This is a genomic window from Prolixibacter sp. DSM 2831, assembly GCF_056493735.1.
The window spans coordinates 4,449,043-4,679,728 of the sequence record NZ_CM151379.1; the positions used below are offsets into that span (position 1 = coordinate 4,449,043).

Below are 230,686 nucleotides of genomic sequence, written 5' to 3' on the forward strand. Positions count from 1 at the left end.
ATTTCCCGGCTCGACCGGAATGTAAAAATCGGTTTTGGCCTGCTGGCACTCTTTATTTTGCTGACTTTCATCGATAAGCTGCTGCCCAATTCGATACTGAACAACGGCATGTTCGAAGAGGTACCTCAACCACCGGTCTGGTTATTGTTCTCCGGATGGATTGTCAGCATTTTCATTGCCTTTACTTTTATCTCATTTGCCTGGAAATATTACCGGGTAAACGTCCCGCACCTGGCTGCCGACCACTTACCCACAGCACTCAACAAGTTGCTGATTGTTTTGGGGACCTTCAAAAAACAGTTCTACCTGGCACTTTTTCTGTTCATCTTCGAGGCGGGCCTCTCCTTTGCCATCGGAATGTATCACGGTTATACTTCTGTGAGTGAAACGCTGGGAGATTCGTTCATGCTGGTCGCATTGGTTATCATTATCATGCTATTCATCCTCGGCGTTTTTGTCGCTATTCTTACCTTTATATTCCACCTGGGATTCAAAAACCTTTACGGGAAATATCACCAACAACTGAAGGACACCCTTCATGAGCTTAACGAACTCGAAGATTAACCGAATTATTAGATTAGTCATCACCGGGTGGGCCTTATTGCTTGCCCTACCGTTGCATGCCCAAACTATCTCCGGACGGGTGCTCGATGAAGAAACGGGTGAACCCCTTCCTTTTGTCAATATCGTGTACAATTCCCGGCAGGAAGGAACGGTAAGCAACATCGACGGCTACTTCACTGTCCCTTCTGCGAAAGCGGCCTACCTTCGGGTGAGTTACATGGGCTACCGCACGCAGTACCTCGACAAACAACATTTGCTGCAAAAACCTCTGCTTATTCGCTTGCTGCCAACCGAAATCCAACTACAAGCTGTAAATGTCTTTCCCGGAAAGAATCCGGCAGAGACCATTATGGAGAAAGTTCTTCGTAACCGGAAGAAGAACGATCCGGATGAGCTAAATGGTTATCGCTACACCGCTTACAATCGCTTCTGGATTACAACCGAACGAACGAAGAAAACATTGTTTCCAACTGATACAACAGCCATTCGGTTACTTCAACGCTCGAAGAAACAACACCTTTTTTTGATAGAAACTATTAGCCGGAAAAATACAGAGAAACCCAACCGCGAGCACGAAGAGATTTTGCAATCCCGTGTATCCGGAATTCAGAATCCGTCATTCATGCTGCTGGCTACACAGTTGCAGTCTTTTTCCGTTTACCGGAATCAATTCCAACTGCTCAACCAGGAGTTCCTATCACCGCTTAGCCGGAATGCCATCCGGAATTACCTGTTCCTGCTGCGCGATACAATTTATTCACCGGAAGGTGACTCGCTTTTCGTAATTTCCTTTCAGCCGAGAAAAAATAGAAATTTCAACGGGATGACCGGAACACTGCACATCAACAGTAATGGTTACGCCGTGGAGACGTTTCTTTCACGACCTGCGCATATAGAGAAAGGCACGCCGGAAATCAACATCCGCCAAAAATATAACCGCCTGCCTGATGGACACTGGTTCCCACTGGAACTGGACACTGAACTGAAATTCCATCTGAACGAATTGCCCGGCGCCAAATCGTCGGACAGTACATTAAACAAATTACAGCTGGTCGGGAAAAGCCGAACCTACCTGATGCAGCGGGAGGCAAACCCCATTTTTACAGCGAAGGACTTCCCGAAGAATGCTGTTACCTTTTCAGGAGACAAACAACCGCTTCCGGCCAATTTGCAGCAATTCCGGGAAAGTCATACCAGTCCGCTCGACGCCGAGACGTACCGGGTAATCGACAGCCTGGGACGGGCGAGCCATTTGGAGCAAAAATTGCAAACCTTCAAATCCGTCATCAATGGAAAAGTACCGCTGGGACCGATCGACTGGGACTGGAAACGACTGGTGAGTTACAACCGTTACGAAGGCCTCAAGCTCGGCCTTGGGCTCGAAACCAATTCCGGACTTTCCCGCTATTTCAGCATTGGAGGATACGGAACGTACGGTTTTCAGGATAAAAAAATACGCCATGGAGAGTGGCTGAACCTGTTTCCATCCGGCTACCGTGATTTGCGATTGCAGTTCAGATATCAAGATGAAAACATGGAAATCGGCGGCAATGATTTTCTGGAAACACGGGATCTGTTTCAGCCGGAATTTTTTCGCGACCTGCTCATACGACACATGTATGCCACCCGAGTTTATTCGGCAAAGTTTTTGTTCCGTCCGTTACAAACGTTAAAAATTCAGTTGACTGGCGACGCTTCCGATAACCGCTTCAGCGTGATTGGATCTGATTCCGTTCAGAAATATAAACTCAGCCGCGTTGGTATTCAGTTAAGGTTTGCTCCGGGCGAAAAAACCTACAAAGCACCCGACGGCATCTATACTTTCAAGCCGGCAGCAAGCGAGTGGTTCCTGAATGCCTACCGGGGCGTTCCCTGGCTCGACGGGCAACACTCATATACTAAACTGGAGCTGAAAGGTCGGATGAAGTTCATGCTGACACCTTCCGGTGCAACACATCTGACAATTAAAGCGGGAGACGTAACCGGCGATGTTCCGTACCCGGAACTGTTCAACGGCAACGGAAGTTACACATCAAACTTTGCGTTACTGGCCCCCTACTCTTTTGCGACCATGCGCATGAATGAGTTTACTTCGAACCAATATGCTGCTGTGTTCATCCGGCAAAGTCTGGGAAAACTGTTCATGCATAGCAACACGGGGTTTCACCCGGAAATCCTGCTGGTTCAAAATGCCGGAGTTGGAAAACTGGACGACAAGTACCGAAATGCTTACCAACCGTCCCCGGTCGATTTTCGCAAAGGATACCTGGAGTCCGGACTCGAACTGGACAACCTGTTACCAACGGGCTTGCTGAGCTATGGTCTGGGGGTTTATTACCGTTACGGTCCTTATGCATTGCCCAATTCTTCTGATAACTGGGCATTCAAAATCGGGCTGTTCCTGAATTTCCAGAAACAGTAATCAGATATATTGTTAAGACTAAATGAATATTCTTCCGGCTACCGATAACCGATGCCGGGATAAAGCGATATTATTATCTTTGTACCAAAATTTTAAGAAGAGTAAACGTATGGGACATAAATCCGGATTTGTCAACATTATCGGAAATCCGAATGTAGGAAAATCAACCCTGATGAACGCGATGGTAGGTGAAAAGCTATCCATTATCACGTCGAAAATGCAGACGACGCGTCACCGCATCAAGGGAATTGTGAACGGCGAGGATTTCCAGATCATCTACTCCGACACGCCCGGTATCCTGAAACCGAATTACAAGTTGCAGGAATCAATGATGAAATTCGTTTCGACGGCTCTTGTCGATGCGGATATCATCCTCTATGTCACCGACGTTGTGGAAGATTTCGAGAAGAATAAAGAATACATCGAAAAAATCAGTGAGACGGATGTTCCGGTGCTGGTGCTGGTGAATAAAATCGACTTGTCGAACCAGGAACAAGTGGTGGAAAAGATGGAGCGCTGGCGCGAATTGTTGCCAAAGGCCGAAGTGATTCCCATGTCTGCTACTGAGAACTTCAATACAGATGTCATTTTCGATCTCATCCTGAAGTTGTTGCCCGAAGGTCCTCCTTTCTTCCCGAAGGATGAACTGACCGACCGGAATGAACGTTTTTTCGCCCAGGAAATCATCCGCGAAAAGATTTTGCTGAATTACCAGAAAGAGGTTCCCTACTCGGTAGAGATTGAAGTGGAATCTTTCAAGGATGAAGAAGATATTCTTCGCATTGATGCAGTGATTTATGTAGCCCGCGACAGCCAGAAAGGAATCATCATCGGGCACCAGGGGAAAGCCCTGAAAAAAGTGGGAACCGAGGCCCGCAAGGACATGGAAGAATTCTTCGGGAAAAAAGTATTTTTGCAGCTTTATGTGAAAGTCGCCAAAGAGTGGCGCGACAAAGAGAACATGCTGAGAAACTTCGGATACGAGTTTCAGTAAACAGGAAGACCATTAAATGAGCAATATAGTAGCTATAGTTGGACGGCCCAACGTGGGAAAATCAACCCTTTTTAACCGATTAACCGAATCACGGAAGGCCATTGTGGATGATGAGTCAGGCGTAACCCGCGACCGTATCTACGGCAAGGTGCTGTGGAACGGAGTCGAGTTTTCAATCATCGACACCGGAGGTTATGTTTCCGGCTCCGATGATATATTCGAAGATAGCATCCGTCAACAGGTGCACGTGGCCATCGAAGAGGCCGATGTGATCCTGTTTGTGGTAGATGTGGAAGCCGGCATTACCGACTTGGACGATTCGGTTGCCCAAATGCTCCGCAGAGTGAGTAAGAAGGTGCTGTTGGTTGTGAACAAAGTGGACAACAACCAGCGGGCGATGGAAGCCGCCGAGTTTTATGCGCTAGGACTGGAAGAGCTTCACACGGTCTCGTCAGTGAATGGTTCCGGAACCGGCGATCTGCTCGACTCGGTCGTTAATATCCTGCCGAAAGATGCAGAAGATGAGGAAGAAGAAACCATTCCGAAAATTGCCATCGTCGGACGACCCAACGTAGGAAAATCGTCGACCATTAATACCCTTGTCGGGGAAGAGCGACACATCGTTACCGACATTGCCGGAACCACCCGTGATTCCGTTTCGCAGCGTTACAACAAGTTCGGATACGACTTTATCCTCATCGATACGGCCGGATTGCGGAAGAAGAAAAATGTGCGGGAAGATCTCGAATTCTATTCTGTACTTCGTTCCGTCCGGACTATTGAAGATGCCGATGTGTGTATCCTCCTGCTCGACGCTACGCGTGGCGTGGAAGGTCAGGATGTCAACATCTTCAACCTGATTGCCCGGAATAAAAAGGGAGTGGTTGTCGTTGTGAACAAATGGGACCTGATTGAAAAGGACAACCACACGATGGAGCAATTCCGTCGGAAAGTGCTGGAACGCTTTGAGCCGTATACCGACATCCCGATCGTATTCACATCAGCAGTCACCAAGCAGCGTATCTTCAAAGCACTGGAAGAGGCACTGCATGTGTACGACAACCGGACGCAACGCATCCCGACGTCCCAGCTGAACGATGTTATGCTGAAAGCTATCGAGGCCTATCCGCCGCCAGCTTACAAAGGGAAATACATTCGCATCAAATATGTCACCCAGCTCCCGACGTATTCACCGGCATTTGCCTTCTACTGCAACCTGCCGCAATATGTTCGCGACCCGTATAAACGATACCTGGAAAATAAAATCAGGGAAAACTTCGATTTCACAGGAGTCCCGATTCAGATATTTATGCGAAAGAAATAGCAGGCAACCATGATCAAAAACTATCCTGGCGAAAAGTGGAAAGAGATAAACATGGAGGAGGGCGCCCTCCGCATGCGTTATGCCATCTCCAGTTACGGCAGGATAGCCAGTTTTACTGAATCGCTGAAAAACGATGGCGAGCTGCGAAAAGGCGGATTGATTGGCGGTTATCCGTCGCTTCCACTTCGCCCTTTCGGGAAACCCAAAACATTTTACATCCACAAACTTGTGGGCGAATATTTCCTGCACGAAACTCGCGACGGAAAAACCCACATCATCCACCTCGATTACAACAAGCAGAATAACCACATCGACAATCTACGGTGGGCGACTAAATCCGAAATGATCGCTCACCAACAGGACAACCCGGCTGTGCTGGAAGGACGGGAAAAGAAGAAAGCCCGTAAAACCCAAAAAGGACACAAACTGACTTCCACGCAGGTGTTACTCATCAAAAAGAAGATTTTCGACCCGAACCGGAAAACCCGCATGAAGATGATTGCCAAACAGTTTGGCATCAGCGAGATGCAACTCTACCGAATCAAGTCAGGCGAGAACTGGGCACACGTAAAGGAAGATGAGAGCCGGAGTAATGAAAACAAAAAAGGAACGGAGGCGCAATGAGAGAATTCGTCGCCGCCATATTTTTCCTGCTTTTGATACCTGTAGCTACGCAGGCACAGGATCAAAAATCGATGCACAAATCCGGGAAAGATACCCCAATTGCGCTTACCGGGAAGAAACACCGGAAATTCAAATCGGTTGATCAACTACCGCTCACCTACCGCAAAGCCGCCCGGATTGCACTCAGCTATTACCCCGAACTGAAAAACACCCGCATCATTTTCCGGGAAAAGAACATCAAAACAACAATGGCTACCCGACCACGCATGGACTTTCTGTTCCACCGTAAAGGAAAACGGGTATACTGTATTTTTCTCGATACCAGGGTGAAAAATAAAGATGGCCTCTTACCTTCTGAGGTACCGTTTCATGCCCTGGTTGGTCTGTTTGGTCATGAGCTGGCACACATCATCGATTACAAACATAAGAGTGCCATCGGTATTGTAACCACCGGAATTCGTTACATGGGGCATCACTACCGTGAAGAACTGGAGAATGCAACCGACCGGGAAACCATTTCACGTGGCCTAGGCTGGCAATTGTATGACTGGTCGGAGTTTGTATTGGAAGCACCGGATGTGTCGGAAAAATACAGGGAATACAAAGAGAAGTATTACTATGATCCGGCTCAACTAAAGAAGATCATCCGGCATCAGTAATTCCACCCTAAACCACGCTATCTTCAATGTTGAATGTTTCACAAACATCCTGAGCCTACCTCTTTTTCTCCTGCCTTTCGTTAACATTTCAGCAATTCTACTGTTAGTTTTCATAGAAGACATCAAATATTAAATGATTAAATCATATGGATATTACTGATTTACAAGGAACCGTTACGTTGAGTAACAAAGTGGAAATGCCCTATTTCGGATTGGGTGTTTTCCAGTCGGAAGAAGGTGAAGAAGTAATGAACGCGGTGAAGTGGGCTATCGAAGCTGGTTATCGCCATGTGGATACGGCAGCGTTGTACCGCAACGAAAAAGGCGTGGGACAGGCTATCCACGAAAGCGGTATCGATAGGAAGGAAATGTTTGTTACTTCTAAGGTCTGGAACTCCGACCAGGGATACGACCAAACATTGAAAGCTTTTGACACCAGCATGAACAAGTTGGGCTTCGATTACCTTGACCTGTACCTGGTTCACTGGCCGGTGAGCGGAAAGTACAAGGACACCTGGAAAGCGCTCGAAAAACTATACAAGGACGGGAAAGTGCGCGCGATTGGTGTTTCCAACTTCATGCAACATCACCTCGAAGAACTGATGCAGGATGCGGAAATCATGCCGATGGTCAACCAGGTGGAATTTCACCCAAGGTTAGTGCAACAGGAACTGGTTGATTTCTGCCTGAAAAATAATATCCGCCACGAGGCATGGAGTCCGCTGATGCAGGGGAAAGTGCTGGACCTGCCCGAAATTAAAGCCATCGCAGAGAAATACGGAAAAAGTACAGCCCAGGTGGTTTTACGCTGGGACCTGCAGAAAGGAGTAATCACCATTCCGAAATCGGTCCACAAGGAACGCATTGTTAGCAATGCCGATATTTTCGATTTCTCACTCACTGATGAAGAGATGAAAACACTCGATAGCCTGGACAAAGGTGAACGCAATGGCCCCGACCCAAACAATTTTGATTTTTAAAGCACAGAATTTCAAAGGTCACTCGGGATCGTGGCCTTTTTCTTTCTTTTCATTGCGCCTGATAAAACATAACAGCGTCCTCAATCTCTCTTAATTGTTATGATTTGCCGTCTTCCCAAATATGATTGGCAATTCGCTCATATTTAATGAAAAATCGTTGTACATTTGCCCGACTTTTCCCGATAGGTTGGAAAAGAGTTAATGATTTGTGGCAGACTTGGTTTAACGGTTCGATTAAAGCGGGAAGGCCCAATTAAAATTTTTACATGATACAATTTGAAGAAATGGGCCTGGACCCCCGGATTATCAAAGGGATCCAAGAACTGGGATTTGAAGAACCCTCTCCGATTCAGGAGAAAATTATTCCACACTATTTACAGTCACCCGGCGATATGGTTGGTCTTGCACAGACCGGAACCGGTAAAACCGCTGCTTTTGGACTACCGGTATTGCAGAGCATCGACACCGATGTGAAAGTGCCCCAGGTACTGATTTTAAGTCCAACCCGTGAGTTGTGCGTACAGATAGCCCGCGAAATGGAGCTTTACGCGAAATACCTTCCGAAGGTGGATATTGTTTCGGTATATGGTGGTGCTGCCATCGAGCCACAAATTCGCGCATTGAAGAAGGGACCGCAGATTATTACGGCTACTCCCGGACGTATGCACGACATGGTTCGCAGGCGAAAAGTCGATCTGTCAAGCATTGATATTTTGGTGCTCGACGAAGCCGACGAAATGCTGAACATGGGCTTCCAGGAAGATTTGGATGCTATTCTGGCGGGAACTCCGTCAACCAAGCACACGTTGCTCTTCTCGGCCACGATGCCGAAAGAGGTGGCAACCATCGCGAAGAAATACATGACTTCGCCGGTGGAAATCACGGTAGGAAAGAAAAATGCAGGCGCCGATAATGTAAATCACATCTATCATATGGTGCATGCCCGCGACCGTTATGCGGCGCTCAAACGCGTAATGGATTTTCATCCTGATATTTACGGCATCGTATTTTGTCGTACCCGGATGGAGACCAAAGATGTGGCAGCCAAGCTAATTCAGGATAATTACAGCGCCGAAGCCCTGCATGGAGATTTGTCGCAAGCACAGCGCGATTTCGTGATGGAGAAATTCCGCACACGCGGCGTGCAAATGCTGGTTGCTACTGATGTTGCTGCCCGCGGCCTGGATGTGAATCATCTGACCCACGTTATCAACTACAACTTGCCCGACGATACCGAGAATTATACGCACCGAAGCGGTCGTACCGGTCGTGCCGGACGCTCCGGAACTTCCATCTCCATCATTCACATGAAGGAGCAGGGAAAAATCCGGATGATTGAGAAAACCATCGGGAAGAAATTCGAGAAAAAACCGGTTCCCGGCGGAGAAGCTATCTGTGAGCGACAGCTGTTGCATTACATCGACCGCGTGGCCGAGACAGAAGTGGACGATTCCCAGATTGAAGGGTACATGTCGGCCATTCACGAGAAACTGGAAGGACTCACCCGCGAAGAGCTTATCAAGCATTTCGTGTCGATGGAGTTCAACCAGCTGTTAAAATACTACCGTGAAACCGATGATTTGAATGCGGTAGAAGCTCCGGCAGGAAGAGAAGGTCGGGACGGCAGACAACGCAACAAGCGGGATAACCACAACGAAAAGAATATCCCGATGACCCGTTTCCATATCAATATCGGAAGCAAAAAAGGATTGAGTCCGAAAGATTTGATCGCCATTGCTGTAAGGGCCACCGGGAAACGTAACCTGGAAGTAGGCCGCATCGATTTGCTCCGCAACTTCTCGTTCGTGGAAATCGACAGCACACAGGCCGGTTCATTTGTTCAACAGGCTAAAAAGCTGACCTTCGACGGTATTCCAGTCGTGGCTACCGAATCGGACGAGCGCCCCCAACAGAAGCAACGCTTCAATGGTGACCGGCGTGGCAGAAGCGGAGGCGGAGGTGATTTCCGCAAAAGAAACGACCGAAAAAGAAGACGCTAAATCGTCTTATCATCATACCAAACCCGGAAATATTTTCCGGGTTTCTTTTTGCCAAAAAGAAAAGCCCCACCAATTATGGCAGGGCCTTCTTACTGTTTGTTGATTTTATCAAGGCTTATTTCTTTTCGGGCTTCTCTCCCTTTTCCCCCTTCTCTATATCATTCAGGTGTTCCAGTCCGCCGATGTGAACGCCCTGCCCGATTTTGGCAATCTCATTCATATCAAGGTTTCCGGAGATACTGATAAGGGCATTATCGTCGCCACCAACCACCATCAGCAAATGAGATATCCGTTTCTCTTTATTTTCTTTGACGTAGAACTTAACGACCTGACCTTTCTCCTTCACATCCATCAGCAACTCATATTCTCCTTTGATTTTGTCAAAGAAATGGTCTTTGTTCAATTCATCATAGAAGTTGAGCGATTTGTTCAAGGCTTCGTCGTCCACCGAAAGGATACGAATTCCCGTAAGGCTCGACAACATGTTCTGGGCTTCCTTGTCGTCCTGCTCGAACTGAGACGCCATACCCAGTAATTTTCCTGAAATATTCACGGTAGTGAAACCATCCTTACCAGAATATTTGTCAAATAACTTATCGACTGCATCCTGTGCCATCATCTGAAATGGCAGTAACATCAACAGGATAATAAATAGTTTTTTCATGGCTTATTGTTTTATCTTCAGATTCACGATTACATTCATTTGTGCATACCCCTTACCATACAATTCCAACGCCTGGTAAAGCGGCTTCGTATCTTTTTCCAAATCAGGAATTTTATTCAATTGCTGAATCCCCTTGTTGTAGTTCACCGACACATATTTCAGTGCATCCATGCTCATTTCGTAAGCTTGCTTCGGGTTTTCCGGTGTATTCATCGCCAGCTGGTTTTGCTGCATTTGCTGATTGTTCCAGATATTCAGAGCTAAAAGCACCACAATAATGGCTGCGGCAATACCTGCCATCCAGGTAAACTGGTGTGTAAAACGCTTGCGCTGAATAATCCGTTCGCGCTTTTCAATAGCACCGGTAATCCGTTCGGCGAAAGCCAGTTCTTTCATCTCATCTACCGGCTCTTCCAGTCCTTCAAAGAACGGCCGATTCATTTCCAACGCTTCCGGCAAATCCCGGTTTTCCCGGAAAAAGTCCCGAAGCTCCTGCTCTTCCTGTAAGGAGCTCAGCCCCTCAAAGTACTTTTCCAGTAATATTTCTGCTCTTCGGGTTTCCATGGTTGATTCGTTTAATCATTTCATCACGCACTTTTTTTCGAGCCCTCGAAAGGTTTGCCCTTACGGCACTGTTTTGCATATCCAGTACCCGGGCAATTTCATTTAGTTCATAGTGTTCAATATCCCGCAGGTGAATCACGGCGCGTTGTTGTTCCGGCAACTGGTCGATAATTTCTTTCGCCAGTCGCGCCGAATCCTTATGTTCTGCCACCTCATCGGCCTGCTTCATGTCCGAAATCCACTCGTTTCGCGTCTTCATTTGCTCCAGCGAAATACTCCGGTGTTTTTGTATCTCATCGATGCACAGATTCCGCGTCATCCGCATGGCATAAGCTTCAATGTTATCAACTCCTGCCAACTCCGTCCGGCGACTCCAAAGCTTCATAAACACCTCCTGCACCACATCCCGGGCCTGTTCATCGTCGCGGAGAAACCGGACGGCGAACCGGAGCAGCTTACCGGACATCGGGACAACTTCTGTTTTAAATGTTTTGGAATCCATTGCTTAAGAGCGATTCGTTGATTCAGTAACTATCATGACTCCCCTTCCGGGAAATCGTTACATCAGTTAGTTCACTTTTTTTACCTTCGTAGTGTCAAGTCGGCTCAGTTCGTTCATCCCACCCACGTGGAGCGAGCGATCGAGATCGGCAATCTTCTTCAAATCCATTCGCCCGGTAATCGAAACTAACGTATTCTCCTGGCCTCCAACTATGATGATTAACTCACGGATGTAATCCATTTTGTCCATTCGGGCAAAAATATGGACACGTTCGCCGTGGTCATTCGACTCCAGCAACATATCGTAATTCTTTTTCAGTTGGTCGAGAGCGCCACTGGCCCGAAGTTCGGTGTAAAAATCGACGCGGTTATTCAGCTCCTTGTCTTCGATGGTTATTACCCGGACCGAATTTACCTGGCTTAGAATTTCTTTGGCATCCTGGTCGCTATCATCCACAAACCAACGGGCAAACCAAATAAGCAGATGCGGAACATTCACACTTTCCACTCCTTCGCGCCCGGCATATTTGTTGAATAAATAGTCGGTGGGATTGCTTTGCGCCATCGATGCGAATGGCAGCAAAAGGAACAATAGGATAACAAGTTTTTTCATATCTGGTGTATTTTTAGGTTCATTAACGACGATTCAGAATTCTCATTTTTCATCACCTTAATGTAGGTGTTTTATCAAGAAGACCCCATCGCTGGAAATATGTTACATGGACATTTGCATTTTTTTAAATAAAAAAAGCCCCTCCGTTTCCGGAGAGGCGATTAAGGTCTGCTCTTTCAGTTGACCGACTATTCAGCAGAGCAGATTGGCCAGGCAGGTATATCTAAACAAATCACTGATTTTTCTTTTCAGGAACAGCAAGAATGACTCTTGCCCACCACACGTGGCGCCCGGGGCGGATGATGACAGGCACTGGTGCCGGCCACATTTTTCAAATCACAACCACTGCAGCCTGCACAGCCTCCTGACGCTCCTTTCGAGCGCAAACTTTTGACAATGCTGTACACCATGTAGGCAAACGCTGAAAAAATGATAACGTAAACCAATATATTTTGTACCATCATTTGTGATTTTTGGGGGTTAAACAAATAAACTTCCAATTTGGTAGGTGGCAAAAGACACTACCCAGGCGATTGCTGTTGTATAAACCATCATGAACACGGCCCATTTCCAATTCGCTTCTTTTTTAATGGCTGCAATGACCGCCACACACGGGAAATAAATCAACACAAAGAGCATGAATCCAAAAGCGACCAACGGCGTGAACACTTTCTGCCCTTTCAATTTCCCGCTGGTGTGTGTCTGTTGTTGCAGCTTTTGCACCAACGTTCCGGAATTGCCCTCATCCTGCGCCTGGTAAAGAATTCCCATCGTACTCACGACAATCTCTTTGGCTGCTAAACCGGTCAGGATGCTCACGCCGATTTTCCAGTCAAAACCCAGTGGTTTCAACACCGGAGCCAGGGCATGTCCCATCCGGCCGATGTACGATTGCTCCTGATGCTCGGAAGCTTTGGCCATCTCCAACTGCGATACCTGATGCTGCTTCTGTGCTTCACCCAGCGAAGTGCTGTTTTCTACCCGGGCAATGCTGGCATCGTAGTTCTTCGAGTAGTCGACGTGCCGGGGGAAATAACTCAGCGCCCAAATCAGAATAGAAGCCACCAGAATGACACCACCCATTTTCTTCAGGTACTGAACACCTTTGTGCCACATGTGAATGGAAGTATTCCGCAGGGTTGGCATCCGGTAAGGCGGCAATTCCATCACAAACGGAACAGCAGCTTTGCGAAAGACCGTATTCTTTAGCACCAGCGCTACCACAATGGCCATGATGATGCCGATCATGTAAATGGAAAATAGCACCAATCCCTGGTTTTTCGGGAAGAAGGCAGAAATGATTAACACATACACCGGCAACCGCGCACTGCATGACATGAACGGCGTAATCATCATGGTCAGGATTCGATCCTTCCGGTTCTCCAGTGTTCGGGTAGCCATCACCGCAGGCACGTTACAACCGAAACCCATGATAAGCGGAATGAATGATTTCCCGTGCAACCCGATTTTGTGCATCAGGCGGTCCATGATGAATGAAACACGTGCCATGTAACCGGTGTCTTCCATAAAGGAGATAAAGAAGAACAGAATCAGGATATTGGGGAGGAAGACAATTACACCGCCAACACCGCCAATCACACCGTCGACCAGCAAATCTTTTAACGGGCCGGCAGCCATGTGACTGCCCACAAAATCACCGATATAACCTACGCCTGTGTTAATCCATTCCATGGGGTAATTGCCCAGTGTGAACGTAGCCTGAAACATCAGCCACATGACAAAGATGAAAATGGGAAAGCCCAGTATCCGATTCGTAATAAATGAATCAATCTCTTTGCTGCGCTGCCGTCTCTTCTCGCGGCTCTCGATGTAGGTCTCACTCAGTGCTCCTGCAACGAAGCCGTATTTTGCATCAGTAATCACTGTTTCCGATGATTCGCCAAATGCTTTCTCCAGCCGGGCAATCTCGCGGTCGGTCAGCTCGTTGATGCGAGTGAAATTATCGCGATCCTTCAGCATCGATCGGGTCGTCCGGTCGTTTTCCAGCAACTTCACTGCCAGGTAACGCGACGAATATTTATCAATCAGTCGTTCATCCTTGTCCAGCTCCTTCCGGAGAATATCGATGGATTTCTCAATATCGTGTCCGTAATTGATGTTCACGTAACGCACAACCGGGTCGCGGTCTTCGTACACATCAATCACCTTCCGCATCAGGTTTTTAATGCCCTGCCCCTTCACGGCAACGGTAGGAATAATGGGGATGCCGAGCATTTCACCCAACTCGCGGAATTTTAACCGGGCGCCTTTCTTCTCCAATTCATCATACATATTCAGGGCAATCACCACCTTGATATTCATATCGATGAGCTGCGTGGTAAGGAAAAGATTCCGCTCCAGGTTCGATGCATCGACCACGTTGACAACCACGTCGGGCATGCGCTCCATGATGTGCGAGCGGACATATAGTTCTTCGGGGGTATATTCGGTAATGGAATAGGTTCCCGGAAGGTCGGTAATATTAATCAGGTAACCATCCTGGCGCATGCGGGCCATCTTCGCATCGATGGTGACACCACCATAGTTTCCAACCCGTTCGTGCGAGCCGGAAGCCTGGTTGAAGAACGAGGTCTTTCCGCAGTTGGGGTTGCCCACCAGCGCCATATTGATGGTCTTACTTTTTTCGTGGGCCGTTTTCTTCAGGACGTTATCCGAAATAATACCGTTAAAGCCGTTCAGCTTTTGACTGTCAGCTTCGGCACCCGACAATACATCAATCAGGTTGGCCTCGCTGCGGCGCAACGACACATTATAGCCCATGATTTCGTACTCTACCGGGTCCTGCAACGGCGCATTTTTAATGACACGTACCTTCTTTCCTTTCACAAATCCCATCTCGGTAATTCGTTTCCGGAAAGCTCCGTGCCCCAACACTTTCGTGATAACGCCCGATTCACCGGTGCTCAAATTCGCCAACCGGTCAACCGTCAGTTCTGTCGTCTCCATATTCCGTCCCTTTCTTAAAAAGTAATTCCCAGTCTGAGTAACCCAACTTTCGCTGCCGGCAGTTCAACGTCTGTTCCCGCCGGATGTACGATGTACTGAAAATCGGGTTGCAGGTATATATTATTGGTTACATTGCATTTATAAGTCAATTCAATCGCGGTTTCGTCCAGCTTGATGACACCCATGTGCGCGTGAGCGATAGCCAGCCCCAGCACATCGTCGCCATCCTTGTTGAAAACCCCGTAGTAATTCATTCCGGTCCCGATATAGAATGACACGGGGTTGTCTTTCGTCGGAGCAATCCCCAATTGCGTGAAGAATCCCAGCGAACGGTTATGACCGTCCATCTGGTAAAGGGTTTGGTCGCCCAGGAAATAATACCCGATGCTCTTCGATTGCTGCACAGGGGTATTCCCGTTTCCGGAAGAAGGGAAATAGTGATAGAATCCCATCTTGTAGGTTCCGTCCAAATCTCCCGACAGGGTAACCGGCAACTGCACCTCCGAAATGGCCAGCAATCCTTCCTTGCTATCCAGATTCCATTTCAGGTTATGCGGATTGGCATCGAATCCGGTAGAACAACCTTCATACAAGGCGGCCATTACCGTGAACTTATCATTGGCCGACCATTTGACCGATGCTCCAAGCGATGTAAGCGGGAAAATCGGAGCAGGCAGATTGCACGAAATGGTGGGTGGAATCCCAAACGAGCTGTTCAGGTATTCGCCGGCATATTCCGTGTTGGCATACTCCACGTTCAGGTCCTGCAGTCCGGCAGTTATTTCAAATTGCCCTAACTTCTGAGAAAACCAGAGTTCCTGAAAGAAAGTATGGTTTCCGGCCTCAATATTCGAGGCGACCTGCACATCGCCAATTAAATCGGCCGAAGGAGAATCGCCGTGTGTTGAGGTCGCATGCAGATAAAACGATCCGCCATCCCACCATCCAACTTTTTCCGTATCGAAATTCACGCAAAACTGCGCCATTCCCAGATACGCATAGCCACTTTCGATTCCTCCGTTAAAATTGTAGACATTATCGGCAGTATAATTGGCTGTTAACTCAATCGCTTCATCCTTCTTTCGCTCTATCTCATTTGACATTCCGGTTAACGGCAGGCAAAAAATGCAATTCGTTAACAGGAATGTGCTCCATCGCAAACTCATCTTTATCCGGTATTTCAAATCAACACTACAAAAATACCGGACACAAGTCGCCCGTGGAATACCTACTTATTAGGATATCCCGGCAATGGGTCACTACATGTAATGAGGCTATTCGGAGAGATAGTCGAGTGAAACGAGTTTTTTCACTACGGCGTAGATGGTTAGTCCCGATACCGATTTGATACCCGTTTTCTGGGTAATGTTCTTCCGGTGGGTGATCACCGTGTTAATGCTGATACTGAGTTTTTCGGCAATTTCCTTGTTGGTTAGTCCGGTGGCCAGCAGCTTCAATACGTCGGTTTCGCGTTCGCTGAGAACCTCTTCCGTAGCGGTTTCCTTGTTTTCGGTACTGGCGTTTTGCTTGACCAGCTGAATAACCGATTCAGGGGAGTCGGATATAGAGATACTGCCATCGAAAAGCGAAAGCAACCGCTGATCGAAAAAGGCGTACACCAGCGCCACCCAACTGGTGGCCGGATACCCCGAGCGAAGCGAATGAAATCCTTTCTCGTTATTCTGCACATACAACGGGTTCACAATCGCCACATTGATTTTCTTGCTGAGAATGCACTGCTCGATAGCGTCGAAATTTTCGGCACGGTACACCCGTAACCGAAGGCCTCCTCCGGATAATATTCGGTTCAGCCCTTCGTAAATAATCGAAGAAGGTTCGACAATCAGAATATTGATGTAAGCGTGTGTATTCACGTCGTCTTGCGGCTTAAATAGTTCTCCATCTGCTGTACCAGCGGGATGAGTATCTGATCTTCAATTTTAGAATGAATCGTCAAATCGTAATCGAGCTCGAACAGCGTAAACAGCAATTTCCGCCGTACCTGCGGCTCATCATTGTTGGGGAGGTATTTCACCAACAAATTCGTCAGGTCGGTGAGCTTCTCCTCGATGTCGTCGTGATGTTCCTGGTAATCGGCAACCGAATAGGTCTCGGGCAGCTTAACATTCCCGCGCTCTTCAATTTTCTGGTACAACTTGGTGATGTACGGAAAAACCGTGTCATTCTCGTAGTTGAGATGTTCACGAACCTCGTTGAAATAGTTGTTGAAAAACTTCTCCACCATGGCCTGCTCCGGCTGACTCTTATCCTGAAACATCTCCTGAATCAGTTTCAGAATGTTGGGATAAATCTCGCCCAGGTAATAACTATGACTGTTACTCAGGTAATTGATGATGGACCTCACTTCCCGGTAGGTAAACCGCTCGGCCGGTTTGTAATCCACTCCGTTGTAGAGATGTGCAAACGTGAGGAAAACCTCGGGATGTAGCTTGTGCTCGTCGCAGATTTCCCGAATGGTCTTCTCCTGCAACGGCGCACTGATGCCAAAGTGCTCGAGCAACAACATGAGATACGGGTTGTTGAGCACAACCTCCGCCATCTTCATGTCGGGTGACAGGTACAGATTTGCCGTTTGATACATGTTTTTCCGGTTAAAGAATATGGTTTTCCCAAACAAACAGTGATTTGCGGGAATTGTTTTGGGCTACTGTGATAACCGGTCACGATGTATCGTGACCCTACATTGCTGCGTCGGCCGATTAAATCCTACGTTGTAGGGCCACGACATGTCGTGGCCACATTGTATACCCCAACAGAACCATTTGGCTAAAGATACTGCAAACTAAAAGGGTGTAAGAATCAGGAATCATTCTCATCCCGGCGGGATGGCATGTTGTTACAAATCGTCACCACAAAAAGGAGTTCGACCCCCTCCGGGGTCGTACATAAATAACGCAATGCTAAATGCTAACAATATACGACCTCGCTGAGGTCGGGTGAAATAATCAGCCCTTTCAGGGCGAAAATATCCATCTGAAATTCATGCCCCCAAGGCGTTAACGTTGGGCTGAAATAACCTGTCCCTTCGGGACGAAAATACCTGTGATACCCTTCGGGCTGAAAGCCCAATTCAATTCAGCCCGGTGGCAACGCCCCGGGGTATCAACGATTGAAGGGAAAGCGGTCGCGCGATGGTTTTGATTGAAATACGAAAGAGGTTTCGACCGCAATCGTCCTAACGACCATTGATATTTCCTACCTTTGGTGCCAACAAACCAGGAAAACAATGCACATCGTTTATTTTTCACCAACCCATACCACCCGGCAAGTGCTGGAGGGAATTGCCCATGGCCTTGATAACAATCCTGTCAAACACATCGACCTTACACTCAGCTCTCCGGCCTGGGAAGCTGCGCCCGATGAGATCACCCTTTTCGGTGTGCCGGTTTATGGTGGTCGCGTGCCGGCCGAAGCCACCCGCCGGCTGAAACAGATTAAGGGAAATCAAACACCTGCCGTAGTAGTGGTTGTGTATGGCAACCGCGCTTACGAAGATGCTCTGCTCGAACTTCGCGACATCGTGACAGAACAGGGTTTTGTCCCCATCGCTGCTGCCGCCTTCATTGGCGAGCATTCGTACACCACCAGCGATTATTCCATTGCACCCGGCCGGCCAGATACCAGCGACTTGCAGAAAGCGGGTGCCTTCGGTAAGAAAATCAACGAACTGCTGTTGGAGGCAAAAACACTTTTCCCGATAGCGGTTCCCGGAAATTTTCCCTACAAACCACTGGGACAAAAGCCACCCATCGCACCTACTACTGTTGCTGATAAATGTGACCAGTGCGGTATTTGTGTATCCGTCTGCTCCACCGGCGCCGTCACCCTCAACGACCTCCCGGAAACGGATGCCAACGCGTGTATCCTATGCTGCGCCTGCATCAAGGAGTGCCCCACCGATGCCCGCGTAAATGATTCGGAGTTTATCAAAGAGAAGAGTCAGTGGTTGGTGGATAACTATTCGGAAAGAAAGGAGCCGGAGGTATATCTTTAAAAATGTTGTCCCGAATCCTCGGGATTAAATGATGAATTAGGGCCACAAGCTAAAAAGGCAAAAGAGTTTCACTAATTCACCCCAAACCCCTGAAGGGGCTTTGAGGGCAGTGAGTGATTGTTGAGACAGTGTCTTTATTGAACGGTTAATAGGTACACCAGACCTATCTGCCCTACTGTGCCCAAAATCGAAGTGGTTAAGTCCCCTTCAGGGGATTTAGGGGTAATAGTCCGGACCGCAATTTTACCCCAGATCTCTGACAGGCCTTTCAGTACAGTGAGTAGATGTTGAAGCAGTACTTTTCATGGGTTGGTTGACACAAATACCAAAAGTTGCTAATTTGCTATTACCTTAATTGGGGTGACAAGTCTCTTTCAGGGAATTTATCCTTAAAGACCAGCCAATTAACTAAATCATTTCGTAATGGGTATCAGCAGCAAAGTCTCCTTGTTTTATAATGCTCCCCCTATCATATTTGAAAGGGCGAAACGGTTACGAGAGAATATGACCGAGGCAGAATTAAAACTATGGGAGTGTCTCAAAGAGAAAAAATTGCTCAACCTTCGATTCAGGCCGCAACATCCTATCGATATATTTATTGCCGATTTTTATTGTCATCCACTGAAACTGATTGTTGAAATCGATGGAGGAATTCATATGTCTCAAACGAGTCAATCATATGATATCGGAAGAGAAGCAGAATTGGAAAGATGGGGACTCAAAGTAGTACGCTTTACCAACCAGGAAGTGCTGAATAGTCTGGACCAGGTACTCATGAATCTTGAGAAGATTTGTATAGACAGGCAAAAAGAGCTTCACTAATTCACCCCAAACCCCTGAAGGGGCTTTGAGGGCAGTGAAAGCTTTAGCTGTGGAGCGTTGAAATTGCCAGAAAAACGAATAATGATGACGTGAAGAAACAACCTTCATCGAAGAGTTAAGTCCCCTTTAGGGCTCCGATACTTCGGAGTAGGGGTGTAAGACTGAAAGCGAATAACATTCATTTTCATAAACAACAGAGTTTATAAGAAATCGAGGTGTATCAACAAAAAAACCTGACAAGCCACGAAGACCCGTCAGGTTTTTGGAAAGTTACCTTTGGACGAGGTAAATAAACTCTTTATTTCAACGAAGCGAGGCGCTCTTCCAGGAGTTTGATTTTCTCCTCGGCATCGGCCTGCTTTTTGCGCTCGGTGGCTACCACCTGTTCGGGGGCACCACTTACAAAGCGCTCGTTGCCCAGCTTCTTCATCACCGAAGTGAGGAATCCGCGGGTATATTTCAATTCTTCTTCAATCTTGGCTATCTCCTCTTCTACATTCACCAGGTCGCCCAGCGGAATGTAGTATTCAGTCGATTTTACACGGAATGACAGCGCACCATCTACTTTTTCGTTCACCACATCCAGCTGATGGAGGTTTCCCATCTTCCGGAGTACCGCATCGAACACCGGTGAATATCCTTTTTCGCCCGGCAACACCGCTACATGCAGCGTTTCCTTGTTGGCGATATTCTTCTCCTTACGAACATTGCGGAGACCGGTAATGGCATCTTCCACGTTCACGAATTGTTCCACCAACGAAGCATCGGCTTCAGCTACGGTGGGCCATTCTGCCATCATGATGGACTCGCCTTCTTTACGCTCACCCAGCAACTGCCAAATCTCTTCCGATATGAACGGCATGAACGGGTGCAGCAGACGCAGCATCTTGTCGAACAACGCTACCAACTCATCGTAGGTCTGCTTGTCGATGGGTTGCTGGTATGCCGGCTTCACGATTTCGAGCAACCAACCCGAGAAGTCGTCGCGCATAGCGGTATAGATGGTCATCAACGCATCGCTCAGACGATACTTCGCAAAGTGGTCGTCCATGGTAGCAATCACTTCATTCAAGCGGGCGTTGAACCAGTCAAGGCCCAGACGTGCATGCTCCGGTTGCGGCAATGACGCATCTACTTCCCAACCATGTACCAGGCGGAAAGAGTTCCATATTTTCGAACTGAAGTTCCTTCCCTGCTCGGTCAGCGATTCCTCGAAAAGGATATCGTTTCCGGCCGGAGAACAGAGCAACATACCCACGCGAACACCGTCGGCGCCGTACTTGGCGATCAGGTCCAGCGGGTCGGGCGAGTTCCCCAGTGACTTCGACATCTTGCGACGCAGCTTGTCGCGTACGATACCGGTGAAATACACATTTTTGAACGGGAATGTCCCGCGATATTCATATCCGGCGATGATCATCCGCGCTACCCAAAAGAAGATAATCTCCGGGGCAGTCACCAAATCGTTCGTCGGATAATAGTAGTTAATCTCTTTGTTATCCGGGTCGCTGATACCATCAAACACGGATATCGGCCACAGCCATGACGAAGCCCAGGTGTCGAGCACATCCTCATCCTGATGCAAATCGTCCATGGTGAGGTGATCGCGCCCCGTCGTCTCTTTGGCCATTTTCAATGCCTCTTCGGCCGTTTCGGCTACCACAAAGCTTCCATCGGCCAGGTAGTAAACCGGGATGCGATGTCCCCACCACAGCTGACGTGAGATACACCAATCCTTGATGTTGCCCATCCAGTGGCGGTACAGGTTGACGAATTTGCCGGGGAAAAACTGAACGTCTCCGTTCTCTACTGCTTCCAACGCCGGTTTGGCCAGCTCTTCCATTTTCAGGAACCACTGTGCCGAGAGCTTCGGTTCAATCACCACGTCGGTACGCTCGGAATAACCTACCTTGTTGGTGTAATCTTCGACCTTTACCAGGTTGCCAGCCTCTTTCAGCAACGGAATAATCTGCTTCCGTGCTTCAAAGCGGTCAACTCCTACCAGGAAGCCGGCTTCTTTGCTCAGCGTACCATCATCATTGAAGGTATCAATCACCTCGAGGTTGTGGCGCAACCCGATTTCGTAGTCATTCACATCGTGTGCCGGGGTAATCTTCAAACAGCCGGTACCGAATTCCATATCCACATATTCGTCCTGAATAATCGGGACACTGCGGTTCACCAGCGGGACCAACACACGCTTGCCGGCCAGGTCCTGGAAGCGCTCATCGTTCGGGTTCACACAAACCGCCGTATCGCCCAGAATGGTTTCCGGACGGGTGGTTGCTACGGTAACGAACTCACCGGGGGTATCTTCAATTGCATACCGAACGTAGTAAAGTTTCGATTGCTCCTCCTTGTGAATCACCTCTTCGTCGGAAAGAGCGGTTTTGGCAGCCGGGTCCCAGTTGACCATCCGAACCCCACGGTAGATATACCCTTTGTTGTACAGGTCGACAAATACCTTGATAACCGACTCCGAACGTTTTTCATCCATGGTGAACGCTGTACGCTCCCAGTCGCAGGAAGCCCCCAGTTTTTTCAACTGCTCCAGGATGATGCCGCCATGCTTGTGCGTCCATTCCCAGGCATGTTCCAGGAAGCCTTCGCGAGTGAGGTCATCTTTTTTGATCCCTTCTTCACGCAGTTTAGCCACCACTTTCGCTTCGGTAGCAATGGAAGCATGGTCGGTTCCCGGCACCCAGCAAGCGTTGTAGCCCTGCATCCGGGCACGGCGTACCAAAATATCCTGAATGGTATTGTTCAGCATGTGGCCCATGTGCAACACGCCCGTCACGTTGGGCGGCGGGATGACGATGGTGTAAGGCTCCCGCTCATCGGGCTCCGAATGGAAAAAACCTTGTTCCATCCAGTACTGGTACCACTTGTCTTCAACTTCTACAGGATTGTACTTGCTTGGGATTTCCATGGTATATCTTTTCTTTTTTAATGTCTCGTTAATAGTCAACCAGCTTTCGCCGGAAGATGTTCGCAGGGCGAATTCCCTGAATATGATTTTAAAGGGTACAAAAATAGAAAAAACGTCGCTGGTTTCCGTTGGATTGTGAGGGAAATTCATTCAGCAATGAGTAATGAAAAATGAGTAATGAAAAATACCTTGATACCGGATTTGAGAATGGTAATAGGTTTAGAAAACGAAGACTAATTATCAAACCGTTGACACTCTTTTTAGAAAACATAATTTTTGTTCACCTTACAAAATTGACCGTTCACATACCAGATCCGTATGTTCGTCAAAAACTTTTGAAAATCAGAAAGTAATTTTCTTTCTTAATCCATTAATAGATCAGCACTTATATCCTAACCTTTTACCTAACAAACTAACCCATGAAAAATCTACTGATTTATTATCTGTTCATCCTTTCCCCCTTTGCTTTGATGTTTTGGATGATTGAAAACGAATACAGTCTCGCGTTCGTGGTAACGCTAATGCTTTACTCCACCGTGTACAGAGGTGTAACCGACTATTTCCGATTGAAAGCCCGTGGATACATCGGTCTGGAACTCCTGCGGCTTTTCGTTCCGTTCTATGGTCGGCGACGGTTTTTCAGAGACTTGTATTTTCGTTAACGCTTTATAACTAAACACGACTAAACTTTTCTCCTCTCCCATTCCTTTTATAGTTAAAACCAATCTTTTTTTAGCTATGCGTAAATGGATTGCCATTACCGGACTTTCGGCTGTCGCCGGACTGTTTTTTCTTTCCGGTTGTACCGGGAAAAAGGAACCACCTTATGCACCGGTCTCCGGATTTGAACTTCAAAAATACCTGGGCAAGTGGTACGAAATTGCCCGACTACCCAACCGTTTCGAGAAAGACCTGGTGAATGTAACCGCTACCTATTCCTTGCGGGAAGACGGCAAGGTGCGGGTGCAGAACGAAGGTGACAAACCGGACGGGAAACACAAAATGGCCATCGGGAAAGCTAAACTGGCCGGAAACCCCGGCGAAGGGTATCTGCGTGTATCATTTTTCGGTCCCTTCTACGCCGATTACGTGATTGTGGCGTTGGACAAAGAACATTACCAATATGCGCTAGTTGCCAGTTCCGATAAGTATTTGTGGGTCTTATCCCGCACACCTCAACTGGATAAGAACATATACGATAAACTATTGCAAAAAGCGCAGAAGCTAGGCTTCGATACCTCGAAGTTGTACGTGGTTCCTCAGAAAGCTACTGAACAACAGGCGGGCGAACAGTAATGCGCGAACGATTTTTTGCTTTATTTGTTTATACACCCGGAAGAATTATTCGGGAAGGTTTAAACCTTAATTAAAAAACTTTCATTATGAAAAAGAACATGGGAAACACTGACCGGATCATCCGCGTCCTTCTTGCCATTGTATTTGTTGCCCTTTATTATGCGGGTATTATTACCGGAACCATTGGCATTATTCTGCTCATCCTGGCGGCCATTTTTGTGCTCACCAGCCTGGTCAGTTTCTGCCCGCTGTATGCACCTTTCGGCATCAAAACATTCTGTGCGCCGAAAGAGGATGCCCCCAAAGAGTAACGGGAATTCTTTTTCAATACCTTGATGACGACAAAACTTACAGGTTAATATCCACACGAAACGGCCGGCCTCATCGGAATCATTTTCCGAATGAGCCGGTTGTTTTACGTCAGGATGTGTATATTCGCATTAGTAAGTTTCATTTCTGCCGAAAAAAGACCATATGCCTTTTTATTCCATCTTCCGGTTTTTCTATTTACTGGGAACCGTCAATGCACTTTTCTTTGCGTTTCTGATTTTTTCCCGGAGCAACCGGAAACGCTCCGATGCAATTTTGGGCACGTGGCTCATATTTCTCTCAGCACAGTTGATGATTCCGTTTATTTACATGACGAACATCCGCGTGTATGTGTATATGGTGGGATATGAATCGACCCTGTTGACACTTCATCCCATTTTCCTGTATAACTATGTATTGACGCTGACTAACGAAAAAAGGAAACTCAAATCCATTCTCCTGAGTTTTACCCCGGCAATACTGGTTGGCATCATGATGTATCCCTACTTCGCAATGCCAATGGAGGTGAAATATCATTTCCTCAGCAGCGGCGAAAGTATTCCGTTAAATATGTTACCATCAGCGGCGGTTTCGCTGGTTTGCTTTGTCTGGTTTATCGTCGCCACTTTCAAGGCATTGAAAAAGCACAAGCAGCAAATTCTTCAGGTTTATTCGTACCGGGATAATGTTGATCTCCTTTGGCTGCGCCGGTTAGCTGTTACTTTTTCCTTTTTCTTTTTCTTCGATATGGGACTGGCCATTCTTTTCAGCGTTATTAGTATTCCGTTGGCATGGACAGACTTTTCCTTTTACATCATGCTCACCTTCTTCATTTTCATTCTGGGTTACTTCGGTTACCGGCAAGGCGAGATTTTCCGATTCGAACCGCTGACCATCGCCCGGGAAGATCATGAAAAGCATGTACAATCAGAGGAAATCCACCACAAATCAGAAGTATCGGTTGTTGTCAACGAAGAGGATGCCGGCAGACTCAGTGCGTTAATGGATGAAGAAAAACCTTTCCTGGAAAGTTCGCTCACCATCAACGATCTTTCGCGGATGATGGATATGCCGCCTCACCAGTTGTCGCGTGTCATCAACCGCCACTTCGGAATGAATTTCTTCGAGTATGTGAACCAGTACCGCATCGAATATTTCAAACAACTGGCGGCCGATCCGAAATATCATCACTACTCACTGCTCGGACTCGGACTGGAATGCGGATTCAATTCCAAGTCATCTTTCAACCGGGTTTTCAAGGAGCATACAGGTCTTACGCCTGGAGCCGCCCGTAAACAAGCCGAAGCTCAAATCGTGTCTCAATAAATTGAGACTTCATTTCCTTTTTATCTCTTTATCAACCCCTTTCCGCAAGTCTCATTTCAGCTCATGTCCCGATTTCGGAACATGAGACGCTCCCTCTATGCCTGCATGGTAGTTTTGTCCTCAACATTACTTCTAAGAATTTAACCAATGGTACCCGACCATTGAAATCAAAAAATATGAAAATGAAAACACGTATTTATTCTGTCGGAGTTTTGCTCCTGATGACATTGTTCATCGCCCGACCGGCTCATGCTCAGAATCAGCCAACCAAGGATGATCCAGCCGCCAAAAAGATTGTCACCAAATCATTTAACCTTTTCCTTGGGAAAAGCAGCTTCGGTATCATGAAAATGACCGTTGTCCGTCCATCATGGAAACGTTCCATCGAAATGCAAAACTGGTCGCTGGGCGACGATTACTACATCACCTACATCACAGCTCCTGCGCATGACCGAGGGGAAGTATTCCTGAAATACAAAAAAGACATGTGGAATTTTATTCCGGCGATCAATCGCATTGTTAAAATACCGCCTTCCATGATGATGCAGGCGTGGATGGGATCCGATTTCACCAATAACGACCTGATGAAAATGAAATCGGTTATCACTGATTATACACACCAGTTTAACGGCAGCGAAAAAATCGATGGTTACGATTGCTACGTCATCGATTTGAAACCGCTTCCGGAAGCCCCGGTTGTTTGGGGTGCCATAAAGATCTGGATTTCTAAAAAGAACCTGAATACGCTGAAAGAAGAATTTTATAATACGAAAGGTAACCTGGTAAAAACAGAAACGGCTTCCAATCTTAAAATGATGGGTGGACGCTTGCTGCCGTCGCATCTCGAAATGGTTTCCAATATAAAACACGGGCATAAAACCGTGATCGATATTTCGCATCAGGAATTTGACTTAAAGGATATCAATCAGAACTTCTTTTCTATTCAGCACATCAAGAATATTCAGCCCCGAAATCTGTAAATCACCAATAACATGAAGACACTGATTAAAATAGCCTGGCGGAACCTTTGGAGAAACCGGCGGCGTACTTTGCTAACAGTCGCATCGGTGGTATTGGCGCTGGTATTGGCTTTGTTCATGCGTTCCATGCAATTGGGCTCTTACGATCAAATGATAAAAGCCGGAGTCAATCAAGTGGGATATTTGCAAATACACAGCAAAGGCTACTGGGAAGAACAAAGCATTGACCGGGCTTTTTTTGACAAAGACAGCATTGATGCTGCCCTGAAAAGCACTCCCGGAATATCCAAAACGCTTCCGTTTTTACAAACATTTTCATTGGCATCATACGGAAATCTAACGAAAGGGGTTTTGGTCGATGGCATTGAGCCTGACAAAGAGAACAGCCAGACGAACCTGTCAGGAAAAATTGTAAAGGGAAATTACCTGTCGAAGTCAGAACACTCGGTCATCATTGGAGATAAACTGGCTCAATACCTCAAAATGGATGTGGGCGATAGCCTGGTACTCATCGGGCAAGGATTCAGAGGAGTTACTGCTTATGGCATCTACCCGATTTCCGGAATCTTTCACCTTCCCTCGTTGCAGATGAACAGCCAATTGGTGTATGTGAACCTGAAGGATGCACAGGCTTTTGTTTATCCTTACCAGGAAGGGCTTTTAACAGGGATTTCTGTCTTTCTGAATGAGCCGGACCATCTTCCGCAGGTTAAAAAGAGCCTGTTGACCAAACTTGGAAAGCACTATGAAGCGACGAGCTGGAAAGTAATGCTATCGGATATTTTGCAAGCAATCGAGGTTGATAATGTTTCAGGAGAGCTGATGCTGTTTATCCTTTATATCGTAGTTGCTTTCAGCATATTCAGCACGATTCTGATGATGACCATGGAAAGGAGCAAACAATATTCGGTGATGATTTCCGTAGGTATGCAACGCTGGCAACTCGTACTGGTCAGTATCATCGAAACCGTTATTATATCGTTCATTGGCGTCCTAATAGGACTTCTGATTATCAGCCCTGTGCTGTATTACTACCATCAAAATCCGATTCCACTTTCCGGGAGCATGGCTGATCTTTATTTGCAGTTCAACATTAAACCGGTTCTGCCCTTCTCGGTTAAGCCGCATATTTTTGTCAGCCAAACCGCTATCATCTTTATACTGTCTTTGGTATCGGTACTTTACCCGGTCGTTTTCATTTCCCGATTTAATATACTAAACGCCTCCCGGCATTAAACTGTAAAAGAACTATGTTACGAGCAATCGCTTGGAGAAATCTTTGGAGAAACAAATTGAGAAGCAGCATTATTATGGCTGCCCTCACCATTGGCATTATTGGCGCTGTGGAAATGGACGGTTACATGACCGGTCTGACCAATCAGCGGGTCGATGCAGCCATCGCCAACGAAGTTTCCGATATCCAACTACACAATCCGGGATTTCTTCTTAACCAGGAAACCAAATATCTCATTCCCCATGCGGAAAAAAAAGCGGATGAAATCAGGAAAATCGCGAATGTCAAAGCCGTCAGTGTCCGCTTAAAAGGGGCAGCCATGGCTTCCTCGGCTAATGCCGGTGCCGGTATCAGCATCAACGGTGTTGTTCCCGATGACGAATATCGCGTCAGTGATTTGCATGATCACATTGTTGAAGGGACTTATCTCAGCAATAAACAGAAAATTCCGGCCATTATTGGTCAGAAACTGGCGAAAAAACTCAACATTGGCGTCTCCGATAAAATCATTGTCACTATGACCGATTCTACCGGAACCATTACCAATGGGGCTTTTCTGGTGGTTGGGATATACAAAACGTCCAACACCGACTTCGATAAAAGCAATGTTTTTGTTACCCGGAAAGACTTAGCCAACTTAATCGGCTATCCCACCAAGGCAGGGGACGAAATAGCCATTCTGCTGAACAGTAGCCAACATACGAAGGCAGTAACGAAAAAGCTCAACACTCTTTTTTCTGCAGAGGTCAAAAGTCAAAAATTAATCATCCAGAGTTGGGATCAGATTCAGCCACTGCTGAAATCGATGGTGGATATGATGAACTATTTCTCCTACCTGTTTCTGATCATTGTTTTGGCTGCCCTCACCTTCGCCATTATCAATACCATGTTAATGTCCATGATGGAGCGAACCCGCGAAATCGGAATGCTCATCGCACTGGGCATGAACAAACGGAAAATAGTCCGGATGGTTATGCTGGAAACGCTGTTCCTTTCAATTATTGGCGCAGTCATTGGACTTGTCATCAGTATTTTACTGGTTGACTACCTGTCAATTCATGGTTTGGATCTTTCCTCCTTTGCCAAAGGACTTAATTCGATTGGATATAGCTCAACTGTCTACTTCCAGGTAAATCGCGAATTCTACTTTACGACCGTTATAGTTGTCGTCCTGCTTGCTATTCTAGCCAGTATTCCGGCTATGATGAGAGCTCTCAAACTGCAACCGGCTACTGCCATTCGGGAAGAAGATTAAACATTCAAAATATTGATAAAATGAGTATCATAGAAACAAAAGAGGTATATAAAACCTACAATACAACTAAAGTCCCTGTAAAAGCTGTTAACGGAATTAACCTGAAAATTGAAGAGGGAGAATTTACGGCCATTGTTGGACCTTCCGGTTCCGGGAAAACCACCCTGCTTAACATGCTAAGCGGACTCGATCTCCCCACCCAGGGTGATATCTTTATTGAGAATACGAATTTGAGGGGGCTCAGCTCCTCTCAGCTGATTGATTTCAGACTGAACAACATTGGATTTGTATTTCAGGCCTACAACCTGATACCGGTGCTAACGGTAAAAGAGAACACAGAGTTCATCATGTTTCTGCAAAAAGTTCCCAAAAAAGAACGTCAGAAAAGAGTCAAAGAGTTGCTTGGAGCGGTGGGAATCGATGACAAAATGGACCAAAAACCCAGCCAGCTGTCGGGCGGTCAGCAACAAAGGGTAGCAGTTGCCCGCGCATTGGCTTCGCGCCCTAAGTATATCATTGCCGACGAACCTACGGCCAACCTGGATTCCGTCTCCACGAGCGAATTACTCGAATTGATGGCACAAATGAATAAAAAGTATAACACCACCTTCATCTTCGCCACACACGACCAACGTGTGATGGATAAAGCGCGACGAATTTTAACCATTGAAGATGGAAAAATCCTGAAAGACGAGCAATTTGACAGGTAAGGCCAACATGCGGAGGTTATCCTCAAAACAGAGCTATAATAAAAAGGAGTTTCCAATTTAACCTGTGGTTTTGTGGTGACCTCTGCTTTTCAATTCATTTTACAGAATTACTGCAGCTATGAACTTTATTAGCAAAAACCATACTTCCATGTGGAACAAAAACCTACACCTGTTTATTTCGAAATGGTTATTCAGAAGTAGCGTTGCCATACTGTTCCTCTTTGTAAGTCATCATCGTACATTTGCAAAGAATAACCATCTGCTGGTTACCGGATATACCGAATACCTTAATAACACCTGGATACCTCAGGGCGCTATTTACAGCACGTTGGGAATCGACAACTGGCAAAGTCAATCGGGGATTTATAACCGCTTTAATTTTCAGTATTCACTGCTCAACAATCTGAAGATTAACGTGAGCATGCGGAACAATTTCATATTTGGTCCAACCATAGCCACCTACAACAAATTATTCGAGCAGGCCGGCTTCAACTATAATAAGATGGCAATGGCTGACAACGGTTATCTCGATCTGACAATGAGGTATTCCGACAACCCTTCGTATCTCTTTTATACCAATTTCGACCGGGCCAACGCAAAACTGTCACTCAATAAACTGGAAATAACGTTAGGACGTCAACGAATCAACTGGAGTAAGAACATGGTTTGGAACCCCAATGATATTTTCAATGCTTATAATTATTTCGAATTCAACTACGTGGAAAAACCCGGGAGTGATGCCGCATTGGTGCAGTGGTATACCGGTAACTTTTCATCGGTTCAGTTGGCAGCGAAATTAGGCTATACAGAACTTCCTGATAGTAACGGCGTGTTAAGGAGAGAACAGAAAAAAACAATAGCTGCCATGTATCGTCTCACCAAATGGAACTATGATTTCCAGGCATTTGGAGGCGTAATGGAAGATGATGTTACTGCCGGAATGGGTTGGGCAGGCTCTATTGCCGGTGCAGGATTCACCGGGGAAGTATCGTGGTTCAGAAACCAGCAACAGTTTGCCGACACCAGCAATGTATGGGTAGCCTCGGTTGACATGAACTACACCTTCAAAAACAATTTGTTTGCTCAGTTGTCAGGCATTTACAATAGTGCAGGTGCAACCGGACCAGCTTATGCCCAAAACGGTAGTCTGTCAGGATCTTTTTCCAACCTGCTGATGAATAATGTAAATGCCAAAACTTTGACTCGTTCCCGTTTCGACCTGTTTGGCGAACTGTCCTACCCCATAACACCGCTCATCAAAATTGACCTAGCTTCCATTTACAATCCATACGACAAGTCTGTTTATGTTGGCCCAACAGCGACTTTTAGTCTTACTGAAAACCTGGCATTGTCAGCTGTTGGACAATTGTTTTGGGGTGACAGCCTTACGGAGTTCGGAGATATTGGTCAGATGTTGTTTTTCGACCTTAAATGGTCGTTTTAATTTCGCCCAAGAGAGCGTGAGAGTAAAATTGGCGTGTTCGAATATAGAGAGTAGCTGAAACATTAACGCCTGACGGTAGTAGTCAGGCGTTATTTGTCGCTGCCAGGCCAGTCTTGAAAAGCCCATGAATTTTAAAAATCCGACGAAAAATTTGGGAACGAAACCTTCAGGGTTGGCTATCGTTGGATCAGTTAAACAATTAATCTACAAACGATAAAAGGCGAATAAAATGCAAAAAATTGACATTTTGATTATTGGAGCAGGAGTAGCAGGACTCGCCTGTGCGGGATTATTGGAAAAACAGGGAGCCACTCCTCTCGTCATCGAGAAGGACACGGAAAAAAAGTTCAATAATTCGGGATACATGCTCGGACTACTGCCTCTCGGAGGACGGGTTTTATCGGAGCTGGATGCCGACAAAGCTTATTTTGACCGAAGCATCGAAATGAAAACATATGAAATACACAAAGAAGATGGCCGGCTGAATAAGGCATATCCGTTGGATTTCATAAACGAAAAGTTTGGTTCGTACCGCGGAATCGAAAGGAAAGAACTGATCCGGGTTCTCCGGGAAAAACTCCGCTCGACTGAATTACGCTTTGGAACAACGGCAGAGGCCTTTCGGGTAAAAGCGGATAAAGTGGAGGTAACCTTTTCTGACGGAACATCCCGGGAGTTTGATATTGTCATTGCTGCCGATGGCATCCATTCATCTACGAGAAAGCAATTGTGGAAACCAGATGAGTATTCCTTTTACGAAACCGGTTGGGGCGGTTGGGTTGCCTGGCTGGAAAACAAACATATGAATGCTTACAAGGAATACTGGGGCGCTTCTTCGTTTATGGGTCTATACCCGGTAAAAAATAAAATAGGTGTTTTTCTCGGCGGACCCGATGACCTGATTGATGAAAAGGGAATGAAAGGTTTTGCCGAAGAGATTAGGAAGCATGTTCACGAGGACGAAGAATTGTTACGGGGAGCATTTGATGCACTTCTCGACACCGAGAGACCATTCCTATGGAAATTTCATGACGTGCGAACGGAGAGCTGGAACAAAGGCAATATCATTTTACTGGGTGATGCTGCTGCCGGATTTCTACCCACAGCTGGTGTCGGAGCGTCCATGGCGCTTGATTCTGCTTCGGCCCTGATCGACGAACTTTCGCGAACCGACCGCGAACACCTTCAATACGGCTTGCAACTTTACGTCAAACGGCAAAAAAAACGGGTAGAAAAAGCACAGAAAGACTCGAGAGATTTGGCCAAAATCATGTTTGTTAAATCACACATGCTGGCTACCATTCGCGATTACAGCATACGATTTTATTCGCTTAAGCAGCTGGCCTCCAACATCAGCAAAACAATGGAAGGCTCGTAAATCACGATGTCTATCAAATACCCAATACTTAAAAGAAAAAGGCAGCCCGGAATTCACCCGGCTGCCTTTTCTTGTCAATTAACTTCACTATCTATAACGGAATGTTTCCGTGCTTTTTGGGCGGATTGGTTTCGCTCTTGTTTTTGGTCATCTCCAATGCCATAATCACCTTCTTGCGGGTGTCTTTCGGCATGATGATCTCATCGATGTAACCGAGCTCGGCTGCACGATACGGATTAGCGAAATTGTCACGGTAGTCATCTACGCGCTTGGCTTTCGACTCTGCATCCTTATCATTCCGGAAAATGATATTCACGGCACCTTCCGGTCCCATTACCGCAATCTCGGCAGTAGGCCATGCCAGGTTCATGTCAGCAGCCAAATGCTTGCTGGCCATCACGTCGTAAGCACCTCCATAAGCTTTCCGGGTAATTACCGTAATCTTCGGAACAGTAGCCTCAGCATAAGCATACAGCAACTTGGCTCCGTGACGAATGATACCGCCAAACTCCTGGGTAGTTCCCGGAAGGAATCCCGGTACATCCACGAAAGTAACCAATGGAATATTGAACGAGTCACAGAAGCGAACAAAACGGGCTCCTTTTACCGACGAATCGATGTCGAGCACTCCCGCCAGGTGATCGGGCTGATTAGCCACAACACCTACAGTACGTCCACCCATACGGGCAAATCCAACTGTAATGTTCTGCGCAAAATGCGGCATCACTTCAAAGAAGTGGTTATCGTCGACAACCGAACGAATGATGGTGTGCATATCGTACGGCTTGTTCGGATCCGGCGGAACAATGGTTTGCAATTGCTCATCCTCCCGCTCTACATCGTCGGTACAAGGGATGACAGGCGGATCTTCCATGTTATTCGACGGCAGATAACTCAGCAATTCCCGAATCATCATCAGAGTTTGCTCGTCATCCTGTCCGAGGAAATGAGCCACACCACTTTTCGCGTTGTGCGTCATGGCACCACCGAGCTGCTCTTTGGTTACCTCTTCGTGAGTCACTGTTTTTACCACTTCCGGGCCGGTTACGAACATGTAACTGGTATCCTTTACCATGAAGATAAAATCGGTGAGTGCCGGCGAATAAACAGCACCTCCGGCGCATGGTCCCATGATGGATGAAATCTGTGGTACAACACCCGAAGCTTTTACGTTCAGCCAGAAGATATCAGCATAACCAGCCAGGCTTCGCACACCTTCCTGAATACGGGCACCACCCGAGTCATTCAACCCGATGATAGGAGCTCCCATTTTCAGCGCCAGCTGCGTCACCTTCACAATTTTATCAGCATTGGTACGGCTCAGCGAACCACCGAAAACGGTGAAGTCCTGTGCAAATACATACACCAGGCGTCCGTCTACTTTTCCGTAACCAGACACTACACCATCACCCGGGATTTTATTCTCATCCATCCCAAAATTGGTGCAGCTGTGTGTGACTATTTTATCCAGTTCGACAAATGTTCCTTTGTCGAGAAAAACATCAATACGTTCACGGGCGGTCAGTTTACCACCATCGTGCTGTTTGGCAATTCGAGCCTCGCCACCACCGGCTTCGGCCGCTTTGTTTTTATCTTCAAAAATCCGGTACTTATCTTCAAGTTTCTGCATGAAATCTCAATTTAAAGGTCAATCTTCAAGGGATTCCAACTCAATCAATGGTTGATGTCCCTCGATGGTATCTCCTTCGTTTACCAAAATCTTTTTCACGGTCCCGTGGAAAGCACTTTTGTATTCGCTTTCCATTTTCATGGCCGATATGGTGATGACCGTTTGGCCAGCCTCCACTTCTTCCCCTTCTTTTACAGGAATACGAACCACTTTACCCGGCATAGGTGTGGTAATCACATTACCGGCTGATGCCAGATCGCCTTTCGTATTGTTTCTGTAACGGGTAAGCGCATCAATCACCTCTACCTCGTATTGATTGGTGAGGGTTTTAACGCTATAGTGGTTGGCTTTGCCTACCTCAATCATTTCCATGTTGGTCGACTTGCCGTTGTAAAGCACGGAATAAATCCCCGGCTCAACACGAACCACGTCGAATTCATATTCGCGGCCGTCGATAAGTGCCCGGTATTTTGATCCTTCCTTACCCAGCAGCTCTACGTTCGCTGTACGCGAATTGATTCTTACTTCGTTCTGCATAATTCAATGGTTGATTAAAGTCGGAGTACACTTTTACGTCGTGCAAATTCTTTCCAGGGAGATGATTCACTTTTACCGTTTTCGGTCGGTTCCGAAACCAGTTTCTTCATCTTCTCGGTGTAGTCGAGATAGGCAATAAACAGTGCCATATCCTCACACTCTTGGTTACAATCGGATGGAATTTCCATTACCTCCGGATTCTTCTCGATGAAATGAGTGTCGTAATTGCCGGACGCAAAATCTTCCGCTTCCATAATTCTTTTCAGGAATGGAATGGTGTTTTTCACACCGCTGATCTTGTATTCATACAACGCCCGTTTCATCCGTTCGATAGCTTCACCGCGGGTTTGTGCCCACACGATCAGCTTGGAGATCATCGGATCGTAATAAATCGGGATTTCATAACCTTCGTACACATAACCATCGGTACGTACGCCCAATCCAAGTGGTTCAGTGATGTGCTTAATCAGACCCGGACTCGGCATGAAGTTGTTCTTCGGATCTTCAGCGTAAATCCTGCATTCGATGGCATGTCCGGTTTGGGTAAGTTCTTCCTGTTTGAAAGGCAGCTCTTCGCCATTGGCGACCATAATCTGCGCTTTCACCAGGTCAACACCGGTTACCCTTTCGGTAATGGGATGTTCTACCTGCAAACGGGTATTCATTTCCAGGAAGTAGAAATTATGGTCGTTATCGACCAAAAACTCTACCGTACCGGCTCCTACGTAATTCACCGACTGGGCTGCAGCAACAGCCTGTTCGCCCATTTTGGCACGCAATTCAGGTGTCATCAATGGCGACGGTGTTTCTTCAATTACTTTCTGGTGACGGCGCTGTACGGAACATTCGCGCTCGAAAAGATGAACGGTATTGCCGTGTTCATCTGCCATCACCTGGAACTCGATATGGTGAGGCGACTCGATGTATTTTTCCATATACACCACGTCGTTGCCAAAGGCGCTGCCGGCTTCGGAACGGGCCCGCCGGTAGGAACTTACCAGTTCACTTTCCTCCCTTACGAGGCGCATACCTTTACCACCACCGCCAGCCGATGCTTTGATCATGATTGGATATCCAATCGAATCTGCTGTCTCTTTTAATTTGTCTTCGTCTTCAATAAGATCACGGGTTCCGGGAACAACCGAAACGCCCGCGTCCATCATGATTTTCCGTGCAGTCAGCTTATCGCCCATTGCCAAAATGGCGTCCGGAGAAGGACCAATAAAAATCAGTCCGGCTTCTGCTACCCGACGTGCAAACTCCGCATTCTCGGAAAGAAATCCGTAACCCGGATGAATTGCGTCGGCTCCTGATTTCACTGCCGCATCCATAATCTTGTCGATGTTCAAATAACTCTCAGACGATGGAGACGGTCCGATAAAACAGGCCTCGTCGGCATAACGAACATGCATGGCACTGCGGTCGGCCTCTGAAAATACTGCCACACTCTGAATTCCCATCTCGCGACAGGAACGCATCACCCGCACCGCAATTTCACCACGGTTCGCAACCAAAATTTTTCGGATCATAAGAACTTTTGATTATTAAATTCGGACTAAATTATAGTTTGCTATTGAGTTTTCAAAATATGTTAATAAATTAATATTTTCGAACATTTTGTTATAAAATCTGAATTTTGTATTGACAAACCTTCAGGGTTAACAATCAAAACCCAAAAATGCTTAAAAGAATTTTTCCGGCATAAACGAAAAAACCCCGCAGATCACTCTGCGGGGTTTAGGCCTTGTTAAATTCAGTCTATTTTAAAACAAAGGAGTTTTCCTGTACATCATCGGAGTTGGTTCCAACAAATACTTTGAATTCTCCCGGTTCTGCTTTCTTCTTCAAATCGGCACCATAAAAGGCCAAATCATCTGACGTTAACGTGAAAGTCACTTTCTGCGACTCACCCGGTTTCAGAGCAATCTTTTGGAATCCCTTCAATTCCTTTACCGGACGCGATACACTACCCACCAGGTCGCGGATATACAATTGTACAACTTCTTCACCGGCTACTTTTCCGGTATTCTGCACATTCACCGAAACATCCAGTTTTCCGTTCATGCTCACTTCGTGCGAGCTGAGCTCAACCGGCGAATACTTAAATGTAGTGTAACTCAAACCGTAACCAAACGGAAACAGCGGAGTTTTCTTTTGATCGGTATAATGTGACCAGAAGACAGTTCCTGTCGGATCCGGACGGCCTGTACTTTTGTGATTATAATAAATAGGTAATTGTCCAACGGCGCGCGGGAATGAAACCGGCAATTTTCCGGAAGGATTGTAATCACCGAACAATACATCAGCAATGGCGTTTCCGGCTTCGGACCCAAGATGCCAGGCCTCAACAATAGCCGGAACGTGTTCCGCCATCCAGTCAATGACCAGTGGGCGACCATTGGTCAGAACGACAACCACATTGGGGTTCGCAGCGTAGACCGCTTTCATCAGCTGTTCCTGCAAGCCTTTCATCCTAATTTCCGTCTGACTGCGTCCTTCACCAGTTTGAAAACAATTTTCGCCAACAGCCAAAATAACCACATCCGCTTTTTTTGCTATCTGACGAGCAGCATCAAATCCGGAACTATCGGTGGTATTGAATTTCAACTCCTTGGTAAAACTGGGCTGACCAATGGTTAACGGAGCACCTTCGGCATAAAGTATTTTATTGGGATCAGCAACCGCTCCTTTTACTCCTTCAAGCAATGATACCGCAGAACCGGTAATCGCCTGGGCTCTCCAACTTCCCAGGGGAGAATCCTTATCAGCTGCCAACGGACCAATCACCGCAATGGTTTGCCCTTCTTTTTTCAGCGGAAGCAGGTGCTCATCGTTTTTCAACAGAACAATGGAATGACGGGCAACTTTCCGGGCTGCCGCCAAATGTTCCGGAGTAAGAATTTCGGTTTTCTCCCGATTCTCATTACTATATTTATATGGATCGTCGAATAGACCCAATTCGAATTTCACGCGCAGAATACGACGAACAGCATCATCAATCAGCGATTCGTCCACTTTTCCGTCCTCTACTAACTTCTTCAGAGAAGTGATGTAGCAGTGACCTTCCATGTCCATGTCACTACCAGCTTTAATAGCCAGCTCGGCTGCTTCAGCTTTATTGGCTGCCACGCCGTGAGGAATCAGCTCGCCGATAGAGTTCCAGTCGGAAACCACAAAACCTTTGAAGCCCCATTGTCCTTTCAGGATGTCACGCTGCAAATGAGCACTGGCAGTCGCTGGTGTTCCGCCAATTTCGTTGAAAGAGTTCATCACGGTAGCGACACCCGCTTTAACAGCAGCTTCGAATGGTGGCAGCACGGTGTTTCGCAGCGTGTGCTCGCTGATGTCGACTGTATTGTAATCGCGACCCGACTCCACAAAACCATAAGCAGCGAAGTGCTTGGCGCAGGCGGCCACCGTATTGTCGCTCGACAAGTCGTCGCCCTGGAAACCATGGACGCGGGCAGCAGCAAATTTAGCTCCCAGGTATGGATCTTCGCCCGAACCTTCCATCACGCGGCCCCAGCGTGCATCGCGACTGATGTCCATCATCGGGGCAAACGTCCACTGTAAACCGGAAGCCGATGCCTCAACAGCAGCTACATGGGCAGAAAGTTTTGCCAGTTCGGGTTCCCAGCTGGCTGCTTCGCCCAACGGAATCGGGAACATGGTTTTAAATCCGTGAATCACGTCGTAACCGAAAATCAGGGGAATGTGCAACCTGGAGTTTTTCACCGCCAGCTCCTGTGTTTTTCGGGTAGCGTCGGCCCCTACAACATTCAACATCGAACCAACGGCACCAGATTTAATTTCCTGTAACTGATGCTGTGCCGATGCTCCCATCGGTGCGGGCCCGGTCATTTCCCATTGGCTGGTGTACTGATTTAACTGACCAATTTTTTCATCCAGTGTCATTTTACTGAGAAGATCATTTACTTTCTTCTCAATGGCTTCATCGTTTGCTTTTGGCTTCAATGCGTACAAATTATTGCCCAGGGTTAGAAATACAAGTAGCAGAATCGCAGACCATTTCATGTGTTTTGTTTTTAATTGTTCAATTACCACATGGAACTCGCCACGACCATCCTGCTCCGATAGGAAAAGTTGATTCTCAGGGCTCGTTTCATGTTAATTTGTTTTAGTTGTGTTATATCTGACAAGTTGAATCAACCCAATTGATCCGAAACAAAGGAACGACTTTTCTGTAAAAAACAGAAGTAATTGTACAATAAACAAGATGCCTTTTGAAGCAAAACATTTTCAAAAGCATACTAAACACTCGCATTCAACTGCTTCAAAACATATCAGAAGCTCCTAATAATTCCTATTTTCAACCATTCGAAAAGAGTAACCTTTCGGACCAACAATAACCATTTAACCATGTACAAGTATTTAGGAATTCTCTTGCTATTCCTGGGATCTCCTTTTTTCGCCAAAGCATCAGTCGATGCAATGACCGTCCGGTATCTGTCGAATTATACTATAGAAAAAGGCCGGTTAACACTGGAAAAGAAAGTTGTTATCCAGATCAACAATCAGGAAGGACTAAAGTACGGAACTATTTATATTCCGTATACCGCAAAAGATAAGATATCCAAACTCGAAGTCCAGATTGAAAAAACCAGCGGAGAGCTAATCAGAAAAATAAAGAAAAGTGAGATTCAGGATGTCAGTGCTATATCCGATTTCTCATTGTACGAAGATGATTACGTCAAGAAAATTCCGGTTCGCTATAACCGTTTTCCCTTTCGCATCAGTTATTCGTACCAGATTTCCTACCACCGTTTTTTTCAGATTACAGACTGGATACCGATTATCGATACAGATGTTCCGACCTTGAATGCAGAACTCCGCATTTCGACACCGCTTCATTATCCCATCAAAATTTACCGGCAACACATTGAAAAAGCAAAAGCGTCTGCAGATAACGAAACGATGACTTACCTCTGGAAAACCTCCGTACCGAAAATTCCGGATGAAGAAGTTTTCTCGCCATCGGTCTACAGTCTTCTGCCCCGGGTCGAGGTGGTTCCTAAAAACTTTGAATATGGTAGCGCCGGAAGTTTTAGCAGTTGGCAAGCCTACGGAAAATGGCAATCGGGATTACTGAAGGAAGCTGATGACCTTCCTGAAAAGGAGAAAACAACAATCCAAAATCTGGTCAGGCCACTTGATACCCCCATTGAAAAAGCCCAAAAAATCTATCATTATCTGCAGGACAACACGCGTTACATTAATGTCAAACTGGGAGTCGGCGGATTAAAGCCTTATCCGGCGTCCTATGTCTCCACTAATAAATATGGCGACTGCAAAGCATTGACCAATTACATGAAAGCATTGCTGGAAGCGGCTGGCATTCAGGCATACTGCTGCGACATTTACGCCGGCGGTACCCCCCGACCTGTTCTCGACAGCTTTCCTTCGCAACAATTTAATCATGTTGTCCTGATGCTTCCGCTGAACCAGGATACCACATGGATTGAGTGCACCAACAATTCTATTCCTTTTGGCTATGTAGGAACTTCCATTCAAAACCGGAAAGCCTTTTTGATTGATGAACAGAACAGCCAACTAATTCATACACCGTCACTATCGCCTGAACAGGTTCAAAACAGATGCGTGATTGATTACGATGTACATCCGAATCAAAAATGCGAAGCACACTATCATTATACCTTCCGGGGAAATGCTTTTGGTCTTTTTAATCAGTTGTACACTTCCTACCCGGCCAATGTACAGGAAGACTACATTCGCGACTTTCTTCCCGAAAAGGATTTTACACTGAAAAGCTGGAAACTCAGCAAAACTAACAGGGAAGCATCGACAATTACGCTGGACGCTACGTTGGAGCTCAATCATTTTGGGAAAATGTACGGTGAAGACCTGGCAATTTCTCCCATTCCGTTAAGCATCCCGAGGTTTGAAGCTCCTAATGAGCGAAAACTACCGGTTCAAATGAGCTATCCCATCTGTTCTCAGGATTCCATTGTATACCACTTTACCCAGCCGGTAAAACTCGACGAGATACCGGACTCCGTTTCCATTGATAATGCGTTTGGCTCTCTGGAAATGCAGGCAACTGCTACCGATAAGCAGCTGACCCTGAAAAGGCGTTTTATCATTAACAGAGGAAATATTGATTTGACTTCGTACCCTGCTTTTTACCAATTCATTCGAAACATTAAATCGAAAACTAACCTGACATTTTTAACGACAACAAAATTATAATCTCATGAAAAAACATTGGCTAATTGCTCTTCCGCTGTTATTATCGTTTTCTACTTCGTTTGGAGTAGTTCCTGACAAGCCCAGATTCGTTTACGGGCAAATCACCAAAGAAGATTTAGAATTAAAATCTTCTGACTTCCCAGGAGATCCGGGCGCTGCATATGAATTCGACATGGGTAAATCCGGATTTATCGTCAATAAACAAGAGTCGGGGTTCGATGTGACCTTTGAACGAAAAACCCGCATCAAAATATTCAACAAAGCCGGATACGACTATTCGGAAATTAAGATTCCTCTGTACACGGATGGCAACACTATTGAACAAATTTACAAACTGGAGGCCTGCACCTACAACTGGGAGAATGGCAAAATTACCAAGACACCTCTCGACCTGAAAAATGTGTACGAAGAAAAAATAAATGCAAACTGGATAGACAAGAAATTCGCCATGCCGAATGTGAAAGATGGTTCCATTATCGAATATTCTTACACCATCATTTCACCCTACAAATTCAACCTCCACGACTGGTATTTCCAGCATCGGATTCCAACAGTGTACAGTGAGTATTCGGTAGCCATGATTCCATTTTATGAATATGTCTTTACACTTCAAAGTCCCGCAAATCCGGATGTACAGGAATCATACGAAGACCGGAGTATCAGCCGTCGTTTTGGTACCGTGGAATATCACAACATGATTCACCGGTTCGTGATGAAAGACGTGCCGGCTTTCGACGACGAAGAATATATTACTTCAGATGAGGACCACCTTCGGAAAATCGATTTCCAGCTTGCGGCTATTCATTTTTCCGATGGACACTCGACGGAAATCATCAGCACGTGGCCCGATCTGATTAAAGAGCTTTTGAAAGACCACGATTTCGGGAAATACATTAAATCCAGCAAATCATATATCAAAAAGAACTTCAATGAAAATGAGATAAAAGGCAAATCGGATAACGAAAAACTGGCTTACGCTGTCGATTACGTCAAGAAGAACTTTTCGTGGGATGGAAGGTACGGTAAGTTTGCCTATAAATCGTTGAAAGAGTTCACCCGCGAACAGACCGGTAATATTGGTAACCTGAACCTCTTCCTGACTGCTCTTCTTCAACAAATGGGAATGGATGCCGAACCGGTTATACTCAGCACCCGTGCTAACGGCCAGATTCACTCACAGTATCCCATGTTGCAGGGTTTCAATTATGTAGCTGTGTTGGTTAAAGTGGGCGACAAACAGGTTTTAGCCGATGCTTCGGAACCCTACTGCCCGTTCGACTTGCTACCTGACCGGTGCCTCAGTAACAAAGGATTAGTGATTAGAGAAGATGCGCAGGACTGGGTAAATCTTCGTTCCTATATGCCGTCGTCTACCATCAATAATATTCGGATTGAATTTACTCCCGGTCTCGATTCCATTCAGGCTAAAATCAAACGTCAGGCAACTTTGTATGATGCTTTCCGGTTACGCAAGGCGTACAAAAAAGACTCCGACAACGTAACGGCACCATTCAAGGACCATGGAATGACCATTCTTGGGAATGTTATCACGGAAAACATGGACAATGCAGCTGAACATATTGCCATGCAAATGAATGTCCAATCACCAGATGAGATCATCAAAGACCGCATTTATGTTGCCCCTTTCCTCAACCTTCCCGTGTCGGAAAATCCGTTTAAACAGAATAGCCGAACGTACCCCGTTGATATTACGTACGCCAAAACCCGGACATTTGTGGCCACTATCACCATTCCTGATGGTTATACCCTACAATCATTGCCGGATGAGTACACCGTCGACAACAAAAGAATCCACATCGGGTACAAAGGATTGCATTCGGGTAATCAGGTTGTGATTACTGCCACTTATGCTTTGAAAAGACCGGTTTATGCTGCGTCCGACTATGGCAACCTACAATTCTACTTTACAGAAATTATCAAAAAATTCAATCAGAAGCTGGTATTTGTTAAGTCAGATGGTCTGACAAAAAGCTAACAACAAATGCCCGGTTAAGCCGGGCATTTGCTTTTTTTTAAGTCACTTCTGTTGAAGTACAGAAAAGTTTAAGATATTCGGATTCGTATATAAATTCCACTATTCATTCTGCCGAACTGATGTAACACTTTACTGTTCGGTTCTTTGCCTGATACAGAGTGACCCCATATTTTCCCATCAGCGTCCGCTGTAGCAGTTCCGTGCTGTCTTTCGGGATAACCCATGTATATTTCGTTCGGTTTTTTGAAAGACAGTTCACTTTCATCGGATAGAGTCCCTCTATTTTATCTGCCAAATCTCTTATCGTTGCATCCTTTAAAACAAAACTTTTGGGTACTTCTTCTCCCTCATTCAATACTGAAGTATCTTCTTCTGTCTTCACAAACTGACTTCTGTACAACACCCAGTTCCCCGCAGAAACAAAAAAGAGTTGGGCTTTGAGGTTATATTTTTTCAGGAGTTGCTGAAAGACAAAACGTCTTGCCATCTTGAAATCATCCATGCTTTCTTTATTCCTATCGGAGAAATGCAGGTCGATAACCCGGTTAGCAACCACGGTATCTTCAAACACAACTTCTTCCGGTCGAAATGGTCCCAGCTTAGCAAGAGCCAAACGTACAGTTGCATGTGTAAAGTCTATTCCATTACGCCCTATCTACTACCATTGTAAACCGGCCTCTTCGCATCTTCAATTTTTAGTTGATATTTTCCCGGAGCAGCTACATTTCCAGGATAATCAATAACGACTTCGTTCTCGAATATTTTATCCCTTGGCATTCCCGAATTAAATAGCAAGACAGGAAGAAGTAAGAAAATGGCATTGTGTAACCCATGTAACACGAATCCCCACCAGAATCCAAAGCGCACCCGCAGGTAATCCAAATTCAATCCGGCAAAAATCTGGGGTAGAACAAAGATTGGCGATAAAATAAGAATCGTTAACGTCACAGTGTAATTCTGCAAATGATAAAACCCAAACAGAATGGTAGTTAAATAAAAAACCAGCGCAGACTTTCGCCGCCAAAGCCTTCCGATAACGATATATATCCTGCGTTGGAAAACTAAATAGGTAGCCAGCAGCAACAGTCCGACTAGAACAGCAATAATATTCGACCGCACATCAAGACTGTGAATTGATACCAACAACAATACTCCATTGAGGTACAGCAATCCGATAAATGACAAAACAAAATTTCCTTTCTTAGGTCGCAAGTGTGTTCTGAATGTCAACTCCTCCAGCAACGGAACAAAAACAGTTACTACCAAACTCCACTTAAGTAAACCATACTTCTGATGAGAAATCGGAATTTTGTGCACCTCTACATCCGGAGCAACTATACCTCTCAATTGGTAAACGAGCCAGGCCAACAAGGCGCTGATAGCGATATCGATAACCAAAACAACCAAGAAATTCAGAAGTTTGGTGGTAAACCGTTCCTTTTTGTAGTTCAGATTGGGGTGTAACAGGAAATTCCAATAAGCTTTCAGGCTATTTTCTTTCGGGGGCATTTAGTTTTGTTTGTTAGGTTAGGATTTATAGTTCTTCTTGCTCTCTTCATCAGTAGTCTCACCGTTGAATCAAAGTCAATGCTTGCTTCAGTAAAAACTCCCACCCAAAAAGACTGCAGGATAATTTTGAACCAGAAGACTTTTCTCTAACATCGATAAAATTCAAATGCACAATTCAGTATTTCAAGGTTAAACTTCGATTAACGCCTCAGAAAAGAAAAACTGATCAACATCAAAAATATGATGTGATCAGTTTCAAATCCTGAAATCTTTTTTCCCTCAAAATACACTTGCTATTCGGAGCAAAAAGTGGAGTGGAGAACTCCTCAATATCTGTCTTGGACTTCGTTTGTTAATACCCGGATTTCGAAAAAGGTTACCCCTCTTTTCGAAAAAAATAAAGAATGTTTGAAGTTTACAATGTTGACAAACTCCAATTTTTCAGAGTAGCTTTTTCAATATCAATTACTTTCTTATGTTGATAACATTCGGAGAAGCGCCCACAAAAAAGAGGCCGCCAATAAATATTGACGACCTCTCGGTTTATTATCGGAAAGCGACTGCTTACAGTACGCTGTCTACATCGTAATAAGTAAGTCCGAATGCCTCGGCAACACCTTTGTAAACGACTTTGCCGTCTACTACGTTCAGACCTTTCTTCAGCGAATTGTCTTCGCGGCAAGCCTGCTTCCAGCCTTTTTCTGCCAAATCGATAGCGTGAGGCAATGTAGCGTTGGTCAGTGCCAGCGTAGAAGTACGCGGAACAGCACCCGGCATGTTGGCTACTGAATAGTGAATCACATCGTCGATTACGAAAGTCGGATCGTCATGCGTTGTTGGACGAGTTGTCTCGATACAACCACCCTGGTCGATAGCTACGTCAACCAATACCGTACCCGGCTTCATGGTTTTCAGCATGTCGCGGGTAATCAGGTTCGGAGCTTTAGCACCCGGGATCAACACGGCACCAATGATCAAATCGTGATCTTCAACCATCTTACGGATGTTGAATTCGTTCGACATCATTGTCTTTACGTTAGCCGGCATGATATCGTCAAGGTAACGCATGCGCTTCAGGCTTACGTCCATGATGGTTACATCAGCACCCAGGCCAGCGGCCATCTTGGCAGCTTCGGTACCTACAATACCACCACCAATAATCAAAACTTTGGCAGGATGTACTCCGGGAACACCACCCAACAGCATTCCGCGTCCACCGTAGGTTTTTTCGAGGTACTTAGCACCTTCCTGAACCGACATACGACCAGCTACTTCCGACATCGGAACCAGCAACGGCAGTGAACGGTCGGGCAACTCAACGGTTTCGTAAGCCAAACATACCGACTTGTTGCGGAGCATGGCGTTGGTCAACGCTTCAGAAGAAGCAAAGTGGAAGTAAGTGTAAAGCAACTGACCTTCGCGAATCAATTCGTACTCAGGTTCAATCGGCTCTTTCACCTTGATGATCATTTCGGCCTTGCCGTAAACATCCTCAATGGTCGGGAGCATTTGTGCACCGGCTGAAACATATTCCTCGTCGGTGAAACCACTTCCCATACCTGCTGTAGCCTGAATATATACTTCGTGACCACGCTTAGTCAACTCTGCTGCACCGGCAGGCGTTAACGCAACCCGGTTTTCGTTGTTTTTAATTTCCTTTGGAACTCCTATTATCATGACTAATTATTTTTTGGGTATGTTCCAAAAATAGAGGAAATAATCTCACTCTAATATGACGAACCCCCATAATTTTAGACTATTCAGCTTAAATTAACATATCACTCGTATGACCAATTTAAAAATTGAGTTTTTATGATTTTTTGATACTTTTTCCAATATTAATATTACAATAATTAAACATACCCCCCCATTTGACTGACAGTTTATAATATTAACTTTGCCTCTTTCAACATGAAAGTTTAAGATTGCAGGATGCCTAAAATTTCACAACGCGGGGATTTATTACCCGAATCATCGATACGAAAGCTGGTACCTTATGCTGAGAAGGCCAGAGAGCAGGGGAAAAAGGTGATACAATTAAATATTGGTCAGCCCGATATCAAAACCCCGCCACATGCTATTGAGCGTATCCGGAATTTTAATTTCGAACTGATTCCTTACGGACAGTCGTACGGAAACGATTCGTACCGGAAAAAACTGGCCCAGTATTACCGTAACCGGAAAATCGATGTCGAATACACTGATATTCTGATTACCACAGGTGGATCGGAAGCTATTTCATTCACCTTTATGGTTTGCTTTAACCCGGGTGACGAAATTATTATTCCCGAACCGTTTTATGCAAACTACCGCTCGTTTGCGGTCGGCACCGATGTGGTTATCAAACCTATCACATCACATATCGAAGACGGATACCAGTTGCCTTCCATTTCGGAATTTGAAAAGGTCATCACTCCCAGAACAAAAGGCATCTTCATTTGCAATCCCAACAACCCGACCGGTTATCTCTATTCCCGGGAGGAGTTGGAACAATTGCGCGAGTTGGTGCTCAAGCACGATCTTTACCTGATCTCCGACGAGGTTTACAAAGAGTTCGTTTACGACGGATTTCAACATCACTCGGTCATGGAATTGCCTGATATCGAGGATCACGTTATCATGATCGACTCCGTATCGAAACGATTCAGCGCCTGCGGTATCCGGATAGGTTCGGTTGTTTCGCGCAACAAAGAGCTCATTGCATCGATACTGAAGCTGGGAATGGCCCGGCTTTGTCCGCCTATCCTTGGGCAGGAAGTAGCCGAAGCCGCTGTCGACAGTCCTCCCGAATACATGGAAGAGGTGTATAACGAATATCTTCGCCGCCGGAATTACTTCATCAATGCCCTGAACGAGATTCCCGGTGTTTATTCACCCATGCCCCGCGGAGCTTTTTACTCCATGGTGAAACTGCCGGTCGAGGACAGCGACCATTTCTGCCGCTGGTTGCTGGAAGAATTTGAACACAACGGATCAACCGTGATGTTGGCTCCGGCTTCAGGCTTTTACAGCACCGACGACAGCGGGAAAAACGAAGTGCGCGTAGCTTATGTCCTCAACGTGGAAGACCTGAAAGAGGCCGTTGCGTGCATTCGTGAGGCGCTGAAAGTTTATCCGCAGCGTACACCGGAAGCAGAAGGCTGATGTTCTATTCGGCTGATTCGGTAACCGGATGTTGGTAAAACTGACGGTAACTCAACCAACCGCCTAGTGCGAGAAGTATAACCAATGTCACCACAGAAGCATTCGGTCCGAAAGAGCCTCCGGTCATATTTTCACTACCGCGAAGCCAAATCAGGAAGATTCCGTGAGAACGTGGACTTCCGCTGACGGAAAATCCGAAAACCGGTCCCTGAACGAAGTTCCAAAGGAAGTGGAGTCCAATTGGTGCCCAAAGATTTCTTCCGCGAATGCGAAGCAAACCCAGAACAATACCTAAAAGGCTAACATTAACCAACGCAATGACGTTAAAATTTCGGTTGGCCATGTGCATCAGCGCAAACACCACTGCCGATAAAATCACTGCCAGATAGACAGGCATCTGCTTCGTGTAATAACCGAGCAGATACCCACGATACAAGAATTCCTGATACAGCGCCACAAAAAGGTAGTACAACAACAGATATGACAGGCTCTGCACGTGGAAATTGCCTTTCCCCAACCCTACCTGGTTCATCGACATAAGGATGAAGGTGACAACAACAATTACTCCGGCGCCCAGCAAACTACCGTAGCCGAATTGCTTTAAGTTGAAACGACTTCTCAGCATCTCTACCATCGGGCGCTTATCGATAAAGCGGACTAGCAATAAAATAGTCAGAAGGGCGGCCAGAAAAGTTATCATGGCCATTATCATCTGGTTGTGGGGAACTTCGGCGTACGAACGCGGCGAAAATCCGGTACCTTCAATTTCTCCGCGCAGGAAGTAATACAATCCGGTAAGTCCCAGGAGTACTGCTACAAATACTACATGCAACAGGACAGTCCTGAGGAGAACAAGTAAGACTTTTTTCATCGGTTGGTTAGTTAGTTTGCCGATTTAACGGCCGGTTTTCCGGTTAGTGTAAAAAAAGAGAACCTGCCTTCAGGCTCTCTTTATATTTCGGTTATAGTTGTTTGTCAAAAATTTAATTTGCCATCTCACTCATGAATTTTATCCGAACCAGCCGGACTTCTTCTTCGCTATACTCCTCGCCCAGTTCAGCCATCGCTTCTTCCAATGAATCACTTTCAGCATCTTCCCTGAAGTACGCAAAAATATCATCTACCTGGTCATCATCGAGTACGTCGTGTAAATAGTAGTCGATGTTCAACTTCGTACCCGAATTCACGATGGCTTCTATCTCGCTCAGCAACGCGTCCATATCCTGATCTTTCGAGGAAGCTATTTCGTCAAATGGAATCTTCCGGTCGATACTCTGGATAATGAATACCTTATTCTTCGATTTATTGGCTACCGACCGGTACACCATATCCTGCGCCCGCTCAATGCCTTTTTCTTCCACATATTTGGCAATCAACTCCACAAATTCCTTCCCGTAGCGCTTTGCTTTTCCCTGCCCAACGCCGGCAATTCCCTGAAGTTCATCCAATTTTGTCGGATACTGAATGGACATATCGGAAAGTGACGGATCCTGGAAGAGCACAAACGGCGGCAAATTGAGTTTCTGCGCCATTTTCTTACGTAGCTCTTTCAACATTTTGAACAGTTCCGGATCGCCGGCCGATGCACCCTGTGGTGGTGCGGGTTCCTCATCCGCTGCTTCGTAATCGTGATTCTTGACCACCAAAAACGATTGCGGATTTTTCACAAAATCACGGCCCTCATCTGTCAGTTTCAGGACACCGTAATTCTCAATATCCTTCCGGAGAAAACCAGCTATAATACACTGACGGAATACGGCATTCCACAATCGCACGTCGTATTCTTTCCCCGAACCGAAAATTGACATTTCGTGGTGACGAAAAGATTTTACAGCTGCGGTATCGTTTCCAATCAGAATATTAACAATGTGTTCGCCCTTGAACTGTTCTTTCACCTCCTCAACCGCATTCAAGGCCAGAACCACCATTTCTTTTCCTTCAATCTGCTCTTTCGGATTCATGCAGTTGTCGCAGGCACCACAGTTTTCGGTTTCATAATGTTCGCCGAAATAATGCAACAGGATGGTCCGGCGGCACAAAGCACTTTCGGCGTAAGCCACAGTGTCGAGTAACAGCTGTTGACCAATTTCCTGTTCGGCGACGGGTTTACCCTGCATAAACTTCTCCAGCTTCTGGATATCCTTGTAACTGTAGAACGTAATGCAATGCCCTTCACCACCATCTCGTCCGGCACGACCGGTTTCCTGGTAGTAACCTTCCAAAGATTTAGGAATATCGAAATGAATGACAAACCGTACATCCGGCTTGTCGATTCCCATTCCAAAAGCGATGGTTGCCACAATGACATCTGCCTCTTCCATCAGGAACTTATCCTGATTTCCCGAACGGGTAGCCGAATCCATACCGGCATGGTAAGGAAGTGCCCTGATGCCATTCACCTGAAGCGTGGCGGCCAGCTCCTCTACCTTTTTCCGGCTGAGACAATATATAATACCCGATTTGCCGGGATTTCCCTTGATATACTTAATGATTTGCTCAACAGGCTTCGTTTTCGACCGGACTTCGTAAAAAAGATTCGCCCGGTTAAACGACGACTTGAAGACCTTCGCATCGAGCATCCCTAAATTCTTCTGAATATCGTGCTGCACCTTCGGGGTAGCCGTCGCAGTAAGTGCAATAATAGGTGCATGCCCAATCTCGTTAACGATGGGCCGTATCCGACGATACTCCGGACGGAAATCATGTCCCCACTCCGAAATACAGTGCGCTTCATCAATGGCGTAAAACGAAATATTGACGTTTTTCAGAAACTCAATGTTTTCCTCTTTGGTCAGCGATTCCGGGGCCACATACAGTAGCTTGGTCCACTGTGCCAACACATCGTCCTTTACCTTTTGAATAGCTGTTTTAGTCAGGGATGAGTTGAGAAAGTGGGCCGCTCCTTCTTCCGTACTGAAACTGCGGATGGCATCCACCTGGTTTTTCATTAATGCGATTAGGGGGGATATGACAATGGCTGTTCCTTCCTGCAACAAGGCTGGTAACTGGTAACACAACGACTTTCCACCGCCGGTGGGCATCAAAACAAACGTGTCGTTACCGTCCAGCACACTCTCAATAATCTCCTCCTGCTGCCCCTTAAACCGGTCGAAACCGAAATATTTCTGTAATTGGGCAGAAAGAGAAACACCTTTATTCATAATCTAATCTCCTTTAACTCTTAAGGCCGCTCCGACATAGCCTCCACTAAGATATCTAAATAATATTAGTAGTACAAATTCGCTCCAGCCAGCAGAAGTTCAGGCAAAAAACGGTTTTCGATTTCAGCGCCCAAACCTAAAAAAAAAGGCCAAAGATTGTATATTTGTCTGGAATTTTATTGGAGTAACATTCTCCAAAATAAACCCAAACATGCTAATTTGAATCTGATGGCTGAACAGGAAAAATTACCTGGCGGAAAATCAACGAACGAAAATAGGAAAAAAAAGGATGAGGAGATGTCTTTCCTTGAACATCTGGAAGTTTTAAGGTGGCATTTGGTTCGTGCGGTGGTTGCCGTGGTGATTTTTGCTATCCTGGCTTTCGCCAATTACCACTTCATTTTCGATACGTTGATATTGAAGCCCAAGACACCGGAATTCGCTACCAACCAGTTTTTCAACTGGATTTCGCAGGTGCTGAACATTCCGGCTTTGGCCATTAATGACAAGCCGCTACAGATTATCAATATTAATATGGCCGGACAGTTTGCCACACACATCAAGATTTCGTTGTTGGGTGGTGTTATCCTTGGATTTCCTTATTTGTTCTGGGAATTCTGGCGCTTTATCAAACCGGCCCTGTACGAGAAAGAACAAAAATATGCCACCGGAGCCGTGGTCTATAGTTCGCTTCTTTTTATTCTGGGTATCCTGTTTGGTTATTACCTTATTGTACCGCTTTCGGTCAACTTTCTTGGCTCATACGATATTAGTGACCAAATTACCAACCAAATTAACCTGAGCAGCTACATCAGCACGGTCAGTTCCATCGTGCTGGCCGGAGGGATTGTTTTTGAGCTCCCCGTAGCTATCTACTTCTTAAGTAAAGTAGGTCTGGTTACACCCGCTTTCATGAGGAGATACCGGAGGCATGCATACGTTGTGCTCTTGCTTCTTTCGGCCATCATCACACCGCCGGACGTATTCAGCCAGATAATGGTTTGTTTTCCACTGGTTTTCCTGTATGAAATCGGAATTGTTATTTCGAAACGTGTGGCGAAGAAACGCGAAGAAGATTTGCTCGAGGCGTAAGGTGTCCCCGTCTGTTCATTATTTTTATCTTTGCAATTCAATCCATTGAATTATGAAGCTTAGGGCTGAAAATATTATAAAAAAATACCGGAAACGCACCGTAGTAAAAGGGGTGTCGATTGATGTGAAGCAGGGAGAAATTGTTGGACTGCTGGGACCGAACGGTGCCGGAAAAACCACTTCATTTTACATGATTGTCGGACTGATTCGTGCCAATGGCGGCCGTATCTTCCTCGATGAAAAAGACATTACTTCGTATCCGGTGTACCGAAGAGCCCAGTTGGGCATTGGTTACCTGGCCCAGGAAGCTTCTGTTTTCCGTCAGCTAAGCGTGGAAGACAATATCAAGGCGGTACTGGAAATGACCAAGTTTTCGACAGAGTACCAAAAAGAAAAACTGGAATCGCTGTTGGATGAGTTTGGTTTGCAACGTATCCGGAAAAGTAAAGGTATTCAGCTCTCGGGAGGCGAACGTCGCCGGACCGAAATTGCCCGGGCTCTGGCTATCAATCCGGCCTTTATCCTGCTGGATGAACCGTTTGCAGGAGTCGACCCCATCGCGGTAGAAGATATTCAGCAAATTGTTTACCGACTGAAAGACAAAAATATCGGCATCCTCATTACCGACCACAACGTACACGAAACCCTCTCCATCACCGACCGCTCGTACCTGCTGTTCGACGGAAACATTCTAAAAAGCGGAACTGCAGAAGAACTGGCAGCCGACGAAGATGTGCGCAGGGTTTATCTCGGGAAAAACTTCGAACTGCGGAAAGGCAAACGGGAAAATACGCCAGAGTAGATGCTCATTCCCGTCATTCCAAAGTGCTTAATTAATTGCTCACAATTTAGTTGTTTTAAAAAATAACACTATATTTGCACCGCCAAAAAAAAGCGGACGTGGCGTAATTGGTAGCCGCGCCAGACTTAGGATCTGGTGCCGTAAGGCGTGTGGGTTCGAGTCCCTCCGTCCGCACCATTACCTTAACCGCCTTCGCTTCCGGGTGCCGGATTGCCGAGGCGGTTTTTTAAATGGATGTTTTTAGCAGGAAGGGACGCTCGACGAACTCTTCCCTCAGGCATTTTAAATCACTCAAGAAAAACGTTATGAACATCACCAGAGAGAACATCGATGATTTGAATGCCGTTGTCAGGCTGACCGTTGAAAAAAACGATTATGAGGCAACGGTGAACGAAACACTGAAAGATTACCGTAAGAAAGCTAATATGCCTGGCTTCCGGAAAGGGAAGGTTCCTGCTGGGCTGATTAAAAAAATGTACGGAAAGTCGCTGCTGGCCGAGGAAGTAAACAAGATTCTCAGCCGCGAGCTCATGAAATATATCAGCGAAGAAAAACTGGATATTTTGGGCGAACCGCTTCCGAACGAAGAAAAGCAGCCGGCGATTGACTGGGATAATGACGAAAATTTCGAATTTGTTTTCGATATCGCTATGTCACCGGAAATCAACGTTACCCTCGATAAGCGTCGTAAACTCCCTTACTATGTCATCAAGGTTGATGAAGATTTGATTGACAAACAGGTAGAAAGTTACACCAACCGTTTCGGAACCAACGAGCCGGCTGAGGAGGTAGGCGAAAAAGAAACCGTACGCGGTGATTTCGCTGAGCTGGACGCTGACGGAAACGTAAAAGAAGGTGGTATCGAAGCCAACGATGTTTTGGTTTCTATCGACCTCATCAAAGACGAGGATATCAAGAAAAAATTCCTGGGTGCCAAAGTAGGCGACGTGATTCGTTTCGATCCGAAAGCAGCTTTCCAGAACGACCACGAAGTAGGTCACATGCTGAACCTCGATCACGATGCTTCGCACGAACTGGATGCTGAATTCAACTATACCATCAACGTGATTAACACTTTCATTCCGGCTGAAGTGAATGAAGAACTGGTCACCAAAATCTTTGGTGAAGATTCTGAAGTGAAGACCGTTGAAGATATGCGCAACAATATCGCTAAAGACTTGAAGGAAAACCTGAAGTACTCAAGCGACTACCGCTTCCTGGTTGATGCCAAGGAAACACTGACCAAAGGTGCCAAAATCGAGTTGCCGGAAGCTTTCCTGAAGCGCTGGCTGGTAGCTACCAACGAAAATCTGACGGCCGATCAGATTGATACTGATTTCGAAAATTTCCGTACCGATCTCGAATGGCAGTTGATAAAAAACAAGCTTGGCAAAGAGAGCGAACTGAAAGTGGAAGAAGCTGAAATTCGTGACATGGCTCGTGAAATGGCACTCATGCAGTTCCGTCAGTACGGTATGATGAACGTACCGGACGAGCACCTAGACCAGTTTGCCAACTCGATTCTCCAGAACGAAGAAGAGCGTCGCAGAATGGTAGAGAAAAAGCTGGAAGACAAAATTCTGGAAGTCATCAAAGAGAAAGTAAACATCGAAGAAAAAGAGGTGACCCAGGAAGAGTTCGATAAGCTCTTTGAAAAATAAACAGGGCAACCGCCTTTAATACCATATTTTTATAACTTTGTGGAGCGGACTATCTTCCGTGCAATTCATGCACAGACGATTGTCCGGTATCACAAAGTTTTTTTATTTAAATCAACCAAGTATGAATTCAAATAGTGACGAGTTTCGTAAATATGCGACCAAACACATGGGGATCAGCAGTCTGACCCTCGATCGCTATAATTCTGTTTACGCCAATTATATTTCCCCGACCATTATTGAGGAACGTCAGATGAACGTTGCCTCGATGGACGTGTTCTCCCGTCTGATGATGGACCGCATTATCTTCCTCGGCGTTCCGATTGATGATTATGTAGCCAATATCATCCAGGCGCAGTTGCTGTTCCTCGAATCATCCGATCCGGGAAAAGACATCCAGATTTATTTCAATTCTCCTGGAGGTTCGGTTCACGCCGGTTTGGGAATTTACGATACGATGCAATACATCGGATGTGATGTAGCAACGATCTGTACCGGTATGGCAGCATCGATGGCAGCTGTGTTAATGACTGCCGGAGCTGATGGAAAACGTTCAGCACTGCCCCACTCCCGAATCATGATTCACCAACCCATGGGTGGTGCACAGGGACAGGCGTCCGATATCGAAATCACGGCTCGTGAAATCATGAAACTGAAGAAAGAGCTGTACGAGATCATTGCCAAACACAGTAATCAACCTTTTGATAAAGTTGAACAGGATTCAGATCGCGACTACTGGATGACCGCTCAGGAAGCCAAAGATTATGGCATGATTGACGACATCCTGATAAGAGGAAAAGAGAAGAAGTAACGTAAAAAGATTTCTTGAATAAGATAAAGGGGTGAAGAGCCAATGGCTTTTCAGCTCTTTTTTCGATAAAACAGCATATGGATAGATGTTCATTTTGTGGTAGAGAGAAGAAAGATGTCAATCTTTTGATTGCCGGTATGGAAGGTCACATCTGTGACAACTGTATCGAGCAGGCTCATGCCATTATTGAAGAAGAATTCAAAAAGAGCGACGGATTCGACCTGACCGGTATTGAGTTGAAAAAGCCCAAGGAGATCAAGGAATTTCTCGACCAGTACGTCATCGGGCAGGACGATGCCAAGAAAATACTTTCGGTAGCTGTTTATAACCACTATAAGCGATTGAACCAGAAGGTTGAGGATGACGGAACCGAAATTGAAAAATCGAACATCATCCTGGTGGGTCCTACCGGGACAGGTAAAACACTGCTGGCCAAAACCATTGCGCGGATGCTGCATGTTCCGTTCACGATAGTGGATGCAACGGTATTGACCGAAGCCGGTTATGTAGGCGAAGACATCGAAAGTCTTCTCACCCGTTTGCTTCAGGCTGCCGATTATAACATCGAAGCGGCTGAGCGCGGCATTGTTTTCGTTGATGAGATTGACAAGATTGCCCGCAAAGGCGACAACCCGTCGATTACACGAGACGTATCAGGTGAAGGTGTTCAGCAAGGTTTGCTGAAATTGCTCGAAGGTTCGGTAGTAAACGTTCCGCCGCAAGGTGGCCGTAAACACCCCGAGCAAAAGATGATTCCGGTGGACACCAAGAATATTCTGTTCATCTGCGGAGGAGCATTCGAAGGCATCGATCGGAAAATCGGTCAGCGACTGAATACCAAAGTGGTGGGTTATAATGCCAGCAAGGATACAGCCCAAATCGACCGCGAGAACCTGCTGCAATATGTATCGCCGCAGGATTTACGTTCGTACGGACTAATTCCGGAAATCATCGGCCGGTTGCCCGTACTTACTTACCTGAACCCACTGGATCGCGACGCATTGCGCCGTATTCTTATCGAACCCAAAAATTCTATCATTAAGCAATACGTTAAATTGTTTGAGATGGATAATATCAAACTCGAATTTGCTGACGAAACGCTCGATTTCATCGTTGACAAAGCCATTGAGTTTAAATTGGGTGCCCGCGGTTTGCGTTCCATCTGCGAAACCATCATGATTGATGCCATGTTTGACATGCCATCGACTGACGAAGGTGAAACCGAAGTGTTGATTGGCAAAGAATACGCCAGTGAAAAAATTGAGCGACTGGGTGCCAGCCGTCTCAAAGCAAGCTGACAATTTTTGAAAACATCATAAAGAAAGGGTGCCCGCTTTTCGGACACCCTTTCTTTTTACTCGGGTAGTGCATCATCCGTGATGAATTTATCCGGAATTTCCTTTTGTGCTTTCGCGCCAAGCACCCTGATTTTTTCTGCTGTCCGAACCAGGTTTCCGCGCCCGGTATGTAGTTTGTTCATCGCTTTGTCGTAATTGTCGCGGGCACTGTCAAGTCCCTTACCTATTTTTTCCAAATCAGCAATGAAGTTGACGAACTTATCGTACAAGGCTCCACTCTGCTGGGCAATTTCCAATGCATTCCGCGTTTGGTTCTCCTGCCGCCAGATGGAAGCAATGGTCCGTAGCGAAGCCAGTAAAGTCGACGGACTCACAATTACTACCTTGTTGTCCCATGCATAGCCAAACAGATCCTGATCCTGCTGAACAGCAATACTAAATGATGATTCGATCGGCAAAAAGAGCAGTACAAAATCCGGTGCATTCAGATTTTTAGCCGACGGATAATGTTTTTCGCTCAGCGTTTTCACATGAGAACGTAGCGACAGCAAATGCTCTTTCATTGCTTTTTCGCGTTCCTCATCGGTTGTTGCATTAACAAGTCGTTCGTAGGCAACGAGCGAAACCTTCGAGTCGATAATCAGATGCTTCTTATCAGGAAGATGGACAATCACGTCGGGACGGATGGTTTTTCCTTCCATGTTCGTGTCGACCACTTCACGCTCAAACTCCTGTCCTTCCGTTAATCCCGATCTTTCGAGAACACGCTCCAACACAATCTCACCCCAGTTTCCCTGTTTCTTCACATCTCCTTTCAGCGCCTGAGTCAAATTTTGCGCATCGGTTGAAATCTTCAGGTTCAAATCCTGCAGCTTTTTCAATTCGGCTTTCAGGTCGGTCTGGTCTTTCAATCCTTTCTCGTAAGTGTCTTCCACTTTCTTCTCGAAGAGTTGGATTTTCTCTTTCAGCGGATTGAGAATGTCCGAGATATTCTTCTGGTTCACCGTCGTAAATTCCTTCGAGTTCTCTTTCAGAATCTTGCCGGCAATATTTTCAAATTCGGTCGTGAATTTCTTTTGCAGCTGCTCCAGTTCCTTGGCCTGATTTTCCAACCGCTCCTGCATGTTCCGCAAATCGGTTTGCGCTTCCGCCAGGTTCCGGTTCAGTATTTCGTTTTTGTCTCTTTCTGCATTCAGTACCTTCTTCGATTCTTCCAAATCGAGCTTCAGTGAATTGGTTTGCTGTTCCGCCAGCGATTTTTCCTTATCGGCGGAAGCTAGTTGGGTCATAAACTCTTGCTCGGCTTTGGCCAGATTTTGTGCACCGGTTACTTCGGCAGCTTTCGACTTGCCACGTTGAACCAGCCAGCCAATGACCACACCGACAGCAACTCCGATAACTAAAAAAACAATTTCCATCTTGCGTTGAGATTTCAGGTTTGCTTAAAGGTATAAAAAAAGCGCACGCATCGTTTCAACCGATGGTGCGCTGTGTATTTCGTTTCACTTATTTTCAGGGCATCCGGTAAATAATGGAATTGATAATCATACCCGCTCCAACCGAGGTGAGCACAATGTTGTCACCTGAATTGAAAGCATGATCTTCCATTTTCCCTTTACTGATTAAATCATACAACGTGGGAACCGTCGCCGAAGATGAGTTACCGAATTTACGGATAGTCATCGGCATCAAATCTTTCGGATAACTGCGCTTGCCGTAGAGTTTAAACAAACGTCCGAGAATCGCATCGTCCATTTTTTCGTTGGCCTGATGAATCAATACTTTGCTCACATCTTCCAAACCAAGACCTGCATCTTCCAAACTTTGTTTTACCACACCGGGAACAACCGACAAAGCATAAACATATACTTTGTTACCCATCATCCGGATGTACAGTTCGTTGCCTTCGAAAGCCGGATTAACCGATTCAGCCATCTTCAACCACTCCCCGCCATCAATTGCATCGGCGCGGCTGGCGTGTGAAATAATACCTACCGGAACATCGCTTTCGCGCGCTTCAACAATCACCGCTCCGGCTCCATCGGAAAAAATCATCGAATCCCGATCGTGCGGGTCGCGTACACGGGAATTCACATCCGAACCGATAACGAGGCCGCGCTTGAAAGTGCCACTCTTAATATATGCATCCGCAACAATCATCGCAGTTGTCCATCCCGGGCAACCAGCTACTACATCATGACACATGCACGACGGATTCTTGATGTTCAGCATCCTTTTCACCCGCGTAGAAATGGGAGGCATGATGTCGGTGCGCGGATTATTGATATCCATGTCGCCAAAGTTGTTGGCCACAATCAGGAAATCAAATGATTCGGCATCATAACCGGATGATTCGATAGCATCTTTCGCAGCGAAAGCAGCCAGATCGCTTGTTTTATGCTCCGGATTGGCATAACGACGCTCTTCGATATTGGTGATTTCGTTGAATTTTTGAATGATCTCGGCATTAGCCCGCTCAAACTTCTCTCCGGTTGCCGGGTCATGAAATTCCCAATCGAGGAAATGGTCGTTCGGTATTACTACTGGAGGAATATACGAACCACTACCGACAATAACGGTATAAAGCTTTTTATCCATACAATTTAATTTTTCCCACTCGGGGGAGTATTATGAATTCTTTCCAGTCGAAAATCAGTACCGTCATACACACCGTAGGAATACGACTTAATCCACTCTCCCAGTAAAAACAATTTGCTCTCCTGATTCAGGTCGTATTCGAGCGCCAGGTGACGGTGTCCAAAAACAAAATAATCAAAGTGCTTTCCTTCATTGATCATTCTCCGGGCAAACGAAATTTGCTCCTCGTTTTCTTCCCCCATAAATCTTGCCCCATCGACGCCGTTCGATAAACGGCTGTGTTTCGACCAGCGATGCGCCAGTCCAAAAGCAAAATTGGGGTGAAGTCTGGAAAATAACCATTGAGCTGCGCGATTATGAAAGAGTGCTTTGATAAACAGGTAGCCTTTATCGGAAGGATTCAGTCCATCGCCGTGCGCCAAAAAGAAACGTTTGCCCTTTATTTGGGTTTCAAACGGTTCCCGGTGGACAATGACTCCGGTTTCGGACGGTAAATAATCGAATATCCATACATCGTGATTTCCTGTAAAGAAATGCACGGGAATGCCTTTATCGGTTATTTCTGCTATTTTCCCCAGTACCCTGACGAATCCACGGGGAGCGACTCTTTTGTATTCAAACCAAAAGTCGAAAATATCCCCCATCAGGAAAATCATCTCGGCGTCGTGACTTATCTCCTCAAGCCATGAGACAAACAGCTTTTCCCTTTCGGGATTGTCATTCAAAGCCGGAGCCCCAAGGTGCACATCCGATACAAAATATATTTTATTACGAGACGTCACCCTACTACCTGTATACGAATCTATTTCTCATTTCAAAATCTCTGCAAAGATAGATGTAAAAACGAAGAATTCAAGAGTAAAAATGCTTCGCAGCACTGTTTTCATCCGGTATAAAAAGAAAAAAGACCAGCCCAAAGCTCGTCTTTTTCCGGATTATTTAAGTTGAAATATCACTTCAAATATTTTTGCAACGTATTATTCAGAGCCGGTCCCATCAGGTTTTTCGCCAGAATCGAACCATCCTTGCCCAACAGGTAATTGTACGGAATAGTTTGGATATTGTAATTCCGAACCGCCTGTACACTTCCTTTCATATCGCCAACATTGGTCCAGCTAAGATGGTCCTGCTGAATTGCATCGAGCCATGCGGTACGACTTGTATCGATACTTACCTGATAAATATCAAATCCCTTCGGATGGTACTTCTTGTAGTTCGCCACCAAAACCGGGTTCATCACACGCGAATCGCGATCCTGACCAGCCCAGAACTGAACCAGCACATATTTGCCACGCATCGACGAAAGGGAAACGTCTTTGCCTTCCGGATTAGGCAGCGTAATATCCGGGCTGTTTTGGCCTGCCTGCTTAATCAGCTGCGTCATTTTCTGGTTATTCTGCTGACGCATTATATCCAGCGTGTTGGAGTGCAGTGCCTTTACCTGGCTACTGTTGGGGTACATGGCCGACAGCGCCGAAGCTGCTACTTTCATGGTATGCAGATCCTGCACAATGAAATTGCCATCGTCCCATTTCTGGTACAGCGCCATTACACTTGATAGAGAGAACGGGTGAGCCATCACAAATTTCTTGAGGTATGCTGCGTGCTTGTTTTTCAGCGTGACATACTCATCGTTCCACTGCTTGCGCTCACTTTCGTAAGCTGCATCACCTTTGTGGGTATTAAACAGGTTCTTCAACGAATCGAGTTGCTGCTTTACATCAGTGTAATGGGTATTCAATTCCTTCACCAACTTCGAGCCGAGCGAACCTTTCACGGTGTAATCTGACGGCAAATTCTTGTAACTGCCGGTAACCGTCGCCTGTTCGGTCGAATCGAGCAACAAGGTCACGAAGTTGTGGTCGTTGAATTTCAACAGGTAAAATGTCGGCTCAGTAGCGTTTCCCTTGAGCTCGAATTGTCCTTTGTTGTTAACTCGTACCGAATCGACCGGAATCTGGGAACTCACTTTCAACTCATTCAGATATATCATCTTCCCGCCGGCACCATTGATGGTTCCCGAAACAGAAAAATTGGTTTTCTCTCCGCATGAATAAAGCAGAAAAAGAATGGCTACTGCAAAAAACAATTTTTTCATGTGCTGTTTCTTTTCTTCAAAGGTTAAGGTGTCTTTTCGCCTGTGAAAACCGAAAAGGTTTGTCTCACCTGTGGTTTTAGTCTCACGCAACATCCTGAATATTCACACCCTGGTTTTGCGCTTCGGTTTGCATGGCCGTATTCCGAAAATAGAAGAGCTATGCAGGGAGCAAAAATATAAATTCCACCGATAACTTGGCATCTTCCGCAAGGTTTGTAAAACATTCCCTACCGATTAGCTGTTTCTCTGAACCGCCGGCATACTTATTTTTCTTTACTTTTGTCGCGAATAAAATTTTACCACAAGTGGAGATTCATAACGGACTTGAACATTTTAATGCCAATAAACCGGTAATTACCATAGGAACGTTCGACGGTGTCCATCTGGGCCACCGACAGGTTATTTCCCGGCTAAAAGAAATTGCCGATTCCGTTAATGGTGAATCAGTGATTTTTACTTTCTACCCGCACCCCCGTCTGATTGTCAGTCCTGAAGAGAATACGTTGCGTTTGTTAACAACCCGTGACGAAAAAATTGATCTTTTTCGGGAAATTGGCATCGACCATTTGGTGATTTTTCCGTTTACAACGGAATTTTCCAAACTCTCTTACGAAGATTTTGTGAGAACCATTTTGGTCGGAAAAATGCACATCAGTCACCTGGTGGTTGGCTACGACCATAAGCTGGGACGAAACCGGGAAGGAAATTACACAGTTCTGAAAGAACTTTCGAAGGAACTCAATTTTACCATTGAACAACTGGACGTTTTACTGATGGAAGATGTCAACATCAGCTCAACGAAAATACGTCAGTCGCTGGAAACAGGAAATGTAGCCAGGGCTAACCGATATCTGGGGTACGATTATACGCTAACAGGAAAAGTGATTGCCGGCAACCAACTGGGGCGTAAACTGGGTTTTCCCACCGCCAACATCGAAACGTTGGATGAGCATAAACTCATTCCTCATGACGGTGTTTATGCTGTCAGAGTAAAAATTGACAATTCCGATTATGAGGGAATGCTCAATATCGGTACACGCCCAACCATCAGTCATAATGCCGATCACCGGAGTATCGAAGTGCACATTTTCGACTTCAACCAGGATATTTACATGCACGAACTGACACTCTATTTTGTTGGCAAAATCCGCGATGAGCATAAATTCGAATCGATCGATGCTTTGCAGGATCAATTGAAAAAGGACAAAAAGAGCGCACTTGAAATACTTTCGGGGCAGTAGGCTTTCATCCTTAAACATGGGTGATTATCAGCCTTCAGTTTCGTTCTATTTTTGTTAATTTTGTGAGATTATTAATACAGTTAAATAAATTATGAGTGTTGTAACTGATACCAAAACAGATTATAAAGTCAGGGATATTTCGCTGGCCGATTTCGGAAGAAAAGAGATTGAGATTGCTGAGAAAGAAATGCCCGGACTGATGTCCATCCGTGAAAAATACGGAAAGGAAAAGCCGCTCGCAGGTGCCCGCATTATGGGTTCTCTTCATATGACCATCCAAACTGCCGTGTTGATTGAGACACTTGTGGAATTGGGAGCTGAAGTTCGCTGGGCTTCGTGTAATATTTTCTCTACGCAGGATCATGCTGCCGCTGCCATTGCCGCTGCTAATGTTCCGGTATTCGCCTGGAAAGGTGAAACACTGGCCGAATACTGGTGGTGTACCGAACGTGCGTTGGATTTCGGTGAAGGAAAAGGCCCGCATCTGATCGTTGATGATGGTGGCGACGCAACACTGATGGTTCATCTGGGTTACAAAGCCGAAAAAGATGCTTCCGTTCTGGATAAAGAAGCAGAAGGTGAGGATGAAGTTGAACTTCAGAAAATATTGAAACGCATTCTGTCAGAAACTCCCAATCGTTGGGAAAACGCGGTTAAGGAACTAAAAGGTGTTTCGGAAGAAACAACAACCGGAGTTCACCGCCTGTACCAAATGATGGAGCGTGGCGAATTGCTGTTCCCGGCCATTAATGTGAACGATTCGGTTACCAAATCGAAATTCGACAATACATATGGTTGCCGCGAATCGCTGGCCGACGGTATCAAACGTGCAACCGACGTGATGATTGCCGGTAAAGTGGTTGTAGTTTGTGGTTATGGCGACGTTGGTAAAGGCTGTGCCCGCTCGATGCGTGGTTATGGTGCCCGTGTGGTCGTTACCGAAATTGACCCGATTTGCGCTCTCCAGGCTGCCATGGAAGGTTTTGAAGTAAAAACCGTGGAAGATGCACTGAGCGAAGGAAATATCTACGTAACCACTACCGGAAACAAAGATATCATTACCGCTGAGCACATGGCCAACATGAAAGACCAGGCAATCGTCTGCAACATTGGTCACTTCGATAACGAAATTCAGGTAGCTCAGCTGGAAAAATGGCCCGGAATCAACAAAAAGAATATCAAACCGCAGGTTGACAAGTATGAGTATCCTGATGGACACTCCATCTTCCTGCTGGCCGAAGGTCGTTTGGTGAACCTGGGATGTGCCACCGGCCACCCATCGTTTGTGATGAGTAACTCATTCACCAACCAGACACTGGCTCAGCTCGATCTTTGGAAAAATGATTATAAAGTTGATGTTTACCGTCTGCCCAAACACCTTGACGAAGAGGTAGCCCGCTTGCACCTCGAACAGCTGGGTGTGAAGATGACAAAATTGACGAAAGAGCAGGCTGACTATATCGGGGTACCGGAAAACGGACCGTTCAAACCCGAACATTACCGCTATTAATCAGTAGCCCAAAACATAAAAAAGGGATGATTGGCGTTCAATCATCCCTTTCTCTTTTTTTATATTTTTTTAGTTGTGGACCCAAAGTCTACCACCGGCTTGGTCAACCTTATATTGATGTAGATTCCGGGTGGAAGGTCCTTCAATCGGATAGCCGCCGCCGAAAAGACTGTATTGCGAACCACAACAGGAACAGGTGGCAATGCCGCTATCATCGGGCGTTACCGTACAACTTGCCTTGGCTTCGTACGGGCAGCAAGTGTCGAAAGCATAGAACCCGTTACCATTGTTCATAACAATAATTCCGGTATATCCCTGTGGAAAGACCTGGTAATTTCCGGGTACCGACAAATCGTTATTCGTCGCCAGGTTGATATAAAAATCCACCGGCACCTCAGGAATATACGATTGCTGATCCTTTTGACAGCTGTTGGCCGACAGAAGAAACAGTACGACCAAACTAATTTGCAGCCATGGCTTCGATAATCCCTTCAACATTTTTAGTATATTTAGCAACACAGCAGCAAATTTAGGAAAATGCTAAGCAACATGGTTTTACTTACACAAATAAATACAGCCGGCGTTGGCGATTATGTCTTTATCATTCTGATAATTGTTGTTTCCATTGTGCAGGCAATCAACAAGCAGCGCAAAAAGGAACGGATGAAACAGATGCAGGACAACGGCGGGAATAACGGTTGGGAACAACCAAAGCGGCAAAGAGAACCGTACAATCCGATGGATGAAAAACGTGAAGATCCGTTCGGGACGTTATTCGATCGCATGGAAGAGGTGTTTGACCCGGTACAGTACCCTTCGCAAGAGCCCGAACCGGAAATGGAAATGACCAATAATAAAGTAGGGCAACCGGAAATCAGTAACAAAAAAGTTGAAGAGATTATAACGAAAAGTCGGCAGGCGAAAATGCCGGGTGACATTACCGCTACATCGGTCTATCATAAAGGGAAAAAGGAACCACTCAAGAAAAGTATCCGACGGGATTTTGACCCGCGAAAAGCTGTTATCTATTCCGAAATAATCAACCGCAAGTATTGAAAATGGAGTAGTTACGTTTCGAACGGAAAAAACATTTTTTACAACATCCTTCGTGGGATATTCGGGAAAAACCTTAAATTTGTGTTTTACATCGAAGGAAGAGTTCCGTTTTTTTCGGGATTCTTCTTGTTTTTTTATGTGTTAACGAAAAATCTAAGTTAAATGGCAAAGGTTACGTATATAACTGCTGAAGGTCTAAAAAAATTGAAAGCTGATCTGGAACGCCTGATGACGGTTGAACGTCCGGCAATTTCAAAGCAGATAGGTGAAGCCATTGAAAAAGGCGATATTTCGGAAAATGCGGAGTACGATGCGGCCAAAGATGCCCAGGGTATGCTCGAAGCAAAAATTGCCAAACTTCAGGAACAGGTAGCCAACGCCCGTATTATCGACCAATCGAAAATTGACTGTTCATCGGTTCAGATTCTGAACAAGGTGACTATCAAGAATAAAAAGAATAATGCCGTCATGGCTTACACTATTGTTTCGGAACACGAAGCTGACCTGAAGGCTGGTAAAATCAGTGTGAATACACCAATCGCACAGGGTTTGCTGGGCAAGAAAGTTGGCGACGAAGTAGAAATTCAGGTTCCGTCGGGCGTGATTCCTTTCGAAGTGGTCAATATTGAAATGGGTGTTTAATACCGGTAAAAACGAAAGTTTATGGCAAGCATTTTCACGAAAATAGTCGAAGGCGAAATTCCTGCATACAAAGTGGCGGAAGATGAGAATTACCTCGCTTTCCTTGATATTTTCCCACTGGCAAAAGGGCATGTACTGGTTATTCCAAAGAAGGAAGTAGATTATCTTTTCGATTTGGACGATGAGTTGTACACCGGTTTGCAGCTGTTTGCCAAACAAGTAGCTGTTGCGCTGAAAAAAGCCATTCCGTGTAAAAAAGTCGGAGTTGCCGTTCTGGGCCTTGAAGTTCCGCATGCCCATATTCACCTGGTACCTATGCAGAGTGAGAAAGACATCAACTTCTCCAATCCGAAATTGAAACTATCAGAAGAGGAATTCAAAGAAATTACGGAGAAGATTCAAAAAGAATTATAGCACTGTGAATTGGCCAAAAAAGAAGGGATTGCAATCGCAGTCCCTTTTTTATTTGATTCGGTCCGGATTTTTCCGGATAAACTCTTCCCAACTATTGTACGATTTTCCTTTGGCAGGATTTCTTCCCTGCAGATAATGACAAACCGCTGCTGCCAACCCATCTGTCGCGTCCAGCTCTTTCGGGCGAATCTCCATGTTGAACATCTGCTTCAAAAAATAGGCTACCTGCTCTTTCGAGGCCGAACCGGTACCCGTAATAGCTTGCTTGATCTTTAAGGGAGCATATTCAAATATGGGAACTCCGCGATACAGCGCAGCCGCCATGGCTACCCCTTGCGCCCGTCCCAACTTCAGCATCGACTGCACGTTCTTTCCGTAGAACGGTGCTTCCAACGCGGCTTCATCGGGCTGGAAAGCATCGACCAAATAAAGGGTCCGCTCAAAAATATGACGAAGTTTCTGGTAGTGATCGCCAAATCCGGATGTCTTCACCACCCCCAAGGTAACTATTTGGGCTTTCGTTCCGATGACTTTTACTACGCCATAGCCCATCACATTCGAGCCCGGGTCAATTCCTAATATGGTTTTTTCCTTTTCCAATACAGTTGAATTTCGTTTCGAATTTACCGGTTTATTAACGAAATGGGGTATAATTTTGAAAAAACTGAAAATCACGATTGTTCATTCACCACTCAGATTCGTACGTTCACCACTCAGATCGATACATTCATCAAAAAAACGGAAAATCGGGGTTACCCTACGACCAAAAACGGCATAAATAGTAAGACGTTTTATTTTATTGTCTTGCTGAAATGAAAGAACTAATCCCCGGGAAAAATGATTCCCGATTTCTGAGAACATGGAAACTACTGGCCATCGTTGCCATGGTTTATCTGACGACCATTTCCATTTTCTGGTACATGAAGAAATTCGATTTTGTTGTATTGGTTTTTGTTCTCTTCTCTGTTGTCCATTTTATGGTACGCACTGAAGAATCCTGACTTTTACTTCCTATCTCTAAGCGCCCGGTAATTTTTTCGTGCATCTTCGATGTAAACACTCCCGGGATGATGCAGAACGATGTCTTTGTAGATCGCTTCTGCCTTATCGGGAAGATTTAGCTCTTTTTCATACAACTCTCCCAACCTGAAACGCGCCTCATCACTGTTTTTTCCATCGGGATATTTTTTCAATAAATCGTTATACGCGCTCGCCGCTTCCTGGTACTTTTGAAGTTTGACCAATATTTTAGCCTTACGGGAAAGAACCTCCTCATTTAAATCGCTGTAAGGATATTTTTGTTGCAGAGAATCGAGTCGCAAAAGCGCTTCTTGAGGTCTGTTGCAGAAGCGATCCAAATCGGCACGGGCCAACATCTGCAAATCGCTGTTGAGTGAATCGGGCGCCTCGTGATTTTCAATCAGCAACGAGAGTGCCAGCGCGTCGTTGGCGGTCAGTTTGGCTGTGCTCCCCTTTAAAACATCCATTTGGGCCTTCACCCAATTAAAATCTCCCATGTAATACGCCAACCGGGCTCGCTTGAATTTTGCCTCATCGGCCAAATTGGTTTCCCGCATCTCTTTAGCAACCTGCGCGTACAATAAAACGGCTTCCCAATAGTCTCCGGCACAAACGTTGCAATCAGCCAATTCCACTTTCAGCTTTCCTTTTTGTGTCGGGTTCAATCCCTGTATCTTTCCTGCTCTCTCCAGCAAATCGATGGCTTTGGCCGGCTGGTGATTGTAAAATGCCAAAAACTGTGCGTAGTCTTCTATCAAAAACAATGTGTGACGGCTTTCGCCCAGTTGATGAAATGTCTTCTGAAACAACTGCTCCAGACTGTCAATAGCTGTTTTTCGAGACGTTTGATCGGCCAGAAAACGCTGATAAGCGACCTGCGTTTGCCTCAGCTGCGCTTCTTCCCGGTAGGGATTGTCACCTTTTCGGCTTTTCAGGTAATCGTATGCCCGAAGTGCTTCTGAATAGGCACCACCTTTAGCGGCCAGTTGTGCCAGGTTCAGTAAGGTGGACGCTTCATCGCCGGTTCTCCGGTCGAGCGCCAGTGCCTGACTCAACGCGGCTGAATAGTTTTTTTGCTGAATGAGAAACCAAACAAACAATTTGTTGTACACTACATTGCCCGGATCGGACTGCATGCGAGCCAGAATCGTCTTCTGCATCTGGTCTTTTAACTCTCCGTCGATATCGTAATAGAATGCCGTCATTAACCGGCCCTCCACAGTAGTCAATGCTTGCGGCTGCGATTTCAGCAGATCAAGATATGCATCCAGCATCAACGGGTAATTCCGGGTACGGAAATAAATTTGGGCCAGCTCATAATGAAATTCCTGGGATGGAAACTTTTTCTGTGCTTCCTGGTATACTTTCGCTGCCCAGTCCATTTCGCCCAGCGTATAAAAAGCATTTCCCAGCTCTATAATACGCGAACGCTCGGGCTGAAGACCATCCAACGCCTGCTGATAATATTCCTCAGCACGTTTCGTGTCGCCCTCCCGACTGTACACATACCCCTGCCATACCAGGTATTTGGACTTTTTACTTTCCCTGAGTTTTTGCCGAATGGTTTTCAAAGCCGTCTTATAATCACTCGATTCGATCAAACAACGCAGGTAATATTGGAAATAGGCGTCGGCCCCGGAATCATCATAAAGCGATTTGAAAAGTTTGGCCGCTTTGTCGTACTTCTGCTCCTGAAAATAACGGTTGGCCTGATCGCGAATCATCACTTTCTCATTCTTCTTCTGGGCAAAGCCCTGAGGCATACCCGCAAATAAGAAGATGAGCATAGAAAAGAAAAAATATATCGTAAAGGAATTTGGTCCCTTTTTCATTTTAAATCGAGGTTAGAAAATTCGTCGATCTCGCCGGCCGAGAATTTTTTATTATTCTTCCGGGCATTGGCAATGCTCACATTTAGCTCGAATCCGACCAGCAAAATGACCGCATTAAAGTATATCCAAATCATTACCACCAGCAACGTCCCAATCGAACCGTACAATTTGTTGTAACGCCCAAAATTATTGATGTAAAATGAGAATCCCAGTGAAGTAATCAACGAAAGAATGGCTGCCAGACTCACACCGGCAGAAATGAAACGAAACTTGGATTTCTTCGCTGGTGCGTAATAAAACAAAAACGCGTAAGTGAAAAAGAAGAGGGCACAAATGACTACCCATTTACCGACCAACAGCAAATAGTAGGTAAAGTCCTTTACCAGGATATGTTTGTCGACCAGAAAATTAAGCGCCAACTGCCCGAGAGTCATCAATGTGATCCCAACGGTCATCAGCAATGTAAGAATGATAACAAGGGCCAGTGAAACGACCCGCTGATTCCACCACGATCGAGTATCCATCTCATGTACAGTGGCATTGAAGGCAGAAATCAGAGAATCAACTCCGTTCGTTGCAAAGATGAGGGCGAAAAAGAAACCGAACGATAACAATCCTCCGTGAGGCTGCGTAACGATATCTTCCACCGTACTACTGATCGCCTCGAAAGCGTTCTGGGGTACAATGCTCTCGATCAAGCCCAGTAACTCCGACTGAAAGTTCTCGATCGGAACATACGGTATCAAAGTAAAGATGAAAATGATGGCCGGGAAAATGGCCAGTATAATGTTGAAAGCAATTGCTGAAGCCCTTGTCGTAATGGATCCGTTTTCAATTCCCTTCCAGAAAAACAGACCAACATCGTAAAGGGGAACATCTTCAAAAATTGGTAATGAAATTTTCTTTGCCCGCTCCCGAATGTGTTCCAGCCGCTTGCGGACATATTCCTTGAGTTCTGTCACAGGCATAAGCAGGCAATTGCGTAATTTTGGTTACTCTTTCTCGATGCGAAGCTGATGGATCAACGGCTTGTTATCCTTATTCTTCAGTAAGAAATATACCCGGAATGTTTCCTTATCAGTTTCCAGACTTCCAATGGCGTAGCGAGCATCTTCCTTGCCACCCTGGTGAATTACCCGGAATTGATTGGGTTTATTTTTTGCAAAAAAATCCTTCAGAATCTGTTCTGCCTGAGCCTGCGAACATACGTTTTCCCTGTTTAAAATGACAAGCTCAACATTATCGTTAAAATAAGCTGCCAACGTTTTTGCGTTCCCCGAGCTCAACCCGATAATAATTTGGTCCGGCATTTGTGCATATAGTGCGGTGGCCGGAAGGATAAACAGGAACAAGGCGATCAAAATTTTTCCTGCCTTTTTCTTCATATCGCTATATTTAGTTACCGAAACAGTCATGCAACAATCATGCAAAACATCAAGCAAGATACAAAAATATTGTAATTAGAAAGGGGCGAACAACGGCTCTCCTTTTAAATCATTAAATTTAACCTTTACAAAACAACTCAGCAAAATTGAAACATGAAAGTAACACTGGTAGTCATCGGTAAAACGGACAAGGATTATTTGAAGAAGGGAATCGATATTTACAGTAAACGACTGTTTCATTATCTGCCATTTGAGATAAAAACTATCCCGGATATCAAAAACAGCAAAAATCTGACCACTGAACAACAGAAAGAAAAAGAGGGTGTCCTTATTTTAAACCAGGTGACCGCCATGGACCAGCTTATCTTACTGGACGAGAAAGGAGAAGAGATGAGTTCAGTCGATTTTTCAAAATGGATGGAAAAACGAATGGTAGCCGGAACAAAACATCTGGTTTTTGCCATTGGTGGCCCCTATGGATTTTCTCCGGCAGTTAAAGCACGTGCCAACGGAAAGTTATCACTTTCGAAGATGACTTTTTCGCACCAAATGGTCCGATTGATTTTTATTGAACAACTATATCGCGCTATGAGCATCTTAAATGGCGAACCCTATCATCACGAATAATCCCTATGCGAAAACTCTGGCATCAACACCGGTTACTGCTTTTCTCTATTGTCTTTCTAGGCGTTGCCTGGTTCTGGGAGCACCTCCTTCTTAATAATGCTACGCTTCATCAGGAAATCGCCCACGTCGCCCACGTGATGGAAAAAAAGGAAGCAACCCTCAATCAAGTTTTAAATAATATTGCCAGTGACCCAACTAAAATCGCTTCGGAACGCTATTCGATTGACACAGCCAACCGCTGGGACCAACTTGCTAAACAAGGAATTACATTCAATATTTTTCAAGGTGATTCACTGATTTACTGGACCTCTTCCGAAACTGCTTTCAATGACTCACTGCCCAAGGTTTCGGCAGACAACAGCCTGATTAAGAAGCTCCCTACCGGCTGGTATATGACTAAACAGCTAAACACCGATAGCCTTACGTTGGTAGGTTACATACTAATAAAACAGGTTTATCCGTACCATAATAAATATTTGCGCGACCATTTTCCGAGTGATTTCAGACTGCCTCCCGATTTCCTGGTCCACCCTCAACCTGCCTCTAACCCGGTTTACGATGTTAAGGACAGCAACAACCGATTCCTGTTTTCGCTGGAGCCTACCGGCGAATTGGTCACGCCGGAACATGACCTGTTTTTTCCCTCTGGGTTGTATTTCATTGCGCTGCTTTTCTTCCTCATCTACACTGTACAAATTCTAAACCTGCGCCTTCCCATCCGGGGGCCTGCAAAGATACTGCTCAGTATCGTCATCGCTTTTGGGATTTACTATCTTGTTAACCAACTCGACAGGCCGGCTATTTTCGAGTACCTGCGACTCTTTTCACCGGTTTATTTTGCTGCCGGTTCGTGGTTGCCATCACTAGGTGAGTTTTTCCTGCTTTCCATCTTATTACTTTACGTCGCGCTGGTATTTTTCCGATCGTTGGACGTCAAAGATTTTCAGCATCCCAAATGGGGAAAGATTTCGCTCTTGCTTCCCTTTCTTTTTGCTGCCTTTTACTTTACCTTCAGCATCTTTCTATTCCAGATTCTCATCCTGAACTCATCCATTAACTTTGAGTTTTACCAGGAAATGAGAATCTCTCTTCCCAACGTTTTGGGATTCATTTCACTGGTGCTTCAATGCCTGGGATTCCTTCTCATTGCTCTCCGTCTTCGGTTCATTGCCAGAAACATATTCAGTTTAAAGCAATACCTGGTTGCTGCCGTTATTTCTGCCTTGTTGGCCCTTGGGGTTTTTATTCTGGGCGGACATGCAGTCAACTGGTTTCCGTTTACTTTCTACATCATTATCATCACCGCACTTTATTTTATCCGTTACGACTCCCTGCTGAAATACCGGACGACCTTTCTGGTGGTTTATTCGCTACTGGCGGCTTTGCTTTTCGACCACATGCTATTTGTACATGTCAAAACGCGCAACACCAACATTCAGAAAGTACTGGCCGTCAACCTGGCATCCGAACGCGACCCGGCGGCCGAGCTTTATCTGTCTGATTTGGAGCCGCGGCTTCATCGCGATACATTGCTACAAACGCTTTTGGTCCCGCCATATGATGTACTCGAACAATACCTCCGAAAAAACTATTTCACCGGGTTTTGGCGCGATTACGATTTGCAGGTAACGGTTTGCGGAGACCAGGACAGCGTGCTGGTGAAACCCGACAACGACCTACATCCTTGTCATGCTTTCTTCGAGAACATGGTTTCGCAAAGCGGAGTGGAAATTCCCGGCAGCGATTTCTATTTCATGGATAAACTAAACGGGCGTATCTCGTACTTCGGGCAAATGGCGTTCAAGAGTGCAGTCGACGGGCGACCTCTGACCGTTTTCGTGGAACTAAACTCCCGCTTAATCCCGGAGGGGCAAGGCTACCCGGAACTGTTACTAGACGAACGGGCAGCCCGCAAAAACCGTCGCGACGGCTTCTGCTACGCGAAATACTACAATGACCAGCTGGTCGACCGAAGCGGGAAATTTGCTTACACACTGTCTATCAAAGAGTACCTTCACGGGAAAGGAGAATTTCATTTTTATGATCTCGATGGCTATTCGCATTGTGCTTACCACATTAGTGGAAACAATTATACGGTTGTCAGCTATCCGGAGATGTCTTTTGTCAAGCGACTGGCATCGTTTCCTTATCTGTTCCTGCTGACTTACATTGCAGGACTTCTGGTGATTGGTCTGAATAATCCGAAAGGCTGGTATTTCTTCCGGCGACATTGGGACTTCCGTCGAAAGATTCAGTTTTCCCTCATTTCAATTCTATTGGGAACACTGCTGATCATCGGATTTGGTATTATTGCTTACAACTACACACAGTTCAAGGCTTCCATCCAGGAAAACCTGAACGAAAAAATAAGGACGGTATCGGCTGAACTGGAAATGAGACTGGGAAGAGAAAACCAAATTTCTCCCGACATGGAGAATTATCTCGATTATGAACTGATTCAACTATCCGATATTTCCTGGGTCGATGTCAACCTGTTCGATACCACCGGGACGCTGATTGCTACTTCGCGGGATGAGATTTATGAGCGTGGTCTCACCGCTCCGAAGATGAATCCGCGCGCTTTCTACGCCATGTCGGTGGAACACCGAACCAACTATCTCCATCGCGAGAAGCTGGGAAACATGACTTTCTACTCGTCGTATGTTCCGGTTTTCAATAACAACAACGAGTTGCTGGGCTACCTCAACATTCCGTACCTCAGTAAACAGAATGAGCTGATGCAGCAGATCTCGGGCTTCATCGTGGCTTTCCTGAACATCTACATTTTCCTTACACTTATCAGTGTGATGGTGGCTGTGTTCATCAGTAGTCGTATTACGGCCCCATTGCGAACCATCGAAGAAAATTTGCGTGGCATTCAGTTAGGAAAAGCAAATGCCAAAATCGCTTATAAGGCAAATGACGAAATCGGACGGTTGGTAAAAGAGTATAACCTGAAGGTGGACGAACTGGCGGAGAGTGCCGAGTTACTCGCCCGTTCGGAGCGGGAAAGCGCATGGCGGGAAATGGCACGGCAGATCGCCCACGAGATAAAGAACCCACTCACTCCAATGAAGTTGAGTATTCAGTATCTGCAACGGGCCCGAAAACAGGAAAAAGAAAACTTCGACGAGTACTTCCGACAGGTAACAAAAACACTCATCGAGCAGATTGAAACGCTCTCATCTATCGCATCGGCTTTTTCCAACTTTGCCCGGATGCCAAAAGCGCATTACGAAAAGCTCGACCTTTGCGACCGGCTTCAGGAAGTGACCAACTTGTTTGACAACAACCCGCATGCCTCCGTTCTTTTCGAACAACCAACCACCTGTCCGGTATTTGTTCTGGCCGACAAAGAACAACTAAGTCGCGCTTTCATCAATTTGGTGAAAAATGGGATGCAGGCCATCCCCAAAACCAGAAAAGGTTTTGTTGAAATTAGTTTGCATACCGAAGAGGATTTTGCCCAGGTTGAGATTTCCGACAACGGAGTAGGAGTTGCTGAAGAGCTTCGGAGCAAATTGTTCGAACCCAACTTCACGACCAAGACAAGCGGCATGGGACTGGGACTCGCGATTACTAAAAGCATCATCGAAAATCTTGATGGAAAAATCTGGTTTGAAACATCTCCCAAAGAGGGAACCCGTTTCTTAATTCGGTTGCCAATTTATAGTAAAGAACGACATGAAAATCACGATTCTGAACGATAATACGGCTGGTAAAGTATGTGGTGCGGAACACGGTCTTTCTTTTCTGATAGAAGCCGATCAAACCATTTTGTTCGACACAGGCCCGTCAGATATCATCGTCCGCAATGCACGGATTCTGGGGATCGACCTGAAAATAATTGATGCCATTGCGTTGAGTCATGGGCACTGGGACCACGTCAACGGCCTGATGCACCTCGGGCATAAACCGCTCATTCTGCATCCTGATGCTTTTCTTTCCCGTTACCGGAAAGCAGACCATTCCCCCTTGGGTATGCCGGCAAGTCGTGATGAACTAACAAACAGGTTCGAGATTATCGAAAGTCGTGAGCCTTACCCGATTTCAGATGAACTTTGGTTTTTAGGAGAAATTCCACGCGTCACCGATTTCGAGGCGAAGGAAACACCGTTCGAATTGGAAGATGGAAGCGATGATTTTGTTGCTGACGATTCGGGGATGGTGGCTTTGACAGACCACGGGCTCGTCGTAATTTCGGGATGTGCCCATTCCGGCATCTGCAACATGGTGCTGCATGCGCAGAAAGTTATTCCCGGTTTTCCGGTTTATGCCGTTATCGGCGGCTTTCATCTCACCAATGAAACGGAACGCGTTGAGAAAACCATCGAATTTATGAAAGCGCGCAAGGTTACCCGCGTTATTCCCTCGCATTGTACTGGCTTACCGGCTTTGACCCGTTTTTATCAGGAATTTCCTTTTATGCAGATCCGAACGGGGCAAACTCTCGAATTTTAAGCAAAAAAAAAGCCGGTAGTTCATTACCGGCCTTCAGGATATATTAAAAAGTAAATCTTAGTTCATAATTTCTGTGCCCATGTAAGGAACCAACACCTTCGGCACGCGAATACCTTCGGCTGTTTGGTTGTTTTCCAGCAACGCGGCAACGATACGCGGCAATGCCAGTGCACTACCATTCAGCGTATGCGCAACCTGCGGTTTCTTTTGCCCTTCTTCGCGGAAGCGTAATTTCAACCGGTTGGCCTGGAATGACTCAAAGTTAGATACCGACGACACTTCCAACCAACGCTCCTGCGCAGCCGACCAAACTTCGAAGTCGTAAGTAAGCGCCGAGGTGAAACTCATGTCGCCACCACAAAGACGCACAATGCGGAACGGCAGCTCGAGCTTTTCGACCAGCGATTTCACGTAGCTAACCATTCCGTCGAGCACTTCGTACGATTTATCGGGATGGGCCACTTGTACTATTTCTACTTTGTCGAACTGGTGCAAACGGTTCAGTCCGCGAACATCTTTTCCGTACGAACCTGCCTCGCGACGGAAACAAGCTGAATAGGCTGTGTATTTGATAGGCAATTCCTTCGCATCCACAATCACATCGCGGAAGATGTTGGTCACCGGAACCTCTGCTGTCGGAATCAGGTAGAGATTGTCGGCAGTAGCGTGATACATCTGTCCTTCCTTATCGGGAAGCTGGCCGGTACCAAAACCTGATGCTTCGTTCACCACGTAAGGAGGCTGCACTTCGGTAAAACCGTTTTCACGAGCCTGGTCGAGGAAAAAGTTGATAAGCGCACGCTGTAAACGGGCTCCCCATCCTTTATATACAGGGAAACCGGCACCGGTAATTTTCACACCCAACTCAAAGTTGATGAGGTCGTATTGCTCGGCCAGCTCCCAGTGCGGCTTGGCATTTTCGCCAAGCTCCGGTTTTACGCCACCTTCGTCAACAACCAAATTATCTTCAGCTGTTTTACCGGCAGGAACCAGTTCCGAGGGAATATTCGGCAACTGCACCTGCAGTTCCATCAACTCTTCATCTATCCGGTCGAACTCCTGATCCATCTCCTTGATCGACTCTTTCAGTTCTGCGGTACGGGCTTTAGCGGTATTAGCTTCATCGGTTTTTCCCGACTTGAATAACATGCCGATCTCCTTCGAGAGTTTATTCATTTCCGCTTTGCGCGAATCCACCTCATTCTGAGTTTCGTTCCGCTTCCGGTACAGTTCGAGAACCTGGTCAACAATCTCGCGCGCGTCGAACTCCTTTACGGCTAAACGTTCGACTACCCAATCAGGGTTTTCCTGGATAAATTTCAGACTTAACATGGTCGGTATGTTATTTCAATAATTAACGGTTAATCGTAAACAGTTGACAAATTTAAGCATAAAAAAATCTCCTGCCTCATTACCGGAGTAACAAAACAGGAGATAAATATCGTTAAACTGAATACGGTCGTTTATTCAGCTTCTGTATACGGTTCTACCGATACGTAGGATCTATCGTTCCTTCTTTTCTGGAATTTTACGGTTCCGTCGATCAGGGCAAACAAGGTGTGGTCTTTACCCATACCTACGTTAGCACCCGGATGATGAGCGGTACCACGCTGACGTACCAAAATGTTACCTGCTTTGGCAACCTGGCCGCCATAAATTTTCACTCCCAGTCGTTTACTTTCCGATTCGCGACCGTTCTTGGAACTACCTACTCCTTTTTTATGTGCCATGGTAAAATGTTTTTAACGTTTACGCAACTACTTCAGCAATTTGAATTTGAGTAAAAGACTGACGGTGTCCGTTTTTTACCCGGTAACCTTTCCGGCGCTTTTTCTTGAAAACAATTACTTTGTCACCTTTTACGTGTGCAAGCACCTTGGCAGTAACCTTAGCCCCTTCCACTACGGGAGTTCCAATTTTTACTTCGCCTTCGTTGTCTACCAGCAATACTTTGTCGAACTCTACATCTGCACCTTCTTCATTAGGCAGGCGATGTACAAAAACCTTCTGGTCTTTTTCAACCTTGAACTGCTGTCCGGCAATTTCTACAATAGCGTACATTTCTGTTCTTTTAACTGTTATGTCCGGAAGGCGGATACATTAATATATCACTTGAAGAGCCAACTCGGATTTATTTGGATTGCAAAATTATGCATTCTGGTTTTGATTACCAAAGTATTAACTAAAATATTTTTGATTTTACCAACGCTATAAATCAAACCGATATGCGGTTTGATCGCTTTAGCCCTTAAAATCCCTAAACTATTTTTATATTTGTTCTCATACATAGTCTTTATGATACCATTAAGACCTGATGAGAAAAATTAAACTTAATATTCTTGGATTATCCTACAGCCAAACCCAGTCGGGAGCTTACGCTCTCGTGCTGTCGGAAGATGATGGTAACAGGAGAATTCCAATCATAATCGGTGCTGTAGAAGCACAAGCTATTGCGATACAACTTGAAGGTTTAAAACCTCCCCGACCATTAACCCACGATCTGTTTTTAAACACGGCGCTGGCCTTTAATATCAATGTCGTCGAAGTTTTTATCCATAAACTGGAAGAGGGAATTTTCTATGCCGAGCTCGTTTGCGAACAAGACGGCAACCAGATAACTGTCGATTCCCGGACTTCGGATGCCGTTGCCCTGGCCCTCCGGTTTGAATGCCCTATTTATACCACCGAAGAGATTCTGGATAAAGCTGGCATCATTCTCGATTTCGAGGAAGAGGAAAACGAGGATGAAGAAAGCTCAGACAAAGAGATGGTCGGCCCGGAAGAGGACGAAGATTCAGACTACTCTGTCTATTCTACCGAAGAGCTCAACACCATGCTCGACAAAGCCGTCTCGGAAGAGGATTACGAAAAAGCCTCCGAAATCAGGGACGAAATCCAGAAAAGAACAAAAAATAAGTAAGCATTTTAATAGGCATTTATGAGCAATACTAAAATGCGCTTAATAATGATGAACTTTTTAGAGTTCTTCGTATGGGGCGCTTGGATGATGACCTTAGGCACCTATGCTTTTGGCGTGAAACATTGGGATAGTGCTGAATTTGGCATTATCTTCTCTACAATGGGAATTGCGTCGCTGTTTACACCAGCGCTATTTGGTATTATCGCCGACAAGTGGATAAAATCAAACGTTTTGTTTGGCTTGCTGCATCTACTATTTGGACTTACGCTTTCCATATTGCCGATGATAAATAATCCGTGGGTGTTCTTCGCAATCATGCTGTTAGCCATGTGCTTTTATATGCCAACCATTGCACTCAATAATTCAATTGGATTTGAGTTACTTGTCCGTGAAGGGAAAGATCCGCAAATAGCGTTTCCTCCTATCAGGGTTTGGGGAACGATTGGTTTTATTGCCGCCATGTGGATCACCAATATCGTTAAGCTGGCCATCCCTGATATTTTTGAAAGAGGATATTTTGCAGGCTACAGCTTTTTGATTGGAACTGCCGGTGCAGTTGTTTTGTCAATTTTTACATTTACTCAAATTCCTTCCATTAAGCCCGAAAATAAAATAAAAGGCTCCACAAAACTGGTCGACAAATTAGGATTGCAAGCTTTTAGCCTGTTCAAAGATTCTAAAATGGCTGTGTTTTTTATTTTTAGCATTTTGCTGGGAGCCGCACTTCAACTCACCAATGCTTATGGCGATGCATTCATTAGTAGTGTAAATCATCCGTTCACCAAAGAATATAGTACCATAATTCTATCTGTCTCCCAGGTATCAGAAACACTGTTCATTCTTACCATTCCATTCTTTTTAAGCCGGTTTGGTATTAAAAAAGTAATGTTGATGAGCATGTTCGCATGGATGTTGCGTTTTGGCTTATTCGGTATTGCGGGGCCAACCACGTGGGGCATTGTAGCAATTTTTGCTTCGTGTATTGTGTATGGTATGGCTTTCGATTTCTTCAACATTTCAGGAGCACTGTTTGTTGAAGAATCAACAGGTGAGAAAATTAGAAATTCGGCCCAGGGAGTGTTTATGATGATGACCAATGGAGTAGGTGCTGTGCTTGGGAATGTTGCTGCAGGATATGCAATAAAAATATTTTTTACCGGCAGCAATGGTTCGCTGGATTGGCCATCTATCTGGTACACATTCGCAATATATGCATTGATTGTTGCTGTTTTATTTATGGTTTTGTTTAAATATAAACACACTCCTAAAAAGAAATTGGAACTATCATGAATGAACAATGAGCTGAGCTCATTAAAATTTACACCCGTGAAACAATACCTAGATTTACTCCAGCATGTTCTCGATAATGGTGCTCCGCGCGAAGATCGCACCGGAACCGGCACATTAAGTGTTTTTGGTCACCAGATGCGTTTCGATTTGTCGGAAGGCTTTCCGGTATTAACAACCAAAAAGCTGCACCTGAAGTCCATTATCCACGAACTGCTTTGGTTCCTACAGGGCGAAACCAATGTGAAGTATTTACAGGAAAACGGGGTACGTATCTGGAATGAGTGGGCAGATGACAAGGGAGAGCTCGGTCCCATTTATGGTTATCAATGGCGTTCGTGGCCCACACCAAAAGGGGAACATGTCGACCAGATTTCCAGGGCCATCGACCAGATAAAAAACAATCCGCTTTCGCGCCGCATCATTGTAAGTGCGTGGAACGTTGGGCAGCTCAATGAAATGAACCTACCGCCATGCCATATTCTCTTTCAGTTTTATGTGAATGACGGAAAATTGTCGTGTCAACTATATCAACGAAGTGCCGATATTTTCCTGGGGGTGCCCTTTAATATTGCCTCTTACGCTTTGCTAACGATGATGATGGCACAGGTTACGGGATTAAAACCGGGTGATTTTGTGCACACGTTGGGTGATGCGCATATTTATAATAACCACATGGAGCAGGTAAAACTGCAGTTGACCCGTGAACCTTATCCACTTCCGCAGATGAAAATCAACCCGGATGTGAAAAGCATTTTCGATTTCAAATACGAAGATTTCGAGTTGGTGAATTACCAGGCTCATCCCCATATTAAAGGAAAAGTGTCGGTATGATTCATCAGAATATTTCCATCATTGTGGCCATTGCTAAAAACTATGCAGTTGGCAGCAATAACAATCTGCTCTTCTATCTGCCCGACGACCTGAAACGTTTCAAGAAAATTACGACGGGCCATCCCATTATCATGGGAAAGAATACACTGCTGTCGCTGCCCAACGGTCCGCTTCCCAACCGGAGAAACATCGTTATTTCTAAATCACTCGAGTCATTCGAAGGTGTTGAGATCGTCCGAAGCATCGAAGAGGCTGTTGAAAAGGTGAAAAACGAAGAAGAAGCATTTGTGATTGGCGGTGGAATGATTTACGAACAGTTCTATCCGTTAGCAGGAAAGTTATATCTCACGTTGGTGCATGAAAAATTCGAAGCTGACACCTTTTTTCCTGAAATAGATTATACTGAGTGGGAAGAGCTGGAACGGGAAGAGCATCACGACAAAAAAAACGATTTCGACTACACGTACGTCACATTACGGCGTTAACCCGCTCAATTCACATTTCATGTAGAATTATCTTACCTGACGAAGCACCATGCGTCGCATCAGGTAGAAGATGCCAATTGTAAGAACAACCAGTCCCAATTCCTCCAACAGTAACCGTCCGTTAAAATCGGGTAGACCATTTTTCACAACCGAAAGAAACAGAGAACCATCCAGCCAGGAAAAGAAGATGAAAAAGTTCCAGGCAATGTGAAAAATAATGCTGGAAAGAAGTGAGCGGGTGACAACATACAATAAGCCCGATACTGCCCCCAGCAACAGTGCTGTAAGTAAGTGTTCATTCCCCCATTGCGCCAGCGCGTAAAGAAACGATGAAATGATAATCGCCTTGGTTACATTCAATTTATGCAACATGTGTCCCAGCAAAATTCCCCTGAAAAAGATTTCCTCAATCAACGGTAACAAGATGACAAATAAAACGAATGTCACCGGACTGGGCTCTAAACCAAAGGCGTGAAGGTTGACCCCACGCAGAGAGATCGGCTGTAGAAAATACAAAGGGCCAATACCTAAAGCAAAAACAGCCGTGAGAATCAGAATCAGTGGAATAACAAGTGTAGGTAGCGGCCTAATTATCAAATCGGTTGTTTGAGCACCGCAAAATTTTACACCTGCGTTTAATATCAGGATGGTTACCGCCCAGATTCCTCCGTGAAAAAGAAAATTATTGCCTTCCCAATGAACAAGCTTAGATATGCTCAACGGAATCCAAATGGCTAAAACAAGAATGAAGCCGACGGAAAACAGCCATCTGAGCTGAGGCAGATATTGTCGGTAATCGGAATTAAAACCAAATGTTTTTCTCATGATCCTAAATTCTACACATCTATCAATTAAGAAGATGTAAAGATGAAATTATGATCATAAATTGAAACAATCAACTTTTTTCCGTGAACAGCTGATTCTATATGGTGAACGCCGTAAACTTTCTGACGAACGGAATTTTGAAAGCAAAAAAATCCCCGGATTTTTGGTCCGGGGAAGTATCTTGTCTAGTCGTCAAGCGATAGAAGTTTGCCTAAATTTTCGAACCGTTGTGTGTAATCCGAAATCGATCGTTTAATCACCTCAATGGCTTCATCGTGCTCATAAATATGAGTGATTTCCGAATTACGGACTTCGTCCGGGATATCCTTGTAGGTGAGAAAATAGTGTTTCAAGCGAATGATGATATTTTCCGGAACGTCTTTTAGCGATTCATAGCCACCATAAACAAAGTCATTGTCCAATACAGCTATGATTTTATCGTCGGCTTCGCTTTTATCAATCATTCGGAAACCACCGATAGGACGCGCCGTTACCAGGATATCGCCGTGATGAATGGCTTTCTCGGTCAGCACCACAATATCTATTGGATCACCGTCACCCTTGATTCCGTTTCGGCCGGTTTTGTCACTACAATAGTCACCAACCAACTTGCCACAATAAGTCTGCGGGATAAATCCATACAATGCGGGAACCACGTTGGAATACCGCTGGGGGCGGTCGATTTTCAGGTAGCCCGTATCTTTGTCTACCTCATATTTAACGGTATCTGTCGGAACCACCTCGATATAAGCGGTCACTTTTTCCGGAGCATCACTACCGATATGCACTCCATGCCAGGGATGCGATTTGTACCGCAACCCCATCAGCCGGCCTATCGGATCCGAAAATTTATCTGCCATAGTTCATTTATTTTAAGACACAAAACTAAACAAAAGATTGAAGGACTGGTTCAAACCTGCTATGTTATTCAGTTGAACAACATATTATTCACTATTCAAGCTTCTTTCCTGCCACTACCACAATGGATTTTTGCAGCTCGTTTCCCTGATTATCGATCAGTGTGATGACATGCTTTCCCACCGATGGGCTCACCGGCATTTGGTGCTTCCCGGTAGTTTCACCAAGATATTTATCATCGAGATGCCAGTAAATCACAGCATCCGGATTGGAGTGAGCTGCTTCCAAAATGACCTTCCCAGGCGAACCATCTAATTGTATAGGGACAAACACTTGGTTGTTTTCCCGCGGGTAAATCATCTCCATCACCTTCGAGGCAGGCGTTTCGGCACAATCGGGCCGGAAAGGCGGCAGTGGTTTATACAGCGGATTCCTTCGTTTATAATACCATTCCATCACAGGCGGCAGCACAAACCATGATTTGTGAATCATCTTGTCCACCGGTACACACTGACTTGTCACCTGCCACTTCCAAGTCGGATCGAGATGTACCAGTCGATGAAAGGGACAAGCTTTCGTATGCAAGCCTTTCGGCATAATCCACGTCGTATCGGCATCGGTGCAATAGGGTCCCATCCGGTATCCGCTTTCGCGACATAAAGGAACTCTCACCATTTCATCCACCGGCTGTGTGAACCACTTTCCGGCAGGAAGCAAATGAAAAATATCGAACATGATGGGCGCCGCTGCTGTCGTTCCGGTCAGGCCGGGACGACCTTCGCCATCGGCATTGCCGCACCAAACCGCTACAAGATAATTTCGGTCGAGTCCAACGGCCCAGCCATCGCGGAAGCCAAAACTGGTTCCCGTTTTCCAGGCAACCTTCCGGGAAGAAGCAAACGACTCCCATCCGGCTTCTTCCGACGGACGATGCACCTTTAGCAGGGCGTTAAAAGTTAACCAAGCGGCTCCGGCCGAAATCGGAATATCTTTCGCTTCCTGCTTCGAATAACTTTTTCCCTGGTAAGACGGTTCCCTGAAATCGTTCTTCAGGGCCTTGCCATCCATTGTTTCATAATGTATCAGGATGCGTCCAAGCGACGAATAGGCCCCAGCCAAACCCCACAAATCAACTTCGCCACCGCCCAGGATCAGCGAAAGCCCATAGTGATTAGCGGGATGATTCAGAGTGGAGAAATGCAGCCGTTTCATTAACCCGTAAAATCGATCGACACTGAAGTCGCGCAGCATACGCACAGCTGGGATATTCAGTGATTTAGACAAGGCCATGGAAGCAGGAACAGCGCCTTCAAATTTCAGATCGAAATTCTGTGGACTGAAACCGCCAATATTGGTAGGAATATCGGGAATCAACGTGTTGGGAAGAATCAAACCATCGTCCTGCATAGCCGCATAAAGAAAGGGCTTCAGGATACTTCCCGAACTTCTGGGAGCAGTTACTACATCCACATCTTCGCCATGTTCGCCGTTTCCCCTGTCCGGATTGTTTCCCACGTATGCAAGCACCTCGCCTTTTTCCACATTCAACACAAGCGCCGCCGCATTGAAAACACCATTGGCTTTCAGTGCTACCAGATGTTGCCTGACCACATCGTTCACATGCTCCTGCAGATTCCTCTCTACAGTCGTCTTGATTCTTTCTCCGGGATGCTCCTTCAACACCCGGTTCAGCAACTGCGGAGCAATTCGCGGGATAGCGTACACTTTCTGCGGAAGCTCTTCCAGCTTGGCCAGCCGGCAGGTCATTGAGTCAATTTTTCCCTGCTGTTGAAGCCGATCGAGCAACCGGTTTCGTTTGGCCAATAATAATCTGTTCTGCCTACCGGGATACATCAACGAAGGAGCGTTGGGCAAAACGGCCAGCGTCGCTGCTTCGCTCCACGACAACTGGTCGGGATTACGACCGTAATAGCGCCAGGCCGCAGCATCCAGCCCGACGACATTTCCCCCGAAAGGGGCATGAGAAACATACAAACGCAAAATCTCATCCTTGGAATAACGCACCTCGGCGCGAACGGCCAGTGCCATCTCCACCAACTTTTGCCACAGGTTGCGCGGTTTCCCATTCCGGGAAAGACGAATGAGCTGCATCGTAATGGTACTTCCGCCACTGACGATGCGTCTGTTACGGATATCCTGAATCACGGCGCGCCCCAGAGCAAACGGATTAACACCGGGATGCTGATAAAAATGCTCATCCTCGAACGTGAGAACTGCTGTCTTGTATTTATCGGGAACATTTCCGATTTCGGGAAAACGCCACTGCCCGTCATCGGCAATGTGGGCACCGAGTAATGCTCCGTTTTGACTTTCGATGACGGTAGAGCAAGGGTCCGAAAAAAGCGGATTGGGCAGGCTGAACCACCAAACCACAAAAAGTGCCAGCAGCCCAACGCCTACATATATTTTCCACTTTTTCCGAACCCTCAACTTCGTCATGCTCATTCGTCCGCTTTCCGGAATCATTATTTTACGACTTCCACCCATTCACCCGGCCGCCGCGCCGTTATACGGTTATCGTACATGGCCTGGCAGAGGACTGAGGGCAGATAGAATTTTCCTTCATATGCCGCATTCAGCATAACGCGGAACGTTTTTCGTTCATTCGGTTTCAACTCAAAATAGGTATTCACCCGGTCGTCACGGATATCCTGGTAATCGAATGCATCGTTCTTTAAAGAGCTCGGCACATCATTCAACCGCTGATTGATAATTTCCCAGCCAGACGGGAAAATGGTTGTCAGTGCCATCTCACGATAAATTCCGCGTTGTCCCGGATTCTGAACGGTAACAACAGCTACAAAATCGGTTCCCTGTTCCAGCTTCGACGGATCGATTTTGTTTCCCTGCATATCGGTGTAACGGACGTTCATGAACAGATTGCTTTGAACCGATGTGGTGTCACCCGTTACCGGAATACCTTCGGTCGTCACGCGGGCATACATCACATCAGATGTTTCATTCTTCACACTCAACTCCGCCGATTGATTATTTTTCAGGGCAATGGATTGCTGCCACAACGGTTTGTTGGTTTCCACCGCTTTCGCGGAAGATTGATTTACAGCAACACTTGCCTTCAATAGTTTGTCTGTCAGTTTTTGTTTGCCGGCAAATTCGGCGATCGCAATCAACGAATACGCAGTGGTCTGTGTGCTCATCCAATCATCGGTCGAGAGCTGATGTGCCAGTTCGGTTACCAGCGGGAACGCCTCTGCTTTCCGGTTCATCAACGAAAGTGTCTCCAGGATCATCGCCTCATCGCGCCAGTTGGAACCATATGTTCCGTACAATTCCCGGTAGGGTTTCACTTCCCGGCTGAGCCCGCTGATAATTTGCGATGACACTTCCGGCTGACCGGCCACCGCATAAGCAGCTGCCAAACGCCACTTGGCGATGGTGCTGACGTCTTTTTCTTCGCGTAAGCGGTTCATTGCACCCATGTCGGGATGTTGCGCTAATGCCAGGGTATACAACCGATACGCCTGAATGAGTGCCGACTGTCTGTACCGATTCGAACCATTTTCCCAGTTGCGGGCCATATTCTGCTGATAATTCAGCCATTTGCTCTTCATTCCGTAAGGCAGCGTATAACCGGCTTCTTCTGCCTTGAGCATGAAGTGCCCGGCATAATTGCTTCCCCATGGCGAAGCGTACGCCGAACCCGGCCAGTAACCAAACCCGCCGTTACTCAACTGGAAGGTGGTCAACTTATTCAGCGCAGCACGGATATTGTCTTCAATTTCCTGCTCTTTGTCCGACGGAATTTCAATCAAACGATCCAGCATCAGTTGCGGGAAAACGGCGGATGTTACCTGCTCGATACAGCCATGCGGATAATGAATCAGGTAATCCAACCGCCGACTCAAATCGAGCGGCGGAATACCCGAAAGCTCCAGACTTGCAGAATTGGTTCCTTCCATTCCCGGTGCTTTGACCTGTGTTTCCCAGGTTTTACCGGGCTGGATGAGCTGTTCTGAAACGTTGGTCACCCGCGGATTGGATGGCCGGACATTCAGCTTGATTTGATAACTGGCGGTATATTTTCCGCTTTGCGCGGTAATAGTCACCTCACCAACTCCGGTCTTATAAGCCACTTTCAGGTTGAAACCGGCCAATTGATCGCCCACTTCATCGAAATGAATTTTCTGCGTATTACTGCCAACCGTGGTGAAGAGATTGTTCGTCTCAACTTTCACCGTTACATCCTTCACCTCTGGTTTCATGGCGAATACGTTCACGGGAAGTTTTACTTCTTCTCCCGGACCGAGTACGCGCGGCAAGGTTCCCAGCAGCATCAGCGGCTTAATGACTTTCACCGACTTATCGGCATTTCCGTAAGCGCCGTCATTGCCGGCAACAACCATTACACGGACTGCGCCGATGTAGTTCGGCATTTTCAGCGTATGCGTCTGTGTTTGATTTTTCCCTAGCGTGAAAGGACCGATAAACTGCGCTACCGGTTCAAAACGATTGACCTTTTTCCTTTTGGAAGCCGCCAGATTCTGGTCGCCCCCTACAGCAAATGCCTTTTCCAAACGTGCACCGTAAGCGCCAATTACATCATCATAAAAATCCCAGGTTTTCACGCCAAGTGCTTCCCGGGCATAAAATACCGGCCAGGGATCGGGAGTTTGGAAGCGGGTCAGATCGAGCAGACCTTCATCCACCACAGCCAACGTATAGGTCATTTTGCGACCGTTCTTTTCCGATACTTTTACCTCATACGATTTTTCAGGAGCCAGTTCATCCGGCATCTCAATCTGCGGATTCAAGTGCGTTGTTGGATCTTCCACCATAATAGGAATGACCCCGTATAATCGTATCGGCGCATCGTTTTCGGTTTGCGCGTGAGGTTGAATCAGGGAAACGTGGATAAAGATGTTAGGCGCCATGTCAGGTGTTACATCAAACTGGAAAGTTGTATTCTTCTCCTTCGTTTTCACCCAGAACATTTTCAACACTTTCGAGCCGTTCTCCAGACTCACCAACGCCCGTCCATTCTTCCCGGAAGGAATGGTTACCGTTACTTTGTCGCCAACCTTATACTTGTCTTTGTCGGCTTTGAATGCCAGCATGGTAGCCATGCCCTGCATTCCCTCGGTGGCCCAGCCTCCCCATTTCGAGAAATAGGCGGTAATTCCCGTGCTATGCCCACTCACCGGATCTTTCACATAAATCAGGTAGCGGCCGTTATCATCCCAGTTTTTATACGGAATCTTCAACGAAACTTTAGCTTTCCCGTCCACGGTATTGACTGTCCCTTGCAAAACCGGGCGGCGGTAATTGCCCGTCACATAACGCGCCAGGTGATCTTCGCCGGAATCCCACCACCAGCGCCAATCCACTTTGTACACACTAATTTTTAATCCCTTCCGGGAAATCGGGTTTCCTTCCGGATCAACCGTAACGATATCCAGCGGATAAGTCGTTTCAGTTTTGTACCAGCCCGATTCGGAAGCCGGCAGTTTGATTCCCACAAAAGAACTGTAAGGTGCATACTTGATTTTCTGTACGTCGATGCTAAAATCACCGGTTTCTTCGAAAACACGCGTCGTGAAGAAAGCATTCAGCATTCCCGGAGCAGACGTCAGTTTGGGCAATTTAAAATCGACCCCCGTCTCGCCTTTCTCGTTCAGCCTGCCATCGAAAATATTCTGCTCTTCCGATACCAAATCCTTCGAAGGATCATCGAAATGGTAGTTGGCGTATTTCGGAAATGCCGTTCTTATGGCTGAGAAATTGACAGCGATTCGCGCCTTGAGATTTTTGGCAATGCCGCCATGCAACCAGGTCGCCTTTAATGTACCGTGCAAAGGTTCTGAAGAATAAACCAGTTGCTTCGTATGAAAGTCGAGATTAATCTTCAGCCGGTTGGGTTTCACGGTCTCAACTTTGATACGTTTCGTGAAGGTTTGTCCCCCGACTTTCAGCACCGCGCGCCAATTCCCGGTAGGAGCATCAGCGTCGGTCTTCGTTGTGAAGCAGTAAAATCCGTTTTCTCCGGCCGTTTTTACCTGACGGCTCACCGTCTGTCCTTTCGGATTGATGAACTCGAAAATGACCGGATGCTGTTCCGGCAACTGGTGGTTCTTATCTTCCAGAATAAACGTCAGATAAATGCGGTCGCCGGGCCGCCAAACGCCCCGCTCTCCATAGATGTAGCCTTTGATTCCTTTCTGTACCACACCTCCCGATATATCGAAATTGCTCAGCGACAGGGATGAGCCGTCATCCAACCGCAGATAAGCGTATTGACCGTCCTTCTCGGCTACCAGCAGGAAAGGCTTGTTTTTCAACTGAACCGTCGCAAAACCATCCGCATCGGTCGTCAGTGTTTCCATTAGTTGATCCTGGTAGTTGTATATCTTCAACTGAACACCCGACTCAGGCTCGGTGGTCTTCAGGTTGCTCACGGCAAAATTCATCGACTTGTCGTTGCCGCCTTTGGCAATGATCCCCAGATTGGTCGCGAACAGATTTTTAGCAACAAAACGATTGGAGTTGTAATAAGAGACATTTTCGGGGTTATCGCGCTGCGACCAGTCATATCCGGGCGGATAATAATAATCGCTGTACCAGCCCGGTTCGTCCCACTGCTCCATATCCTTTTCGCGTTTGCGGGATGCTTCCAGCTCATCAATGGCCGACGTTTGATTGTTGGGCAGTTGGCTCATTCCATACACCGAAAAATCTTTGTGAAACTGAATCTGAACGCGGTAAATAGCTCCCGGCTCAATCTTTATCAGCTTAGCCAAATCGATTTTGTAGGTATTCCAGTTCTTCAGCTTCGAAAACGAGGAAACATTCAGGTTAATTTGCTTTTGAAGAACAAGACGCCCCACCCGTTTGATATCCGAATTTCCGTCGTATTGATTGTCCTGGAAAAACTGGTGAATGTTGTTGGTATAAATTTTTATCACCCGTAAATCTATTGCCCTCAGGTTGACTGCCTCGAATGGCAAAATCAATCCTTCGGATGAAGGCATAATCGTTCCTTTTCCGACGAACTTCACCGCCGGTTTCAAATCCTGAAAACGCACGGTTATATCTGAACTTTGTCCAAGTTTATATCCCAACGCATTCCGGATTCCTTCCGAAATATAAATCTGATGTTCACCGGTCAATTGCTCCGGCGGGAACACTTGCAGCTCATTGTTATCGACCACAAACCGGAGATTGCTGCTCTTATCGATGGTGATCAGACCTTCCAGATTCTGATCCTTATCTAACGGATCGGAAAACCGAAGCGAGAGATATTGCTGCGGCTGTTGCACCACACGAACATCGGTCACTTTAAATTCATCGAGAGCAGGCAGCTCAACCTTTTCTGAACCTTCTTTATCCACGCTCAGCGGTTTGCCATTCCAGTTAACCTCTAATTCCTGGGTCGAATTGGTTCGCTGCAGGCTATCGGTCGTAAAACGATGATTTCGTCCATCGCCATTGTGCTCCCACGTCAACGAAACGGGTTGATTATTCAGGGTCACCGTTATCAGCTGCTCCACCTTTTTATCCGACGCCACATCAGCCGTGTGAACAGTTCCCGACAGGTATTGCCATTTCAGAGCCTGATCATCGAATGCCTTTACCGCCAAATCATTTACGGTAAACGATTGCCGGATGGTCGTCACCGGAAACTTCATCACCTTAAACTGAGCAGGAACATCGAGCACTTTACCCAACGCCACTTTCACCTCGTATTTGGTATCCGACTTCATCTGCTCCGACGGTGTAAATGATAGCGTGTGAGCATCCAGCCACTGAACGGTTCCCTTCACGGCAGGAGATAGTTTTATCAAACTGCCAACGGCCTCTGTTCCGGGCTGTTTTGGGTTTTTCGGTTCTTTATTCAGCTCAACGATAACCGGCGCTTTTACCGAGATAACTCCGCTGGTATAGCGACTAACATATTGTCCGAATCCACTATCCGGAGTCGATGATTGTTTTTTTCCTTTATCATTACATGATACAAGAATGGATAAGGCAACAAGATATGCTGCCAATCGAAAGGCAAGTCTCATTTGTCAGGTCTGTTTTGAATAAACTTTTGTTTGAAATGGAATATCGACTCAAGATAAACATCTTTAAGGAGTGTTGCGAATAAGTTCCGAACACTTTTCAGACAAATTTGTCGCTAAGTTCCCCAATTCTCCTTATCGAGGCTCCGATATTGAATAGCTTCGCCCAGGTGATCGGCCAGGATATTTTCCGAGCCTTCCAGGTCGGCAATGGTGCGGGAAACCTTTAAAATCCGGTCGTAAGCGCGAGCCGAAAGTCCCATCTTTTCCATGGCATTCTTCAGCAACTGGCTCCCTGCCTCATCCGGGTTGCAGTACTTGCGAAGCATCCGTGAACTCATCTGTGCGTTGGCATATATTTCGGTTCCCCGGAAACGTTCGGCCTGGATATTCCGTGCCTGTATCACCCGTTCCCGAATCTTTTCGCTGGGTTCGCCGGGCCGCAATTCCGCCAATTTATTGAAAGGAACCGGCACCACTTCCAGATGAATATCAATGCGATCGAGTAACGGGCCCGAAATCCGGTTCAGGTATTTTTGGACCATACCAGGTGCGCAGACACATGGCTTGGTGGGATGATTATAATAACCGCACGGACACGGATTCATGGACGCTACCAGCATAAAACTGGCCGGATATTCTACCGCGAAACGTGCCCGCGAAATACTAATAACCCTATCTTCCAGCGGTTGTCGCATCACCTCCAACACCGTACGCTTGAATTCCGGCAATTCGTCGAGAAAAAGAACGCCATTATGTGCCAGCGATATCTCACCGGGTTGTGGAAATGTCCCTCCGCCAACAAGCGCGACATCTGAAATCGTGTGATGCGGCGATCGGAAAGGCCGCATGGTCATCAGGGAAGTTTCTTGATCAATCTTTCCAACAACGGAGTGTATCTTAGTCGTTTCGAGCGCTTCCTTCAGTGTAAACGGCGGAAGTACCGTCGGAATCCGCTTTGCCAACATTGTCTTTCCGGCACCGGGCGGGCCTATCATCAGCAGATTATGGCTGCCAGCCGCCGCTATCTCCAATGCGCGTTTCACATTCTCCTGCCCTTTTACATCCGAGAAATCGAAGTCACTGTGGTTGATGTTGGCGAAAAATTCTTCGCGGGTATTCACCACGGTTTCTTCCAACGTTCCGTTCCCGTTGAAAAAGGCAATCACCTCGCTGATGTTTTCGACGCCGTAAATTTTCAGATTGTCGACAACCGCTGCTTCGCGGGCATTTTCTTTTGGCACAATGAAGCCTTTAAATCCTTCTTCCCGCGCTTTGATAGCTATGGGCAGAATTCCCTTAGCCGGCTGCAGTCCGCCATCGAGCGACAGCTCGCCAATCATCACGTACTGTTCCAATTCAGCATCGTTAATTTGATTGGAAGCGGCCAGTATTCCCATGGCAATGGGCAAATCGTATGCCGATCCTTCCTTCCGGATATCGGCAGGCGCCATGTTGATTACTATTTTTTTGCCGGGAATTTGAAATCCGTTCATGCGCAAAGCGGACTCTATCCGCTGCTGACTCTCTTTCACAGCGTTGTCGGGGAGACCGACCAGAAAAAAACGAAGGCCGATGGTGACATCTGTTTCTATGGTAATAATGGTGGCATCGATTCCATGAACAGCGCTGCCATAAGTTTTCACGAGCATGGTTAGGTTATTTTTAGGTCTTGTTCTATTTAAGTTACTACTTTTTGTTAACTATTTTGCCACTCTATACCAATTTTCTTTCTTAAACCAAACCAACTACACTTCTCATATTAAGCTATTTTATTGGTTATTGGACAAACAGTTCTGCCATCTCATGACGAAACGAAAATTACCGTTATCTTTGTATTTCGAACCAAAAATTGTGGTTATGGGAATGAAGTTCTTCCATGTGCCCCGGAGCAAAGATTTTCGCATGCCCTATCGTTTCTACGATCCCCGTAAAGAGGAAATGGCAGAAAGGGAAGCTCGTATCAAGGCAGAATTAGGCATTAAGGAAGAAGGGGGTAAAGAGAAAGTTACACCGGAGAATTACAAAACGTCGATAAAAGGTTCATTCCGGCAAGGTCTTAGCCGAGGCCGGTTTGCCGAACAACAGCGACGGAAATCCAACATCCGGGTGATCGTTATTCTAGTCCTTCTGGCCTTACTGGCCTTTTATATGTTGAAATAACAAACTGATTATTTAGTGTCAGACATTATCCAGCTCTTACCCGACTCGGTTGCTAATCAAATTGCGGCCGGAGAGGTTATCCAGCGTCCTGCATCGGTTGTTAAGGAATTGGTGGAAAATGCGATTGATGCAGGAGCCAATCAAATAAAAATAAATCTGAAAGATGCCGGCCGTACCCTTATTCAGGTAACCGACAATGGGAAAGGTATGTCTCCGAGTGATGCCCGGCTTGCTTTCGAGCGTCACGCCACGTCGAAAATAAAAGCGGCGGCCGACCTGTTTTCCATCCGGACGATGGGATTCCGTGGAGAAGCACTGGCATCGATTGCCGCCGTTGCTGATGTGGAGTTGCGTACTAAGCAGGAAGGGGATGAGCTGGGAACGCGGCTGCACATTGTTGGTTCGGAAGTCAAATCGCAGGAACCGGACAATTGTCCCCAAGGTTCCAACTTCTCTATCAAAAACCTTTTCTTCAATGTGCCGGCCCGCAGGAAATTCCTGAAGGCCAACAGCACGGAGTTAAAGCACATCATCACGGAGATACAACGGGTTGCTTTGGCCAATCCGGAACTGAGTTTTTCGCTTATTCATAACGACTCGGTTATTTACGATTTACCTTCCGAAAATCAGCGCAAGCGAATTGTCAATATTTTCGGCAAGAATATCAATCAAAGTCTGGTTCCAGTTCAGACTGATACCACCATTATTCGGGTTTCCGGTTATATTGGGCAGCCCCGGTTTGCCCGAAAAACCATGGGTGAACAGTTCTTTTTCGTGAACGGACGATTCATGCGTCATCCCTATTTTCATAAAGCGGTGATGCAGGCTTACGAGAAAATTCTTCCGCCTGAAACCATTCCGGCCTATTTTCTCTATTTCGAAGTAGAACCAGGCACCATCGATATCAATATTCACCCGACCAAAACGGAAGTGAAATTTGAAGATGAACGCTCGGCCTGGCATATCATTCACGCCTGTATCCGGGAAGCTTTAGGAAAATTCAATGTGATGCCGTCCATCGAATTCGACCAGGCAGGTGCCATCGACATTCCCGTTGCACCGCAACCCGGTGCCGTTGTGCCTGAGCCGGAGATTCAGGTAAATCCGGCATATAATCCATTCGAGGAAGAAAAGAAAACACCGGTCAACCCGTTTCAGCAAAGCCCGAACTGGACAAAAGACCCCAATCTGAAAAGCTGGGATAAGCTGTACCAGGGATTTGAACGCTCGAACGATTTCCCGGAAACGGATGAAGAAATATTTTCCGATGAAACGGACGAAGTTATTCAACAACCGTCGCAGCAAAATCTGCATGACGAGGCGGAAAACGGGATGCGTAACCTCAACTTTCTACAGGTAAAAAACAAATACATCATTTCGCCTGTTAAGTCGGGACTGATGGTTATCGACCAACGAAGAGCACATGAGCGTGTATTGTTTGAGCATTTCATGGCTATTTTGGAGAAAAACCTGGGAACCAGCCAACGTCAGCTTTTCCCGCCAAGGTTAGAACTTCACGCTGCCGATGCCGAGGTGCTCGACAGTATTCTGGATGAATTGAAAACACTGGGATTTGAAATTCGCAAAGCGGATGAGCAGGCTTTCTTCGTAGAAGGTGTTCCCAGCATGCTCAGTCACCTGGATGCGCGGGAGCTGGTTGAAAAATTGCTGGAAGATGTAAAGAACCGGCCGGTTGATGTGAAAGAAGAGATTAAAATAAATCTGGCACAATCATTGGCACGGGCTTCAGCCATCAATTATGGCTCGGTATTGAAATCCGAGGAAATCGGCGAGTTGTTTGACAGCCTGTTTGCCTGCAAAACACCTAATTATTCCCCAACGGGAAAAAAGATCATTACCATCATTTCGCTCGAAGAGTTTGAAAAATTGTTAAAATAGAATAACAGTTTGCCGCGAAGGAATGGTTATTTTTAATTTTAACATTTCAAAGCATTATTTATGACACAATTCAGACCACCTTCATATAACGCAATTCCCCCGGTAGTGAAAAACCTCATCATGCTGAACATATTGATGTTGGTTGCCACCTGGGCATTGAAAAGCTTTGGTATTGATCTGACCCAGAAGCTGGCTCTTTATTACCCGGCTTCACCGCATTTCAGGCCCTACCAGTTTGTTACAAGCATGTTTATGCATGCCGGCTTTATGCACTTGTTCTTTAATATGTTCGCATTATACATGTTCGGACGGGTGCTGGAAATGGTTTGGGGCCCCAAGCGCTTTCTTATTTTTTATTTCGTTACAGGACTGGGCGCTGCCGCATTTTATACACTGGTTAACTACATCGAGATTTCATCACTGAGAGATTCTGTCGCAGCGTTTATCAATACGCCTTCGCCCGAACTTCTCTCCACATTTGTGAAAGAACATTTGAAGCATGCGAGCCCCTGGGTATATGACCTGATCAACAATTGGATGGATAAGCCCAATAATCCGGCGTATATTCAGCAAGGAACCCAACTGGTACAGCGCGTGCTCGAAATGAAAATGAACATACCGGTATTGGGTGCCTCGGGAGCCATTTTCGGGGTTCTGCTGGCCTTCGGAATGTTGTTCCCCAACACGCAGCTAATGTTATTATTTCCGCCAATTCCGATTAAAGCCAAGTATTTTGTGATTGGTTATGGCTTAATTGAGTTATTTTTAGGTGTACGGAATCCGGGAAGCGACGTGGCACATTTTGCACATCTGGGTGGTATGATTTTTGGCTTTATTCTGATTAAGTTCTGGAACCGGAACTCCAACAGTTTTTATTGATTGAAAATGGGAATTTTAGAGGAAATAAAATTATCGTTTAAGAATGGCTCATATCTGACACGGTTGATTTACCTGAACATTGGTGTTTGGGTCATCATCCGGCTCATTTATGTGATCCTTTTTCTTTCCGGAGCACAAGATACGCCGGTGTTGAGTTGGCTTTCACTGCCTTCTTCATTCGATGTCTTTTTGACCCGTCCGTGGACGATTATTACCTACATGTTCCTCCATTTCCAGTTTTTTCATATTCTCTTTAATATTCTCTGGCTCTACTGGTTCGGACGTATTTTTCTTGAGTACCACGATCAGCGCAAACTACTTAGCCTCTATTTGATTGGTGGTGTTGCCGGTGGTTTGGTTTACATGCTTGCTTACAATTTCCTTCCCCCTTTCCAGGGAAAACCTTCTGAATTACTGGGTGCATCGGCAGCTGTTATTGCTATCGTAATAGCCATCTCGGTGTATGTACCCAATCATGTTATTCACTTGATGTTTATCGGGCCGGTAAAAATCAAATGGATTGCTGTCGTTTCCATTATCATGTACATTATCGGCTTGGGCGGTAACAACGCCGGCGGCGATTTTGCCCATCTCGGCGGAGCACTGTGGGGCTGGCTTTATATGTCGCAACTGGTGAAAGGCCGTAATGTTTCGCGCGGATTCGAGCGGGTTCTGGATAAATTCTTCACCTGGTTCAAACCACGAAAAAAGCTGCGGGTAGAACATCGCGGCGAAGCCGTCAATATCGACTACGAGTACAACAACAAAAAGAAAGAGCAACAGGAGTACATCAACCAAATCCTGGAAAAAATCGGTAAATCGGGATACGACAGTCTGACCAAAGAAGAAAAGGAAACACTGTTCCGAATGGGAAATAAAAAATAACCAAAAGCTACCTTGAAGAGCTTTATCCTCAAAATAGCATTCTTTGTCAACATCTTTTTTGCCCTGGCATTAGGCATATCTTATCTATCGGTGCATATACCACCGGACAGATTCTGGTATCCCGCCTTCCTGGGAATGGCTTATCCATACCTGCTACTTGTCAACATCATCTTCATCTTCTTCTGGCTTTGGTTTAAACCACGCCGCATCTGGCTTTCCCTTCTCGTCTTCATTCTTGGAATCAACCATTTCAACGATTATTACCAGCTTCTTCCTTCAAAGGATTTTAAAGGAAACGGTTATAAGATACTCAGCTACAATGTCCATCACTTCACGTACGATCTGAGTAAGAAGAAGAGTAACTCACCGGAACTGGTGGAATTCCTAAAAAAAGAAGCACCGGATATTATCTGTTTACAGGAAACCCGTCTGCTGAAAAGAGGGAAATTGAGTCCTTCCTCTATCCGCGATCTCATTCCGTCCATTCATTATTACCAGTTAGCGCACACCACCACGTATGCCGGCCCGCTTACATTTTCACGTTACCCGATTGTCAACCTGGGAGAAATTCGTTTCAAGAAATCGTATAACATGGTGCTTTTCTCGGATATTGTCCTACCGGGAAATGACACGGTACGAGTATATAATTGCCACTTACAGTCCAACCGTATTCTCCCAAATGAATACGGCGTTGTGGATTCGTTGACCACGGGGAACGACCCCAAACTGAGAGAAACGCGCCTGGTGTTAGCAAAACTGAAAAGAGCATTTGTTATCAGGGCTAACCAGGCACGGATTTTATCGGCTCACATTGCAAAGTCTCCTTACCCGGTTATTATTTGTGGTGATTTTAACGATACACCTGTTTCTTACGCTTACCGGAAAGTGAGAGGTAATTTGAAAGATGCCTTTGTCGAGTCGGGATTTGGAACCGGAAACTCGTATAACGGTCAACTACCTTCGTTCCGGATTGATTACATCCTGCACAGCAGTCTCTTTGAAGCGCATAACTTCAATCGAGTAAAAGTCGGGTATTCCGATCATTACCCGGTTACGACCACTTTGACCATCCGGGATAATAATTCTGAATCAGAATAGCTTTTTCCGCTTAACCAGGAACGACCACAAAACGTCGTGAAAGTCTTCGCGAATGTCAGCTTCAACCAAATCGATATTAAATTGTCCGCACCTTAGTTTTAGCTCGATGAAAACCTGTTCCTGCGCTTCCCGGTACATTTTCCGGTATTCGGCCGGATTCATATGAATACGCTCACCCGTTTCAATATCAATAAAGCGATGAGGACGATTGCTATAACCCAGCTCTTTCTCCAACTGGTGATCGGTCACATGAAAAAGAATGACCTCGTGTTTGTTATATCGCAAATGCTGCAATGCCTGAAAAAGATCATCGGGTGCAGAACCCGAAATCATATCACTAAAAATGACAACCAACGAACGTTTGGGCATGCTCTCAGCCAACCGGTGTAACACATCGGCCGCCTGTGTCCCGCGATTTATTTCCGGGGAACCGGTATGGATTAACTCCGCCAGCTTACCGTAAATCATATCGGAATGGACGGATGATAAACGGGCTTCGCTGTGAAAGTGCAAATCTTCGTCGAACATCGACAACCCCACTGCGTCGCGCTGTCTTCGCATGAGGTAAGTCAGGGCCGCCGCACTGTAAACAGAAAAAGCCAGCTTACTTTTTAGCACTTCTTTTCCTCTTCTCCGGTAGGGAAATAGCATCGACGAACTGGTATCGATCACCAACTGGCAACGCAGGTTCGTCTCTTCTTCGTATTGCTTAACGAATAAACGCTCCGTCCGCGCATATAACTTCCAATCGATGTGTTTGGTCGATTCGCCCGTATTGTATAACCTATGTTCTGCAAACTCTACCGAGAAACCATGAAACGGACTCCGGTGCAAACCGGTAATGAATCCCTCCACAACTTCGCGGGCAATCAGTTCCAGATTATCGAACTGCTGAAAGGCTTCTATGTCGAACAGATTTTTCAACGGAAGTGCAATAAAAAAAGGCATAAGAGAAAATCTTATGCCTTGTAAGTATACTCAATATTTTCTTACAAGAGAGCATCTAATTTCGAAGAAAGAATCGTTTTCGGTACTGCTCCAACCTGCTTGTCTGCAACATCACCACCTTTAAAGAAAAGGATGGTAGGAATATTGCGAATGCCAAATTTAGCCGCCGTTCCGGGATTGCTATCCACATCCATTTTGGTAACTACCACTTTCCCTTCATAATCATGGGCCAGCTCTTCCACCAGTGGACCAACCATACGGCACGGGCCACACCATTCAGCCCAGAAATCGACTAATACAGGTTTATCCGATTGCAATACAATCTCCTCGAAATTAGCATCAGTAACTTCAATTGCCATGTCAATATTTTTTATAGTTATTAGAATTTTCTTTGGAAAGCCCAAAGTTACAAATTAATTAATTGTAAACGCAATATCCGGATTATTTTGAAAATACTCCACCAACTCATCAGTCAGTTCGATGCGTTTGTTCCGGGAAAACATCTGAACACGAAGATTGTTTTTGGCGTCGAAAACGGCGAATTTCAACAATGTGCTTCCACTGTTTCCATTCAATCGATCACCCAAATCTTTTAGGAATTCATTGGTCACCGTTTCGACCGGAATTTCGAGCATGACGCTTTTTACCTGGCCACGCAACTCACTCAGCAAATCAATTTTATTTACCTTGAATTCCCAGTCGTTGCTGTCGCGCCACCTTGGCTGAACCTTCCCCTTCACCAACAGGAACAATCCCTGCCGGCAATATTTTCCGAAGTTAACGTAATCGTTGCCAAAGAAATAAATCTTGTGCGATTCGCTGTAATCCGTCAACGTCAGTGTTGAGAACGGCTTTCCGTTTTTCGAAATGCCTTCGTGCGCTTCGGTTACCATTCCGGCAAACGTTATATCGCGATTGCGGAAAGCATCGATGTTCTCCTTTAACTGGGCCAGGTTGACACCTTTCGTACAGAAACTTTCGATCTCCAGTTTATAATCGTCGAGCGGATGGGCCGACAGATAAATTCCGATTAAGTTCTTCTCCTTGTCAAGCAAAACAATGCGTGGCCATTCAGGAACATTCGGAATGTCCGGTTTTTTGACCTCAACAGCGTTTGCTCCGCCGAATAACGAAGCCATCGCGTTTTGTTTCTCACTCTGCATGCGGCTACCATACCGAACGAGTGACTCGATAAATGAAACGCCCTCGTTGTTTTCGGCAAAAAACTGGGCCCGCTTCATGTCACCGAAACTATCGAAAGCACCGGCCATCGCCAGCGATTCAATGTTCTTTTTATTAACCGTTTGCAAGTTCACACGTTCCACGAAATCGTATAGATCTTTGAATTCACCGTTTTCTTCGCGTTCGCGGATAATTTCATCGACGGCAGCATTTCCTACGCCTTTTATCGCGGCCATTCCGAAACGCAGGTCACCTTTCTTATTCACGAAGAATTTGGCCCGTGACTCGTTCACATCGGGTCCGAGAACCGGCAGCCCCATGTGGTTCGACTCGTCCATGAAAATGGAAATCTTATCAGAATTGGACAGGTTACGACTCAACACCGCAGCCATAAACTCGGCCGGATAATGCGCTTTGAGATATCCTGTTTGATAGGCAATATAAGCGTAGCAAACCGAGTGCGACTTATTGAAAGCGTAAGATGCAAAAGCTTCCCAGTCCTTCCAGATTTTATCGATCAGTTTTTCCGGCTTTTGGCCTACCTCTTTACATCCCTCAACAAACTTTTCGTTGCTCAGACAGCCATCGTGGAACTTCACTTTCAGTTTGGCCATGAGGTCAAACTTCTTCTTACCCATGGCTTTTCGCAAGGTATCGGATTCACCCCGGGTAAACTGTCCCAACGCGCGCGACTGCAACATCACCTGCTCCTGGAAGACCGTAATTCCGTACGTGTCATTCAGGAAAGGTTCCATCATCGGATGATCGTATACAATTTCTTCATAACCATGTTTCCGGTTAACGAAATTGGGAATGTACTCCATCGGTCCCGGACGGTACAAGGCATTCATCGCCACCAGGTCTTCAAACCGGTTGGGCTTCAGTTTGCGCAACCATTTTTTCATTCCCGGCGACTCGAACTGGAAGATGGCTGTTGTATCACCGCGACCAAACAATTCAAAAGTTTCCTGGTCATCCGGCGGCAGCGCGTCAATATCAATATCGATGCCTCGCGAAAGTTTGATGTTATCGAGACACTCTTTAATAATCGACAATGTTTTCAGCCCGAGGAAGTCCATCTTCAGCAAGCCGATATCTTCCACGAACCGTCCGTCATATTGGGTGGTCAGCAATTCCTCTTCCTTCGTGGGCATTACCGGAAGGTGTTCATCCAATGGATTCTTCCCGATAAGGACACCACAGGCATGTACTCCCGTTTGCCGGACCGAACCTTCCAGCGTTTCAGCCAACCGGAGTGTTTTGGCAACCAACAAGTTCTCCGATTGCTTTTCCATCTCCAGTTGCGGATTTTCCTTGTAGGCTTTCTGCAATGTCATCTTCGGCGCTTCAGGTACCATCTTTGCCAACCGATCGGCTTCGGGCAACGGTAACTTCAACACACGAGCTACGTCCCGCAAGGCCAGCTTGGCCGCCATGGTTCCAAATGTACAGATGTGTGCCACCTTATCGTGACCATACTTCGCCGTCACCCAATCCAAAACGAGCTGGCGACCGTCATCATCGAAGTCGATATCGATATCGGGCATCGATACACGGTCGGGATTAAGGAAACGTTCGAACAGCAAATCATACTTGATTGGGTCGACGTTGGTAATTCCCGTGCAGTATGCAACGGCAGAACCCGCTGCCGAACCACGTCCCGGGCCAACAATCACGCCCATTTCGCGGGCAGCGTTGATGAAGTCCTGAACAATCAGGAAGTATCCGGGGAAACCCATGGTTTTAATGGTCTCCAGCTCGAAGTCGATACGTTCCTTATTATCGCCGGAGAACGCTTCGCCATAACGCCATTCGGCTCCTTTGTAAACGAGGTGCTTGAGATAATCGGCTTCGAACTTCACTCGTATTACTTTGTCGTAGCCTCCCATCCGGTCATACGCTTCGCCAAATTCTTCTTTCAGTTCATCTTCACTGAACTTGTCCCTGAACTCTTCGAGCGTACCGAATGATTCAGGTATGGGGAATTCCGGCATAATCGGACTGGAGTCAAGCTCGAAAAATTCAACCTTATCGACAATTTCCTGCGTGTTAGCTAAGGCTTCCGGAACATCGGAAAACAATTCGTTCATCTCAGCAGTGGTCTTAAACCACTCTTGTCGGGTGTAACGCATCCGGTTCGGATCATCAATGTCTTTTCCGGTATTCAAGCAAATCAACAAGTCGTGTGCTTCGGCATCTTCTTCGTTCGTAAAGTGCACATCATTGGCAGCTATGATTTTTACATTGTGCTTTTGGGCTAATCCCACCAGCACTTCGTTCACCATTACCTGCTTGTCGTACACATCCATTTTCATCCTTGGATCGTCGGTCCGATGCCGCTGAAGCTCCAGGTAATAGTCATCGCCGAATACACTTTTGTACCACTCGATGGCTTTTTCGGCTCCGGGAATATCACCACGCATAACCAGCTGTGGTATCTCTCCACCCAAACAAGCCGAAGAAACAATAATCCCTTCGTGGTACTTTTCCAGCATCGATTTGTCGATACGTGGTTTATAGTACATTCCCCGCGTATTGGCAATCGACACCAGTTTCAGCAGATTTCGGTAGCCTTTCTCATTCTTGGCTAACAAAATCAGGTGGTTTCCCGAGCGGTCCACCTTATCCGATTTGTCATCCAGGCTTCGGGCTGCTACATAGGTCTCACAACCTAAAATCGGCTTCACCCCATTTGCTTTACACGTGGCATGAAATTCTTTCATTCCGAACATCGAACCATGGTCAGTCAGCGCGACTGCCTTCATACCATCGTTCTTTGCTTTTGTAACTAAATCGGGAACACTCGCAGCTCCATCCAATATGGAATACTGACTGTGGACGTGCAAATGGGTAAATGGGATCATACGGTAATTTTTATTATTCCTCTGCTCAATACGTTCTCCTTCCGGAAGAGGTTTCCGGCTTCTTGTTTTTTCACGACTAAAGATAGAAAATTGCTACCCGCCGATGAATTTTACTTTTCAACACCTTGTCAAAAACATGGTTTAACCGGGCCGCAAAATTATATCAACAATTCTACTTTGGAAAAAGCAACGCATAAAAAAAGGGAGAACCCACCGGCCTCCCTTCATATATCCTGTTAAACAATTATTAGTTAATCGTAATTTCCCTGTCGGTGGTCGAAATGGTTTGAATACTCGTATAGGCCGATGTTTCAAATTTCAGGGCAATGACTTCGAATTTCAGCGTTCCCGGTACATAGTTCGATACATAAGACGTCGGGATACTTAACTCAACGGTATCCTTTCCTGTTCCTCCGGCAAAAGGTGCAATATTATACACCTGCGTATCACCGCTAAAAACCTTCACCTGGTAACCATCGGCATTGGCCACTTTATCCCACTTCAGATGCACACTGCTTGCGTCTGCCTGGTATTCGGCTGCGGTAATATGCGGAGGATAGAGGAACTCACTTGTCAAATCATTGGTTTCCGTGGCCGTCATCCCATCGCTGAAATTAACCGAAAAAGTGTAAGTTCCCGGGACCGGAACTGTTGAAGTCATTTCCGAATCAGGAGTTTGCAGGTAGTAAGAATAACCACTGCCATCATAACTGTCAAGCGGAACCGTCTGCCCATCGGGTGTCTGTACCTCAACACTGGCTGCCGATGCCAGGGTTATCGCAGAATAGACAATCCCGTGGACGGTATCGTTATTGTATACTTTCGTCTGTGAGAATACATCTACTGTAGTTGTATAATCCGGCCTGGACTTCTTATTACACGATGCTAATCCCATCAGTATCAATCCAACACCTAATAACACATGCAATCTTTTCATAAATATGTATTTGATTTTACTATTGTACTATTGAATAAGATGATGTTCGGGAGAAAACGTTGCAATAAAATTACGTTTTTTATCAGAAATTCTCTCAAAACGGTCGTCGAACCTCGATTGATATTTGTTCTCTCCTAATCATTTGAAAACCACAGAACGGGTATTTCAGAATTAAAATATTGTTGTAACTTTGCCGAGCATTTAAAATTTTCAAATACTAATTGTAATTTCTTATGCCAGTAAAGATTCGTTTAGCAAGGCATGGTCGTAAGAGACATGCTTACTACCACATTGTGGTAGCAAATAGCAGGGCGCCACGGGATGGTCGATACATCGAAAGGATTGGTTCTTACAATCCGAACACAAATCCTGCTACAGTAGAGCTTGATTTTGACAAAGCTCTTGACTGGCTACAAAAAGGCGCCCAACCAACCGATACTGCTCGTGCGATTCTTTCGTACCGCGGTGTGCTGATGAAGAAACACCTGTTGGATGGTGTGAAAAAGGGTGCTTTCGACGAAGCAGAAGCTGAAAAACGTTTTGAAGCATGGATGAAGGAAAAAGAAGCCAAAATCCAGGCTAAAGTTGATCGGTTAGCTGCTGAATCTGACGAAGCATACAAAACAAGGCTGGAAGCCGAAGCTAAAGTTAGCGAAGCCCGCGCTGCAGAGATTGCCAAGCGCAACGCAGAAATGGCTGCCGAAGCTGAAGCCGCCAACGCTGAAGAAGCTGCAGAGGAAGCATCGGAAGAAGCAGAAGAAGCTGCTCCGGAAGAGCCTGCTGCTGATGACAGCGCCGAAGAGAAAACCGAAGAATAAGGTTTTCATTTCTTTGCTCCGACTTCGACGTTGGGAAAAAGAAATACAAAGCGATGGTCTTTTAGGCCGTCGCTTTTTTTGTGTAACTTATCCGGACATCTAACGACTTTGAATAAATGATGAGGGCTATCGTTAAAGAAGATTGTACATCGATTGGTTATTTGCAGAAAACACACGGATTGGATGGTAGCTTTACCATGCATTTCGAAGAACAATTCGACCTGACACTGGAGGAAGCAGAATATCTTTTCCTTGAAATCGATGGAGGATTAGTTCCTTTCTTTATCAGTGAAGACGGCTTTCGTTATCGCGGTAGCGACAGCGCCATTATCCATTTCGACGAAATTACTTCGCAGGAACAGGCACGTGAATTTACCGGATGTGCTGTTTTTGTATTTACCGATGAAATTATTGAACCCGAAGAGGAAGCTTCTCCTTCTATGCTGATGGGTTACGAAGTAATCGATCAGAAGCATGGCTTGTTGGGAAAAGTTGTACACGTCGACGATTATTCCGGAAACCTGGTTATTACGGTTATTTTCCGTGAAAACGAAGTATTAATTCCGCTCTCTGATGATGTGCTGACCGAAATGGATGAAGCCAACCGTCAGCTCAAGCTGATTTGCCCGGAAGGTTTGATTGAGCTTTACCTGGAATAATTTTTTCGAAAGAAGTGCAACTTTAGGCCAACTTACGCGTCAATACTTATATAATCAAAAAAGAAAGATCCAATGACAGCAAAGATTTTTTCGCTTATGGTTGTTCTGGCTTTCGCCTGGAACATAAGCGCCAAAGCCCAGGAAACTGATAAACGCACACTCCCGCCATTTACAGAAATTTCCCTAAGAGTGAGCGGCGATGTTCATCTCATGCAGGGTGATGACCAGTCGGTGGAAATTAAAGCCAAGGCTTCCACCATCAATAAACTCATAACCGAAGTAAAAGATCGCAAACTGGTGATTCGATTCAGTACCACTGACTCGTGGTTCAAAAGCTGGAATCCTGGTAAAATAGACATTTACATTACGATTCCCCAAATCGATGCACTCTCGGTTTCCGGTTCTGGTTCAATTCTATCGGATGATGAAATTACTTCGCGTATTCTGGACTTAGCGGTCAGCGGTAGCGGCGATATCAAACTGACAGATTTAAGCGCTGAAAAAGTATCTGCCGCTGTTTCCGGTTCAGGGGATATTTACCTGGAAGGCAGCGATACATCCGATTCGTTCGAAGCAGCTATCTCCGGTTCAGGCGATATCAAAGCGTCCGAACTGAAGGCAAAGAATGTGGATGTGAAAATTTCCGGCTCGGGCGATTGCGACGTTTATGCCGTTGACCAACTCAAGGTGAGAGTGATTGGTTCCGGAACTGTCCGTTACGATGGAAATCCGCAGATTGATTCAAATGTCAGCGGTTCCGGTGGATTCAAGAAAGGACGTTAATCAGCGAAAAGGATATAAAAAAAGAGCGGGAAGAAATCTTTCCGCTCTTTTTTTGTGCTCAATATTTTTATTTCCGCAGTATCTGAACTTCACCACTAACTCCCAGGCGAATAACACTGGAAGGAGAAGAGGGCATCCGCTCATCCTGCCGGTACTGCACAACGTAATCAACTCCTTCTACTATCTCCGGAGCCACCTCATCGAAGAATGCCGGCGACGGCTCGCCACTGATATTTGCCGAGGTTGAGACAAGCGGCTTGTGGAAGCGCTGAATCAGTTGCTGTGTAAATGGCTCCTCTGTTATTCGGATGCCAATGCTTCCGTCTTCGGCAATCAGATTCTTCGCCAGATTTTTGGCTCCCGGATATACAATCGTCAACGGTTTGTCCGCTACGTCAATCAAATCCCAGGCAACTTCCGGCACTTCCTCAATGTACGAATTCAGCAAATTGGGATTTTCCATCAGCACCAACATACTTCTGGAACTTTCCCGTTTTTTCAACTCGCTAACCCGGGCAACCGCTTCAGCGTTGGTCGCATCGCAACCGATTCCCCAGATGGTATCGGTGGGGTAAAGAATGATGCCACCTTTTTTCAATACCTCGAGGGCCTGCCGGATATCTTCCCGAAAATCAGATTCCATGTAATGTCCTATTTTCAATATTAAACCGAAACTCCATACTCACGGAGTGCGTCATTGAGCGATGTTTTCAAATCGGTAGATGGCTTGCGTTTACCGATGATCAGTGCACAGGGAACTCCATATTCCCCGGCAGGGAATTTTTTCATCCGGGTACCCGGAATAACTACCGAATTTGCCGGAATGTAACCTTTATATTCCACTTCCTCCTCACCGGTTACGTCGTAAATTTTGGTTGATTTAGTCAGCACCACGTTCGCTCCGAGTACCGCTCCTTCTTCCACTCGAACACCTTCGACCACAATACAACGCGAACCGACGAAGCAATTGTCCTCGATGATAACAGGAGTAGCACCTACCGGCTCCAACACGCCGCCGATGCCCACACCTCCGGAAAGATGGACATTCGAACCAATCTGTGCGCAACTACCTACCGTGGCCCAGGTATCGACCATCGTGTTCTCGCCTACCCAAGCACCAATATTCACGTATGATGGCATCAGGATCGCTCCTTTCGACAGGAATGAACCATAACGGGCTACCGCATGAGGAACCACGCGAACGCCTAATTCCTTATAATTCTTCTTCGTGGCAATCTTATCGTGGAACTCCAGTGAGCCAACTTCAATGGTTTCCATTCCCTGAATCGGGAAGTAGAGGATCACAGCTTTTTTCACCCATTGGTTAACTGTCCATTCGCTGCCGTTTTTTTGGGCTACCCGAACCTTACCCTTGTCGAGCATCTCAATTACCTCACGGATGCAGTTTTGCGTATCTTCTTTCTGCAGCAAAGAGCGATCTTCCCAGGCTGCTTCAATCGTTTCGATGTACTTATCCCACATAATATTCGTTTTAAATCACAAAAATACATATTCCGGTTCCGGAAAAAAACCAACCTCCCTGCCTATTTGATTTCGGCAACTTTCAAATCGTAACCAACGTTTTGTATCTTGCCTGCATCTATTGGTTAATGTCCAATTTGAAATAACACGTTCCCTTCGCAGTAGGAAAGCAGGATTGGGAAGCTATCAGGAAGCAATTATGCACAAGGCAAGATTTATATATCATACTGAAAATCCATACATCCGAACGTTGCAACGACTCGTTTTGTTCTTTGCATTATTACTCATTTCGGTATCACAAGTCAAGGCGCAAGTCTACTTTCCGGAAGACATGAAACAGGTGTCCGGTAAACTGATTGATGCAGAATCGGGAGACATTGTTCCTTATGCCCATATTATCAATCAGCGTGTGCATGGAGGAACCATTTCCGATAAGAACGGTATTTTCTCCGTTCAGGCCGATCCGTCCGATACCCTTACGGTGAACGCCATGGGTTTTAAAACCATGAAAATCATCGTGGCCGATTATCTCAAGAAAAACAAACAGGTGGTCATTTATAAAATGAATCCTATCAGGTACCTCGTCGGCGAAGTGGAAGTAACCGGTAAAAACCAGAAACTGGACTTGTACGGTGTTCCCCAGGGAAACAAATCGAAAGTGCCGATAGAATTGCGCAGCGATGATTTTAACAAGAAGCCCCATTGGACTTCTGCGATTTTTTCGCCACTCTCTTTTCTTCACTATAAGCTGAATAAACGCGAAAAGAGCAAGCGAAAAGCCATGGCGGCCATTATTACCGAGCAGCAGTGGGATAAATTCAAGCTGGTTTACAACCGCGACATCGTGCACAACATTACCGGTCTAGAGGGAGATACGCTTGACGATTTCATGGTTTACTGCAATGTTAACATGAACTTGTATTATAGTGCCACCAGCCTGGAAGTAGACCAACGCATCCGGGAACTATTCAAGCAATTCAAGGCCGAAAAAATGTCCAACGATTCCATTAGCAATTAATTTGAGAGAGTAGCGGTAATGTCGTTTTGAGAACCGGAATGGATTCCTATTTTTATTGAAAAATCCGTTCAGCTATGATTCTTCCAACTTTTGACGACATAAAGGAAGCGCACGAGCGCATTCAGCTATACATTCACCGCACACCTGTTCTCACCAGCGAGAGTGTTAATCGCTTGCTGGGTGCAGAACTGTTTTTCAAATGTGAAAACTTCCAGAAAGTAGGCGCCTTCAAATTTCGCGGCGCCTGTAATGCTGTCTTTTCCCTTTCGGAAGAAGAAGCATCGAACGGTGTTGGGACTCATTCATCCGGGAATCATGCAGCAGCGGTTGCTTTGGCTTCCCGCTTGCGCGGAATCAAAGCGCGGATTGTCATGCCGGTCACTGCTCCCGACATCAAGAAAAAAGCGGTGGCGGGCTACGGAGCCGAAATTACTTACTGCGCTCCCACCCTTGAAGCACGGGAAACAACCCTCCAGAAGCTCATTGACGAACATGGCATTACTGAAATTCATCCGTACAATAATTTTCGGGTAATCTCGGGACAGGGAACAGCTGCCAAAGAGTTAATTGAAGATGTTCGGGATTTGGATATCGTAATGACGCCGGTTGGTGGTGGCGGATTGCTTGCAGGAACAGCACTTTCCGCGAAAGCGTTATTGCCCGGCTGCCGTGTTGTTGCAGCTGAGCCGGCCGGTGCCGACGATGCTTACCGCTCATTTCGTGCCGGACACATCATTCCCTCAACCAATCCAAACACTATTGCTGATGGACTTCTGACTTCGCTGGGCGAGATGAATTTTGCTATTATTCAGCAATCTGTCGACGACATTGTCACGGTCTCGGAAGAAGCCATCGTGGAAGCCATGCGCATGATTTGGGAACGGATGAAGATTATTATCGAACCCTCTTCTGCCGTTCCGGTGGCCGCATTGCTGGAAAAGAAAATTCAGCCTGACGGGCAAAAGATTGGTATCATTCTTTCGGGAGGAAATGTCGATTTAGGCAAACTTCCTTTCTAATAATAAATCTTCAGGTTACGGGGTTGCTCCTTGTTGAAATGCAGACCGGCACGCTTGGTAAAACAGTCGAGGTATTTGGCTCCACAGCCAAAAATATCGCCAAACTCGATGATGATGGAGATTTCATGGGCACCACCACCAAAGCCGGCCAGGTCAGAAGTTTGGATATCGTAACTGTAGCCAAATCGGAATGAGCCGGTCACCAGTGCTGCACTTAACACAATGGCATCGTTATCGAGGTAGTGTGTTCCCAGATTTTCGTTCTTAAAAACCGGAATTCCCCGCCACCAGGCACCGAACTCCAATGAACGACTATACCAATAAGCACCAAAATCAAGCTGATTAAAATTGTGCTGGCGCTCATAGCGATAGCAAAATGCAGCCCTCCGGGGTTCTTCAATACGACTGACTCGTTCCCTCCAGACATTCATTCCTCCAAATACCACCATCTTCATCGGCGTCCTGGCCTGATCATCCAAAAAGGAATAGCTGGGTTGCATCATATGCTCCACCGTTGTTCCTATCCAGTACTTTCTGGAATAAAGGAATAGCGAAGTATTAAAATCGAGGTAATTTGCCTTCGTTTCAGCCAAATAAGCATCTCCACTAGACTGTCCGCCATTTACCAAGCCATCCGGAAAAATCAGTTTATTCCTGTTTAAACTCATCTGTCCTAACGTGAATTGGAGTCCCGGAATGAACTGTAGATTCTCTCCCAACTGAATCCGATAGGAATATTGTAAGCCAAGGTAGGTCGTATTATAATCAGCAGAACCGGCCTGATCGGTTACCATAATAGCTCCAAAGCCACTCCGGTACTTATTTACATACATGTCGGCTGAAACGGCATACGAGTGGTATGCCTGTTTGATACCCGGCCATTGGTTACGATAATTGCTGACTAAACGCACTCCACCTGTCGAGCCCGCCAGTGACGGACTCATAAAAGTAGGCGCTGCATAGAATTGTGAAAAGTGCGGATCCTGTGCATAAGACTTTGTTCCAAGCAGAAACACCTGCAGTAGCAATATGAATACAATGCGTTTTATCATCCCTGGCATACCATATACTACTGCAATAACGTAACATCACCCGCTTTAATTATTTGCGATCCATCTTTAAATGTACATTTTATACGCCAGATGTAAACTCCGGGAGAAGCAAGCTCTCCGTTGTAGTATCCATCCCAGCCAATATCGATATCATTAGACAGGAACATCAGGTTACCCCAGCGATTAAAAATCTGCATCTGGTACTGTTCTATATCTCCCTTTGCAACAACAGGATAGAACACATGATTATATCGATCACCCGGAGTGTATTTTCCTCCGTTGGGACCATCTTTGCTTGGCATAAAGGCATTGGGTACCGAAACCTTTGCGTCACTATAAGTCTCAACTCCCTGCGATACCGTAAATGTGTCGACACAACCGAATTTAGAAGTAGCAATCAAGGTAACCGGGAATACTCCCTCTTTCTGATATTCATGCTCTGGTTCGTACACCGTCGATGTATCACCATCACCAAAATCCCATAAATAGTTGTCGGCATTCTCCGAGAAGTTGGAAAAACTTACTTTCTCTCCCGGGATTTTCACCCTGCTTGGATACAAGTTAAAATAGGCTCTTACTGCAGGATAAACAACAATCTGCTTCTCTGATTCGGCAACATCACCAACCTGATTAAATACCTGCAGGTGCACATTATAAGTACCTTCAGCAAAGAATGTATGATCGGGAGTTTTTTGCGTCGAGTAGTTTCCATCTCCGAAGTCCCAGACATACCGGAAGCCATTTTCCGATTGGTTTCTGAATTGCACCCTTAACGGCGGACAACCAGCTGTATCAGGTTCAAATACTGCTGATGGTGGTCCAGCCAAAACAGTTACGCGCTGAACAACTTTTTGCGAACAGAAATCGCTGCTGGCGGTAAGCGTAATATCGTAGTTCCCGGGCTCTTCAAAATCGTGAGATGTTACGTCACCTTCTACTTCTTCGGTCATATCCCCAAAGTTCCAGACATAGTCCCAGGGTCCTCCTGGCGTTTCGTTTGTTATTTGAACGGTTTTATCCGGGAAGGTCTGCACCTGCGGATCGACAGAGAAAGCCGTTTGTGGAGTCGGGTGTACAAGTATCGATTTGCTAATGGTATCAGTACAACCATTCACCGAAGTTGCCACCAACTGCACCATGAATACGGAATCTTTCGATGTCGTATTCACGAAAGTATGCCTTGGCTGGAATTCACTTGAAAAACTAGCATCTGCGAAATCCCAGTAATACGTTGCACCTCCTGTCGACAAATTAGAGAAACTAACAGTTAACGGACTACAACCTTCATTCTTGTCCGGCTGAAAGTCGGCTGCAACCATTGGATGTACCTCTATGTCGGCGGTATATGAAGATTTACAACCAATCTCATTTTCCACCTGAAGTGTCAACGGATACGATACGGTTGTCTGTCCGCTATTAAGATAGTCGTGTGTGAAGTTTTCTTCATCATCTGTCGAAGTTGTACCATCACCGAATTTCCAGAGGTAATTTTCAGCACCAACTGACTGATCGGTTATTTCCAACGTATAAGGGGCGCAACCTCCCAATGAATTGACGCTAAAACTTGCTACTGGTGTCGGATATACCCGGATATCCATCCTGGCGGTATCAGAACAGCCATACCTCGACATAGAAATCAGCATCACATGGAAGATGGTATCTTTCTGCGAACTATTAACAAACGTGTGACTCGGATTGGTCGAACGATATACGCCCGAACCATCTCCGAAGTACCATTCGTAAGAGTAAGCGCCTTCCGACAAGTTCTTAAAATCTAGTGTCAATGGCGAACAACCGACAGTATCGGCAGAGAAAGCTGCTTTCACATATGGATTTACCTGAACACTTTCGTATGCATCATCCGAACAACCAAAGTTATTGGAAGCTTTTACCCAGATGTGGTAGCTCTGAACCATTGGATTCGTATTCAAATAGGTGTGGTTAACCAATGTATCTGAAGTAGTGGAGGTTGTTCCATCACCAAAGTCCCATGCGTAACTGTCTGCTCCGGTAGTATGGTTCGAGAACATGGCATCAAACGGCGTACAACCTTCAACATCAATCGCCGAAATATCAGCGTTAGGTGTTGGATGCACCGTAATGTCTTTCATGGTCGAATCAACACATCCGTAGGGTGAATAGGCCAGAAGTTTTACATTATATATTGTATCTGCCAGAGAAGAATTATCAAAGAGGTGATACGGGCTGGTAAAGTTTTCTACCGCGGAACCATCATCAAAATCCCATTGATAAGCAGTAGCACCACTGGACTCATTGTTAAACCTGATTCCCAAAGGAGCACAACCGATCGAGTCACTGCTAAAAGCTGCGTTGAGCTCAGGCAATACCTCGATGCGTGTTGCCATTGAGTCCACACATCCGGTGGCACTTTCAACAAGCACCCGCAAAGAGTAACTTACCGCCTGACTGGTTGTATTGTGATAGGTATGATTTACGATAGCGCCTTCTGCTATGTTTTCCTCTGTTCCATCGCCATACTTAACAGTGTAAGTAACGCCACCAACCGATTGGTTTTCCAATTGAATATCCAACGGTCCGCAACCTGTCGTCTTGTCAACAGTGAAATCGGCGTGCGGCGAAGCAAGAACCGTAACATCCTGGTAAGTAGAATCCTCACATCCGTAGAATGATTTGGCCACCAATTTTACCGTATAGATGGTATCATTGGTCGTCGACATATTCACAAATGTATGTGATGGATTATATGCCGTTGAAGTTGGTGTGCCATCACCATAATCCCAAACGAACTGTTGTGCACCGGTTGTCAGGTTCTGAAGCGTTGTAAACAGTGGTGAACATCCAATTGTATCGAGTACCATTGCAGTCTTCACTTCCGGAAGAACAGTAATTTTTCGAATAACCGAGTCGCGGCAACCATTTAGTGTTTCCACTACAAGTTTCAGGTCGTAATAAACCGGCGTAACACCTGTATTTTCATAGGTATGCGATACCGACTGTCCAGCCGCCGTGTATTCATCGGTACCGTCACCATAAACCCAGTGGAATGTATACCCCAGATACGAATTATTAGTCACATTTACAGTAAACGGAGCACATCCTTCAGCTGAGGAGACCGCGATATCCGCAATTGGTGCCGGTGATACAGTAATGGTTTGCGAAGTCGTATCCGAACAGCCATAATTATTATAAGCCACTAATTGAACTGTATTGATCGAATCATTCGGCGTATTGTTTTCAAACACTCTGACCGGATTCTCTGTAAAATCAGTAGTCCCATCATCAAATTTCCACTCGTAGCTGAATGCTCCCTGAGAAGTGTTCTGGAAACGAACCGGAAGCGGTGAACATCCTTGCGTATCACTAACGAAATCAGCTGTAACTGTCGGGTAGAGATGAATATTTTTAACGATGGAATCTGTACATCCGAAAGGATTGTCTCCCTGAACGACCATTTTATAGAACTGCTCAGCCGCATGCGAAGCTGTATAAGTATGAGTAGCATAACCTCCACTGTTAATCGTATCAGTTACTCCATCACCGTATTTCACGGTATAGGCCTGACCGGACAATGACAGGTTATCTACACGCACAGTCAATGGCGCACAACCTACAGTATCACTCACACTTACTTTAATTTCCGGAGCAGGATGAACCGTTACAGCCTGTTGCAATGTGTCCGCGCAACCATTCACCGATGTAGCAATCTGTCTTACATTGAAAACCTGATCAATCAGATTGCTGGTATTCACAAATACATGCTGCGGATTGGCAGAAGTAGCATTACTTCCGTCGCCAAAATCCCAATCGAGATACGACTCAGCCAAAGCAGTATTGGTAAACTGAACACTCAACGGTGAACATCCGACAGCAGGATTCATATTAAAGCCAGCGGTCACTTGTGGATAAACGACAAACACATGCTCACTGGTCGATTCGCAACCGTATGGCGAAGTGGCTGTCACCTTCATCCGGCGACTTATTGTCTGTAAGCTAGTATTTTTATATTCATGTGTAATATTCTTAGGAGCAGTCGTTACCTGTTTTGGAGTACCGTCTCCCCAATCATAAGTCATAGTGGTTCCCGGAGTTGAATTATCGGTAATCTCGACATTAAAAGGAGCACATCCGTTCGTTGCCGAATAAGTCAGATCGATATTCGGAGTTCCGTAAACCGTGATATTTTCCGTAAGACTATCTTTACAACCGTCTGATGTATAAGCCACCATCTTGACAGTGTAAACCGTGTCCCTGTCTGTCAGATTATAGAAGGTATGACTTGGATTCATTTGTGAAGATGGTGAACTGCCATCACCAAAATCCCACAAATAATAATATGCTCCTACAGAATTATTCTCAAACTGAACATTCAACGGGGCACAACCATCTGTCGCTGATGTAAAAGCAGCTTGCACGCCCGGCGTTGCCAGTACATTATCATTCGCTTTACTTATACAGCCATTTGCGCTGGTAGCAGTCAATGTTACCTGGTAACTTTGTGGATATGGTGTTGCGTTTACGTAAGTATGTGACAACGTTGCTGGACTAACGTATGTCGTATCCTTCGCACTGTCTCCAAAATCCCAGGCGTATGTCGTCGCGCCTGTCGAATTATTCTCAAATACGGCATCGAATGGAGAACAACCCGAAACAATCGGTATATTGAAACTGGCTTGTGGATTTGCATAAACAGTAACTGTATGTGACACCGAATCCGTTTTTCCGTAAGGCGTAGTTCCTATTAACCACACAGTATATGTTTGGTCGGTTGTTCCGTTATTTTCAAACGTATGCTTCGGATTGGTCAGATGCACATCGGGTGTGCCGTCTCCAAACTTCCATGTATAGGAAGTTGCAAATGTTGAACTATTTCTAAACTGAACCACGACCGGACTACAGCCAACCGTATCTGGGTCAAATACAATTTGAGGCAGATTGTCAGTTGCGAGTACTTGGGTGACAGCATCTGTACAACCAGAAGCAGATGTGGCCGTCAGGGTTATACTATAACTTGTTGTGGCTGTCGGTGAAACAAACTTATGCGTTTCAGTTCCCCAGCTTCCAAGACTAACGGTGTTCCCATCCCCGTAATCCAGAACATAACTTACTGCTCCATTAGACAAATTGGTAAATTCCACCGTAGTAGTATCTGCGGTAACATTCGTTACCCACATAGAGAAGTTGGCCTGCGGACTTCCCAGTACATTTACATTTTTTGTGATTGTATCAGAACAACCGTAATACGATTTGGCAACCAACTGAACAGGGTTCACTGCATCCACTCCAGGTGCAGTCTCATAACGATGTGATGGATCGGCCGTATAATTGGTTGCCGTGCTATCACCAAAGTCCCATTCGAATTGCTGCGCATTTGTTGACAAGTTTCGGAACTGTACATCAAGAATGGAACACCCGGTTGTATCCGGTGCAAAATCTGCAGTCACTTTGGGAAGTACCCTAATCGACACAGTAAGAGAATCACTACAGCCCAGCGAATTAACGGCCTTCAATTTCAAATTGTAAGTGACTGGTGTCGTTGTATTGTTAGTATATAAATGAGATATATTACCCAGACTGTTAGTTGTTTGCGTTGCACCATCACCAAAATCCCAATAATAAGTGGTTGCTCCTGTCGATGCGTTTGTTCCTTCGAAGGTAAACGGAGAGCATCCCGTATAATTTGGGGCATTCAAATCGGCAACCGGTGCAGGCGCTACCAGAAATGCCTGATGTGCCGTGTCCGAACAACCATACAACGAAGTAGCTGCTAACGAAACATTGTATATTGTATCGCTAAGACCATAGTTATTAAATATCCTAACGGGATCTTTCACATATTCTTTTGAGCCTCCGTCACCGAAATCCCATTCATACGAGAATGCACCAGTTGATGTGTTGGTAAAGTCCACCACAAACGGAGCGCACCCAGCTGTATCCGCAGTAAACGAAGCAGTAACATTCGGATACACAACAATACTCTTCACCACAGAATCCTGGCAACCAAATGAGTTGGTTGATTTCACCACCAGGTTATAGGTCTGAGGAGATGTTCCCGTGTTGAGATATTGGTGCGTCAAATCGGTGGCTGTCGTCAATGTCTCTGTCGTTCCATCTCCATAGTCTACTTCATACGAAACACCATCCGGAGAAGTATTGTGCAATGTGGTATTCAATGGTGTACAGCCAGTTGTATCGCTAATATTAAAATACACTTTGTCAACCGGATATACATGCATGGTAGCGTAAGCGGTATCGAGACATCCACCAGATGAGCGGGCAACCTGCATGACCGTAAACTGACTTTCTGCATTACCAGTCGCATTGTAAATATGCTGCGGATTGAAATTGGTATCATCAACTGTTCCATCTCCAAAGTCCCAGTGCATGGTATATGCGCCTGTTGCTGTATTGACGAAGTCAGCAACCAATGGCGAACAACCAACAGTATCGACGGAGAAACCTGCGGTCACTCCCGGCAACACCTGAATCGGGTAACTCACTGAGTCACGGCATCCTTCCGCTGATTCAACCACTAGTTTCAGGTTATATACTACCGGAGTTAAATTCGGATTCGTATACGTGATACTGTAGTTGGCTGCATAGCCGGTCGTGTCTTTTCTGCCATCACCATAGTCCCAATAGAAATAGTCACCATTCAGTGAATTATTCTGAATATTAATGACTAACGGGTCACATCCATAGTTGTCTGACAATGTGATATCCGCTTTCACCTCCGGCTTCACGAGCATCTGATGAGTTGTCGAGTCCTTACAACCGTAGAAGGAAGAGCTGTTCAATTTAACAGTATAAACTGTATCTGTTCCTGTTGAATTGGTATAGGTATGGGAAGCAAGGTATTTATTGCTTGGATTCACGGTTCCGTCACCAAAATTCCAGGTATAGGTGTATGCCCCGGGATCGGCCACCATGATGACGTCGGCCGGTGAGCAGGCCGTGTCGGGCAACAGACTGAAATCAAAATGCTGTGTCGGATAAACAGTGACTTCGCGCATCAGGCTATTGACACACCCATAGGTATTGGTCGCAGTTAATCGTACCCTAAAATACCGAATGTAGGTAGAATCGTTGATGAAATCATGTGTCGTGTTAAAATCAGTACTCGTCTGACCATCGTCAAAATCCCATAAATACTTGATGGCTCCGGTAGTTTTGTTCGTAAAGGTTGCCGGAACCGGACTACATCCCGGAAGGTAATCCATATCAAAGCTGGTCACCGGAATCGGATGTACCAAAATGTTCTGAAAAGCTGTATCCGAACAACTACTACTGTTCGTTGCGATCAACCGAACTCTAAAAGACGCATTAGTATCTGTTCCGTTTGAAAAAGTATGTGATGGATCCGTTTCCAAACTACTCATACCATCGTCAAAAGTCCACAGATACTGATCGGCATGTTGAGACTGGTTCGTAAAATCAACGGCCAGCGGGTTACAACCCACTGTATCGGAAGCAGAGAAAGCTGCAACTGCCCGCTGATACACGGTTACCGTATTGTCAACGGTATCGATACAACCAAATGAAGATTCTCCGGTAAGTCGAACAACGAATGTCGTGTCATTTCCGGTAGGACTGGTAAAAGTATGGGACGGACTTTGCTGACTGCTGTTGGCAGAGCCATCACCGAAATCCCAGTTCCACCAGGTTGCTCCCGGATTTGCATTCACGAATCCGAAGGTTGATGGGTTACACCCTTCAAAGTGGACAGGCGAACCAACAAGGAAATCAGGTTTCACTGTAATTTCCTGCTGTGTTGAAGTTTCACAAGTACCGTTCTGAATAGTCAGGGTAATAACAAAATTCATTAATCCTGATGAAGTATTATGGTACGTATGCGCCACCGGATCAGACGTGTACACTGTATCACGCTTACCATCTCCATAATCCCATATATAAGTTGAACCACCAACGGTACCTCCATCCGACATCTCTAACGTATACGGTGAACAACCGGATGTGTCAGGAACTGAAATAACCGGATCGGGATAAGCTACGAAATCGATGGTTACGTCATCAGAAGAAGAACAACCGTTTCCATTATCGTCCGTCCATCGGAAAACATAACTTCCCTGCTGATCGACATCAACCAGTGTATTATTCCGATCGGAAAACTCGAACGTTGCGGTTCCGGGACCTGAAACCTGGGTCCAGAATCCATTACCCAGTGCCGCACTTCCCGAAAGGTTGTATTGTAATCCACACACAGAATCATCAGGCCCTGCATTCGGTGTCGGAATCTGAATGAAATTGACCACAACCGTATCGACTCCCTCACAAGTCTGATTGACAACTGTCCACCCAAACTCATAAGTTCCGTATGACGAAACCGTTACTCCACTTGCCGGATCCGATGTATTCGAAAAGGTTGATGTTCCGGGACCAGATAACTGCACCCAATGAGCAGGATATATCGGTGATTGATTTGCATGCAGATCTGCTACCAATCCGCAGGTATCCTGATCGGCTCCGGCGTTAGATGTGGGCATCTCTAAAATCTTTACCACCGTTGAAGCATTGTCGCTACAACCTGCATCATCTGAAACAGAATAATCGAGATGATAGATTCCCGGCGTTCCAGCCTGGAAATTCGGATTTTGTACACTGGTATTGTCCAGATAGGTAGCATCCGCACCTGTCCACGAATGATTTACATAATTTCCGGAACCGCCAGTTATGGTTGGAACCATTTGTAACGGTTCGCCGGTACATCCAAATACCGTATCCGGAAGTGTGACATTGAGGTCGGCTACATCCATATGGAAATCAACCGTATCCGCACATACTTTCGTGCTTACAATATAACGAACGCTGTAAAGTCCAGCGTCGGTGCCGTCAAAATGAACCGTCGAACCTTTGGGATTCTTCTCCTGCAGGTATTTTGTATCTCCGCTCCAATCGTGCTTCAGTCCGCTTATCAATGTATTGGGATTTCCGTTTAATTCAACAGTTGAGCCCAAACACATATTGATTGGATCCCCAAGCGTGCTATGTGCACCGAGATTGGGATAAACAATAATATCCAAATAACTGGTATCGCGGCATCCGTATTGAGATTCAGTAATCAAACGGACTGTTACAGTATCATTCTCACCAGTTGTGTTGTCGAAGGTCCACATGGGATTGGTTCTGGTGTCGTCATTTACACCGTCCTCATTGAAATCCCAGTAGCGGTTATGTGTACTTACAGACCCACTTCCTCCGCCAACGGCCCAGAATTTAATCTTCTGCGGAGCACAGATCGCGCTATCCGATGCGGCAATTCCAATTTTTTGCGTATCGTGAACCAGAACCTGCTTACTTTGTGTTGAGATACATCCGTTATTATTCACACCATTTAACGTGATGGTAAAAGTCTCGTCGCCGTTACCGACTGTATAAATATTGTTAACAGTTTCGTTGGTCGTTGTATTGTAGGTCGTACCGTCTCCGAAATCCCACTCATAGTTGTCAGTGTTGGTCGAATTATTGGTCATATAAACCACTAAAGGTTCACAACCTTCGGTATCCGACAACGAGAAGTTTAGATTAGGTGATTGTTTTACTGTGATATAAGTAGTATCAATTCCCTCGCAACCTCCATTATTTACTTCTGTGTAAATGATCTGGTTGGTTCCGATATTGGCTTTAGAAGGATCAAAAAGTCCGGTACTGCTGACTCCCGGTCCCGACCAAGTTCCAGCTCCTGTCACATTTCGGCCTGTTACAACCAGATTGAATGGAGCATCGGCACTACAAACCGGACTTACCGGAGTAATTCTGGGCCAGGGCTTATCGATAATAATAATTCGGGCAGTACCTGAAACCGGATCATTGTCGGGATATGGATTACAGAAGTTCCAGTTGTCAAGGCGAATCTCAAATACCTTTCCAACATCTGTTGAATCTGTTTTGGGTACATAAATAGACCAACTACGGTTCTTGGGATCGTAAGGACCATCAGCGATATAGCCATAATGAGTAGTATCACCTGCAACCATCCCATTTCCGATATGAATAATAGTCCCATCTGGCCTGTTTAGCTCAATTCCCGGGATTCGGTTAGCTGGATCATCAATACCATACGTAAATTGAGTGATTCGATCCTGATAGTTGGGTTTGTCAACGGCTGGAGCGGTACAGTTCCATGTACTTTGATCATGGAACATAATGGTTGTATCCTCACCTACACAAACCTGAACCTCATAAGGATAAACACTGATATTACCACCATTGGAATCATCCTTGTCCCAGACCGTAACAATCTGTGGTACCTTAGAGTCGGTGCAACGAACTCCATCAACGATCAATGTTGAACTGGCATTGTAAGTACAACTACCATTTACCTGGGAGGGATAGTTATGATTGTCTGTAGCACTGATGACCGGGAAAGGTCCGGAATTATCAATGGTAGCATCAACCAAATCAACAGTGCCATCTCCCCAATCAAACTCAACTTGGAAAGAAGAAGCACCACTAATACTGAAAAGGGTATATTCCGCGTCGAATGCGTAAACATTGACCGGCGCACAGATACCATTGACTTTAATGTTACTACCTTTCTGAAAAATCAAATCACAAACCTGAGCGTTTGCGCTGTTTCTTCCGAAAAGTACCAACGATATAAGCAGTAAAAAAAAGGTGTACTTGCCCTTGTGAGATTTAATTTGTCTCGCTCCCATTAATTTTGCCCCGACTTTAATTACTCCTTTTGAACTATTGCTCCTACTGCTTCTAAAACGAAGTAATGACTTTACCTATCGCAAACCGTACTAAACAAAGTGGTCGCTTGCCATCTTTCAGCGGACTGCGACCGGTAAAGTCAACATCACTTCGAATGCTCCATTTCTCTTCTTTGTCATTGTCTGATTCAGAAGATTACTTGTAGGAGAGAATTCTGCTCCTATCCTCATTATCCTGGTTGCCTGGCGGAAAAATAAGGGCTCTATGCCTTAGTCATCCCCTGAATAAAAATTTATTTTAATTCGGGGAATCCGGTTTTTTCATGCCATCTGTTTAAATTATTAACATGAACACGACACGTTTCAAGTCAGAAGAAATGTTTGAAATGCTTACCTGTTATTAACCTCCTCTGTGCCGGAACAATAGATGGCTGATTATTGAAAAACCGCTCCAACCTTTGCAGTTATTTATACTTTAAGAACGCAAAAGGTAACCCTTTTAGTCTATAATTTTTACATTTTTTCCTTTCAGAGAGCCATTAAAGTGTAAACATTTCAACCACAGAATCAGGTAATTATCCATTATTTAATTCAAATCACATATTTAACATATTCTCACCCATTTAACAAACACTTGCAAACTTTTATGCTTTTTTAACAGCCAGCCTCATTGTACAAACTCATTTCTAGAAGGTTAAGCGAACTCACACTTGCTTTTTGGCACGATTTTGGCAATTTTTATATGTACAAAAGACAGGAGGCAATTATGAAACAATTGATGTTTTTAATACTGGTCGTTATTGCAGCATCATGTGCCGCTCCCAAAGACAGTACAAAGAGTGTGGTGCTGAAAGCCGAAAATGACTCGACACAAAAGGACACCACTGAAGTCGTCGCTTTGGATCCCGGATTCGAAAGCTGGTATGCCATGCACGACAACAAAGCCAACTACAGAAGTAAACAATACTACCACAATTGGAATGTTCGTTATGTAAGGGAATGGAATCTGAAAGCATCGACTTATCCTCATGCCCAACTGTTCAACGGACAGATTAATTACGATTTCTCGGAAGATTATCCGCTTGAAGTAGAGCACAAATTATTCATGTACTTTCAGTTTGTAGAACACAAGTTGGGAATTCCAATTTTGACCGGTGGGTCCCGACCGCAGCCGGTTTTCTAGATATTTCTGAAAAGTAACAGCCGGCTTCCGTCCAGCTCATCTTCTTTAATCAGTTTACCCGGTATTTTCGGAGCAGGAACACCGCTACGGAATAACCGGTTACCAACGAATATGCGTGCTTCGTCCCACTGATTTCGCTCCATAAAACTGTCCAGTAATTCTCGGCCTCCTTCTACAATCAACGATTGTATATCTCTCTGGTACAATTCATCCAGCATTTGTTGCACGGCATCCCGCGAGGGATCCAGCTTCACAAATTCGAGGTTCTTTTCATCTTTTTCAGGATTTTCTGTGAATACCAGCGTGGGTATCGATCGATCAAACAGAGCTAAATCATTACTCAGGCGCCTGGTACGATCGAGAACAATGCGTAACGGATGACAGCCATGCCATTCCCTGACCGTTAATGAAGGATTGTCCTTTTCGGCTGTGTTAGTGCCTACCATAATCGCAGCCTCGTCGGTCCGCATTTTATGCACTGCCGTTTTCGACAATTGGTTGGTAATCCAGGTTGATTGTCCGTAATGTTCCGGCGACCGGTCAATGTCGATAAATCCGTCCAACGTTTGCGCCCACTTCAAAATGATGTAGGGCCGTTTCTTTTCATGAAAGGTAAAAAACCGCCTGTTCTGTTCCTGGCATTCTTCCCTCATGACGCCCAGCACAACACGACAACCGGCAGACTTTAATTTTTCGATGCCTTTCCCGGCTACCTGGGCAAATGGATCGACTGTGCCGATAACCACACGGGGAATTTTTTTTGATACGATTAAATCGGAACATGGCGGTGTTTTTCCATGATGAGCACAAGGCTCCAGTGTCACGTAAAGTGTCGAATCTTTTAACAATTCTTTTTTCCTCACGGAGTTAATGGCATTCACCTCTGCGTGCGGTCCGCCATATTTTTGATGAAAACCTTCACCTATAATTTTGTCTTCGTGAACAATCACGCAACCGACCATCGGATTCGGTGCTACATTGCTCATGCCTAAACGAGCCAGTTCAAGGGCCCGTTCCATATATCTCTTATCGTAACTGAATGAATGATTCATTTCCGGCTTTCTTTATCTTTGCACGATGAGACGATTATTTGATCATATCCGGGAGAAACTTTCCAGCCGTTATGAACCGGCCGAATGTGAAAGTATTTCTTTTCTGATTTTTGAGCATGTCCTCGGATATAGTCGTCTTCAGGTTCACCTGAAAAAAGATGATACCATTCCGGATGCTAAGGTAACGGAAATTGAAGAAATTCTGAACCGCCTTGCTGACGGGGAACCCATTCAATATATTTTGAGAAAAGCGGATTTCTTCGGACTGACTTTTACGGTGAATCCTCATGTGCTGATCCCACGGCAGGAAACCGAAGAGTTAGTCGATTGGATCATCAAAGACAACAAACTTCCTACACTCAAAATTCTGGACATTGGAACCGGAAGTGGCTGCATTCCAGTCGCCCTAGATAAAAACATTCCTGATGCTGAAGTTTTTGCATATGATATTTCTGCGGAAGCTTTAACGGTTGCGAATCAAAATGCAGTGGATAACCACGTTAACATTCGCACACAAAAGGTCGACATACTTCACTGGGAAGCGGCTTCTGTTGACAAAACTTTTGACATCATTGTGAGTAACCCTCCCTATGTAAAAGAAGAGGAAAAATCACTGATGCTGGAGCACGTGCTAAGCCACGAACCTCATCTGGCGCTTTTCGTTTCCGACAATGATCCGCTGATCTTTTACCGCCGCATCGCTGAATTTGCACAACAACATCTTTCCCCGGAAGGGAAGCTTTATTTTGAAATCAATGAAGCATTAGGAAAGCAAACCGCTTCCCTTTTAAGAGAAAAAGGATTTCCGAACCTGACATTAAGAAAAGACATCAACGGGAAGGACCGGATGATTTGCGCCACCCGGTAATCAATGCCCATCAATCCCGGCCAACATCAGAAATGCGTGGTTGAGAATTCGGAAAATTTCGGTGCAATACTCATGTACCGCTTTTGGACTTCCCGGCAAGGTAAAAACCAGCGTCCTTCCCATTACACCAGCGACACCTCGGCTCAACAATGCATTAGGTTTTTCAGCTCCGTATTTTATACGTATCATCTCCATAATACCCGGAAGCTCTTTATCCAACATCTCTGCAACCACGTCTGGTGTAATATCGCGTGGACCGATTCCTGTGCCACCGGTCGTAAAAACCATATCGACGCAGGTTTCCCTTGCTTCTTGTAAACGATATTGCAACACCGGAGCTTCATCGGGAATGACGATGGTTTCCACTTCCACCTTTCGCTTTTCGTCTGTAAAAAAATCTGTCAGTAATTTTGCCAGTAGCGGACCGCTTTTGTCTTCATATTCTCCTTTCGAAGCCCGATCGCTGAGGGTAATAACCAACGCCTTGAAAATGCGTGGTTGATATGTCAGCACGTCACCTTCCTGTACGTGCCCACTTTTCAATACACGGGCGAATATACCTTCCTTGGGCATCACGCAATTACCAACCTCGCGGAAGATCGAACAATTGTCGCCATGGCACTTTTTCCCAATCTGAGTTACCTCCAATTCAACGTGCTCTCCCACCAACCGATCGAATGGGCGCATCTCGTACAGCAAGGCTCCTTCCGTGGTAATATTTTCCGCAAACTCGCCAAAAGTAATCTTCCTTCCGGCTTCTTCCGAAAACTTATCGATGCTCTCCGTTCCGAGCAGACTTACCTGGCGGTGCCAGCTTCCGGCATGAGCATCGCCCTGTACACCATGAAAATCCAACTTAATCCGGTCGACCGGAAGTTTAATAGTTCCCTTCTTTTCAGAAATATTGACTGATTTTACGACAATCTGTTCCATTTCTTTACTCTTTTGTCTTTTCGTTCAACCGGATATCCTGCATGACCATTTTTTTGTCAACTGCTTTACACATATCATAAACCGTGAGTAACGCAACCTGAACGGCCGTCAACGCTTCCATCTCCACACCTGTTTGTCCACTACAAATCACTTCGCCGACGGCTTCCACGCCTCCTTCGGTGAGTGTACAAGTCACTTTCACTTTGCTAAGCTGCAATGGATGACAAAGCGGAATGAGCTCATGCGTTCGTTTGGCCGCCTGGATGCCGGCAATTTCAGCAACTGTAATCACGTCACCTTTCTTCATCTGGTTCTCTTTTACCAACCGGACCGTTTCGGGCTGTAGCAAAATTTTACCCGAAGCGACTGCTCTTCTTTTCTGAATCGGCTTTCTAGAAACATCGACCATTCGGGCACGTCCCTGCTCATCGGTATGTGACAATTTTCTGTTTATCATGTCCTTTTTGTCTCTGATTAAGTTAAGCTGTTATTTGACTCTTCCTCCATCTATCCTATACTTATCCCATACTCATCCTATACTCAAGCCCTACCTAACCTCCAATTTTGTAAAATGCACCTGTCTGGTTTTTGCTGCCGGATTTGGGTTTGTTTTCCACTGCCAGCTGCAAAGCTTCGTCAAACCCATATTGCCGAACATTAAATCCTTTCGGATTGAACAGGCAAGGTTTCACGCAGCCGTTGGCCATCAGCCGGATGCGGTTACACGAACGACAGTTTCCGCCTTCTCCGTTTTTTACCTTCGAAAAACTTCCGGTTTCCAAATCCATCTGATGGATGTATTGTACTTTCAGTCCTTTATTTTTGGCAAATTCGGTGACCAATTGTGCATCCTCTTCATCTTCGGAATTACGAATTACACAGTTGATTTTCACCGGTGTCAATCCATATTTCAGAGCCGCATCAATGCCTCGAAAAACTGCATAGACATCTCCGCCTCGTGTTATATAACTGTATTTTTCCGGATCGGTCGTATCAAGACTGATGTTCACCCGGCTTAATCCGGCTTCTTTCAACTTCGGAGCAAATTTGTCAAGCAAGATACCGTTGGTGGTCATCGCCACCTCTTCAATGCCGTCAATCTGTGCCAGCATATGCACCAGGCCAACAATTCCCTTGCGAACCAACGGCTCACCACCTGTCAGACGCACTTTCGTAATTCCCTGTGCTGCTCCTCTTCTAACGAATTCAGCAATTTCCTCGAATGAGAGCACATCCTCATGTCGCATTGACTCCACACCCTCCTCGGGCATGCAATAGCGGCATCGCAGATTGCACCGGTCGGTAACCGAAATCCGCAGGTACGTTATTTCACGGTTATAACGGTCGAACATAAACACTTTCTCCTTTACTTATTTCGCTTATTCCTACCGGGATTTCCATCAACGCATTGGCACCGGTAAGCGCATGTATGTGTGCTGAACCGTGATACGGAAGCAGTTCCACTTCCCCGAAAGGGGAAATAATCACGGGCAAAAATTCGTAGCGATTATTCTTCTTTCTCTTGAAATCAACAGCCAACCGAGCTTTGATTCGGAAAGGTGTAAAAGAAGTTCCCATCAAACGGTAGAGCAACTCTTTTCCTACAACTTCCAACTGAACATAGGAAGAGACCGGATTTCCGGGCAATCCTAGTACATATTGCTTTCCCTTTCGGGCGAAAAGCGTATGCTTGCCTGGTTTGGCAGCCATCACGGTAGTTAAAATGGTAAAACCAAGTTCTTTTAATACTTGCGGAACAAAATCGTAATCGCCAACCGAGACTCCTCCGGAAAGAAGAATTACGTCGTTTTCCTGCAAAGCATCTTGGATGGTCAATTGGGTTGCTTCAGGCGTATCCTCAACAATTCCGGAATATTGAACCGGAAAATTCATCGAACGAAGCTGAGCGACCATTTGCGGTCCGTTACTATTTCGGATTTGCCCGGCAGATGGCTTTTCTGTTGGTTCTACCAGTTCGCTTCCAGTTGTCATCACGGCTACCTTCGGCCTGCAATACACCTCGACCGTTGTTTTCCCGACGCCAGCCAAAACAGCGATATGTTCCGGACGAATCAATGTGCCGGCGCTCAATACCCTGTCACCTTTTTGGACATCTTCGCCCAGAAGGCAAATATTACTGGCACTGCCGTCTTTGGTGTAACGAATGTGGTCATTGTCCAAAATCTCCACAAACTCCTTCATAATCACCACGTCTGCACTTTCGGGAACCGGCGCACCGGTCATGATTTTGACGCACTCTCCCTGACCGATAGTAAAAGTCTGAAAACTACCAGCAGGGATTTCACCCAACACTTTCAATGGTCCCGGAAGGTCTTCCTTACGACAGGCATACCCATCCATCGCCGATTTATTGAATGGCGGTATATTCACATCCGAAAAAACATCTTCCGCCAGAACACGTCCTGTTGCTTCCGGTATCTCCACACTTTCGATACCCAGCACTTCCGCATTATCCCGCACGATTTGCAGTGCTTCTTCAATTGAGATCATCTTTTCTCCCATCTGTTGTTATTCCAGTTAAACGGTAAACGGACGTTGGAAGGTTCGTTTGCCTCTATTCGTGTATATTCGAAAGACCAGTTTGTTGTTTTCTCTTTACTCCCACCACAAACCAACGCTGCAGCTCCTGGACGAATATATCTTCCCAGACCGCCTGATTCAATGATGACCGGCTGAGCTGCATTAAATTTTTCAGTTAACCATTTCACCAGAACCGGAAGACTCTCCTCCCGAGCCTGCACATAATACACCTTCGCTGCACCAGCGTCCAGGTAACGCGAACTGTCTTTTACTGATAAGGCATCGGTTTCTTCCGCAATCATTAGTTTGTCCTCAGAAGTCAGTACGTTCAGAGAATCTGTCAGCACATGAAAATGCGATGAAATTTTGACAACATAAACGGGAGTCTTCAGCGAAAGCTCTTTAACCAAAGCACAACCGGCTGAGGTTTTACCGACATTCCTTCCACAACCGGCAATTAGCAAAGCATTATTCATTGTAGTCAACTCCTTCATCGTTGGAACCTTCTGTAAAAAAATTGGCCTGACCTCCCACATGGAAATCAGGCAAATATCGCAGAGCACCTTTCAAAGGGCTATGCGCTATCTCCTTTCCAAGTCGGGAATCTCTGATTCCGTCGGGAGGCCAAACCGTTTCCGGATTGACCCGCGTCCTGTTCTCCATGGCTTTCGCTTTAGGAGAACAGGCTCGGAGTCTAAAATCAAACCAATTATATGTTTTACGTCACTCGGACGTGCTCACTGTTCAATTAACATCCACCGGCAGCCCGCTTTTTCTTCGGACGCTTGGGGACTGCTGCCGGAGCGGGTGCAGCTGCCTGTGTCTCGGCCGGAGCAATAGCACCACCACCCAAAACACCACCGGCTGCCTTCCGAAAATCGTACTTCGCGATTTCGTCATCCGGACTGGTTGATGCCGGCTTCTCGGGATTCATAATGGTTTCGGCCCAGTAGTTCATTCCACCCTGCATCACATAATTGCTCTTATACCCTCTCTGACGTAGCAGCATCCATGCTTCGGTAGCTTTGCTGTTACCGTTGGAATACAGCACATTCATTTTGGCCGATTGATCGAAATAGCCAGACCACTCATCGGCCAGAATATTGTCAATCGGGATATTGATGGCACCAGGAATGTGATAGGCTTCAAATTCATCCGCACTGCGTACATCAATCAGTACCATGCTTGGGTCTTTTTGAATCAGCATGTCAGCTACCGCATCAGTTGTGATGAGATGAGAATTGGTTCGCACCTCACTCAGTATTTTATCAGGGCTCGATTTTACAGCCTTGGTTTTCGATTCGGGAATGGCAGCAATGAACAATCCTAACGGAATGAACACCATCGCCAGTTTTAATCTCATGTTCATTTTCATCTGTTTTTCAGTTTTTCACTCAAATCCTCAGACTAGTATTCATCGCGCGGGAATTTCCGCTCCGACCATTCTCCCAGCCAGAACATTCCAAATGCAGCGATGATCAGGATAGCGGCAAATACTCCACGTGACATGCCAAGTGCATCGTATACAAACGGCGCTCCCATAAACTCGGCCTTGTAGATTCCTTCGAAAACCGGATAAGCTTCCGTGAAAAGGAATACACCAATGAAGAGTCCGCCAATGAAGGCCAATGCATCCAGCTTACCAATCGATAAGGCACAGAAAGCCGTTCCCGGGCAAAACCCGCCCAAAATGAATCCGGCTCCCATTACTGCCCCACCCAAAATGGCCGACCACAAGTAAGTAGGATTGATGTAGATTACGCTCAAATCGAGCCAGCCGAGAAGAGCGAAAATGAGTGTGCCAACCATCGCCGTGATGGCAGCCGTGAAGAATACTTTCAACACAGTGGTGTCGTAGCCGTAAAACATGCCGGCCAGTTTCCGTGATGAAGAAAAACCACTGTTTTCGAGTACAAAGCCAAAACCTATGCCGATGACAAATGCTAACACCAGGTTGGTATTGGCTGATATAATTTCATATACCGTTAATGGTCCCATAGTTTCGTCTTTTAAATCCAGAGTTTACGTACAAAATAGGCCAGCGCGAAGGCTGTTCCGAAAATAAATATCATGGTAATAAAGCCACCGAGACTTAATACCGCCATACCGCTCAATGCAGCGCCACTCGTACATCCACGACCGAGCTGCGAGCCCAGACCAAAGAATATTCCGCCCAATACGGCAAAGATGATACGCTTACGACTGGTGATTTTGGGACTATGCTCTACTTTGAACTTCAGTCGTCCCGCCATCGCTCCGGAAACAAAACCTCCGACTACGAGGCCCAGCATTTCAAATACCAGCCACGATTTCATCGGATTGCCCGAGTGAGACGCAAAATATTCCTTATAGAACGGAGTGTTTTCGACATGTGACGGAGCAACCGCTTCCATTCCGGTTACGAGCACACTTTTTACCGCGCCGCTGGCTCCAAGTCCACGCCCGGCTGTATAGATAGCAGCCAGCAGAACCAAACCAAGCATCACGCCTCCGAAGTATGGATTCCAATACTTTTTACTTTTATCCAGATTCATCATTTTTTGGTTTAAGATATTCTCTGATTAGTTAATTCATTACCCAATGGCTCATCTGTCCGGCATGCGCCAAAATAAAACGCAGAATGAGGCCACCAACCAATACCAGCACCGGAGCTGCCCGGTAGGGAACTTTCTTATCGCGCATTTCCAGTGCTTCCAGCACCGCAGGCACAACAAGTCCCATTCCGACCACCAGCACCCAGAATGAAGCGGTGAAATCACCTCCCATAAAGAGATCGGCGGCATTGATTTTGGTTTGTGTACCAGCATTGAAGCCCATGAACATATGAATGATCAAAAACAGCTCAATCGCAATCAGTCCCAAATCAATTTTGGCGAACATGTGCCTTTCTGTTTTCACTTTCGAAAGCAGAACGATTGAAGCTGCTCCTGTTGATAACCCGGAAATAAGGAACAATGGCCCCAGAATAGAGGTGTTCCACAACGGGCGGGCGTTAAAGGCCGAGAACAAAATCCCGGTATACACCCCTAATATCAAGGCAAGCGTCATCATGGCCCAGGCCATTTCCTTTTTGTATTTCCTGAACCAGTTTTCCAACTGCTTTGCCCAGTCGAATTTCCAATCCCAGTTGGGGAAGAATTCCCGGATATTCAGTGCCGCCCAAATGATCGACAGCGGAGTAATAGCCATCAACGTCCAGGCTCCCCAACTCATGGGTGATTCCAACTTGATGGTCGTATACAACCTCCAGAAATAGAGTTTGTGTTTCAGGTCGAGGAAGAGAAACAGCAGACCTAATGCCAAAATGAAGGGCACCAGAATAGGTGCTTTTCTGACAGCAGTCGGATATTGCTCCTCTTTATTCCATACAGTGAACAGTCCGGCGAAAAACAGAATGCCGGCAGCCAAACCACCCAGAAAAAGGTAACTGGGAATTTGCCATTCCCAAACACCAAGATGTGGGTCGATTAGCGGATTCATCCGTCCACTGACAATGAGATCTTCGTTCATTGTTATATGATTTTTTAGGTTTAGACTAAGATGTAAAGCTGCGGATCGGTTCCCGCTTCCGGAATCAGTGTCTTATACTTTCGTACACGAAGAAGTGTCGACATCTCGGAATTTGGATCATCGAGGTCACCGAAATATAGACACTTGGTAGGACAGACCGCGACACAAGCCGGATCTTCACCATCTTTTACCCGGTGATCGCAGAAAGTACACTTATCGACATACCCTTTCGGGTGAATATACCGGGCATCGTAAGGACACGAAATGATGCAGGCACTACACCCGATACATTTCTCTTCGGCTACCTTCACAATACCACCTTCGGCATAATGACTTGCCCCGGTCGGACAACTTCGTACACATGGCGCATTATCGCAGTGGTTACAACGCTCCGAACGCAATTCGGTATGCAACTCCGGATAAATACCATGGTTGATTTCACGGACCCAATCACGGGCATAACCGATGGGTACATTATTTTCAGTCTGACAAGCTACTACGCAGTCGCTACATCCCACGCATTTTTTGCTGTCAACAGCCATTGCATATCTCATAATCAGGCCTCCTCTCCTTTCGTAAATCTAAAGGTTACAAAGTTTCCACGCATTCCGGTTCCCCCCATAATCGGGTCAACCATTACGTTGGTAATCAATTCGGCATCGCTGGCACCACGACCAAAAGCTCTGGACAATTTCCTATTGGCATGTCCAAAACCGTGAACGATGTAAACCGAATCCCAGCGAATGCGTTCAGTCACCCTGACTTTCACAGGAAAACTGGAAACTACGCTGTCCTGATTTTGCAGATACACTTCCTGACCATTCTTCAAGCCCCATTCGCCGGCCACTTTCGGATTTACCCATACGGCATTTTCCGACATCAGGTCAGTTAGGTTCGGATTATTCGCTGTACGCGTGAAGGTGTGCATCGGAGCCCGGCCGTAAATCAGGCGGTAATAGCCCTGAGGCGGCTCGGGATGTGCTGTGTAAGTCGGCATCGGATCGAAACCTCCTTCAGCCAATGAAGTTGAATACAGTTCGATTTTTCCGGTATTGGTAAAGAATTCTACTGCTTCTCCATCCTTGAAATAGATATCGTCGTAAGCACGCTTCCATTTTTTCACGCCAACTTGTTGCATTTCGGCAAGAGAAGTGCCCATCTGTTTCAATTCATGGTCCAGTTCTTCCTCGATGGTATCAAAGGGGAAATACTGTTCCAATCCCATGTAGCGGCTGAGATTCTTAGCCATCCACCAGGCACTGCGACTTTCGTATTTCGGTTGAGCGGCCGGCATACGCAAAGCAATGGTCGGCTCACGATGCTGCGAATCACGGATTGAATCATACCGCTCGAGATAGGTACATTCGGGGAGAACGACATCTGCCCAACCGGTAATTTCCATCGGCATAGTATCAACCACGACCAGCAAATCCAGATTTTGAATAGCTTTCAGTGTTTTTCTGCGATCAGGCAATGTTTCAATCAGGTTGGTTCCGTTGACAATCCAACCTTTGATCGAGCGGCTCATGGCCGAAGTCGGGATGGTGGCATCACACATTCCGTTGGCTAAAGCCAGGTCAGCCAGCTGATATTTGCCGTCCATGGCGTCACGCCAGGTAAACTCCGGTTTTGGGAACGGAGGAAGTTTAGCATGCGGAACGCTTTTCTTGTCAGGCATGTAGAATCCGCCACGACGTCCCCAGGAACCAAGCAGTGCATTCAGAATAGCAACTGCACGCAAGCGTTGCGTATCGTCACCATACCAGGTCACATGCCTACCGGGATGAACGATCGTAGCCGGAGCTGCTTTCGCCATTTCGCGAGCCGTTTTCCAAATAACGTCAGGCTTAATGGTGGTAATTCCATACGCCCATTCCGGAGTCATATTCTGAACATGCGCCTTCAGCTGGTCGAAACCATAGGCATACTGCTCAATATATTTTTTGTCGTAAAGATCTTCGTTTATAATTACATGAATCCACGCCAAAAGCAAAGCAATGTCAGTTGCCGGCTTAATAGGCAACCAATATTTAGACTTACTGGCAGCCGTTGAGAAACGAGGATCTACCGTAATTATGGTAGCGCCTTTGTCGATGGCATCCGACATTTCCTGCACATGGCCGTTGTGCATATTTTCACCGATATGGGAACCAATCAGCACCATGCAACGGGTATCGCGGATGTCGGTATTCTCGGGTGAGTTGATTCCCTGGCCGTAAGTTGCGATGAATGCCACTTCCCGCGGCCCGCGACATTGTGCGTACGAAGGTGCAGCAACATTTGCCGAGCCAAAACCTTTCATCAGGTTGGTGAAATACTTACCTCCTGAACCGTGGGTAAACAGGGCTGTGGCTTCGGGGCCATGCTCCTCTTTAATTTTGGCCATCTTGTCAGCGATGTACTGAAAGGCTTCGTCCCATGAGGCACGACGGAAGGTTTGCTTGCCCCGCTCTTCGGTTCTGATAAGGGGGTACTTCAACCGATCCTCGTCGTAATACATGCCGACTCCTCCGGTACCACGCGGACAAAACCGTCCGTTGCTGTTCGGATCCAGATCGTTACCGGTAATTTTCTTTATCTGACCGTCCTCATCTTTATGAACCCAACCCGCGCATTTCCAGAAACAAACTTCGCAATACGTGGGAGTACGTTTTAAATCAGAGGGCAGCTTATAATCGCTATTCTGCTTTTCGGAGTCGGCAACCGATGCGGCAGCTTTAACTACCTGATTACCGACAAACAATCCAGCAGAACTTAACGCGGAGATTTTGATAAAATCCCTTCTGCTCTTAACCATTAATTTAGACTTTTAAACATTTTTATACGAAAATATACATTTATTAACATGCTAGCACATGAAAAAGTCACCCTCAATCAAAATTCAACTTAAACAGCTGATTTACTGATGTATATTTTTCAGCAGAATAGTGAAGTTATATTTGGTTTTAATCTAAATAGGCGGTTTTCTCATTGATTATGAAGTAGTTTTAATCCAGAAAAACAAAGCCTTCACCAACACAAGCATAACCAACTATAATACTGTAGATTAAATGCGATTTCAAACCGTTTTTAGGTAGGAAAAACAACTCGAAAATAACGAGATTGTGAAAATTATTCTTATTTAGATAGGATAAATATAATAGTCTGCCAGAAGCTATCTTTTCAAATCGCCGGGAGTATTGAAATTATCGAACAGAGATGGATTTTGAGCCATTAAATCGTCGAAAGAAACGAGGTGTATTTCAGCCTGTTTTATGATACCTCGAAGCTGAAAATTCCCATTTATGATGCTCTTTTCAAAAACCTGATACAGGTCGCGATGATAAAGGGCTACGAGAGGTTCCAGTTTTCCCTCATGAACCGGTACAGCACCTTTCCCTCTCCGTTGATCCAGCAACAGAGTTAAGGCCTCTTCGTTGACCAACGGAACATCGCAGCTCAAAATCAGGTTCCAATCATGGGACGAAGCTTTCAGAGAAGAATACAAACCTGCCGCCGGACCACAATCTGTAAATTCGTCTTCCACAACCGGGTAGCCTAGCTTCCGGTATTCCTCATGATTCGCACTGATAATGATATCGGAAGTAAACTTTCCCAGCAAATCAATTGCGTATTGAACCAGCGGCTTGCCATCGAACAGAACAAAACCTTTGTCCTGCCCCATTCGCATACTTTTCCCTCCGGAGAGAACAATTCCGCCCAAATCCAATGCTTTTTCCTGATTCATAGGGCTAAAAGTAGAGAGAATTATTGTAGCGTCAAAAGCTCATTTCCCTTGCCGATCGCTTATTTCGACAGCGTCATTTTTCATTACCTTTAATCTCTGAAAAAATCAGTTTATGAACCCAATCCTGAATTACAAGGACGCGTTGAACAAAGCAGCCGCTCTCTGCAGTAAGTCAGAAAAGTGCAGCGGCGATATCCGGAAGAAATTACTAGACTGGGATCTTTCTCTCGAGGATGCCAACAAAGCCATCGCTTGGCTTCAAGACCAAAAGTTCCTGGATGATGAGCGGTTTGCCAACTTTTTTGCCCGCGACAAATTTCGATTCAATGGATGGGGAAGAATTAAAATCCGTTACACCTTACGACAAAAGGACGTGGCTTCCTCCATCATTGACAAGGCTGTAGCAGCTATCGATGAAAACGATTACCGTCACTTCCTGAAAGAATTAATTCAGGCGAAAGCCGGAAAAATAAAAGCTGAATCGAATTACGAAAAGAAGGGTAAGTTGGTTCGGTATGCTCAGGGAAGAGGTTTTGAACCCGAACTCATTTTCAATGCAGTTGATGACGTGCTGGCCAGGGAAGAGTGAGGCATTGAACCGAAGCTTCTCTCAAGATGTTTATTTTTCTACCTTTGCGCGACGAAATAAAAACAAACAACATGATACAAAAGGAGCAGATCAGAGATCTTGCTGAGCGCCGGGATGCGCTGAGGAGGTATCTTTGACGTGGATCAGAAATTGATCCAAATTGAAGAAGAAGAATTAAAGACGCAGGACCCGGGCTTTTGGGACAATCCGAAGGAGGCTGAACAGCAAATGAAAGTCATCCGTGGATTGAAACAATGGACCAATGCTTTCCAGGAAGTGAACCAGTCGATTGAAGACTTGCTGGTACTCTTCGAGTTTCAGGAAGCCGGAGAAGCCTCTGAAGAAGAAGTAGATGAACAGTTTGCTAATTCGCTGGAGCTGGTCGAAAACCTCGAGACGAAAAACATGCTGCGGCGTGAAGAGGATAAACTGGGTGCTGTGTTGAAAATTAATGCCGGTGCCGGCGGAACTGAGGCCAACGACTGGGCTGAAATGCTGATGCGAATGTACATCCGCTGGGCAGAACAGCACGGTTATAAGGTTCGAGAATCGATCCTGGTACCTGGTGAAGATGCCGGAATAAAGAACGTAACGCTGGAGATTGAAGGTGACTATGCTTACGGTTACCTGAAAAGTGAAAATGGCGTGCACCGGTTGGTCCGTATTTCTCCGTTCAACGCACAAGGAAAAAGACAGACTTCATTCACATCGGTATTCGTTTCGCCGTTGGTTGACGATACCATTGAGATTGAAGTCAACCCAGGCGACATTACCTGGGAAACTTTCCGTTCGGGTGGAGCCGGTGGTCAGAACGTAAACAAGGTGGAAACCGGAGTTCGTTTGCGACACGGTCCGAGTGGAATTGTTATCGATAACACCGAATCGCGTTCGCAATTGCAGAATAAAGAAAATGCCATGCGCTTGCTGAAATCTCAATTGTATGAGATTGAGATTCGGAAACGCCGTGAGGAAGAGATGAAGCTGGAAGCCACCAAGAAAAAAATTGAATGGGGTTCCCAAATTCGTTCGTACGTAATGCAGCCATACAAAATGGTGAAGGATACGCGCACCAACTTCGAAACCTCGAATGTTCAGGGTGTGATGGACGGCGATTTGGATGGCTTTATCAAAGCTTACCTGATGGAATTTTCATCGGAAGAAGCCTGACAACTTCAAACATACAATTAAAGCCCGGAGACATTCATCCCGAATGGTTCGGGCTTTTGTTGTTTTGAAGAATGCCAACCAACTCGTTGGGCGAGTCAGCTAACCAGCCGGGATTTAGTTCCGTCAAACGCTGCCGGGTATTCATTCCCCACGTAACCGCAACCACCGGCACCTCTACCTGGTGACACGCTTCGATATCGCGCACTTCATCCCCCACATAAACCACGTCATCAGCCGACAATGATTCGCTTTTCAACAAACGTTCCAGTGCTTTACTCTTCCCGAAAAGGGGAATATTGCATTCCATCCGATCAAAATATTCAAGGCCATTTCGTTTCAGGAATTCGGTTACTACTTCGAATTTGTTACTCGTTAACACCAGCAGCCGCTTGTCACGACTTAAGGCATCCAGCATTTCTTTAATTCCCTCGAACGGCTTCACCGATGTCATCTTACTTCGGAACATTCGCTTCATGTCACGCATGAAAAAAGGAAGCCGGTACCATGAAATTCCCGATTCGCGCAGAAGTTCTTTGGTACTTTTGTTCCGGTTTTTCCGCCAGTCATCTGTCTTTGGGTAACGATATTTCTCCGCCAGCTCATTGGCACAATCAGCCATCACCGGCGCCGAATCGGCCAGTGTTCCGTCAAAATCAAATATGATAACATCCGCGTCCATGCGTCCTCAGTATTTGTTGGTGTTTGCCGTTAATACACGGTCTGTAAGATACTTTTTTGTTTTTCTTAAACTGAATGCCCGGCAAACTGTTCATGAGTGATAACAATAATTTAATTCGCTGAACTATGATGACCATTTACCACAATCCACGCTGCGCCAAATCGCGTGCCGGTCTTAAGTATCTCGAAGAAAACAACATCGAACACGAGGTACGTCTCTATTTGAATGACAATCTTTCGGTTGAAGAACTTTCCGCCCTATTGAAACAAACCGGCCTGAAAGCTGAAGACCTGGTTCGTAAACAGGAGGATTATTACAAAAAAGAGTTGAAAGGAAAAGAGTTTTCAACCGAAGAGTGGCTCCAGATTCTGGCAGAAAACCCGAAGCTATTACACCGCCCCATTGTACAGAAAGGGCAAAAAGCTGTATTAGCCCAACCGCCGGAAAAAATTGATGAACTAAAATAGGGCCAGCTCCTGGTAAGTTTTTATCGAGAGAACAACTGAAATTTCACATGGAAGAGTAACTCAGTGATAACATATTATAATATTCACATATTATCATTTTTATAATTATACTCTATCACACTTCCCCTAAAGGCTATTATTTTCAGATATAAATATCCTTTATTGAAAATCTTTCGTTGAACCATCCATAAAAATAAAAGGTGGCAGAATGGCTTCTGTCACCTTTTAATCAAACAACTAATATTACCCTAAATGTCAGTTTAAATAACTGACAACCAAAACCATTTAACTTTGCAATTGATCAAAATAAACCCCAAAAACAAACTAAAAAATACGCAAAGTTATTAGTTGATACGGAGCTCAATCAAGATAGTTACATTGTCATAAATAATTTTCTCTTCAGTAACCTCTCCCCCTTCCAAATCCAAACTCATGATTATTATCAAATTCAGTAAAAAAGCGTAGATTTTTTAGAAACAACTAGTATAAAACCTTTAACTTTGGCCACGATTTTTCTAAACAGTTACATTGTTATGGCAGAGAAAGATATAAACCTGTTTAAAGATTTTCCACCTGTATCAACCAAAGAATGGGTTGAGAAAATCAATACCGACCTGAAGGGGAAGGATTATGAGAGAGCCCTTGTTTGGCGCACCAACGAAGGGTTTAACGTTCAACCGTTCTACCGCCAGGAAAACCTGGAGGACAAAGGATATCTCAACGCGCTTCCCGGCAGTTATCCTTACGTGCGTGGAAACAGAAAGCAAAATAACGACTGGTTCATTCGACAGGATATTCAGGTAACCGACCTGGCTGCAGCCAACGCTAAAGCATTGACGATTCTGAATAAGGGAGTGAATTCGCTCGGATTCGTTATTGCTGATGGCAAGGTCATCTCTGATTCCGATCTGGATGTTTTACTGAAAGATATTTGTCTCGAAGCAGCTGAAATCAACTTTGTTGTTTCGGGCCATGTGCCACAGTTAGCTGAAGCTTTTATCGCTCATACGAAAAAAAGAGGTTATGACCCGAAGACGGTCAATGCTTCTATCAACTATGATGCGCTAAGCGAACTGGTGCTGAAAGGCAAAATGCCGGCATCGGACACTGATACTTTCACTACCGTGAAGAAAGCGGTGGACGCGGCGGCTGAAATGCCCAATCTGCAAGTCATTGCAATCGACGGAAAGAACTTCAACAACGCAGGTTCTTCCTGCGTTCAGGAACTGGCTTTCTCACTGGCTATGGGTGCTGAATACCTGAGCCAGCTGACTGAGTTGGGAATGAACGCAGGAGTGGCAGCACCGAAAATTCGTTTCAATCTCGGTATTGGCGGAAACTACTTCATGGAGCTGGCCAAACTGCGTGCCGGTCGCCTGCTTTGGGCTCAGATTGTTTCGGCTTACAAACCCGAATGCCAATGTGACGAAACCTGTGATTGCGAAGGAGAATGCAAAGATGGTATTTGCCGTTGTGCCGGTAAGATGAAGGTTCACTCCGAAACATCTGTCTGGAACAAAACCGTTTATGACGCCTACGTCAATATGTTGCGGACCCAGACCGAAGCCATGTCAGCTGCGCTGGGCGGAACCGATTCAATGACTGTTCTTCCGTTCAATTCGTTTTTCGAAGAAACCAGCGAGTTTTCTGAACGAATTGCCCGCAACCAACAGATTCTGTTAAAAGAAGAATCACACCTCGATAAGATTGTTGACCCGGGTGCTGGTTCTTATTATATTGAGTCACTCACCGACTCCATTGCTGAAGAAGCCTGGAAACTCTTCCTGGAAGTTCAGGAAAAAGGTGGCTTCCTGGCTGCCTTCCGTGCCGGCTTCGTGCAGGAACGTGTCAACGAAATGGCTGACAAACGCCGCAAAGCGGTCGCTATTCGGAAAGAAAGCCTGTTGGGGGTTAACCAATTCCCGAACTTCAGCGAGCAAGCGAAGATTGAATTCAACGCAAACTTTTTCGAGCCTGTTTGCCAAAAAGTTGACGGCGCCGAAGCAGAGCCAATTTGCCTGTTCCGTGGTGCCGACGAGTTTGAAAAACTGCGTTACGCAACTGATGTTTTCGCGAAAGCCAATAAACGTCCAAAAGCATTTATGCTCACCATCGGTAACCTGGCGATGCGCAAAGCCCGCGCACAGTTCTCGTCCAATTTCTTCGCCATTGCTGGTTACGAAGTTGTCGACAACAACGGCTTTGCCAGTGTTGAAGCTGGTGTGAACGCTGCTAAAGAAGCCAACGCCGATATTATCGTGCTTTGCTCATCGGATGATGAATACATCGAATTCGGACCTCAGGCTTACGAGTTGATTAAAGATGATGCGATTTTCGTAATTGCCGGAGCACCGGCTTGCGCCGAAGACCTGAAGGCCAAAGGCATTGAAAATTTCGTTCATGTGAAAACCAACTTACTGGAAGCACTGAAGGATTACAATAAAAAACTGGGAATTAATTAAGGGATGAGCAAAAGATGATTTCCGGTTTCCCGGAAGGCAACGATGATTCATCACTAAAAAATACTCAAGCAATGAAACCGAATTTTAAAGACATCAATATAAAAGGTTCTAAAGCCACCTGCACAGAAAGTGAGAAAGAGTGGGCCGAAAAGAACCACATTTCAAAAGATTGGGTAACACCGGAGCAGATTCCCGTGAAACCGGTGTACACCAAAGCCGATCTGGAAGGCATGGAACACCTGAACTACGCCGCTGGTCTGCCGCCATTTTTGCGGGGTCCCTACTCGGCCATGTACGCCATGCGCCCCTGGACCATTCGCCAGTACGCCGGATTCTCCACTGCAGAGGAATCAAACGCGTTCTATCGCCGCAACCTGGCTGCCGGACAAAAAGGTTTGTCGGTTGCATTCGACCTGGCAACGCACCGTGGTTACGACTCAGACCATCCTCGCGTAGTAGGTGACGTTGGTAAAGCCGGTGTTGCCATCGACTCGATTCTGGATATGAAAATCCTGTTCGACGAAATTCCGCTCGACAAAATGTCTGTTTCGATGACCATGAACGGAGCCGTACTCCCGATTATGGCCTTCTACATTGTGACCGGACTAGAACAGGGTGCGACACTGGAGCAACTTTCAGGAACCATCCAGAACGATATTCTGAAAGAATTCATGGTACGGAATACTTACATCTATCCGCCGGAGTTCTCGATGAAAATCATCGCCGACATTTTCGAGTTTACTTCGAAGAACATGCCGAAGTTCAACTCCATCTCCATTTCGGGATACCACATGCAGGAAGCCGGTGCAACTGCCGACATCGAAATGGCGTACACGCTGGCTGACGGTTTGGATTATATCCGTACCGGGATGAAAGCGGGTCTGGACGTGGATGCATTCGCTCCTCGCCTCTCGTTCTTCTGGGCTATCGGAATGAACCACTTCATGGAAATTGCCAAGATGCGTGCAGCCCGTATGCTCTGGGCCAAAATCGTGAAGAAATTCGGTCCGAAGAACCCGAAATCGATGGCACTGCGCACACACTCGCAAACTTCAGGTTGGTCATTGACTGAACAGGATCCGTTTAACAACGTTGGCCGTACAGCAATCGAGGCTATGGCTGCTGCACTGGGACACACCCAGTCGCTGCACACCAACGCACTCGACGAAGCAATCGCACTGCCGACTGATTTCTCGGCTCGTATCGCTCGTAACACGCAGCTTTACATTCAGCAGGAAACCGAAATTTGCCGTTCACTCGATCCATGGGCCGGTTCTTACTACGTGGAATCGTTGACCAAAGAATTGGCCGACAAAGCGTGGAAGCTGATTGAAGAGGTAGAAGAGCTTGGCGGTATGGCGAAAGCCATCGAAACCGGCGTTCCGAAAATGCGCATCGAAGAGGCTGCTGCCCGTGCACAGGGACGTATCGACTCAGGAACTCAGACCATCGTTGGTGTGAACCGTTACAAACTCGACAAGCAGGATCCGATTGACATTCTGGAAATTGACAATACCGCTGTTCGGAAATCGCAACTTGCCCGTTTGGAAAAACTGCGTGCCGCACGAAACGAGGATGAAGTGAAAGCTTCGCTGGAAGCTATTACCCGTTGTGCGGAAACCGGAAAAGGAAACTTGCTGGAACTCGCCATCGATGCGGCGAAAAAGCGTGCAACTTTGGGAGAAATTTCCTATGCTTGTGAAAAAGTTGTCGGACGTTACAAAGCAGTAATCAGAACCATTTCAGGAGTGTATTCATCAGAAGCTAAAAACGATAAAGAGTTCGGTGAGGCTCGCAGTCTTGTCGAAAAATTTGCAGAGAAAGAAGGACGCCAACCGCGTATCATGATTGCCAAAATGGGACAGGACGGCCACGACCGCGGTGCCAAAGTGGTAGCGACCGGTTATGCCGACCTCGGTTTCGACGTGGATATGGGACCGTTGTTCCAGACTCCGGAAGAAGCTGCCAAGCAAGCCGTCGAAAACGATGTGCATGTGCTGGGAGTATCTTCGCTGGCTGCCGGGCATAAAACACTGGTGCCTGCCGTCATCGAGGAACTGAAGAAACTGGGCCGCGAAGACATCATGGTGATTGCCGGTGGAGTAATTCCTTCACAGGACTACCAGTACCTTTACGATGCTGGTGTCGTGGCCATCTTTGGCCCCGGAACTTCTGTTACCACAGCTGGTAAGAAAATCATGGAAATCCTGCTGGCTGCACAGGAATAGAATTCATTCATTTACGATAATTGAAGACCCTGGCTACGGCCGGGGTTTTCTTTTTTTGCAATAAGCATATTCCTTTTTACGATAAGAAATTGTAATTTAGTTGTCTAAACCAGACCATACGATTTTTCGGCAAACAACTGCTTCCCCAACCAGACTAAAGTATCACCATCCATCTTCCTCAACTGTTTAAAGTGATTCTCATTTCTTTTTTATCCCGATAAAAGAGAGAAGAATCATGTATTCCTATTTGCAGATAAATGGTCTTTACAATTCGGCTGACTGTTTATCTACGCTACATTTCAGACCCAACCTCATTCCTCAACAAAAAATTAACCTTTAAAAAAGTCTGTTTCCATGAAAAAGTATCTATTGTCCTTCATCAGCTACCTGCTGTTGATAGGCTTATTCATTCCTTCCTGTACACAAGACAGCTCAATAACGGATGGCCCGGAGAAGTCAAAGGAAGGAGCAATGATGACCGCACAGTTGAACGAAGATCTGGAAGTTTGGGAGGTGGATCTGCTTACGTTGGCCAAAACGGAAAAACTCGCTCACGATCTGTACAGCGATTTAAGCACGTTGTTTCCCGACAATCCGGTTTTTGAACATACTGCAGCGAGCGAACTGGTACACTGGACACGTATCAGCGATCTGATTGCAACCTACGACAATCTCGATGACCCAACCCGCGATGGTGATGGCGTTGCCTATGGTCCCGGTGTCTTCGATGATGAAAATGATGACTTCACAACAGTTTATAGTAGTAAGCTTGACTTTGCAGGCGACGATGTGACCAAGACATTCAAGGTTGGGTATCTCATCGAGTGTCTCGAAATCCTGAATGTCTCCAAGGCCACAACTTCTGCTACTGACGCTGCTATTTCCGAGGCGTTGGCTGTTTACAGCTGTTTGGAGACTGCCGAGCCACATCACCTGAAAGCGTACAACTGGAACCTCCTGAAAGTAGGAGTCGAATATAATTGGGAGCTGATAGCTGACGATTTTGGAGACTTCTTTTCAGAAGAAGATTTAACAATTCTGGATCCCGTTGTAACGGATATTCTGGAAGATCAAACCGCTCCTGGAAATGGTGGAGGTGGAACCTGTCCGGGATGTGGCTTAGGACCTTATACCAACGATTGTCCATGCGGACTCGGTCCCTGCGGAACGGGTGGAACCGCCACGACAACACTGTCCGAAGCCGAGCTGAATGACTTGATATACCTTGTAAAATTGGAGAAAATGGCCTACGACGTATACACTACGTTAGGTCAAACCTATTCAACGATGCCCATCCTGGGGAATATTTCCAAAGCAGAATACCGGCACTGGAAAGTTCTTCAGAACCTATTTGTCAAGTATAGTGAAACTGACCCGACAAAAGACGGAGACGTTGATCTTGGTATCGGTTTATATAATGATGATGATATGACTGATTCCTACAATGAAACCATCGATTTCGGAGCTCAGTCACTGCTTCAGGCAATGGAAACCGGAGTTATCATTGAGCAACTCGAACTTGACTCGCTCAACAATGCACTAGGAAGAACAACTCTTCCCGATTTGACAACCATATACACCAACTTTATCAACGCCGATGGCGCTCATCTGGATGCCTTCGAAAAGCATACAGATTAAGTATTACTATTTAAGGTTCACTTTAATTTCCATGGCAAACGGGGCTGTGCATCGGGCATGGCCTCGTTTCTTTTATATTCATAAACCCCAAAAACAACCAACTATTTCAGATATGTACATTTTTCAATATTTTTGATATTTATTCTATCCATTTATAAGGAAAAACTAAACAGTTTTTCAAATTACTTGTTAGTAACAACAAAAAGGAGATATACTATGGAATTTTATCTGGCGAAAACATTAAATGATACCTCATTTGAAACAGCTTTGGACAAAGTCACATCGGCCTTGAAAGACCAGGGTTTTGGTGTAATTACCGAAATTGATGTGAAAGATACGCTGAAAAAGAAGATTGATGTGGACTTCAGAAAATACAAAATTCTGGGAGCCTGCAATCCGGCTTTAGCGCACCAGGCACTTGAAAGCAACGACAAGATTGGAATTATGCTTCCATGCAACGTGGTTGTGCAGGAAACTCCGGAAGGAAAAATTGAAGTCTCAACGGTAAATCCGATGGAAGCGATGAAACCTGTTGCAACACCGGAACTGGAGAAGTTCGCCGGTGAAGTGACACAACATCTCCAATCTGTACTGGACGTATTGTAATCTATAGATAACTTTAGTCTTTCCATTAATGATAAAGGCCGCAAATTGCGGCCTTTATCTATTTTTAGGTTATTGAATTCCTATTGGATCGGGATTGCCATCCGGATCTCCGGTAACAGCTCCATCGGCAACCGGGTGACCGTTGGTCATCAACAAAATACCGGCCATGTGGGGTGCCGCCATCGAGGTTCCACTCATCGTGGTGTAACCTCCGCCTTTGTATGTTGAAAATACACTAACACCCGGCTCGCAATAATCCACGTGCGTACCATAGTTGGAGAAATAAGCCCACGCATCCTGGTCATCGCATGCTGAAATTGTAAACAGGTTGACCCCTTCGGCTCGTGCCGGTGAGTGATATTCTGCATCATCAGATTCGTTTCCAGCTGCCAATGCAACATAAACTCCACTGGCGCCCAATGCCTCAACAGCCAAATCAATCGGTTCGTAGATAGAACCTCCCAAGCTCAAATTAGCTGCGTCACCAGGCGAAGCATTGCTGGTAACATAATCAATTCCGGCAATAATCTGGGAATAAGCTCCCGAGCCTCTCCTATCAAGCACTTTAACAGGAACAACTGTCGCACCGGCTGCTACACCAACAACACCAATATCGTTGTTCAACGCAGCAATAATTCCCGCACAATGACTTCCGTGCCCGTTGTCGTCATCAGCGGTAGTCGTACGAGTAACAAAAGTCTGGGCTCTACTTACGTCAACCAGCAAGTCCGGATGGTCATAATCGATTCCGGTATCAATTACCCAAGCTGTTTTCCCGGTACCGTCACCAGTCCCAACTCGGGCAATCCCATAAGGTACCATTTGAGCAGGAGGAGTGGGATCGACAACCGGTGGTTTTCCGCGTAGAATAAACATTCGATCCGGGTAGATCTTTTCAATATTCGGATTATTCCTCAATTGACTTAACTCACTCTCACTTAAATCAGCAGCAAAACCTTTTACAGCTGTGCCATAAACCTGCAGAAATGGTCTTTGATTTAAATCTCTTTCCGGAAGAAAGGCTTTGGCCGTTTCTTTAACGGCAGCCTGGCGACCTTCGTACGTTAAAGAGGCAGTTTTTAAGTTAACAACTCCGGACTTAAGGACAACAATATATTGTCCCGGAATTACTTGTCCGCTTTGAATTGTTTGATTGTCTTCTGGGGATAGTGAGCTCTCGTTTTTCTCACAACTAACCCAAAGCAATACCAGCAACGCTGATACGATTAATTTCATCATTTTCATAAATAGAGGTTTTAAATGTTAATTAATCCAGCAGAGTCATTCTTGGTCACTTATAAATATAATAAATTTATATTAAAAAAGCAGGCAGCGTTTTCGGCTTAACGCTACCTGCTTTGGGGCTAGTATTAGGTCAGTTCAAGCTAAGTCTGCTTCCGTTACAGAAGTGATTAAAGTCGTTATATATTTATCGGCGACCGCGACGACCTCCGCCTCTTGAGCCTGTTGAACCCGTCGATCCTGACCCGGAATCATCTGTACTCAATTCCTCATCGTCACCTTTTCCGGGTGGACGATTGCCATGAGACTCTTCCTCAGCGGTATAAGAGAACGGAGATGCAGAACGATCGACACTCGGCATCTGCCAAACCATAAACTCTTCATTTCCATGAACAAGTTCAAGTGCTTGTACATAGTCATCAGCCTGATTGGTAAATCCTACCATTCTTTTCTTAACCGGACTGTCGATGGTGTACCGATAAGTGCCCAACAGAACATCCAGTTCCGATGCGTTGCCCTTCAGAATTTTGTGAATAGTATAGGTTCCCAGATCTCTGTAGGTCCACGGGTCTGTTGAATCGTCAATGGTACGAATGGTGACGAACGTTTTCCAGAATTTTTGCCGGGTATACATGAACGCGGACAAGTCGATATACTTCTTCACAACAGTTTCCTGATTCTTGTTCGTTTTGTTCAATGTTTTAACGTTTTTCGTTATAACCGGATAGAAACACTCGTCACCGGGAATACCCATAAACTCGTTCAAATAGCAAATTTCGTCGATTGTCAGAAATCCGGTTTTATCAGAGCCAGCACCAACACAAGCGGCACATACATTAGCAACGAACAGTTGCTTTTCTTCCAGTGTCATGAATTCAACTCCTTTTTCACTCTGACTCCAGTCGCTGATGTTATCCAGCCGGCCTTTCATTTTGAAGTTGTCCACCAGAAAACTCAGTCTGCCATCAAATCCGTTGGTAAGTAATTCTTTATAAATGGCTAAGTTTTCAAGGGGAGAATCGATGGGCTTGTCTTCAATTTCCTGAGCAAGAGCGGCATCAGTTCGAACCATGAACAAACGACCACAATAGTCCCGAATTACCTCGGATACTGTTCCGTCGCCGAAGTTCTTAATCACTTCTTCCAACCTACGATCAAGCACTTCGGGACCCGAACGAATCAGGTTGAGACGTCCCATCTCAATTTCCTGAACGTTTTCGCCAACAACTTCATAAACTCCACCTTCATCATCATACAGCAGAGGCACATCATCCCATTCCGGGAAACCGCCTCCTTCCGGAACAATTACATCACCTTCTGGAGTAGTAATACTGGCAGTCAGATAAGGAATCGTTACATCGATGAATCCTTCTTTTAGTTCATCTTGAAACTCCACGGAATATGGTAATGGGTAGAGTTTCGGTACACCTCTGTTATCACGCTGGATAACCCACAAGTCGCCATACAGATCGCTGGGATCAACAGTATTCTTTTTTCCTTTTTTCAGAACCAACCCAGCCTCATCTTGTGGTTCGTCAAGGAATGATTGCTGGCATGCAGGTAGCAAAAGCCCAATTGCAAGAGACAGCAATAGCATCCGGTTCATTCGTTTTAGGTTTTTCATAGCAAGAATTTTTAAGAATTAGTGTCTGCGGAGGATTTAGGTGGGGGGTATGCTGCAAACGCAGACAGGGTTGTTAGTTTGTTTTTATTAAATTTACATATTATCACCCGTTGAAGACAATCGCCTTAATGTGCATTTTATATTGCCCAAATGTGTAGCTACTTGTGCACATCCATTTGCATGGACTAAACACTTGAGGATTTGACGTAAACAATTGTTGAGTTCTATTGCCTTTCTGTTTAAATCGCTGTAAATTAGATTATGAATATTTGCTTATGAAAACGCAGATTTTGCTCATAGGATATCATCAACGAATTTTAGCCGATGCCCTGAGTGCGGTATTTAATAATATTAAAGATTTTGCGCTCGCAGGTGTCGTTCCGATTGGTGATGAGCTATTGGATAAAATCAGAGTGTACGAAGCTGATATTCTTGTTCTTGAGTTTAACTCTCTGTCGTTTTTGAATTTGGATTACATCAAAAAGATACGCCTGTTAAACCACAACTTAAAAATCCTCATTTTATCAGACCTTGTATCACGAGGTCTGCTGGAGAAGTGGCTTCCCGAGATTGATGGCTATATGTTAAAATCATGCTCTGCTGAAGAATTCATTTTTGCCATCCGCAAAGTTTCTGCATCAGAAAAATATCTTTGCTCGAAGGTGGCCACTTCTCTTTTTAAACAAGAGCAACAGTCCAAGGATGAAATCATACTCACCGAACGCGAGCGCGAGATTCTTGTGTTGATGCTGATGATGGAGAACAACCATCAAATTGCTGAAAAGCTAAACATTAGCGAATCGACAGTAAGAACACATCGCAAAAATATTCGTCATAAGTTCGGAACGTCCAATCAGATTCAGATTTTAACTTATGCTTGCCGGGAACGTTTGCTCCCCGATAGTAAACATCCTATTTGTACCAACTGTCGCATTCATTGCGCACCTGCACTTGCTTGATTTTCTACAGAAAAGCTGTCCTCATTTAGTGAGTCTTATACTTCCCCCGAGGACTTCCTCAAAATAAAATTGATAATTCACGTTAGGGTAAATCCTGTTTTACGCGGTATTCATGTAAACAGAAACAGGAGTTCCGGAGAAATTTATTTACCAGCTGGTATAATCAACTGATTCAGCGTAAATTTATTATAGCACGTAGATTTATCACTGCTACTCCTGATTCCAAACCTCATATTAAACGAAATGATATGCGAATAAAAAGAAGCGTCGCTGTTAGTGAAAACGGATTTGTTTTCGACAGCTCAACTGGTGATTCTTTCAACCTAAATGGCATAGGACGGGAAATTGTGGAGATGATGAAAAATGGTTTAGAGCAATCGGATATCACCAAAAAAATTATTGAGCGGTACGAAGTTGAACCAGCCATTTTTGAGCAAAACCTGACGGATTTTCAATCTATGCTCAGACAATTCAATCTGTTGGAAGAATAACCTCTGCAATGTCAATCCCCTGAAACGTCTTCTATGTCTAAGAAAAAAATAACAATCGCCATTACCGGATTGAACAATACCGATAATCCGGGACCTGGAGTGCCATTCATCCGCGCCATCAGAGAATCGGACCGGTTTGATGCCACAGTCATTGGACTGGCCTACGAAAACCTGGAGCCGGGCATCTATATGAATGGTATTACCGACAAAACCTACCTGATCCCCTACCCATCATCCGGTTCGGAACAATTGCTGGCACGCATTGAACAGATACACAGGAAGAATCCAATTGATGTCCTGATTCCGAATTTCGATGCCGAACTTTTCACTTTTATCAAGAATGAAAGTTGGTTGCGGAAAAGAGGTATCAAAACCTTCCTTCCAGGAATGGAAAGCTTCATGGAGCGCTCGAAAGATAACCTTAGCTCATTTGGTAAAAAGTACGATTTCAAAGTACCGAAAAGCTTACCGCTGACTGGGGCACACCAGGTTGATCTACTTTTCGAGGAACTGGATTTTCCGGTATTCGTGAAAGGTAAATTTTACGATGCCTACAAAGCCTGGGATAAACACGAAGTGAATACCCTGTTCCATAAAATAAGTGCCAAATGGGGACTTCCGGTTATGGTGCAGGAATTTGTGGAAGGTACCGAAGTTAACGTCATTGCGCTGGGCGACGGCAAAGGAAATACAATTGGAGCTGTCCCGATGCGGAAAACCTATATAACCGACAAGGGAAAAGCGTGGGGCGGCATTACCATCGACGATGAGAAAATGCTTTCGCTCACCTACGATATCATCAGAAAAACCAAATGGCGGGGCGGAATGGAGCTGGAGATGATCCGGACCCGGGACAACGAATACTACATCATCGAAATCAACCCAAGGCTACCCGCCTGGCTCTATCTCTCGGTAGCAGCCGGTCAGAATCTTCCGGAAGCAATGGTCCGACTCGCGTTAGATGAAAAAGTTGAGCCGTTTCATGCTTTCAAAACCGGTAAAATGTTCATCCGCTATTCATACGATTTGATTGGTGATATCTCACTTTTCGAGAGCATTACAGTAAAAGGCGAATTATAAATTCAATAACTTCTGAAAAACAATAAAGCTATGGCAAAGTTAGCCTACGAAAGACCCATCATCAACCGGATTAGTGCCGGTATCCCTGATAAATTTGGCATGCAAAGTCGCATTCGCCCCATCCCGCAAATCGAGGGCTTGTCTGTCGAAGAATTAATGAAGAAATACGGCTCCCCATTATTTGTACTTTCCGAAAAAACCATTCGGGACACATATCGTAGTGCCTTGAAAGCGTTCGAGACGCGTTATCCGTCCGTACAATTTGCATGGTCGTACAAAACCAACTACCTCGACAGCGTATGCCGGATCTTTCACCAGGAAGGTTCATGGGCCGAAGTAGTTTCGCGCTTTGAGTACGAAAAAGCGCTGGCCAACGGTGTGCCGGGAAATCAAATCATCTTCAACGGACCGCACAAAACCCGCGAAGATTTGGAGGTTGCGATTGAAAATGACTCGCTGATTCACATCGACCACTTCGACGAACTGTACACACTGCTGGAAATTGCCGGGAAATCGGCGACCAAACCCAAAGTGGCTATTCGGGTGAACATGGATACCGGAATTTATCCTCGCTGGGAACGGTTCGGGTTTAACTACGAAAACGGTGAAGCATGGGACGCACTCAACCGAATCATGCTGAGTGGGAAACTCGACCTGGTTGGACTTCATACCCACATCGGAACATACATCCTGGCGCCTTCTGCCTATGGAATGGCAGCCAACAAACTCGCTCAACTGGCCATCAACCTGGCCCGGAAATACAACCACCACGTTCATTACATTGATATGGGAGGCGGATTTGCATCGAAGAACACCCTGAAAGGAGCGTATCTTCCGGGTACGGACACCTGCCCAACATTCGATGAATATGCCGATGCCATCACCAGCGCTCTGATCAATTCAGAAATTGAACCAGACCATATGCCAACCCTTTTCCTGGAAACAGGGAGAGCGTTAATTGATGACGCGGGATATCTGTTGGGAACAGTGATTGCCAACAAACGACTTCCTGACGGGCGCAGGGCAACGGTAGTCGATGCCGGTGTTAATCTCCTGTTTACCTCCTTCTGGTACGACCACCAGGTTGTACCGGCGGTCATTTCGTCACAACACACCGAGAATACGACTATTTACGGACCTCTTTGCATGAATATCGACATACTGCGCGATGCCGTTATGTTTCCGCTGCTGAGACCCGGGGAACGAATTGTTATCCCACGTGTTGGTGCCTACAATATGACCCAGTGGCTGCAGTTCATCACTTATCGGCCCAATATTGTCCTGATTGATACGGAGCAACGCGTACATGTCATTCGCGAACAGGAGAACCAAAACACATTCCAAACATCTGAACGTATTCCGCAATATCTAAAATAATATGACCGAAAATGAGCACATCGTTCTGGCTTCCATTCCACGAAGCTATGCCCAGGTATTCTTCTCCAATTACTCATTCCTGGGATGGCTGTTACTCGGAATCAGTTTCATCGACTGGGTAGCCGGAACCTGTGGCCTGATTGCCGTTGTCACAGCTAACACGATTGCCTGGCTTTTAGGTTATTCTACCCAAATGGTTAACCAGGGAATGTACGGCTTCAACGCGTTGCTGGTTGGCCTGGGAACCGGACTTGGTTTCCAGCCCGGCTGGGAACTCTTTTCGATTACCATTTTTGCCGCTGTGTTTACCCTGTTTCTCACATTGGCTTTGGAGGGTATTTTGTATAAATACAATCTTCCCTACCTCAGCCTTCCATTCATGTTCGGGATGTGGATGGTCATGCTTGCTTCGCGGGATTTTCAATCGTTGGGCCTAAGTGAAAGGGGCATTTACACAGCCAACGAGTTGTTCACCCTTGGCGGAAAAACGCTGGTCGACCTCTATTATTCAATTGCACACATCGACTGGCCGCCGGCTCTTCGCACCTATTTATTATCGCTTGGCGCGATATTTTTTCAAACCAATTTGCTGGCCGGAATCCTGATTGCCATTGGACTATTGCTTTTCTCACGAATTGCATTTACCCTTTCAGTCCTGGGATTCAGCATCGCGTGGGGTTTTTACCAGCTTACAGGTGCCAACATTCACGAATTGACTTACACGTACATAGGGTTCAACTATATCCTGACCGCAATTGCCATTGGTGGTATTTTCCTGGTCCCTTCATTTAAAAGCTACCTATGGACAGCCATTTTGCTTCCCGTGGTGGTTATGCTGACATTGAGTCTCGGGAAAGTTTTTCTGTCATTTGGGCTTTCGGTTTATTCACTGCCCTTCAATATTGTCGTCATCACATTTGTGTATGTCTTAAAACTTCGGCTGGAGCCGGAAAAAGGCCCGGTAGAAGTTACTTTGCAGGAAAATTCGCCGGAACGAAATCTATACCACCACATCGGCACTAAACAACGGTTTGCTAACCGATTTTATCTTCCAGTATCACTTCCATTCTTTGGAGAATGGACCGTTTCTCAAGGGCACTCGGGCGAATACACGCACAAAGACGAATGGAAGCATGCCTGGGACTTCGTTATTACTGATGAAGAAGATAAACAGTATAAAGGGGATGGTGATTGGGTTACCGATTATTATTGCTTTGGGAAAGCTGTAGCCTCTCCGGGCGATGGAACGGTTGCCGAATTGGTCGATGGCGTTCCTGATAATAAAATTGGCGATGTCAATACTCATCAAAACTGGGGAAATACAGTCGTTATCAAGCACAGCGATTATCTCTATTCCAAGTTATCGCACCTGAAGGAAGGCAGCATTAAGGTAAAGAAAGGCGAATTTGTCAAACAGGGACAGACCATCGGTGAAGCCGGCAATTCGGGACGTTCCCCCTATCCCCACCTGCACATGCAGTTTCAGGTATTACCGAATATTGGAGCTCCGACACTTTCGTATCCATTCGGTCAATATATTCTGAATAACGGTGATGCGAAAGAATTAAAATCGTTCGCTATTCCCCGTAAAGATGAAAAAATCGCCAGCATCCGAAAAACCAAGCTGATTGAAGAGGCAATGCATTTCATACCGGGAGAACATCTTCAATTCCGAATCCTGAAAAACGAAATCCCCGCATTTCGTCGACTTCCTGAAAAATCCAAGTGGATTGTGGATACTACTTCCCGGAATGAATCGCGATTGATTTCTGAAACGGAACAAGCAACTGCCTGGATTTACAACGACGGACAAGTGCATTATTTCAGTCACTTTCAGGGCAAAAACAAATCGTTGCTTTACCTGTTTTTCCTCGGATTATTCAAGGTTCAATCAGGTTTCTATGCCGATCTGAAAATTCAGGACAGCATCCCAGCGAACCTGGTTTTCCCCAAAAGCTGGATGTTCTTTCATGACTTCACAGCTCCATTCTTCCGGTTTCTTCATGCCGACTTTTCGTTGCAGTATTCTTGCATCGATAACCCCACAATGCCGGGCCAAATTGAGCTGACTTCCATTGTGGACAAGAAAATATTCAAGCGACAGCTTAGTCGAATGACATTCAAAACAGAAATAGGTCCAACCGGAATTAAAAAGATCACGGTCGAAGAAAACGACAAAATACTGATTGCCTTATGCGAAGAGCCATCTTAATTATCCTGCTACTCGTGCCTTTCGTTTCCATGGCACAGAAGAAGTTAACCCCGGCAGGGGTGGATAAGGAAACTTATGCCTTTTACCTAAATGGTGAATGGAGAAAATTGATTCAATTATCAAAAGAAGCCCACAAAGAAGATATTGACTTTTTCTATCTGAATACCCGAACGGCAATTGCATACTATAACCTGGGACACTACAGAAAGTCAATTCCCATTTTCGAAAACGCATTGAATGAACTCAAAGGGGACACCATTCTTTTGGAGTACCTGTACTACGCCTACCTGTTTTCGGGAAGAGGCCAGGATGCGGTATTCCTGACAAGGGAATTCCCGGAGTCGCTGAAGAAGAGGCTCGATGCACATCCCAAAGCCGTCAGAAGTTTTTTCGTTGAATCTGGTATCGGTAATAACATGGATTATACCAACATCACCACCATGTCGCGAAACAGAAATTCCAGCGTCTATGATGCGAACTACTATCCCAAGAACCAATATTACATCACAACTGGCTTTTCTCACGACCTGGGACCGGGAGTGCGCTACACCCAGGCTTATACTTACATCGGGATTAATGAAGCACAGCACATCCGTGAAATGGGAAATACATCCAATGAATCAATGCACACAACGGTTCAGAATCAGTACTACGGTGCATTGGATTTTAACCTGGGTGAGGGATTTCATCTCGTCCCTTCTCTCAACTTATTGTGGGGAAAATACAGTTACAACGCCTTATCCTACGATGTAAACGACGTAGCAACTTACGACCTTGTGAACGGTAATTTCAGTGATTACTCTCTTTACCTGGGGCTGTTCAAAAATTTTACATACCTCAGTACGGAATTGAGTGGAAGTTATGCCAATCTTTTAGGCATCGATTGCACACAGCTTAATGGGCAATTGACTATCTATCCCTTGGCAAACCTCAACTTTTACCTGGTTTCCACACTCTCTTTAAAGCAACAAAAGCTGGCTTCAGCCGACTATTCTGACAACAATATCGTATTCAATCAGAAAATCGGCTTTAAGACCGGACCGTTCTGGCTGGAAGGGTATTATACCAGCGGTTCCATGGAGTTTCTTTCAGAAGCCGCCAACTATGTCATCTGGAACACTCCTTACGTCATCGATTCCAGGTGGGGAGCCAATCTGATCATCCCAATTCACCAAAACCGGTTACAACTTGTATTCCGCTACTACTCAATAAAGGAAAAGGGTTACCTGTTGTCTTACCAGGACACAGAAAATTATCAATATGAAGAATACAATTTCACAAATCAGAATTTCTCAGGAGGACTGACATGGAATTTCTAGTAAAAACAACAATTGCAGTAGCTTTCCTGCTGTCATTTCAAACAGCAAAAGCTCAACCGGATTTCAATACAGTGATGACTGCATTTGAAAAGAGTTATACCTACGAGAAGCAAAATGACTTCAACCAGGCGATACAGGCACTAAAGAAAGTTTATTCGGATGATTCGTACGAAATCAGTCTGAGGCTGGGCTGGTTGAATTACCTGCAAGGTAATTTCACGGAGTCGGCTGCCCATTACCGCCACGCGGTCGAATTGAAACCTTATTCCGAAGAAGCAAGAATGGGGCTCGTTCTCCCACTTTCAGCCTCCGGGAAATGGGATGAAGTCGTCGATTTGTACAACAAAATACTGGAAAACAATCCCAAGAACACAAAAGTTAACTACCGGATGGGATTAATTTATTACAACAGGAAGCAGTTTGAGAAAGCTTTTCCCTACCTTAAAACAGTGGTCGACCTCTACCCGTTCGATTACGACGGTCTCCTGATGTTGGCTTGGACACACTTCAGCCTGGGCCAAACCCGGGAAGCCAAAGTTCTTTTTCAAAAATGTCTGCTCTTCAAACCCGGCGATCCATCCGCCAGCGACGGCTTATCGCGAATTCCCTGAAAAAAAATAACGGGTTGCGGCAATAAAAAAAACCGTAACCCGTTTTTATTCCATAAAGGAGCCCATTCCCCTATGCTCCTAACCCCAACAAGCACGTAACAGGAAATGGGCTTTCTAACCTCCCCCCAGAGGTACCTTTTACTTAAGTTCCGCGTGATGGGACTTAAGTTTTTTTTTCTCAAAAATCTCCTACAATAATCCTAAAACCTTGCTCCTGAATCCAGGAGCAAAAAAAATAATTCTACCAAACAAACTATAAATGTTCTCTCAAAACGAGAGCAAAAAATTCAAAATCAAAAAAAACGAATAATTAACTGTTTTTAATTCATTTATCCCTCCAGCATAACTGTCTTATATCTGTGCTTCCACATACCGTCGTTTTCAAATGATGAACCACTGTATCGGGGGAGACGTTAGGAAAGTCATACACGTTAAGGGGTTTTATCATTCTAACAGTTAAGTTGATTATAAATTTACGAACTAATCGCTCTTAATGTCAATTAAATTTTAACTTTTTTATCAAAATGTTTAAAATTCAGGTTTTACAGCATTTTCAGGGCTTCCAAGCCAAATTATTTTACAAAGCTGTGTTAAACAATTCGACAACATAATTGACATAATATTTCAAAGAACGGCATTTTTTAGCATATATTCTTCAAGTGATTGCTTAAAAGCCCCATAATATGAGGCTTTACGCCAAATTATTAAAATTCTGTTTCGGTTTTCTCTCTTTTCTATCAATATCCCCGGCTTTTTAAGCAAAATCCAACTGTACCTACTGAATATCAGCGTATCAATTTCCATTTTGTTGGTCAATTTTATATATTGAAACGAAATCATACTAATAACCAAGCTATGCAAAATCACATTTCCAGAAGAGAATTCTTAAGAAACACGGCTCTGGCTTCTGCCGGAGTCGCTATTGCCGGGTCATCCCTGGCTTCTGTACCGGGCAACAAACGGCTTTTCAAGCTATCTGTTGCTGAATGGTCTGTTAATCCCCTCATCTTCGGCGATGCGCGCAAAGATGGTTGGGAAAAGTTCATGCAACTACTCAAAAACGATTTTGGAGCTATCGAGAAGGCTGCTCCCATGAAAAATATCGATTTCCCGAAGTTCATCAGAGAAGTTGGAGGCGAAGGTGCTGAGTACGTCAATACCTGCATGTACGATAAAGCAAAGAACACAAAGTATTTGAATGAATTGAACAACGTTTGCCGCGGAGAAGGAATTACCAACGTACTCATCATGGTTGATGCCGAAGGAATGGTGGGCGCACCGGAGAAAAAGGATCGCCTGCAAACCCTCGAAAACCATAAAAAATGGGTTGATGCAGCAGCTCAGATGGGATGTCATTCTATCAGGGTGAATGCCGGCTCGCAAGGTTCTTACGAAGAACAACAGAAACTCGCATCGGACGGACTTCATCTCCTCTGTGAATACGGCGATAAGGCTGGTATCAATATTCTGGTAGAAAACCACGGCGGATTTTCCAGCAACGGTAAATGGCTTAGCAAAGTGATGGAAATGGTCGACCATCCTCGAGTCGGTACCCTACCGGATTTCGGTAATTTCCGTACCAGCTACGAACCGGAGGAATGGTACGACCGTTACTTAGGAATGAAAGAATTAATGCCTTATGCTAAAGGGGTATCTGCCAAATCGCAGGAGTTTGACGAAAATGGCGAAGAGATTCATTCGGACTTTCACCGGATCATGCGCATCGTGATGGAGGCTGGCTATCGTGGATTTGTCGGTATTGAATACGAAGGCGAACAATTGAGTCCTAAAGAGGGTGTATTGGCCACCAAGCGACTGCTGGAAAAATGCCGCGACGAACTGGCAAAAGATTTCAAAGCCTGATATAAAAAAGAGGTCACTTAAAAAGCGGCCTCTTTTCTTTTATGTTTCGGGGATTTTATAATTCACTCAATTGGAATGTTCGCTTCAACGCTGTCCCTTTTTTCCCGGCTTCCAGCTCAGCACACTCGCTATAAGCGTCATGTTCGAAAAACAACACATAATCTTCTTCCAGGGCTGTTTTCATGAATTCCGCTTTCTCTTCCATGGTCGTTACCGGGAATAAATCGTAACCGGCCAGCCAGCCTACCGGGATGTTGGCGGTAACAGGAATCAAATCTGCAGTGAAAACAACCTTTCGGCCTTTGTACTCAATTACCGGAATCAATTGTCCGGGCGTGTGGCCGTCTACTACAATGTAATGAAATCCGGGAATCAGATCGCCTTCCTCCTTAATCAACTGCAACTTGCCACTGTCACGCAAGGTTTCCAGGTCTGTTGAAAAGTAGGCATTCCCGTCACGGATGTTTGGATTCCAGGCTTTCTCCCACTGACTTTCCGAAACCCAATGTGTCGCATTTTTAAACACCAGCTCCGGTGTTGTTCCGTCTTCACCAAACTGAACGGCCCCTCCGCAATGGTCCCAATGCAAATGGGTAAAAAACATATCGGTAATCTCATCCGGATGAAAACCGGCTGCTTTCAATGAACCAACCAGGGTTTCATCGCCATGAAGGCCATTGTTTTTCTTGTACTTTTCATCGTATTTACCGCCGGCTCCGGCATCAATCAGAATTTTCCGATCGCCGTCAACCACCAGCAAACATCTCATCGCTCCCTTGCAAAGATTATTTTCGTCCGATGGGTAATGCTTACTCCACAACACCTTCGGAACAACACCAAACAGGGCGCCGCCATCAGCCATGAAATAACCTGCATGAATTGGATAAAGCTTCATATACTGAAATTTTGTGATTCGGATTTTGTTACTTTTAACCGCAAAATTGGCAAAAAGTTACCGAAACCATGAATATTCATTTCATCGCCATTGGCGGAGCTGCTATGCATAACCTGGCTATTACCCTAAAACAAAAAGGCTACCGGGTAACCGGATCAGACGACGAAATATTTGAGCCCTCTAAAAGCCGCTTGGAACAACACGATTTGTTACCCGACGCATTTGGGTGGGATGCCAACCGAATCACATCTGAATTGGATGCAGTCATCCTGGGAATGCATGCCCGCGAAGACAACCCGGAGTTGACAAAAGCAAAAGAGCTGGGCGTAAAAATCTATTCGTACCCGGAATTCCTTTACGAACAAACCAAAAACAAAACCCGCGTCGTCATCGGCGGAAGCCATGGGAAAACCACCATCACGTCGATGATTATGCACGTACTGAAAGAGAATAACGTCGATTTTGATTACATGGTCGGTGCACAAATCGAAGGTTTTGACACGATGGTTAGGCTCAGCGACTCCGCAAAGATTGCCGTATTCGAAGGTGATGAATACCTATCATCGCCCATCGACCGGCGCCCGAAATTTCATTTGTATCAGCCACAAATCGGGCTCCTCTCGGGGATTGCCTGGGACCACATTAACGTCTTCCCGACGTTCGACAACTATGTGGATCAATTCAGGGAATTTGCGCGGCTGATGCCGGACAATGGTCACCTGATTTATTTCGATGGCGACGAAAACCTGAGGAAAATTGCTGACGAAAACGCATCCCGGTTGAAGGTAACTGGTTACAAAGAACACACCGCCAATGTAAAAAACGGAGAAACGCGATTAGTTACCGCTGATGGAGAACAGATCGAACTGAATATTTTCGGAAAACACAATTTGCAAAATATCAGCGGTGCACACATTATTTGTCAGCAATTGGGCGTATCGGATGAAGATTTTTACCGGACGATTTCCTCTTTCAGCGGAGCTGCCCGTCGTCTGGAAAAACTGGCAGAAACCAACAGCATGACCATTTTCCGCGATTTTGCCCATTCACCATCGAAGCTGAAGGCAACAGTGGAAGCGGTGAAGCAACAATTTCCCGACAGGAAATTAACGGCTGTCATGGAATTACACACGTTCAGTAGCCTGAAGAAAGAATTTCTTCCGCTCTATAAAGATTCGATGGAAAAAGCCGACGAGGCATTCGTCTATTTTAGTCCGCATACCATAGAGCATAAAAAACTTGAGCCTATCACGACAGACCAAGTCAAAGAGGCTTTCGGGCGCGACGATCTGCAGGTATTTACGGATTCAGATGCACTGTTTTCAGTATTGGAGAGTTTGCCGCACAACCACCACAACCTGCTGCTGATGAGTTCAGGGACCTTTTCGGGAAAAGATTTACCCGGCTTTGCTCAGTCGTTAGTTGAAGAATAAAAAAAACGGGGAACGTTCATTCCCCGTCTCTGCTTTTAGTTGGTCTCTTTCACTTTTGCTTCAAGCGATTTGATTTGCTTATCCAGCTTGTTCTTTGCTTTCAGCACCAGCGATAAATCGTATGCATTTTTGACAGCTTCCTTATCGAAGGTTTCCAGAACGATGTAATAATACCGTTTCCCGAGAAAGACAGCTTTCAGCTTCAGGTCGGTATGCTCGGCAATAAATTTAATCACATCGTCGCTTTTCCCATTCTTATACGAAACCTGCTCCCACTTCTTATCCAGAAATTCACTGTGATGATTGTTGACATCGTTCAAAGGGACAGTATCGGTTCGGGCATTTAACTTGCCGTCATAAACCCGGATTGCCACATGATTAAGCCATTTATCTCCGTAGTAATTACTCGATAGATATATCCGTCCACTGGCATCAAGGTGCACCTGGATAAATGACCGGTCCCAGCTCCGATTAACAGATTGTCTTTTCGGAACATATTGCATGTATTGATCGAACTCGCCTTTTTTTGTTGTGAAATTCTTTGACAACACGTTAATCTGCTCATTCAGTGAATCGCGCTGAGCCCTGAGTGACACCAATTCGGCAACGAAGATGCGCTTCTTCATTTCACCGGCCTGTTTTATCTGGGCAACCGCTTCGGGATACGATTTCGCTATGGAATCAAGGCTCTGAACAGCCTTCACCGTATCGCCCTGCGAAAGCAATGTTTCCGCCCTGTTTATCTGTTGGGCCGCTTTCTCTGATGGAGACGGTCCACATGAAACAAATAACACCGACATCAATCCAAGAAAAAATACTGCACTGCTATATACTCGTTTCATACCTCGAAATTTTTCCTAAAAATACAATTTCTGCTCGACTCAAAATGAAATTTTCAAAATCGGATGTGACAAGCTCAAATAATTCTGGCTACATTTGGAAGCATAAAGAACGAATTGGGATTCATTGCCGGATAATACTCCGGTTCTCAATGTGTTCTGAATTTAAATGACTCGAAATGAAAAAGATTATTGTGCTGGCAACGCTTGCAATAACGTTGTTTTCATGTCATCCCAATCGTCAAAGAGATGCTCAAATCTCGTTCAAGTTAAAAGACATTCATCAGCAGGATTACTATTATAAAGTTCATATTGCCTATCCGTTAATCGAAAGTTACTGGTCGAATTGCCGGTTCGAAGACACATTTAACCGCGAAATGACCAGCTTTGCCGACAGTACCTTGGCTGAATTTCAGGGTAAAGAACTGGCGGAAAAGAAACAGGTTGTCGACCAGGCGTTAAAAGAAAGTCCGAATCCACGCCCTGGATATCGTTACGAAATGTCGCTCACTCATCAGTGGTTCAATATTTACAACGGGATGCTCAGTCTTCGTTTCAAGAAATACGAATACGCGTTGGGCGCTCATGGAAATACCTGGTTTATTTGCTACAACTTTTCGGCTGCCGATAATCGCTTTCTGACCATCGACGATATCATTGACCGTTCGACACCCGAAAAATTGCAGGAGCTGGCAGAGATTATTTCCCAATATCTCGACAATCCGGAAGATTGCTTTGCAGTAACAGCCGATGATTTGGACAACGATTTTCAGAATGTCAACTTCACCAATGATGACATTATTTTTTCGTTTGCCAACTATCAGATTGGGCCGTACGCGTGTGGCACCGCCGTTGTGCATATTCCAATCGAAGTGCTGAAAAAGAAGAACCTGATACAGCCTGAATTTTTAAAAATGCTTCAGCCCGACGAATAACTTGCCCGATTTCATACTTTTATCTGATTCAGGTAGCAAACGTTTAGCTCCCATATCATAAAGGTTTACTACCTTTCGGGGAAAATTCTCTCCTAACCATGGTGACACTTACACAACTCGAATACATCGTAGCCGTAGACACTTATCGTCATTTTGCGACTGCAGCCGAAAAAAAGTTCATTACGCAGCCTACGCTGAGCATGCAAATCAAGAAAATGGAGGACGAGCTGGGTGTCATCATTTTCGACCGGAGTAAACAGCCCATTATCCCTACCGATGTGGGGCGTAAAATTATTGAACAGGCCCGGCAAATTTTATTCGAGGCAAGTAAAATTAACACCATCATCGATGATTTTCGTGGCGAAGTGAGCGGAACGTTGAAAATCGGGATTATTCCTACTTTAACGCCCTATCTTCTGCCGCTGTTTATTGGCGAATTCTCGAAGAAATATCCCAACATCGATATCTATGTGGAAGAATATTATACACATATCATCGAAGATAAACTGAAGAAGGATCAGTTGGATGTGGGAATTGTTGTCACTCCCCTCAAGGATAAAAACATTCATGAAGACCCGCTTTTTTACGAGGAGATGAAAATCTTTTCGCACCGCGGACATCCCATCGCTAAAAAACAGACCATCTCGGTTAAAGATATTGCATCACCGGACATTTGGCTCCTCGACGATGGACACTGCTTCCGGACGCAGGTTATCAACCTCTGCCGGATGAAAAACCAGGTGCAATCGAAGCTCCCTTTCCATTTTGACGGAGGCTCGCTGGAAACCATCATGAAAATAGTTGAGCGCGAAGGCGGTTATACGCTAATTCCGGAGCTCGCTGCCGGATTTGTTCCCCTCACCGCACCGGTCATTGTCCGGAACTTCTCCGATCTGACTCCTTTGCGGGAAGTCAGCCTGATTTATGCCCGGAACTTTGCCAAGCATAAACTGATCAGCGTTCTCCGCGAGGAAATCATTCAACAAGTCCCTAAATCTCTCAGGAACAAGGAGCGCGGAACCATTGTAGAGTGGCGCTAATTTTTTTAATCTTTTTATTTGTTGTTTAAGAAATATGTTATTTCTTTGCATCGCTCAAAACAAAAGGGCAAACAAGCCCTGATGAGCCGTTCAAAATTTTGAATGATTAACAGTCCTTCGTTTGGAGCTTAAAAAAATCTCGTTATTTTTGCAGCGCCAAATAAAAGGCAAGCAATAGGAGGCCCGTTCGTCTAGGGGTTAGGACGCCAGGTTTTCATCCTGGTAACAGGGGTTCGATTCCCCTACGGGCTACGACAGGAATGCATCTTCGGAAAAACCGATTGAATGCTTTCCAAATCAGTAAAAAACGTTAATTTTACAGTCCCAATTGAAGGGACATTGAACAAGGAGGCCCGTTCGTCTAGGGGTTAGGACGCCAGGTTTTCATCCTGGTAACAGGGGTTCGATTCCCCTACGGGCTACTTTTTAAAGACATTAATTATTTAGGGAAATGGCAAATCATAAATCAGCAGCAAAGAGAGCAAGACAATCAGAAAAGCGTCGTTTGGAAAACCGCTATTACGCGAAAACGATGCGTAATGCAGTTCGTAAACTGCGTGCTACCAGCGAAAAAGAAGCCGCTTCGGAAATGTACCCGAAAGTTTCTGCTATGCTCGACAAACTGGCTAAGAAAAATGTCATTCACAAAAACAAAGCGGCTAACCTTAAGTCAAGCCTGTCTTTGCACGTGAACAGCCTGTAAGATATTTCTAATCTATATTCCAGCTCATCCTTCAGAAAGGGTGGGCTTTTTTTGTTTTGACCAATTTCTCCATTCACGGTTTGGATTACATTTTGTAAATTAGTTAAAAGCTAAACCTGAATGGAAGAATACCGAAAACTCAGTATCAAGGACTGGGCCGTAGAAGACCGCCCCCGCGAAAAACTCCTCTACCGGGGACTTGCCTCCCTTTCCGATGCCGAATTAATCGCCATCCTCATTGGATCGGGTAACAGCGAAGAAACTGCCGTCGAATTATCACGCCGGATTTTAGGGACTGTTAAAAATAACCTGAATGCTTTGGGCAAGCTCGATGTGGACGCCCTGAAGAAATTCAGAGGAATCGGGGAAGCAAAAGCAATTACAGTAATCGCTGCGCTGGAATTGGGACGTCGTCGAAACCAATCGGATGCACTCAAAATGCAACAAGTGACCAGCAGTCGCGATGCAGCTGAATTCCTGCAACCCGTGATGGGCGATTTGTCTCACGAAGAGTTCTGGCTTATTCTTCTCAACCGCCACAACAAAATTATTCATTACGAGCGAATCAGCCAGGGAGGCCTAACCGGTACCGTCATCGACGTTCGTCTCATTCTGAAGAAAGCGCTCGAAAAACTGGCCACTTCCATCATCATTGCTCATAACCATCCATCAGGGAATTTGCAGGCCAGCGAGTCCGACCGTAAAATAACCAGACAAATGAAGGAGGCCGCCAAACTGATGGAAATTCCGCTGCTCGATCACCTCATCATCACTCAAAACGGTTACTATAGCTTTGCCGACGACGGGGCCATCTGAAAAACATAGTAGTATTTTTTTACATTTGTGATAAACCCAGCCTTTGACCGTGATAATTATCTATTGCAATAATCTGAGTCCTCGTCTGACTTATACAGCCAGATATGTCTTCAATGATCTGCTACCGACCACATTTCAACTGACAGATGATTTGGATACGATCAAAAGCTTTGACGGTCCGGTTATCAATTACTCCGATAACAATGAATTGCCAGGCTTACACATTCTGCCTCACGGTTTGCTTTTTTCCGAAAAGCTGGTGGATTTTGTTCCGCAAGTAGATAAATCCGCTGATGTCCCCTTGCTTTTCCCGGTTTCAAACGGAAGTAAAGATTCGCTCGCATTCGACATATTCTCAGCCATATTTTGGATGATTTCCAGGTATGAAGAATACTTCCCGAAAGGAAAAACAGATATCCACGGCCGGTTCAGAGCGGAGGAATCTTTCGCTTTCCAGCAGAATTTTCTCCAGCTTCCTGTCGTTGACTTGTGGGCACAAGTGCTAGCCGATGCAATTGCTAGCCAATGGCCTCAATGGGAAAAACCGGCACGTCGTTTTCGCTACATCTCAACCATCGATGTGGACAATGCGTATGCGATTCTGCACAAAAATATGTTGCGCCGGGTCACCGCTTCGTTTCGTTCGGTAATGAACCCAAAAAGAAACAGCCCCTTCCCCGTTAGGAAAGAGGTGTTAAAAGGGCGCACACCCGATCCGTATGACACCTATTCCGAAATGGAAAAGCTCCATGAAACGTACAACGTCGAGGCCGTTTTTTTCTTTCTATTAGGTGATTACGGAAAGTTTGATAAAAATCTCTCTTATCGGAATGTTAACTACCGTGCGCTTATTCGCGATACATCGAAGAAGGTCCCGGTAGGAATTCATCCATCATACAAAGCTTCCGGTTCCCCGAAAAAACTGGAAACCGAAGTTAAAAGACTCAGTAAAATCATTGGCGAACCTCCGTTCCGAAGCCGGTTTCATTACCTCCGTCTTAAATTTCCACAATCGTACCAATGGCTTATCGACGCCGGAATTAAAGAGGATTATACGCTTACTTATCACTCACATCCCGGATTCAGGGCTGGAACCTGCACACCGTTCCGTTTTTACGATTTGTCGAGCGAAAGCGAAACCAACCTGAAAATAATTCCTACAACGGTAATGGAGGTATCGTTGAAACAGTACCAGGAACAGAATCCCGAACAAGCGGCGGAAACAATTCACCGCTTAATGATGGAGGTGAAAAAAGTGAATGGTACCTTTGTTTCATTGTTCCACAACGAATCGTTGAGCGATTTGGGCGACTGGAAAGGATGGAAGAAAGTCTTCCAATCGATGTTGAAAAAGGCGGCTGAACTTCGTGATGAATAAAAATCAGACAATCGACTATATTCCGTACGACAAGCTGGATGTCAAAAAATGGGACACGTGTATTGACAACGCAGTGAACGGCATAATATACGCCTATTCGTGGTATCTCGATATCATGGCGGGCAAATGGGATGCGCTGGTGATGGGCGACTACGAGTATGTGATGCCCTTGGTTCCGCGGCGCAAATATGGGATATGGTATCTGTACCAGCCCTATTTTACGCAACAATCCGGTATTTTTTCAGCCAACCTCCTGAATGCCGATGTGGTTGACAAGTTTCTCAAAGCGATTCCGGGCAAATACAAGTTGATCGAAATCTCTCTCAACGCATTCAATACGCACAACCGCCTTCCTAATTTTCAATCGGAACGTCGCGTGACGTACCAGCTCGATTTAATCCAGCCATATCAACAGTTGTGCTCCGCCTATAAAATCAATACCATCCGGAATATCCGGAAAGCGCAGAAAAACAACGTTTTTATCGATGAAAACATCGACCCGGGACTATTCATGCGCTTTACAAAAGAACACCTGCAGAAAAAAGCACCGGAGCTGAAAGATGCCGACTTTCTTCGCCTACAAAAACTAGTCAGCTACTGCGTTCGCTACGGACGGGGACGCATCAGCGCCGTGTACTCCGATCACAACGAACTGTTGGCAACTGCTTTCTTCGTATGGTCGCACCATAAGCCAATCATGCTGGTGTCGGCCAGCTCGGAAGAAGGGAAAAGGCAAAGCGCTATGTTCTTTATGATTGACCAGTTTATTCAGAAATATTCGGGCAATCCGTATACCTTCGATTTCGAAGGCTCGACCATTGACGGGGTAGCTCGCTTTTACGCGGGCTTTGGTGCAACTCCAACAGAGTACTCGTTTATTCGTCGAAATAACCTGCCTCTTTTTTTGAAATGGTTTAAACAGTGAATCTGGTTCTTCCGAAAAATCATTTTTTATTATTTTCGCATAAAAATTCCATGATTCACATACTTGGCGAAAACAATTCCCTCTTCAATCAATTCATAGCTGAAATCAGGGACGAAGTTGTACAGAAAGATTCACTCCGGTTCCGCCGGAACCTCGAACGTGTAGGAGAGATTTTTGCTTACGAAATCAGCAAACAGCTCGAATTTAAAACAGAGGATGTGACAACTCCGCTTGGAGTGGCCAAAGTTCCCACATTAGCGCAACAGCCGGTTTTGGCAACCATTCTGCGTGCCGGACTTCCGCTCCATCAGGGATTGCTCAACTATTTCGACCAGGGCGAAAACTGCTTCATTTCGGCTTATCGTAAATACGACGAAGGCGGAGAATTCCACATTGAGTTTGAATATATTTCATCTCCATCCGTCGAAGACAAAATCGTCATCCTTTCTGACCCAATGCTGGCAACCGGTGCTTCGATGGAAATTGGCTACCGGGCTTTGCTTGAAAAAGGCACGCCTAAGCATGTGCACATGGTTTCAGTAATTGCCAGCCAGGAAGGCGTTGATTACCTAAGGAAGCACATGCCGGAAAATAATTATACACTTTGGATTGGAGCTATCGACCAGGAAATGACACCCAAATCATATATCGTACCCGGATTAGGTGATGCAGGCGATTTGGCCTACGGAGTGAAAATGGATTCGAAGAAAAAGACACATAACCGGTAATTATTTTTACACCGGAAAGATTTAATAATGCCGTTGTGCAAGAGTAATTAACGCTCCTGCTCAGCGGCTTTTTTTGTGCACTACAGTTTTTCAACCGAAGAGGTATCAGCACATTCAGCAAGCATCCGGCTGATGGTTTTTCCGGTAACCGGATGAACCCGGTCAGGATAGAGCTCACTCAATGGTTCCAGAACAAAACGCCGCTCTCCCATTCGCGGATGCGGAACAACCAGCTCCGATGTGTTGATAATTTGTTCTTCCACGAAAAGTATATCCAAATCAAGCGTCCGGGCAGCATACCCTTCCCCTTTGCGTTCGCGACCGAAAAATGCTTCTACCGAATGGAGTATTTGCAACAATTCGTGCGGAAGCAGTTCCGTTTTCAGGGTGACAACCTGGTTCAAAAACGGATCGGAATCAAAGCCCCAGGCCTCGGTCCTGTAAAGCAATGACTCCCGCATAATAGCCCCAGCCTTTTCGATCAGTTGTTCTTTGGCTTTGCTGAATATTTCCAGCGTGTCGCCCACGTTTCCTCCCAGTAAAATATCAACCTGAAGCATTCCTTTCATTTTTCTGTAATAAAAAGCTGTACAATAATACCTATTTTAAGACGATTAATTTTAATTTCAGTTTTCTGTTATAGTACGTTCGTGAAATGCTGGCAACCAACATTTCACAGCTACCGAAAACATTTCTTTTTTAAGCAATTACAGTACACCTAAATTCAGTAATATGAATAGTTTTTGGAAAGTTTTTTTGGCCACTTTACTAGCCATGTTCATTGGAGTTATCCTCTTCTTTTTCATTTCCATCGGCTTTCTGTCATCGCTGGCTTCATTTGCCGAGCCCACCGTGCAGGTTGCCGATAACTCAGTATTAACCCTCAAGTTGGATAACCGCATAGTCGACCGGAAATCAAATAATCCGTTTGAAGATCTCAATCTGCCGGGTATGAATACCACTTCTACCACCGGACTCAATCAGATTTTGCGATCGATTAAGAAAGCGAAAACTGATGACCACATCAAAGGTATCTACCTGAATCTTTCGGACATTGGTGCCGGTTATGCTACCGTGGAAGAAATTCGCGATGCGTTGAAGGATTTTAAAACATCTGACAAATTTATTTACGCTTACTCTGACAACATTTCGCAGAAAGCTTACTACCTGGCGACGGTAGCCGACAGCCTTATCATGAATCCCCGTGGCATGTTCGATTTCAGGGGATTGAGCGCCCAACGAACTTTCTACAAAAAAGCCATGGACAAATTCGGCATCGATATGCAAATCATTCGCGGCCGGAACAACAAGTTCAAATCAGCCGTTGAACCCTTCATGTACGAGAAAATGAGTGAAGCTAACCGGGAACAAACGAAGGTTTACCTCAATAGTATCTGGGACCACCTCCTCCAGGGAATCTCCGAAAGCCGGAATATTCCAGTCGATTCACTTCAGGCTTATGCCAACGAAGTACAAACCTTCCGCATGCCGCAAAAAGCGTTGAGTGAAGGATTCTTCGATAACCTGAAATACAAAGATCAGGTATTAAATGATTTGCGCGAACTAACCGGCGTTGGTAAAGACAAAGACATTCCAAGCATCGGTCCGGGCAAATATGACAAGGTTCCCAAAAAACTGGATGGAAAAGGTTTGGCGAAAAACAAAATCGCCGTTATCTATGCGCAGGGTGAAATTGATCCGGGAAGTGACGGTTCTTATTACATCGATTCGAAGAAAATTTCACAAACCATCCGTCAGGCAAGACTTGATTCAACCATCAAGGCCGTTGTCTTCCGCGTGAATTCACCCGGAGGAAGTGCCTATGGTTCGGAAGTTATCTGGCGCGAAGTGGAACTGACACAAAAAGTGAAACCGGTAGTTGTTTCCATGGGTGATTTGGCAGCATCAGGAGGTTATTACATTTCGTGCGCGGCCGGTACTATTTTGGCTGAGCCGACCACCATTACCGGTTCGATCGGTATTTTCGGTATGATTCCGAACTTCCACGATCTTTTGTCCAATAAAATCGGTATCACCTTTGATGAGGTAAATACCAATACCCACTCCGATATGCCGACTGTTAGCCGGGCCATGACTCCTTTCGAACATGACCTCATGCAGAACTATGTAGAAAAGGGTTACGAACTGTTCCTGAAAAGAGTAGCTACCGGACGTGACACAACCAGTACTTATATCGATGGTATTGGCCAGGGACGCGTTTGGACCGGTGAGAATGGAAAACAAATTGGTTTGGTCGACAAATTCGGTGGATTGAACGATGCCATTAAGCTGGCAGCCAACCAGGCTGGTGTTGAAAATTACCGCATCAAGGAATTGCCGAAAGAAAAAGACCCGTTCGAGGAAATCCTGAAGAGTTTCTCGACAGCCGCAAAAGTGAAAATGTCTGAATATGTGTTGGGTGACTCGTATCAAACCTGGGAAAACATTAACCGTGTTTCGCACATGAATGGTTTGTACACAATGTTGCCATACACACTTGAAATCCGATAAAATTCAATTAATTTTGCCATATAAAAGGGAGAACACAGGTTGTTCTCCTTTTTTTCTGTCTTGATAAAGTAGTAACTTAGTCTTCTTCGCGAAACAACGAAAAGCGATAAGATTTCACTGTTGCTTCGGATACAAAAACGATTGTGAAAAAACTGATATTCATACCTCTTTCGTGGTTGTATGGCCTTGTTGTCGCCATTCGGAACCGACTCTTCGAAATGGACATCCTCCATTCGAAGGAGTTTTCCATACCCACGATCTCGGTCGGCAATATTGCAGTTGGCGGAACCGGAAAAACACCACATACCGAATACCTGGTCCGGTTACTTCATAAGGAGTTCAAAGTCGCCACCCTCAGCCGCGGTTACAAACGAAAAACCAAAGGATTTCATATTGCCCGGGTCGATTCAACGGTGAATGAGGTAGGTGACGAACCTTTGCAAATCAAACAGAAATTTCCGGAGATAACCGTTGCCGTCGACGAAAAAAGAGTGCACGGCGTAGAAGAGTTACTCAAATCAGAAAAGCATCATCGACCTGAAATTATCCTGCTCGACGATGCCTTTCAGCACCGCTACATTAATCCGGGTGTGAATATCCTGCTGACCGAATACAGTCGTTTGGTTACACAGGATCATCTGTTACCTTACGGCAGACTACGCGAAAAAGCCTCCAACCGCATTCGTGCGAACATGATTATCGTGACCAAATGTCCGGGTGAACTCAAACCCATCGACGAGCGCATTATTACAAAAGAGCTGGATATTAAACCATTTCAGAATCTTTATTTCACGACACTGGAGTATGGTGCACCGGTCCCGGTTTTTCCCGGTAAGGTAAGAGAAGCTTATTCTCACATCGATTCGGCTGTTTTATTGGTCACCGGTATCGCCAACCCCGAACCTTTGAAGGAATATTTGCGGCATCGGACGGTCGAAATTCACGAGATTGCTTTTAGCGATCATCGTAATTTTACCCCAAAAGACATGGAACGCGTGGAAGAACGCTTCATTGAGATTCAGTCATCACACAAGATCATCATTACAACAGAAAAGGATATGATTCGGATAAAAGGTCTGAACCATGTCCCTGATATTGTCGAAGAGAGTTTACACTATATTCCACTGGAAATTAAATTCCTGAATGACGGCAAAAAGAATTTTGACCGAAAAATACTGAACTATGTTAGAGAAAATAAAAGCAACTTCGACCTATATTCAAGAGCAAACCGGGTATGAGGCGGAAGTAGGAATCATCCTGGGCACAGGATTGGGCGGTTTGGCGAAGGAAATCGACATCGAGCATTCACTGAATTATGCCGATATCCCGAACTTTCCGGTTTCGACTGTTGAAGGACATGTCGGAAGGCTGATTTTCGGACACCTGGGCGGAAAGAAGATCATCGCCATGCAGGGACGTTTTCATTTCTACGAAGGGTACTCGTTGCAAGATGTTACTTTTCCGGTCCGTGTGCTACGACAACTGGGTGTTCGTAAACTCATCGTTTCCAATGCCAGTGGCGGATTGAATCCCGAATATAAAGTGGGTGATATCATGATGCTCACCGACCACATCAATATGTTCCCGGGCAACCCGTTGATTGGACCCAACATAGAAGAACTGGGACCACGCTTCCCCGATATGAGCGAAGCTTATAACCTGCACCTCCGCAACCTGGCCCGGAAAATTGCGCTGAAGAATGACATCAGCCTTGAAGAAGGGGTGTACGTTGGCGTAGCTGGCCCAACTTTCGAAACACCAGCTGAATACAAGATGTTCCGGGTGTTGGGAGGCGATGCTGTTGGTATGTCGACCGTACCCGAAGTAATTGTGGCCCGCCATATGGACATCGACGTTTTCGGTATTTCCATTGTGACCGATAGCGGCGTACCCGGCGAAATCGTTGAGATATCGCACGAAGAAGTTCAGGAAGTAGCCATGAAAGCCGAACCGAAGCTTTCACTCATCATCCGCGAACTGATACGGCAGATGTAAATATCCCTCCGGGAAACCGGAACGGAGAAAATTATACAAACAACCGCACCAACTTATCCGGGGGTAAGCACCTTCGGATATTTTTTTGTTTACCTTTTACTATTCTAATATTGATTAAAATTAGAAAAGGTAAGTACATCTAACATAAGATGTACAGATGTTTTCTGCAGAACATCAGCTTCCCAGTAACAAAAGCAGGATACCGGCCAGTATACCGAACAGCAGCAAAAATTTTCGGCGGATGTTTTTCTCCCGGAAAAGCACCGCTCCCAGTGCAAATGTGATGATCACTCCTCCCCTTCGCAAAGCGGAAATGACCGAAATCAGAGAGCCATCCAGGGAAAGTGCATAGAAATAGAGAAAATCGGCGGTTACAAGAAACAGTCCGATGAACGGAATGCTCCAACGCCATTGAAACGGCGTATTCCTCTTCCGGCGCGGATACCAAATGAACAACAGGATGGGCAACAAAAGCACAACCTGGTAAATGGAGAACCACGCCTGTACGGCCATCCGGTCGAAGTGGCGGATGAGGAATTTATCGTACAAACCGCTTACCGCTCCGAGTAATGTTCCGGCAATAATGAACAGTACCCACTTGTTGGTGCGAAAGTGGATTCCTTCGGTTTTCCCCGCCAGGGAAAACAGGTAAAAGAAGACCAGCGTGACCGAAAGTCCAATCCACTGCAACGGTGAAAGGTGCTCCGAGAACACAAGAATCGCACCAATCAATGTCCAAACCGGCCCGGTGGCCCGGATGGGCGTCACAATGGTGATGGGCAAATGCTTCATGGCAAAGTAGGCAAACAACCAGGATGACGTGACAATCACCGCCTTCAGGAAAATAAAACCATGCTGCTCAAGCGGAATCGACGGAATGAAAAAGAGGGAGTGACCAAACGCTTCGGGATCGAAATGCGATAACAGCAATAAAGGAACAAACAGCAATGCCGAAGTAACAGTAGAGAAAAAGAGCACCGGAATGACGGCGTTGTCTCTCAACGACCATTTCTTAAACACATCGTATGTACCCAAGAAAAGCGACGATATCGCCCCAAAAATTGCCCACATAGCTTGTTCGTTTCGAAGCCACAAAAATAGTGGGTATCAATTAGCAGAGTATCATCGGGGTTTTATGGAATGGTTAATAAAAAAGGAGATCCCTAATGGAACCTCCCTTCATAAAATACCTATCATTTGCAATTAGAAGGGGAATTCGTCCTCCTTCAAATCCGATTTTGCTTTTTCTGTTTCCGGCTTCTTCGCCTCCAGATGCTCCGGATTTCCATCGACATAGATAGCTTTGTGTGGGGTTACCGGGCATGCATGCTCACAGGCGCCACATCCCACGCAAATATCCTCTGTTACTTCAGGGATGACCAGATCACCATAAGGAACCATATGCACCGCTTTGGTAGGACAATGCTCCGAACAGGCACCACAATCGGTTCCATCGGTTTCCACGATGCAATTCGCCTTGATGAAATGTGCTTTCCCGATTTGTGTCACATGTTTCTTATCTACTGTCAATGGCTTGATGGCACCTGTTGGGCAAACCTCGCCACACGTCGTACAATCGAAGTTGCACAAACCGGCCTGGAAATCCATGTGCGGCTGCAACATACCAGCCAGACCATATTCCAGGAATGACGGTTGCAACACCTTGCTGGGACAAGCACTTACACAAAGCGAGCAGCCGGTACAAATGTCGTTAAAACGTTCAATACTTTCCGAGCCGGGAGGTGAAACCGCAAATTGCTTGTTTTCCGGAATCTTCCCTCCGTTGCTGGTATGAACGGTAGTTGAATCTTTCTGAGCGACGGCTGCTGCCTGAACCTTCTCCACCGAAGCCAACCCAGCTACAGCAGCCATTCCGGCTCCGGCCGTGAAGAGGAAACTCCGCTTACTCATTTGCGGTCCTTTCGGTTGGGCAACCATCATATCCACCGGTTTGAACTCAACCGCCTTTTCTTTTTTTCCTTTCCGGGAAATCCGGTAAACGGCTGCATCTTCCGGACAGGTATCGATGCAGTTGTAACATGCAACACAACGACTGTAGTCAATTGTTTGCGTTTTGATACTGATGCATTCAGCTTTGCAAACACGCATGCACTTGCCGCATTTCGTACAAGTATCGTGATCGAGTTCGATTTTAAAGAGCGAATATTTCGACAGAAAACCTAAGACGGTTCCTACCGGACAAACGCTGTTACAATACAACCTTCCCCGATTGAATGCCATGACAATCACCAGGATGAAAAACAACAGTGTTGTTCCCAGAACTGCCCATTGCACAGGCGCCAGGTCGTACTGATACAGAATAGAATACACGTCGGCGGACGAAAGTGCAGCTGCGCCCAGGTTATTCACCCAAACCACAATCGGTTTGAACAGGTAGGATGCAATCCGTCCGAATAAACTATACGGATCGAGCACTGTCAGCAAGGTGATTCCTCCGAAAAGAACGACCAACAACAACACTCCCAGGATGGAGTACCGTGTAATGGTCCAGGCTTTACGGAATTTGTAGCGATGCTTTTTCTTTACTTTCCGGGAAAACCAGGAAACCACATCCTGCATAATTCCCAGGGGACAAATCGCGGAACAGTACACCCGGCCAAACAGGAGAGTCAGTGCTAAGACGGCAATCAATCCCCAGGCAACCACACCGGCAACGGTAATGGTCTTCAGCAAAGCCGGCACAAACTGCAGCGACACTGCCCATTGATAAAAGGTTTCACCAAAGGTGCCCCGGAAATCAATGAATACAGCCGAGAGTAACAGAAAAAAGAACAGGGCCAGCACGACCCTGATTTTTTTTAATATAGATAGTTTCATCGAATCTTATTCGTTAGGAAAGTTAAGCAAGAGAAAACGTTACACGACAATGCGTTTAATATTCAGCTTACTTAGATCCATGGTTCCAAAACCCGCTTCGGCGGCAATTTTAATGTGATTAATTTTAGCCGGATCCATGCCCAGGAATTTAGCGGCAGCTGCATCGGCTGCTACAATGTCTGTGGAAATTAACTGACTCTTCAATGTCACTACATCATCCAGCGAAACACCCACAGGCCCATTCTGCTTCATCATGCGGTAGGCATCCACCACATTCAAATCGGGTTTACGGAAATGCAGGAAGTCAGCAATACACTGGTGCAGATCGTTCTTATGGTAATACCCCCGATCCCAAACGCATCCCATGAGGTTCTTCATGGCGATTGTCGCCCTAGACGAGCTGTGATTCTTCAAGATTGGAACATTGATGAACACGTCGGTGTCAAGCATCAATTCGTGCACATCAGTCTGTTTCAGCTTCACTCCCCCTTTGACATTTACCTGCTTATAGTATTTCTCGCTGTTTCCGGGAACCATTTTTCCTCCGGCTTCAGCTACTGCCTGCTCAATTCCGGAGTGTTGGTAACACTTGGACCATTCGTGACAAGTATGGTCGAATACCAATACCTCTTTGGCACCAGCATTTAGACAGTGTTCAATGATTCGTTTCACCAGTTTTGGGTTGGTATTTCCGGCTCTTTCAGGTGTCCGGTCCCAGCCAATATTTGGTTTCACCAGAACGCGTTGTCCGGGTTTTACAAAACGGGACATTCCTCCCAGTGCAGCAATTCCCTTGTCGAACATTACGTCAGGCTCTCCCCCACGAATGGCCACAAGGTCAACATCAGTCTCAGCCTCAGCCGCCAGCAAGCTGTTGGCTCCGCCTAAACTCAGGGCCGCTCCGGTTGCTACGCCGGCGCCCACACTTGATCGAATGAAATCTCTGCGCTTCATAGTTTGGCTCTTTTTTAAATCAGACTTAAAACTAACGAAAAAGATTATGTCGATCATACATTAAGTTCTATTAGCCATTGATTTAGAACTAGTTTAAATATATATAAAGATTCATGTTTATCATTCGATGCGATCGGTTAGTACACAGGTTTTCCGGAAGTATCTGGTTTGCCCGGAAGTATTGAATGCTTCAATGGCGATGATGTATATTCCCAGTTCAGCCAATTGCTGATTGTCTTTTCGTCCGTCCCAAACCAATTCACTGGCAGAAGCCAGTAGTTCATTACTGCTAAGTCGACGGATTTCGCGACCGGCAGTATTAAAAATCCGGATGCTAGCCGTCCAGCCTGGTTCTCCCGGAGAAAGATGAATGATTAACCGATCGTTATATCCATCATCGTTTGGGGAAAAGATTTTGGGTTCAATCTTCAGCCATTCAGCAACCGACTCATCCTTTACCATCGATGAATTGGCATATCCCGGTGTAGCGAACCCGGCTGTTGCCGCCGCTGAATGCCAGTTCTCTTTCTCATTTACTTCCCGTGAAAAATTCTTCCGCTCCAGCGAAACTCCCGATTCATCGGCAATCAAAGAATGATGCATAGCATGGTCGTAAAAGAACTCTTCCAGAACCTCCATCCTTCGGTTTAGCAACACCACTCTCCCAGCATCATCCGGAAGAGAAGGGAACTCGTTCATTTCGACAAAACACTCCGGGCATTCGGTGAAGTATTGGCTCTTTATTACATCAGCATTGGTCGCCAAAGCTACATACGCTCCAGCCTCCAGATTTCGTGGCTCATCGGAAATTAACGAAACCTGCTTTAAAGCCAATGAATCATCCCGGGCTGCCAAATAGAGCCCTCCCAAATCGACCACGTTCGGACCGGGATTGTACAGTTCTACAAAATCAACCCCTTCCGGGAACGGATTGAATAACACTTCGCTTAATTTCAACTCGCCCGGTTGTAAGAACCGATAAGTGAAATCATAATCGCTACCTTCGGTTTGATTGCCGCATTCGTCTGCGAAAGCAGAAAGGTATAGCATATAGGAATTCCCTTCCTGAAATGTTCCTTCCGGGAAGAAAAGTTCAACCGTTTTGCGATTTGAAACGGCGATGCTGTCGGTATGATAATCCTTTCCAGGAAAAGAAATCTCAGGCAAGGCCGAAAGCGACTCATTGAACCACACCGAAAGTTGTTGGTCCGACTCTACCCGAATGCCCAACACCTGAGGTGGAATTTCATCCGGATTGGTTTGCCGCATTGAATTAACTAATCCCGGCGTTCCACCTGCTAAGGCCACCGAAGCCAGCCAGTTTCCGGAAGGTCCGCACATCCGGTTGGGATCAATGCGTTCCAGCGACCAACCACCTCCTTGTTTTTCGGCCTCAAAGAAATCTCTGCTGTAATACATCGAATCCATCAAAGCACCTTCATCCGATACAAGAGATAAACCGAACTCACTGTTTCGTAGCGACAGGCCGGGAATTTCATACACCGTTCCGTAATCACTCAACAACGTGGTGTCGCCTGTTCCAACTAACAAAAGATAGCCTTGGGGAGCCATGATGAATGGAGGCAATTCTTTTTCCGAGTTATCGATGTGAAGCTCCCATCCTTCGATCTTCAATGGGAAAACGTTGTTGTTAAAAAGCTCGACAAACTCAGCTTCCGGCAATCCCTGTGACGGCGACGGATCAGCCATCACTTCCGTGAAAACGATATCACCAATCTGGGCTGGCAAGGCGAACTGAAAACTGATAGTTGTATCATTCGTAAGCGTCCCTTGCTCATCCAATACAGAAGCAACTGCTAATTTCAGGTTCCATTCGGTCGGCGGATCGATTTCCAGAAAAACGGAGGCCGGATAAAACCGTTTCGACCGAACATGACTGATATTCATCGAAGTGCCATGACCACTCGTCAACAGGTACTTTTTAAGAGAAAGCGCTTCATCCATCATCTTCTCGGAGAACTGTACCTTGATTTCTTGTGGCGAAACAGCCGTGACACTCCGGACATACGGAGATGTATTCTCAAAATCAATAGCGATGTCATCCAGCCAGATTTGCCCGCTGTGTGCCGCGGTGAACCGGAAATAAGCACCGGTAGCCTGCATGATTAACGAGGGAGTATCTTCCGCTTCTTCATATTCTGCCGACCAGCTACTGCTACTTTTATCCCGGTAGGAAAAATGCCAGATACCCTGCGGTGAATGAGAAATTTTCAACATCACCGTCTTTCCCTCGTCCCATAGCATCCGGGTTTTTAGAATTTCCTCCGTCGGTTCTCCGTTTTGAAACCGAACCAGCGTCAGGCGGTTGTCTTTGGTCATCAGGTTAACGCCTGTCACATAGCCTGAAGCCACTGACAATTCGGTCGTATCAGCGCAAAGCCAAAATCCGAAAGCTTCATCCTCTGCTGGTGCCCAATCGCCATTCGAAAGGGTCACCTCCCAGTCGAAATTTCCGGCATTTAGATCGAGCGGCTCAAGCGTATGACTCACATAGCTTTCTCCACCCCGACCAAACACAAAATGGCGCAACGAGTAGTCTCCGTCGACCACTTGCTGACTATCCAGTGCCCAGCTTTGATAGGTTCTCCAGCTATCAAGATGCCCGCTTTCGAAGTTTTCGAGAAATAATGTTGCAGAGAAAAGATTGGTCAACTTACAAATTGTAAGTAAAATAATCGTAAACGTTGATCGCATGGTAAGGTTAGCGTTAGGAAAAAGTTTAATTTTGGCGTTGTATCTATGTCTCGATCAAGTAAATCAGACAATGTTATATTCAAGTTAGTAAATTCAGTAGTATTATGAAAGTAGCAATTGTTGGTGTTAGTGGTGCTGTTGGACAGGAGTTCCTTCGAGTACTTGCCGAGCGGAATTTTCCGATGGATGAACTGGTGTTATTTGGCTCTGCCCGGAGTGCAGGCCGGACCTATGAGTTTAAGGGCAAGCAGCTGGTGGTAAAGGAACTGAAAGAAGGTGACGATTTTAAAGACATCGATATTGCGCTTACATCTGCCGGAGCCAGCACTTCCAAGGCTTTCGAAGAAACGATTACCAAGCACGGAACGGTGATGATTGACAATTCCAGCGCGTTCCGCATGGATATTGACGTACCGTTAGTCGTTCCGGAAGTAAATCCGGAAGATTGTAAAAATATGCCTCGCCGGATTATCGCCAACCCGAACTGTACAACCATCCAGATGGTGGTAGCGCTGAAAGCAATTGAGAAACTGTCGCATATAACCCGGGTTCATATTGCCACTTACCAGAGTGCCAGTGGTGCAGGTGCATCGGGCATGGCCGAACTGGAAGAGCAGACCAAAGAGGTGGCCAATAACCAGGATCCAACGGTGGAGAAATTCCAGTACCAGTTGGTTAACAACGTGATTCCACACATCGACGTTTTCCTCGATAATGACTACACCAAGGAAGAGATGAAGATGTACAACGAAACGCGGAAGATTATGCACTCCGACGTGCAGGTGAGTGCCACTGCTGTTCGTGTGCCGGTTATGCGCTCTCACTCCGAAGCGATCTGGGTAGAAACCGAACAGGAGATTTCGGTTGACGCCGCACACAGAGCCTTCGAAGAAGCTGAAGGTATTGTTGTTATCGACAATCCGGCTGAGAAGAAATACCCGATGCCTCTGTACCTTTCGGGAAAAGACGAAGTATTTGTGGGCCGTATCCGGAAGGATATCAGCAACCCGAAAGGCCTCACCTTCTGGACGGTTTCCGACCAGATTTTAAAGGGTGCCGCATTGAATGCCGTACAAATTGCTGAATACCTGGTCAAAGAAGGCATTGTTAAATAACGATAGAAATTAAAGTAAACAGATATTGAAGCCACTTCTCCTGAGGTGGCTTTTTTCATTTTAGGACCACCTTTTACTTCACTCCTAATTTTTTCTTCTTCCAAATTATAATCCCCGGATATCTGATTTTGTCACTGATAGCTTTCATTATTTTACTAAAAACGAAAACCAAAGTATATTTAAGAACCAATATCCCTCTTAAAACAATACATGCCAACACAACATCTTTGATAATAGAGCAATTGTACCGTCACCCATTTTTATATTCTTGATAATTATTGATATTTTCATCCTCGCTAAATCAAAATAAACCTTGTAAGCAGTTACGATTGATTGGTGAAGGAGACACCTATTCTCGAAAGATGGAAATGAAATCGCTTGCACTCTTACTCCTATCCTTAGGATTCATATTCTTTGGACATACTGTCCCGGCATTTGCCGTGCAAAATGAAATGAGTTTTGACTATTTCTCACAGGAAGATGGTCTGCCCGATAATCATATTCAAATCATTTACCAGGACCACGAAGGTTGGATGTGGTTTGGTACCAGTCAGGGACTAAGTCGTTTCGATGGCTATGAGTTTACTAATTATCAGCATGCACACTCCGATAGTTTAAGCTTGAAAGGAATTCTGGTACGCGCCATTTTCGAGGATAAGAAAGGGAATCTTTGGGTAGGTACCGAAAACGGGGGATTAAACTATTTCGACCGACAGAAGGAATGCTTCTATCATCCGTACGAGAACAATCCGCTCTTTAAGGGAAGAGATGTTTCCATCAATGATATTCAGGAAGACAAAGACGGAAACCTTTGGCTCGGAACAAACAACAACATTTATACTATTGGTAAGGATGGTCATCTGAGTGCCCTAAATTGGAAAACCAAGGGTAAAATGTATAACCTGACAGGTGAACACGTCAGGATTATTCAGTTCGATCAGGACGGGAACATTTGGGCGGGAACCAATAAAGGTGTGTTCATTGTCAACCCGCAGAACCACACCATTACACCGCTGAAGCTGCCGCTGACAAAAGGCAACACAGACGAAATTTGGGAAATATTCCGCGACAAAGACGGAACGATGTGGATTGGAACTTACTCCAACGGTGCCTTCATTGTCGATCCCAAAACATGGGCCATCAAGCCGTTGGAGTTGAAGCCGGCGTACGAGCGGACGGAAACTGTACGAGCCATTTCTGTCGACGCTTTTGGCAACTACTGGATCGGAACCCGGGGGGGAATTTATGTTTACAACAAGAGAAACGGAACCAAAGCATTTTACCGCCACGACGACCGGGAATATACAAGTCTGATCAACAACTCCGTTCTGGATATATTCAACGATAAACGAGGTGAAACCTGGATTGGCACACGTGGCGGCCTCAACCTGCTGGCGAAAAGCAAACAGGTATTCCGGAATTTTAGTGCCCACCCTTCCGACAAAAGCCATAAATTCCTGAACAGCGGCATTGTCTATGCTTTATGGATGGACTCATTGAAGAATATCTGGATAGGAACCGAAGATGGTGGTGTGAATATCTATCATCCCAAAACCGGGCGATACAGCTATCTAATGACAAAACCGGGAGACCCGCAAAGCATTTCCCGGAATTGTATAAAAGCTTTCCTGGACGATAAAAAAGGACATTTATGGATTGGTACTTTCTTAGGCGGAATTGACGTTCTTGATAAAAAAACCGGAAAAGTTATTCAGCATTACCAGCATGAGCCATCCGATTCACGAAGCCTGACGGACAATAAAGTCTTCTCCCTGTTACTCGACAACAAAGGAAATATTTGGGTAGGAACCATGAGTGGCATCGACCGGTTCGATCCGAAAAGAAAGGTCTTTGTCCATTATCCGCAGCTGGCGTACAACAAATTCGTTCGCTGGGTCAGCATGGATTTTTCCAATAATATCTGGCTGGGTACCGAAGATGAAGTGGTGATTTATAATCCTGAAAGCAAAAAGATAAAACGCTTCAGTGATAACACGCAGGCTTTTCTGGAAGACTCCAAAGGCCGATGCTGGCTCGCGACCCTCGACCGCGGACTGGCACAGTATTCACGCTTAAGCGGACCTATTCGGTATTACGGAGTGAAGGACGGATTGACCAATAACCAGGCTTTGTGCATTCTGGAGGATAATAACCACAAACTCTGGATCAGTACATCAAACGGTCTTTCCAAATTCAATCCGGAGACTGGTGTATTTCATAACTACACCACTAAAGATGGTCTGATTAATAACCAGTTTTCGTACGGAGCAGCGTACAAATCACCCAATGGGAACTTGTTGTTCGGAGGCATTTCCGGTTTCAACATGTTTAATCCGTCGGACGTGAAAATTGACGATAAAAATGTTCCGCTGGTGCTGACTTCGCTGAAGGTTTTCAATAAAAATGTAAAAATAGGCAAAGGTAAGAAAGCGATTCTGAAGAAGAGCATTTCGGAGACCAAACACCTGACACTGCATTATAACCAGAATGTGTTTACACTGGAATTTGCCGCCCTGAATTATATCAACAGCAAAAGCAATCTTTACAGTTACTACCTGGAAGGGTTCGACAAAAACTGGAGCGATCCGAGTACAAACCGGACCGCCACTTACACCAACCTAGATCCGAGCGATTACACGTTGCACATCAAACGTGTGGTGCCCGGTGTGAAAAACGATGAAAGCCGGCTGAATCTGCAATTGACAGTTCTTCCTCCCTACTGGAAAACCGTTTGGTTCCGCAGTTTAATTCTTGTAGTCATTGGTTTGTTGATCTACTTCCTCATCCGCTTTTTTATCTATCGGGAAAAGATTAAGAACGAGCTGGTTATCGAGCGAATGAAGGCGCGTAAAATCAGGGAACTGGATAACATGAAACTGAAATTCTTCACCAATATTTCCCACGAAATCCGTACGCCTTTGACGTTGATCATGGCACCGCTGGAGAAGTTGAAGAACGAAAAGGTTCCACAACAGGAATTGAGAAACTACCTGGATGTGATGTACCGGAATACCAATCAACTGAACCGGCTCATCAATCAACTGCTTGACTTCAGGAAACTGGAATCGGGCAACCTCAAGCTGGAACTTTCACAGGGAGATATTGTCCGGTTTGTAGCCGACATTGTTCATTCATTCGACGGATTAGCAGAAGATAAAGACATCCACCTGCGTTACAATGCGTTGAAAAAAAGACTAGTTGCCCGTTTCGATGCTGACAAGATCGAGAAAATCCTCAACAACCTGCTTACCAACGCCTTCAAATTCACGAACAAAGGAGGCAAAATCACGGTCAATCTTTCGTTGGTTTTCGATTCCAATGAAGACGATTTGACCAACGAAACTCCTGATAAGGAATACATCGAAATCTCGGTTCGCGACACCGGACAGGGGATTTCAGAGTCTAATGCAGCCAAGATTTTCGATCGCTTCTTTCAGTCGAGCAACGACAAAGCCGAACAGACTGGAACCGGGATTGGTCTGGCTTACGTGAAAGAGCTGGTGCAACTGCACAAGGGAAAAATATTTCTGGTAAGCAAGCCGGGCAAAGGCAGCAAATTTACCGTGCGCATACCTTATGAAAAAGAACTTCCGACAACTGAACATACCGAAGAAATTACTCCGAAAGGAGAAACAGCCATAAAATCAACAGCAGGACTTCCTGAACAGAACCCCGATCCGGTTCATTCCAATATTATGCTCGTGGTCGAGGATAATCCCGATGTACGGAATCTCATCGCAAGTCATTTTGCCGAAAGATACCGGGTTATTCAGGCTAAGGACGGTAAGGAAGGCTGGAAAATCACACTGGATACGGTTCCGGACGTCATTGTTAGTGACGTGCTGATGCCCGACACGGACGGTTTCGAGTTCTGCAAAAAGGTAAAATTCGATGAGCGCACTTCGCATATTCCCGTTCTGCTTCTGACTGCTCTCCATTCCAAAGAGCATGAAATGAAAGGCTTGTCGGCCGGAGCAGATGACTATATCACTAAACCTTTCGATTTGGGTATTCTGCAAACCAAAGTGGAGAACATGCTGTCGATAAGGAATTCGCTAAAGGAAAAATACTCGGGTGAAATTACGCTACAGCCGAGAAACATCGTCATCTCTTCTCCCGATGAGAAATTCCTGCAAAAAGCAGTGGAAGCGGTTGAAAATAACATATCGGATGCGGAGCTCGATATCGAACGGTTTGCCCAGGAAGTAGGCGTTAGTCGAATGCAGCTCTACCGGAAACTACACGCACTTACTGACATGACCGTCAAAGAATTTATTCGCAGCATCCGCCTGAAACGGGCTTCACAACTGTTGTTGCAGAATGGGATGACCGTTAGTGAAATTGCTTACGCAGTCGGCTTTAAAGATTTGTCGCACTTCCGAAAATGCTTCCGGCAACAGTACGGTATGAATGCGACCGAATTCAAGCACAAACATGAATCCGATGTTAGCAATTAGCCCGAGACGATATCCCGGACAGAAGAACGAAAAGTGATAAGTAACCTCATTCGTATATGAACAAAATCTGTCAAAATCTCTCTGACAGGTTATCCAAAAGACCATTTTAATGTTCACTTTTCGTAAGATTTTTTCACAAAGCCTAACACTTCCATAACAAACATAGGATTAGCCAATTACCCATGCAATCAGTTGCTTTTCACTCTATCAGTGGGAAAATAATCCCCCTGATTTGGGAAGAATTTCCCGCCGGGAGAATATACAACCTCCTCTTTGGGAATAATAAACCACATCAAGCAGATACTTACTCCTAATTTCGAAATCGGATAAAATGGCACGCTTAACAATGGGCAACACTTTTATGGATCAAATGCGACATGATTTGAAAAAATCATCCTGGGGGATCACCATCATCTTGGTTGTTCTGCTCATCGCATTAACCATTCTTGTGAATATTCTTTTCTGAAAAGAAGAGAGTAATAAGCGTATCAACTAACGAATCATTATGAAACTGACTATGTTCAATGGGAAAGTTCTGACCTTGTTTTTACTGGGACTTACCATTACACAATGTGCGCCTTCGAAGAAGAAAGACAATTCGTCTGACAATCGGGGGCTACAAATGGCCGTTCGCATGGCCGATTCGGAGATCGCGCACTTTCCCAATGCAGCCTCGGTTGACTTCAAGCCCAAAGGAAAATGGGACTACACCGGCGGATTGATTGCTTCGTCGATGATGAAACTTTGGAAAGTGACCGGCGACCAGAAGTATTTCGACTATGCGAAATCCTATGCCGACCAGTTTATCGCTGAAGATGGTACCATTAAAGGCTACAAACGAAGCGACTTCAACCTCGACCGGCTGAATTCCGGTAAGTTTTTATTCCCACTTTACGAACAAACCCACGAGGAAAAATACAAGAAAGCCATCTTTATACTTCGTGACCAATTGAAGGACCAACCCCGCACTCCGGAGGGTGGCTTTTGGCACAAAAAGAGGTACACCAATCAAATGTGGCTCGACGGGCTGTATATGGGAGCCCCGTTCTATGCTCAATTTGCGAAAGTATTCAATGAGCCAAAAGATTTCGAAGATGTCATCAATCAATTCCTCATCGTCAATAAACATACGTACAACCCGAAAGTCGGACTGAATTACCACGGCTGGGACGAAAGCAAAGAGCAACGCTGGGCCAACCCGAAAACGGGCTGTTCTTCTCAATTCTGGGGACGGGCAATGGGATGGTATTCGATGGCCCTCGTCGATGCGCTCGATTTCATTCCGGAAGATTATCCGAACCGGGATAAACTCATCGACATTTTAAACCAGGTAGCAGCAGGAATTGCCAAATGGCAAGACCCCAAATCAGGCGTTTGGTACCAGGTGCTTGACCAGGGGAACCGTAAGGGTAACTACCTCGAAGCGTCAGCATCCTGCATGTTTGTTTACACTCTTCTCAAGGCTATTCGGTTACATTACATCGATTCAAAGTACAAAGCCGTAGCGGTAAAAGGCTTTGATGGAATACTGAAAAATTTCATCAAGGAAAACCAGGATGGCACCATTAGCCTGACCAATGTTTGTGCAGTGGCCGGTTTGGGTGGCAATCCGTATCGTGACGGAACCTATGAATATTATATAAAGGAACCTGTACGGGACAATGATCCCAAAGGCGTGGGTCCCTTCATTCTTGCATGCCTTGAAATAAAAAACTAAATCAATTCTTATTAGTATGACAGACTTTAAAAAAGAAAAACAGAAAAGCCTGCGCTGGCATATATCCCGCGTAGGAATTCTTGTGTTAGGTCTATTTTTACTGGTTGCTTCTGGTGCATACGCCCAGAATATTACCGTTACAGGTAAAGTGACCGATGCTAAATCCCATGAAAGTATTCCTGGCGCTAATGTTGTAGTAAAAGGAACAACAAACGGTACCATCACCGACCCGAATGGTAACTACTCTTTGAGTGTTCCGGCTAACGCTACACTCGAATTTTCTTTCATTGGCTACAAAACCCAGGAAGTTCCTGTGAATGGCAAAAAAGTAATTGATATTAAGCTCGCTACCAGCTCAACCGAACTGGACGAGGTTGTTGCCATTGGTTATGGTACCGTGAAAAAGAAAGACATTACCGGATCGGTTGCTTCTGTGCAAGGCTCGGATTTGCAGAACATTCCGGTAACCACGGCTGCGGAAGCTATCAGCGGAAAGCTGGCTGGAGTACAGGTTACTTCGACCGAAGGTTCTCCCGATGCTCAGATCAACATCCGGGTGCGTGGAGGTGGTTCCATTACCCAGGACAATTCGCCGCTCTTCATCGTTGACGGATTTCCGGTAAACAGCATTTCCGACATTGCTCCTTCCGACATCCAGTCGATCGACGTACTAAAAGATGCTTCTTCTACCGCTATTTACGGTTCCCGTGGTGCAAACGGTGTAATTATCGTGACTACCAAAAGCGGTAAAAAAGGTAAGGTTTCGGTTTCCTATAACGCTTACATGGGTTTCAGTCAAATTGAGAAAACACTGAAAACCCTCAACCCGGAAGACTATGTGAACTGGCAGTATGAATATGCCGTTTTGCGTTACGGTGGTACTACTCCGGATGATCTGGCGTCATACACCCGGTACTTTGGTTCTTACGAGGACATCGATCAGTATAAGGGAAAAGTTGGAAACAACTGGCAGAAACAGATCTTCGGTCGCACCGGACAGACGTTCCATCATGACGTAAGTGTTCGCGGAGGTTCCGAAAAATTCAACTATGCATTCAACTACGCTCATGTAAATACAAAAGCGATTATGATGAACTCAGGTTTCAACCGCGACTACCTGGCGTTGAAACTAAATCATAACCCGAACAAGAAAGTTGCCCTTTCGTATTCTTTCCGTTACTCGGATACCAAAATCGACGGTAGTGGTACCAACGAACAAAACGAAGTTTCGTCGGCTGACTCGCGTTTGAAGCACAGTGTGGTTTATACTCCGGTTCCGCTGCAGGGACTCGCTTCCTCGGCAAGTGACGATAACGTTTACAGCTACCTGATCAATCCGATTACGGCAACCAACGACAACGACCGGAAACAGTACCGCAAAAAATATAACATGGCCGGTAGTTTCTCGTGGAAACCAATCGACAACTTGCAGTTCAAATCGGACGTAGGACTGGACATTTACGACTATACCAGCGACCGTTTCTATGGTTTGACCACCTACTACGTGTACAATGTCCCGGCATCCGATTACCAGGGGCAGCCGGCTGCGATGCTCGAAAATGAGAAGCGTCAGCGCCTGAGAAATACCAATACCCTGAATTATGACTTCAAGAAACTTCTTGGCGAAGACCATAGCCTGAAAGTGTTGGTAGGTGAAGAGTTGCTTCAAACACAAAATGCGACGCTCACGAATGTTATTCAGGGTTACCCCAAACAGTTTACCTCAAAAGAGGCATTTAAACTGACAACTCAAGGTACTCCCTATACGATTGACAACTACTACAGTCCCGACGATAAAATGCTTTCGTTCTTCGGTCGTCTGAACTACGACTACAAAAACAAATACATTTTATCAGCTACTTTCCGTGCCGACGGTTCCAGTAAATTCTCCAAAGCCAATCGTTGGGGATATTTCCCGTCAGCTGCATTTGCCTGGAGGATTTCCCAGGAAGGATTTATGGAAGGTACCCAATCATGGCTGAGCGATCTGAAACTGAGATTGAGTTACGGTACTGCCGGAAACAACAACATTCCGTCAGGACAGTTAATACAGTCGTTCGAATCACATAACTCGGCATGGATTGACCAGGTTTCGACCTATTGGTCTCCGTCCAAGACTATGGCGAATCCCGATTTGAAATGGGAAACAACTTATACCCGCAACATCGGTTTGGACTTTGCTATGTTCGATAGCCGTTTGAACGGATCATTCGAAGCATACCTGAACAACACCAAGGACCTGCTGATTCGGTTCCCCGTTGCCGGAACAGGATACGATTACCAGTACCGGAATATGGGGGAAACCCAGAACAAAGGTTTGGAGTTCTCGGTGAACTGGGCAGCTCTTAACAAGAAAAACTACGGACTGAACCTCAGCTTCAACATCAGTTTCAACCGCAACAAGATCAAATCACTCGGTGTAATGGATGACTTCGGAGAATCATCAGGCTGGGCTTCAACTGATATTGGTAATGATTACTGGATTGCCGTTGGTGGTTCGGTTGGTGAAATGTACGGCTATGTTTCCGACGGACGCTATACCGTTTCCGACTTCTCGGGATACGATGCTGCTGCCGGACAATGGATACTGAAAGATGGTGTAGTAGATGCCTCTGAGGTGGTAGGAACGCTTGCTCCCGGTGTCATGAAGCTGAAAAACATCACAGGTAATGATAACGTTGTAAACTCTGAGGACCGCACCATTATTGGTGACGCCAATCCGAAACACACCGGTGGTTTTACCCTGAACGGCCGTCTTTACAATTTCGACCTTTCGGCTGTATTCAACTGGAGTTATGGCAATGACATCTACAATGCCAACAAAATTGAGTACACTACCGCATCGCAACGTTACCAGTACCGTAACATGATCGACATCATGGCTGATGGAAAACGCTGGACCAATATCGATAAGTCTACCGGACGACTGGTGACCGACCCGGCAACACTGGAAACAATGAACGCCAATACAACCATGTGGTCTCCTTACATGCGCCAATATGTATTCAGCGACTGGGCTGTTGAAGATGGTTCATTCCTTCGTCTGAGCACTCTTACTCTGGGTTACACCCTGCCGTCGAACCTGACCAACAGGTTTAACATCAACAGTCTGAGATTTTACGTTACCGGTTATAACGTCCTTCTGTTGACCAACTATTCCGGTTTCGATCCTGAAGTTTCAACCCGTCGTAAAACACCACTTACTCCGGGTGTTGACTACTCTGCATATCCGAGAAGCCGGCAAATCGTATTTGGTTTGAATCTTAATTTTTAATCCGACTTATGACATTGAATATGAAAAACTTAATATATATCATAGCCATATTTTTGGCAGGCGCGGTAACCTCCTGTAGCAAGGACTACCTCGATGCGCCTACAAAATCTTCACTGGACGAATCGGTTATCTTCTCGACGTATGATTTAGCCAAATCAGCTGTCGATGGTATCAAAATCGACTTTGGAGAAACTGACTCCTACCGCGGACGTTTTCTGCCCTGGTACGGGATGAACACCGACATTGAATGGTACAATTCTTCGGAAAAATACCCGGATGGGAAAGCTGACTTGTGTGTTTACGCAGCCACTCCCACCAACTCACAAATGAATAAAACCAGGAATGCCTGGGCGAAAATGTACGAAGGTATCGAAAGGGCAAACATGTGTATCAAGGGTATTAAAACCTACGGTGATCCGCAGCCGGGAAACGACATGGGACAACTGCTCGGTGAAGCATTGACTTTGCGGGCTGTCTATTATTCAGACCTGCTGAAAGCCTGGGGTGACGTTCCTGCACGTTTCGAACCAATCACCACAGCTACGCTTTATTTGCCCAAAACCAGTCGTGATTCTATTTACAAAAAGCTGATTGCCGACCTCGGCGAAGCTGAGAAACTGGTTGCTTGGCCAAACGAAAGCAGCGCTACCAGCGATGTGGAACACGTAAGCAAAGCATTTGTAAAAGGTTTCCGGGCCCGTCTCTGCATGGTTGCTTCCGGATATTCACAATACCCAGATGGTATTCACAGAAGTACTGATCCCGATTTATCGGTTGATAAAATGTACACACTGGCGTTACAGGAATGCCAGGATGTAATCAACAGTGGAACCGTTCACCTGCAACCATCTTTCGAAACCGTTTTCAAGAATAACTGTAACGATGTTATTACTGCCGGAAACGAATCACTTTGGGAAATACCTTTTGCTGACGGACGTGGCCGTATGCTTTTCACTTTCGCCGTTCGCCACAAGAGTGCTGACCAGTTTACCGGCCAGCCCAAGGGAGGTCAGGCAGGCCCTCTTCCCTACATGTACTATGACTACAATGGTCAGGATACCCGTCGTGACGTTACCTGTGTTCCTTATTACTGGGGAATGGCTGATCCGAACACTGGCATCGCTCAACAAGAGCTGTCTGATATCGATACCTGGTATTTCGGTAAATATCGCTACGAATGGATGACTAACCGTCGTGTTACTTCGACCAACGATGACGGAGTGAACAAAATTTACATGCGTTACGCTGAAGTCATTCTGATGGCCGCCGAAGCAGCCAATGAGTTGAACGGACCTTCTGCTGCTGCTCCTTACCTGAAAATGATTCGCGAAAGAGCATTTCCGCAGAGTGAATGGACGGACGAAGTCGATAACTATATCGCTGGTTTGACCACCAAGGATGCCATGTTTAACGCTATCGTGAAAGAAAACAAGCTGGAGTTCACCGGCGAAATGATCAGAAAGCAGTCGCTTATCCGTTGGAACCTACTCGATACCAAACTGAACGAGGCGAAAGCAAAAATGTATAACCTTCGGGCAAGAACCGGCGAATATGCTGACGTTCCTTCTGAAATCTACTACGATTATGCTGATGACGGCGTAACCCTGAAAATGTATGGTCTGAACAGAGGCGAAACTCAAGACAAGTCGGGCGACTACGCTTACCACACCAGCTGGGCCGATCCTTCCAATCTGGTCGATAGCAAAGTGGAATCCATCTACGCTCAGGATCCTGACCAGCATCAATTCTGGCCCATCTGGCAGGTATTTATTGATGCAAGCAACGGTAAATTAACTAATGACTATGGTTATTAATAATTTGAACTTCATGAAAAACAAGCATATAACATTAGCAATTATTATCGGACTGTTCTCCATGATCTTCGTATCATGCGAGGATAACATTCCGGCAGTAATCGACCAACTGAAATTCGATCGGGTATTCACGCCCCTTAATTTTCAGGTCAGAATACGGAACATGACAACCGCTGAGCTAAGCTGGGACGAGCGTGGCGACGCCCAGGCATATGTCGTGCAATTCAGCGAAGACAGCCTGGTATTTGATAACATCATCCGAACGGATACCATTACACCAGCGCAGAATCCATTTAGTGCTACATTCGACGGAAATACCCGTTATTCAGCAAGGTTGAAAGGTATCAGCGACAGCATCTCTGAATCGCATTGGGCCATGGTTACCTTCAAAACCGACCCGGAAAATATCTTCGAAACACTGGCTGACAACGACCTCCATGCACTCAGCGTAACGCTGAGATGGCCAGCCGGAAGTGCCGTTACCAACTTTGTTATCAACCCGGGCGACATCAACCGACCGATAACCGACCAGGAAAAAGCAGCCGGTGCAGCTACCATTACCGGTTTATCAGACCAGACGCATTACTCGGTCACTCTTTACAATGGGACCAAAGTTCGCGGAAACATTGAGTTTACCACGCTGGTCGACATAGGTAATGCAACAGCTGTTTATCCGACCGATACGCTGAGCAAAGTGATTGCAGCTGCGAAAGACGGTGATGTACTCGCGCTTTATCCTGGAGAGTACAACGCTTCGGCTGGAAATATAACGATCGATAAATCAATCTCAATTAAGGCAGTATTCCCGTATGACCCACCAGTACTGCACAATCAGTTTGTGATTACGAACGGAGCTGCAGACGTTGAATTGAATAGTGTAATTCTGAATGGCGCGTATACAGATTCAACGGGCGTGGATCAGACCCTGGATGAACCGATTCAGTACAGCAGTGACCTGGTAAATGCAACACTCAACTCACTTATCATTAAAGGCTGTACCGTCGATACCTACAACAAATCGTTCATTTCTGCATCGAGTGGTGTGTTTGAAACCGATTCTATCCTGATTGATAACTGCCAGGTAAGCAATGTTTACAATAGTGGAGGTGACTTCCTCGACTTCCGTAAATCGTACGTAGCCCACCTGACGGTAACCAACAGCACATTTAATTACTGTGCAACGCTGAATACCCGTGATTTCATCCGTATGGATGGTGACAGCAAAGGCAACACCTACGATGACGGCACCAACTTACCGATAATCGTGCTTAGCCACTGTACGCTGAACGATGTGATGAACAGCACGTCGTCTACCAAGCGGTTGTTCTACGTTCGTTGGTCACAAAACCAAATCACGTCCGAGTACAACTCGTTCTCCGATATGGGTAGTTCAGTATACTCGAACCAGTCAGCTACTTCGCAGCCCACTTGTAACTATAACAATTATTTCAACGCTGACGGTTACATCACTGTCGACGGAACTGTATTGATTGATAATTCAACCACATACACCAACGTTGATCCGGGTTATGCTGACCCCGCAAACGGTGACTTTACCATCAGCAATCAAACATTAATTGACAACCTGGTAGGTGATCCTCGCTGGCTTCCTGCCCAATAAAAGAATAGATTGAATTATTCCTGTCGGAATAAACAATCAATTTAGTTCTGATATGAGATAAAAACCGAAGTTCCTGCGCATTCTTGAGCAGGGCTTCGGAATCTCATACCAAACCTGGAAAAGTAAGCTTTCAGGAAAGAATGCTCCAGACACCAGGTTGACGAGAATTTCCAACCCTATTTTTTCGATTCGTTACGGATGTTAAGAGTTCGATAAAACGAACGTCATACCACTGGAACGAGGCAAATGAAAACGATGAAAAAACTGATTCGACTAATCTTTATATCCTTTCTGATATCACTATGGACGGTATCGGCATTTGCCCAAAGCAATAATCTGTCCGCTTTCCCCGGAGCTGAAGGCTATGGCAAGTACACCACCGGAGGACGGGGTGGCCAGGTTATTTATGTTACCAGCCTAAGCGATGATTACGCGCCCGGCACACTTCGCTATGCCCTGTATCAATCGGGCCCCAGAATCATCGAATTCAAAATTTCAGGTACCATCCAATTAAAATCGGACCTGAAGATTACCAAACCGGATGTAACCATTGCCGGACAAACGGCACCGGGTGATGGAATCTGTCTGCGCGATTATCCCGTAATCGTTGAAGCCGACAATGTCATTATCCGTTTCATGCGTTTCCGCATGGGTGATGCTGCCAAGAAGCAAGACGACGCTCTGGGCGGTCGCAACCATAAAAATATTATCATCGACCATTGCTCGGCAAGCTGGTCGACTGACGAATGTGTTTCGTTTTACGATAACCAAAACTTCACCCTTCAGTGGTGCATTATTTCGGAGAGCCTTCGCAATTCCATCCATGAAAAAGGCTCCCACGGCTATGGAGGTATCTGGGGTGGAGAGAAAGCCACCTTTCACCACAACCTGCTGGCCGATCACGACAGCCGCAATCCCCGTTTCTGCGGAAGCCGGTACACCAACCAACCCGATGAGGAATTGGTCGACTACCGCAATAATGTTATTTACAATTGGGGACACAACAGTGCCTATGCAGGCGAAGGCGGTAGTTACAACATGGTGAACAACTATTATAAATCGGGACCAGCTACTTCCTCTTCTGTTCGGTTCAGGATACTGCAACCCTACGCTGACGATGGTTCCAACCAGCAACCAGCCGGTACGTATGGTCATTTCTATATCGCCGGCAACTATGTCGAAAACAGCTCGAACGTAACCAATAACAACTGGACCGGCGTTTCGCTGCATTCTTCATTTACGACTTATGCGCCCAATGTTACGCTCAGTGACGTGAGAGCGGCAAACGAATTCTCGGTAGAACCGGTAAAAACGACCACCGCACAGGAGGCGTACGAAAATGTACTGAACTACGCCGGAGCCTCGCTGGTCCGTGACACCGTCGACAAACGCATTGTCCACGACACCCGAACAGGAACTGCTACTTACAACGATGGAGGTAACGGCAGTACGGGAGGAATTATCGATACCCAAACAGCTGTTAAAGGATGGCCGGAGTTGAAATCCACCACTGCGCCTGCTGACTCTGATGAGGATGGCATGCCCGACGAGTGGGAAAAAGCCAACAACCTCGATCCCAATAATCCAAATGATGCACAGAAAACAACCATCGATGGTGAATATCCCAACGTGGAAGTTTACCTCAACAGTTTGGTGGCCGGTATCATGCAAAACGAAGGAAGCGTGGCAACCGCTGTCGGAGAAATAAAAAAAAATATCGACCCGTTGAAGGTCGTTCACAACCAAAGGACGAAAACGCTGGATATCCGCCACACCCGTACGATTGTCAAAGTAGAACTGTATTCAGTCACCGGAACGCTAATCAAGACATTCAATACCGCTCAACAAATACTGACCATTCAGTTGCCGGCCCTGGCAAAAGGGGTCTATATCGTGCGGGTTTGGGATGATCAAAACCGTGCTTATTCACGAAAAATATTGAATTACTGAAAGCAAAACATAGCATATGAACCGAAAAAGCCTTCTCATACTCACCATCTTCAGCGTTGTTTGTCAATGGTCATTCGCCAGGACAAATGACAGCTATGATTTTGTGGTTTCGAAAAACGGAGACGGCGATTTCACAACGGTGCAGGCGGCCATCAATGCAGTGCCCGATTTCCGCAAGCAAACGACCACCATCTACATTGAGAATGGTGTGTACAAGGAAAAATTGGTTCTTCCGGCTTCCAAAAACAAGGTGACGTTTATCGGCGAAAGCGCAGACAGCACCATCATCACATACGACGATTATGCATCGAAGAAAAACCGTTTCGGTGAGGAAATGGGAACGACCGGTTCATCCGGCTTTTACATCTTCGGGAACGATTTTACCGCTAAGAATATCACCTTCCGGAACACAGCTGGTCCGGTGGGGCAAGCGGTTGCTGTCCGCATTGTAGGCGACCGCATATTTTTCGATCACTGCCGTTTTCTCGGATTTCAGGATACACTTTACCCTTACGGGGAAAACAGTCGCCAGTACTATAAGAACTGCTACATCGAGGGAACCGTGGATTTCATCTTCGGCTGGTCGACCGCTGTATTCGATCATTGCCATATCTTTTGCAAAAGTCCGGGTTACGTAACGGCGGCCAGTACGATGAAAGACACGCCGTTCGGATTTGTATTCCTGCACTGCAATATCTCGGGAAGCGCTCCGGCTCATTCTGTATATCTGGGGCGTCCCTGGAGACCTTATGCTAAAACCGCTTTCATCGAGTGCAAACTAAGTGATGTCATCAAACCGGAAGGCTGGTTCAACTGGAATAAAAAAGAGGCTAAAAAAACGGTCACTTACGTGGAATACAAAAACACCGGAGCAGGTGCAACTCCCGACATGCGTGTATCGTGGTCGCACCAGCTGACGCCAAAAGAAAGACAAAAATACACGCTGGAGAATATTTTCAGGGGATGGATTCCCGGACAACCATTCAAGGAAAAACACCGATAAAAAAGGAGACAACCATGAACAAGAAAATACAACTATTCGGAATTATTGTTTTGGTGCTTGGTACAATTGCCTGGTCGTGCTCCAGAAACAACGATAGGCGGATGATTGTCGCTGCAGACGGCTCGGGTGATTATACCACCGTGCAGGAAGCCATCAACGCAGCGCCTTCTTCTTCGAAAGAAACAACAGTTATCTATATCAAAGCGGGCATTTACAAGGAGAAAGTCGTTGTTCCAGCAGACAAGCAGAATATTCACTTTATCGGTGAAGACGCTAAAAATACCATCATTACCTGGGATGATTATTCCGGAAAAGGCGATATCAACACATTCACGTCCTCCACCCTGAAAATTATGGGCAACCACATCCTGATGGAAAATCTCACTATCGAGAATTCTGAAGGTATGCGTGGACAAGCTGTGGCTCTTGATGTAGAAGGCGATCAATGTGTGTTTAAAAACTGCCGGATTGTCGGCAACCAGGATACACTATACGCAGCAGGCGATAACGCCCGTCAGTATTTCAAAAACTGTCACATCGAAGGAACTACCGATTTCATATTCGGTTCGTCAACGGCGGTATTTCAGGATTGCAATATCCTGTGCAAAAAACAGTCGTTCATTACAGCGGCCCGGACTCCGAAAGGTCATCCATTCGGGTATGTTTTCATGAATTGCAAAATAAAAGCAGTTCCCGGTATTGGCCATGTTTACCTGGGCCGTCCATGGCGGGCTTATGCCAACGTCGTTTTCATGAATTGCCAACTGGGCGGCTTCATTCGCCCCGAAGGCTGGAGCAACTGGCACGACACCGACCGTTACAAAACGGCTTTCTACGCCGAGTATCACAACACCGGCGCAGGAGCGGATACAACGCAACGCGTTTCGTGGTCGCATCAGTTAACCGATGAACAGGCGCAGAAATATACCGTGGAAAATATCCTCGGATTGAACAGTTGGAAACTGAAATGATAGGAGGCTACGAACCAGACATCAACCATGAAAAAAAGAAATAAAATATTACTCCTGGGGTTGTTACTCATAGCCGGCCACATCAATCATTCCGTGGCTCAACAAAAGACCGAAAGTCTTTATGTGTCCAAAGTGTGGGTAGCCGATAATGGTGACGGAACTTACAAAAATCCGGTCTTGCATGCCGATTATTCCGACCCGGATGCGATTCGCGTTGGTACAGATTTCTACATGACAGCTTCCTCGTTCAATTGTATTCCCGGCCTGCCCATTCTCCATTCAAAGGATTTGGTCAACTGGAATTTGATTGGATACGCGCTGCCTAAGCAACCTCCTTTCGATGTTTACGATAAACCGCAACATGGCAACGGCGTGTGGGCTCCCTGCATCCGTTACCACGATGGCGAATACTACATCTTCTACCCCGATCCGGACTACGGGATTTATATGATCAAAGCCCAAAATCCAAAAGGGCCCTGGTCGGAACCGCTGCTAATCAAAGTCGGGAAAGGACTGATCGACCCGTCTCCTCTTTGGGACGATGATGGCAAAGCTTACCTGGTTCACGCTTTCGCGGGAAGTCGCGCCGGCGTGAAAAGTGTATTGATGGTCAGCCGGATGAAGCCTGACGGAACCGGATTAATCGGAAACGAAGTGATGGTTTATGACGGGCACAAAAACGATCCGACAGTGGAAGGCCCGAAATTCTATAAACGCCACGGCTATTACTACATCTTCGCTCCGGCCGGCGGTGTACCCACTGGCTGGCAGATTGTTTTGCGTTCGAAAAATGTATTTGGCCCCTACGAGCGAAAAATGGTAATGGCGCAAGGTTCAACCGCAATCAACGGGCCTCATCAGGGTGCCTGGGTGGAAACTCCCGACGGACGAAGTTGGTTCCTTCATTTTCAGGATAAAGAGGCTTACGGTCGCGATGTATTGCTGGAACCGATGACCTGGAAGAACGATTGGCCGGTAATTGGCGTCGATAAAAATGGTGATGGAGTTGGCGAACCGGTGCTGACATGGAGAAAGCCCGACGTTGGTCGCACTTATCCAATCGTAACGCCGCCCGAAAGTGACGAATTCAACAAACCGAAGCTGGGACTTCAGTGGCAATGGCATGCCAATCCGCAGGTTACGTGGGGTTTTCCTTCCGGAAGACTGGGTTTCTATCGGTTAAACTGTATTCCCAAACCGGATGGCTTTGTGAATCTCTGGTCGGTTCCCAATCTGCTGCTGCAGAAATTTCCCGCTGAGGAGTTTATGGTCACCACCAAATTGACGTTCCATAATCGCTTCGAAGGTGAAGAAGTGGGACTCGTTGTTATGGGCGAAGATTACCAATACATCAAACTTGAGCAGGAAAACAAACAACTGTTGGTGAAAACGGTCACCTGTCACGATGCCCGGAAAGGGAATCCTGAAAAGGAAATTTTCCAACAAAAATTTACTGGCCAAACGGTGTACTTCAGGGTAAAAGTTCGCGAAGGCGCTGTTTGTAGTTTCAGCTTTAGCGCCGATGGTAAGAAATTCACCGAGGCAGGGGGAAAATTCCATGCCGTTCCCGGAAGATGGATTGGTGCCAAAGTAGGCCTTTTCGCCTTACGAAACGGGAAAATAAACGATGCCGGCAACGCCGATGTCGACTGGTTCCGAATTGAAAAAATTGAGAAATAATATGTCAGGAAGAAGAAAACTGAAATTTGAAATCCTTCTGCTGCTCCTTGTGCTGCTACCGGTAACAAACGCATGTTCCGGGAAAAAGAAAGAGCAGGAAAAGGAAAAAGTCTGTAAGGTTTGGATTATTGGTGATTCCACAGTGGCCAACTACGCCCTGGAAAAAGATTATCCGGGCAAACGGTTTCCGATTACCGGCTGGGGACAGGTCTTTCAACCTTTCCTGGCAAAGGACAGCCTGAAACAGGTTGACCACTTAATTGATGCCGACAGCGTGGTGGTTGACGACCGGGCCAAAGGCGGACGTAGCACCCGGACTTTCTTCCAGGAAGGACGCTGGCGCGAAGTCTATAACCAAATTCAACCGGGCGACCTGGTTTTGATGCAGTTCGGACATAACGATGCTTCGAAAAACAAACCCGCACGATATGTCAACCTTCAGGGCTATGCCGAATTCCTGCGCCTCTTCGTAAATCAAACCCGCGAAAAAGGAGGAACACCGATTCTGATTACTCCGGTGGCCCGGAATTATCCGTGGGTTGACGGGCATCTGGAAAATGTTCATGGTGGTTATCCGGATGCGATGAAAGAGGTGGCAAAAGAACTTCACGTCGACCTGATTGACCTGAATCAACGTTCCATGGATTTCTTCTCCCGGAAGGGTAAGGATTATGTGACTGAAAACTATTTCATGAACCTCCCGGCCGGAGTTTATGAAGCCTATCCTGACGGACAACACGATAACACCCATTTTCAGCCGGCCGGAGCACGAGAGGTGGCCCGAATGGTATTTGAAGGCCTGAAGCAATTGAATAGTAACAAACTGAACTAAGATAAAAACGATGAAGAAGCGAATGATTGCTGGTTTTATGAGAGCGAGTTTACTACTGGTTTTGGCAGGACTTTTTGCCTGTAGCGAAAAACCAGCACCCAAGGTGGAGTCAGACAACATTTATGATGGGCTGGAGTTCCAGATGCCGCATATTACGGTTCCCACATTTCCCGATTACAAGGTTTCGATAACCGATTTTGGAGCCGTTGGCGATGGTCAGAAATTGAATACGAAGGCTTTCGCCGAAGCGATTAACGATGTAGCCAAAAACGGTGGCGGTACGGTGGTTATCCCGGAAGGAATCTGGCTGACAGGCCCCATTCGGTTGAAAAGCAATATCAACATTCACGCCGAGACTGGTGCATTGGTGATCTTCAGCGATAACAAAGACTTGTACCCGCTCATCAAAACCAGTTTCGAAGGCCTCAATACAGTTCGGTGCCTGTCTCCCATTTATGGGAAAAACCTGGAAAACATCGCTTTCACCGGTGAAGGCGTTTTCGATGGCTCGGGCGATGCGTGGCGCCAGGTGAAAAAAAGCAAGCTCACCAACTCGCAGTGGAAAAAACTGGTCGCTTCGGGTGGCATCGTCAGCAAAGACGGAGAAACCTGGTATCCTTCCAAAAGCTTTGAAAAAGGCGCTGAGCTGAGTGATATGAATGTTCCCAGAGACTTCACCACCATGGCTCAATTCGAATCTATCCGAGACTTCTTGCGTCCGGTAATGGTTAGTCTGGTTAGCTGCAAAAACGTATTGCTCGACGGCCCGGTATTCCAGAATTCACCTGCATGGTGCCTTCATCCACTGATGTGTGAAAACCTGACGGTACGAAATGTGGATGTACGCAATCCCTGGTATTCACAAAACGGCGATGGCATCGATATTGAATCGTGTAAAAACAGCGCCGTATATAACTGTACTTTCGATGTAGGCGACGACGCTATTTGCATCAAATCGGGTAAAGATGCCGACGGACGGAAACGCAACATGCCCACCGAAAACCTGATCGTGAAGAACTGTACCGTTTTCCACGGGCACGGTGGCGTAACCGTTGGTAGCGAAATGTCGGGCGGTGTGAAGAATATGCACGTTTCCGACTGTACCTTCATTGGTACCGATGCCGGACTGCGCTTCAAAAGTAATCGCGGACGTGGCGGTGTTGTCGAAAAAATCTACATCTCCAACATCAACATGATTGACATCCCGAGCAACGCTATCTCTTTCAACCTCTATTACAACGGAATGTCGGTTTCTGAAATCATGAAGAACAAAAAGGACGAATCCAAAATCGATGAAGTAATTCCGAAGGTGACGGTTGAAACGCCGCAGTTCAAAGATATCAGCATCAAAAATATCAACTGCCGTGGCGCCCAACAGGCAATTTATCTGCAGGGGCTTCCCGAAATGAACCTGGAGAACGTGACGATGGAAAACCTGACCATGGAAGCCAAAAATGGTTTATTCTGCATGGATGCCGATAACGTGAAGATCAAAAATCTGAAATTGAAAACAACCCGCTTCCCGGCTGCGTCGTTCTATAACTCGAAAAATGTTTCCATCTCCGGCCTGCAATTGTCTTCGTCTGATAAACCGCTGATTACCGTCGACGGCAAAAGAACAGGAAAAACGGATATTCAGCTGGTTCCCGGAACCAAGGCAAGCAATTTGTATGTTCTTGGTAAAAATGTGGATGCAGCCAAAGTGAAAATCGCAGAGTAAACAGTCGTACCGGAAAAAACCGAATGTTATGAACATTAAAATCATAGCCATATTAATCTCCCTGATTTGGATGGGCAATTCTGCCCGGAAGGATACTATTCAGCTTTGGACTATCGGCGATTCGACCATGGCCAACAAAAAAGCGGAAGTATTTCCGGAAACCGGATGGGGACAAGTTTTGCACCAGTTTTTCGACGACGGGGTGAAAATCCATAACCATGCAAGGAACGGAAGAAGCACCAAGAGTTTCATCGACGAGGGCCGTTGGAAGGTCGTCCTCGACAGCCTGAAACCGGGTGATTACGTCTTCATTCAGTTTGGACACAACGATGAAAAGATAAAGGACAGCACTCGTTATACCGTGCCATTTGGTAGTTACTCCGATAATCTGAAGAAATTCGTTACCGAAAGCCGGGAAAAAGGAGCGACACCGATTCTCCTCACTCCCATCGTGCGCCGAAAATTCGATGCGAAAGGAAAGTTACTCGATACGCACAAAGATTACCCCGTAGCTGTGCGAAAAGTGGCCAAACAGCTGGATGTTCCACTAATAGACATGGAGAAGCTGACGCGGAAGATCATTCAAACAATGGGTCCTGAAAAAGCCAAAGAGCTGTATGATTGGACGCCTCCGACGAAACGTTACCCCGAGGGGCGACACGACGATACACACCTGAAAGTGAAAGGTGCCCAGGCAGTCGCGTCGTTGGCAGCACAGGCATTGAAGAAGCTTTCGCTGGGATTGTCTAAGCACGTGGTCGAACAGCGTCCGGTAGTCGGACTCGACAACTGGTTCAATCGCGAGCACAACAAAGCCGGCAAACTGTACCATTACACCTGGACCGATACGTTGAATAGTGGATATTCACAACTGGGCGATATCTTCAAAGCCAAAGGGGCTGAACTGAGAACGATTGGTCAGGCTCCGACTCCTGCTGTGCTCGGCTATTTGGATGTGTACATCATCGTCGATCCGGATACGACATCGGAAAACCCGCATCCGAATTATATCTCGAAAGAAGATATTCAATCGATTACCAAATGGGTGAAAAATGGAGGAGTGCTACTACTGATGGCCAATGACGGGCCCAATTGCGAGTTCACACATTTGAACCAGCTGGCTGGCGCATTCGGCATTCATTTCATTCCGGAAACACTCAATCCGGTTATTAACCACAAATGGGAAATGGGTGCCGAGACCAACCTGCCCGACCATCCGCTGTTTAAAGGGGTGAAGAAGATTTATATGAAAGAGGTCGCCGGAATTAAGGTTAGTCAGTCTTCACATCCGGTTTTAACCGATGGAAAGGATATTTTAATGGCCGAAACAACCTTTGGGAAAGGAAAGGTACTGGCTGTTGGCGATCCCTGGCTGTACAACGAATACATCGGGAACAGCCGGTTGCCCAAATCGTTCGAAAACAGGAAGGCAGCCCACAACCTGGTGAATTACCTGTTGGATGAAGTAAAAAAATAAATTAAAGCGGAAAGTTGCATATTTCATGCTTTGCTAAACAATACGAAGAGTATTAACCTGAAAATATCAAAACGATGAGAAAAACGCACAACAATATCATTACCAAACTTTTGGCCTTGGTAATCATTGTACTGTTTTCCCATGTCAATGGTCAGGCCAAGGAGCGGTCACTGGATTATTACATGAAGAAGACTCCTTTTATTATGCCTGAGGTAACGGTTCCCAAGTTTCCCAACAAGATTTTCGATGTCACGGAATTTGGAGCGGTTGGCGACGGACAAACCCTCAACACACAGGCTTTTGCCGCTGCCATTAATGCCTGTAATGCAGCCGGTGGCGGAAAAGTGGTTGTTCCTCCGGGACTTTGGATTACCGGTCCCATTCAGATGAAAAGCAACGTGAATCTGCACGTGGAACGCGGAGCTCTGGTACAGTTTACTTCGGACCATACGCAATACCCCATGGTGAAAGCATCAGCCAGCAGTAGCCGGTATGTCACAGCTTCGCCTATTTATGGTTATAAGCTGAAAAATATCGCCATCACCGGTAAAGGAATCATCGACGGAGCCGGCGAAACCTGGCGCCCGGTGAAAAGAGCCAAAATGACGGATGACCAGTGGAAAGACCTGGTCAAGTCGGGCGGAGTGGTCAGCGAAGATGGTAAACTATGGTGGCCAAGCAAGGAAGCCATTAATGGGAAACAATACCTGAAAGAAATGAAAAAGAAGGTGGATAAACCCGGCCCGATGGATTACCTGCCGGCACGCGATTACATGCGTCCGTACATGGTTTACCTGGTGGGGTGCAAGAATCTTCTTATCGAAGACATTACGCTGAGGAACTCTCCGAAATTTGTGGTTTACCCGAATAATTGCGAAAACGTAACCATCCGGCACGCCAATGTCTTCAACGACTGGTGGTCGCAAAACGGCGACGGAATCGATATCAGCGCCAGCAAGAATGTCGTGATTTACCAATGTAACGTCAACGTTGGCGACGATGGTATTTGTATGAAATCAAGCGGTGACGGCCCGGAATCTGGGACGTACAATGTGGAAAATGTTCTGATTGCCGGCTGTAATGTTTACCATGCTCACGGAGGTTTTGTGGTAGGAAGCAATACCAACGGTAACGTACGCAACGTGTTTGTCAACGACTGCAACTTTGTTGGAACCGACATCGGCATCCGGATGAAAAGCACCGCAGGGAAAGGTGGTATCGTGGAAAATATCTACATCAAAGATGTTTACATGACCGGCATTAAAGGTCCCGCCATCTCATTCAATACCTTTTACCAGAATGTTCCGGCCGGAACCAAGCGTGACGACAGCAATGATCTCGCAGTGCATGACATCCCGGTTTTCCGTAATTATTACATCTCGAACGTTTACTGCCTCGGTGCCAAACAGTCCATTTACGTTTCGGCATTGCCTCATTCTCCCCTTCAGGATATTCACCTTGAGAATGTTTGGATCAAGGCAAAATATGGTGCTGATATGACCAACGTCGACCGGATTACACTGAAAAATGTTAAAACCGATATTCAGAAAGGACCCGTTTACAAAATCACCAATGGCAGAGATGTGACCATCGACAATGGCTACATGCCCAAAGCAGCGAAGGTTTTCATTGAAACATCCGGTGACACAAAAGATATTTCTGTCGTGAATACATCGATTCCCAACCTGAAAGAATTGGTGAAAACGACGGACGGCGCTTCTTCGAAAGCAGTTCAGTTCAAATAGTTTAGTTAGCGAGTCGGCTATGACCGGAGGGACCATGAATTTTACATGATTTCTGACGGCATTAAGCTTAGTTTTAGTTAGTGAAAATGAGGATAACTCACCCATTCTGTTCCGGTGAGATTATCCTCTTTTTTTATGCTTTTGTTGAATTGACTACTATTCGTCCTCTTCCGGGTAGTAATCGTAGAGAAAATCGTTATACGGAAAACGGGTAACGTGAATTTTCCTTACTTCTTCATAGAGCAATTTCTTAAACTCTTCCACATTTTCCCGCTCCTTGGCGGAAATAAAAATAGAGCCTCCCTGGTGTTTGGCCATCCACGAATGTTGCCAGTCTGCTAATGTCAGGTTTTCGCGGGTAACCGGACTCAAATCATCTTCTTCTTTCTCGACGTAAGAAAAGGCATCAATTTTATTGAAAACATAAAATTTGGTCTTATCGGCAGCGCCAATCTCCGCCAGTGTCTCATCCACTACTTCGATTTGCTCTTCAAAACCGGGATGCGAAATGTCGACTACATGCAAAAGAATGTCGGCTTCACGGGTCTCGTCCAATGTTGACTTAAACGATTCGACCAGGTTGTGTGGTAACTTCCGGATAAAACCAACCGTGTCGGCCAGCAAGAACGGCAGATTGCCAACCACCACTTTACGCACAGTTGTATCGAGGGTTGCAAACAGTTTGTTCTCGGCAAACACATCCGATTTGCTGAGCATGTTCATGATGGTCGATTTTCCTACATTGGTATACCCCACCAGCGCCACACGAACCATTTTCCCACGGTTCTTCCGCTGTGTGGCTTTCTGCTTATCAATACGTTCCAGTTGCGCTTTCAGCCGGGCAATCTTGTCCAGAATGATACGACGGTCGGTCTCAATCTGTGTTTCACCCGGACCACGTAACCCGATACCACCGCGCTGACGTTCAAGGTGAGTCCACATCCGGGTCAACCGGGGTAGCATATATTGATATTGCGCCAGTTCCACCTGCGTTTTGGCGTGCGCTGTCTGCGCTCTGCGGGCAAAAATGTCCAGAATCAGGTTCGTACGATCGAGAATCTTCCGGTTGATGGCCCGCTCAATATTTCGCAGCTGGGTTGGCGACAATTCATCATCAAAAATAACGACATCGATATCGTGAACTTTCACGAAGTCGATGATCTCCTGCAATTTGCCAGGACCTACAAACGTAGCTGGATTGGGCACCTCCAGGCGTTGAAAAAATTGTCCCAGAACTTCTGCGCCGGCTGTATCGGCCAGAAAATCCAGTTCATCCAGATATTCTTTTGCCTGCCTTTCGTCCTGCTTCGAGTGTATCAGGCCGACGAGCACTGCTTTTTCTTTCTCTTGTGCTGTAATATAGGGTTCTGCCATGGTGCAAAAGTAAATAATTCAGACAAAAAAAATCCCGGCACAACGGCCGGGATCTTTTTATTTTGTTTGCAAATTCTTTACTGCAATACAAAGTTAATCGGTACAGTAAATGATACGCGAACCGGCTTACCACGCTGTTTACCCGGCTTCCATTTCGGAAGTGAGTTAATCACGCGCAATGCTTCTTTGTCAAGTGACGGGTCAACACCACGTGCAATTTTTGCATCGGTTACTGAACCATCTGTGTTAACAACAAAGTTCACATACACTTTACCCTGAATACCGTTTTCCTGTGCGATAACCGGATATTTGATAGCGTTGGCAATGTACTTACGCAGTGCCAAATCACCACCCGGGAACTCCGGCATATCTTCCACGATGAAGAATACCTGTTGTTCGTCGGTTTTTTCTTCTTCCTGCTGTTGAATCGGAGCTACATTAACCACCGTGTTATCGTCGGCTTCTGTATCTTCAATCTGCAGTTCGTCGTCAATATCCGCGTTGTTATCCACAATATTAAGTACCTCTACAACCTGTGGTGGTGGAGGTGGTGGCGGCGGTTTAACTTCTTCCGGCCGCGTAATCGGGATCATTTCGTCTTCTACATCTTGAGCCTGTACCTGTCCCAGATTGTCAGCCTCCTTAATTTGGCTGTTCCAATTGAAAGCCAGGAGTACCAAACCCAGAGAAATTACCAGCCCAAGTTGAACGAAGATACCCCTCTTGTTTTCAAGATCCGCTTTGGGTGATTTCTTCGGTTCCATAGTTTTAAGTTATTTCCGAGTTAAATTTTTCTTCTTTTTTCGAGGGTTTAAAGATAAAAAATAATCTACAATTCAAAGTTTTTTAATCTCAATTTTGAAATGTTTCAAACACCTCCTTTTTCTCTTTAAACTCGACTTCCTACCTATTTTTTCGAAAGAAACACAAAAAAGTTCCAATTTTGCGCGTTAATATTTGTTTCTTTTAAAAAAATTGTATTTTTGCTCCGCATCGTTTGGGGGCGTAGCTCAGTTGGCTAGAGCGTTTGACTGGCAGTCAAGAGGTCGCGGGTTCGAGCCCCGCCGTCTCCACCAAACATAAAAAGCCTGGTTCAGTGAGCCAGGCTTTTTGTTTCCCCCAACTCACTACCTATTTGATCTTCGATAGATATAGTTTCTGAAGATCCTCCAGGTAGTTTAAGTCCAGTTTCTTCGAATAAATCCGCACCATCTCGCGTAGTTTGAATTTATAGTAAAACGCCCCTTTGGCCGAGTCGAACTTGCTGCCAAACCAATTGTAGATCACCTGCTGGTTGTATTCATTAAACTCTTCAGATGTCATATACTTTGGTAAAAGGATATAGGCATGGTAATCTTCCGAGCAGTCCATGAAAATCCCTTTGGCCACTTTCTGAATACAGAAGTTCTTTTTCAGGGTAATGATGCCCTCCTCCTGTTTCCACTTTCCGGTAATTGTTTTGGGTTTAATTCCCAGTTCGGCGAACGCTTCCTGAATCGGTTTAATATCGTCGTAGCTGTCGAGGTGACGTAAACGCAGCGTATGAAACGTTTTGTTGTAGATTTTTACGGATGCGCAGGCAGCTTCAAAATTCCAGCCTTTCGTCTTTTTAATATGTTGAAATGCTCTTGATACTTCGAAGACTTCGTAATCTTTTTCCAAGCCAATGTAGAGGTACACAGGTTTGGCTTCGTTAGGAACTTCGTTGTAGTAGCCGGGAAAAGGTTGGAATGACTCAAAAACCAGCGTTCCTGGAACCGTTTTGTCGGAGATGGTAAATAAAGTTTCGCTCTTCGACAACGTTCCGAAAACTTCAATTTTCTTATTTTTGCCCATAATTTAGAAGGTTTTTGCAGGTTATAAAATTATAATCCTGTATTCCTAAACAATAATTTAGAGCTTTTGTTAGTAAAAACCTACTGCAAACCTATATTTTATTTAACATTTAACCCTTTCCAAAACTAAAACCTCGCCTGACATTTCATGAGAAAAGACCAGCATAAAATATTAAAAGAGGTTCATCCATCGAGAGTTATCATTCCACTCATCATCAGTGTGGCGGTGGGAATTTATATCGTGGCGGTGGAAGAAACTCCTCCATCCTTATCTGACCTGCATTTCAACCGTCAGACGGTAGGCTGGCTGCTGGCAGTTCTGGCCATGGTACTCATGCGGGACATCAGCTACATTATCCGCCTGCGCATTCTTTCCGACAAGCAACTTTCGATTATTCAGTCGGTTCGAATCACTTTTCTCTGGGAATTTGCATCAGCGGTTACGCCTTCAGCCATTGGCGGAACATCGGTCGCATTACTGTTTCTATATAAAGAAGGGCTTTCCATCGGAAAAGGCTCAGCCATTGTGCTGGCCACCTTTTTTCTCGATGAACTCTATTTCATCCTCATGTTCCCTCTGATCATCTGGTTGGGTGGATGGCAGCAGCTTTTTGAAACAACTCCCGGCGATCCATCTTCGATTTTTCACAACCAGTTTTTCTGGTTTGCCATCGCCGGTTACGGTGTCAAACTGGTGATTATTTCATTAGTCAGTTACGGACTGTTTATCAATCCCAGAGCCATTAAAAAACTGATTGCTATTGTCTTCCGGTTGCCTTTCCTGAAGCGCTGGCAACAAGATGCACTGGACTCGGGCGACGAAATTGCCATGGCCTCAAAAGAGTTGACAGCCAAGCCCTTTTCTTTCTGGGCAAAAAGTTTCACGGCTACTTTTTTCTCCTGGACATCACGTTACTGGGTAGCCAACTTCCTCATCCTGGCTCTGTTCTTCGGATTAAAAGGACAGCTCAACCAGGATATCGTTTCCATCGGGGAACAGATTCACATCTTTGCCCGCCAGCTTATTATGTGGATTATGATGATGGTAATGCCTACTCCTGGTGGAACCGGTTTTTCCGAAGTCGTCTTCCTGCAATACATGGATGTATTTATTCCTCAGGGATTCGCCAGTCTCATGGCCATCATTTGGCGTTTTGTGAGTTACTATCCGTATCTTTTCATCGGAGCGGTGATTTTACCGGGATGGATTCGACGCAGTTTCAAACGCCGGCATGCTCCGAAAAAAGCTGAAGCTTAGGACGAATATGAGAGAGAAATGGATTTCGGTTGAAGGCATCGGAGAGGTAAAGCTGGTCAAGAACAAACGGTCGAAGCAGATGCGCATTACCGTTAAACCTTCCGGTGAAGTGCGTGTAAGTATGCCCTGGTACACGACTTACGAATCGGGCATCTCCTTTTTACTGAATCGAAAAGAGTGGATTCTCGATACGCTGGCACACTATCAGGATAATCCTCCGCGGCAGAATTCGTTTCAACCGGGTGTGTTGTTCCAAACCCGAAACCGGACCTACGAGCTGGCCGTATCGAAACGAACCGATAACCGATTAGTTATTTCCTTCCCGGGAAACCGTTGCATTCTCGAACTTCCGGAAAACCGGTCGCCCGAAAAGCCGGCATTGCAACAAACCATTGTTCGCGTCCTGACCGAGCAATTGCGCAAGGAAGCCAAACAATACCTGCCCAAACGAACCAAAGAGTTGGCTGAGCAACTGAGCTTCCGCTACAAACAGGTTTTCATCAAAAACAATAAAAGCAACTGGGGCAGCTGCTCGAGTTTAGGCAACATCAATCTGAACCTCCACCTGATGCGTCTGCCCGATCCGTTCATCGATTTGGTGATTGTGCATGAGCTGGTGCATACTGTTATTCCCAATCACGGACCAGAATTCAAAGCAACGATGCAACGCTTCTTCCCCGATGCAAAAGCGATGGAAAAGGAGCTAACAAAGTACCATCCCCGTTTTTTCAACAATTGATTGGGGGTTTACGAAAAAACAGAGAACTTTATCGTCTTAATTTTAAATTGTCAGCCAAATGATGCAGTGGGACCAGTTACTTTCGGCGAAACGCCTGGGACTTGAGGAAAGACATACCAACGAAATTCACGATGCCCGTTCACAATTTCAGCGCGATTACGACCGCATTATCTTCTCCTCTCCTTTTCGCCGTCTTCAGGATAAAACACAGGTCTTTCCCCTACCGGGAAGCATTTTTGTGCACAACCGACTGACGCACTCGCTGGAAGTAGCCAGCGTAGGCCGCTCGCTGGGAAACATGGTCGCCACCGAATTGGAAAAACGACCGGACATCGGGCATAAGGAACTGCTCCCGGAGATTGGTTCCATCGTATCGTCGGCCTGCCTGGCACACGACTTGGGCAATCCGCCTTTCGGTCATTCGGGCGAATCGGCCATTGCCAATTACTTCACTGACGGACAAGGCATCAACTACCGTGAAGAGATGACATCGGAAGAGTGGCACGACCTGACGCTTTTTGAAGGAAATGCCAACGCGTTCCGTATTTTGAGTCACCAGTTTAAAGGTCGCCGTGCCGGAGGTTTTGCCCTCACGTACACCACGCTGGCATCCATTATCAAATATCCCTACCCTTCGCATATGGCCGGGGGGAAACAAAAGTTCGGTTATTTCCAGAGCGAAAAGGAGACCTTCCAAAAAATCATTGGCGAATTAGGGTTACCCGAAAGCCAGAATGCACCGGGAAAGTTTGCACGCCATCCGTTGGTGTACCTCGTAGAAGCAGCCGACGATATCTGCTACCAGGTAATGGATGTGGAAGATGCGCACAAGCTGAAAATTCTGACCTACGAAGAGACGGAAGATTTGTTGATGGCTTTCTTTTCTTCCGAAGAAGATAAAAAGACGCGGGAATCCATCCAGCGGAATTTCAAAACGGTAACCGATCGCAACGAACGAATAGCGTACCTCCGCGCAACCGTCATCGGACGATTGGTTCGGGAATGTGCCACCATTTTCATGGAAAACCACGATATTATTTTAGCCGGAAATTTTGACGGTTCGCTTTTCAAACGCCTGGCCGGCACTTCCGCGGAAGCGATGGACAACATCAAAAAAGTTTCGGTAAGCCGGATTTACAGTGAGCGTTCGGTGGTACAAATTGAGATTGCCGGTTACAAAATTCTCGGAACGTTGATGGACGAATTCACCCAGGCGATTATGCACGAAAAGAACCCACTGTCGAAGAAATTGCTCTCCATCATTCCAGAACAATACCGCAACGATGAGCACTCGACCTACGGGAAAATCCAATCGGTAGTCGACTTTGTTTCCGGCATGACCGACCCGTTTGCTCTTGACCTGTATCGGAAAATTACCGGTATTAGCCTGCCACAAATCGGGTAATAAAAAAAGCCCCTCGCTAAAGGGGCTCTGTTTTTCCGGGTAACCGGGAATATTATTTTGCCAGTTCGCTTTTAAGCAACTTCACATTGTTGTGCAACTTATGTAATTCGGCATCTTTCTTATCCATCTCACTTTGCATCGAAGCAATTTTCGACTGCGTTTTCTTCAGCTCAGCTTTTGCTTCGCTCAACTGATTCTGGACCACTTCCATTTGATTTGCCTTCGCCGTAGTAGCGTCTTTCTGGTTACTTAAATCAAACCGTAAATCACTCAATTCTTTATTCAATTCTTTAATCCGCGCTTCTCCCGACTTGATTTCATCGTTCAACTCATCAATCTGCTTATCGCGTTGCGCAAGGGCTGCTTTCAACTGTCGTTTCTCCGTTTCGAACGCATAGATTTTATCCGACATATCGGCATTGGTTTTCGCCACATTCGACGATAATTTGTCAATGGCGACATTCAGCGAATCAATGTAGGTATCTTTCACGGCATTGCTCATTCGCAACTTATTCTGCATGGTATTGAACTCGGAGCGGATATCGCCGGTCAGATGATTTAGCGAATCGACGGTGGCCGTTAAGGCAATTACGCGGTTGGCAGCTCTGATTTTGCCCTGTTCCATTTCGAGGTATTTCTTTTTCGACACACACGAATGTCCCAGCAGCATTACCACTGCCAGACCGATGAAAAGACTAAGTTGGCGGTATTTCATGTCTCAGCATTAATGTTTATGACCTAACAAATATAGGAAATTAAAGATGCTTTCCTTTTCAAAATTAAACCGTAAGCATACCGAAATGTTTATCTTTACGAGATTCGATGCCTCCGGCTGAGAAGCATGATTTGACAAAAAGAAAGACGATTGCACCAACAGAATATTTAAACACCGACAGAATGAGACACAAAATAGCCGCCCTTGTTATTGCCTTTTTCCTTCCGGGAATATTGTTTGCACAGAATAAAACAGAAACCATCAAAGGTATTGTGATTGACAATGCCACCGGCAAACCGGTTCAGTATGCCAATATTGGAATTGAAGGAACGTTCCTTGGTTCGGCCAGTAACGCCTCGGGACAGTTTGAATTCAATGTTCCGGCATCGGAGAAAAGCGGTTACCTTTACGCTTCGGCAGTAGGCTACGAAACGGTAAAGAAAGCTGTCAGCTCTATCAATTCAGGCGAATCCATTGTCCTGAAAATGGAACCTCAATCATACAAAATCGAGGATGTCGACATCAGCGCACAGTCGCTGGTTCTCTATCGCATTCTGCGGGAAGCTTCTCAAAAGATCAGCGACAACTACCTGCTGGGCCCCTTGAGTTCACAGGCATACTACCGGAACGACATTACCGAAAACGGAAAGTTAATCCATCACCGCGAAGCGGCAGTGGAAATCTCCGATAAAACCGGCTATGTAAAAGAAACGCCGGCCCAGGAACAAAAAGACATCAACTACCGGTTCATGGAAGTCCGGACGAACTTCCCGGTTTCTTCACTGGCCGACGGAATGACTCAAATGGATGAATTGCTGAGCTACGACATTGTCCGGAACAGCTCGGGAATTCTGAACAACAAATTTCTTCATGACTACGATTTGACGCTCGACCAGGTAACTCAACTTGACGGCGACTCCATCTGGGTAATCAATTACACGCTGAATCATCCGGACATTAGTCACACCGGCGACTTTTATGTCACCGCCTACAAAGGAAAAATTTACATCAGCAAGAAGAATTATGCGGTGGTGAAAAACGAAACCTGGGTAACAGCTTCCAATTACAGCCGCCAGGGACGCTCGTTCGCCGTCACCGGAAAGTCTAATTTAAAACCAGTCGAGATTCATTATAATTTCACCACCTCCTACCGGAAAAACGGAAACAAGTATACCCTGGGATTTACGAAAGCCACCCGCCAGAATGTTTGGCTGAACAAAGAAACCGGCAACAAGCAAACCTTTGTATATCAAACATATTTATTGCCATCAGTAATCGAAACAATTCACCCGAATATGCTGACTCAGCGGGAATATTTTGTCAACAAGCCCTACAACAAGGCTTTTTGGGACTCTTTCAACTCAATGGTTCAATAGAAATCAATTGTACATAAGTTCTCCATCTCGCTGAGTTGGAGGATACTTTAAGCAAACTTTATTCGTTTCAATACCGAGAAATCGAAATTATCCATTTACTTTGCGGCTGATTTTTAGAATTAAAACTAATCATAACGTAAACAAACAGTTAGCCTTAATGGCATCTGTAAATTTTAGTTTCGTATCTGTTTAATAATAAAAGGCTTGACTCAATGGGGCCGAATATCTTCGGGAGTTTTGTAAACCTTTGGCAAAACAGATTCGTCTAAAAGAAATAGGTGTGCTAATCAAATGAAAAAAATACTTGCATATATATCGCTGCTTCCCGGCGTCATTCTGCTGTTGACGATTGGAAGTTGTACCATGAATGATAATGATCTGCTGACTCCGGCACCTAACAACTCACTCATTGTATCGGAAGAAATATATCCCAACATGGATGCCCTTCTTCCTAACGAAGTAATTGCTTACGAATACGACAACCAGGGGTTCATCAGTAAGAAATTGTATTACGACGCAAAAACCGGCGTACTGGACAGGGAAACCATCTTTCAGACTGATGGTGAGGGACGCAAACTGAAGGCCCTAAACTATCAGCACGACACCATCAACACCTCCGAAGTTCAACTGATTTCAACCCGCGAATACGAATATGCCGACAACAAGCTGCAGGCCGAGTATACTATACCTCCCGGCGGTGAACGGTCGTTGGATGTGAAATACATTTACGGACGCGACCGGTTGGAAAGAAAAGAGTTTTACCGGGCAGGCGAAGTGTTGTATTACGATGCATACGACTACAAGAAAGACGGCAAACTGGATAATGTCACCCGGTATACTCCGTCGGAATATATCATGTCGTGGATTGAATACGAATACGGCAGCAATAATCTCACGTCGGTGATGAAATACTTCGACCATACCGGTGCTGTTTACAAGCAGGAGTTCTTTCACTATAACTCCGACGGTGAGTTGCGCCTGGTAGAACACCAAAATGGTTTGTTGTCGGGAAAATCCCAATCGACTGTCACGCGGTATTCCTACATGTAAATCTCCTCACGACTTTCTTCCGGAAGGATTATTCTTCAAATCTCTGACAGATTCGGGCTGGAAACATTTCGGAAAAACGGTAACTTATGGTGATTAACCAAATCGCCACACCATGCTTACCGAAAATGATCTTCTTCAACAGTTATTGCAACTCATTTTTCCTGTTGAAATCATTGAGTATTTTACCATTCACAAGATTGATCTGCTTAACGGAGCTGTTCATGTTCATCTATACGAAAACACGGAAGACAACCCGGATTCATCCTCAACAAATAATGATTTCGAACTGCCTGTTGGAGTCATGGATTTCCCCATACGAGACAAAGAGTTGGTTCTTCACCTTTATCAGCGGAAAAAGGAAGGAGCAGTTCCCGATTTCTTGTCGCAAAGCGGAATAATTAATCCCACCCGCACTCACATTGCCACTTTTGCCAAATTCATCAAAAGAAACGAGCAAATAAGGTTGTCTTCTGCCGAGATGGATACCGTCGCTAAAGTAAAACAGCAATACCAGCGTCTCATGGATTATTGCAACGAACTGGAACAGGAAAAGGGAACATTAATCGACGAAATCGACTTATTGAAAAGGCAACTGCAAGAATATCAAGGGGAAAAGTAACACGCCGCCACCTAACATCAGGGCATAAAAAAAGGGCTTGCCTTAAAGCATCCCTTACTGTTGCCCCGCCAGGTCTCGAACCTGGACTCTTCTGAACCAGAATCAGACGTGTTGCCAATTACACCACAGGGCAATAAAATTGTTGACCCGCCAGGGCTCGAACCTGGACTCTTCTGAACCAAAATCAGACGTGTTGCCAATTACACCACGGGTCAATCATTCAGTGTCCTATCTCTTAGGACGGGTGCAAAATTATAAAGATTTTTCTTATTGCAAATCTTTTCATTTAAATTTTTGCTCCCGAAAAGCTTATATTTGCTGCAAAGCAAATAGATAACATGTCCGATTTCCACAAGAAAAACGTTGTACTGGGCTGGATTGTATTTGGTTTGTCCGCCACAGTGTACCTTCTCACATTAGAGCCCACCGTTAGTTTTTGGGACTGCGGCGAATTTTTAGCCGCCTCGTACAAACTCCAAATCGGCCATCCGCCGGGAGCACCACTTTACCTGATGGTGGCACGAATTTTTTCGTTGCTAACCTCCGACCCGGCCAAAGTAGCGCACATTGTCAACAGTTTTTCCGGACTCATCAGCGGAGCGACCATCATGTTCCTCTTCTGGACCATCACTCACCTGGCCCGCATGTTGATGCCCAACCCCAAAGAGTTGAAAAACCATGAGCAAATTTTGGTACTGGGCTCAGGTCTCGTTGGTGCGCTGGCTTACGCATTCACTGATACGTTCTGGTTTTCGGCCGTCGAAGCCGAGGTATATGCCTTCTCGTCATTCTTTACGGCCGTAGTTTTCTGGGCGATTCTCAAATGGGAAGAACAAGCAGACCAACCACGCGCCAATCGCTGGATTGTTCTGATTGCTTACCTGATGGGACTCTCCATTGGTGTCCATTTGCTCAATCTGTTAGCGATTCCGGCAATGGTCTTCATCTTCTACTTCAAAAAATATCAAACTTCCCGAAAAGGATTCATCATCACGCTGCTTCTGGCCATGGCTATCCTGGGAACCATTATGTGGGGAATTATTCCGGGCGTACCCAAAATTGCCGGCTGGTTTGAGCTAATCGCCGTGAATGGTATGAACCTTCCCTACAATTCCGGCTTATTGATTTTTGTGGCGATTATTATTGCCGGCCTGTTTTACGGTATTTATTACACCTACCGGGAAAAGAAATACCTGGGCAACACCATCCTGCTAAGCGTCCTGATGCTCATCATCGGTTACTCATCGTATTCCCTTATTATTATTCGCTCGGGTGCCAATCCGCCCATGGACGAAAATAATCCCGATAATGTATTCTCGCTGGAAAGTTACCTGAACCGCACACAATACGGCGAGCGCCCGTTGGTTTACGGCCGCTACTACGATGCACCGGTTGTTGGCCAAAAAAAGGGAAACACGGTTGTTGTTCAGGACAACGGAAAATACAAAAAGGAAATCCCCTTTCCCGCCTATGAATACGACAGCCGATTTAAGACTTTGTTCCCACGGATGTACAGCAATATGCCTCAGCATGTGCAGGCATACAAAAGTTGGGGCGGGACCAACGGAACTTCCCTGCCTGTAGATGATGGTAGCGGACAGACACAAATGCGAAAAAAGCCTTCGTTTGGTGACAACCTGCGGTTCTTTTTCAGTTACCAGACAGGATTCATGTATTTCCGCTACTTTATGTGGAATTTCGCAGGGCGACAAAACGACATTCAGGGCTACGGAGGAGTTGTTCACGGCAACTGGATTAGTGGTATTAACTTCCTCGATGATATGCGCCTCGGGCCGCAGGAGGACCTTCCTTCGGATTTGAAAAATAACAAGGCCCGAAACCGGTATTACTTCCTCCCGCTTATACTTGGACTACTCGGTTTTGTATTCCAGTATTCACGAGGCAAGCGTGGCCGGCAGGATTGGTGGGTTGTTTTTCTGTTGTTCATTTTTACCGGACTTGCGATTGTGGTCTACCTCAACCAGACACCGTTCCAGCCACGTGAGCGAGACTATGCCTACGTGGGCTCGTTCTATGCATTTGCGATCTGGATTGGAATGGGCGTGCTCGGCTTGTATGAGTTGCTGGCCAAACGTATCCGGATGAGAAAAGCATTACCGTGGTTGGTAACTGCTATAGCGATGGTCGTACCCGTGATTCTGATTGCACAGAATTACAATGACCACGATCGGTCGGACCGGTATATGGCCCGCGATTATGCCCGCGACTACCTGGAATCATGCGCTCCAAACGCTATCCTGTTTACTTACGGCGATAACGATACGTTCCCGCTGTGGTATGTGCAGGAAGTAGAAGGCATTCGTACCGATGTGCGCATTTGCAATCTCAGTTTGCTGGGAATGGACTGGTACATCACGCAAATGAAATCGAGGAACTATAAGTCCGCGCCACTGCCTGTAAAACTGAAAGAGGATACTTATCGCATGGGTAAACGGGATTATATTCCGGTTATCCCGAAATTCAGAAAACCCATTCCGCTGAAAGACGCTGTTGATATTGTTGCCAGCGATGATCCCCGTTCTAAAGTTGAAATGCAGAGTGGCGATAAAATCGATTTCCTTCCGGCGACAACGCTTTATATGCCCATTAATAAGCAACAGGTGTTGAAGAACGGAACGGTGGCCCCGGAAGATGCTTCCGATATTGCCGACACGGTTACTTTTCATATTGGAGCCAACAGCTTATCAAAAAGTGATTTTGCGATACTCGACATGATTTCCAACAACAACTGGAACCGGCCTGTTTATTTCGATCTTAGCGCGATACAGTCGTTGCATCTGGGCTTTAAGGACTATTTGCAGTTGGAAGGATTGGCTTACCGGTTGGTACCTATCAAAACTCCGTCGAAAGGCATGTCCATCGGACGCGTCAACAGTCGCATCTTGTATCACAACCTGATGGACAAATTTACCTGGGGCAACATCAGTGATACAACAATCTGGGTGGATGATAACAATGTAAAAGAAGTGAGAATCATCGATGCCAAACCAACCTTCACGCGTTTAGCGCAAGCACTGCTGGACGAAGGGAAACGGGATTCGGCTCTTCATGTTTTGGACCGTTGCGTAGCTACATTCCCCAACCGGAATATCCCGTATGACTACGAAGATTTTGATATTGCTGCAACGTATTACGAGGCCAACGCTCCGGAAAAAGCGAATGCCATCATCCGGAAACTGGCCAATCTGACCATCGAGCGACTGGATTATTACGTCAAGTTACCCACTTACCTTTCCGACGGACTCGACCGGGAAAGACAGCGGCAAATGGCAATCCTGTCCAACTGTGTGCATATTGCCAAGCAATACAAACAGGAAGATTTGAGCAAAGAGCTCGATGACCGGTTGAGCAAACTGATCAACCGTTACAGTCTTTCCGCAAAATAAAAAAACCTTTTCCCGGTAGGCAGTATGAACTGTTTCCCGGGAAAAGGTTCTTTCCTTATTTTTAAACAGAGCTTATTCTGATTTATTCCGCCAGTAGTCCGATTTTGACTTACTGTCTAACCGGGCGTAAATATTGGCCAGATATGCCGCATATCGTTTCGAGGGATGAGCCGCATAGAGCTTTTTAAATAAATCGCGGGCCGTACGGTAATCTGCCGAAATTCCTTTCAGCGCCTTCAGCAATTTGCTGTACTGACTACGGGTATGATTCTTTTCGTAAGCAGCCATCTGATTTTTATACCGCTTTTCTACCGAACTGTACAACAACCGGGCTTTCCGGAAAAGAGCATCTTCATTCGTAGGATCTAATTTCAGCAGCATCTCCTGTGCCTTATTCAATTCCGGTTCTCGGTTCAACGACTGACAAACCTCGAAGTACATTTCCACGTAGTCCTTGTTGTTTTTCACGTCGCTTTCGATGTAAGGCCACTCTTTAATAGCCTGCTCGTAGTTTTCACTTTCTACAAGCGCCTCGAAATAACGTTCCCGCGCCTTCAGTGCATCCGGACCTTTCACATCAAATGAAAAATAATAACCCAGTGCATCGAGCTCTTTCGACAGGTTATCGATTTTATGGTAGTGGTGTGCCAGGTACAACCACATTTCCGGAGAACTCTGCCCTTTCAATCTCGCTTTATCGTACCATTGAAAAGCCTGTTTGTCATCGCCGGCCTTAGCCGCAGCCTTGGCTGCTTTCAAGTAATTATCAGGAGTAAAAACAGCGCCGACATTTCCGTAATCAGCAATAATTTGTCCCCATGCGGCAGTTGCTTTGGCGTACTCACCCTTGTTATAATACGATTCGGCATTATTGGTTAACGCTGTGAAGTTTTTTGAAACGGAACAGGAAGCCATTAAAAGGGCAACTAGTCCGATAAGAATATATCCCTTCAATCTCACATCTACAGTTTTAGAAATTAAAAGCATCAAAGGTAAGTCATTTTGTTTCACCAACCCAAACAAGCATTCCAAAAACGATTTTCTTAAAAATTGTAAATATTTGATACATATCCGGCTGCAACTTTTATTTTTGTTAAATTAGATTAATCAAAAAAAGCATAGTACCAGATAAATTAAGCATTACGTTTCGAGTTGTCCTGTGAAGGAAGGTTTTATATCTTCGCACTTCCAGTGAAGAACAAGACAGTTAGCGAATCAACGTGACAAACATGAAAAAATACAATCTTTACAACAACATTACCGGTTGGCTGGTATTCATCGTGGCCGCCACGACTTACCTGTTAACGATGGAGCCCACTGCAAGTTATTGGGACTGTCCTGAATTTATAACAACGGCCTACCGGATGGAAATCGGACACCCACCGGGTGCGCCGTTTTTTATGCTCATCCAGCGTTTCTTTTCGCTTTTTGCCAGCTCTCCTTCCCATGTGGCTATCATGATGAATTCATGGTCGGCTATCGCCAGTGGATTGACGATTCTCTTCCTCTTTTGGACGATTTCGCACCTGGCACGTAAAATTGTACTGAAGAATGGTGAAGAACCGACGACTGCGCAACTGATTGCTATTCTGGGAGCCAGCACCGTCGGCGCCTTAGCTTATACATTCTCCGACACCTTCTGGTTTTCGGCCGTGGAAGCGGAGGTTTATGCAACCTCCTCGTTGTTTACCGCGCTCGTTTTCTGGGCTATATTAAAATGGGAAAACGAAGCTGATTCGCCGGGCTCCAAGCGTTGGTTAATATTTATTGCCTATATGATTGGCTTGTCCATCGGTGTTCACTTGCTGAACCTGTTGGCCATTCCAGCCATTGTATTTGTATACTACTTCCGAAAATACAAAGTCACCAAACCGGGCCTGGCTATCGCGTTCGTTACTGCCATTGTTCTTTTGGCATTCATCATGTACGGCGTTATTCCGGGAGTTGTGAAAGTGGCTTCGTGGTTTGAACTGCTTTTCGTTAATTCCTTCGGAGCACCGTACAACACAGGTGTAGTAATTTACGCCGCACTGCTGATTACTGCGGTTATCTGGGGATTACGGTATACCATCAAAAAGAAGAAAATTTTGGCCAACACCATTTTGCTGGCCTTTACCGTTATTGTCATCGGGTATTCTTCTTATGCCATTGTGGTGATTCGTTCATCGGCCAATCCGCCCATGGACCAGAACAACCCGGACAACGTCTTCGGTTTGCTCGCTTACCTGAACCGCGAACAATACGGCGATCGGCCACTGTTTTACGGGCAGTACTACGATGCACCGCTTGATCGTCAGGATCCATATACACAGGGAAAACCCGATTATGTAGAAGATCACGGAAAATACATCATATCGAATTACAAACAGCATCCGAACTTCGACAGTCGTTTTGAGACTTTCTTTCCCCGGATGTACAGTTCCGATCCACAGCATGTCTCCGATTACAAGTCGTGGGTACACATAACAGGGACAAAAATCCGAACGACGGACCGAAACGGAAACCCGAAGGTTCTGGTCAAACCGTCATTCGCCGATAACCTTGCCTTCTTCTTCCGATACCAGGTAGGCTGGATGTATTGGCGATATTTTATGTGGAACTTCTCAGGAAGACAAAATGATATTCAGGGACACGGCGACATTCTTCGTGGTAACTGGATTACCGGGATTAAATTCCTGGATGCAGCACGACTGGGGAATCAGAATAATATTCCGAAGGTTTACGCCAATAACAAAGGTCGAAATACCTACTTCATGTTGCCGTTGATTCTTGGACTGCTTGGAATTTTCTTCCAATTAAATTCCGGGAAGCGAGGGAAGCGAGACTTTTGGGTGGTCTTCCTACTCTTCTTCATGACAGGTATAGCCATTGTTCTCTACCTGAATCAAACGCCACACCAGCCGCGTGAGCGAGATTATGCTTACGCCGGCTCGTTCTATGCGTTTGCCATCTGGATAGGGCTCGGTGTGCTCGCGCTCATCGATATACTGAAGAAAGTGACGCCGCCGGTATTGGGTTCCATTCTGGCTACACTTATTAGCCTGTTTGCGGTACCTGTATTAATGGCCAGCCAAAACTGGGATGACCATGACCGGTCGAACCGGTATACGGCCCGGGACTTTGGGGCCGATTATCTGAAGTCATGTGCCCCCAACGCCATCTTGTTCACCAACGGTGATAACGATACCTTCCCGTTGTGGTACGCCCAGGAGGTAGAAGGTATTCGTACCGATGTGCGCGTCTGTAACCTGAGTTATCTGCAGACCGACTGGTATATCGATCAAATGCGGCAGAAAGCTTACAAGTCCGATCCGCTTCCGATCAACTTTACGCACGACCAGTACCTGGAAGGAACAAGAGATCTGATTTACGTAATCAATCAATTGAAACGTCCGGTCAACCTGAAAGAGGCTATCGATTTTGTGCGATCAGACGACCCGCGGACAAAACTGCGGCAAGCGGATAATTCATCATACATTCCTACAAATGAACTGTTCTATCCGGTCGATTCTGCCGAGGTGATGAAAAACCATGTGATTACGCCTGAGCAGGCCAAGCACATGGTAAAACAACTCAACATTAAACTGAAAGGTCATTACATCACGAAGGATGAGTTGATGATCCTGGACATGATTGCTAACAACGACTGGAAGCGCCCGATATACTTTGCCATCACGGTAGGAAGTGACAAGTATCTCAACCTGCAGAACCATTTTATGTCGGAAGGATTCGCTTACCGCGTTGTTCCAATGGATTTCAAATCTTCAAACGGACAAATTGGTGGCGTAGACGCTGATACCATGTATAATAACATGATGCACAAGTTCAAGTGGGGTAACATGAACGACCCGAATGTCTACCTTGACGAGAACAATACCCGTATGGCCATGAATGTACGTAACAACTTCGTCCGCCTGGCCGATGCGCTGATAGCCAAAGGCAGAAAAGATTCAGCCATCACCGTGCTCAACAAATGCGAAGAGATTGTCCCCAACAGCAAAGTTGAATACAACTACTTTAACCTGCTGATGGCTGAAGACTATTTCAAAGCCGGGGCCAATGACAAGGCGAAAAACGTACTGAACATTATGCTCAGCAATTACGACGATGAATTGAGTTATTTCTTCTCGCTGCAGCCGAAATTCCAGAAAACCATCCAGGATGATATTCAACGACCACTCTTTATTATCCGGGAAATGGCTAAAACGGCTGATAAGTATGGAGAGAAAGATCTGGCCAAAACATTGAGTGATAAATTCACTACTTATGTTCAAATCTATTCATCAACTAACTGATAAATAACGGCTACAGGTAAAGTAATTTATGCTAAATTTGTTTTTACGGCATAAATTATTTTACCTTTGCGCCGTATTGAGGTATTGCACGGCATTACCTTTAATCCAACAGAATGAGACTGAAACCTCAGGTACATTTACCTCGACATATTACAAAATGGTTTCCGGCAGCCATCTGGCGCATTCCGGAAGAGGACAAAAAAGTTGTTTATCTGACCTTTGACGACGGCCCGATTCCCGGTGTTACTCCATGGGTTTTGAAACTCCTGAAGGAAAATGATATCAAGGCTACTTTCTTTTGTGTTGGAGAAAATGTGTTCCGTTATCCCGAAATTTTCGAACAGATAGTAGAAGACGGTCATGCCGTTGGAAATCATACTTATCATCACATTCAGGGATTGAAAAGCGAGAATGTCTCCTACTTCAAAGACATCGAACAGGCCAATCACCTCATCGGCTCGAATCTTTTCCGTCCACCGCACGGTTGGTTGAAACGCTCACAATACCATTTCATTTCACAGAAATACAGAATCATCATGTGGGATGTTATCTCATGTGATTATAACCAGAATATCACCAAAGAAGAAGTTCTGAACAATGTGCTGAAGTATTCGCGTCCCGGAAGTATTATCACGTTCCACGATTCGCTGAAAGCTGAGGGTCACCTGCGTTATGCCTTGCCTAAAGCAATTGCTGAATTGAAAGAACGCGGATACGAATTCCGCAAGATTGAATTCCCGAAAGAACGTCGTCTTTTCAACCCGGTTCATCGCCAGCGTTTGCAGAAATTGCGGCAAACCATTCGCCAGGTACGGCGCTGGGCATAATCCCCTTTTTCCACAATCTGCATACAGATTATTTTATCAACGTCTTCGCATGACTGACGCAGGATAACAGTGCCCCACACCGTCGATTTGTTTCGCTACCGTGCAATAATTGAGTATATTTGCCGACAACTGAAAGAGCACAATCATCCTGAACAAAAAAGAACCAATCGCATGAAGATTTTACTCGTTGGCTCCGGAGGCCGGGAGCACGCCCTTGCCTGGAAAATCAAACAAAGCCCAAAAGTTGACCAACTGTTTATCGCACCGGGAAATGCCGGAACTGCTGAAACCGGGACCAATTTGAACATTGGCGTAAGCGATTTCAATGGTTTGCGCGATGCCGTTACGGAACACAACATCGACGTGGTCGTTGTCGGTCCGGAAGTTCCGCTCGTGGAAGGCATTGTTGACTTTTTCGCTGCTGACGAACAGGTGAAGAATATTCCGGTGATTGGTCCCGATAAGGAAGGTGCCCGACTGGAAGGCAGTAAGGATTTTGCCAAAGATTTCATGGTTCGCCACGGAATTCCTACAGCCAAATATCTTTCGGTTACCACCGAAAACCTGGAAGAAGGCATCGGGTTCCTGAAGACGATGAAAGCTCCTTTCGTGTTAAAAGCCGATGGCCTTGCGGCCGGAAAAGGTGTGCTGATTATCGAATCGCTGGAAGAAGCAGAAGCCTCGTTGCGGGAAATGCTGGGAGGTAAATTCGGCGAAGCCAGTGCACGCGTGGTGATTGAGGAGTTTCTGAAAGGTGTGGAATGTTCGGTATTTGTGCTCACCGATGGCAAAGGCTACAAAATTCTTCCCGAAGCAAAAGATTACAAGCGAATTGGCGAAGGAGATACCGGCCTCAACACCGGAGGTATGGGAGCCATTTCTCCCGTCCCGTTTGCCGACGAATCGTTCATGAAAAAGGTGGAAGATCGCATTATCCGCCCCACTGTTGAAGGACTGCAAAAAGATCAAATCAACTACCGTGGATTTATCTTTCTGGGGTTGATGAATGTCGATGGTGAGCCGTATGTGATAGAATACAACGTTCGCATGGGCGACCCCGAAACGGAAGCGGTGATGTTGCGCGTCAAATCCGATTTTGTCGACTTGCTCGAAGGCATGGCCGAAGGTAACCTGGCAGAAAAGAATCTGGAAATTGATGAACGGGCAGCCGTAACGGTTATGTTGGTTTCAGGCGGCTATCCCGAAGCTTACGAGAAGGGCAAAGTCATTTCGAAATTAGAGAAAGTGCACGATAGCATTGTCTTTCACGCCGGAACGAAATTCGATGGCGACCAGGTGGTGACCAGCGGCGGACGAGTTATTTCGGTCAGTTCATATGGAAAAGATCGTCACGAAGCGCTCGAGCAATCCTATAAAAACGCCGGGATCATCGATTTTGAGAAAAAATATTATCGCCACGATTTAGGATTCGACCTATAAAATAGTTGTCTGTATGGTATTACGATTTCTAAAGACCAATCAGATTGTCCATTTGGTGCTTATTCCGTTAGCCGGAATTCTACTTTGGCTACCCGGTTTAATCCACCCGAAAACTTTTAATTTTTTTACAGGTGAAGCGGCTATGCCGCTTTATCGGATTACAGGCGCCTATCTGATAAAATTTCCTTTTCTATCGGCTTTCGCCGGATTAATCGTCGCAGTTCTCAGCGCCTTTCTCATCAACCAAATCAGTACCCGCTTTCAGTTTCTGCGATCCCGTTCCGGTTTGCCCGGAATCATCTACATGCTGACGGTTTCAGCGTTCCCGTCAATGCATACGTTGCACCCGGTACACATGGCGTCTCTTTTTGTTTTCCTGGCACTCATCAGCATTTTCGACACGTATCACCATTCCAACACCATACCCGATACCTTTAATGCTGCTTTTTTCCTCTCGGTGGGTTCGCTGTTTTATTTCCCGACCATCTTTCTTTTTCCCATTACCTGGATAAGCATCGCGGTACTGCAGAAGGGCGACAACTGGCGGTTGCTTTTCATTCCGCTGGTCGGCTTTGCAGTGCCATGGTTCATCGCTGGTTCTGTCTACTATCTGAATGATATGTTGCCTCAGCTTTTCAGCGTCGTTCAGGAAAATATTCACACTGCCAACATCAACATTATCAACACCCTTTCTTTCCAAATCTTATCCGGATTATTCATCTTCCTGGCCGTGCTCGGAAGTAGTTCCATTCTCAGTCGGTACGATGTCAAGAAAATCAGCTCCCGGAAGTACTTCATCATCTTTTACTGGATGGTCGCGTTTCTGGTAGTCTCTATTTTGTTCAGCCGTTCGGTCGGCATCGAGGCGATCATTCTGCTGGCCATTCCGTTTTCGTACTTTATCGCCCACTTTTTCATTTTTGCTAAAAACCGTTTCTGGCCCGAACTGCTTTTTTACCTGTTCCTTGGGACCATTGCGACGGTCATGATAATTGGTTGATCCGATGGATTCATCAAAGCCGACACTGGCCATATACGGCATTCAGGACCGGATGGAACTGGACCATCCGGGTTATGTCCACGACCACAATGTGGCGCTCATGTCGGGCGGCAAAGTGATAAAGCTGTTGCAACTGGAACGTATTAGTCGCCGAAAAAGGGACAATCATCTGTACCAGCAAATCACCGAAATCCTGCGAAAGGAGAAGCTACTCTCCCCTGCCGATTACGACTTGGTTTTTGTGGATAATGTGGTCGGACGGTCTTTCATCTCGACTGATGGACAAGCCCGGTTCGAAGCACCGTTAAACAAAAAGCTTTTCGCTTCCGCGGAAAAAGGCCGCTGCTGGTGGTATGGCAAAGAACACGATGCCTGGGTCGTTAATCACGAGCTGGCTCATCTTTTCTCTTCGCTTCCGTTCACCGGAGATATCAAGGACAACAGCCTGTTGATCCATTTCGATGGAGGTGCCAGCTTGTCCAATTTTTCAGCATGGACCTACCGGGGTAACCAATTGACACCGCTGGAATATCACTGGGATTTCAAATACCTGACCACCCTATTCAATGCCAATGCGCTGGCCTTTGGAATTATTGGAGCGAAAATGGATGACCAGAATTCCGTTCCCGGGAAAATGATGGGTTATGCCTCATACGGAAAACATTCGACTGAACTGGAACAGTGGCTAAATAAGCATCAGTTCTTTGAAGATATCTGGGGAAAGCGTTCCGTTTTTTTCCGACAGGCAAAAAAAGACTGGAACTGGCAGGGAAATTCATTTGACCAGAAAGACCCGTTTCTTCAGGATATCATTGCCACCATGCAGTATATTTTCCAGCGCGATTTCCTGAAAAAGTTAAGAGAATTACGCGAGCAAACCGGTTGCGAGAACCTGTATTACTCCGGTGGTTGCGCCTTGAATATTGTGACCAACTCACTCATCGTGAATGAAAATCTGTTCGACTTTGTTTTCATTCCGCCTTGCTGTGAAGATTCCGGATTGGCACTGGGAGCTGCGACCTATGTTGAGTGGCTGAAACACGGCAAAGTTGAGAAACATTCGCCGTACCTGAACAACTGGGGACTTCTTCCCGAAAAGGTAAATTACACTAAAGAGACGCTGGAGCAAATAGCCGCCGACCTGATGGACAACCGTGTCATTGGAATTGCGAATGGCGCGGGAGAATCGGGACCGCGTGCACTGGGAAACCGGAGCATCGTTGCCCGGGCTGACTCGGCTCAGCTGGCCCGAAAAGTGAGCATGGAACACAAAGGCCGTGAATGGTACCGTCCCGTAGCTCCCATCATGCTGGAGAGAAACGCCAAAACAGTAACAGGTCTTGACCAAATCCATCCGCTCTCGCGATACATGCTGCTGGATTTTTCTGTTCTTCCCGAAAGGAAAAAAGAGATGGAAGGCGTGGTTCATGTGGATGGTACGTCGAGAATCCAGACGATTTTTCACCGCGAGGATAATCCTTTCCTGTTCGATTTACTGGAACTGCTTGATGAAAAATATGGCTTGAAAGCCTTAATCAACACCTCATTTAACCAACGCGGTGAGCCAATCGTTCATACGGCAGAAGACGCCTTATCATCGGCTAAAGCGATGCAACTCGATGGTGTGGTGCTTAACGGAAAGTATTCGAGGCTATAACTTTTACTGAGCCAGCGATTTGTCCGACTGATGACTCCAGGTATTCTCCACATCTGCAAGTGAAACATCGTAAACCGATTGGAAATCTTCAGCAAAATGATCGCTTCGCCCTTCGGTAAACAACTTGCGGAACTTTTCCATCCCAAAACGACGAATGATATAGCCTGCAAATGAACCCGAAACCGGATAGGAGATATTGGTATCGAACTTTTCAAAATCACTGGCCAGACTTTCTATATCGGGCAAGTTACCATGAGCACTCAACGCCGCTACAATCATTTGTGAACTGCCATAGTCTGCTTCGCTATCGTAGGTTGCATGCTCCATATAAACAGCAATTCCCTCACTCAGGATACGTAAATCGGTCGGTCCCCAGCCATTAAAGGTGATGATATGTGCGACTTCGTGAGCCGAGATTCCCCGCTTACCAATGGTATAGCCATCCAGACCATAAATTACTTCTATTGTGTTGAGGATAGGAAAAGCCTGGCCGGTTTTGTCCGTAAATCCGGCATCCGCCAGATCATTAAAAATATAGGCATGGATTTTTTGATTGTAGTTCGTCCCCAGCAGTTTATTCAACTGTGTGAAAACACGTTCCTGCTCCGCCTCGATTTTGTCGATATCGGCAGCCGCAGCAGAATTCGGCCGGTAATAGTACACGTAGTGTTCCGACTTGGCCTGTAACCACGTCCCATGCGATTCCATCTCGCCGGTATCGGGAATCAGCGAGCATGCCTGGAGAACCAGCACTATAGCTATCAGCAAATACTTACTTCGCATGGAAAGGCCTAAACTTTAATGAAACGGACCACCGTTGTTCTGATAACATTAAACTGTACCGTTTATTGTAATCGCGACTATAAATATACGACCAACGGGGACAAAGTTGCATGCGGTTGGTCAGTTGAATACCGGCTTCGGCTTTTAAGCCCAATGAAAACCCACTCTCAACACCAGTGCTGTTGGCGTAGTATTTCGGACTACTTGAGTACCAGCCGACCATTCCTCTTCCATTAGTCTGCAAGTTAGCAGTTATTCCCGGTAAAATGTGCACGACAGTTCCCAAAACAGCACCACCCCTGACACCTGCCAGGTGGTAAGTCAAATCGGTACCGCCCGCATAATTCAGGTTCCAACTCCGGTAGTTCACACCTGCCGTTGGCCCGGCATAAAACCGAAACAACGAATTTTCACTCTTGGTCAGATAGCGATGGTGTTCCCAGTCAACCAACAGTTTTAGCATCTCCTGCTCCGGCGCCGATTCGTGGCTGTTGCTGTATTTCCATTTGCTGAAATTCCACATGCTAAACCGCAGCAAATCATCGTGCCTCTCTCCCGATTTAAACAGACTTATTTCCGGAAAAAGAGAACTTCCGTAAAATCCTGCAGGACTCGATTGTCTTTCATGTGAATAGTCCAACCGCGAGTAGCCTCCGCCAACACTCCATCCCCAGCCTTCGGCCCTGCTGATGGCAGGTAAAGCTAACACAAAGACTGATAATAAAAACAGTTTTCTTTTCAATCGTCCGTGATTAATTACACAATAATACCCTATCAGAATGCGCAATAGGCTGCACATTCCATTTGGACTTACTTATTTTTGCATGGAGTGCAGAGGATACTGTACGAATTTGGAAATCCGCTGAAAGCTTTAAATATAATAAGTTTTTAAGCAAATCAAGCCTTCTTATTGACAGTTTCATTGTCCAAACAACTATCGGGTAATAGTTCTCAACTCAAAAGACGAACAGCCGTACGAAATCGTACACCCCCAGTTCGATTCCGTACAATATATTCACACAGCCTCAATTGAACAGAATATGCTTCACCCCTCATTTTGTGTTATTTATATCCTTTGGCACGTCTATTGGTAAAAGCCATTTCGGGATGTAACGTATAACGTGGAAAATTATCCATCATTTGTTGTAACTATTTCGCTCTGGTGTCAGTCTAACCTTCCGGAGTTAATCTTTATACGAATAATCTTCCGCACAACTGTTCCCAACCAAAAACAAAACCTGGAAAAATGATACAGATCAACAACTTACACAAGTCGTACGTAACGGGGAATAACAGCCTGCACGTTCTGAAAGGCCTGAACCTGGAAATAGAGGAGGGAGAATTTGTTTCCATCATGGGCTCATCGGGTTCCGGCAAGTCGACTTTGTTGAATATCCTCGGCATCCTCGACAATTATGATGAAGGGGCTTATTCTCTCGACGGTCATCTGATGCAGGACCTGAACGAGACCCAGGCCGCCCGGACGCGTAACAAAATGATTGGATTCATCTTTCAGTCGTTTAACCTTATCTCCTTCAAGAATGCGATGGAGAATGTAGCCTTACCGCTATACTATAAGGGTGTTTCACGGCGCAAACGGAACCAGATGGCTATGGAGTACCTGGATAAACTGGGGTTGAAACCATGGGCCCATCACATGCCCAATGAGCTTTCCGGAGGACAGCGTCAGCGCGTTGCCATCGCCCGTGCACTGATTTCCAAACCACGGATCATTCTGGCAGATGAGCCTACTGGTGCGCTCGATACCCAAACGTCTTACGAAGTGATGGAACATTTGAAGCAGATCAATGAGGAGGGAATTACCGTCATTATCGTTACCCACGAATATGATATTGCCGCTATGACCCACAAAATTATCCGACTGAAAGACGGCGTGATTGAAGAAATCATTAAAAACGGCGATTTGAAGTCCTTCCAGGCACAGTATAACCGGAACATTAATAAATCAGAGCATCATGTTTGATATCGATGTTTGGCAAGAAATATTCAGCACCATCCGGAAGAACAAGCTCCGTACTTTTCTCACCGGTTTCTCGGTAGCGTGGGGTATCTTCATGTTGATGATACTGCTCGGTTCGGGAAACGGGTTGCAGAATGGCGTTAAACAGGAGTTTGCCAGCAACGCCGTCAACGCGATGTGGATCTGGACCGGTGAAACCAGTATGCCGTATAAAGGAATGAAAACCGGGCGTCCTATCCGTTTTAACAACCGGGACTATACCTTCCTTAAGAATAAAGTGAGTGGACTCGACGAAGTTTCTTCCCGCTTCTATCTACCAGGTGATACGAATTATGCCTACGGAAATGAATACGGGTCATTCACAACAGTTACCTGCCATCCGGCACTCCAGGACGTAGAAAATATAAAACTGAATAAAGGTCGCTTCATCAACCACAAGGATATTACCGACTTCCGGAAATCGATTGTCATCGGAAAAGATATAGCCAAGGCGCTATTCAAAGAAGAAGATCCCATCGGAAAATACATCAAGGTCAACGATGTTCCATTCAAAGTGGTTGGTGTTTGTCACGATCCGGATAACCGCAATGACCGTACAGCCTACATGCCGGTTTCTACTGCTCAGCGCATTTTCAACGGAGGTAACCGGGTACACAGTTTTGCCGTTACCACGAAAATGGTCACCTCGGAAAAACAAGCTGAAGCGATTACCTCGGAAGTTCGCGAAGCACTGGCACAGCGTCACAAATTCAATCCGGATGATAAACGTGCGATGGGTGCCTTCAACATGTTGACAGAATACCTGCGTACCATGAAGATTTTCCAGGGAATCAAAATATTCGTATGGGTCATCGGTATCGGGACCTTGATTGCCGGAATTGTGGGTGTCAGCAACATCATGCTCATCCTCGTGAAAGAACGAACCCGCGAAATTGGTGTCCGTAAAGCGCTGGGGGCATCTCCCCGCTCTGTCATCGGTCTTATCCTGATGGAGTCCATCCTGATTACCACCGTAGCCGGATATATCGGATTAACTATGGGAGTCGGTATTATGGAGGTCGTAAATTACGGACTCGAACAGGCATTCGCCTCGGGTGGTGGCGACGGAATCTTCTTCCGCAATCCGACAGTGGACTTTGGAACGGCTATTACAGCCACCTTAATCCTGATTCTTTCAGGAGCCATTGCCGGATACATTCCCGCTAAAAAGGCGGCCAGTGTAAAACCCATTGAAGCCCTTCGTGATGAATAAACTAAAGGGACTACTCAGAATCAAGAAATCAATAACCTGCATAAAATCCTGATCATGTTTGACATTGAACGCTGGAACGAAATATGGAACGCCCTGACGAAGAACAAACTCAGGAGCTTTCTCACCGCCTTTGGGGTTTTCTGGGGAATCTTCATGTTGATTGTCATGACCGGGGCCGGAAACGGATTGAAACACGGTATTTACGACGGTGTATCCAAGTTTGCTGTTAACTCCGCTTTCATGTGGACACA

The 230,686-nt window shown here is 45.8% G+C and carries 183 protein-coding genes, 6 tRNA genes and 1 riboswitch (2 of these 190 running past the window's edge); of the genes, 113 read left to right on the top strand and 76 right to left on the bottom strand.

Features of this window, described 5'->3' with window-relative positions; all coding sequences use genetic code 11:
- The 8 genes from AC060N_RS18450 to AC060N_RS18485 form a co-directional block, all read left to right on the top strand.
- Positions 1 to 564, top strand: the 3' portion of a protein-coding gene (locus AC060N_RS18450) for a hypothetical protein (RefSeq protein WP_479525008.1). 117 nt of this gene lie to the left of the window's left edge; the window shows 564 of its 681 coding nt (coding positions 118-681); its start codon lies beyond the left edge, outside the window; the stop codon is at positions 562 to 564.
- Positions 539 to 2,986, top strand: a complete 2,448-nt coding sequence (locus tag AC060N_RS18455; RefSeq protein WP_479525009.1) for a DUF5686 and carboxypeptidase-like regulatory domain-containing protein — start codon at positions 539 to 541, stop codon at positions 2,984 to 2,986. Before AC060N_RS18450 ends, AC060N_RS18455 begins: the two co-directional genes overlap by 26 nt.
- Before the next feature lie 109 nt (positions 2,987 to 3,095).
- Entirely contained in the window at positions 3,096 to 3,980 is an 885-nt protein-coding gene (gene era, locus AC060N_RS18460; RefSeq protein ID WP_463229916.1) for a GTPase Era, read from the top strand.
- Between the two features lie 16 nt (positions 3,981 to 3,996).
- Positions 3,997 to 5,304 (top strand): ribosome biogenesis GTPase Der, encoded by a 1,308-nt coding sequence (der, locus tag AC060N_RS18465; RefSeq protein WP_479525010.1) that lies wholly within the window; start codon positions 3,997 to 3,999, stop codon positions 5,302 to 5,304.
- A 9-nt stretch (positions 5,305 to 5,313) separates the two neighbouring features.
- The gene (locus AC060N_RS18470) at positions 5,314 to 5,928 is read left to right on the top strand and encodes an HNH endonuclease (RefSeq protein ID WP_479525011.1); all 615 of its coding nucleotides are present in this window, start codon (positions 5,314 to 5,316) and stop codon (positions 5,926 to 5,928) included.
- Positions 5,925 to 6,587 carry a hypothetical protein gene (locus tag AC060N_RS18475; RefSeq protein WP_479525012.1) on the top strand — a complete coding sequence of 221 codons (663 nt, stop codon included), beginning with the start codon at positions 5,925 to 5,927 and terminating at the stop codon, positions 6,585 to 6,587. Before AC060N_RS18470 ends, AC060N_RS18475 begins: the two co-directional genes overlap by 4 nt.
- Before the next feature lie 146 nt (positions 6,588 to 6,733).
- Positions 6,734 to 7,567: an aldo/keto reductase gene (locus AC060N_RS18480; protein ID WP_479525013.1), complete on the top strand. Its 834-nt coding sequence runs from the start codon at positions 6,734 to 6,736 to the stop codon at positions 7,565 to 7,567.
- A 266-nt stretch (positions 7,568 to 7,833) separates the two neighbouring features.
- Positions 7,834 to 9,567, top strand: coding sequence for a DEAD/DEAH box helicase (locus AC060N_RS18485; protein ID WP_106540554.1), 1,734 nt, complete (start codon positions 7,834 to 7,836; stop codon positions 9,565 to 9,567).
- A 115-nt stretch (positions 9,568 to 9,682) separates the two neighbouring features.
- On the opposite strand, the gene AC060N_RS18490 is transcribed toward AC060N_RS18485, so the two are convergent.
- The 9 genes from AC060N_RS18490 to AC060N_RS18530 all read right to left on the bottom strand — a co-directional run bounded on the left by AC060N_RS18490 (position 9,683) and on the right by AC060N_RS18530 (position 17,478).
- On the bottom strand, positions 9,683 to 10,231 hold the full coding sequence (locus AC060N_RS18490) for a DUF4252 domain-containing protein (protein WP_106540555.1): 549 nt from the start codon (positions 10,229 to 10,231) through the stop codon (positions 9,683 to 9,685).
- Between the two features lie 3 nt (positions 10,232 to 10,234).
- Positions 10,235 to 10,795, bottom strand: coding sequence for a hypothetical protein (locus tag AC060N_RS18495; RefSeq protein ID WP_479525014.1), 561 nt, complete (start codon positions 10,793 to 10,795; stop codon positions 10,235 to 10,237).
- Positions 10,752 to 11,297, bottom strand: a complete 546-nt coding sequence (locus tag AC060N_RS18500; RefSeq protein ID WP_479525015.1) for an RNA polymerase sigma factor — start codon at positions 11,295 to 11,297, stop codon at positions 10,752 to 10,754. Before AC060N_RS18500 ends, AC060N_RS18495 begins: the two co-directional genes overlap by 44 nt.
- A 66-nt stretch (positions 11,298 to 11,363) precedes the next feature.
- Positions 11,364 to 11,909, bottom strand: a complete 546-nt coding sequence (locus AC060N_RS18505; RefSeq protein WP_479525016.1) for a DUF4252 domain-containing protein — start codon at positions 11,907 to 11,909, stop codon at positions 11,364 to 11,366.
- Between the two features lie 248 nt (positions 11,910 to 12,157).
- Complete coding sequence (locus AC060N_RS18510; protein ID WP_106540559.1) at positions 12,158 to 12,373, bottom strand: FeoB-associated Cys-rich membrane protein; 216 nt, start codon at positions 12,371 to 12,373, stop codon at positions 12,158 to 12,160.
- 16 nt (positions 12,374 to 12,389) lie between these two features.
- Positions 12,390 to 14,876, bottom strand: coding sequence for a ferrous iron transport protein B (gene feoB / locus AC060N_RS18515; protein ID WP_479525017.1), 2,487 nt, complete (start codon positions 14,874 to 14,876; stop codon positions 12,390 to 12,392).
- Positions 14,877 to 14,890: 14 nt separating this feature from the next.
- A complete protein-coding gene (locus AC060N_RS18520) occupies positions 14,891 to 15,979 on the bottom strand; it encodes a carbohydrate porin (protein ID WP_479525018.1) in 1,089 nt (362 codons plus the stop codon).
- Between the two features lie 171 nt (positions 15,980 to 16,150).
- The gene (locus AC060N_RS18525) at positions 16,151 to 16,750 is read right to left on the bottom strand and encodes a response regulator transcription factor (protein ID WP_463233735.1); all 600 of its coding nucleotides are present in this window, start codon (positions 16,748 to 16,750) and stop codon (positions 16,151 to 16,153) included.
- On the bottom strand, positions 16,747 to 17,478 hold the full coding sequence (locus AC060N_RS18530; protein WP_479525019.1) for a hypothetical protein: 732 nt from the start codon (positions 17,476 to 17,478) through the stop codon (positions 16,747 to 16,749). Before AC060N_RS18530 ends, AC060N_RS18525 begins: the two co-directional genes overlap by 4 nt.
- 645 nt (positions 17,479 to 18,123) lie before the next feature.
- Between AC060N_RS18530 and AC060N_RS18535 the strand changes: the two genes are divergently transcribed.
- Positions 18,124 to 18,891 carry a 4Fe-4S binding protein gene (locus AC060N_RS18535; RefSeq protein WP_479525020.1) on the top strand — a complete coding sequence of 256 codons (768 nt, stop codon included), beginning with the start codon at positions 18,124 to 18,126 and terminating at the stop codon, positions 18,889 to 18,891.
- A 423-nt stretch (positions 18,892 to 19,314) separates the two neighbouring features.
- Complete coding sequence (locus AC060N_RS18540; RefSeq protein ID WP_479525021.1) at positions 19,315 to 19,713, top strand: endonuclease domain-containing protein; 399 nt, start codon at positions 19,315 to 19,317, stop codon at positions 19,711 to 19,713.
- A gap of 298 nt (positions 19,714 to 20,011) precedes the next feature.
- Here AC060N_RS18540 and AC060N_RS18545 read toward each other — a convergent pair whose 3' ends face one another.
- Positions 20,012 to 22,642 (bottom strand): valine--tRNA ligase, encoded by a 2,631-nt coding sequence (locus AC060N_RS18545; RefSeq protein ID WP_479525022.1) that lies wholly within the window; start codon positions 22,640 to 22,642, stop codon positions 20,012 to 20,014.
- Positions 22,643 to 23,061: 419 nt separating this feature from the next.
- Here AC060N_RS18545 and AC060N_RS18550 point away from each other — a divergent pair, with 419 nt between their 5' ends.
- The 10 genes from AC060N_RS18550 to AC060N_RS18595 all read left to right on the top strand — a co-directional run bounded on the left by AC060N_RS18550 (position 23,062) and on the right by AC060N_RS18595 (position 32,574).
- Positions 23,062 to 23,304 (top strand): hypothetical protein, encoded by a 243-nt coding sequence (locus AC060N_RS18550; RefSeq protein ID WP_479525023.1) that lies wholly within the window; start codon positions 23,062 to 23,064, stop codon positions 23,302 to 23,304.
- 76 nt (positions 23,305 to 23,380) lie between these two features.
- Positions 23,381 to 23,938, top strand: coding sequence for a lipocalin family protein (locus AC060N_RS18555; RefSeq protein WP_479525024.1), 558 nt, complete (start codon positions 23,381 to 23,383; stop codon positions 23,936 to 23,938).
- An 86-nt stretch (positions 23,939 to 24,024) separates the two neighbouring features.
- Positions 24,025 to 24,249 (top strand): YgaP family membrane protein, encoded by a 225-nt coding sequence (locus tag AC060N_RS18560; protein WP_479525025.1) that lies wholly within the window; start codon positions 24,025 to 24,027, stop codon positions 24,247 to 24,249.
- A 163-nt stretch (positions 24,250 to 24,412) separates the two neighbouring features.
- A complete protein-coding gene (locus tag AC060N_RS18565) occupies positions 24,413 to 25,573 on the top strand; it encodes a helix-turn-helix domain-containing protein (protein ID WP_479525026.1) in 1,161 nt (386 codons plus the stop codon).
- Positions 25,574 to 25,755: 182 nt separating this feature from the next.
- Positions 25,756 to 26,553, top strand: coding sequence for an outer membrane lipoprotein-sorting protein (locus tag AC060N_RS18570; protein ID WP_479525027.1), 798 nt, complete (start codon positions 25,756 to 25,758; stop codon positions 26,551 to 26,553).
- 12 nt (positions 26,554 to 26,565) lie between these two features.
- The gene (locus AC060N_RS18575) at positions 26,566 to 27,789 is read left to right on the top strand and encodes an ABC transporter permease (RefSeq protein WP_479525028.1); all 1,224 of its coding nucleotides are present in this window, start codon (positions 26,566 to 26,568) and stop codon (positions 27,787 to 27,789) included.
- 14 nt (positions 27,790 to 27,803) lie between these two features.
- Positions 27,804 to 29,042: an ABC transporter permease gene (locus tag AC060N_RS18580; protein ID WP_479525029.1), complete on the top strand. Its 1,239-nt coding sequence runs from the start codon at positions 27,804 to 27,806 to the stop codon at positions 29,040 to 29,042.
- 20 nt (positions 29,043 to 29,062) lie between these two features.
- Positions 29,063 to 29,752 (top strand): ABC transporter ATP-binding protein, encoded by a 690-nt coding sequence (locus tag AC060N_RS18585; protein ID WP_479525030.1) that lies wholly within the window; start codon positions 29,063 to 29,065, stop codon positions 29,750 to 29,752.
- Between the two features lie 148 nt (positions 29,753 to 29,900).
- Positions 29,901 to 31,196 (top strand): hypothetical protein, encoded by a 1,296-nt coding sequence (locus AC060N_RS18590; protein WP_479525031.1) that lies wholly within the window; start codon positions 29,901 to 29,903, stop codon positions 31,194 to 31,196.
- 229 nt (positions 31,197 to 31,425) lie between these two features.
- On the top strand, positions 31,426 to 32,574 hold the full coding sequence (locus tag AC060N_RS18595) for an FAD-dependent oxidoreductase (protein ID WP_479525032.1): 1,149 nt from the start codon (positions 31,426 to 31,428) through the stop codon (positions 32,572 to 32,574).
- Positions 32,575 to 32,665: 91 nt separating this feature from the next.
- Here AC060N_RS18595 and AC060N_RS18600 read toward each other — a convergent pair whose 3' ends face one another.
- The 4 genes from AC060N_RS18600 to bglX form a co-directional block, all read right to left on the bottom strand.
- Positions 32,666 to 34,204 carry an acyl-CoA carboxylase subunit beta gene (locus AC060N_RS18600; protein ID WP_479525033.1) on the bottom strand — a complete coding sequence of 513 codons (1,539 nt, stop codon included), beginning with the start codon at positions 34,202 to 34,204 and terminating at the stop codon, positions 32,666 to 32,668.
- Between the two features lie 18 nt (positions 34,205 to 34,222).
- Positions 34,223 to 34,741 carry a biotin/lipoyl-containing protein gene (locus AC060N_RS18605; RefSeq protein ID WP_479525034.1) on the bottom strand — a complete coding sequence of 173 codons (519 nt, stop codon included), beginning with the start codon at positions 34,739 to 34,741 and terminating at the stop codon, positions 34,223 to 34,225.
- A 14-nt stretch (positions 34,742 to 34,755) separates the two neighbouring features.
- The gene (gene accC / locus AC060N_RS18610) at positions 34,756 to 36,270 is read right to left on the bottom strand and encodes an acetyl-CoA carboxylase biotin carboxylase subunit (protein ID WP_479525035.1); all 1,515 of its coding nucleotides are present in this window, start codon (positions 36,268 to 36,270) and stop codon (positions 34,756 to 34,758) included.
- Between the two features lie 229 nt (positions 36,271 to 36,499).
- The gene (bglX, locus tag AC060N_RS18615) at positions 36,500 to 38,776 is read right to left on the bottom strand and encodes a beta-glucosidase BglX (protein ID WP_479525036.1); all 2,277 of its coding nucleotides are present in this window, start codon (positions 38,774 to 38,776) and stop codon (positions 36,500 to 36,502) included.
- A 345-nt stretch (positions 38,777 to 39,121) separates the two neighbouring features.
- Between bglX and AC060N_RS18620 the strand changes: the two genes are divergently transcribed.
- Positions 39,122 to 40,969, top strand: a complete 1,848-nt coding sequence (locus tag AC060N_RS18620; protein WP_479525037.1) for a DUF3857 domain-containing transglutaminase family protein — start codon at positions 39,122 to 39,124, stop codon at positions 40,967 to 40,969.
- 4 nt (positions 40,970 to 40,973) lie between these two features.
- Positions 40,974 to 42,965, top strand: coding sequence for a DUF3857 domain-containing protein (locus AC060N_RS18625; RefSeq protein ID WP_479525038.1), 1,992 nt, complete (start codon positions 40,974 to 40,976; stop codon positions 42,963 to 42,965).
- A 103-nt stretch (positions 42,966 to 43,068) separates the two neighbouring features.
- Here AC060N_RS18625 and AC060N_RS18630 read toward each other — a convergent pair whose 3' ends face one another.
- The 3 genes from AC060N_RS18630 to ald form a co-directional block, all read right to left on the bottom strand.
- On the bottom strand, positions 43,069 to 43,578 hold the full coding sequence (locus AC060N_RS18630; protein ID WP_479525039.1) for a hypothetical protein: 510 nt from the start codon (positions 43,576 to 43,578) through the stop codon (positions 43,069 to 43,071).
- A 38-nt stretch (positions 43,579 to 43,616) separates the two neighbouring features.
- Complete coding sequence (locus AC060N_RS18635; protein WP_479525040.1) at positions 43,617 to 44,474, bottom strand: CPBP family glutamic-type intramembrane protease; 858 nt, start codon at positions 44,472 to 44,474, stop codon at positions 43,617 to 43,619.
- A gap of 564 nt (positions 44,475 to 45,038) precedes the next feature.
- Complete coding sequence (gene ald / locus AC060N_RS18640; protein WP_479525041.1) at positions 45,039 to 46,151, bottom strand: alanine dehydrogenase; 1,113 nt, start codon at positions 46,149 to 46,151, stop codon at positions 45,039 to 45,041.
- Positions 46,152 to 46,406: 255 nt separating this feature from the next.
- On the opposite strand from ald, the gene AC060N_RS18645 reads away from it, so the two are divergent.
- Positions 46,407 to 47,618, top strand: a complete 1,212-nt coding sequence (locus AC060N_RS18645) for a pyridoxal phosphate-dependent aminotransferase (RefSeq protein ID WP_479525042.1) — start codon at positions 46,407 to 46,409, stop codon at positions 47,616 to 47,618.
- A gap of 4 nt (positions 47,619 to 47,622) precedes the next feature.
- On the opposite strand, the gene AC060N_RS18650 is transcribed toward AC060N_RS18645, so the two are convergent.
- Both AC060N_RS18650 and recQ read right to left on the bottom strand, forming a co-directional pair.
- Positions 47,623 to 48,489, bottom strand: a complete 867-nt coding sequence (locus tag AC060N_RS18650; protein WP_479525043.1) for a lysostaphin resistance A-like protein — start codon at positions 48,487 to 48,489, stop codon at positions 47,623 to 47,625.
- A gap of 112 nt (positions 48,490 to 48,601) precedes the next feature.
- A complete protein-coding gene (recQ, locus tag AC060N_RS18655; protein ID WP_479525044.1) occupies positions 48,602 to 50,779 on the bottom strand; it encodes a DNA helicase RecQ in 2,178 nt (725 codons plus the stop codon).
- Between the two features lie 228 nt (positions 50,780 to 51,007).
- Between recQ and tatC the strand changes: the two genes are divergently transcribed.
- From tatC to clpX, 6 genes are all read left to right on the top strand, one after another.
- Entirely contained in the window at positions 51,008 to 51,871 is an 864-nt protein-coding gene (gene tatC, locus AC060N_RS18660) for a twin-arginine translocase subunit TatC (RefSeq protein WP_153640475.1), read from the top strand.
- A 52-nt stretch (positions 51,872 to 51,923) separates the two neighbouring features.
- Positions 51,924 to 52,673, top strand: coding sequence for an LPS export ABC transporter ATP-binding protein (lptB, locus tag AC060N_RS18665; RefSeq protein ID WP_153640476.1), 750 nt, complete (start codon positions 51,924 to 51,926; stop codon positions 52,671 to 52,673).
- A 92-nt stretch (positions 52,674 to 52,765) separates the two neighbouring features.
- Positions 52,766 to 52,850 (top strand) — tRNA-Leu (locus AC060N_RS18670).
- A gap of 128 nt (positions 52,851 to 52,978) precedes the next feature.
- Complete coding sequence (gene tig / locus AC060N_RS18675) at positions 52,979 to 54,334, top strand: trigger factor (protein WP_479525045.1); 1,356 nt, start codon at positions 52,979 to 52,981, stop codon at positions 54,332 to 54,334.
- 121 nt (positions 54,335 to 54,455) lie between these two features.
- Entirely contained in the window at positions 54,456 to 55,142 is a 687-nt protein-coding gene (gene clpP / locus AC060N_RS18680; protein ID WP_153640478.1) for an ATP-dependent Clp endopeptidase proteolytic subunit ClpP, read from the top strand.
- Between the two features lie 77 nt (positions 55,143 to 55,219).
- Positions 55,220 to 56,440 carry an ATP-dependent Clp protease ATP-binding subunit ClpX gene (clpX, locus tag AC060N_RS18685; protein WP_153640479.1) on the top strand — a complete coding sequence of 407 codons (1,221 nt, stop codon included), beginning with the start codon at positions 55,220 to 55,222 and terminating at the stop codon, positions 56,438 to 56,440.
- Between the two features lie 56 nt (positions 56,441 to 56,496).
- Here the strand turns inward: clpX and AC060N_RS18690 are convergent, their stop codons facing one another.
- The 4 genes from AC060N_RS18690 to AC060N_RS18705 form a co-directional block, all read right to left on the bottom strand.
- The gene (locus AC060N_RS18690) at positions 56,497 to 57,858 is read right to left on the bottom strand and encodes a DNA recombination protein RmuC (RefSeq protein ID WP_479525046.1); all 1,362 of its coding nucleotides are present in this window, start codon (positions 57,856 to 57,858) and stop codon (positions 56,497 to 56,499) included.
- A gap of 94 nt (positions 57,859 to 57,952) precedes the next feature.
- A complete protein-coding gene (locus AC060N_RS18695; protein ID WP_479525047.1) occupies positions 57,953 to 59,038 on the bottom strand; it encodes a 3-oxoacyl-ACP synthase III family protein in 1,086 nt (361 codons plus the stop codon).
- A gap of 5 nt (positions 59,039 to 59,043) precedes the next feature.
- Positions 59,044 to 59,820 (bottom strand): UDP-2,3-diacylglucosamine diphosphatase, encoded by a 777-nt coding sequence (locus tag AC060N_RS18700; protein WP_479525048.1) that lies wholly within the window; start codon positions 59,818 to 59,820, stop codon positions 59,044 to 59,046.
- Positions 59,821 to 59,990: 170 nt separating this feature from the next.
- A complete protein-coding gene (locus tag AC060N_RS18705; protein WP_479525049.1) occupies positions 59,991 to 61,136 on the bottom strand; it encodes a redoxin domain-containing protein in 1,146 nt (381 codons plus the stop codon).
- Positions 61,137 to 61,441: 305 nt separating this feature from the next.
- Between AC060N_RS18705 and AC060N_RS18710 the strand changes: the two genes are divergently transcribed.
- Both AC060N_RS18710 and ahcY read left to right on the top strand, forming a co-directional pair.
- The gene (locus AC060N_RS18710; protein WP_479525050.1) at positions 61,442 to 62,377 is read left to right on the top strand and encodes a bifunctional riboflavin kinase/FAD synthetase; all 936 of its coding nucleotides are present in this window, start codon (positions 61,442 to 61,444) and stop codon (positions 62,375 to 62,377) included.
- A gap of 91 nt (positions 62,378 to 62,468) precedes the next feature.
- Complete coding sequence (gene ahcY / locus AC060N_RS18715; RefSeq protein ID WP_479525051.1) at positions 62,469 to 63,887, top strand: adenosylhomocysteinase; 1,419 nt, start codon at positions 62,469 to 62,471, stop codon at positions 63,885 to 63,887.
- A 69-nt stretch (positions 63,888 to 63,956) separates the two neighbouring features.
- Here the strand turns inward: ahcY and AC060N_RS18720 are convergent, their stop codons facing one another.
- Entirely contained in the window at positions 63,957 to 64,385 is a 429-nt protein-coding gene (locus AC060N_RS18720) for a Rieske (2Fe-2S) protein (RefSeq protein WP_106540591.1), read from the bottom strand.
- Positions 64,386 to 64,436: 51 nt separating this feature from the next.
- Between AC060N_RS18720 and AC060N_RS18725 the strand changes: the two genes are divergently transcribed.
- The 3 genes from AC060N_RS18725 (at position 64,437) to AC060N_RS18735 (ending at position 65,999) form a co-directional block, all read left to right on the top strand.
- A complete protein-coding gene (locus AC060N_RS18725) occupies positions 64,437 to 64,943 on the top strand; it encodes a hypothetical protein (RefSeq protein WP_463229859.1) in 507 nt (168 codons plus the stop codon).
- Positions 64,944 to 65,105: 162 nt separating this feature from the next.
- Complete coding sequence (gene greA / locus AC060N_RS18730) at positions 65,106 to 65,585, top strand: transcription elongation factor GreA (RefSeq protein WP_106540593.1); 480 nt, start codon at positions 65,106 to 65,108, stop codon at positions 65,583 to 65,585.
- A gap of 21 nt (positions 65,586 to 65,606) precedes the next feature.
- Positions 65,607 to 65,999 (top strand): HIT family protein, encoded by a 393-nt coding sequence (locus tag AC060N_RS18735; RefSeq protein ID WP_479525052.1) that lies wholly within the window; start codon positions 65,607 to 65,609, stop codon positions 65,997 to 65,999.
- 48 nt (positions 66,000 to 66,047) lie between these two features.
- Here the strand turns inward: AC060N_RS18735 and ruvC are convergent, their stop codons facing one another.
- The gene (gene ruvC / locus AC060N_RS18740; protein WP_106540595.1) at positions 66,048 to 66,599 is read right to left on the bottom strand and encodes a crossover junction endodeoxyribonuclease RuvC; all 552 of its coding nucleotides are present in this window, start codon (positions 66,597 to 66,599) and stop codon (positions 66,048 to 66,050) included.
- Positions 66,600 to 66,811: 212 nt separating this feature from the next.
- Between ruvC and AC060N_RS18745 the strand changes: the two genes are divergently transcribed.
- Positions 66,812 to 67,000 (top strand): hypothetical protein, encoded by a 189-nt coding sequence (locus tag AC060N_RS18745; protein WP_106540596.1) that lies wholly within the window; start codon positions 66,812 to 66,814, stop codon positions 66,998 to 67,000.
- Between the two features lie 3 nt (positions 67,001 to 67,003).
- Here the strand turns inward: AC060N_RS18745 and AC060N_RS18750 are convergent, their stop codons facing one another.
- Genes AC060N_RS18750 through AC060N_RS18760 form a run of 3 tightly spaced genes read right to left on the bottom strand, consistent with a single transcriptional unit; the run spans position 67,004 to position 70,236 of the window.
- A complete protein-coding gene (locus AC060N_RS18750; protein ID WP_479525053.1) occupies positions 67,004 to 68,806 on the bottom strand; it encodes a tetratricopeptide repeat protein in 1,803 nt (600 codons plus the stop codon).
- Between the two features lie 41 nt (positions 68,807 to 68,847).
- Positions 68,848 to 69,819 (bottom strand): YihY/virulence factor BrkB family protein, encoded by a 972-nt coding sequence (locus tag AC060N_RS18755; protein WP_106540598.1) that lies wholly within the window; start codon positions 69,817 to 69,819, stop codon positions 68,848 to 68,850.
- Between the two features lie 24 nt (positions 69,820 to 69,843).
- A complete protein-coding gene (locus tag AC060N_RS18760) occupies positions 69,844 to 70,236 on the bottom strand; it encodes a DUF4783 domain-containing protein (RefSeq protein WP_479525054.1) in 393 nt (130 codons plus the stop codon).
- Positions 70,237 to 70,389: 153 nt separating this feature from the next.
- On the opposite strand from AC060N_RS18760, the gene rlmH reads away from it, so the two are divergent.
- The 3 genes from rlmH to AC060N_RS18775 are packed head-to-tail and all read left to right on the top strand — an operon-like array spanning position 70,390 to position 75,324.
- Positions 70,390 to 70,863 (top strand): 23S rRNA (pseudouridine(1915)-N(3))-methyltransferase RlmH, encoded by a 474-nt coding sequence (rlmH, locus tag AC060N_RS18765; RefSeq protein WP_479525055.1) that lies wholly within the window; start codon positions 70,390 to 70,392, stop codon positions 70,861 to 70,863.
- Positions 70,864 to 70,868: 5 nt separating this feature from the next.
- A complete protein-coding gene (locus AC060N_RS18770; RefSeq protein WP_479525056.1) occupies positions 70,869 to 74,573 on the top strand; it encodes a sensor histidine kinase in 3,705 nt (1,234 codons plus the stop codon).
- Positions 74,548 to 75,324, top strand: coding sequence for an MBL fold metallo-hydrolase (locus tag AC060N_RS18775; RefSeq protein WP_463237204.1), 777 nt, complete (start codon positions 74,548 to 74,550; stop codon positions 75,322 to 75,324). The genes AC060N_RS18770 and AC060N_RS18775 overlap by 26 nt, the downstream gene beginning before the upstream one ends.
- A gap of 57 nt (positions 75,325 to 75,381) precedes the next feature.
- Here AC060N_RS18775 and serS read toward each other — a convergent pair whose 3' ends face one another.
- The 3 genes from serS to rplU all read right to left on the bottom strand — a co-directional run bounded on the left by serS (position 75,382) and on the right by rplU (position 77,385).
- Positions 75,382 to 76,656, bottom strand: coding sequence for a serine--tRNA ligase (gene serS, locus AC060N_RS18780; protein WP_479525057.1), 1,275 nt, complete (start codon positions 76,654 to 76,656; stop codon positions 75,382 to 75,384).
- 131 nt (positions 76,657 to 76,787) lie between these two features.
- Positions 76,788 to 77,054: a 50S ribosomal protein L27 gene (rpmA, locus tag AC060N_RS18785; RefSeq protein ID WP_106540605.1), complete on the bottom strand. Its 267-nt coding sequence runs from the start codon at positions 77,052 to 77,054 to the stop codon at positions 76,788 to 76,790.
- Between the two features lie 19 nt (positions 77,055 to 77,073).
- The gene (rplU, locus tag AC060N_RS18790) at positions 77,074 to 77,385 is read right to left on the bottom strand and encodes a 50S ribosomal protein L21 (RefSeq protein WP_106540606.1); all 312 of its coding nucleotides are present in this window, start codon (positions 77,383 to 77,385) and stop codon (positions 77,074 to 77,076) included.
- Positions 77,386 to 77,638: 253 nt separating this feature from the next.
- Here rplU and AC060N_RS18795 point away from each other — a divergent pair, with 253 nt between their 5' ends.
- Genes AC060N_RS18795 through AC060N_RS18810 form a run of 4 tightly spaced genes read left to right on the top strand, consistent with a single transcriptional unit; the run spans position 77,639 to position 80,850 of the window.
- Positions 77,639 to 78,244: a bifunctional nuclease family protein gene (locus tag AC060N_RS18795; protein ID WP_479525058.1), complete on the top strand. Its 606-nt coding sequence runs from the start codon at positions 77,639 to 77,641 to the stop codon at positions 78,242 to 78,244.
- 18 nt (positions 78,245 to 78,262) lie between these two features.
- A complete protein-coding gene (locus AC060N_RS18800; protein WP_479525059.1) occupies positions 78,263 to 79,534 on the top strand; it encodes an MFS transporter in 1,272 nt (423 codons plus the stop codon).
- Positions 79,535 to 79,570: 36 nt separating this feature from the next.
- Entirely contained in the window at positions 79,571 to 80,365 is a 795-nt protein-coding gene (locus AC060N_RS18805; RefSeq protein WP_479525060.1) for a thymidylate synthase, read from the top strand.
- On the top strand, positions 80,362 to 80,850 hold the full coding sequence (locus AC060N_RS18810) for a dihydrofolate reductase (protein WP_479525061.1): 489 nt from the start codon (positions 80,362 to 80,364) through the stop codon (positions 80,848 to 80,850). The genes AC060N_RS18805 and AC060N_RS18810 overlap by 4 nt, the downstream gene beginning before the upstream one ends.
- A gap of 27 nt (positions 80,851 to 80,877) precedes the next feature.
- Here the strand turns inward: AC060N_RS18810 and AC060N_RS18815 are convergent, their stop codons facing one another.
- From AC060N_RS18815 to AC060N_RS18835, 5 genes are all read right to left on the bottom strand, one after another.
- Positions 80,878 to 81,675, bottom strand: coding sequence for a lysostaphin resistance A-like protein (locus tag AC060N_RS18815; RefSeq protein ID WP_479525062.1), 798 nt, complete (start codon positions 81,673 to 81,675; stop codon positions 80,878 to 80,880).
- Between the two features lie 185 nt (positions 81,676 to 81,860).
- Positions 81,861 to 82,535 (bottom strand): inorganic pyrophosphatase, encoded by a 675-nt coding sequence (locus AC060N_RS18820; protein ID WP_479525063.1) that lies wholly within the window; start codon positions 82,533 to 82,535, stop codon positions 81,861 to 81,863.
- 91 nt (positions 82,536 to 82,626) lie between these two features.
- Positions 82,627 to 84,999, bottom strand: coding sequence for a penicillin-binding protein 1C (gene pbpC, locus AC060N_RS18825; protein ID WP_479525064.1), 2,373 nt, complete (start codon positions 84,997 to 84,999; stop codon positions 82,627 to 82,629).
- Between the two features lie 20 nt (positions 85,000 to 85,019).
- On the bottom strand, positions 85,020 to 90,575 hold the full coding sequence (locus AC060N_RS18830) for an alpha-2-macroglobulin family protein (protein ID WP_479525065.1): 5,556 nt from the start codon (positions 90,573 to 90,575) through the stop codon (positions 85,020 to 85,022).
- Between the two features lie 113 nt (positions 90,576 to 90,688).
- The gene (locus AC060N_RS18835) at positions 90,689 to 92,224 is read right to left on the bottom strand and encodes a YifB family Mg chelatase-like AAA ATPase (protein WP_479525066.1); all 1,536 of its coding nucleotides are present in this window, start codon (positions 92,222 to 92,224) and stop codon (positions 90,689 to 90,691) included.
- A gap of 208 nt (positions 92,225 to 92,432) precedes the next feature.
- Here AC060N_RS18835 and AC060N_RS18840 point away from each other — a divergent pair, with 208 nt between their 5' ends.
- The 5 genes from AC060N_RS18840 to AC060N_RS18860 are packed head-to-tail and all read left to right on the top strand — an operon-like array spanning position 92,433 to position 97,496.
- Positions 92,433 to 92,735: a hypothetical protein gene (locus tag AC060N_RS18840; protein ID WP_146141930.1), complete on the top strand. Its 303-nt coding sequence runs from the start codon at positions 92,433 to 92,435 to the stop codon at positions 92,733 to 92,735.
- A gap of 15 nt (positions 92,736 to 92,750) precedes the next feature.
- Positions 92,751 to 94,634, top strand: coding sequence for a DNA mismatch repair endonuclease MutL (gene mutL / locus AC060N_RS18845; RefSeq protein WP_479525067.1), 1,884 nt, complete (start codon positions 92,751 to 92,753; stop codon positions 94,632 to 94,634).
- Between the two features lie 60 nt (positions 94,635 to 94,694).
- Entirely contained in the window at positions 94,695 to 95,513 is an 819-nt protein-coding gene (locus tag AC060N_RS18850) for a rhomboid family intramembrane serine protease (RefSeq protein ID WP_479525068.1), read from the top strand.
- 6 nt (positions 95,514 to 95,519) lie between these two features.
- Entirely contained in the window at positions 95,520 to 96,398 is an 879-nt protein-coding gene (locus tag AC060N_RS18855; protein ID WP_153640510.1) for a rhomboid family intramembrane serine protease, read from the top strand.
- A gap of 12 nt (positions 96,399 to 96,410) precedes the next feature.
- The gene (locus tag AC060N_RS18860) at positions 96,411 to 97,496 is read left to right on the top strand and encodes an endonuclease/exonuclease/phosphatase family protein (RefSeq protein WP_479525069.1); all 1,086 of its coding nucleotides are present in this window, start codon (positions 96,411 to 96,413) and stop codon (positions 97,494 to 97,496) included.
- Here the strand turns inward: AC060N_RS18860 and AC060N_RS18865 are convergent.
- The 4 genes from AC060N_RS18865 to AC060N_RS18880 all read right to left on the bottom strand — a co-directional run bounded on the left by AC060N_RS18865 (position 97,488) and on the right by AC060N_RS18880 (position 103,427).
- Positions 97,488 to 98,444: a DUF58 domain-containing protein gene (locus AC060N_RS18865; protein WP_479525070.1), complete on the bottom strand. Its 957-nt coding sequence runs from the start codon at positions 98,442 to 98,444 to the stop codon at positions 97,488 to 97,490. The two genes, AC060N_RS18860 and AC060N_RS18865, sit on opposite strands and share 9 nt — an antisense overlap.
- 41 nt (positions 98,445 to 98,485) lie before the next feature.
- Positions 98,486 to 98,803, bottom strand: coding sequence for a thioredoxin (gene trxA / locus AC060N_RS18870; protein WP_025863097.1), 318 nt, complete (start codon positions 98,801 to 98,803; stop codon positions 98,486 to 98,488).
- A gap of 54 nt (positions 98,804 to 98,857) precedes the next feature.
- Positions 98,858 to 102,490 (bottom strand): DNA polymerase III subunit alpha, encoded by a 3,633-nt coding sequence (gene dnaE, locus AC060N_RS18875; RefSeq protein WP_479525071.1) that lies wholly within the window; start codon positions 102,488 to 102,490, stop codon positions 98,858 to 98,860.
- A gap of 247 nt (positions 102,491 to 102,737) precedes the next feature.
- Positions 102,738 to 103,427 (bottom strand): hypothetical protein, encoded by a 690-nt coding sequence (locus AC060N_RS18880; protein WP_479525072.1) that lies wholly within the window; start codon positions 103,425 to 103,427, stop codon positions 102,738 to 102,740.
- A gap of 233 nt (positions 103,428 to 103,660) precedes the next feature.
- On the opposite strand from AC060N_RS18880, the gene AC060N_RS18885 reads away from it, so the two are divergent.
- The 3 genes from AC060N_RS18885 (at position 103,661) to AC060N_RS18895 (ending at position 105,687) form a co-directional block, all read left to right on the top strand.
- The gene (locus AC060N_RS18885) at positions 103,661 to 104,245 is read left to right on the top strand and encodes a 30S ribosomal protein S16 (protein WP_479525073.1); all 585 of its coding nucleotides are present in this window, start codon (positions 103,661 to 103,663) and stop codon (positions 104,243 to 104,245) included.
- A gap of 116 nt (positions 104,246 to 104,361) precedes the next feature.
- Complete coding sequence (gene rimM, locus AC060N_RS18890; protein ID WP_479525074.1) at positions 104,362 to 104,904, top strand: ribosome maturation factor RimM; 543 nt, start codon at positions 104,362 to 104,364, stop codon at positions 104,902 to 104,904.
- 72 nt (positions 104,905 to 104,976) lie between these two features.
- Entirely contained in the window at positions 104,977 to 105,687 is a 711-nt protein-coding gene (locus tag AC060N_RS18895) for a head GIN domain-containing protein (RefSeq protein WP_479525075.1), read from the top strand.
- 67 nt (positions 105,688 to 105,754) lie between these two features.
- Here the strand turns inward: AC060N_RS18895 and AC060N_RS18900 are convergent, their stop codons facing one another.
- Both AC060N_RS18900 and AC060N_RS18905 read right to left on the bottom strand, forming a co-directional pair.
- On the bottom strand, positions 105,755 to 106,330 hold the full coding sequence (locus AC060N_RS18900) for an L-threonylcarbamoyladenylate synthase (protein ID WP_479525076.1): 576 nt from the start codon (positions 106,328 to 106,330) through the stop codon (positions 105,755 to 105,757).
- Positions 106,331 to 106,350: 20 nt separating this feature from the next.
- Entirely contained in the window at positions 106,351 to 107,169 is an 819-nt protein-coding gene (locus AC060N_RS18905) for a 2,3,4,5-tetrahydropyridine-2,6-dicarboxylate N-succinyltransferase (protein ID WP_479525077.1), read from the bottom strand.
- Positions 107,170 to 107,368: 199 nt separating this feature from the next.
- On the opposite strand from AC060N_RS18905, the gene AC060N_RS18910 reads away from it, so the two are divergent.
- Positions 107,369 to 108,187, top strand: coding sequence for a carboxypeptidase-like regulatory domain-containing protein (locus tag AC060N_RS18910; protein ID WP_479525078.1), 819 nt, complete (start codon positions 107,369 to 107,371; stop codon positions 108,185 to 108,187).
- Between the two features lie 74 nt (positions 108,188 to 108,261).
- Positions 108,262 to 109,206 carry a pyridoxal-phosphate dependent enzyme gene (locus tag AC060N_RS18915; RefSeq protein ID WP_479525079.1) on the top strand — a complete coding sequence of 315 codons (945 nt, stop codon included), beginning with the start codon at positions 108,262 to 108,264 and terminating at the stop codon, positions 109,204 to 109,206.
- On the opposite strand, the gene AC060N_RS18920 is transcribed toward AC060N_RS18915, so the two are convergent.
- Complete coding sequence (locus tag AC060N_RS18920) at positions 109,203 to 110,267, bottom strand: PorP/SprF family type IX secretion system membrane protein (protein WP_479525080.1); 1,065 nt, start codon at positions 110,265 to 110,267, stop codon at positions 109,203 to 109,205. The two genes, AC060N_RS18915 and AC060N_RS18920, sit on opposite strands and share 4 nt — an antisense overlap.
- A gap of 8 nt (positions 110,268 to 110,275) precedes the next feature.
- Positions 110,276 to 120,805, bottom strand: coding sequence for a PKD domain-containing protein (locus tag AC060N_RS18925; RefSeq protein ID WP_479525081.1), 10,530 nt, complete (start codon positions 120,803 to 120,805; stop codon positions 110,276 to 110,278).
- An 874-nt stretch (positions 120,806 to 121,679) separates the two neighbouring features.
- Here AC060N_RS18925 and AC060N_RS18930 point away from each other — a divergent pair.
- Positions 121,680 to 122,096, top strand: coding sequence for a DUF6146 family protein (locus AC060N_RS18930; protein WP_106540631.1), 417 nt, complete (start codon positions 121,680 to 121,682; stop codon positions 122,094 to 122,096).
- On the opposite strand, the gene ribD is transcribed toward AC060N_RS18930, so the two are convergent.
- Positions 122,093 to 123,148 (bottom strand): bifunctional diaminohydroxyphosphoribosylaminopyrimidine deaminase/5-amino-6-(5-phosphoribosylamino)uracil reductase RibD, encoded by a 1,056-nt coding sequence (gene ribD / locus AC060N_RS18935; RefSeq protein WP_479525082.1) that lies wholly within the window; start codon positions 123,146 to 123,148, stop codon positions 122,093 to 122,095. The genes AC060N_RS18930 and ribD overlap by 4 nt on opposite strands.
- 25 nt (positions 123,149 to 123,173) lie before the next feature.
- Between ribD and prmC the strand changes: the two genes are divergently transcribed.
- Positions 123,174 to 124,016: a peptide chain release factor N(5)-glutamine methyltransferase gene (gene prmC, locus AC060N_RS18940; RefSeq protein ID WP_479525083.1), complete on the top strand. Its 843-nt coding sequence runs from the start codon at positions 123,174 to 123,176 to the stop codon at positions 124,014 to 124,016.
- Here prmC and AC060N_RS18945 read toward each other — a convergent pair whose 3' ends face one another.
- The 12 genes from AC060N_RS18945 to mobA all read right to left on the bottom strand — a co-directional run bounded on the left by AC060N_RS18945 (position 124,017) and on the right by mobA (position 134,727).
- A complete protein-coding gene (locus tag AC060N_RS18945; RefSeq protein WP_479525084.1) occupies positions 124,017 to 124,949 on the bottom strand; it encodes a molybdenum cofactor synthesis domain-containing protein in 933 nt (310 codons plus the stop codon). It abuts the gene before it with no gap.
- Positions 124,950 to 124,953: 4 nt separating this feature from the next.
- A complete protein-coding gene (gene moaC / locus AC060N_RS18950; protein WP_479525085.1) occupies positions 124,954 to 125,406 on the bottom strand; it encodes a cyclic pyranopterin monophosphate synthase MoaC in 453 nt (150 codons plus the stop codon).
- Between the two features lie 94 nt (positions 125,407 to 125,500).
- A complete protein-coding gene (locus tag AC060N_RS18955) occupies positions 125,501 to 126,301 on the bottom strand; it encodes a GTP 3',8-cyclase MoaA (protein WP_479525086.1) in 801 nt (266 codons plus the stop codon).
- Entirely contained in the window at positions 126,285 to 127,460 is a 1,176-nt protein-coding gene (locus AC060N_RS18960) for a molybdopterin molybdotransferase MoeA (protein ID WP_479525087.1), read from the bottom strand. Before AC060N_RS18960 ends, AC060N_RS18955 begins: the two co-directional genes overlap by 17 nt.
- Complete coding sequence (locus AC060N_RS18965) at positions 127,457 to 127,984, bottom strand: P-loop NTPase family protein (RefSeq protein WP_479525088.1); 528 nt, start codon at positions 127,982 to 127,984, stop codon at positions 127,457 to 127,459. The genes AC060N_RS18960 and AC060N_RS18965 overlap by 4 nt, the downstream gene beginning before the upstream one ends.
- A gap of 75 nt (positions 127,985 to 128,059) precedes the next feature.
- Positions 128,060 to 128,195: riboswitch (molybdenum cofactor riboswitch) on the bottom strand.
- Positions 128,196 to 128,238: 43 nt separating this feature from the next.
- Positions 128,239 to 128,859: a rhodanese-like domain-containing protein gene (locus tag AC060N_RS18970; RefSeq protein WP_479525089.1), complete on the bottom strand. Its 621-nt coding sequence runs from the start codon at positions 128,857 to 128,859 to the stop codon at positions 128,239 to 128,241.
- Positions 128,860 to 128,897: 38 nt separating this feature from the next.
- Positions 128,898 to 129,488: a YeeE/YedE thiosulfate transporter family protein gene (locus tag AC060N_RS18975; RefSeq protein ID WP_106540639.1), complete on the bottom strand. Its 591-nt coding sequence runs from the start codon at positions 129,486 to 129,488 to the stop codon at positions 128,898 to 128,900.
- Positions 129,489 to 129,499: 11 nt separating this feature from the next.
- Positions 129,500 to 130,027: a YeeE/YedE thiosulfate transporter family protein gene (locus AC060N_RS18980; RefSeq protein ID WP_246187183.1), complete on the bottom strand. Its 528-nt coding sequence runs from the start codon at positions 130,025 to 130,027 to the stop codon at positions 129,500 to 129,502.
- 28 nt (positions 130,028 to 130,055) lie between these two features.
- Complete coding sequence (gene nrfD, locus AC060N_RS18985; protein WP_479525090.1) at positions 130,056 to 131,000, bottom strand: NrfD/PsrC family molybdoenzyme membrane anchor subunit; 945 nt, start codon at positions 130,998 to 131,000, stop codon at positions 130,056 to 130,058.
- Positions 131,001 to 131,020: 20 nt separating this feature from the next.
- Positions 131,021 to 131,554, bottom strand: a complete 534-nt coding sequence (locus AC060N_RS18990) for a 4Fe-4S dicluster domain-containing protein (RefSeq protein ID WP_051538500.1) — start codon at positions 131,552 to 131,554, stop codon at positions 131,021 to 131,023.
- 2 nt (positions 131,555 to 131,556) lie between these two features.
- Positions 131,557 to 133,797 carry a molybdopterin-containing oxidoreductase family protein gene (locus tag AC060N_RS18995; RefSeq protein WP_479525091.1) on the bottom strand — a complete coding sequence of 747 codons (2,241 nt, stop codon included), beginning with the start codon at positions 133,795 to 133,797 and terminating at the stop codon, positions 131,557 to 131,559.
- A 357-nt stretch (positions 133,798 to 134,154) separates the two neighbouring features.
- Positions 134,155 to 134,727: a molybdenum cofactor guanylyltransferase gene (gene mobA / locus AC060N_RS19000; protein WP_479525092.1), complete on the bottom strand. Its 573-nt coding sequence runs from the start codon at positions 134,725 to 134,727 to the stop codon at positions 134,155 to 134,157.
- A 112-nt stretch (positions 134,728 to 134,839) separates the two neighbouring features.
- On the opposite strand from mobA, the gene AC060N_RS19005 reads away from it, so the two are divergent.
- Both AC060N_RS19005 and prfB read left to right on the top strand, forming a co-directional pair.
- Positions 134,840 to 135,316 (top strand): regulatory protein RecX, encoded by a 477-nt coding sequence (locus AC060N_RS19005; protein ID WP_479525093.1) that lies wholly within the window; start codon positions 134,840 to 134,842, stop codon positions 135,314 to 135,316.
- A 71-nt stretch (positions 135,317 to 135,387) separates the two neighbouring features.
- Positions 135,388 to 136,483 (top strand): peptide chain release factor 2 gene (prfB, locus tag AC060N_RS19010; RefSeq protein ID WP_479525094.1). Its coding sequence is split into 2 segments (ribosomal slippage): positions 135,388 to 135,450 and positions 135,452 to 136,483, totalling 1,095 coding nucleotides; the frame shifts between segments, so codons are not numbered across the junction.
- Between the two features lie 34 nt (positions 136,484 to 136,517).
- Here the strand turns inward: prfB and AC060N_RS19015 are convergent.
- A complete protein-coding gene (locus tag AC060N_RS19015) occupies positions 136,518 to 137,162 on the bottom strand; it encodes an HAD-IA family hydrolase (protein ID WP_479525095.1) in 645 nt (214 codons plus the stop codon).
- A gap of 125 nt (positions 137,163 to 137,287) precedes the next feature.
- Between AC060N_RS19015 and arsC the strand changes: the two genes are divergently transcribed.
- The 5 genes from arsC (at position 137,288) to AC060N_RS19040 (ending at position 144,563) form a co-directional block, all read left to right on the top strand.
- A complete protein-coding gene (gene arsC, locus AC060N_RS19020) occupies positions 137,288 to 137,629 on the top strand; it encodes an arsenate reductase (glutaredoxin) (RefSeq protein WP_479525096.1) in 342 nt (113 codons plus the stop codon).
- A 533-nt stretch (positions 137,630 to 138,162) separates the two neighbouring features.
- Positions 138,163 to 140,091, top strand: a complete 1,929-nt coding sequence (locus tag AC060N_RS19025) for a methylmalonyl-CoA mutase family protein (protein ID WP_479525097.1) — start codon at positions 138,163 to 138,165, stop codon at positions 140,089 to 140,091.
- Between the two features lie 71 nt (positions 140,092 to 140,162).
- Positions 140,163 to 142,319: a methylmalonyl-CoA mutase gene (gene scpA / locus AC060N_RS19030; RefSeq protein WP_479525098.1), complete on the top strand. Its 2,157-nt coding sequence runs from the start codon at positions 140,163 to 140,165 to the stop codon at positions 142,317 to 142,319.
- 354 nt (positions 142,320 to 142,673) lie between these two features.
- Positions 142,674 to 143,957, top strand: coding sequence for a DUF2202 domain-containing protein (locus AC060N_RS19035; RefSeq protein ID WP_479525099.1), 1,284 nt, complete (start codon positions 142,674 to 142,676; stop codon positions 143,955 to 143,957).
- Positions 143,958 to 144,173: 216 nt separating this feature from the next.
- Complete coding sequence (locus AC060N_RS19040; RefSeq protein WP_463236270.1) at positions 144,174 to 144,563, top strand: DUF302 domain-containing protein; 390 nt, start codon at positions 144,174 to 144,176, stop codon at positions 144,561 to 144,563.
- A gap of 69 nt (positions 144,564 to 144,632) precedes the next feature.
- Here the strand turns inward: AC060N_RS19040 and AC060N_RS19045 are convergent, their stop codons facing one another.
- Both AC060N_RS19045 and AC060N_RS19050 read right to left on the bottom strand, forming a co-directional pair.
- The gene (locus AC060N_RS19045) at positions 144,633 to 145,808 is read right to left on the bottom strand and encodes a S8 family serine peptidase (protein WP_479525100.1); all 1,176 of its coding nucleotides are present in this window, start codon (positions 145,806 to 145,808) and stop codon (positions 144,633 to 144,635) included.
- 184 nt (positions 145,809 to 145,992) lie between these two features.
- Complete coding sequence (locus AC060N_RS19050; protein ID WP_479525101.1) at positions 145,993 to 147,429, bottom strand: hypothetical protein; 1,437 nt, start codon at positions 147,427 to 147,429, stop codon at positions 145,993 to 145,995.
- Positions 147,430 to 147,704: 275 nt separating this feature from the next.
- Here AC060N_RS19050 and AC060N_RS19055 point away from each other — a divergent pair, with 275 nt between their 5' ends.
- From AC060N_RS19055 to AC060N_RS19090, 8 genes are all read left to right on the top strand, one after another.
- Positions 147,705 to 148,388: a response regulator transcription factor gene (locus AC060N_RS19055; protein ID WP_479525102.1), complete on the top strand. Its 684-nt coding sequence runs from the start codon at positions 147,705 to 147,707 to the stop codon at positions 148,386 to 148,388.
- A 248-nt stretch (positions 148,389 to 148,636) separates the two neighbouring features.
- Entirely contained in the window at positions 148,637 to 148,879 is a 243-nt protein-coding gene (locus tag AC060N_RS19060; protein WP_479525103.1) for a PqqD family protein, read from the top strand.
- A gap of 33 nt (positions 148,880 to 148,912) precedes the next feature.
- Entirely contained in the window at positions 148,913 to 149,959 is a 1,047-nt protein-coding gene (locus AC060N_RS19065) for an ATP-grasp domain-containing protein (RefSeq protein WP_479525104.1), read from the top strand.
- A 30-nt stretch (positions 149,960 to 149,989) separates the two neighbouring features.
- Positions 149,990 to 151,336 carry an alanine racemase gene (locus AC060N_RS19070; protein WP_479525105.1) on the top strand — a complete coding sequence of 449 codons (1,347 nt, stop codon included), beginning with the start codon at positions 149,990 to 149,992 and terminating at the stop codon, positions 151,334 to 151,336.
- 1 nt (position 151,337) lies between these two features.
- Positions 151,338 to 153,548, top strand: coding sequence for an urea transporter (locus AC060N_RS19075; RefSeq protein ID WP_479525106.1), 2,211 nt, complete (start codon positions 151,338 to 151,340; stop codon positions 153,546 to 153,548).
- Complete coding sequence (locus tag AC060N_RS19080; RefSeq protein ID WP_479525107.1) at positions 153,530 to 154,867, top strand: hypothetical protein; 1,338 nt, start codon at positions 153,530 to 153,532, stop codon at positions 154,865 to 154,867. Before AC060N_RS19075 ends, AC060N_RS19080 begins: the two co-directional genes overlap by 19 nt.
- Positions 154,855 to 155,478, top strand: coding sequence for a tetratricopeptide repeat protein (locus tag AC060N_RS19085; RefSeq protein ID WP_479525108.1), 624 nt, complete (start codon positions 154,855 to 154,857; stop codon positions 155,476 to 155,478). Before AC060N_RS19080 ends, AC060N_RS19085 begins: the two co-directional genes overlap by 13 nt.
- A gap of 855 nt (positions 155,479 to 156,333) precedes the next feature.
- Positions 156,334 to 157,341 carry a sugar phosphate isomerase/epimerase family protein gene (locus AC060N_RS19090; RefSeq protein WP_479525109.1) on the top strand — a complete coding sequence of 336 codons (1,008 nt, stop codon included), beginning with the start codon at positions 156,334 to 156,336 and terminating at the stop codon, positions 157,339 to 157,341.
- A gap of 55 nt (positions 157,342 to 157,396) precedes the next feature.
- Here AC060N_RS19090 and AC060N_RS19095 read toward each other — a convergent pair whose 3' ends face one another.
- The gene (locus AC060N_RS19095) at positions 157,397 to 158,236 is read right to left on the bottom strand and encodes an MBL fold metallo-hydrolase (RefSeq protein ID WP_479525110.1); all 840 of its coding nucleotides are present in this window, start codon (positions 158,234 to 158,236) and stop codon (positions 157,397 to 157,399) included.
- Between the two features lie 68 nt (positions 158,237 to 158,304).
- Here AC060N_RS19095 and AC060N_RS19100 point away from each other — a divergent pair, with 68 nt between their 5' ends.
- Entirely contained in the window at positions 158,305 to 159,669 is a 1,365-nt protein-coding gene (locus AC060N_RS19100) for a UDP-N-acetylmuramate--L-alanine ligase (protein WP_479525111.1), read from the top strand.
- A 35-nt stretch (positions 159,670 to 159,704) separates the two neighbouring features.
- Here AC060N_RS19100 and AC060N_RS19105 read toward each other — a convergent pair whose 3' ends face one another.
- Complete coding sequence (locus AC060N_RS19105) at positions 159,705 to 160,511, bottom strand: hypothetical protein (protein WP_479525112.1); 807 nt, start codon at positions 160,509 to 160,511, stop codon at positions 159,705 to 159,707.
- Positions 160,512 to 160,687: 176 nt separating this feature from the next.
- Between AC060N_RS19105 and AC060N_RS19110 the strand changes: the two genes are divergently transcribed.
- The 9 genes from AC060N_RS19110 (at position 160,688) to upp (ending at position 167,033) form a co-directional block, all read left to right on the top strand.
- Positions 160,688 to 161,443 carry a DUF3298 and DUF4163 domain-containing protein gene (locus AC060N_RS19110; protein ID WP_479525113.1) on the top strand — a complete coding sequence of 252 codons (756 nt, stop codon included), beginning with the start codon at positions 160,688 to 160,690 and terminating at the stop codon, positions 161,441 to 161,443.
- 98 nt (positions 161,444 to 161,541) lie between these two features.
- A complete protein-coding gene (locus AC060N_RS19115) occupies positions 161,542 to 162,483 on the top strand; it encodes a hydrogen peroxide-inducible genes activator (RefSeq protein WP_463237177.1) in 942 nt (313 codons plus the stop codon).
- 180 nt (positions 162,484 to 162,663) lie between these two features.
- A tRNA-Glu gene (locus tag AC060N_RS19120) sits at positions 162,664 to 162,735 on the top strand.
- Between the two features lie 98 nt (positions 162,736 to 162,833).
- Positions 162,834 to 162,905, top strand: a tRNA-Glu gene (locus AC060N_RS19125).
- Positions 162,906 to 162,934: 29 nt separating this feature from the next.
- On the top strand, positions 162,935 to 163,186 hold the full coding sequence (gene rpsT / locus AC060N_RS19130; RefSeq protein WP_463237179.1) for a 30S ribosomal protein S20: 252 nt from the start codon (positions 162,935 to 162,937) through the stop codon (positions 163,184 to 163,186).
- A 120-nt stretch (positions 163,187 to 163,306) separates the two neighbouring features.
- The gene (gene radC / locus AC060N_RS19135; RefSeq protein ID WP_463237181.1) at positions 163,307 to 164,002 is read left to right on the top strand and encodes a RadC family protein; all 696 of its coding nucleotides are present in this window, start codon (positions 163,307 to 163,309) and stop codon (positions 164,000 to 164,002) included.
- Between the two features lie 49 nt (positions 164,003 to 164,051).
- Positions 164,052 to 165,380, top strand: a complete 1,329-nt coding sequence (locus tag AC060N_RS19140) for a polysaccharide deacetylase family protein (protein WP_463237183.1) — start codon at positions 164,052 to 164,054, stop codon at positions 165,378 to 165,380.
- A complete protein-coding gene (locus tag AC060N_RS19145; RefSeq protein ID WP_479525114.1) occupies positions 165,370 to 166,305 on the top strand; it encodes a hypothetical protein in 936 nt (311 codons plus the stop codon). Before AC060N_RS19140 ends, AC060N_RS19145 begins: the two co-directional genes overlap by 11 nt.
- Positions 166,306 to 166,355: 50 nt before the next feature.
- Positions 166,356 to 167,033 (top strand): uracil phosphoribosyltransferase, encoded by a 678-nt coding sequence (upp, locus tag AC060N_RS19150; protein ID WP_463237187.1) that lies wholly within the window; start codon positions 166,356 to 166,358, stop codon positions 167,031 to 167,033.
- Between the two features lie 80 nt (positions 167,034 to 167,113).
- On the opposite strand, the gene folK is transcribed toward upp, so the two are convergent.
- The gene (folK, locus tag AC060N_RS19155) at positions 167,114 to 167,602 is read right to left on the bottom strand and encodes a 2-amino-4-hydroxy-6-hydroxymethyldihydropteridine diphosphokinase (RefSeq protein WP_479525115.1); all 489 of its coding nucleotides are present in this window, start codon (positions 167,600 to 167,602) and stop codon (positions 167,114 to 167,116) included.
- A 163-nt stretch (positions 167,603 to 167,765) separates the two neighbouring features.
- Here folK and sppA point away from each other — a divergent pair, with 163 nt between their 5' ends.
- The 3 genes from sppA (at position 167,766) to AC060N_RS19170 (ending at position 171,539) form a co-directional block, all read left to right on the top strand.
- Entirely contained in the window at positions 167,766 to 169,544 is a 1,779-nt protein-coding gene (gene sppA, locus AC060N_RS19160; RefSeq protein WP_479525116.1) for a signal peptide peptidase SppA, read from the top strand.
- Between the two features lie 143 nt (positions 169,545 to 169,687).
- Complete coding sequence (gene lpxK, locus AC060N_RS19165) at positions 169,688 to 170,782, top strand: tetraacyldisaccharide 4'-kinase (protein WP_479525117.1); 1,095 nt, start codon at positions 169,688 to 169,690, stop codon at positions 170,780 to 170,782.
- Positions 170,727 to 171,539 carry a purine-nucleoside phosphorylase gene (locus AC060N_RS19170; RefSeq protein WP_479525118.1) on the top strand — a complete coding sequence of 271 codons (813 nt, stop codon included), beginning with the start codon at positions 170,727 to 170,729 and terminating at the stop codon, positions 171,537 to 171,539. The genes lpxK and AC060N_RS19170 overlap by 56 nt, the downstream gene beginning before the upstream one ends.
- 174 nt (positions 171,540 to 171,713) lie before the next feature.
- On the opposite strand, the gene AC060N_RS19175 is transcribed toward AC060N_RS19170, so the two are convergent.
- The 4 genes from AC060N_RS19175 to AC060N_RS19190 all read right to left on the bottom strand — a co-directional run bounded on the left by AC060N_RS19175 (position 171,714) and on the right by AC060N_RS19190 (position 178,046).
- Entirely contained in the window at positions 171,714 to 172,610 is an 897-nt protein-coding gene (locus tag AC060N_RS19175) for an EamA family transporter (protein ID WP_479525119.1), read from the bottom strand.
- A 132-nt stretch (positions 172,611 to 172,742) separates the two neighbouring features.
- Positions 172,743 to 174,377: a 4Fe-4S binding protein gene (locus AC060N_RS19180; protein ID WP_479525120.1), complete on the bottom strand. Its 1,635-nt coding sequence runs from the start codon at positions 174,375 to 174,377 to the stop codon at positions 172,743 to 172,745.
- A gap of 39 nt (positions 174,378 to 174,416) precedes the next feature.
- On the bottom strand, positions 174,417 to 175,331 hold the full coding sequence (locus AC060N_RS19185; RefSeq protein ID WP_479525121.1) for a DUF362 domain-containing protein: 915 nt from the start codon (positions 175,329 to 175,331) through the stop codon (positions 174,417 to 174,419).
- A gap of 120 nt (positions 175,332 to 175,451) precedes the next feature.
- A complete protein-coding gene (locus AC060N_RS19190; RefSeq protein ID WP_479525122.1) occupies positions 175,452 to 178,046 on the bottom strand; it encodes a T9SS type B sorting domain-containing protein in 2,595 nt (864 codons plus the stop codon).
- A 104-nt stretch (positions 178,047 to 178,150) separates the two neighbouring features.
- Here AC060N_RS19190 and AC060N_RS19195 point away from each other — a divergent pair, with 104 nt between their 5' ends.
- From AC060N_RS19195 to AC060N_RS19265, 15 genes are all read left to right on the top strand, one after another.
- Positions 178,151 to 179,161, top strand: a complete 1,011-nt coding sequence (locus AC060N_RS19195) for an aspartate-semialdehyde dehydrogenase (RefSeq protein WP_479525123.1) — start codon at positions 178,151 to 178,153, stop codon at positions 179,159 to 179,161.
- A gap of 452 nt (positions 179,162 to 179,613) precedes the next feature.
- The gene (locus tag AC060N_RS19200; protein WP_479525124.1) at positions 179,614 to 183,618 is read left to right on the top strand and encodes a hybrid sensor histidine kinase/response regulator transcription factor; all 4,005 of its coding nucleotides are present in this window, start codon (positions 179,614 to 179,616) and stop codon (positions 183,616 to 183,618) included.
- A 331-nt stretch (positions 183,619 to 183,949) separates the two neighbouring features.
- Positions 183,950 to 184,084, top strand: coding sequence for a hypothetical protein (locus AC060N_RS19205; protein WP_255454223.1), 135 nt, complete (start codon positions 183,950 to 183,952; stop codon positions 184,082 to 184,084).
- A 39-nt stretch (positions 184,085 to 184,123) separates the two neighbouring features.
- On the top strand, positions 184,124 to 185,335 hold the full coding sequence (locus AC060N_RS19210) for a glycoside hydrolase family 88/105 protein (protein WP_479525125.1): 1,212 nt from the start codon (positions 184,124 to 184,126) through the stop codon (positions 185,333 to 185,335).
- 16 nt (positions 185,336 to 185,351) lie between these two features.
- Positions 185,352 to 188,609: a SusC/RagA family TonB-linked outer membrane protein gene (locus tag AC060N_RS19215; RefSeq protein WP_479525126.1), complete on the top strand. Its 3,258-nt coding sequence runs from the start codon at positions 185,352 to 185,354 to the stop codon at positions 188,607 to 188,609.
- Positions 188,610 to 188,629: 20 nt separating this feature from the next.
- A complete protein-coding gene (locus AC060N_RS19220) occupies positions 188,630 to 190,423 on the top strand; it encodes a RagB/SusD family nutrient uptake outer membrane protein (RefSeq protein WP_106540822.1) in 1,794 nt (597 codons plus the stop codon).
- A 13-nt stretch (positions 190,424 to 190,436) separates the two neighbouring features.
- Complete coding sequence (locus tag AC060N_RS19225; protein ID WP_479525127.1) at positions 190,437 to 192,044, top strand: DUF5123 domain-containing protein; 1,608 nt, start codon at positions 190,437 to 190,439, stop codon at positions 192,042 to 192,044.
- A 255-nt stretch (positions 192,045 to 192,299) separates the two neighbouring features.
- Positions 192,300 to 193,994, top strand: a complete 1,695-nt coding sequence (locus AC060N_RS19230) for a T9SS type A sorting domain-containing protein (RefSeq protein WP_479525128.1) — start codon at positions 192,300 to 192,302, stop codon at positions 193,992 to 193,994.
- A 16-nt stretch (positions 193,995 to 194,010) separates the two neighbouring features.
- The gene (locus tag AC060N_RS19235; RefSeq protein ID WP_479525129.1) at positions 194,011 to 194,997 is read left to right on the top strand and encodes a pectinesterase family protein; all 987 of its coding nucleotides are present in this window, start codon (positions 194,011 to 194,013) and stop codon (positions 194,995 to 194,997) included.
- 14 nt (positions 194,998 to 195,011) lie between these two features.
- Complete coding sequence (locus tag AC060N_RS19240; protein ID WP_479525130.1) at positions 195,012 to 195,968, top strand: pectinesterase family protein; 957 nt, start codon at positions 195,012 to 195,014, stop codon at positions 195,966 to 195,968.
- A 27-nt stretch (positions 195,969 to 195,995) separates the two neighbouring features.
- Positions 195,996 to 197,648, top strand: a complete 1,653-nt coding sequence (locus AC060N_RS19245; RefSeq protein WP_479525131.1) for a glycoside hydrolase family 43 protein — start codon at positions 195,996 to 195,998, stop codon at positions 197,646 to 197,648.
- Between the two features lies 1 nt (position 197,649).
- Positions 197,650 to 198,480: a rhamnogalacturonan acetylesterase gene (locus AC060N_RS19250; RefSeq protein WP_479525132.1), complete on the top strand. Its 831-nt coding sequence runs from the start codon at positions 197,650 to 197,652 to the stop codon at positions 198,478 to 198,480.
- A gap of 10 nt (positions 198,481 to 198,490) precedes the next feature.
- Positions 198,491 to 200,200, top strand: coding sequence for a glycoside hydrolase family 28 protein (locus AC060N_RS19255; protein ID WP_479525133.1), 1,710 nt, complete (start codon positions 198,491 to 198,493; stop codon positions 200,198 to 200,200).
- Between the two features lie 28 nt (positions 200,201 to 200,228).
- Positions 200,229 to 201,677 carry a GDSL-type esterase/lipase family protein gene (locus tag AC060N_RS19260; RefSeq protein ID WP_479525134.1) on the top strand — a complete coding sequence of 483 codons (1,449 nt, stop codon included), beginning with the start codon at positions 200,229 to 200,231 and terminating at the stop codon, positions 201,675 to 201,677.
- 74 nt (positions 201,678 to 201,751) lie between these two features.
- A complete protein-coding gene (locus tag AC060N_RS19265; protein WP_479525135.1) occupies positions 201,752 to 203,422 on the top strand; it encodes a glycoside hydrolase family 28 protein in 1,671 nt (556 codons plus the stop codon).
- 156 nt (positions 203,423 to 203,578) lie between these two features.
- Here the strand turns inward: AC060N_RS19265 and hflX are convergent, their stop codons facing one another.
- Together hflX and AC060N_RS19275 are read right to left on the bottom strand one after the other, a co-directional pair.
- Positions 203,579 to 204,796, bottom strand: coding sequence for a GTPase HflX (gene hflX, locus AC060N_RS19270; protein WP_479525136.1), 1,218 nt, complete (start codon positions 204,794 to 204,796; stop codon positions 203,579 to 203,581).
- A 77-nt stretch (positions 204,797 to 204,873) separates the two neighbouring features.
- Positions 204,874 to 205,560 (bottom strand): energy transducer TonB, encoded by a 687-nt coding sequence (locus tag AC060N_RS19275; RefSeq protein ID WP_463233530.1) that lies wholly within the window; start codon positions 205,558 to 205,560, stop codon positions 204,874 to 204,876.
- A 235-nt stretch (positions 205,561 to 205,795) separates the two neighbouring features.
- Here AC060N_RS19275 and AC060N_RS19280 point away from each other — a divergent pair.
- Positions 205,796 to 205,872, top strand: a tRNA-Ala gene (locus AC060N_RS19280).
- 55 nt (positions 205,873 to 205,927) lie between these two features.
- Here AC060N_RS19280 and AC060N_RS19285 read toward each other — a convergent pair.
- Entirely contained in the window at positions 205,928 to 206,632 is a 705-nt protein-coding gene (locus tag AC060N_RS19285; protein WP_479525137.1) for a hypothetical protein, read from the bottom strand.
- Positions 206,633 to 206,779: 147 nt separating this feature from the next.
- Between AC060N_RS19285 and AC060N_RS19290 the strand changes: the two genes are divergently transcribed.
- Genes AC060N_RS19290 through AC060N_RS19300 form a run of 3 tightly spaced genes read left to right on the top strand, consistent with a single transcriptional unit; the run spans position 206,780 to position 210,033 of the window.
- The gene (locus tag AC060N_RS19290) at positions 206,780 to 207,889 is read left to right on the top strand and encodes a lysylphosphatidylglycerol synthase transmembrane domain-containing protein (protein ID WP_479525138.1); all 1,110 of its coding nucleotides are present in this window, start codon (positions 206,780 to 206,782) and stop codon (positions 207,887 to 207,889) included.
- Complete coding sequence (locus AC060N_RS19295) at positions 207,864 to 208,628, top strand: M48 family metallopeptidase (RefSeq protein WP_479525139.1); 765 nt, start codon at positions 207,864 to 207,866, stop codon at positions 208,626 to 208,628. Before AC060N_RS19290 ends, AC060N_RS19295 begins: the two co-directional genes overlap by 26 nt.
- 58 nt (positions 208,629 to 208,686) lie before the next feature.
- On the top strand, positions 208,687 to 210,033 hold the full coding sequence (locus tag AC060N_RS19300; protein WP_479525140.1) for a deoxyguanosinetriphosphate triphosphohydrolase: 1,347 nt from the start codon (positions 208,687 to 208,689) through the stop codon (positions 210,031 to 210,033).
- 52 nt (positions 210,034 to 210,085) lie between these two features.
- Here AC060N_RS19300 and AC060N_RS19305 read toward each other — a convergent pair whose 3' ends face one another.
- Positions 210,086 to 210,748 (bottom strand): hypothetical protein, encoded by a 663-nt coding sequence (locus AC060N_RS19305; RefSeq protein WP_479525141.1) that lies wholly within the window; start codon positions 210,746 to 210,748, stop codon positions 210,086 to 210,088.
- A gap of 182 nt (positions 210,749 to 210,930) precedes the next feature.
- Between AC060N_RS19305 and AC060N_RS19310 the strand changes: the two genes are divergently transcribed.
- From AC060N_RS19310 to AC060N_RS19320, 3 genes are all read left to right on the top strand, one after another.
- Positions 210,931 to 212,124: a carboxypeptidase-like regulatory domain-containing protein gene (locus AC060N_RS19310; RefSeq protein WP_479525142.1), complete on the top strand. Its 1,194-nt coding sequence runs from the start codon at positions 210,931 to 210,933 to the stop codon at positions 212,122 to 212,124.
- Between the two features lie 291 nt (positions 212,125 to 212,415).
- A complete protein-coding gene (locus tag AC060N_RS19315) occupies positions 212,416 to 213,174 on the top strand; it encodes a hypothetical protein (RefSeq protein ID WP_479525143.1) in 759 nt (252 codons plus the stop codon).
- A gap of 112 nt (positions 213,175 to 213,286) precedes the next feature.
- Positions 213,287 to 213,793, top strand: coding sequence for a hypothetical protein (locus AC060N_RS19320; protein WP_479525144.1), 507 nt, complete (start codon positions 213,287 to 213,289; stop codon positions 213,791 to 213,793).
- A gap of 60 nt (positions 213,794 to 213,853) precedes the next feature.
- On the opposite strand, the gene AC060N_RS19325 is transcribed toward AC060N_RS19320, so the two are convergent.
- Positions 213,854 to 213,926: transfer RNA gene (locus tag AC060N_RS19325), tRNA-Gln, on the bottom strand.
- 9 nt (positions 213,927 to 213,935) lie between these two features.
- Positions 213,936 to 214,008 (bottom strand) — tRNA-Gln (locus AC060N_RS19330).
- 123 nt (positions 214,009 to 214,131) lie between these two features.
- Here AC060N_RS19330 and AC060N_RS19335 point away from each other — a divergent pair.
- Positions 214,132 to 217,200 (top strand): glycosyltransferase family 117 protein, encoded by a 3,069-nt coding sequence (locus tag AC060N_RS19335; RefSeq protein WP_479525145.1) that lies wholly within the window; start codon positions 214,132 to 214,134, stop codon positions 217,198 to 217,200.
- A gap of 72 nt (positions 217,201 to 217,272) precedes the next feature.
- Here the strand turns inward: AC060N_RS19335 and AC060N_RS19340 are convergent, their stop codons facing one another.
- The gene (locus AC060N_RS19340) at positions 217,273 to 218,160 is read right to left on the bottom strand and encodes a tetratricopeptide repeat protein (protein ID WP_479525146.1); all 888 of its coding nucleotides are present in this window, start codon (positions 218,158 to 218,160) and stop codon (positions 217,273 to 217,275) included.
- Positions 218,161 to 218,429: 269 nt separating this feature from the next.
- Here AC060N_RS19340 and AC060N_RS19345 point away from each other — a divergent pair, with 269 nt between their 5' ends.
- From AC060N_RS19345 to AC060N_RS19365, 5 genes are all read left to right on the top strand, one after another.
- Positions 218,430 to 221,495 carry a glycosyltransferase family 117 protein gene (locus AC060N_RS19345; protein ID WP_479525147.1) on the top strand — a complete coding sequence of 1,022 codons (3,066 nt, stop codon included), beginning with the start codon at positions 218,430 to 218,432 and terminating at the stop codon, positions 221,493 to 221,495.
- A gap of 113 nt (positions 221,496 to 221,608) precedes the next feature.
- Complete coding sequence (locus tag AC060N_RS19350; RefSeq protein ID WP_479525148.1) at positions 221,609 to 222,322, top strand: polysaccharide deacetylase family protein; 714 nt, start codon at positions 221,609 to 221,611, stop codon at positions 222,320 to 222,322.
- Positions 222,323 to 222,493: 171 nt separating this feature from the next.
- Complete coding sequence (gene purD / locus AC060N_RS19355; protein WP_479525149.1) at positions 222,494 to 223,762, top strand: phosphoribosylamine--glycine ligase; 1,269 nt, start codon at positions 222,494 to 222,496, stop codon at positions 223,760 to 223,762.
- Positions 223,763 to 223,775: 13 nt separating this feature from the next.
- Positions 223,776 to 224,762, top strand: coding sequence for a DUF6427 family protein (locus tag AC060N_RS19360; protein ID WP_479525150.1), 987 nt, complete (start codon positions 223,776 to 223,778; stop codon positions 224,760 to 224,762).
- Between the two features lie 4 nt (positions 224,763 to 224,766).
- The gene (locus AC060N_RS19365) at positions 224,767 to 226,419 is read left to right on the top strand and encodes a carbamoyltransferase C-terminal domain-containing protein (RefSeq protein WP_479525151.1); all 1,653 of its coding nucleotides are present in this window, start codon (positions 224,767 to 224,769) and stop codon (positions 226,417 to 226,419) included.
- A gap of 3 nt (positions 226,420 to 226,422) precedes the next feature.
- On the opposite strand, the gene AC060N_RS19370 is transcribed toward AC060N_RS19365, so the two are convergent.
- Together AC060N_RS19370 and AC060N_RS19375 are read right to left on the bottom strand one after the other, a co-directional pair.
- Positions 226,423 to 227,202: a peptidase MA family metallohydrolase gene (locus tag AC060N_RS19370; protein WP_479525152.1), complete on the bottom strand. Its 780-nt coding sequence runs from the start codon at positions 227,200 to 227,202 to the stop codon at positions 226,423 to 226,425.
- Positions 227,192 to 227,944, bottom strand: a complete 753-nt coding sequence (locus AC060N_RS19375; RefSeq protein WP_479525153.1) for a hypothetical protein — start codon at positions 227,942 to 227,944, stop codon at positions 227,192 to 227,194. Before AC060N_RS19375 ends, AC060N_RS19370 begins: the two co-directional genes overlap by 11 nt.
- Before the next feature lie 504 nt (positions 227,945 to 228,448).
- On the opposite strand from AC060N_RS19375, the gene AC060N_RS19380 reads away from it, so the two are divergent.
- The 3 genes in view from AC060N_RS19380 to AC060N_RS19390 are tightly spaced (at most 54 nt apart) and all read left to right on the top strand, a layout consistent with a single transcriptional unit that may run on beyond the window.
- On the top strand, positions 228,449 to 229,186 hold the full coding sequence (locus tag AC060N_RS19380; protein ID WP_106540704.1) for an ABC transporter ATP-binding protein: 738 nt from the start codon (positions 228,449 to 228,451) through the stop codon (positions 229,184 to 229,186).
- The gene (locus AC060N_RS19385) at positions 229,179 to 230,435 is read left to right on the top strand and encodes an ABC transporter permease (protein ID WP_479525154.1); all 1,257 of its coding nucleotides are present in this window, start codon (positions 229,179 to 229,181) and stop codon (positions 230,433 to 230,435) included. The genes AC060N_RS19380 and AC060N_RS19385 overlap by 8 nt, the downstream gene beginning before the upstream one ends.
- A gap of 54 nt (positions 230,436 to 230,489) precedes the next feature.
- Positions 230,490 to 230,686, top strand: partial view of an ABC transporter permease gene (locus AC060N_RS19390; RefSeq protein ID WP_153640602.1) — the beginning only. The gene runs 1,072 nt beyond the window's last position; the window shows 197 of its 1,269 coding nt (coding positions 1-197); the start codon lies at positions 230,490 to 230,492; its stop codon lies beyond the right edge, outside the window.

Coding starts and splice junctions, on each gene's coding strand:
- AC060N_RS18455 (WP_479525009.1), top strand. CDS start 539: ATGAGCTTAACGAACTCGAAGATTAACCGAATTATTAGATTAGTCATC.
- era (WP_463229916.1), top strand. CDS start 3,096: ATGGGACATAAATCCGGATTTGTCAACATTATCGGAAATCCGAATGTA.
- der (WP_479525010.1), top strand. CDS start 3,997: ATGAGCAATATAGTAGCTATAGTTGGACGGCCCAACGTGGGAAAATCA.
- AC060N_RS18470 (WP_479525011.1), top strand. CDS start 5,314: ATGATCAAAAACTATCCTGGCGAAAAGTGGAAAGAGATAAACATGGAG.
- AC060N_RS18475 (WP_479525012.1), top strand. CDS start 5,925: ATGAGAGAATTCGTCGCCGCCATATTTTTCCTGCTTTTGATACCTGTA.
- AC060N_RS18480 (WP_479525013.1), top strand. CDS start 6,734: ATGGATATTACTGATTTACAAGGAACCGTTACGTTGAGTAACAAAGTG.
- AC060N_RS18485 (WP_106540554.1), top strand. CDS start 7,834: ATGATACAATTTGAAGAAATGGGCCTGGACCCCCGGATTATCAAAGGG.
- AC060N_RS18490 (WP_106540555.1), bottom strand. CDS start 10,231: ATGAAAAAACTATTTATTATCCTGTTGATGTTACTGCCATTTCAGATG.
- AC060N_RS18495 (WP_479525014.1), bottom strand. CDS start 10,795: ATGGAAACCCGAAGAGCAGAAATATTACTGGAAAAGTACTTTGAGGGG.
- AC060N_RS18500 (WP_479525015.1), bottom strand. CDS start 11,297: ATGGATTCCAAAACATTTAAAACAGAAGTTGTCCCGATGTCCGGTAAG.
- AC060N_RS18505 (WP_479525016.1), bottom strand. CDS start 11,909: ATGAAAAAACTTGTTATCCTATTGTTCCTTTTGCTGCCATTCGCATCG.
- AC060N_RS18510 (WP_106540559.1), bottom strand. CDS start 12,373: ATGATGGTACAAAATATATTGGTTTACGTTATCATTTTTTCAGCGTTT.
- feoB (WP_479525017.1), bottom strand. CDS start 14,876: ATGGAGACGACAGAACTGACGGTTGACCGGTTGGCGAATTTGAGCACC.
- AC060N_RS18520 (WP_479525018.1), bottom strand. CDS start 15,979: ATGTCAAATGAGATAGAGCGAAAGAAGGATGAAGCGATTGAGTTAACA.
- AC060N_RS18530 (WP_479525019.1), bottom strand. CDS start 17,478: ATGTATCAAACGGCAAATCTGTACCTGTCACCCGACATGAAGATGGCG.
- AC060N_RS18535 (WP_479525020.1), top strand. CDS start 18,124: ATGCACATCGTTTATTTTTCACCAACCCATACCACCCGGCAAGTGCTG.
- AC060N_RS18540 (WP_479525021.1), top strand. CDS start 19,315: ATGGGTATCAGCAGCAAAGTCTCCTTGTTTTATAATGCTCCCCCTATC.
- AC060N_RS18545 (WP_479525022.1), bottom strand. CDS start 22,642: ATGGAAATCCCAAGCAAGTACAATCCTGTAGAAGTTGAAGACAAGTGG.
- AC060N_RS18550 (WP_479525023.1), top strand. CDS start 23,062: ATGAAAAATCTACTGATTTATTATCTGTTCATCCTTTCCCCCTTTGCT.
- AC060N_RS18555 (WP_479525024.1), top strand. CDS start 23,381: ATGCGTAAATGGATTGCCATTACCGGACTTTCGGCTGTCGCCGGACTG.
- AC060N_RS18560 (WP_479525025.1), top strand. CDS start 24,025: ATGAAAAAGAACATGGGAAACACTGACCGGATCATCCGCGTCCTTCTT.
- AC060N_RS18565 (WP_479525026.1), top strand. CDS start 24,413: ATGCCTTTTTATTCCATCTTCCGGTTTTTCTATTTACTGGGAACCGTC.
- AC060N_RS18570 (WP_479525027.1), top strand. CDS start 25,756: ATGAAAACACGTATTTATTCTGTCGGAGTTTTGCTCCTGATGACATTG.
- AC060N_RS18575 (WP_479525028.1), top strand. CDS start 26,566: ATGAAGACACTGATTAAAATAGCCTGGCGGAACCTTTGGAGAAACCGG.
- AC060N_RS18580 (WP_479525029.1), top strand. CDS start 27,804: ATGTTACGAGCAATCGCTTGGAGAAATCTTTGGAGAAACAAATTGAGA.
- AC060N_RS18585 (WP_479525030.1), top strand. CDS start 29,063: ATGAGTATCATAGAAACAAAAGAGGTATATAAAACCTACAATACAACT.
- AC060N_RS18590 (WP_479525031.1), top strand. CDS start 29,901: ATGTGGAACAAAAACCTACACCTGTTTATTTCGAAATGGTTATTCAGA.
- AC060N_RS18595 (WP_479525032.1), top strand. CDS start 31,426: ATGCAAAAAATTGACATTTTGATTATTGGAGCAGGAGTAGCAGGACTC.
- AC060N_RS18600 (WP_479525033.1), bottom strand. CDS start 34,204: ATGCAGAAACTTGAAGATAAGTACCGGATTTTTGAAGATAAAAACAAA.
- AC060N_RS18605 (WP_479525034.1), bottom strand. CDS start 34,741: ATGCAGAACGAAGTAAGAATCAATTCGCGTACAGCGAACGTAGAGCTG.
- accC (WP_479525035.1), bottom strand. CDS start 36,270: ATGATCCGAAAAATTTTGGTTGCGAACCGTGGTGAAATTGCGGTGCGG.
- bglX (WP_479525036.1), bottom strand. CDS start 38,776: ATGAAATGGTCTGCGATTCTGCTACTTGTATTTCTAACCCTGGGCAAT.
- AC060N_RS18620 (WP_479525037.1), top strand. CDS start 39,122: ATGTACAAGTATTTAGGAATTCTCTTGCTATTCCTGGGATCTCCTTTT.
- AC060N_RS18625 (WP_479525038.1), top strand. CDS start 40,974: ATGAAAAAACATTGGCTAATTGCTCTTCCGCTGTTATTATCGTTTTCT.
- AC060N_RS18635 (WP_479525040.1), bottom strand. CDS start 44,474: ATGCCCCCGAAAGAAAATAGCCTGAAAGCTTATTGGAATTTCCTGTTA.
- ald (WP_479525041.1), bottom strand. CDS start 46,151: ATGATAATAGGAGTTCCAAAGGAAATTAAAAACAACGAAAACCGGGTT.
- AC060N_RS18645 (WP_479525042.1), top strand. CDS start 46,407: ATGCCTAAAATTTCACAACGCGGGGATTTATTACCCGAATCATCGATA.
- AC060N_RS18650 (WP_479525043.1), bottom strand. CDS start 48,489: ATGAAAAAAGTCTTACTTGTTCTCCTCAGGACTGTCCTGTTGCATGTA.
- recQ (WP_479525044.1), bottom strand. CDS start 50,779: ATGAATAAAGGTGTTTCTCTTTCTGCCCAATTACAGAAATATTTCGGT.
- tatC (WP_153640475.1), top strand. CDS start 51,008: ATGGCTGAACAGGAAAAATTACCTGGCGGAAAATCAACGAACGAAAAT.
- lptB (WP_153640476.1), top strand. CDS start 51,924: ATGAAGCTTAGGGCTGAAAATATTATAAAAAAATACCGGAAACGCACC.
- tig (WP_479525045.1), top strand. CDS start 52,979: ATGAACATCACCAGAGAGAACATCGATGATTTGAATGCCGTTGTCAGG.
- clpP (WP_153640478.1), top strand. CDS start 54,456: ATGAATTCAAATAGTGACGAGTTTCGTAAATATGCGACCAAACACATG.
- clpX (WP_153640479.1), top strand. CDS start 55,220: ATGGATAGATGTTCATTTTGTGGTAGAGAGAAGAAAGATGTCAATCTT.
- AC060N_RS18690 (WP_479525046.1), bottom strand. CDS start 57,858: ATGGAAATTGTTTTTTTAGTTATCGGAGTTGCTGTCGGTGTGGTCATT.
- AC060N_RS18695 (WP_479525047.1), bottom strand. CDS start 59,038: ATGGATAAAAAGCTTTATACCGTTATTGTCGGTAGTGGTTCGTATATT.
- AC060N_RS18705 (WP_479525049.1), bottom strand. CDS start 61,136: ATGAAAAAATTGTTTTTTGCAGTAGCCATTCTTTTTCTGCTTTATTCA.
- ahcY (WP_479525051.1), top strand. CDS start 62,469: ATGAGTGTTGTAACTGATACCAAAACAGATTATAAAGTCAGGGATATT.
- AC060N_RS18720 (WP_106540591.1), bottom strand. CDS start 64,385: ATGTTGAAGGGATTATCGAAGCCATGGCTGCAAATTAGTTTGGTCGTA.
- AC060N_RS18725 (WP_463229859.1), top strand. CDS start 64,437: ATGGTTTTACTTACACAAATAAATACAGCCGGCGTTGGCGATTATGTC.
- greA (WP_106540593.1), top strand. CDS start 65,106: ATGGCAAAGGTTACGTATATAACTGCTGAAGGTCTAAAAAAATTGAAA.
- AC060N_RS18735 (WP_479525052.1), top strand. CDS start 65,607: ATGGCAAGCATTTTCACGAAAATAGTCGAAGGCGAAATTCCTGCATAC.
- AC060N_RS18745 (WP_106540596.1), top strand. CDS start 66,812: ATGAAAGAACTAATCCCCGGGAAAAATGATTCCCGATTTCTGAGAACA.
- AC060N_RS18750 (WP_479525053.1), bottom strand. CDS start 68,806: ATGCTCATCTTCTTATTTGCGGGTATGCCTCAGGGCTTTGCCCAGAAG.
- AC060N_RS18755 (WP_106540598.1), bottom strand. CDS start 69,819: ATGCCTGTGACAGAACTCAAGGAATATGTCCGCAAGCGGCTGGAACAC.
- AC060N_RS18760 (WP_479525054.1), bottom strand. CDS start 70,236: ATGAAGAAAAAGGCAGGAAAAATTTTGATCGCCTTGTTCCTGTTTATC.
- rlmH (WP_479525055.1), top strand. CDS start 70,390: ATGAAAGTAACACTGGTAGTCATCGGTAAAACGGACAAGGATTATTTG.
- AC060N_RS18770 (WP_479525056.1), top strand. CDS start 70,869: ATGCGAAAACTCTGGCATCAACACCGGTTACTGCTTTTCTCTATTGTC.
- AC060N_RS18775 (WP_463237204.1), top strand. CDS start 74,548: ATGAAAATCACGATTCTGAACGATAATACGGCTGGTAAAGTATGTGGT.
- serS (WP_479525057.1), bottom strand. CDS start 76,656: ATGTTAAGTCTGAAATTTATCCAGGAAAACCCTGATTGGGTAGTCGAA.
- rpmA (WP_106540605.1), bottom strand. CDS start 77,054: ATGGCACATAAAAAAGGAGTAGGTAGTTCCAAGAACGGTCGCGAATCG.
- rplU (WP_106540606.1), bottom strand. CDS start 77,385: ATGTACGCTATTGTAGAAATTGCCGGACAGCAGTTCAAGGTTGAAAAA.
- AC060N_RS18795 (WP_479525058.1), top strand. CDS start 77,639: ATGAGAAAAATTAAACTTAATATTCTTGGATTATCCTACAGCCAAACC.
- AC060N_RS18800 (WP_479525059.1), top strand. CDS start 78,263: ATGAGCAATACTAAAATGCGCTTAATAATGATGAACTTTTTAGAGTTC.
- AC060N_RS18810 (WP_479525061.1), top strand. CDS start 80,362: ATGATTCATCAGAATATTTCCATCATTGTGGCCATTGCTAAAAACTAT.
- AC060N_RS18815 (WP_479525062.1), bottom strand. CDS start 81,675: ATGAGAAAAACATTTGGTTTTAATTCCGATTACCGACAATATCTGCCT.
- AC060N_RS18820 (WP_479525063.1), bottom strand. CDS start 82,535: ATGGCAGATAAATTTTCGGATCCGATAGGCCGGCTGATGGGGTTGCGG.
- pbpC (WP_479525064.1), bottom strand. CDS start 84,999: ATGAGCATGACGAAGTTGAGGGTTCGGAAAAAGTGGAAAATATATGTA.
- AC060N_RS18830 (WP_479525065.1), bottom strand. CDS start 90,575: ATGAGACTTGCCTTTCGATTGGCAGCATATCTTGTTGCCTTATCCATT.
- AC060N_RS18835 (WP_479525066.1), bottom strand. CDS start 92,224: ATGCTCGTGAAAACTTATGGCAGCGCTGTTCATGGAATCGATGCCACC.
- AC060N_RS18840 (WP_146141930.1), top strand. CDS start 92,433: ATGGGAATGAAGTTCTTCCATGTGCCCCGGAGCAAAGATTTTCGCATG.
- AC060N_RS18850 (WP_479525068.1), top strand. CDS start 94,695: ATGACACAATTCAGACCACCTTCATATAACGCAATTCCCCCGGTAGTG.
- AC060N_RS18855 (WP_153640510.1), top strand. CDS start 95,520: ATGGGAATTTTAGAGGAAATAAAATTATCGTTTAAGAATGGCTCATAT.
- AC060N_RS18865 (WP_479525070.1), bottom strand. CDS start 98,444: ATGCCTTTTTTTATTGCACTTCCGTTGAAAAATCTGTTCGACATAGAA.
- trxA (WP_025863097.1), bottom strand. CDS start 98,803: ATGGCAATTGAAGTTACTGATGCTAATTTCGAGGAGATTGTATTGCAA.
- dnaE (WP_479525071.1), bottom strand. CDS start 102,490: ATGATCCCATTTACCCATTTGCACGTCCACAGTCAGTATTCCATATTG.
- AC060N_RS18880 (WP_479525072.1), bottom strand. CDS start 103,427: ATGAAAAGATTGCATGTGTTATTAGGTGTTGGATTGATACTGATGGGA.
- AC060N_RS18885 (WP_479525073.1), top strand. CDS start 103,661: ATGCCAGTAAAGATTCGTTTAGCAAGGCATGGTCGTAAGAGACATGCT.
- rimM (WP_479525074.1), top strand. CDS start 104,362: ATGATGAGGGCTATCGTTAAAGAAGATTGTACATCGATTGGTTATTTG.
- AC060N_RS18895 (WP_479525075.1), top strand. CDS start 104,977: ATGACAGCAAAGATTTTTTCGCTTATGGTTGTTCTGGCTTTCGCCTGG.
- AC060N_RS18900 (WP_479525076.1), bottom strand. CDS start 106,330: ATGGAATCTGATTTTCGGGAAGATATCCGGCAGGCCCTCGAGGTATTG.
- AC060N_RS18905 (WP_479525077.1), bottom strand. CDS start 107,169: ATGTGGGATAAGTACATCGAAACGATTGAAGCAGCCTGGGAAGATCGC.
- AC060N_RS18910 (WP_479525078.1), top strand. CDS start 107,369: ATGCACAAGGCAAGATTTATATATCATACTGAAAATCCATACATCCGA.
- AC060N_RS18915 (WP_479525079.1), top strand. CDS start 108,262: ATGATTCTTCCAACTTTTGACGACATAAAGGAAGCGCACGAGCGCATT.
- AC060N_RS18920 (WP_479525080.1), bottom strand. CDS start 110,267: ATGCCAGGGATGATAAAACGCATTGTATTCATATTGCTACTGCAGGTG.
- AC060N_RS18930 (WP_106540631.1), top strand. CDS start 121,680: ATGAAACAATTGATGTTTTTAATACTGGTCGTTATTGCAGCATCATGT.
- ribD (WP_479525082.1), bottom strand. CDS start 123,148: ATGAATCATTCATTCAGTTACGATAAGAGATATATGGAACGGGCCCTT.
- prmC (WP_479525083.1), top strand. CDS start 123,174: ATGAGACGATTATTTGATCATATCCGGGAGAAACTTTCCAGCCGTTAT.
- AC060N_RS18945 (WP_479525084.1), bottom strand. CDS start 124,949: ATGGAACAGATTGTCGTAAAATCAGTCAATATTTCTGAAAAGAAGGGA.
- moaC (WP_479525085.1), bottom strand. CDS start 125,406: ATGATAAACAGAAAATTGTCACATACCGATGAGCAGGGACGTGCCCGA.
- AC060N_RS18955 (WP_479525086.1), bottom strand. CDS start 126,301: ATGTTCGACCGTTATAACCGTGAAATAACGTACCTGCGGATTTCGGTT.
- AC060N_RS18960 (WP_479525087.1), bottom strand. CDS start 127,460: ATGATCTCAATTGAAGAAGCACTGCAAATCGTGCGGGATAATGCGGAA.
- AC060N_RS18965 (WP_479525088.1), bottom strand. CDS start 127,984: ATGAAGGAGTTGACTACAATGAATAATGCTTTGCTAATTGCCGGTTGT.
- AC060N_RS18970 (WP_479525089.1), bottom strand. CDS start 128,859: ATGAACATGAGATTAAAACTGGCGATGGTGTTCATTCCGTTAGGATTG.
- AC060N_RS18975 (WP_106540639.1), bottom strand. CDS start 129,488: ATGGGACCATTAACGGTATATGAAATTATATCAGCCAATACCAACCTG.
- AC060N_RS18980 (WP_246187183.1), bottom strand. CDS start 130,027: ATGATGAATCTGGATAAAAGTAAAAAGTATTGGAATCCATACTTCGGA.
- nrfD (WP_479525090.1), bottom strand. CDS start 131,000: ATGAACGAAGATCTCATTGTCAGTGGACGGATGAATCCGCTAATCGAC.
- AC060N_RS18990 (WP_051538500.1), bottom strand. CDS start 131,554: ATGAGATATGCAATGGCTGTTGACAGCAAAAAATGCGTGGGATGTAGC.
- AC060N_RS18995 (WP_479525091.1), bottom strand. CDS start 133,797: ATGGTTAAGAGCAGAAGGGATTTTATCAAAATCTCCGCGTTAAGTTCT.
- mobA (WP_479525092.1), bottom strand. CDS start 134,727: ATGAATCAGGAAAAAGCATTGGATTTGGGCGGAATTGTTCTCTCCGGA.
- AC060N_RS19005 (WP_479525093.1), top strand. CDS start 134,840: ATGAACCCAATCCTGAATTACAAGGACGCGTTGAACAAAGCAGCCGCT.
- AC060N_RS19015 (WP_479525095.1), bottom strand. CDS start 137,162: ATGGACGCGGATGTTATCATATTTGATTTTGACGGAACACTGGCCGAT.
- arsC (WP_479525096.1), top strand. CDS start 137,288: ATGATGACCATTTACCACAATCCACGCTGCGCCAAATCGCGTGCCGGT.
- AC060N_RS19025 (WP_479525097.1), top strand. CDS start 138,163: ATGGCAGAGAAAGATATAAACCTGTTTAAAGATTTTCCACCTGTATCA.
- scpA (WP_479525098.1), top strand. CDS start 140,163: ATGAAACCGAATTTTAAAGACATCAATATAAAAGGTTCTAAAGCCACC.
- AC060N_RS19035 (WP_479525099.1), top strand. CDS start 142,674: ATGAAAAAGTATCTATTGTCCTTCATCAGCTACCTGCTGTTGATAGGC.
- AC060N_RS19040 (WP_463236270.1), top strand. CDS start 144,174: ATGGAATTTTATCTGGCGAAAACATTAAATGATACCTCATTTGAAACA.
- AC060N_RS19045 (WP_479525100.1), bottom strand. CDS start 145,808: ATGAAAATGATGAAATTAATCGTATCAGCGTTGCTGGTATTGCTTTGG.
- AC060N_RS19050 (WP_479525101.1), bottom strand. CDS start 147,429: ATGAAAAACCTAAAACGAATGAACCGGATGCTATTGCTGTCTCTTGCA.
- AC060N_RS19055 (WP_479525102.1), top strand. CDS start 147,705: ATGAAAACGCAGATTTTGCTCATAGGATATCATCAACGAATTTTAGCC.
- AC060N_RS19060 (WP_479525103.1), top strand. CDS start 148,637: ATGCGAATAAAAAGAAGCGTCGCTGTTAGTGAAAACGGATTTGTTTTC.
- AC060N_RS19065 (WP_479525104.1), top strand. CDS start 148,913: ATGTCTAAGAAAAAAATAACAATCGCCATTACCGGATTGAACAATACC.
- AC060N_RS19070 (WP_479525105.1), top strand. CDS start 149,990: ATGGCAAAGTTAGCCTACGAAAGACCCATCATCAACCGGATTAGTGCC.
- AC060N_RS19075 (WP_479525106.1), top strand. CDS start 151,338: ATGACCGAAAATGAGCACATCGTTCTGGCTTCCATTCCACGAAGCTAT.
- AC060N_RS19080 (WP_479525107.1), top strand. CDS start 153,530: ATGCGAAGAGCCATCTTAATTATCCTGCTACTCGTGCCTTTCGTTTCC.
- AC060N_RS19085 (WP_479525108.1), top strand. CDS start 154,855: ATGGAATTTCTAGTAAAAACAACAATTGCAGTAGCTTTCCTGCTGTCA.
- AC060N_RS19090 (WP_479525109.1), top strand. CDS start 156,334: ATGCAAAATCACATTTCCAGAAGAGAATTCTTAAGAAACACGGCTCTG.
- AC060N_RS19095 (WP_479525110.1), bottom strand. CDS start 158,236: ATGAAGCTTTATCCAATTCATGCAGGTTATTTCATGGCTGATGGCGGC.
- AC060N_RS19100 (WP_479525111.1), top strand. CDS start 158,305: ATGAATATTCATTTCATCGCCATTGGCGGAGCTGCTATGCATAACCTG.
- AC060N_RS19105 (WP_479525112.1), bottom strand. CDS start 160,511: ATGAAACGAGTATATAGCAGTGCAGTATTTTTTCTTGGATTGATGTCG.
- AC060N_RS19110 (WP_479525113.1), top strand. CDS start 160,688: ATGAAAAAGATTATTGTGCTGGCAACGCTTGCAATAACGTTGTTTTCA.
- AC060N_RS19115 (WP_463237177.1), top strand. CDS start 161,542: ATGGTGACACTTACACAACTCGAATACATCGTAGCCGTAGACACTTAT.
- rpsT (WP_463237179.1), top strand. CDS start 162,935: ATGGCAAATCATAAATCAGCAGCAAAGAGAGCAAGACAATCAGAAAAG.
- radC (WP_463237181.1), top strand. CDS start 163,307: ATGGAAGAATACCGAAAACTCAGTATCAAGGACTGGGCCGTAGAAGAC.
- upp (WP_463237187.1), top strand. CDS start 166,356: ATGATTCACATACTTGGCGAAAACAATTCCCTCTTCAATCAATTCATA.
- folK (WP_479525115.1), bottom strand. CDS start 167,602: ATGAAAGGAATGCTTCAGGTTGATATTTTACTGGGAGGAAACGTGGGC.
- sppA (WP_479525116.1), top strand. CDS start 167,766: ATGAATAGTTTTTGGAAAGTTTTTTTGGCCACTTTACTAGCCATGTTC.
- AC060N_RS19170 (WP_479525118.1), top strand. CDS start 170,727: ATGTTAGAGAAAATAAAAGCAACTTCGACCTATATTCAAGAGCAAACC.
- AC060N_RS19175 (WP_479525119.1), bottom strand. CDS start 172,610: ATGTGGGCAATTTTTGGGGCGATATCGTCGCTTTTCTTGGGTACATAC.
- AC060N_RS19180 (WP_479525120.1), bottom strand. CDS start 174,377: ATGAAACTATCTATATTAAAAAAAATCAGGGTCGTGCTGGCCCTGTTC.
- AC060N_RS19185 (WP_479525121.1), bottom strand. CDS start 175,331: ATGAAGCGCAGAGATTTCATTCGATCAAGTGTGGGCGCCGGCGTAGCA.
- AC060N_RS19190 (WP_479525122.1), bottom strand. CDS start 178,046: ATGCGATCAACGTTTACGATTATTTTACTTACAATTTGTAAGTTGACC.
- AC060N_RS19195 (WP_479525123.1), top strand. CDS start 178,151: ATGAAAGTAGCAATTGTTGGTGTTAGTGGTGCTGTTGGACAGGAGTTC.
- AC060N_RS19200 (WP_479525124.1), top strand. CDS start 179,614: ATGAGTTTTGACTATTTCTCACAGGAAGATGGTCTGCCCGATAATCAT.
- AC060N_RS19205 (WP_255454223.1), top strand. CDS start 183,950: ATGGCACGCTTAACAATGGGCAACACTTTTATGGATCAAATGCGACAT.
- AC060N_RS19210 (WP_479525125.1), top strand. CDS start 184,124: ATGAAACTGACTATGTTCAATGGGAAAGTTCTGACCTTGTTTTTACTG.
- AC060N_RS19215 (WP_479525126.1), top strand. CDS start 185,352: ATGACAGACTTTAAAAAAGAAAAACAGAAAAGCCTGCGCTGGCATATA.
- AC060N_RS19220 (WP_106540822.1), top strand. CDS start 188,630: ATGAAAAACTTAATATATATCATAGCCATATTTTTGGCAGGCGCGGTA.
- AC060N_RS19225 (WP_479525127.1), top strand. CDS start 190,437: ATGAAAAACAAGCATATAACATTAGCAATTATTATCGGACTGTTCTCC.
- AC060N_RS19230 (WP_479525128.1), top strand. CDS start 192,300: ATGAAAAAACTGATTCGACTAATCTTTATATCCTTTCTGATATCACTA.
- AC060N_RS19235 (WP_479525129.1), top strand. CDS start 194,011: ATGAACCGAAAAAGCCTTCTCATACTCACCATCTTCAGCGTTGTTTGT.
- AC060N_RS19240 (WP_479525130.1), top strand. CDS start 195,012: ATGAACAAGAAAATACAACTATTCGGAATTATTGTTTTGGTGCTTGGT.
- AC060N_RS19245 (WP_479525131.1), top strand. CDS start 195,996: ATGAAAAAAAGAAATAAAATATTACTCCTGGGGTTGTTACTCATAGCC.
- AC060N_RS19250 (WP_479525132.1), top strand. CDS start 197,650: ATGTCAGGAAGAAGAAAACTGAAATTTGAAATCCTTCTGCTGCTCCTT.
- AC060N_RS19255 (WP_479525133.1), top strand. CDS start 198,491: ATGAAGAAGCGAATGATTGCTGGTTTTATGAGAGCGAGTTTACTACTG.
- AC060N_RS19260 (WP_479525134.1), top strand. CDS start 200,229: ATGAACATTAAAATCATAGCCATATTAATCTCCCTGATTTGGATGGGC.
- AC060N_RS19265 (WP_479525135.1), top strand. CDS start 201,752: ATGAGAAAAACGCACAACAATATCATTACCAAACTTTTGGCCTTGGTA.
- hflX (WP_479525136.1), bottom strand. CDS start 204,796: ATGGCAGAACCCTATATTACAGCACAAGAGAAAGAAAAAGCAGTGCTC.
- AC060N_RS19275 (WP_463233530.1), bottom strand. CDS start 205,560: ATGGAACCGAAGAAATCACCCAAAGCGGATCTTGAAAACAAGAGGGGT.
- AC060N_RS19285 (WP_479525137.1), bottom strand. CDS start 206,632: ATGGGCAAAAATAAGAAAATTGAAGTTTTCGGAACGTTGTCGAAGAGC.
- AC060N_RS19290 (WP_479525138.1), top strand. CDS start 206,780: ATGAGAAAAGACCAGCATAAAATATTAAAAGAGGTTCATCCATCGAGA.
- AC060N_RS19295 (WP_479525139.1), top strand. CDS start 207,864: ATGCTCCGAAAAAAGCTGAAGCTTAGGACGAATATGAGAGAGAAATGG.
- AC060N_RS19300 (WP_479525140.1), top strand. CDS start 208,687: ATGATGCAGTGGGACCAGTTACTTTCGGCGAAACGCCTGGGACTTGAG.
- AC060N_RS19305 (WP_479525141.1), bottom strand. CDS start 210,748: ATGAAATACCGCCAACTTAGTCTTTTCATCGGTCTGGCAGTGGTAATG.
- AC060N_RS19310 (WP_479525142.1), top strand. CDS start 210,931: ATGAGACACAAAATAGCCGCCCTTGTTATTGCCTTTTTCCTTCCGGGA.
- AC060N_RS19315 (WP_479525143.1), top strand. CDS start 212,416: ATGAAAAAAATACTTGCATATATATCGCTGCTTCCCGGCGTCATTCTG.
- AC060N_RS19320 (WP_479525144.1), top strand. CDS start 213,287: ATGCTTACCGAAAATGATCTTCTTCAACAGTTATTGCAACTCATTTTT.
- AC060N_RS19335 (WP_479525145.1), top strand. CDS start 214,132: ATGTCCGATTTCCACAAGAAAAACGTTGTACTGGGCTGGATTGTATTT.
- AC060N_RS19345 (WP_479525147.1), top strand. CDS start 218,430: ATGAAAAAATACAATCTTTACAACAACATTACCGGTTGGCTGGTATTC.
- AC060N_RS19350 (WP_479525148.1), top strand. CDS start 221,609: ATGAGACTGAAACCTCAGGTACATTTACCTCGACATATTACAAAATGG.
- purD (WP_479525149.1), top strand. CDS start 222,494: ATGAAGATTTTACTCGTTGGCTCCGGAGGCCGGGAGCACGCCCTTGCC.
- AC060N_RS19360 (WP_479525150.1), top strand. CDS start 223,776: ATGGTATTACGATTTCTAAAGACCAATCAGATTGTCCATTTGGTGCTT.
- AC060N_RS19365 (WP_479525151.1), top strand. CDS start 224,767: ATGGATTCATCAAAGCCGACACTGGCCATATACGGCATTCAGGACCGG.
- AC060N_RS19370 (WP_479525152.1), bottom strand. CDS start 227,202: ATGCGAAGTAAGTATTTGCTGATAGCTATAGTGCTGGTTCTCCAGGCA.
- AC060N_RS19380 (WP_106540704.1), top strand. CDS start 228,449: ATGATACAGATCAACAACTTACACAAGTCGTACGTAACGGGGAATAAC.
- AC060N_RS19385 (WP_479525154.1), top strand. CDS start 229,179: ATGTTTGATATCGATGTTTGGCAAGAAATATTCAGCACCATCCGGAAG.